A 230,686-nucleotide genomic window follows, 5' to 3' on the forward strand; every position below is an offset into this window, starting at 1 on the left:
CCTTGCGCTGCTCTTCGCTGAGTTCCCTCATGAAGAGGTCCAGCACCTCCTTCCCGTAGCCCTCGTGGACCCAGATCACGCAGCGCCTGTCGTGATCCACTACCACCGTTATGTACTTGTGCCCTTTCTTGTAGCTGGTCTCGTCGATGCCTATGCGCCTGAAGATGCAGCCTGCCTTGATCGGCCTTGTGTCCAGGCGATCCCATACGCGGTCGGCAATTTCCCCCACGGTATTCCAGGCGATGCGTAGCTGCTTTGCGACAGCCTTTTTCGACATGCTGCATACGGCCCATGCGACCTGCTGCTCGAAGGCGTCGGTGAAGCCTGACCTGTGGCTTGCCCACGGCACCTTCACCGTTTTTACGCCGCATTTCTTGCACTTCACCCTGTAGGTGTCCATCCTGATGAAGCCCATCTTCGTGCCGAGATCGAGCGTCCGCCATACCCTCTGTTCCCGGCCGTTGTCGTAGAGCTTCCCTTTTCGCCCACAACAGCCGCACCTGCTGGCGTTGCCCTTGGTGAGTCTTACCGTGATGGTGACCGTGGTGTCGGTTTGCTCCTGCTTGACGACTGAACAGCCGTTGACATTGAAGATGGATTTGTATAATTTTGACATGGGCTTTTTCTTCTGTTTTTTTTGGCGATTAAATTTTAGAAAATAGCCCATTTTTTTTTGTTTGATTTAGGCGAAAGTCAACAAAAAAAGGGTGGCGAAGCCACCCACACATGTTGATGAAGAGCCAGAAATTTGCTACGTCAGGAGATTATGGTCTTTGCCGAAATTGCAAATTATGTCTTCACGAATTCTATTATGTAGAAAAACAGTATAAAGACGCATATTACTCCCTGTTGGATGTAATATTCTTTTGTCAGCTACCCATTTTTGTAAGCTTCCCCATAATTAGGACTGTTCATAACTAGACAAAAGGCAATTCCGCCTGCGTCAAAATGCTACCTTTGGTAGCAAAGGAACAGCCATGAAGAAACTGACTCATTCCGAATCGGAAATCGTCAAAAGCGTAAACGAACTTGAAGCTGGGGTGTCTGCAGATGAAATCTGCAGGCGACTCAACGTTTCCAGAGCCACGCTCTATCAATGGAAACGGAAGTACGGCGGTCTCGAGGTTAGCCAGCTTAAGAAACTGAAGGAACTCGAAGAAGAAAACGCCAAGCTCAAGAAGATGTACGCCAATCTCGCCCTGGACAACGAGATTCTCCGCGAGGTTATCGAAAAAAAACTCTGACGCCCGAGGCCCGCAAGGAAATTGTGGGCGAAATAGCAGAGGACCACGACATCAGCATTACTCGGGCGTGCAGATTGATGGGCATCCGTGGAACCATAAGAAGGTCCACCGCGTCTACGAGGCGATTCATTTCAACAAGCGAAAGCCGTTGCGCAAACGCTTGCCAGCCCGAGTCAAGAATCCGCTCGTGACACCGGACCAGGAAAATGTCACCTGGTCGATGGACTTCGTTACTGACGTTTTGCAAAGCAACCGCAAGTTCCGCGTACTCAACGTCATCGACGACAGCGACCGTGTGGCCGTTGCACAGAAGGTTGCGCATTCCATACCGGCGTCCCGCTTGATTCGATTCATGGAGGAAATCATTTGGGAGAAAGGCAAGCCGAGCAACATTCGCTGCGACAACGGTCCGGAATTCATTTCGCATAAATTTCAAGATTGGTGCGATGGGAACGGAATCAAAATTTTGTACACGCAGCCCGGGTGTCCGACCCAGAACAGCTACATCGAACGGTTTAACGGATCGTACCGAAGGGCTGTTCTTGACGCCTATATTTTCAGGACTTTAGATGATGTAAGGGAAATTACCGAAAAGTGGACGGATTACTACAACAACGAAAGACCCCACGACTCCTTAAACAACCTCGCTCCAATGGAGTATCGGTTGATGAGAACAGGGTGATTTTGTATACTTTAAACCAGTCCTAAAAATGGGTAGCTGACAGTCCGAAATAAGAAAGGTCGGACTTACGAGTTGTTTGTAAAACAAGAAATATCAAACTAAAATGTAGGATGTGCTAGTGGGGAAGCTTACACATATTGTGGCTTTAAACGTTCAAAAATTGATTTTGTTAGCCGAGCGATAGATGGTTGTGCCTTATCAGGAGTGTCTTTTTTCATTTGGCTTTCTTTGGCGGTTCTAGGATTTGTAGTATTTTTTAATGCTTTATTTGGATAGCCCCATGTTCTTGTATTTCCCAAAAAGGGAATGGGGAGATTTGCTTTTTTACATAAAAAAGGTATATTTCAGATGAGGTATCAATGGAACGCTTGAAGATTTATTTGGACAACTGTTGCTACAATCGTCCTTATGATGACCAGTCTCAATTAAAGATTAGTTTAGAAGCTCAGGCGAAATTGGAAATTCAACAGCAGATTCGTAACGGGGTGTTTGATTTGGTTGCATCGTATGTTCTTGTTGCCGAAAATGCCGCTAACCGATTTGAGTCCAAAAGGAACGATATTCAGAATTTTATAGATACCTACACGCATACGTATGTGAGTGAAAATGTTGATGAACAAGTAAAGTCGCTCGCAAAGGAAATTATGGCGACAGGCGTTAAGTTGATGGATGCGTGTCATGTTGCAAGTTCAATCATTTCTGGATGTGACTATTTTTTGACGACAGATAAACGCTTACTTAAATATCAAACTGATAAAGTAAAAATCCTTAACCCCATGACTTTCATTCTTGAAGTGGAGGAAAACTATGAGCATTAGTTCCGTCGATGTCATTGAAAAGGGCATGCGTTGCCTAAGTGAAAATATGGGTGCTATGGAAACAGAACTCTTTATAGCGACACTGTTGCGAGAACGCTTTGATTATACAAAGTGGCGTTCTTCTTTAGTTGATAGCGTCAAAACTTTTGCGGATTTGGATAAGTTCGTTAAATCGTCTTGTGGTGTGACGAAGTTTTCGGGAAATCCGAAAGTGGTTCTGTAATAGAAGGGCTTAATATCAACTTCACAGATTTGCTGAAAACTAGTCTGTTTATTTTAGATGTGAGTAATCACATCTATTTATGAATAAAAAACATCCCGCCACTTTTTGAGTGACGGGGCGTTTTTGTAAAGGGAGATCCCCGGTCAAGCCGGGGATGACATCCTCAAAGGCCGTAAGGCCTCACTCATGCCTCAGAGCGAGCATCGCGAGCGAGCTCATACCCCAAAGGCACTGAGTGCCGACCTCATACCTCTTTACAGGCTGATCAACCCTTCCGTATCCTTGCTCATGGCGTCATAGAATGCGTAGCGGGCGTCCACTTCCTTCTGGAGGTCGTCAGCGAGCTTTCTAGCCACTTCCGGATTGTTACGGGTGAGCTGCTTGTAGCGGTTTTCGGTGTAGATGTATTCTGCGACCGGGATTGTCGGCTTCTTGGAGTCGAGGATAAGCGGAGCCTTTCCTTCGGCGGCGAGAGCCGGGTTGTAACGGAGCAGAGTCCAGTAACCGGAATCCACGGCCATCTTCTGGTGCTGAAGCTGGCTGTTGAGATCGAAACCGTGGTTGATGCAGGGGCAGTAGCAGATGATCAGCGACGGACCATTGTGAGCTTCCGCTTCCTGGAGAACCTTCAGGGCCTGAGCATCGTTTGCGCCGAGAGCAATGCGACCGACGTAAACGTTCTTGTAGCTCATGGCGATGAGGCCGAGGTCCTTCTTGCCGGCGCGCTTACCAGCGGCAGCGAAGAGGGCGACTGCGCCACGGTTCGTGGCCTTGGAAGCCTGTCCACCGGTGTTGGAGTACACTTCAGTATCGAGGACGCAGATGTTCACGTTTTCACCGGTTGCCATCACGTGGTCGAGACCACCGTAACCGATGTCGTATGCCCAACCGTCACCACCGAAGATCCACACGGACTTCTTCACGAGGTAATCGGCGAATTCGTCACGGAGGCTGACGGATGCTTCGTCGGTTGCACCGGCGAGGGCGGCCTTCAGGGCGGCGACGTTTTCACGCTGGGCCTTGATGCCGGCTTCGTCGTCCTGCTTCTGGGTCGTGAGCTTTTCCTTGAGTTCGGCAGGAACGTTCACGGCTTCGAGGAGGGAGAGAGCCTGCTTGGCATGCTTCGTGATAGCGAGGCGCATACCGAGACCGAATTCGGCGTTGTCTTCGAAGAGGGAGTTCGCCCAAGCGGGGCCGCGGCCTTCCTTGTTCTTGGCCCACGGAGTGGTCGGGAGGTTACCGCCGTAAATGGAGGAGCAACCCGTAGCGTTGGCAACAACCATGCGGTCACCGAACAGCTGAGAAACGAGACGCACGTAAGCGGTTTCGCCGCAGCCTGCGCAGGAGCCGGAGAATTCGAACAGAGGTTCGAGGAGCATGGCCTGCTTGACGAGGTTCTTGTTGACCTTGGTACGGTCGAATTCCGGGAGATCGACGAAGAAGTCAAAGCACTTGCCTTCCTGAACCTTGATGGGTTCTTGCGGCACCATGTTGATGGCCTTTTTGGTCTCGTCGGCCTTGTCCTTAGCCGGGCAAGCCTGAACGCAGACGCCACAACCCGTACAGTCGTAGCTCGACACAGAAATAGCGAACACGGCTTCGGCAAAATCGGTCTTGTAACCCTTGGCAACCGTGTACTTGAAGCCTTCCGGAGCATTTGCGACAGAGGACTTGTCTACAACTTTCTGGCGAATGGCTGCATGCGGGCACACCATGGCACACTTACCGCACTGCAAGCAGACTTCCGGATTCCAGGACGGGATCATCAAAGCAAGATCACGCTTTTCGTACTTCGTCGTACCGGTCGGGAAAACACCGTCCACCGGCATCTTCGAAACCGGAAGCTTTTCGCCGTTGCCCTTGATGATTTCTGCGGTGACTTCGTTCACGAACTTCGGAGCGTCGCCGTGGATCGGAGCACGGAATTCCTTGGTGCTGGTGACAGTAGCAGGAACCTTGACTTCGAACAGGTTAGCAAGAGAGGCGTCGATAGCGTCCCAGTTCTTCTGGACCACTTCCTGACCCTTCTTAGCGTAAGTCTTTTCGGCGTACTTCTTGATGTACTTGATGGCGGTTTCGGCATCGAGCACGTTACCGAGCTTAGAGAAGAAGCAGGTCTGCATCACGGTGTTGATACGGCGGCCCATGCCGGTCTTCGCGGCAACGGCGTAAGCGTCGATCACGTACACCTTGAGGTGCTTCTTGATGATTTCTTCCTGCACCGGACGCGGGAAAGTATCCCACACGGTGTCGGCGGAGTGCGGAGTGTTCACGAGGAAGGTTGCGCCATCCTTCGCGTACTTCAGCATGTCCACGGACTCGAGATGCGGAGTATGGTGGCAAGCGACAAAGTCCGCCTGATTTTCTTCGATCAAGTACGGAGCGTCGATGATGCTCTTACCGAAGCGCAAGTGCGAAGTCGTCATCGAACCAGACTTCTTCGAGTCGTATACGAAATAGCCCTGTGCATAGTTTGCGGTTTCGTTACCGATAATCTTGATGGAGTTCTTGTTCGCTCCCACGGTACCGTCGGAACCGAGACCGAAGAACATCGCCTGGAAAAACGTATTATCCAAATGGAAGTTCGGATCCACGTCCAAGCTCAAGTGCGTCACGTCGTCGATGATGCCCACCGTGAAACGGTCCTTCGGAGCATCCTTGGCGAGTTCGTCGTATACAGCCTTCACCATCGCCGGCGTAAATTCCTTCGACGAAAGACCGTAGCGTCCGCCGATGATGCGCGGCAAAGTAATTTCGCCGTTCATCGCCGCAGAAGAGATCGCCGTGATGACGTCCTGCAAGAGCGGTTCGCCAGCGGAACCCGGTTCCTTGCAGCGGTCGAGAACCGCAATCTTCTTCACGGTTTTCGGGAGAGCCTTCACAAGCTGTTCTGCCGGGAACGGACGGAACAAGCGCACGATCAAAAGACCGAGTTTTTCGCCCTTCTTGTTCAAATATTCAATGGTATCCTTTACAGTCGAAGCAGCAGAACCCATAACAACAATCACGCGTTCTGCATCCGGAGCACCGACGTAATCCACCAAGTGGTACTGCCTGCCGGTATAGCTTGCCACCTTGTCCATATACTTCTGGACAATCTGCGGGAAGGCGTTGTAATACGGGTTGACCGTTTCGCGACCCTGGAAGTAAACGTCCGGGTTCTGAGCGGTACCGCGCATGGTCGGACGATCCGGCGTTAAAGCGCGGTCGCGGCATGCCTTCACATACTTGTCATCAATCACCTGACGAATCACATCGTCGTCCAAGGCTTCGATTTTCATCACTTCATGGCTCGTACGGAAGCCGTCAAAGAAGTGCATCGTCGGAATGCGTCCTTCAAGAGTAGACGCATGAGCCACGAGGGCCATATCCTGACATTCCTGCACCGAAGCAGAGCAGAGCATCGCAAAGCCCGTCTGACGACAAGCCATCACGTCGGAATGATCCCCAAAGATCGAAAGGCCCTGTGCGGCAAGAGAACGAGCCGTCACATGGAATACGGTCGGAGTGAGTTCGCCCGCAATCTTGTACATGTTCGGAATCATCAAGAGCAAGCCCTGAGACGCTGTAAAGGTCGTCGTCAAAGCACCCGCCTGCAAAGCTCCGTGCACGGTACCAGCGGCACCGCCCTCGGATTGCATTTCAAACACACGGGGAACCTGTCCCCAGATATTTTTCTTACCAGCCGCGCTCCAGTTATCCGCATGTTCAGCCATAGGGCTTGACGGAGTAATCGGGTAGATTGCCGCTACCTCGCTTACCTGAAAAGCGACACGAGCAGTCGCTTCATTGCCATCGACTGCAATCATTTTTTTTGCCATAGATATCTCCAGAAAAAGGATTTTTCCAATCTAGGATTGAAAATATTCCCCCCTTAAATTACACTTTTTCTAAATAAAATTGGCATAATTTCTAAAAAAAACATTCTTTTTGTTGCATTTTTTCCGATTCTTGGCAATGAGGAAAAAAGCATTTCTTTTGGAGGATTCTATTTTCATATATTAAACGTATGAAGGAATACGCAAAAGATTATCACGCCAAGCACTTAGGCAACTGCGCCATGTCCGTGGCAGCGGCCTGGTTAAACGCTCACCAGGGCGATATGTCCGAGGTAGAAAGGTTTAGATCCTGCGGTGGTGGACGTGCCGAAGGTGGTCTTTGCGGGGCTCTCTACGCAGCTCTCCAGTACTGCCCCGCCCAAAAAGACAAAATTACTGAAGAGTTCCGCAAACGTTGCAATGGAACCCTTTGCTCGGAGCTTCGCCCATCCAAGAACCACACTTGCAACGACCGCGTTGGCGTCGCTGCAGCAATTCTTGACGAGCTCGAAGAATCTAAATAATAGTGAAACTACCGAGTTTTAGCCAATCCGAAACACTTTCCAGTTCAATCCTTACAGAAAACCTGTCCGAAACCTCCGTCCACGGTCACTTTGAAAACTGTGGAGAAAGTCAAGGTCTTCTAATGCTCGACTTCCACGTTCATTTGGCACGTCTCCCTGAACCGGCACTTATCTGCAGGGAACTGCACAGGCGCCACATTCAAAGCGTCCTCGTCGCCTGTGAACCGTGGGAATGGGAAGCCTGCACTCCCCTTTTCAAGGAATTTCCTCAAACGCTCGTTCCATGCATCGGAATTCACCCGATGATCGCTGAACAGGATTCCCTTCAAGGCCTAGAACAGCTTCGAAGCCTTCTTCAAAAATTTCCTAAAGCCTATGTCGGTGAATGCGGGCTCGACAAGCGCTTTCCGGGATACGCTCCGGAAGAAGTCCAGGAAGAAATCTTCATTTCACAAGCAAGGCTCGCCCTGGAATTCAATCGTCCGCTGATGATTCACGCTGTCGGCGATTACCGTCGCATTCTCAAAATTCTAGAAGATCTCGGATTCCCAAGTTCTAACGCCTTCCCCATTTTTCACCGTTTTGGCGGCGACAAGGAAGTCGTCAAGCGCGCTCTCCGCATGAATGCGCTTTTTTCTGTTCACCCAGATTCCTTCCGCAAGGCTTCTACCCAAGCTTCCCTTAGCGCCATTCCCCGAGAAAACCTTCGTCTAGAAACCGATGCAGACGAAAACTTCCCCATCCAAAATCCAGACAAAACAGCAAAAACGCCTGGCGAAATTGCGCAGGCGTTAATTCAAAGTTTGCAGTCTGTCGAAGAAAAACTAAAAAGCCTTTAATCTTCCAACGAGAAGTCTACCGTCGTCACGACGCGCACCTTTTTGATGTACGGCGTATTCTGATCGCGGTCGTCAATGCTAAAATAGCCTTGAGAAGCCGAGCGGATTTTGCCGAGTTTGCTTTCGGAATCCTTCGCAAACTTTTCCGCCACTTCGCGGGCATTGTGCGTCGCATCTTCAATCATCTTCGGCTTTACGGTATTCAACCCGGTGAACTGGAAGTCTGCATAGTTCGCACGCACCGTGATTCCCTGCGATACAAGTTCTGCAATCGCAGTCTGGAGTTTTCGAACCGCCTCGATATTCGTCGATGCAATGGAAATATACGACGAGACCGTGTAGCGGAATTTCGGCGCTTTTTCCCTATAAACGATTTCTTCGTTATCCGTCACGTCCGGAGCATTCACCGTGATTTCCGAATCCTGAATGCCGTACTTCTTCAGGAACTCTTTCACGACCGAATTCTTTTCCGAAATCTTTTTGTAGATCGTCGGAATGTCATCGCCGAGTTCGTTAAAGTTCAAGCCCCAAAAAACCTTATCCGCAGGAACTTCTATTTCGGCAAGACCCCGCACATGCACCACGCGATCCCGATTGACCATTTTTTTCATGCCACAGTAAATGCATGCGCCGAAAATGACCACAGCGACGGCCAAAATGATTGCTTCAGGAATTCGATTTTTCATACTCTACACCTCTGATTATTTTTTTTCAGGAAAATAGCACACATCCGGAAGCGACCTATATGCATCCGCATAATCCAGACCGTATCCGACGACAAAAAGATTTTCGATCGTGAATCCCCTGTAATCGATATCAAAATTCACTTCGCGACGGCTAGGCTTATCGAGAAGCGCGCAGGTCCTGACCGTTTTTGCGCCACGTTCTAAAACCGCTTTCGAAAGATCACAAAGCGTATGCCCCGTATCGAAAATGTCATCGATTAAAAGCACATTCTTGCTCTGGACATCCAATTTTTCCAGTCCCGAAACTGTAAACGAAGAACGTTTTGTCCCGTTTCCGTAACTGCTCGCCTTCACAAATTGAACCTTTAAATTCGGGGAAGACATCGCGCGCACAAGATCCGCCACAAAAATGAACGCACCCGTCAGCACACCGACCACCAAGTCGATTCGTTCCTTCGCAGAAATTTCCGCGGCAAGTTCCGCCACGCGCTTTTCAAGATCTTCTTTCGAAATTAAAACTTTCAAGTCACCCATCGGCTATATTATACTAAATTTTGTATGTCAAAAAATGACAAAAATAAAAAAATCCGCACCCTTTGCAGAATGCGGATTTCATCGAATTCAAAATCTTACTTGTACAGCAAGTTCACGCCGCAGAAGATCGCGCGCATGTTCGCCTTGAGCGTATCGCTCGAAACGCCACGGCCTTCGACTTCCTTGTCGTTCACCTTCAGCACAATTCGGCTCAATCCACGACCCGCCCAGAGCTTATCTTTTTCAGGCACCACGAGCTGACGGTACTTGACGAGTTCCACCGGCATGCCGATTTCTCGCATCAAGATAAGAGCCGCTTCCACAGGACCTTCCGCCGTAACGGACTTTACAATCGCTTCGCCGTCCTTCTTGAAGTGGAAGATAAAGCGGTTTTCGTCCGGAATCACTTCGATGTTGTTAAAGATCAAATGTCCGTTCACATTGATGAAGTGCTCACGGAAAATATCAAGGACGCGATCTGCGGACAGTTCGCCTTCCTTTTCACTCGCCGCCTTGAGAATCGGCTGCAGTTCTGCCGCCTCTGCGAGAGAGAGCTTGTAACCGAACTTGGTCACAATTTCATAAACCGCGGTACGGCCGCTCTGGCTTGTGAAGCCCAGAGAATCGTTCTGATGGCGACCGATCATCGAGTAGTCGATCGGACGGTAGGCACCCTTTTTCAGGTCCTTCGTCTTGCTTGCGCCGTCCTGATGAATGCCGCTACGATGCACAATAGCTTCGGCACCGATCAGCGGTGCTCGGCTGTAAATGTTCACGCCCGACCACTGCGAAATGAGAATGGCCGTTTCGTAAATGCGGTCAAGATGAATATCCACAGGCGTTCCTGAATTCGCGAGAGCCACGACGACTTCATAGAAGTTCGTGTTACCGCAACGTTCACCGAGGCCGTTCAAAGAGACTTCCAACTGATTTGCGCCCGCATAGAAACTTTCCACGGTTGCAGCCGTCGCCATACCGAGGTCGTTATGGCAGTGAACAGAAATCGTGATATTCTTCGGCAGAGCGTCATATACCTGCTTGATCTGGTTCACGTACAGAGCCGGACGGTAACGTTCCACCGTATTCGGCAGGTTGATCGTCGTCGCACCGGCTTCGACCACAGCCTTCAATTCATCGATCACAAAATCCATGTTTTCGAGGCAGTCGCCAAAGTGTTCCACGCTGAATTCTACGTCACCCTTGTCACCGACCAAAGACTTGGCAAGCTTCACGCAGCTGACAGCGCGTTCCTTCACCTGTTCCGGGGTCATGTGCAAAACGTGTTCCATCGAAAGCGGGCTGCCTGCGATAAACGTATGAATACGCGGATGCGGAGCGTACTTCACCGCATCCCAGCAACGCTGAATGTCACTCGGTACGCAACGGGCCAAGCCAGAAACGACAATGTTCTGAGCTTCGACATTGCCCTCTTCCGCCATCTGGGCGGTGAGCTTAGCCAGTTCCTTAACCGATTCAAAGTCCATTTCGGAAGAAGCCGGGAAGCCGACTTCTGCACCCTGGACACCGAGCTTCAAAAGTTGCAGATAAACGTCTTTTTTCTGTGCATTGTTCCACGGATTCGGCAGAGCCTGATTTCCGTCACGCAGAGTCACGTCATAAATAAACGGTCTTCTCTGATTTTTTTCTTCAGTCATTTTGATCTCCTTGCCGCACCTTCTATGCCGCAAAGTCCTTTATATTCTTGCACAAAAACATGAGAATTTTATGCAAAACAAAAGACCCGCGCCAAGAAAGAGCGGGCCATTTTTGTTTAAAACTAACGTTTCGCGTTTAAACCAAAAACCTATCCAAAAACGGATACCGCTCCAGAGCTAAAACCCGGAAGTCGATCGTTTAGAAGGTTTAGGATCAAAGTCGTTCTCATATTTACAAATGTAGTAAGAATTCTTTCATTTGGCAAGCAAAATCTTTAATCTTTCAGACAACGGACCGAAAGGCCGGAATCCTTGAAGGAATTGCCGAATCCCATCGTATTGATCATACCGCTCAATGTTCGGATATAGGCAGTCGTCGTGGTTTCCGACTCACGTGTCCAATAATAAGCCTTGAAACCCAAATCGGAAAACGCGCGGAAATAGTAACGCCCCGAAGCAAGAGCGTTAAAGCCCAAAACATCATTTCCCGGCGTCACCAAGTCCGAATCCCACGATTCCGTACTCCGCAAAGAGCTGTTTTCATCCCCCGCGTTTTCAAGAGCATAAGCGGCTAAGGAATCCCATTCGTCTTGGCTCGGCAAATGAAAGCCATCGGGGCAAGCCTTCACAGCGGAGCTCCATTCATAAAGGCGCCCATAAACATCGCAATTCGAAGCGCCGTCATCGTAACACCAGGATGCGTTCATGCAGTAATTCATATTTTCGGCAAGCCAAGTCTGGCTTCCGATTTGGACTGTCCTATAAACATTCCCGTCTCGGGCATCACAGATCGTTTCGGCTTCAAGCGAATCCGGGCAAACAAGTGCCTTTGGACAAGAAACGCTCGAAGCTTCTTCCGCGATTTCTTCGGCAGTCGAAAAATCACACGCCCCAAGGATCAAAGCAGCTAATCCGCACAGAATCTGAATTTTCGAAGTCTTCATCTATAAACCAACCTTTTCAAACGGAGAACGCGGTTTCGCAAACAAATTAAAAAAAAGACTCCCCTTTCGAGGAGTCTTCAGAAAAAATTCAGCTATTCCGATTACATGGAAATAAGCATCATCGAGAACACCATCACGAACAAGGCAACCGTTTCACCGACGCCAAGCACCATCAAGTAGTTCACAAGACCCTTACCCGTTTCACCGAGAGCATTACAGCCATTTGCTGCGGACTTGCCCACGAACCATGCGGAAATAGCAATGCCAAGGCCTCCAAAGATGCCCACACCCAAGTAAGCCGGCCAAAGGGTCGCCGTCGGATCGGAGCCTTCCGGGCCGATTCGTCCCAGGATGTACATCATCAGGAGCATGCCGTAAATCGTCTGTGCAATCGGTGCGCCGACAAAGATAAGCAAGGTGAAAAGCGCATTCTTCCCTTTCAGGTACGCTTTTTTCCATGCACCAATGGCGGCCATGCCGGCTGTACCGCAACCGAGTGCGGAGCCAAACGCGGAAAGCCCTAGCGCAGCTACAGCCCCGAACTTGGCTAATGTGGTCATTGTTTCCTGATCCATAAGTTCAACGCTCTATGGAAAAGGATTAGAGAACCATCATCGAGAAGACGAGCACGAACAAGGCAACCGTTTCAACGATACCGAGCACCATGAGGTAGTTCACCATGCCCTTGCCGGTTTCGCCGAGAGCGTCGCAAGCGACAGCTGCGGACTTGCCCTGGAACCAAGCGGAAGCCATGAGACCGAAACCGCCGAAGATACCGGCACCGAGGCAACCGCCCCAGTTAGCCACTTCGCCAGCCGGAACGCTAGCCACATAGTTCAAGATGAAGTTCATGAGCAGCATGCCGTAAATCGTCTGGGAAATCGGAGCACCGACGAAGACGAGAAGGGTGAAGAGAGCGCCCTTACCCTGAGCGTAAGCCTTCTTCCAGACAGAGATTGCAGACATACCTGCCGTACCGCACCCAAGGGCAGAGCCCATAGCGCCAAAGCCGAGAGCAGCTGCAGCACCCATTTTCGCGAGAGTCAATGTTGTATTCGGATCCATTTTCTATTCCTCTTATTAGGTAGTGGGATTTATCCCTTGGTTAATTTTTGTTCTTGGAGAAGGGGGAGAAAGCATAGCCGCTCCACTGCAAATCCAAGCCATTGGAAAATTCAAGTGTATTCAAACGTACTGCATGAACGGCAACCCCCATCAAAGCAAGCGCAATATTCAAGCCATGTACGAAAAGTAGAATGACGGCGGCGCCAAAGACCCCGACGAACGAGCCGAACAGCGGAGAAAGCATTCCGTTGAACGCTTCCGCAATGGCCGCACCGGACATGCCCACAGCAAACAGACGGATATAACTGATCACATCCGTGAAGCTGTTGACGATGTTCAACGCGAGCATCGGAATCGAGATCCAGTCCTGCTTCAAACGGCTAGGCGGTACGCTGAAGAGAACAAGGAGAACTGCAGCGACCACGAACAGCGGAATCGCAAAACCCGGAAGGGCAAAGCCAAGAACCATGTTGTTCGCGAGCATAAACATGAACCAGCAGCAGAGGAGCCAACCAACCTGCGCCATGAACGTCGAATCCTTTCTCTTGAAACGGATAATGATGTTCCAAACGTGAGCGATGGTTAAATGCACCACTGCGAGGCAGAAGCAGAAGAACTGGACGTGCGTCATCTGAGATGCCCCAGCTTCTCCAGGAACGAAAGATTCCGGGAAAATCTTGAAATCTTGGACCCACGCCTTGTAAGACTCGAACACCTGAGGATCGGTCGGAGCGCTTGTACGAATCCACTGCATTGCGTGACGGACAGGTTCCGGAAGCCATGCGTAATTCGTAAAGTCAAGGTAGTAGCTCCAGCCCGCCCATTCCGGTTTCAGGCCGAGGAAACTGCCATTGAAAATGCCCCAGACGATTGTAGCTCCACACATCAAGTACATGAAGCTAAAACCAGAGGATTTGGAATTCGGATTCTTCTTGCGAACATAGAGCGTAATGGCAAGGAACAAAAGTCCATAAGCCACGTCGCCCACGATCATCGCGAAGAAAATACTGAAGAACACGAGGAACACGCTCGAAACGTCCACTTCGTGATAACCCGGAGCAATACCGATGATATCATAAAGCATCTGCATCGGGCGGGAAACCTTGCTGTACGTGAGAAGCGTCGGAACGTTATCTTCGTCCGTCGGATCTTCCACGCGGAGCGCCCAACCAGAAGCCTTTGCGGTCGTTTCGAGTTCCTTTACACGCAGAGCCGGGCAGAAGCCCTGGATTGCAGCGAGAAGGTTCGACGAAAGCATGCCCGCCGACGTTTCTTCGAACGTGTAAGCGTCAGAAGCTTCTTTCAAGCAGTCCTGCACCTTTTTCTTGTCTGCAGCGAGTTCCGAAAGACGGTTTTCGACAAGAGCGAGTTTCTTTTCAGCATTTTCCTTGAGGGTACGGTAATGAGAAATCGAATGCGCCGGAAGCGGAAGAACCGTAGCCGGAGTCGAAAGCTTAGCCGGAGATTCCCCGCGGTTGATCACCGCACGGCAAAGGCCTTCCCCGCTTTCACCAAACGGGATGACCAAAGCTTCCTTGTCCTCGACTTCGAACGCCTTCTTGGCTTCCGAAGCATAAAGACGTACAAACACGCCACGAGATTCCAGAGCACGGACGCTATCCGGATCGAGATTCCCGAACACTTCGTAACGCATCAACCCGTTGTTTGCTTCGGAAATATCGTCTTCCGCACGCTTGCGCACCTGGAGAAGCTTCTGCACTTCTTCGACAACCGCTTCGCCGTTCAGAGAGCTGCCTTCAGCTTTCTTCTTCACATCCGGAAGGGTTTCGAGCACCTTCTGCACGCGGTTCATATCGTTACGTGCGGAATTCAGCGCATTGCCCGTCGGATTCTTGAGCGGAGTCACGTGCATAATGCCCATGCTGCGAAGGGTTTCGAGAGAAGCCTTTCGCTCGCTGTCGAGGCAGATGATCGTCACTTTCTTCATCGGAGTAATCATGCAGCAGCTCCTTCCTGAGCGAGGATGCGAGCGTTTGCCTTCCCCTTCGCCAGCTTGGAACGCGCAACACCCGAGATCTGCTGGTCGGAAAGGAAGATGTTGATCGTGCGAATGTTTTCCTTCGCTTCCGGAATCTTCACCTTTTCGAACAGGTTGACTCTTTGGCTCGTCGAGCGCAGTTCATTGGACAAAAGTTCGTACTGTTTTTCGAGCACGCGGCGTTCGAGACGGAGGGAAATGAGTCCCTGGAGGGAACGGATACCTTCATCGAGCCACGCCGGCGTCGTAAAGAAATCTGGAATGGCGACATTGAAGTCTACCCCGTCAAACAGCGGTATTTCCACACCGGCGATGTTGCCTTCGCCTTCGCGGACTTCCTTGACGGAAATATACTTGTCCCATTCAATGGGTTCCGCATAAAGGCCGATCCACCCCGCAATCGACTTGCGAAGCGCGTCTTCTTCCTCTCTTTTCGCCATCACCTTTGCCTGAAGCGTACGCATCTCCATCTGAAGCTGCTGCTTCTTCAGCAAAAGCGTCGGCAAATAGCGCTGGTAGCGCTTGAGCGAATCGCGTTCAGCCTTTAAAGCGTTTTTTGTGAGCTTGACCTTCGCCATTACCCCTTCCCCGGCCAATACTGGTTGATCATCTTAGATGGAATACCGGTTTCTTCCGGAGTAAAGCAGTCGGCGAGAATTTCCCAGCCGAGATCCAAAGCCTTTTCGAGCGGGATGTTTACAGAAAGGTCCATCATTTCCTTTTCGAAACGTTCGCCGTACTTCAAAAGCTTGTTGTCCCAGTTACTCATGCGGAAGCCCATGGACTGCTTTTCAAGCGTTTCCTTGTAACTTGCGTAGAGCTGAATCATCGTGTTCATGATTGTGCGGTGGTCGCTTCGGGTCTTGCCGTTCACCTGCTGCTTCAAACGGGAGAGCGAGCCGAACGGTTCGATACGGCCGTGCTTCAAATAGAACTGACCTTCGGTGATATAACCCGTGTTATCCGGAACCGGGTGGGTCACGTCGTCGCCTGGCATCGTCGTCACGGCGAGAATCGTAATGGAGCCCGAGCCTTCGAAGTCGACAGCCTTTTCATAACGGCTGGCGAGCTGAGAGTAAAGGTCGCCAGGATAACCACGGTTCGACGGGATCTGTTCCATCGTAATCGAAATTTCCTTCATCGCATCCGCGAAGTTCGTCATATCCGTGAGAAGAACTAGCACGTTCTTGCCGCGGGTCGCAAACTGTTCTGCCACTGCGAGAGAGGCATCCGGAACGAGCAAGGATTCCACGATCGGGTCGGAAGCCGTGTGGACGAACATCACGGTACGGGAAAGTGCACCGTTCTGGTCAAGGTAATCCTTCAAATAGAGATAGTCATCGTGCTTCAAGCCCATACCGCCGAGGACGATCACGTCCACTTCAGCCTGGAGCGCGATACGCGCGAGGAGCTGGTTGTACGGTTCACCAGCGACAGAGAAAATCGGGAGCTTCTGAGAAACGACGAGAGTATTGAACACGTCGATCATCGGAATACCGGTACGCACCATCGTCTTCGGGATGATACGCTTAGCCGGGTTCACCGAAGGGCCTCCGATAGGGACCGGATTTTCTTCGATAGCCGGACCGTTGTCACGCGGAACGCCTGCACCGGTAAAGACTCGACCGAGAAGAGCGTCGCTGAACGGGATTTCCATCGGCTTGCCGAGGAATCGAACCTGAGAATCCGTAGCAATACCACGAGCTCCAGCGAACACCTGCAAGTCAACCATGTCACCGTCGATACGGATCACACGAGCGAGAGACGTACCCTGAGCGCTTGTAACCTGAGCGAGTTCCTGATTGGCAACGCCATCTGCCTTGACGGTAATAACGCTACCCGCAATACGTTCAATACGATGATAAACCTTATACATTCTTCGTGACCTCTGCGACGGAGTTGAAAATCTGTTCTTCGAGAGACTTGAAATCGTTAGAATCAAATGCAACTCGGTTCCAGTCCTTAGTCGCCTGTGTAAGCTTCAAGAAGAATCCACGGGCGGAATCCTTATCGGCGAATTCCATCGGAGTCTTCAAAATCTTGTAAACGCGGTCAAAGACGTACTTCTGACGATCCGCAGAGCAAGCTGCATCGATTTCATGGTAAGCGTCCTGCTGCAGATAGACGGAGTCGAGATATTCGGACTTCAAGTAAGTAATGAAGTCTTCGATCGACGTACCTTCTTCACCCACGACCTTCATCATCTGGTTCACATCATTACCGGCGGCGAGGATATGACGGGCTTCTTCCACCTTAGCGGATTCGATGATGCCTTCGTACTTGGACCAAGATTCGAGCGGGTGAATTGCCGGGAAGCGACGCTGGTCGGAACGTTCACGGGAAAGGCCGAGGAATGCGCCCACCACCTTCAAGGTAGCCTGCGTCACCGGTTCTTCAAAGTTACCACCTGCCGGGGAGACGGAACCGCAAATCGTCACGGAACCCGTAGAACCATCGCGGAGCTTCACCACACCACCGCGTTCATAGAAGGAAGCGATTGTGGATTCGAGGTAAGCCGGGAATGCTTCTTCGCCCGGGATTTCTTCCAAACGTCCGCTCATTTCACGAAGAGCTTGAGCCCAACGAGAAGTCGAGTCAGCGAGGAGGAGAACGTTCAAGCCCATCTGACGATAGTATTCAGCAATCGTCACTCCGGTATAAACGGAAGCTTCACGCGCGGCCACCGGCATGGAAGACGTGTTACAAATGATGAGCGTACGGTCCATCAAGCTCTTGCCTGTACGCGGGTCATTGAGTTCCGGGAATTCGCGAAGGGTCTCCACCACTTCACCAGCACGTTCACCGCAAGCGGCGAGAATCACGACATCGACGTCCGCATAACGGCTCATCAACTGCTGAAGCACGGTCTTGCCAGCACCGAAGGGCCCCGGCGTGCAGAACGTACCGCCCTGAGCCACCGGGAAGAACGTATCGATGATGCGCTGCTGCATCGTGAGAGGCTTTGTCGGGCGGAGGCGTTCCTGGTAGTTCTTGATAGGAACCTTCACCGGCCATGTCTGATACATCTTGACTTCGATCTTCTTGCCTTCGGCGTCCTTCAAAACAGCGATGACATCTTCAATGACATGTTCACCGGCCGGGACGATGGATTCGACTGTCACCTGACCGCGAACGCGGAACGGCACCATGATGCGGTGCTTGAAAATGCCTTCCGGAACAGTACCGAGCGTATCGCCGCCCGTCACCGTATCGCCGGCCTTAGCCGTCGGAGTAAAGGACCATTTGCGATCACGCGGAAGAGCCGGAAGATACTTACCGCGCTGCAGGAAGAATCCGCATTCTTCCGCAAGATTCGGAAGCGGGTTCTGCAAACCGTCGAACACCTGAGTCAAAAGGCCCGGGCCCAGTTCCACGGAAAGAAGTTCTCCAGTAAAGTGGACTTCGTCGCCCGCCTTAAGGCCTGTCGTGTCTTCGAAAACCTGGAGTTCTGCATAGTCTCCGCGAATACGGATAACTTCACTCTTAAGTTCCACACCAGACGAAAGCTTGGCGAAACCGACTTCGTTTTGTGCTACTGCGCCGTCGAATGCAACACGGATCAAGTTACCGTTTACTCCGACGATTTTACCGATACTAGCCATTGAAAGTAAGACCTCCGGTCATCATCCCTGCTTGCTAGCAGGATCGTTATCATTAATTACTTTGAGGACAGCCGCATTCCCCGCTTCTTCGGAGATGCGGGACCAACGTTCGCAAATTTGAAGTTTCTTGGCAAAAGCATAGAGAAATGCCATCGATTCTTCATCGGGAGCGAGCTGGTCCAACAACCAAAAACGGGCGCGGTCCAAATCCTGTTCGCGTTCAAGCGGATCCGGTTTAGCAAAAGCGTCCGTTACCATTTTGGCAAATGTCACGTCATAGCCGGGGAACGGGCGTTCGGTAAAACGCACATCTGGGCCCCAGGATGCGGCACGTGCATGTCCTAAAATATTTTTCAACTGAGTCTCGTGAGCCTGATATGCCGAGACGAAAGGATCGTCGTTAGGCTCTCCGTTGACAACTGCATCAAACGTGGCGAGTTCTTTTTCGCTCATCACGCTCGAGCAACGATTGCGCAAATCCGCCACCGAAAACGGGGGCGTATCTCCGAACCGCAAAAACGGAAGCGACGCAGAAATATAAACGGCATTGCTCATGAATTATTTTTCCTGAGCTGCGCTAGATACAACCTTAGCAATCTGCGGGCGAACCATGGAGGAAAGCGCCGATGCGATTTCCGGAGCGGTAAATTCGTGAGAGATCTTGCCGTTTTCTACCTTAACGCGGAAGCCGAACTTGATGCCGGAATCGCTTTCGACCTTGACACCCTTGCCGAGTTCCTTGGCAAATTCACCCGTCACAAAGGAAGTGAGCTTCGCCTTGTCTGCGTCAGAGAAGACGACGGCGAGATCGGAATTGTAATTCTTAGCGAGGGCAAGAAGCATTTCCTTGACCGTTGCTTCGGAAAGGTTCTTTTCGACCTGGAGAGCGACGATATCGCTCACGATCTTTTCAAAACGACGACCCACAGAAATCAAAACGTCACGTGCAGCCTGTTCGAGGGCACGTTCGCTACGTTCTGTATAGACTTCAGCATCCTTATCGGCTTTTTCAAGCTTGGCAGCGGCTTCGGCTTCTGCATTCTTAATGATGCTTGCGGCTTCTTCCTTCGCCTTGGCGATAATTGCACTGGACTGGACTTCAGCCTTGTCCACGGCTTCTTTTTGGATGCGATCAATCAGTGTCTGTAAATCTTCAGCCATAAAATCTCCGATAATTCAATAGCGCTTTTTGCGTCAATTTTAATATACAAGAAAAAAGTTCGATAAACGGCAAAATTATGTTAAAAATGTGAAAATTTTCGACAAAAAAGACGCTTTATAGGACGAAAAGCATCCTTTGGAGGCTAAATAATAGAACAAATTTTAGATATAGCTTATTTTGGTCGATCCGTCGCCGAGGAATCTTTGGCGAGCGAAATCAGCCATGCAACCATCAGAGAAGCGTCCTTGTCGGAGAGCTTCTTGATTTCCATCGGGCGATACTTGTCCGGGTGGATTGGTTGTGGATCTTTGAGATAATCGAAAAGACCTTTGGGATTGTCCAAGTAGCGTTCCACATTCCCCTGCATATCGGGGCCTGCAAAATTTCGCTTCCAGCGGTGGCAGGCGTAGCATTCCTGATCGTACAGTTCAGCGACCGAGGCTCTCGCTTCGGGAGTCAGCTCGGGCAGCTGAAAGACTTCTGCGGCAAAAAGAGCCGTCATGAACAGGAATACAGACCAAAATATCGCCGGGTGACGGAACATCCTAATCCTTGGGCTTTAGGAACTTGCCCGTCAGATGCGTCACGACAAAGCGCGGCAACAGACGTTCCACAAAGAGCACAGCCTTGTTGATAGGTCCCGGAACAATCCGGTCTGGAAATCCGAGCAGGATCGCCTTCGCAGCTTCCCAAGCGACTTTTTCCGGAGAAGTGCTGAAAAGAGTTCTCCAGAATCCCCTTTTAGAACCTGCCTGGAAATGGAATCCCGTATCGACAGTCCCCGGGCAGAGCGTTAAAACGCGGACGCCATAAGGACGCGCTTCTTCAGCAAGAGCTTCGCTATAGGAAAGGACAAAAGCCTTGCTCGCATAATAGGCCGCCATATAAGGCCCCGGCTGGAAACCGGCGACGCTCGCTACGTTCAAAATGACACCGCAACGGCGGGCATACATGGTTTTGAGGGAAAGTTTGCAAAGCACCATTAGGCTTTCGATGTTCAGCGTGACCATCTTTGTTTCCGATTCCGTCGGAATTTCAGTAGCGTCGCCGCTATAGCCGATGCCTGCATCGTTTACCAAAAGATCAGGCGGGCGACCGACCAGCTCGATCGTTTTTTCGAAAACCTGTTCCGCAGCCCCCGAAACCGAAAGATCTGCCGGAAGGGCAAAAGCATTTACGCCAAAGCGGACAGAAAGGTCCTTTGCCAAGGTTTCGAGCTTATCGGCCCGACGCGCCACCAAAACGATGTTTTCGGTTTGCGGCGCAAGCGTATAGGCGATTTCCTTGCCAATGCCCGCACTTGCGCCTGTAATCAAAAGAGCTTTATATCGTTTCATGATTTTCCCCCAAATTTCTATATTAGGGCCGTCTCTTTGAAATTAACTTTTTTTTATGGAATTCGCAACTCATGGACATTGTTGGCATTTTACTTGTCGCATGTGCGTTGTCGATCGACTGCTTTGCTATTTCTCTTTCGGTTGGACTGTGCCGTAAAGAGACCTCGCAGATTGAAATTTCAAAGATCGGGCTCTTTTTTGGCGTATTCCAAGCTGGAATGACTTTGCTAGGTGCCTTCTGCGGAAAATTTTTGGCGGAGCTCATCGGAGCTTTTGACCATTGGATTGCCTTTGGGCTTTTGGTCTTTTTGGGCGTCCGCATGATCCGCGAAGCGGCAATCGGCGGAGAGGACAGAACCTTTACCCAAAAGCTTTCCTTGAAAACCTTGGCGGCTCTTGCCGTGGCGACAAGCCTCGACGCGCTCGCGGTCGGGCTTTCCTTTGCGCTGATCGGGCACGAGATTCTTTGGACCTCTTTCGTCATCGGTATCGTCGCATTCCTTGCGGCAGAAATCGGAACGAACGTGGGCAAGACTGCCGGGAAAAAATTTTCTTCCGAAGTGACGGAATGGATTGGCGGTGTCGTTCTGATTTTAATCGGGATAAAGATTCTCGCCGAGCATTTACAGCAGGATCTTTCCTAAAGAATTTTGGATTTTTTGAATTTTTCGCGCACGAGCAAAAGATCGTGTTCGTAAGGGTCGCGTTTGAAGTCGTCGAAAGCCCATGCCGTCGGAATAAAGTGTCCTTTCGCATAATGCAGAATCATGTCGAGCCAGAGGCCCGCGCCCGCGTAAAGCTTGAACGGACCACGCTTATAAGAAGGCAGAACGACCTTGTCTAAATCCATGTAGCCGATGTCGATATTCACGTGGCGCTGTTCTGCAGATTCGGCGAAGGTCTGTTCCAAAGCGTTCGAACGTTCCTTTTCCTTGCCAATTTCTTCCGGGGAAACGGTGCGTTCAAACGAAAGCACGCCGCGGTAAAGACCGCTTCCCATTTCGGGGGTGTAATAATCGGTTTTGTCGAAAGGGTAAAGTTTGCCCAAGTGACGGATCGGTCCCCAGGTCTTTTGCAAGGATCGGAGAAGGTCTTCGGGCCATTCGGCACCCGGGACAAGGACAAATGCGAGAAGTGCTGCTTTTTCTGAAAAATGATGAGGTGTTGCCATGATCAATGCGTGTAAAGCTGGAGCATTTTTGCCATGAATTCCAGCTGGTCTTCGGTAAAGGCTTCCGTATCTTCCGGGTTATCGGCCGATATGGGGAACATCGGATTCAAAGCGTCGGGGCACATGACGCCCATTTTGGCAAGGACAATACGCGGCATCACTTCGGAAGGCATGTCGAGATAATCGGCAGAGACTTCGGAGTTTGCCAAAAGCGGAATCAACGCGCCGCAGTGCGGAGTATCTTCCAAGCCGTCTTGGACATTGGATTTGTCTAGGGCATTGCTCACTTCGGTGGTCGTCGACGTCGTATGACGCAGGCCGAAGAAATGCCCCGATTCATGAATTGCGGTCAAAACAATCTGCAGTGCACTTTGCGAAGTTTCCCTGCTGTTGTTTTCCAGATAATGCGTTCCAATGACAACCGTACTGCCATCGCCACCGCCAAAGTTTCCACTGAAAAGTGCAGAATATCCGAGGATACCCGTCTTTTCAATCCGATGCACGAGGACAATATCCAGAGCATTATAGATATCTGGTTCCGCATCGGAATTTGGCCAGCCGCCCAATTCCGAAACAAAGTAGTCATCCGAAGATTTTCCCGCAAGCCAAGGTTCGTTATCCGGATAGAAATTGGAAAGATCCGTGCGCTCCGACGCATAATGCAGATAGAGCGTATCCACGACCGCTCCCCCAGCTGCAAAAGAACTGCGGAATTTTTCGAGCATCAAACGGGAAAGGCTATCAAGAGAAACATTATCTTGCGTTCCATCATAAGAACCGGCGACAATCAAATTCACCTTGAAATGAAGACTGTTCGACCCCGAACCTTCGAAGCGAAGATTCTGAACCTCTCCGGAATAATATTCTCCGTCTTCCACGAGAGAAGTTCCCCAGAAAGCCAAATCGGATTCCTGACAATCAAAATGATAAACCCAGCGGCCAGCTGAATCTGTCGCTTCCAAACTGCGAGTCCGATTTCCGATGATGTAAGTTGTAGATGTTTTTGGAATCAAACGGTAGAGCTGGAGCTTTGGAGCCTCATGAGTCGAATCCGCATCAAAAGAAAGCGTGTACTGTCCATTTGGAAATACGCGCATCAAAACGCCCGTGCTCAAGTGCTGTTCCAAGGAATCATTTGCCGCAGGATCGTTTGCGTAGATGGAAAATGAGGCGTCCAAGGGCTTTAAGGAAACATCATCCGACGAAGATGACATCGTTTCAAAAAGTTCGCAGCCCGAAAGTGTGAAAAGCGAAGCCATTCCTAAAAGGGAGAAAATTCGAGATTTTTTCTTCGTTTTCGTCATTCGAGCGTCTACCATTAAGAGAATTCCTGCTATAGAATCAATTTAATCAAATTCAAGGAGAAAAGAATGCATTGGGAAGATTTGAAAAATTTTTTAAAGCCCCTGTCGGAAAGACCCGCCCTTGCCGGTTTTTTTGCAGGAGTTCTTTACCTGTCTTCTGCCGCATTCCCGCTTTACGGTGCGGTCTGCACCGCTATCCTAATTGTCTTTTTAGCGATTCTTCCCACCTTTCCGCGTCGCACGACGCTCTGCATTCTGCTCGCCTTTTCGCTGCGGTTGCTTCTTATGCTTTGGAATAGTCCTGAATATAAATTCGAGCCCGAGAAACTTCCCCGGGAAAGTTCGGGTTTTGTCGAATCCGTACTGGACAGGCCCGAAGGCGTTGCGGCCATTCTCCAAAGTAAATTCGGAAAACTGCGTCTTTCAAAAAAAGAACCGCCCTTCCCCGCTCCCGGAGATTCGATTTTGTTTACGGCAAAATGGTACCCGGTAGAGCCTCCTACGGTACCGGGAGGATTCGATTCGCCGAAGTGGCTTCAAAGCCAAAATCTCGCCGGCTTTGGAAAGCTCGAAAAATTTCAGGTTTTACGCCACCGGTTCATTCCGGAAGAAGCCTTTTCAAAGATTCGCCACGCACTCAAAAATTACTTCGCCCAGTTTTTACCGCCAGCGGAAACAGGACTCTTGATCGGGCTTTTGGCTGGTGACCGTTCAAGCATTCCCGATTCGCTGCAAAGCGGATTTCGTCGAGCGGGAATTGTGCATGTTCTCGCGATTAGTGGGTTTCATGTCGTGCTACTTTCGGGAATGGTCCTACTGTTTTTGAAGGCGACCCGGATGCCACACAAATTTGCCCGGAGCGCCGCCATTTTATTAATGCTCCTTTATGCTCCGATCGCCGGAGGTTCGCCCGCCGTGTACCGAGCCGTTTTCATGTTCACCGTGGTGCAGCTTGGACAGCTCTTTCAGCGCAAGGCGGACGGTCTGAATTCGCTCGGAATCGCCCTGTTGATTTTGACAGCAATCGATCCGCAGATCTTGTGGAATGTCGGTTTTCAACTTTCCGCTTCTGCGACAGGAGGGATCATCGCCTACGGAAAGCGTTCCCCCTGGGAGACCGAGAACGAAGCCTTCAAAAAGAATCCGCTTTGGAAATTTTTGGAATCGAATGTTCTGAGTGCAATCTGGATTACGCTTGTTGCAACAGCATCGACTGCTCCGTTTTTGATTTGGTCGTTTCATTCCCTGTCGCCGATTTCCATTTTGGGAAATATTTTTGTTGTTCCGCTGGTGAGCCTTGGCATGCAAGCAGGAATCTTTGCGCTCCTTTTGCCGATTCCGATGATTGCGAACTTTTTTTGTGCGGCGGCTGGATTTTTATTTCGCCTTTCGGCGTATCTGGTGAGCCGAATTTCTACCGTTTCGATTGCCTCGGTGACCGTTGGACCTTTCCCCGCCTGGATTTTAATTCTCGGCGGCGTGCTCGTGCTTTCGCTCGGCGCTTTTAAGAGCAACCGTTTTGCAAGAAAACAGGTCCTTGTGATTTTGCTCGCCTTTGGCGTTTACGCTCTTGGTTCGGAACTCGGAGGCAAGTTAAAGCCTTCCTGGAAAGTATCGGTTTTAGACATTGGGCAAGGCGACTGTATTTTTGTCCAAAGCCCTCGGGGAGACGCTTACCTTGTCGATGTCGGTGTGAATTCCGGAAGGCGGAACGTGGCAAACGACAAAATTATTCCCTTTTTGCAGGAGAGTGGCGTGTGGAAGTTGAAAGGAATCATTGTAACGCATCCGGACTTGGACCATTTTTCGGGAGCGAGCGTTTTGATGAAAGAATTTCCCGTGGAGAATCTTTGGGTGCAGGAATGTTCCCGCATTACAGAAAAGCCCGAATGGCAAGAAGTTCTCCAAACCGCATCCGAAAAGAACATTCCCATTCAGGACTTACGCCGCGGCATGCTCTTTACCGAAACGACTCGCCAAGGCTTGCACCACGTGAACACCTGGAAAATGCGCGTTCTGCACCCCGACCCGTTTCATTGCGGCGAGACCAATTCCGAAAGCACCACGATCCGCATTTCAGGCGTGGGAGGCTCCATTCTGCTCACGGGAGATTTAACGAAAGAGGGCGAACGGGAAATTCTCGCCACGGACATTCCCCTGAAAACAGACATTCTAAAACTCGGCCATCACGGTTCCAAAACTTCCAGTTCGAGAGAATTCTTAAAAGCGGTTTCCCCGGACATCGCCATCGCTTCGAACGGCCGTCATAATAAATTCCACCACCCGCACAAGCAGGTGGTGGAAAGACTCGACAGTTTGAAGATTCCCCTGCTGAACACGTCCCAAAAAGGAACTGTCCAGGTGGAATTTGACGAAAGTGGTTACCGCATAACGACAGCGCTTTGAAAACGCAAAAATTACTTGAAGAAGCCGAGAACTTCTTCGTTCACCAAGGCGTTCGTCGCGACGCTTGTATAACCTTCATGAATCAGATGCGAAGGCGTGCCATCCGCATTGAAAAGCTTGGATTCACCGTTCAACAGGGAGAACTTGCCTCCCGCTTCCGCAAAGATCGCCGGAAACGCGGCGACATCCCACAAGGAAACAGTCGGATCGATCATCGCTTCGGCACGGCCCGTAGCAACGAGGAAGTAACCGTAGCAATCGCCCCAGCCACGGTAGAGCAAAGCCGACTTGCGATAGCGTTCAAAGTTGTCTGCATAACCTTCAGTTTCGAACGTATTCACCGTTCCCGAAAGGGCAAGGCCCTGCTTCATCTTCGCCACCTTCGAAACGTGAACTTGTGCATCATCCATAAAAGCTCCCAAGCCCTTGCCCGCATACAGCATGTGATTCTGCGCCGGCAAATTGACAATGCCCACCCAAGGTTCGTCTTTGTGATAAAGACCGATCAACGTTCCGAACAAAGGAACACCGCGAATAAAAGACTTGGTGCCGTCAATCGGATCGAAAACCCATTTGTATTCAGCATCCGGTTTTTCGATTCCGAATTCTTCGCCGATAACGCCAAAGTTCGGAGTTTCCTTTTCAAAGACCTGACGCAATTTTTCTTCTGCGCCTTTGTCTGCAATAGTGACAGGCGTGTTGTCCGGTTTCCATTCCACAGAAAGGTGCTTTTCGTAGTGCGAAAGAATCACAGCCTGTGCGGCAGTAGCGGCACGCTTTGCGATTCCCAAAAGTTCTTTGACTTCTGACATTTTGAACCTGAGCGTTAAGCGTTCGTCCACTTGGTCGCAAGATCGATCAGCAGTTGATTTTCCTTAGGCTGTCCAATCGTGATGCGGACCCATTCCGGCATGCCGAAGCTCTTGAGGTAACGGATGATCATGCCGTTCTGTTCTAAGAACTTCACAAATTCTGAGCACTTTTCGCCAATGTGAACGCAGATGAAGTTCGCCTGCGTCGGAAGAACCTTGTAGCCAAGATTCGTAAAGGCTTCCGTGAGCTGCGCGTTGCCCGCATTGTTCATATCGAGCGTCTTTTGAATATGATCGTCGTCGGAAAGAGCGGCTTCTGCAGCGGCCTGAGCGGCGAGGTTCACATCGAACGGCGGCTTCACCTTCCAAAGAGCCTTGATCACTTCGCTGCTCGAGAACGCATAACCGACGCGGACACCTGCAAGACCGTAGATCTTGCTGAAGGTGCGGTTCAGCATCAGGTTCGGGAATTTTTCTAGCTGCGACAGGAGCTTCGGATAATCCTTTGCAGTCGCAAATTCGGAATAAGCTTCATCGATGAACACGAGAATGTTCTGCGGAACCTTGGAGAGGAATTCGAGGATTTCCGATTCCGTGTAATAATAACCGGTCGGATTGTTCGGGTTGCAAATAAAAATGGCGCGAGTCTTCGGCGTAATCGCTTGAATATACGCGTCGAGATTCGGTCGGTTTTCTGTTTCTTCAACCGAAATGAACTTGGCGCCGAAGAGAAGGGCGGTCGCCTTGTACACAGAGAAGGTCGGGCGAATGCCGATAATTTCGTCACCCGGGCGGAAATAAGCCTTACCGACCATGTCGATGATTTCGTCCGAACCGTTGCCGATCACAATCTGATCCGAATTCACGTGGAACTTGTTTGCCAAAGCGGAAATCAGATGCGGAGCGTTTCCACGCGGATAAAGGTGCAGCGTATTCACGATGTTCGTGTACGCTTCGCAAGCCTTTTTCGACGGGCCCAATGGATTCTCGTTCGAAGCGAGCTTTACAGCGTTCTTTAAACCATACTGTTCACAAATTTCTTCAATGGACTTTCCAGGAACGTAATCGGAAAGATTTTCGAGTTCAGGACGTGTTTCGATCATATAACCTCTCGCGGCAAAATTTAGCAAAACAAATGCATCGTTATCGAGCCATCAGCGTTTTGTTTCCATATGGAGATTTTAGGCGAACAACCCCCTTTTGCACTGTAGAAGCAAGTACAAATAGATTTCCCGAACGCGTCACAGAAACCGGCAAACGCCGACCATCCAGCGAATACATTTGAACACGAACATGGCCCAGTTCCGCAGATGTAAGCCCCGTAACCTCTAAGATAAAGCTGCCCGTTCCATTTTTCCATGTACGAGCGGTAAAGATTGCATGGCGAAGACCAACGATTGCCTCGCGGGGTTCCATGCTAGGCACATCACCCTCGTTCACACTTGTCGATGCCAAGAGTTGCACATCGCTGTTATATGTCGATGCAAACGGGTTTACGACGAGAGCGTTCGCTTCCACATCTACCGGCAACAAGATATTACCTTTGTTTATGCAGCTGTCCAAGCGCAGGTATTCCATCTGGTCTGTGCTTCCCACAAGCCCCGAAATCCAGCCATTGACCGAATCTGCAGAAGTCTTTATTTCGATATCGCCTTCATTGACCGCCTTGAAAAGATCGGCACTCTTGGCTCCCGGACGCACGTAGCCCGCAATACCGCCCACGAACGGAGCCTTTGCATTTTCAACGGAAATCTTTCCCTTGTTTTCTACGAAGCTTGCCTGTTTCACTTCCCAAATTCCCGCAACACCACCCACCTGCACCATTTGCTGTTCCTCTACACCATTATAAATCACATCGCCGTAGTTAACGCAACTGTCGAGAACTGTATTCGTATTGCCGGAGACATAACCAAAAAGTCCACCCAATGCCGCATAAGACGCCGTAAGTTCTACCTTGCCATAATTAAAGTTACCCGTCATCGTCTTTTCAGAACCAAACGATAGTATTACACCGGCAAGACCGCCCACAAAGCCCGTTTCAGTCGAAACGTTTACCGAAATGTTACCCTTGTTCACATTGTCCTTGAATGTGCAAGGGGCAAGAAGTTCTCCTACAACGCCACCCACATCAGCATTTATGTGGCCTTTCACCGTAATGTTCGCTTCGTTCACATTCCTTTCGATTGCACCCGGATCCACAAGAACGCCAATCACACCGCCAACCGCAGCCTGTTTCTGGTTAGACACATTCATGGTTCCCTTGATCGTGTTATCGTAAAAGCCGACCCACTTCGCCACAGTGTTACCCATCAAACCGCCCCATTGCAGAGCTCCCTGATCATTATCGACTGTTTCATAAATCAATTCCACCGAATTATTCCGCAGTACGGCCTGCCCCGTCACCACCTGCGTCACAAAGGTGCCCACAAGCCCCGAATGACGGATGTACGTATTTTCGAATACGACATTGCTGTAATAGAGTGTGTCGCTGCCATTGTTAAACACCGGGCCGATAAAGCCCGCATTCCCGACATATCCCAAGGAATCATCGATATACAAGTTCGAAATCTTGTGACCATCACCGTCAAAGCTTCCTTCAAATGGACCGATTGCCTCCCAATTTCCCACATCACGACCGCAAACAGGACTTAAATCCAAGTCCGCAGTCAGCTTGAAATGCAAGCCCTCGCCCGCATTCTGTAATTTGACGCCCTTGTAAGTGCCACTATCCAAAACAGCATTGCGAAACTGCAACAGTTCCTGCACAGAGCCAATGGTTAACGGATTTTCTTTTGTACCTAGGTCCGTCGCATAACAAGCTGCCGCAAATACCATAAGTATCATAAATTTTGCAAACTTCATATAGCCTCTGATTTCATTTGTTCACAATTCCAAATATAGATTCCATTCCCCATAAAATCGGGCATAATAAATATAAATGAAGAAAAAACGCAAAAACGCCTCGTTTTAACGAGGCGTTTTTTGCTCACACGTACGTGAGCCAAATCGTGATGCCGTATTGCGAAGGTTACACAACGCGGGTCATGCCGCTCATGCGGTCACGCAGCCAAGCACCGACTTCTTCAACAGGGTGGTTGCGGATGTTCTTGTTCACCTTGATCAGTTCTTCGTTATCCACAGCGGTGGTCTTGCCTTCGCCGTAGATAGCGCCGATGTCGTCCTTCTTCACTTCGTTCTTCATGAAGTCAGCGAGCAGAGGCACGCACTTGTTGGCGAACAGGTAGCAACCGTATTCGGCGGTGTCGCTAATCACGCGGTTCATTTCGTACAACTTCTTACGAGCGATGAGGTTCGCGATAAGCGGAGTCTCGTGGAGGGATTCGTAGTAAGCGCTCATCGGCTTGATGCCCACGGAGCACATGGTTTCGAATGCGAGTTCCACGCCAGCCTTAATCATAGCGACCATGAGGACGCCACGATCAAAGTATTCCTGTTCGGAGATAGCCTTGTCGGTAGCTTCGACCTTTTCGAATTCGAGTTCGCCGGTTTCGCCACGCCACTTGAGAAGGTCCTTGTCGCCGGCTTCCCAGTCGACCATCATGGTGCTGGAGAACTTGCCAGAGATGATGTTGTCCTGGTGCTCCTGGTAGAGCGGCTTCATGATCTTCTTCATCTTTTCGGCGAGTTCCGTTGCGCGAATCTTGGCCGGGTTGGAGAGACGATCCATCATGTTGGTGATGCCGCCGTGCTTCAGGGCTTCGGAAATGGTTTCCCAGCCGTACTGGAGCAGCTTGACCGCGTAAGCCGGTTCAACGCCGAATTCCTTCACCATCTTGTCGTAGCAAAGGATGGTGCCGGTCTGGAGCATACCGCAAAGGATGGTCTGTTCGCCCATGAGGTCGGACTTCACTTCGGCAACGAAAGAGCTTTCGAGAACGCCCGGACGGTCGGCATGGAGGCCAGCGGCGTAAGCCTTGGCGTAGTCCCAGCCCTTGCCTTCGGGGTCGTTTTCCGGGTGCACAGCGATAAGGCAGGGCATACCGAAACCGCGAACGTATTCGCTACGGACTTCGGAACCCGGTCCCTTCGGGGCGACCATGATCACCGTGATGTCCTTGCGGATTTCCTGGCCTTCTTCAACAATGTTGAAGCCGTGGCTGTAAGAAAGGGCGGCGCCCTTCTTCATGAGCTTCATGATGGCCGGGATCACGTTGTGGTGCTGCTTGTCCGGTGTGAGGTTGCAAACGAGGTCTGCATCCGGAATCATTTCTTCGTAGGTACCGACCTTGAAGCCGTTTTCGGTAGCGTTCTTCCAGGACTGGCGCTTCTGTTCAATAGCTTCCTTGCGGAGCGTGTAAGAGACGTCGAGGCCGCTATCGCGCAGGTCAAGACCCTGATGGAGACCCTGGGCACCGCAACCGACGAACACAATCTTCTTGCCCTTGAGGGCTTCAACACCACGGCTGAATTCAGAATGTTCCATGAAACGGCAGTGGCCAATTTCTTCGAGTTGGCGACGCATAGGGATAGAATTGAAATAATTCATTTTTTGAACCTCTGTTAAATAGAATGTTTCCGGGGGAAAAGATAGCATTTTAGACGACGCCTCGTCTATAAAAGGGGGAAGAATCCCCCTAATTGCAGCCGCCTTGTCCGCGTCATACCGCACACTGTCATACCGGACTCCGTTCCGGCATCGCCATTTCAATCCGCGTCTAAGCCGTCTTCCATACACCCCCTCGCCTAGTGGCTCCGCCCCTAAAACCCCGAATTACATCATTGCGAGCCCCGAACAGGGGTGAAGCAATCCATGCGCCCTGCTAGGGGACTCCTACGGAGTCCCTCGCTGCTCGGCTCGGCAATGCAGAAATGCTAGCATTTCTGCGCTGCGCTCGCCTCACTGCTAGTCCTCTACGCAACGAACTGAAAACCCGTTGCTATTGTCGTAGTCGTAGGTGTACAGGAACGCATTGTCGTTGACGTAGTACAGGGCCATGCTGTACGCGAAGTAGCCATTGCGCTCCGTGGAACTCCAGAAGAACGCGTAGTAGCCCTCGTCTTCGTAATGGCCGTAGCCGTCCCTGAGGCCGGCAGGCAACGCCGCAAACGAGTAGGCGTCCGTGCCGTTACTGCTATTGTACCAACCGGTCAGGGACTTGAGCTTTTTACCTGCTGTTGAGGAGCCACCCACGGTCGTGAACAAGGCTTCCCATTCCGATCGGCGCGGCAGGTGCCAGCCCTTGGGGCACACACCGCGGACTGGCAAGGTCGGCGAGCATGTCGAACCGTATCCGCAGCCCCTGCCGTTCGTGCTCCATTCGCCCACGCTATCCATGGCAGCGGCCCATGTATAAAGGCGGCCGTACTTGGTGCAGTTGGCAGGGGCATCTTCATAGCACCAGCTAGTGGAATCAGATGTATAGCCCCTATAGTTATAGGGAACACCGGTGTAGGCGTAGTTCAGGTTCTCGGCCATCCAGGTCTGCGTACCGATGGTGACGGTCTTGTAAATTTGTCCATCGCGGCTGTCGGTCATGGTGCCGTAGGTGATTACATTGCCCGCAGAGTTACTGCTGGATGCAACCGAAGACGACGAGAAGTTTTTGTCACCCTGGAGGCTCGAAGAGCTGATAGTGTCCACGGAACTGCTAGAATTAGACTGTTTCGCCTTTTCACTGCTCGACGAAGTCACTTCGGCTGGTTCAGTGACCTTGCCGCTACTCGAAGAAGACGATTCAATCCCCGGTTCGTCATTCGGCCCAACCGAGGCCGATGAGCTGTCGTCACACCCGACAAAGGCAAATGCCACCAAACCCATCGTAACAAGAAACTTTTTCATAAAAGCCCCCAAATAAAAGTCATTCTTTGCAAATGTAATTTATTTTCACCTACCGACTTTCTTCACCGCCAATTCCAAGTCAAGATCATGCAAGCCGGGATACGCCTTAATAAGGAAATCAACAGGAACCTTCTTTGCAACTTCTGCACTGGATTCATTGTAGAACCACTGGTAATAGGCGTAAAACTCGCCTATCCAATCGGGTAAAAAGCCCTCCAATGCATTGCCAGGTTTCAGATTGTAATTATCAGTCTTTACAAAGAAATCCCACAATGTCTTGGCATCCATGGTATTGACATACGCCTGAGCCTCATCAATATCCTTCCTAGTCTTGCTCTGCATATACGCCTGAATAAAATCCTTCGTATCTTTATCAGAAAAAGACTGAGCGACAAAATCAAAAAGTTTCCCCTGGTTTTCAACGACATCTTTTAGATACGCTTCTTCGTATGCAGGCATAAGGACCTCCTAAAGCAAGGTGCTAAAAACCTTGGAAACTTTATTCTCGTCAGAATCAACGAGTTCCCTCATTTTTTTTCGAGCCAAGGAATCTCGGGTGTTGTACTTTTCATTAAACTCTCGGTAATCGACAGAATATAAGCCATCGTGTAATTCGCACAATTTGGAATACGCCAGTTCTGTCTTGATGCAATACTGGATACCGAGTCCGCCCAAAGACAACAATTCTTCCAGAATGTCGACATCGACATTGTCACGAACAAATTCCTTCGCAATGTAAAAATACGATGCGTTTGCCCGCCACCCTTTTATGATATCGTAATTTGACGAATCGACGCCATACTTCTCAATAAACTTTGCAGACAACACGCGATACCTTCTGGAGTCATCGGCATCCCTGTTTTTCATAAGTTCCGCAAGCCAACACAAGACATTTTTTTCCTGGAAATCCAAAATTTTCAGACCGCCCGTATCGAGTTCGTACTTGTGAACCCAACCGTTAACTTCTGTAGGCTTGCAAACCGCCCATTCCTTTGCCAATTCAAAATCCGCAGTCAGGTAAAAACCGCGACCATAGTCGTGTCTGTCATTGCCAAGACCGAAGGTCGGCGTGAACTGTTTTTCAGACGTTCCGTGATATAGAATAAGTTTGGGCATAATGGCTTCTTGCCTAGTCCTTTACACAACGGACTGAAAAACAGTAGTACTTGGCGTAGTCCTCCAAGTGCGCATTGTCGTTGTTGAAGCGCAAGTACATGTAGTGCGCGTGGCTACCGAACTCCGTAGAACCCCAGAAGTTCGCGTCGTAGCCCTTGTTGCCGTAACTGCCATAGTAGTACTTGTTGCCAGCAGACAACGCCGAGAAGCCGAAGGCGTTCTCGTTGGTGCTGCTACTAAACGCTAGCCAGCTTGATGCCGCCTTGAGCATCTGACCCGCAGTTGATTGGCCGCCAATCGCCGTGAACAGGGTGTTCCATTCCGTTTGAGTCGGCAAATGCCAGCCTTCGGGACAAACTCCTCGAACTGGGTAGGTCGGCGAGCATCTCTTGCCATAGCCGCAGCCCTTGCCGTTCGTGCTCCAAGTGCCCGCGCTGTCCATGGCAGCAGCCCACGTGTAAAGGCGACCATATTTTTCGCAATACTCGGCAGAATCTTTGTAGCAGAAACTGTTATCCGTCTTGTAGTTGAGGTTCTCCGCCATCCACCATTGGTCGCCGATTTTTACAGTCTTGTAGGTTTGACCATCGCGGTCATCAAGCACAGTCCCATATTCACAGTTGTCTTCGGTTTCTGTTTTGCAGGGAGTAGCCAACGCAACAGAACTCGACGAAGACTCAATCTTGCCCGCAGAACTGCTACTAATCTCACTACTACTAGACTCAGGAGTCCCGACAGAAGACGAAGATCTCAACTTTACCGAACTCGACGAAGCATCATCCGTACTACTGCTAGACTTTCCTGTCTTTTCGCTGCTACTAGATTGTTTCACTTCGCTCTGTGTGTCGCTTGACGAGGACTTCGCCTTTTCACTACTCGACGAAGTCACTTCGGCTGGCTCAGTGACCTTGCCACTGCTCGAAGAAGATGATTCAACACCCGGTTCATCATTCGGCCCGGCAGACGCCGACGAACTGTCGTCGCACCCGACAACAGCAAACGCCATAATAAGCATGGATCCTATCGCCGCCTTGCGGCTCCCACCTTGGTGGCCATGCGCACTAGGCAACAAGTTGCCAAGTGCTGTCCGCCAGGATGACAGATCAAGAAACTTCTTCATAAAAGCCTCCAAACATTATTTATCTAAAGAAAATGTAATTTATGTCTTCCCCAAAAAAGCAAAACAAACCCAAAGCATCAACACAAAAGCCGCCCGCACATCACGGACGGCTAAATTTTTCACCCGAAAAGAATCCCGAAAGTTCCAGGCCCTCGTCCAGATCGTCAAACCACACGCCATCGCAATCAATGCGGAAGTTCTCCAACTGTTTTCGCGTAGCCTTCCGCAGCGGTTCGTAATCTCGGATGAGTTCACGCCCGATTCGGCCGTCATTCAGTTCAACACAAATAGCACCCTTTTCGACCCAAAGCCTTTTTACATCTTTTTCCGTACTTTCGCTCATCCGTTCGTTCCAAGCCGTTTCTTCCTCTCCGCGCGAGCAGCCTTAATTTCCGCTTCAATTTCTTCTTCGGTCAGATTGTCCACCCCATTTTCATGAGCCTGACGCTGAGCTTCGTGCAAAGCAGCCAAAAGCCCCGTAGGGTCATAAACAGCAGAATTATCGTTAACCATGTGGTTTCCTTTGTTCGGTGTAATGATATTCATAAAATCACGGGGAGAAACAGCAAACCCACAATTTGGAAAGTGTTTCAAATTTCCTGTCACAAGATAAGCACCTTTATCTTGATGAGCCCTAGCCACATCATAAAAGACAACATCATCGCTATCAGGGAGTTCTATACCAGATGGTGGAACCGGCTGATTTATCGCAAATTTTATAGTATTTCCGACAATATCATTTATGGTTTCCTGCATAAATGAAAATTTTGGACGAGAAAACACCTCCCAATACTCACGAACTATATTATCATCAACAAGAGGGACAAAGCGCCTTTCAACAACACCCCTAAAAACAGAATAAGGAATAGAATACTTATTATGCGCAAGAGCTGCAGAAATTAAAACATTCGTATCGAGCACAGCAAAAATCATTTTTTCTTCCTCTCCATACGGGCAGCCTTGATTTCGGCTTCAATTTCATCTTCGCTCAAATTCGCAACGCCATTTTTATACGCCTGTTCCTGAGCCGCATGTAACGCATTCAATAAATTAATGCCATCCTGTTTTGTAGGTGAGGGCATCCCCTTCACCTCAAACGGAATTCCGTTTTCGACAAGAGCACGCTTGAAAAAGATGCGCACAGCCGTGGGTATATCCATCCCAAGGCTTTCAAACAGGTCGGAAACCTGCTTTTTCAAATCTTCTTCAATCCTTATTTGCAAAACCGACATCGGCATACAGACCTCTTGCATTATCATATCAAAATATAGTCAAAATAACTGCAAAAAGCAATATTTTTGCATAGAATCGCCATTTTTCGTTCTTTTTTCTTCAGATTTCATATAGCTTCCGTTTTGTGGTCGCATTTGCGGCCGGTTTATTGTTAGAGGCGTTCCCTTCAATCCAAATTTCAGGAAAAAAAACGCATCTCGCCTTTCCTTAGACGAGATGCGTCGGTATTTGCCTTTTAGGAGACCCCTACGGAGTCCCTCGCCTTGCCTAATCCTTTACGCAACGAACGCTAAAACCGCGGCGTTTATCGCTATAGTCCAGGGCCATATAGTCGTGGTTGTAGTACAAGTACACGTTGTACGCGTTGCGGCTATCGCGCGCAGTAGAACTCCAGAAGTACGCGTAGTAGCCCGCGAGGTCGTAGAGCCCAGTGTAGATCCTGTAGCCGGCAGGCAACGCCGAGAACGAGAACGCATCCGTTCCATTGCCATGGTAGACGTCGTCGGTATACCACCCGGACGTGGACTTGAGAACCTTGCCGGGAGTCGTTTGTCCGCCAACGGCTGTAGACAAAGTGTTCCACTCGTTTTTAGTCGGCAGGTGCCAGCCCTCAGGACAAACGCCACGCACCGGGTAGGCCGTCGTGCAATGTTTGGCATATCCGCAGCCCTTGCCGTTCTCGCCCCATACGCCTGCACTATCTGTGGCAGCAGCCCATGTGTAAAGACGGCCGTACTTGGTACAGTTGGAAGCATTGTCTTTGTAGCAGTAGGAATTTGCCGCTTCGTAATTGAGGTTTTCCGCCATCCAGGTCTGCGTGCCGATGGTCACCGTCTTGTACGTCTGGCCGTCGCGGTCATCAATCAACTCTCCATACTCACAATTATCTTCTGTTTCCGTTTTACATCCAAATTCAAACCTAGACGAAGCATCATCCACACTACTGCTAGATTTTCCAGTCTTTTCGCTCGAACTGGATTGCATCACCTCGCTCGAGGAACTCGTTATAACACTCGAAGACAAGCTGTCATTGCGAGAACTTGAAGAGGACGAAGCAATTGAAGAGCTGGTGTTTTCTTCCTCCGGAACCCAGTCACCGTCTACGCACATGTAGGCGTTCTTTTCGTCCTTCACGTAGGCAGTCGCACCCTCGCGATTGTCGGAACAAACCGGCAAGTCGTCAAATGTTTCGACGAGCTCGTCGGACTGGTCCGTATCCTTAGCAGAAGTACTGTCATCCACACAGGCGGCAAGCATCGCAGACAGGGCGAAAGCACCGATGAGTAATTTCTTGAAATTCATGGAACCCTCCAGTTTCTCTATTTACAACATCAATATAGCTCTTTGTGAAACATGGAGTGAAAATCAGAATGACCGACGAATACAAAAAAAGGCCCTTCCGAAGAAGGAGCCTTTTTTGAAATCCGAAAAAAGATTACTTAGCGGCCGGAGCAGCGTCAGCAGCAGCCGGAGCGGCAGCAGCGACAACCGCTTCTTCAGCAGCTTCGATCTTAGCGGCACGGTTCTTCGTCGTAATCGTGAAGATAACCGTACGAGCCGGAGAAGCCAGTTCAACGCCTTCGAGCGGGAGCATCTTCGCGTAGAAAGTGGTACCTGCGTGGCAGTTGGAAATGTCGAGTGACACGTTCGTCGGAATCTTTTCCGGAAGAGCGCTGAGCTTTACATAACGCGTAATCTGAGAGAAGAGGCCGCCTTCGTTCTTCACGCCAACCGGAAGACCGTTGAGGATCACCGGAACGCGAACGGTAAGCGGAGCATTTTCTTCAATCTTGAGGAAGTCGATGTGATCGATCGTACCAGAAATGGAGTCCTTCTGATAGCTGTAGATGACGGCCGGATTGCCAGCCTTGCCATCAATTTCAAGATCAAGAAGGGTATAACGCTTGCCCGGAGCGAGAACTTTCGCGATGTCACGGGCATCAACGGTAATACTTACTGCTTCCTGACCCTTACCATAATAGACCCCCGGAATCTGGCCAGCCTTGCGAAGGCGTGCCGTTGCGCGAGAAGAGCCCGATACTCTCGAGGTTGCTTTGAGCGTTGTAAGCTGCATTGTTGTTTCTCCATTTAGGTGAAAAAAATCCTATTGGGGTAGCTGGATTCGAACCAACGAATAGCAGAATCAAAATCTGCTGTCTTACCACTTGACGATACCCCAAAGGGTGGCGAAAAAAATAGCAAAATTTTTCAAAAATACCAAGGTCAGAGCCAAATTAAGTTCAAAAACCTGTAAAGAAGTCCGTCACCGTCGCATAACGAGCCGTTTTTCCTAGCTTTTTCACCGCTTCTTCCGCGAGCGCCTTGGACGGGAACACGCCAAACACCGAAGCTCCGGAGCCCGACATCAAAGCGAAATCCGCCCCGTAATCCACAAAATCCTGCTTCATCTGCGCAATCAGCGGGAATTGAGGCAACACCGAATCTTCAAACTTGTTATAGGCTCCACCTTTAAAATCGTTCGGGTCGGAATTTTTGTAAGCTTCCCAACGGGCATCACCCGAAGGGACACAACCTGCATAAGCGGCCTTCGTCGGAACGGCGCACTGCGGAGTCGCCACCAAAAGTGCGGACCCTTCGGGAAGTTTCAACGGTTCCATGTGGGTTAGAACTTCGCCGATACCTTCCGCCTTGGCAGATCCTCCCTGAACGAGGAAAGGGACGTCTGCGCCGAGCTTCGCACCGAGTTTCTCCAAATCTTCTGCAGAGGCGTTCAAATTCCAGAGCCTGTTCAGCAAACGAAGAGCCGCGGCAGCATCTGCGCTTCCACCGCCAAGTCCAGCGCCAAGAGGCATCTTCTTTTCCAAGTAAAAACTTACACCCTGTTTGACGTCATAAGCCTTTTGAAGCAAAAGGGCGGCTTTGTAGACAAGGTCCGATTCCACGGGATATTCCTGTGGCCAATTATAACGGAGAGAAATCTTTCCCGACAAATCGAGTTCACCCGAAAGCGTATCGCCCGCGTTAATCGTCTGGAAAAGCGTTCCCAAGTTGTGGTAGCCGTCCGGGCGTTTAGAAAGAATATCAAGGAAAAGGTTGATTTTTGCTGGGGCAAATTCTTGAAGCATATTACTTCGCCTTTGGAAGGTAAACGGTATCATGAACGATGAGCGTATCGTGAACGATAACGGTATCGCGGACAAATTTGGTGATGGTCGTGTTGACGACGACCGAATCAACGCGCTGCGGACAGGGAGCAACCGTGACCGCAGAAGGGTTCAATCTATCTGCAGAGTTTGAACTTTCGACCGAGCTGGAACTTTCCTCCGAACTCGAACTCGGAGCGGAACTGCTGGACGGAGCGTTCGAACTTGAGACGGGATGTACCGCTGAACCTGAAGCAGACTGCGCTGCTGAGCTCGAAAAGGCTTGCGCAACGGAAGAGAGCTTCCCTGCTTCGTATTTGTCGATGACTTCCTGCAAGGAATCCCTCGACGCGCGGAGTTCCTGCAGGCGCATCTTGTAGCGGGACTTTTTGACAGCGCGCCTTTCACGTCCGTAGCGCCATTGTAGGTCTTGAATTTCATTGTCGATATTCGCCAGTTCCTGGTACAGCGGACCTTCCTTTTCCGCCTTTGCCCGCGGGCTGAAAAAGTCCGAAATCGTGTCCCAGATTCCCTTGCTATTCGAAGATTCTTCCGCAAAAGAGACTGAAACGAGGAGCGCTAGCGCCGAAATCAACAAAAAAACTGTTCTAAAATTCATGTCTTAACAATAAAAATTTTTGAACCTTTTGCGCAAACCCGCAATTCTTTATTACATTTGAATGTACGCGGAAGTAGCTCAGTTGGTAGAGCGTCAGCTTCCCAAGCTGAATGTCGAGGGTTCGAGCCCCTTTTTCCGCTCTAAAGCAAAGGCCTCACGCACGTGAGGCTTTTGTCTTTGAAGGATGAAAGGATTGTTTACATCATGCCAGAAGAGCTGGGGCTCGTCGTCACGGAAATTCCGTTCGAGAGCGAGCCTCCTTCCCCATAACCGGAACTCTCTTCCGAGCCCAAGTTATAAGTCCTACCGGCGTAGTTCGAAGCCTGCGCCGAATAGAAGTAGATAATCTGTCACAAATTAACGAGCGAGAAACTTCATGTACGGAAGTTTGCCCGCAAGCTTTTCCACGTCATCCGCATGGGACATGAGGACAGCGCGAGCGTGCCAAGAACCATCGAGGAACTGGCCACGCGGACCGTCGGCGAGTTCGAGAGGAATGACTTCCCCGCCCATCGTCAGGGTACGGTCCTGAGTGCTCGTCACAAGTTCTTCCGACGGATGTTCTTCAATCCAGGTGAGAATCTTGTCTGCCACATCGTGAGAAACACGGAAGCACGGCACGCCGATAGCGACGCAATTGCCGAAGAAGATTTCGGAATAGCTTTCCGCAATGATCGCACGAACGCCCCAGCGTTTCAAAGCCTGCGGAGCATGTTCACGGCTCGAACCACAGCCAAAGTTACGGTTCGAAACGAGGACGGTGCCCTTCGCATACTTCGGGTCACGGAACGGATGAACCTTGCCCTGAGCTTCGAGGCCAGCGATATCGTCGGCAAAAGCGTTCTCTCCAAGGCCGTCGAACGTCACGCATTTGAGGAAGCGGGCCGGAATGATGCGGTCCGTGTCGATGTCGTTTCCGCGCAGAGGAATGCCGGAACCCTTCACAGTATCAATCACAGTCAACATAATCTTTGCGCTCCTTACTTGATGTACTTGCGAACGTCGGTCACTTTACCTTCGATGGCAGCGGCTGCCACCATGATCGGGCTCATGAGAATCGTACGGCCGCTCGGGCTACCCTGACGGCCCTTGAAGTTTCGGTTACTCGAGCTTGCACTGACCTGACGGCCCTGAAGCTTATCCGGGTTCATAGCGAGGCAGAGAGAGCATCCCGCGTCGCGCCATTCGGCACCGGCGTCCGTAAAGATCTTGTCGAGGCCGAGGTCTTCGGCTTCCTTCTTGATCTTCTGGGAACCCGGAACGACCCACATCTTCACCGTCGGCGAAACGTGGTTGCCCTTCATGATTTCCGCTGCGGCAATCAAGTCCGGGAGACGGCCGTTTGTGCAGCTGCCGACGAATGCGATATCGATCGGAGTGCCGAGCATCTTGCCGCCTTCTTCCCAGCCCATGTATTCATAGGCTTCGCGAACAACCTTCTGTTCTGAGCCGGAGAATTCGCTGATCTTCGGCATATTTTCGTTCAACTGCATCGCCTGTGCCGGGGTGATGCCCCAGGTAACCATCGGTTCAAGCTTGTTGCAGTCGATTTCAATTTCGTCGTCGAACGTTGCGTCCGGATCGGAAGCGACAGACTTCCAGTAAGCGACCGCTTCGTCCCACTTGTCTGCCTTCGGAGCAAACGGCTTGCCTCGGAGGAAAGCGAAAGTCTTTTCGTCCGGGTTGCAGTAACCGACACGTGCGCCACCTTCGATGGCCATGTTGCAGACCGTCATACGACCTTCCATGTCGAGATTTTCAATCACCGGACCAGCGAATTCGTATGCGTAGCCAACGCCACCGTTCACACCGAGCTTTGCAATGTAAGCGAGAGCGATATCCTTTGCAGTCACGCCCGGCTGAAGCTTGCCGGTGAAGTTGATGCGACGGGTCTTGAGCGGGCTCATGGCGAGCGTCTGCGTAGCAAGGACGTCTGCCACCTGGCTTGTACCGATGCCGAAAGCCACAGCGCCGAATGCACCATGCGTTGCAGTGTGGGAGTCACCGCAAGCGACCGTCATACCCGGTTGGGTTACGCCTTCTTCCGGGCCAACGATGTGAATCACACCCTGTTCTCCAGCATCCGGTCCAAAGAAACGGACTCCGAAATCGCGAGTGTTCTTTTCGAGGTGTTCAAGCATTTCTTCCGAAATAGGATCCTTGAACGGACGAACACGAGCATCGGCCGTCGTCGGAATAATGTGGTCAACCGTCGCAAATGTACGTTCCGGATACTTGACCTTAAGGCCTTCTTCGCGAAGCATCGCAAAGGCCTGCGGACTTGTCACTTCATGGCAAAGATGAGTTCCGATGAACAGCTGATACTGTCCGCTCGGAAGTTTGCCCACGATGTGGCTTTCAAACACTTTTTGGTATAAATTTTTGCCCATAGAACACCTTCTCGTATGGATGTACGAAATGTTGCGCCTAATATAGCAAAAGTTTTACGGCTACTGTAAAAGAAATCTGCTACAGTAGACCCTACCGTCTAAGTTGTCGGAAAAACCCGACCGCTTTACAAGGTGCTTAAATACGAATTTGACCGCAGCTCATGGGATGAGATATACAAGTTGCCGTTGGATTCGCTTGCGTTTAAAATGCAAACGGATACTGGTTGGGTGGACATTACATACGATTATGATTCGTCCAAGGAATATCCGATGCAGTTCAACAAGGGAATGGAACTAAATGGCAAACTTTACACCATTAGCGGACATCGCGGCATGTGGTGCTATGATGGCAGCTGGAAAAGGATGGCGAGGATTCCAATCCCCAGCTGGGTTCAATGGGGTGATAAACATTTTACTAGATTATTGGACAGAGGCTTAAAAATGTCAGGATTGAACACATACGAAGTCAACGACGAATCTATCGTCAAACAAATTCAAAAAGATACGGCAAATGCGGCACAAGAACTTGTCGAAGCCGCAAAACTCCATTCCGGACATATCGTCGTCATCGGTTGCAGCACAAGCGAAACCCTCGGTGAACAAGTCGGCAGCCATTCCGTGCCAGAAGTCGGCAAGGCGATCCTCGCTGGACTTGAAAGCGTTTTCGCACCCCTCGGCATTTACATCGCAGCCCAGTGTTGCGAACACTTGAACCGTGCCATCATCGTAGAACGAGCCGCGGTCCCGAACGCAGAAATTGTGAATGTCGTTCCACAGCCCAAAGCCGGCGGCTCTTTTGCTACGGCTTGCTATGCGGCCTTCCAATACCCAGTCGCCCTCGAGCACATCAAGGCGGATGCCGGTCTCGATATCGGCGGAACGCTCATCGGTATGCATTTGAAGGAAGTCGCCGTCCCAGTCCGCTTAAAGCAGAACCGCATCGGCAAAGCTCTTTTGATTGCGGCCCGTACTCGTCCCAAGTTTATCGGCGGTGAACGCGCCCATTACGACGAAAGTTTAAAAGACGGCTTCCCAGTCTAAACGTCTTTACATTTTTGTTGTATTTACAAAAACCTCTACAAATTTGTAGAGGTTTTCTTTTTTCTCTTGGCCGAATGCTTCACATTTTGCTGAGGTTGTCAAATTTTCGCAGCTTAGGCACAGAATTTGCATGTTTATTTTCAAATAAGGCGAGGTTACAAAAATGAATGCGGCTGAAATTTTAATCCGTTGTTTAGAGAATGAAGGTGTCCAGTATATATTCGGGATTCCCGGCGAAGAAACCCTGGAAATCATGGAGGCCATCAAGAACTCCTCAATCCAGTTTATAACGGTGCGCCATGAACAGGGTGCGGCTTTTATGGCCGATGTCTGCGGACGTTTGACCGGCAAGGCGGGTGTCTGCCTTTCGACCCTTGGACCGGGAGCCACCAATCTGGTGACGGGTGTCGCCGATGCCAATTCCGACGGCGCTCCCCTAGTGGCGATTACGGGCCAGGTCGGCACGGAGCGCATGCATTTGACAAGCCATCAGTACCTGGATCTCGTGAACATGTTTACGCCGATCACCAAAAGATCGAAACAGATCGTACGACCGGATACGGTAAACGAAATCGTTCGCATCGCTTTCAAGTACGCGGAAGCCGAAAAACCGGGCGCTTGCCACATTGACCTTCCCTGCAATATCGCAGCCCAGGAAGTCTCTAACGAGATTGCCCAGATTCCGCTGAAGCATCACCGTGAAAACCGTCGCATCGCAAGCAATGAAGCGATTCTCAAAGCGGCGGAGCTGATCCGTTCCGCAGAACGGCCCGTGATCCTCGCCGGGCATTCCGCCGTTCGAAATCAGGCCTCCAAGACTCTCGCAAAATTTGCCGAAAAAACAAAGATTCCTGTCATCAGCACGATGATGGCCAAAGGCATCATTCCTTGCAACAGTCCGTATTCCCTTTGGTGCATTGGCATTCCGCAAAAAGACTACCCCAACTATGCGATTGAAAAAGCGGACCTGGTGATTGCCGTGGGCTATGACATTGTGGAATACGCTCCTGTCAAATGGAATCCGAACGGCGATAAAAGAATCGTCCACATCGACGAAACCCCGAACCATGTGAACAAATTCTACCAGCCCGAAGAAGAAGTCATTGGGCACATCACGGAATCGCTGCTTGCCTTGGAAAAACTTTGCAAGAACCGTGAAGAGCCGGAATGGGCCTTTGACATTCGACAGAAGATGGTGAACGATCAGTCTATGTTCGACGATTGCGACAGTTTTCCGCCGAAGCCCCAAAAAGTTCTACACGACATTCGACGCGTGATGGGCGAAGAAGATATCCTGATTTCGGACGTGGGCGCCCATAAAATGTGGATCGCCCGAGAATACCACTGTTACTATCCGAACACCTGCATTATTTCGAACGGTTTTGCAACGATGGGAATCGCCGTGCCGGGCGCTCTTGCCGCCAAGCTTTTGAATCCGAACAAGAAAGTTCTTGCCGTGTCCGGGGACGGCGGATTTATGATGAACAGTCAAGAACTGGAAACCGCAAGACGTTACCACCTGCCGTTTGTCACGCTTATCTTTACCGATGCCAATTACGGACTCATCAAATGGAAACAGGAAGAACGCTACGGCGAAAGCTATGCGATCGGATTTTCGAATCCGGACTTTGTGAAATACGCGGAAAGCCTGTACTTGAAAGGCTACCGCATTGAAAAAGCGGCAGACATTATCCCGACCTTGGAAGAAGCCTTTAGACAAGACGTGCCTTGTATCATCGAGTGTCCGATCGACTATGCGGCGAACATGGAACTTTCCGCTCATTTGAAGAACGATTTGCCGAAGGAGATGGCGGACGAATTTTGAAAAGCTAAATTTGCGGCAAATTTGAAATCGCGAGGATTTTCATGACCGCAGAAAAGTACACGAAATGGGTCGCCTGCTGGGGCAACGCCACCTCCATTACAGACCGCAAGGAAGCGACCTACGCGAAGGATCTGACGCTCCGCTACCCCATCGAAATCTGCTTTTCGGGTTCCCAGCTGCGCTTTCATTTTTCGAACTTGACAGGAACGGAGCCGGTTCAAATTTCAAAAGCCTTTGTCGCCAAAAAAACTTCGGCGGAATACAAGCCCGTTGCCATTACCTTTGGCGGTCGCACGGTCGGAGAGATTCCCGCTGGCAAAGAAATTTTGAGCGATGAAATTCCGTTCGCAGTTTCTGCGGGCGAAACCGTCGACGTGAGCCTCTACCTGCAAAACTTTACCCAGATGAATGCGGGAACGCTTGTCACGGGTCCGCTTTCCAAAGGCTCTTTCTGCTACGGTGATTTCGCCACGGCAAAGGACTTTCCGCAAGATCTTTCCCGCTCCACGAACTGGTTCTACTTTTTGAATACAGTCGACATTTGGACCGAAGAAAAGAACTTCGCCCTCGTCTGCTTTGGAGACTCCATTACGGCGCAGGACTGGCCCGACTATTTAAAGCTCCGAGTAAAACGCGAAGGCTTTGAAAACGTTTCGATTATTCGCCGCGCGGTCTGCGGCACAAGAATTCTCCGCGAGTACAGCTGTATTACTTATGCGGCATACGGTTTAAAGGGCGAAACGAGATTCCCGATCGAAATGGATACGGCCGGAGCCAAATCCGTTTTGATTCAACACGGCATCAACGATATCATTCACCCGGTCGGTGTGGACGTGAACCCGTTCCGTCCCATGAGCGACATGCCCACCGCGAAAGATTTAATCGAAGGCGTTAAAAAGTTCTACCTGCCACTCGCCCGAGAAAAGGGCTTAAAAGTTTGGAGCGGAACCTTGCTTCCGATTTTTGGATGGCGCACCTACAATGCAGAAAAAGACATGGTTCGCAACGAATTCAACGATTGGCTCCGTTCGAGCGACCTTTTTGACGGTTGCGTGGACTTCGACAAGGCTCTCCGCGATTCCCAAAAGCCAGAAAGCTTTGCCATCGGAATGGACTCGGGCGACCACCTGCACCCCAGTGCAAAAGCCTACGAACAAATGGCAGAAATCATTTCCGAGGATCTCTTGAAATAAAATAAGTGTATTTTATTTCTATGAGCATTCGGAATATCATATTCGATTATGGGAACGTCATCGCAAACATTTCCCAGGAGACGATTCAAAAAACGTTTTCCGATTTGGGAATATCGAGCGAAACGCTTCTTTTGCACCATTAAAAAATCAAGCATTTGATGCATGATTTTATCGATGGCATTCGTCCATTAGACGATGTTCTTTATGATATCCAGGAATACTGCGAAAAAGGAACTTCCTTGAAAAAGATCAAGGACACGATTACCGTTTTACAGGGCGAAATTCCAGAAATCCGATTAAAAAACATCGTCCTTCTGAAAAAACAGTACAAAATCTATTTGCTCAGCAACATCAACGAAATCATTTGGTCGAACTGTGAAAAACGTTTTGCGGATCTCGGTTATCAAGTTGACGACCTTTTTGACGAGATTTTTCTTTCTTGCCGAATGGGAATTGCCAAGCCCGAAGAAAGCATCTTCCTAGACGACCGTGTAGACAACTGCGAAGCGGCCCAAAAGCTCGGAATCCAAGCTTCTTGGGTAAAGGCGAACGAAGTCGAACAGAACGCCGACTGCATTCTGCTCATTCAGAACGCGTAGCCCACCGTAAAGTGAAACCCAAAATCCTGCTTTTTAAACGTCGCCGGAGAGCGGTGGTAGCTTGTATCGTCCGCATACTTGATTTCCGTTAGCCAATCCGGGCTCACCGCAAAGCGTCTAAAAAAAAGCGACGGCATCAAAAAAAAGTGCTCTCCCATCAGCGAATAACCCAAGCCGACTTCCCACGAAAGCGCAAATTCCTTTTCATCTAATTTCAATTCACTCGCATACGAAGAGGCTTTGCGCGTCGCATAGACGCTTCCAAGCATCGGAATCGCTTTCGCTTCCACAAACACCGCCATCTTACGCGTATAAGCTTCGCTCACCTTTCCGTCTACACCAATCGTCTTCGTCTTTCCAAAGCCACGATACGGCATCACATAGAACTTCAACGCGATCGGCAGATCCACCGCATAAAGAGAGCCCTTCGTTCCGTCACAGCTTGATTCATGAATATCGGTGCTATAGTAATAATCGAACATGACTTGCGCTGCAAACCTCGGATGGAATAGGTTTTCGTAACCCATGCCAATCGCTTCGCCATAAAGATTCCAACTGGCAAAAACAAAATGCGTGTTCATCAAAACAGGTTCTTCCTTTACAGTCTCCTGCTTAGAAGGAATCGGCTTATGAGGTTCATCCACATAGACCGTATCGACAGCGGCAAAACTGGAAACGGCAAAAATCAAAGCACAACAAAGCCACAAAGGTTTCATTCTTCCTCCTTAAAAACCCAGCTGAATTTCAAAACGGATAAACAGATCTTCGGCAAAGCCATTCACAAGGGCAAAACTCACATCTTCGGACTTGAACAAGCCCGGCAGCGAATGATACCAGTACTGATAACCGACCGATAAACAGAATTCATAAACGGATCCGCTTGCGCCAAGCGCATAGCCGAATCCCGCAGAAGCGCCGATACTCGGCCTAAAGTGTCCGCTGTAATCCCCCGTTTCAGAATCCTCGATCGGCGCTTCGTACGACGCAAAGAATGCCGGATGGATCATCGCCTGCACAAATAAGGAAGTCGCCCTCGCTGGAGTATTTCGTGAAAAGGATTTTTTCGAAGTCCCTAGCCAAAGCGTTCCGATATACTGGCGATATCCCGCGCTAAAACTCGTAATGGTTCGGAAGCCTTCCCATTCTTTATCGTCCATGAATTCCACATCGCCAAAAATGTTCATGGATGCAAAATTAAAGATCAAAGACCCCCGATAAAGATTTTCAAACCCCAATCCAAAATCCAGCATCAAATAATGCAAAACGGGCGTTACCAATAAATTCGCGACCATCATCGGAGAAAGGTAAACGATTGTCGCAGGAGGCGGAAGCGTAAAAGCCGTATCCTTCGCCTCTTCAGGCTGTGCAGGGGATAACTTTTTTTCGGAAATCGGCAGGTAAAGCGTATCCGGACGATGCATCACATAGACCGTATCCGTCACATGCTTTTGCACGTACACGGTGTCCACCGCCCAAGAAGCCGAAGTCAAAAGGAGCGCAAAAAACAGAACATTCCAAGCTCGGATTTTCATTAGAACGCCCCCATTCCCAGGTTCAATCGAAGTTCAAGCTGAAGATCGTCCGTCATATACAGCATCGAATCGTCTAAAATAGCATACTGGAAATCTTCCACGAAATTGTAAGCCAGTCCGAATTCAATACCGAGATTGACACTTCCCCGAGTTGTCCAGCCCTTGCGAATTGCGAGCTGTAACCCGCGATACGTGGCATCGTCCGAGCCATAAAACTCATTTTGTTCGCCGTAGTAATTGTACGCCTCATGCGCATAGTCCGCATGGCGTTGCACATATTGCGCTTCCAAGTTCCAGTAGCCGGCAAACTTTTTTTCTGTCGTGTAATAGCGGTACGCAAGTCCGAGCGTAAACTGGTAAACGGATCCCGAATAATCATCCGAATCAAAGCTGCTGACGAATTTTGAATTCGGTGAAATTTTCAAAAAAGAAGCCGGAACCATCAGAGAATGATGTCTGCCCAAAGCGAATTCCACCTGAGCCACAAGAATCGGGCTTTCACATACCGCCGTAGCCAAAAGGCTTCCCAAATCATAATGCAGGTACACCGTATGCAGTGAAGCGTTCGTTGAAGAAGAGCTTCCTTCCTTTGGGATGTCTTCTGCGGGATCGTAATAAACCGTATCGATTTTCTGCGGGACGTCGATATACACCGTATCCCGTTTAACGACATCGATGTAAACCGTATCGCCTTCCGCAGCCCAAGCCGAAATGGCAAAAAATAGACAGAACCATACCCATTTCATAATTCATGGGCTCATTTTTAGTGCAAATTCACCTTGGCAGTCAGCATCAGGGTCGAACCGCTCATGACACGGACAATGTACGCGCCGCGGGCGTTCACCATTTCATTCAGCGAAAGCACCGTCGAAGAGGTATAGCTCTTGCTGAAGACGCGGTTACCCTTGAGGTCGAACAAGGCGACGTTCACACGGGCATTGTTCACCGTCAAATTCAGGTTCGAGCCTTCGAGAGTGGCGAGCTTGCTGAACTGCACCGTCGGTTCCTGCTGCGGAACGGACTTCACAGCGGCAGTAGATTCCGAGGTTCCCATATCCCAATCGCTCGGGACACGGACTGCAATGCCGCGGCCTGCGGTACTCATGTAGACGACACCGTAAGTGTTCATGTCGCCCATCACAAATTCACCATTAGCAAGTCCTCCGTATTCATGAGCGTCATCGTTCACACGAGTCCAAGTTGCACCCTGATCATCGCTCACGAAAACGCCCAGAACATCATCCACCTTGCCGAAGGCGTAAATCGCCGGATAACCTTTACCCGTCTTTGAAATGCCGTAGCCGACCGCTTCGCAGTAGCCCATGCCGTTTGCATCCGTCCAAGTGGCACCGCCATCCGTCGAATGTTTCAAAGAACCGTTCTTCGGATTGCCGTTATCATCGCGCACAGCCACCGGGAGCCACAAGTCGCCTTCATAACCCGGAATCGAACGGAACTTCTTGTCGTTGCTCGTACCCGGTTCGCTTACCTTGACAAAACTTGCGCCCTTGTCAGTACTCTTATAGAAAACACCCGTCGTGCGGTTGTAAGCGTAGAACACATTCGCATTCTTTGCATCGCCCACCACAAAGGAATTATTATCGATGCCAGAAACCTTATTCCAAGCGGAATTTGCCTTACGATAAACCGCAGCGCCCGAATCACCCGGCACCCAAAGCGTCACAGCACCATCCGCAGAAATGGCGACCGTGCCACCCTTCAGCGTTTCATCGAGGCTTACATAGGTTTCCACGGTCCAAGTCTTACCGCTGTCCGTCGAGAACTGCACCGGATCGATAGGAATCGTGTTATAAGTGTCCTTGTAAGCACGAGCATCCGTCACCTTCACAAGCGTTCCGGAAACAGGTGCATAGGCAAGTCCCCAGGTAGAGCCCAAGGAAACATACTTACCGCTCACGCTCGTCAAATGACGATGGCTCGGATACTTCGCAATATCATCATGTCTAAAGCCATCATAGTCCGCCGTCACAGAGATAAGCGGTCCATTCGGAATGCTTGCCACTTCGTAAGGAACCGTCTCTTCAATCCCATGGGCCGAGAACTTCCAGACCTGTCCCTGGACAGCCTCATCACTGGAGTAGTAGTAGTTTGTCGTAGTATCGTAGGTTCCAGCCGGGATCACCGTGTAATCGGTCAAATTCTCGGTACGGAAAATGCCGTTACCCGAGCTCACAAAGACGCGGTCATGATTGAACGGGTCAATCGCCACGCTGCCGGACCAGTGAATAGAACCGTTGTGCATCCAACCGACGCCGTTTGCATCCATCTGCTGGGTCGTCGGATAGTAGCCGCCTTCCATCCAGTAGTACTTGAAGCTTGCCACCCAAGTTTTACCGCCATCGGTCGTGTGGTAAATGTTCGTACCCCACTGATCGCTCCAGGTTCCGCTCGTGTCGCTTGTAGCCGTATACCAAAACTGCGGACCGCGATAACCTTCCGTCGTCACGACCATTTCATCGGAATTGTTCGGGTTGATCGCAATGCCACCATACGGGGCGATATAGGGATAACTGGATTCGCAATCACTGCCGCCAGCCGATTCGCATTCCGCCATCGCCTGCACGTCTACATTGTCGTACTTGGCGTCGCCCCCTTCATCAATAAAGTTTTCTGGCGAGACATCGGACCAAGTTGCCGCAGAGACATCATACTGCAAAACGGCACCGCGACCGAAGCCATCATAGATCATGCCCCAGTCTTCGTCCCACATCATGGAGTGCGGACCTGCGCCGTCGGCAAAGGTCACCGTCAACTTTTTACCATCCGAAGAAACGACCGCACGCTGCGGCATCAAGCGCACAAGGCTTCCGCCAGACGTACTGCGGAGCGAATCCGGAATCGGCAAAGCCTTCCACGTGGTACCGCCATCCGTCGAAGTAAAGACATTTTCAAAAGTGCCGTTCGACTTCGAACCATCACGCAGGAAGCCGGCATAAAGCACCTTGGAAGACCCCGGCGCATACTGCACAAAGCTAAAGCCCGAACCGTTCCAGGTCGTATCGCTGCCAGCCGCCTTGGTCCAAGCGTCAACATGGCTCCAAGAGGCACCGTTGTTCGTCGACTTCCAAAGACCCGAACGACGAGAACCGTAGAACAAATTATCCGGATCGTTTTCGTCAATCGCCAAGGCTTCACCGTTGCCACGTCCCATGCCGTTACCGTGCACGCCAAAGAACTTTACGACATCGCCCTTTTCACCGGTTTCATCCCACGTATAAAGGATTTCCCAGTTTTTACCATAATCCGAAGAACGGAGGAACGCGCTGCGGCCGTTGCTGAAATAGCTCGTACCCGTCATCAAATAAACGACGCCTTCCGTTTTCGGGTCAACGCCCATCGCTTCAACGCCCAAAAGACCGAGTTCCGAAAAATCGACCCAGTCCATCATCGATTCCCAATGGGCGGTCGATTCATTCCAACGGTATGCGCCACCCACGTCGGTACGCGCATAAAAAACATTCTTTTCAATCTTGGAAGCGAGCACAGCAGACACAAAGCCGCCACCGCCCATGCTCACATTACTCCATTTGTAATCCGCATCTGCAGCAAAAGAAGTAGATGCCACACAAGTTCCCAGCGTAAAAGCCGCTATGGACTTCCCGATCTTCATCATAACACACCACCTATTTATTTTAGGGTACCCGAACTAAATTTATACCTTTTTGTTCCAAATATTTTTAGATTTGACGAATTAAATGTCAAAAAAAACACGTAAAATTTTTCATTTTACGCAAAAATGTGAGAAATCCACCCTATTTTTTGTCTATTTTATAGCTACTTATGCAGATTACAAACGCTTCTCAACTTTGCGGGGTTTTTCCCGCCCTCTTTACGCCCCTTAAGGACGACGATCCCAAGAACCTTCATAATTCGATCGATTATGAAAAAATGAAAAAGATGATCGACGACCTGATCAACGCGGGCGTTTCCGGCATTCTCCCTGTCGGCACCACTGGTCAGAGTGCGACGGTTACCCACAAGCAGCATTTGGACATCATCAAGTTCACGCTCGACTACGTGGACGGTCGCGTTCCGGTCATTGCCGGCGCTGGCTCCAACTGCACCCGTGAATCTGTCGAAATGATTCAGGAAGTGGAAAAGATTGCCGAAGTCCCTGTCCTCTGCGTTACGGGCTATTACAACAACCCGTCCCAGGAAGGCATCGAAAAGCATTTCAAGACCTTGAGCTCCGAAACCGGCGCGAAGATCATCATTTACAACGTCCCGGGCCGTACCGCAAGCTACGTCCATCCGGACACCTTGATTTCCCTCTCCGAAGACAAGAACATCATCGGCCTTAAGCAGGCTGTGGATTTCCGCATCGGCGAAAAGTATCATGAAGACACCGTCCGTGTGATCAAGGAAACCAAGAACAACGACTTTTCCGTTCTTTCCGGCGAAGACGGATTCTTCATCGACATGCTCGAACTCGGCGGCACGGGCCTTGTGAGCGCAACGGCGAACATTCCGGAAGCCGCAAAGATCTTTGTCGACCTTTACAACGCATTCCAGAAGGGTGAAGCCCAGAAGTGCGACGACCTGCAGGATGCTGCCCGCGATTTCGTCGAAGCCACGTTCTGCCGCAAGAACCCGATTCCTCTTGGAACGATGTTCAACAGCCCGCTATTCCAGCCGATGAGCAGCGTCCGCGATACAGCTCGGGGTGACGAAGCAGAAGCTCGCATCATGAAGCTCATCCGCGAAAAGGCACCTTCCCTTCTCAAGTATCACGCGTAAGGAGTTTACCATGGCAGAAAAGACTGTGACTGACGAAATTTTTGAAAACCTGAAAAATTACGGTTTCTTGCCAGTTCCTGTTCAGGAAATCAATTCGGACGCAGAAACCTGCCGCTATTTCGGAGGCAATTTCCAGGAATTTGTCGAAGTCGCCAAGGCTCTCGGTTCCAAGTGCGTTTTCGTGGAAACGCTCTATCTGGAAGACGAAGAATTCTACTACAACTCGGGCATCGACGAAGAAGAAGATGACTTGAGCGGCGAAGAAGACGGCGAAGTCGTGGAAGACGATTCCGAAGAAGGCAAGGAAGCTCCGATCTGGCTCGACCCGGAAGATCTCGACGGCATGGACCTCGCTCTTCTGAAGCCGGAACTTGACAATTACAACGAACGCATCGGTGACGAATGCGGCGTGCGCTTGACCCTCCCCGGTCCGGACCATCTCCAGGTGGAAATTTACACCGAATGGTATGATGAATTCGCTTCCCTCGTGGAAGAAGCTTCGGAAGAAATCGAACTCGACCCGAAGGCTGCTCTGAAGAAGATGCAGGAAGCCTACGCGGACGACGACGAAAAGTAATCCGTTTTCAAAACTTAAAAACGCTCGGTTTTACCGAGCGTTTTTTTTTGCTCTAACCATTCCGAGCGAAACTTCTGTTCAAAGCGAGACGGGTGTTCCTTGGGAGCGATGTTTAAAGCTGGGCTCCGCTTATCCTTTTTTTTTCGGAATGACCGTGGCAAAGGCGCGGAAGAGCCTGAGAGCCTCTTCGGCAGCTGCTTCATTTGAAAGGGCGGGCCCGAGTTCCACGGCTCCCTGCAGCGGAGAGCTTCCCACGTAGCGCATGCCAAAAGGAGAAACCGCGATCAGTTCGGCAAGCAGTTTCGGATCGGGCGGAGGGAATTCCACGAAGGTGAAGACGAGCATTCCACGACGTGCTTCGATACCCTGAATGCGGAGCTTCGCCGCGATCATCGAGACTTCCGTCACAAGGAAGAGCTTCTTTACCGCATCAGGCACTGGGCCAAAGCGGTCCTCAAGTTCCGAAAGGAGTGGTGGCAAATCTTCGGGCTTTGTCGTTCTTGCCAAACGTTGGTAAATCGAAATGCGGGAAAGTCCATCGGTGATGTACGTTTCGGGCAAGAAGGCGTCAATCGAAAGTTCCACACGTGGCTGCACCTTGGAAGATTCTTCCCCACCGCCTCGGAGCTCTTCGACAGCTTCGCGGACAAGGCGCACATACGTTTCAAAACCGACTTCGGCAATAAAGCCGTGCTGTTCCGAACCGAGCAGGTTTCCAGCGCCACGGATTTCCAAATCGCGCATGGCGAGCTGATAACCGCTGCCGAGATCCGTGAACTGTTCCAAGGCCTGCAAACGCTTTGTCGATTCCGCAGAAATCGCTTCGTTCTTCGGAATGACTAGGTATGCATAAGCAAGCACATCCGAACGCCCCACGCGTCCGCGCATCTGGTACAATTGACTGATGCCAAAATGGTGCGCATTCATAATGAGAATCGTATTTGCATTCGGAACGTCCAGACCGCTTTCAATGATGCTCGTACTCACAAGCACATCGAAATCTCCCTTGATAAAGGCGTCCATGACGCGTTCCAAATCGCGATCTTCCATTTGGCCGTGAGCGACTGCCACACGGGCATTCGGAGCCATCGCTTCGATGTCTTCCGCCAACTGTTCAATCGACTGCACACGATCGTTCACCACAAAAACCTGACCGCCACGGGAAAGTTCATCGTGGATCGCTTCAGCAAGAACCGTATCGTCCCGCTGGATGATTTTTGTTTCAACCGGCAAGCGGTTCATCGGAGGCGTATTGATGAGCGAAATATCGCGAACACCGGTGAGCGAAAGATGCAGGGAGCGCGGAATCGGCGTCGCACTCATGCTGAGCGTATCGACTGTCAAACGCAACTCGCGCAGACGTTCCTTCTGCTTCACCCCGAACTTTTGTTCCTCATCAATAATCAATAGACCCAGATCCTTAAAATCGCTTTGATTCGAAAGGAGCGCATGCGTTCCCACGACTATGTCGATTTTTCCTTCGGAAACGTCCTTAAAAATCTTCTTCTTTTCTGCGGATGTCTTATAACGGTTCACCAGGGCGATGTTGAACGGGGAAGCGGCGAAACGTTCCTTGAAGGTTTCGTAATGCTGGGCGGCAAGAATCGTCGTCGGCACAAGAACCGCAACCTGCTTTTGAGAAGAAGCGCATTTGAAAGCGGCGCGCATCGCCACTTCCGTTTTACCGAACCCGACGTCGCCACAAACCAGGCGATCCATCGGACGGGTATTTTCCATGTCTTCCTTGATTTCTTTCGTCGCGCGCACCTGATCCGGAGTCGGCTCGTATTCGAACGCGTCTTCGAATTCCTTTTGCATGCGGCTATCGGGCGGGAACGGAAAACCTTCGATGAGCTCGCGCTTGGCGTAAAGCTGCACGAGTTCGCGAGCGATTTTAATCACTCGCTTTTTGACGCGTTCCTTGAGCTTTTCCCAGCTTTTGCTGCCGAGATGTGCAAGCTCCGGAACGGTTTCTTCTTCTGTACTCGGAAGCTTTTCGATTTTTCGCAAATCCGAAACCGGGAACTTTAAGCGGTCGCCATCTGCATAGTCGAGCTGAATACAGTCCACGAGACCACCGTTGATCTTTTCACGGACAAGCCCCATGTAGCGGCCAATACCGTGATCTTCATGGACCACAAAATCGCCACGCGTCAAACTTTCAACGAGGAGAGCATCCGAAATCGATCCGGAAACAGAACGTTTACGGCGCACCTTACCCGTGCGGTTAAAGATTCCCGCTTCCGTGAGAAAGGCGATATTTTCTGATTCAATCCAGAAGCCGTCCGAAAGATTGCCGATTAAAATGCCCGAGATTGGAGCGTCGTCAAACAGATGTTTAGCGCGCTGGGCGCTACCTTCGGAATGCGCGACGAGGTAAACCAAACCGCCCTGCGCGTGAAAGCCTTCGATTTCCTTGACAAGGCCGTTTGTTCCTGCAACGCCCTTGGTCTGCTGCCGCGCCTCGATCGATATCCAGTCCGGAGATTCCATGCGGGCGCGGGTTAAATCCAAAGCGACCCGTTTTGCGATTTCGTCCTGGAAAGTTTCCATGCGCCACCACAGATCGATCGGCGGGAAAACCTTCTGGTTAAAGGAAATCGTCTTTTCATAGGCCTTCACATGAGCGGCACCGAGCTTCGCGGCGGACTCTTCCAAAACGGAAAGCTTGTCAAAGACAATCGATGCGTCGGGCATATAATCGAAGACGCTCGATTTTAAGCTCTCGTATTCCGGGCGACGCCACCAGACAAGATCTTCTTCTTCGAGCGGGATCTTGGACCTTTCTTGCACAGAAAGGGTGAATTCCCCGTGCGGATAGACTTCAACCTTTCCCAGTTCTTCTATCGAACGCTGGGAAAAAATATCGAACGAACGGATACTTTCGATTTCGTCGCCAAAGAATTCAAAGCGCACCGGGTGATCTTGCATGAACAGGTTTATGTCCACAATGCAGCCGCGAATCGAAAATTCACCGACCGTGCTCACCACAGGCTGTTCCGTATAGCCCATATCGCCAAGCGTTTTACGGAGCGACAGCGGATCAACCACATCGCCCTTGCGGAACACAAGCTTTTTCTTTTCCAAGGCATTCGGTTCCGGCAAACGGAGAAGCAAAGAATCCAACGGGCAAACGGCAATAAAGGGAAGCCTTCCCCGGGAAGCCCTAAAGAACTTTAAACGTTCTTCCAAAATGCCTGCAAATGGCAACTTGAGCTCATAAGGCTTTACCCCGAGCGATGGAAAAAAGAACACGTTCTTTTCGCCACACAGACTCTGCAAATTCTGCATCCAGACTTCGCCCGAACGGTAATCGTCCACCACCACCAAAATGCTCTGCGGATACTTGTGAAAACGATCCGCGACCATCAACGCAGAAGCCGCAGGAGTTAAACCTTCGACATGCAGCATTCCGGAACGAAGTTCCGCGAAGGACGAAAGCCGTCCAAAATTTTGGGAAGCTAAAAACTCGGGAAATTCAAGAGTCGTCATATCAGACCTGCTTCTCGGCACTTGGCGTATACAAACGGATTGTGATCCCCTTGCACCTTGTAAATACGTGCGTCGCGTTCGCATTCGTATGCGTTTACCGGAGATTCCTTATCCCAAATTTCAAACAGGCGACGTCTTTCCTTGGAAAGTTGAATGCCATAAGTCTTTTCCATATAAAAGGAAATGCGGGCGAGCATGCCACGTACTTCTTTTCGCGGCTGAAACTTGCGATTCTTAAAATCGACAATCGATTCGCAGGAACCATACATCGGTTCCGGGGAATTTGTCCACTGCGAAAACATGAAATTGCTGCGGTCCCCGTTCACTTCGCCGATACTTGGCAATAGATTGTGCAAGTCCCCTTCCATGATCGCAAATTCTGGGTCAGTCGCTTCACAGTTTTTACGGGCGCTGCGGCCTTCTTCCTGATGCCAGCACTGACGGAAAAGTCCTATGTTGTGAGCGGTCACGACATGTTCCCATTCAATCCGGGAAGCGCGATTCGCATTCTTGCGCGGAGCAAAGCCACAACCTGCAAAATCGATTTTGTTCGGTTTTGAATTGCTTTCGTAGGCGCAACCGCAATAAACCGTTACCCGCAAATCACCGTAGTAGATGCGATCCATCTGCTTTTTTGCATGAAAAAAATCATAATGTCGTGCAGGTGTTTCTGCCGGATTACGGGCAAATAAAAAAGTCACCACCAGCAGTAAAAACAAAACCGCAAAGAGGTGACGTTTATGCATGTAAGACGTTTTTTTCACGTCTTACAATTTAGGATTTTTTCTTCTTCTTATTTTTTCCGTAGCCGTAACCATAACCGTAACCGTAGCCATAGCTGCTATGACCGCCTTCGTAAACGCAGCGGTTAAAGACCATCGCCTTATGTTCGACATTGGCCTTTTCGAACTGACCCAGGCCTTCACGCAAAGCTTCCATCGAATCGTGACCGTAATGAATCACGAGTAACACGAAGTCCGCATAACGGCTAGCGACTAGCGCATCCGCCACCGCCAAGACCGGAGCCGAGTCCACAATGATCAAATCGTACTTCGATTTCATTTCGTTCAAGAGATTTTCAAAAGCCTTGCTCGAAATCATTTCAGATGGAGATGAAGAATAAGAACCTGCACCAAGAAGATCCACTTGTGCGCCATCCAAATGTTCGACGGCTTCATCCAAGGCGATCTGACCGAGCAAATAATCCGAAAGACCGCGCTTACGTCCACGGGACGACATGTAACTAGCGCGGAAGTCCGTATCGATCAACAATACCTTCTTCCCGTTCATTGCAATCAAAGCTGCGAGGTTCTTAGAAATAAAAGATTTACCGCTGCCCGGAGAAAGACCCGTTACAAGCAAAACCTTGGAATCCATCATCGAAAATTCAAGCGAAGTTCTCAATGTACGCAGTGCTTCACAGGCAACGTCTTCGCTGTCTACTTCCACCAAGGAGAACGTTTTCATCTTTTTCATTTTTTTCATCTGAGCCGTTTCCGGAACCTTAGCGTAAACGCTTACGCCCGTTTCGCGTTCCACATCGCTAGACGAACGGATACCACGGCTCGAAAGCAAACGCAGCACAAAGATCAAACAGGCACCGAGAATAAATCCACCCGCGATGAATCCGAGAAGAATCACCAGCTTACGCGGCTTCACCGGCTTGATTTCAATACGGGCATAGTCCACAACACGCACATTACCGACTTCGCCGGCCTGCACCACGCGGAGCTGCTGAATGTTGTTCAACATATTCGTGTAAATGGCGTTGTTTACATTCACATCACCCTGCAAACGGAGGATTTCCTGCTGCTTTGTCGGAAGGTCCTTCGTCTCTTCGCTAAGCTTTGCCATTTCACGGCGGAGCTGGTTCTGCTGTTTCTTCAAAGAGAGAACCGTCGGGTGATCTTCCTTAAACAGCCGGGTGGTTTCTTCATACTTCTGCTGCAATTCGAGAAGGCTCTTTTCGAGCTGCATTCGCTTTTCAAGAACTCCACGAGCTTCTCCGCTCAAATCAATTGAGCCTTCTTCCTGACGGTAAGAAGAGAGGATCTGTTCCGCAGAATCGAGTTTCGCTTTCACACCCGGAAGTTGCTTTTCAAGGAATTCGAGAGTCTTAGTCGCTTCTTCACTGCGAGATTCTACGTTCTGACGCACATAAGTATCTGCAATAGAATTCAAAATATGGGCGGCACGATCCGCATAGCGGTGATGGATCTGCATCTGGATGATACCCGTCTTTTTTCCCTGTTCCGTAACACTCAACTGATTGCGCAAAGCGTCCAAAGCCTGACGGGGATCGCTTTCAAAAAGCCTGAACTTTTCCGACGGCGAAGCCATCATGTTCAAGATTTGAATGGCAAACGTATCTCCAGCAACAGGAACACGGTAAGTGTCTCCCACAATGCCTTCTAAAATCACCTTCTGCATCGGATCCACAATCTGATAATGGGAATTCGACAAAGACGAATCCGACGAAGCGACAAGGAACCAATTGGCATCCGGTTCATATACTTCCGGAAAATGCAAAAGCCCCACATCGACACGGCCTTCCTTGTGCAACAGACGCGGAAGCAGCGCCACCGGAGTCGCCCCATAAGAAAGATGCTCCTTATCGACAACCACGCTCAGAACACGGCGGCTTCGAATCAACTGAATTTCAGCATCCGCCGGGGATGCCGCATCCAAGAGAGCGCCCATTTCACCCATAGCAAGGCTTGCCGAATTTCCATTCAGATCGACCTGCAAAAGCGCATCGCTAGAAAACACCGGTCGAATATAGTTCGAAACAATAAAACCGGAAACAGTCCCTAGCACCACAAAAACAGCCAAAATAGGCCATTTGGCGAGAAGAACCCCTACGAGTTCAAGAATATCAATTTCATCGTCCGCATTTTTCTGCTGAGCGTAATCCATATTCACATTGTTTTGTTGCATAAGAGAAATATAAAAAAAAGCTCATTCTCCAAGATTTGTAAATAAAAACTCCCCAAGAAAATCTTGGAGAGTTTCAAATCCAAAAATAGACTCGTGTAAGGAGTAGCGCTTACTTGTAAAGCGGGTGCTTCTTACAGAGTGCCACGATTTCTTCGCGAATCTTAGCGAGAGCCGCTTCGTCGTCCTTGGCCTTGATGCAGCGGTCGATGATGCGGGTCACTTCGCGGGTATCTTCTTCGTCGAAGCCACGGGTCGTGATAGCGGCAGTGCCGAGACGCACGCCCGACGGATCCATCGGCTTGCGCGGATCGAACGGAATCGTGGAACGGCTGCAGGAGATGCCGACCTTTTCCATGGCCACTTCGGCTTCCTTACCGGAAACGCCTTGAGAAGTCATGTCGACCACAATCAGGTGGTTGTCGGTACCGTCGCTGATAACCTTGTAGCCCAGCTTCATCATTTCGTCGGCCATGGCCTGAGCGTTCTTGATGACGTTCTTCGCGTAGACCTGGAATTCCGGCTGGAGAGCTTCGAGGAATGCAACAGCCTTACCTGCGTTGATGTGGTCATGCGGACCACCCTGCATGCCCGGGAAAACGCCCTTGTCGATTTCCTTGGCCAAAGAAACTTCCTTCATTTCGCCCTTCACCATCTTCTGGATGGTGCGGTCCTTGCACATGATGATAGCAGAACGCGGGCCACGGAGAGTCTTGTGGGTGGTGGTCGTCACGATGTCGAAGTACGGCACCGGAGATTCGATTGCCTTACCGGCGATAAGACCTGCAACGTGAGAAATATCTGCCATGGTGAGAGCGCCGACTTCGTCAGCGATTTCCTTGAAGCGTTTCCAGTCAAGGTTACGGCTGTAAGCAGAGAAACCGGCGAGAATCAGCTTCGGCTTTTCGCGCAGAGCGATTTCGCGGACCTTTTCCATGTCGATGCGGCCCGTTTCCTTATCGACTTCGTACTGCACGAAGTTGTAAAGCATACCGGAGAAGTTCACCGGATGGCCGTGAGAAAGGTGTCCACCGTGGTCGAGCTTCAGGCCAAGAACCTTGTCGCCCGGTTTGAGGACGGCGAAGTACACAGCGGCGTTGGCCGGAGAACCGGAAAGCGGCTGAATATTCACATGCTCGCAACCAAAGAGCTTCTTGCAACGATCGATAGCAAGGGTTTCCATTTCGTCGATGACTTCGTTACCACCGTAGTAACGCTTGCCCACATAACCTTCACTGTACTTGTTCGTAAGGACCGAACCCATGGCTTCCATGACGGCCTTCGAGGTATAGTTTTCGGAAGCGATGAGTTCAATGCCATATTCCTGGCGTTCAGCTTCCTTCTGAATGATATTGTAGATTTCCGGATCAGTCTGTTGCAGTGTTGATTTGAGCATTTAGTGACTCCTTGGATTGGTATGCGCAAATATAGAAAACTCGGGAAAAATTTTCCCGAGTTTTCTTGAAGAGCTTGCGTTTTTTAGCGGGATTTCACATAGAACGGTACCATCGCGACCGTTTTTCCGTGAAGGGACACCTTAGCAAAGTAACGGCCCTTTGAAAGCGTCTTTTCGGCAGGAATCAGGTCCACTTCCCCGGCAGAAACGGTTTTTTCCGACGAAAAGACGCTGTGACCGAGGGCATCCACGACGGAAACCTTCAGAATTCCGCCCGGAGTCGAAATTTTCAGGTTCTGCATATCAAGAGAAACTCCCATCGTCTTCGAAACCGTCAAAATGCCATCCGTTTCGCTCGAAGAGGAGAATTCTGCCGATTCGGACGCCGAAGAAGAAGGCGTCAAATCTTCACACGGGGTACAGCCTTCACGGTACACACCGCTGATGTCGAAAGCGATCATGTCGATATTCGGGCCACCATCCGAAGTCAAGGATTCCATCTTGAAGTTGAACGGAACCGCATCGAGCCAAAGGCTGTCCACGTAAACGGTATCCCAAGTATCCCAGTCGGCGGTCGGCGGGAAGTCCAGTTCAAAGACGCCGTAGTCCACAGTCACCTTCATCGGTCTCGATGTGGATCCTCCGTTGGAATAGCGGATCATGAGCTTTGCATCCGATGCGGACTGGTCGGATTGCAGTTTGAACGTGGCGACGCTCGAAAGTTCATTGCTGATGTTGTAGAATCCAAGACCCTTGTAGTCGAGATGGTTCGTATCGGTCGTGCCCACACCTTCTTCCGGATAGACCATGTCAATCGGAGATTTCCAAGCCTCTGTCGCGATTAGCTTGGAACAGACGGCGGAACTCGAAGATTCTGCGCTGCTGCTTGAGCTTTCTGCAAAAGAGGAGCTAGAAGTTGTTTCTTCGCTGTGAGGCGTCGTGGAACAGGCGCTGCCCCCTTCAAAGATTGCGGTATAGGTCGCTGCGCGGTAGAGGGTCGTTTGGCCGTAATAGTTCGAATCTGTCGAAAGCAGATTGCAGTCGTCATCGTACCAGCCTTGGAAGGTTTTACCGAAGCTTCCCGGGCTCACGTGCAAAGTCAGCGGAGCGCCTCCCGGAAGTTCCTGGTTGTGGGTAATCAGACCGTTGCTATTCGAAACATTCGCCTTGACCGTGAAGCTGTAACGCGGTTTAATCGCCGAGACAAGCTTTGCGAGCTGAGTCTTGGAATCGGTCGAAAGATAAGCTTCACTCAAAGCATTTTCAAGTTCTTCCACAATCCATTGGCAATGAGCGATCGAACCCGATTCCTGAAAGTGCGTCGTTCCATCGTTCGTGACGCCGTTTGGATAGTTTGGATATTCCCCGACGAGGAAGTACTTGAACTGGTAACGGGAAACGTAAGAGGCGTTCCAGGTTTTGCTGTAAGCGTTATAGGATTTTGTGTTCAAGTCCACATAGGGAACACCATTGGACTTGGCAAGTTCAAGCATTTTGGCAACGACATTGTACTCGGTAAAAATATTACGGCCGTTCGTTCCCATATTCATGTTCATCGGCGTTACAAAGATCGGTGTTACGCCGACTTCTTTAGCCGCATCCACATACTGTTGCAGCCAATAACCGAGGGAATCAAACGGAACCTGTCGCGCATTCGTTCCAAAGTAGCGGTCGTTATGTCCGAACTGGATCAACATAAAGTCGCCTGCCTGCATACTCGACTTAAGACTATTCAATCGACCTTCCTGGACGAAAGTCTTGGAACTGCGACCACCGATTGCCACATTATTGATCTTCACCCGGGAGCCGTCAAAGAAACTGCCAATGACCTGGCCCCAACCGGTCTGCGGGTAAGCCGAAGCCTTATAATCGCAAACCGTGGAATCGCCCACAATGTGAATGGTAAAAGACGTCGTGTCACTCACCGAGATCGCAGACATGGCTGCGACAAATAAAAGAGAAGCCGCTAATTTTTTCATTTTGAAAGTCCTCAATGTTTAGCGAACAAGCGCCCAGTTTCCGCTCTGCATTTGAGCTCCTTTTTTTACGACGATGCGGTACACGCCCAAACGAGATATCCATGCTTCGATTGGCAGTTCCGAAGTTCCTTTCGAAAGGGAAAGCGTCTTGTTCGCCATCATGCGGCCGCTCATGTCAAAAATTTTGACGTTCACATTTGCTGCCGAAGCGAGAGTCAGCTTATTGCCGTTCAACTGGAAAACCTTCGCAATTTGCGGTATGGAAATTCCCGTCGAATCGTTGACACCCGTCGAATCCGTCGAATCGGTCGAAGAAGTATCAACTTCACCGGCTCCGTAAACGGTATCGCCCGGAGCGAGAATTCGCTGGACTCCGGCAATGCTAAAGCCGAACGCATCGATATTCGGGCCGCCGTCATACGTCGTCGAAATCAACTTTAACGTTTCTTCCCCATTTGCCAGGTCCACATTCACCCAAGCGGTATCCCAAACATCCCAGCTACCCGTTGACTTGAAAGTCACATAGTAATCGTGATCGAGGTAAACGTTCACTTCACGGTCCGCAGAACCGGAGAAGGAATAGCGAATGCCCATGGTCACATAACCCGCAGCCGGAAAGAGCATCTGGTAATTGGCAGTAGAGCCCAAAGAATTGTCAAAGTTGAAGAAGCCTTCTCCGCTGAAATCCAGATGATTGTTTTCCGAGAAGCCGTTTCCGGAATCCGGAGCGTAGGCGTCGAACCAGCTCTTGATATCCTTGTTATAGGTCACCGAGGTATCTACGTTCACCACGTCTGACGGCTTTGCTTCTTCCAAGGTTTTCGGAGTGCCTGTGGGGAACGTGGCAAGAGCGGCACCGTCGCCCGTGTAATGTTCTGCAGAGCCTCCGCTGTAAACCGCCGTGTATTGCGTCGAAGCATTTCCCATGGTAATCGTGCAGATGTACGGCGACTGGACTGCGCTGGAGGTATTGCCGCACTTGTTTCCATTTCCATCGAACCAGCCTTCAAAGGTCTTGCCCGCCTTCGGAATCGTCTTGAGCGTGACGGGCATTCCAGCCGGATAGTAGCTGCTGATGGTCGTCGTAGAGTCGGAGCCTTTCGGGCTCACCTTCACTGTCAACTGGTACATCGGGGCGAGGTACTTGGAAAGAGCCCTCACTTTGGCGTCGGAATGGACGCGCATCTGCTCCGTCACAATACGGCCAAAAACCGTCGCCCCGTTCTGCTGCAAGTGCAAATTGTCACTGTTCCCTTTCGCATAGGTCGTATATTCACCAGCATCCAAATACATGTTCACATAATGCAAAGCATAATACTGCCCCACCGAAAGCAGATAGTTGCGGGAAAGCGTATCCATATCGATCAGCGGAACGCCAAGGGAAGCTGCAATTTCGCGAGCACGGATCGGATAACCGTGATAAGATTCATAAATAGAATCTGGCACCATACTTCCATCACAGACCGAATACCTTTCGCTTGTTACAGAGCAGCGGTAATCGCTACGGCGCACCGGATTGATGATGATCGGAGTGGCTCCCGCATCGAGAGCTTCTTGCGCCATCGCCGTCGTCGCTGTCACAAAATCCGCTTCGTTGCTGTAAGTGCGGTCATTGATACCGAACTGGATAACCACAAAGTCGCCGGACTTGAGGTTCGACTTGATCGAAGGCCAAAAGTTCTGATAGTAACCCATCGCGTATGTTCCGCCCTTGCCCATGTTCACTACGTTTACAAAGTCCGCATTCCAGAAAGCGCTGAAATCCTGACCGATACCGCGCTTCGGGTAATAACCATCATTCCAGTCCTGCATGGTGGAATCGCCACACATGTAAATGGTGATCTTCGCCCATACAGCAACAGAGAACAACATTGTCGCTATCACGACTGCTTGCCAGATTCTGCTAAACATACTCAAAACCAACTCCAACCTAATTTTTGATGAAAAGGCCTCGCAAAGCCTTGCAAACAAGGCCTGACACTTCTACGGATTGACTGTAAACTTCTTCACGGTTACCGGTTTTGAATTCACGGAAACCTTTACCATGTAGATGCCTGCAGGCAGCAGTTCCTTATGCAAGGAAACCTTGTTTTCGCCGACATGCACATTCGCCGAAATCGAACGAATCGACTTACCCTGCATATCGAAGATTTCAAGCTTCGCCATGCCGGAGGCGTTCGTATTCAAAATTTCAAAAGTCGGATTGTAAGCGCTCGAATGCAACACAACCGTTTTCTGAATGGCAGTCGTATCATCCTCTCCCGAGAGATCTTCGCCCTGCTTTCCGACCGTAGAAATATCAAAAGCAAAGACGCAAATGTTCGGGCCGCCGTCCGTTGTCGCAGAAGAGAGCGTCAGGGTAAAATCGCCCTGCGGAACCGTGACCGTTACCAGAGCCGTATCCCAAGTATCCCAACCCGTCGGCGGGAAACTGACCGTGTAACTGTTTTCGCCCATGGTCACTACCATTTTACGGTCAGAAGTTCCCCCGTTCGCATAAACAAAGGCCACAGTCGCTGTCGTATCGGATTTAGACGTAAGATAATACGAAGTAAACGAGCCTGCGACGTTTTCAAAGTTCCAATAAGCTTCGCCCAAGTATCCGGCGTGATCCGTTTCCACGAAACCAACACTTGCGGTATCCGGCGTAGAAGCTTCGAAAACCTTCGCAAATTCCATCGATGCCGGAGCTTCTTCGAGATTCGCCGCATAAGAAATGTCCGGTTTCTTCAAATTTTCACCGACATGATCCGGCAGGTAATAACTCAGATGCGGCGGTTGGTTATAGGCCACATTCTGCCAGACAATACTTTCGCGGTACTGAAGATCGTGCATCAACGTATACACGCGATACGGAGTCGTGTAATTCGAAACGATAATATTCACCACGCTCGGATCCGTGCTGCTACGGGTGATGATTTCTTCGCGCCAGTCGCCAAAGATATCCGCAGAAAGGCAAGGATTCGCCTTGGTGTAATTATTCAAAGTACTATTGTTGATGCCGTAAAGGTTCAAGAAACGATCCACACTTTTAGTCGTGAGATTCCACTTTTCGATCTTACCGCCACTTCCGCCACTTCCCGTAGCGTCCAAAAGTTCATCCTGCAAGTCTCCGCTAAAATACACGCGGAAGTTCACTGACGGCTTGTTTGTCGAAAGGAGTTCTCCCTTCACCGTGCGAACGCCACCACTCGTTCCAGACCACATTTCAAAACCACGGTTCGTAGAATCGATGTCTGCGGCAAGACCACGACCATTATCAACACCCTTGCCGTCGCCATAAGTCGCCTGCAACGTTCCCCAAATGACTTTTCCATCCTTATCGCGGAGTTCTTCCGTATAAATTGCAGCAAGGAATTCTTCGTGAACGTCATAAGTTTCAAGCCCTTCACGATCCGGATCCATATCCGAAACGTGCATAGCGTCACCATGACCGAACCCCGTTCGATAAAGGAGCGTTCCGTCATGCTTCAGGGCGGCAGAACCGTAAATAATTTCGTCAAAGCCATCGCCATTGATATCAGCAACGGTCAAGTTGTGGTTCCCCTGGCCATAAAGGCCCTGCCCCGCTGTCGGATTTTCACTGTACCAGCGACGGGTCAGATTCTTGCCGTCGAAATCGAATGCGGCAATAAAGGCTTCCGTGTAATAGCCACGGCAAAAGATCATGCTCGGATGAACGCCGTCGAGATAGGCGACCGCAGCGAGCATACGGTTGTCACGGTTCCCATAGGTATCGCCCGAAATCAGACCTCGTCCCGGCAGATAATCGATTGTCGTTATCGCCGCTCCCGTCTTGCCGTTAAATACAGTCAAGAATTCATTCCCGCTCATGATGGTACCGCTTGTGGTACGGTAATCCACATTCGCGTCCCCGATTACTTTTCCAATGCCATCAACCGTCGCGTCACTCGTCTTCATCGCTATTTCGGCAATGCCGTCACCGTCAAAATCATAGACGAGGAACTGCGTATAATGCGCACCGGCACGGATATTTCTTCCCAGGTCGATTCTCCAAATTTTTGTTCCATCCAATTTATATGCGTCGATATACACATTGCCCGTATATCCGGACTGCGCGTTATCCTTCGAATTGGACGGATCCCATTTCACAATCAGCTCGTATTCGCCGTCGCCGTCCAAATCGCCCACGCTCATATCGTTCGGCGTATAGGAATAGCTTTCATTCGCCGGAGTCACCCCATCCGCAGGCGGGTCGAGCTTTACCTGAGTCCATGTGGCGTGCCCATAATTGTCTTTGTAATATTCAGGGAGGGTGATAAAGGTCGAAGAGACATTTCCCTTTTCATCTTTTAACGTATAGACGTCTGTAATGGAGCCGGATGCGTCCACATAGGACGTTGGATCGCTGCCCGAAATTTTGGCGATTTCATTTCCATTGCGCAAAAGCGTAAACGTCGCCGTCGGTTCATCGGTTCCTAGCAAGCGCCAGGAAACAAAAGTTCCCGTTCCGTTATTCGCAACGGACAGACCGCGACCGAGTTTTTCCATCTGCGCTGTTGCCGCAAAAGAATCCACAGCTAAACCACCCAGCAGTACGCTTCCGCATACACCAAGGGTTACTTTTTTCATCCAATCCATCCGCATAAAAAATCTCCTATATATGTAAAACTATTCCTCTTTTTAATTTATGCAAAAAATGGAAAAATTAACCGAAGTCTATGGACAACGGTTAGGGACAATCTTCAATGGTGTTGACAAAAGTTTACAACAAGCTTTTTAGCGAATCGCTTGGGGAATCGGCCAACGCACCGCCGGGTTTTGGTTTGCATAAGAAGCCTTGATCCATGCTTCCGAACGTGAAACACGGCTCACATGCAATTCATCGATGACGCCGTTAAAGAAATGCGTCACGCTATTCGTTTCCGAATCTCGCGGATAAATCAACTTTCCAATGATGAATAAGCTATCCGTTTCACGCACATCCGAACTCGTCCCTATGGCAGGAGTCGAAGAAACTAGAGAATCGTTCACGTACATCTTCGCACCCGAAGAATCCTGGACAACGGTCAAGAACGTCCAAACATCTGACAACGCCGAAGAATCCCTATACCAGTACCGTGCGGATTGCGTCGTAGAATCCGTACCGAAGATTTCATCCGTATAAGCTTCGTAGAGCCAACTTTTTTGGTCCGAACCGGCAAGATACATCAGATGATACTGTGTTGCTCCCTTGCCAAAAATCACACGGGAAAGTTCATTCCCTTCCATCTTAACCCAGACAGAGAACGTCATCGAATCCTTCACAGAAACGTCAAATTCGCCACTAGCAGTCCCCGGAATAGTGACCGAACCGAAAGTTCCGCCGTAATGCAAAGCGCTGCCCGCTATCGCTTCTTCCGCGACCGTCAAAGATTCCGGAATGCCGTTGTACAAATTTCCCGACGCATCGTTCACCGTTTCTGCGCCTTCATCAAAATGCCAGACTGCAATAAATTCATTTTTAAAAACAGCCTTTGCCGAATCCGCAAAAGAACTTTCCGCGCCTTCCGCAAACGAAAGGTACAAAGTATCTTTGGAATTCACCCGGAGCTTGGGAATGCGAGCCCAAAACGTAAACTTCCCCGCCGCAGGGTCTGCAAACGAAACGTCAAGCGGAATCGTATCACCGCAAAGCATAGCGGACCAAGTTCCCTCTAAACGATCCATCCCATTAAAATCATAATCCGCAGAATCCAGGTAGAATGTGAGCGGAAAGTGCAAAAGATCTTCCGAAAGGCCGATTTGCGCCGTATTCAGCGGCACCTTGAAGCCAAACGAAACCTTTTTCGCATCCACTTGGACAGTCGAATCGGAAACCACTTCAACGCCTTTTTCCAAGGAAAGCGCATAGCCATCATCCGAAATAAACACAAATGGGTAAAGGGAATCCGCCGGGAGAGAATCCACAAAGATATTCCCCATTTTGACCGTCACCGGGCGTAAAATCGTCGTTCCCGGAACATAGACGTAACCCGTCGTTCCATCTTCAAAGCCATGCGCACCTAGGCGAACACCGCCAAGATCTTCCAAGACAGCGTCCACATCGAGAGTCGTCGTATCCGGAGTCGCAAAAAGGCCGAGCTTCAAGAACTGGCGACCCGTAGATTCATCCATCGCTTCTAAAGAAAATCCCCCCTCCGGAACTGAATCAAAGGAATAATGGCCCAGGGAATCGGAAACGCCGACAAAAACGGAATCGAGTTCATCGCCTCCCACAGCCGAAAAAGAGGCCGGGACCACTGCCACACGCGCATAGGCCGCAAGCGAGCCGTCTTCAAACCGAATCGTACCGGCGATTTCCGGATTTCCTGATTCTGCGCTATTTCCAAGGGATGTTCTGCCGTCTGAACACGCCAAAACGAATAAAGAAGCGAGAGCAATCCACGCGATCACTCCATATTTTGTTAAATTTTTGGCGTTTTTACACATATATCCCATACAACCTTGTAGACAATATATATTCTACCGGCAAAAGTACGGACAAAAAAGAATTTGCAGTGTTGTCCACAGACAATCCCACCCCCGCTTTTTTCAAAAAATTAATGATTTTCAACCCAATGGGTGAGCACCATAATGTCTGAAGGGCGAATTCCCGGAATGCGGGAGGCGCTGCCCACGGTCAAGGGGCGAGCTTCAGCCAAACGCTCCCGACTTTCGATTGAAAGTGCCGAAATTTGGCTAAAATCGGTATCCGGGGCAAGCTTGATGCGGTCCATCTTCTTTTCGTGTTCGATTTCCTTCGCTTGGCGGGCAAAGAATCCGGCATAAGCCTCTTCGGCAAAAAGATTCCACATGTCACGACGGATAAGCTTTGAATTCGGGACGAACTTTTGGAAAAACGCTTCGGGGTCGATGCCCGGGCGGCGGAGAACCGTATTCAAACGGATCGATTCACGGGTCGGAGCTTGTCCTGCCGCTTCGAGGAACGGGTTGATTTCTGCGGCGGTTACCGGAGTTTCGGCGAGGTACTTCTGTACGCGAGCCATTTCTGCCTTGCGAGTTTCCCAAGCCGCATACTGGGCGTCGTCGATCATGCCGATTTTGCGGGCGCGGTCCTTTAAGCGGGAATCCGCATTGTCCGAGCGCAAAAAGAGACGGTACTCGGCGCGGCTCGTGAACATGCGGTATGGTTCGTCGAGCAAAAAGTGCGAAAGATCGTCTGCCATGACGCCGATGTAACTTTCGGAGCGTCCGAGCATAAAAGGCTCCGCATTCTGGGTCTTGAGAGCCGCGTTGATTCCCGCGATCATTCCCTGACCCGCGGCTTCTTCGTAACCGCTCGTGCCGCAGACCTGGCCTGCAAAGTAAAGTCCCGGGATCGTCTTGCATTCAAAAGTCGGGTAAAGCTGCGTCGCATCGATGCTGTCGTATTCGACCGCGTAACCGATTTGCATCACGCGCACCTTTTCAAGCCCCTGAATCGTGTGCAAAGCGTCGAGTTGGATTTCTGCCGGAAGGCTCGAACTGAAGCCGTTCAAGTAAACGCGTTCCACATCCTTCGTTTCCGGTTCCAAAAAAAGCTGATGACCGTCCTTGTCGCCAAAGCGGTTAATTTTGTCTTCAATGCTCGGGCAGTAGCGCGGGCCTTTGCCCTTAATGCGGCCAGAGAACATCGGGCTGTCTTTAAAGCCCGAACGCAGAATGTCATGCGTTTTAATGTTCGTGCGGGTAATCCAGCAGCAGTTGCCGTTGTCGATAGGTCCTGCGGAGCGGTCGCTCATCGGCCAAGGATTTTCGTCGCCCGGCTGTTCCTGTAAAATGTTAAAGTTAATCGTCGATGGATCGAGACGGCTCGGCGTACCGGTCTTTAAGCGGCGAAGGCGCAGCCCGTTCGAAAGAATGGACTTCGAGAGCGCGTCTGCACTCGGTTCGCCGACGCGCCCGCCGATGCTCGTTTCAAGACCGGTGAACATTTTGGAAGCGAGGAAGGTACCGCTCGTGATGACAAGCGTTTTGGTTTCAAAACGTTTGCCGGAAAGCAGCGTGAGTTCCATTTTGCCGTTCGGCATGCGGTCAAAAGCGGCGAGTTCACCCTGGATCAGGTGCAAGCCTTTGCAATTTTCAAGCGTTTCACGGGCGACTCGGCTGTAAGCTTTCAAATCGCACTGCGCACGCGGTCCCCAAACGGCGGGTCCCTTGCTCAAATTCAGCATGCGGAACTGAATTCCCGCCTTGTCCGTCAAAAGTCCCATAAGGCCGCCCAACGCATCGATATCGCGAACGATCTGGCCCTTGCTCACCCCGCCCACCGCCGGATTGCACGACATTCTGCCGATTGCATCCAATTCCATCGTAATCATCGCCGTTTTCACGCCGATTTTCCACGCCGCATGGGCCGCTTCAATACCCGCATGACCGCCGCCGATCACCACTACGTCAAAAGAATTTTGGATTGCACTCATAGACAGCCTTCTTTTTTGCAACGCAAATTTAGAAAATCCCTTGCCAATGAAAAGAGCATTGTCTATTTTTACGGCGATGAAAAACGTAAAGAACAACAATCGCTGGTGGCGTCGGGCTTAACATAAAGTCCGGGTTTTTGCGTTATTATTAGGAGTTTTAGATAACCTTCCGGACAATTCCGGAAGGTTTTTTGTTTTTAATCAGAAGGAAAACACCATGTACAGTGACAACGGTTTCTTTGACAACTTCGGCGGCAAATATGTTGCAGAAGTTCTCCGTCGCCCGCTCGATGAACTCGAAACGGCTTTTCACCATTATATGAAGGATCCGCAGTTCCTCGCGGAACTCGCCGAAATCCAGCGCGATTACATCGGTCGCGAAACCCCTCTGCTTTACGCCCCGCGTGCAACGGAACTTCTCGGCGGTGCCAAGATCTACATTAAGCTCGAAGGCCTTGCCAATACAGGCGCCCACAAGATAAACAATGCGATTGGCCAGGTACTGCTCGCGAAGCACATGGGCAAAAAGCGTATTATCGCCGAAACAGGTGCGGGCCAGCACGGCGTCGCCACGGCGGCCGCCTGTGCAAAGCTCGGCTTGGATTGCACGGTTTACATGGGAGAAGTCGATGTGCGCCGTCAGCAGCCGAACGTCGCCTCCATGGAACTTTACGGAGCAAAAGTTGTCGCCGTCACAAGCGGCGCCCGCACCTTGAAAGACGCCGTGAACGAAGCGATGCGCGACTGGGCCGCCCACCCGGATACGACGCACTATGTGCTCGGTTCCGCTTTAGGTCCTGCCCCGTTCCCGGACATTGTACACCGTTTCCAATCCGTCATCGGTGACGAAGTCAAGCGCCAATGCGCAGAACGCGGCATCGATATCGGTGCGATGGTCGCCTGTGTCGGCGGAGGTTCGAATTCGATCGGTTTCTTTAGTCCGTTCATCGATGAAGATTCTCCGCGCTTGATTGGAGCCGAAGCGGGTGGCGTTGGCCCGAACATCGGCGAAAACGCAAGCCGCATGACCGGCAACGCAAGCCGCGAAGGCATTGTGCAGGGTTACAAGAGCCGTTTTCTTTTGGATGACGACGGGCAGTCCCTGCCGACGCGTTCGATTTCTGCAGGTCTCGACTACATGGGAATCGGTCCGCAGCTCGCCGCCCTCGGCATGAAGGGACGCATTGAATTCACGAGCATCCTTGACAAGGAAGTTCTCGAAGCTCTGAACTTCTTTGCAAAGAACGAAGGCGTTCTCTTTGCCCTCGAAAGCGCTCACGCCGGTGCAGCCGCCATGAAGATTGCGAAGGAAATCCCGAAGGACAAGGCGATCATCATCAATATGAGCGGCCGTGGCGACAAGGACGTCTTTATTTCGAGCCCGGTATTCCGCCCGAACGAATGGAAAAAATTCCTCGAATGCGAACTTGAACGCTTGAACGAAAACAAGGATATTCACAACGCGAAGATTATGGGAGAAAGCAAGTAATGTCTAAGATCAAATTGATGAGCCATCTCGTCGCAGGCTACCCGACAGAAGAGCTTTCCTTTGCGGCAGCCTCTGCCATGGTCCGCGGCGGTGCAAGCATTCTCGAAATCCAGCTCGCCTTTAGCGATCCTTCTGCAGACGGCCCCGCCATTCAGGGCGCTTGCACCGAAGTGCTATCCCACAATTACAAGGTCAAGGACGGACTCGCCTTTATCGAACGCGTTCACAAGGCTTTCCCGGAAGTTTCGATCTACATCATGAGTTACGGCTCCCTGATTTACACTCCGGGCGTCGATAACTTCTGCAAGCGCGCAAGCGAAGCGGGCGTTACCGGCATGATCATTCCGGATCTACCTTTTGACCATGACGAGGGCCTGACCGCCGCTTGTAAAAAGTACGGCATGGACAACATCCCGGTCGCAAGCCCGAGCATGAGCGAGGAACGCCTTTCGAAACTCGCCCACGCCGGCTTCAGGTACATCTACGCGGCCCTCCGCGTGGGCATTACCGGTACGCAGACCGTAATTGACCAGGCGACTCTCGATTTTCTTTCGAAGGTCGGCGCTGGAGGCTCCAAGGTGTACGGTGGTTTCGGCATTTCGAACGGCGAACAGTCCAAGGCGATTTCAAGCTCCGTAGATGCGGTCATCGCAGGTTCTGTCTTTGTGCGCATTATCAAGGAAAACGCAAGCGACAAGGAAGCCCTTTCGAAAGCTGTCGAAGCAAAGGCCCGTGAACTCTGCGGACTGTAGGCTTTTACATCTGACTTGAAAACATTGAAAAATGCTCGGGTAAAATGATGTGAACCCCGAAAGTTGTGTCCAACTTTCGGGGTTCACATCACTACGCCGGTGAGTTTCTTTTTTATATCTTAAAATATTCAATCAAAGCTTTGTAGTTGTCTTGTGCTGTTAAGCATGTGTCTCTTAAAAATTCGTTGACATGTCCCCAGTTCTGTAATCCCCTGTAATAGAAAAATCTCAGTTCTTCGCTGATGATAAAAGGAGTGATTCCCTTTTGTAGGCATTGCCAAAATAGCAGTAATCGACCGACACGGCCATTCCCGTCTTGAAATGGATGAATCCTTTCGAATTGTACATGAAAATCCAAAATATCGTCGAAGGATACTTTTTTGATGGAATTGAAAGATGAAAGAAGTTTTGCTATTAGTTTGTGGACATCTTTTGGGCTTGCAGTTTTTTCGTCACCAATTTCATTAGGCAATTTTTTGTAATCGCCTACAGCAAACCAACCTTTCTGACTGTCCGAGGTATTGGTCTTTAAAATTTGGTGAAGTTGCTTGATGTGCGGTTCCGTGATTTTATCTGTGGCGTAATCAATGACATAATCTATGCAACGGAAATGATTGACTGTCTCCATGATGTCATCTATGCGAGTGTTTTCAGATGTGATTCCAAGTGTATTTGTTTCGAAAATGAATCGGGTCTGCTCTTTGGTGAGACGGCTGCCTTCAATATGGTTGGAATGATAGGTTAGGTCGATTTGCGTGCGATGGTAGATGCCGCCTTTAAGCTTACTTTCTTTTTCTTCTCTTAAGCGTAAAAGAAGTGGCGAAAGCTTTGCTTTGCCTTTGGTTGGCTTTTTGGCGTCTACAGGAATGTTCCATGTCTTTCCTGTTAAAAAAACACCTTCGATTTTGCCTGTTTTACAGTAATTTCGGACTGTGCGTTCGCTAATCCCATGTTTTTCTGCAAATTGAGTGACTGAAATAAAATCCATAGTTGTCGGCAAGTTTAACGGTTTATCCGTTGGATAAAATATCATTTTTTGCCGATATCGGCAAGTTTTGAAAATGTCTGAATCTTCAACCATCTGAATCCGAAGACACAAACAAAATAAGCTCCACATTCAAGATTTCTATTGTTTGCATCGTTGTTCTAATTTTCCAGACGATTTTAAATTCTTTTATCGTTACCGCTTTTGATGATAATCAGAATGACACCGGGGAACATGCCATCGGTATGGCATTTGTAGCCTTGCTTCTTATCGTCGGAAAATTCATTCTTTCTTTTCCAACGATACTTCTGTCTACAATCGGAATCGTAAAAGGATCCCAAAAAAAGAACAAGGGAAAGAGGCTCAATCAAAACGGTTTCATTATAAACATCGCCTGCCTCGTCATTAGCGAATTGCAAGTGTTTTTCTGGTGGTGAAACGCCTCTACTCCTTCAGCGCTTCAAGAATCGCCTTTTCCAAAGCCTTTTCGCTCGGGACTCCGGGCCAAACTTTTTGAATGTAGCCGTTTTCGTCCAACAGCATAAGCGTCGGAATTGCAGAGATTCCATAGCGGCGGTTCATCTCCTGGGTCGCATCGCGGTAAAGCGGATACGGCGAAGGATGCTCCTTGTAAAACTGTTCGAGTACGGAAAGCTGTTCCGTTGAAACGCCTATCACTTCAAAGCCTCGACTGGAAAGCTTTTCGTACAAACGTCCCACGATTGGAAGCGTTTGTCGGCAAGGTCCGCACCAGGTTGCCCAAAAGTCTAAAAGGGTCACCTTCGGCTTGGATTTTCTCTTTTCGCCGTTGCGGTAAAAGTTCTGTTGGAACGCAAGAGCCTTGCTTCCAATCGATGAACCTGTCAGGCTCGAAATGTCGTCGGGGCGTTCGGTGAGCTTTACATTCACCTTTTTCACTTTGCCGCTTCGCACGATTTCAAGTTCGACTTTCTGACCGGTCTTTGCCGCCGCAAGTTCAGACTTTACCACATTCAAGCCCGTGATTTTCTTTCCGTTGATTCCCACGATCAAATCGCCGTTCTGGATATTCGCCTGCACCGCACCGGAACTCGGATGAACACCCGCAACCTTCAACGCAATCTGCTTTTTGTAAGGCTCTTGCTTAAACACAAGACCGAGCCAAGGAGAAGCAAACGAATAACCGCCAAGGCTCACGAGTAAAAGACAAAAGAAGAAAAAACGCATCATGGATTCCTAAAAGAAGACCAAGGCGACCTGCCCCGAAATTGTGGTATAAACGGTCTTTGTCGTGTAAACCGCTTCGCGGCCTAAAGTTTCGCCGACCAAATACGAAAGGCGAATCTTTGCCTGCAACGCAAAATGGGCATGAGGCCAAGGCTTCATGTTTCGCCCGTAATCTACAAAAATCCGAGGGGCTTTTTTCCACTCGGAATTTTTCTTGAAATAGACCCCGCTCAAGCCGAGATCAAAAAAATCACTTTCCGAAAAATAATAGCGACCTGCCAATGCTGCCTCATGTACCGCTTCCGAAATACCAAGCGAAAGATCCAAGGAAATTCCCAAGTCGTTTTCAAAGCGGTATGCGGCAAGCCCTTCAAGCCCTAAATCAAAAGCGCCCAAGTAGTACGTTGCCGAGAGGCCCGGTCCAAAAGAAAATCCGCGGTTGATGTCCAACGCCTTTTGTTCTTCTATTGCCGCGTCCTTTTCCAAAAAGAAGCCCGCATGTGCCGAAGCCACCAAAAAGATCCACAACAGAAGAAGCAGGCGTTTCATCGTCCACCTTCTTTACTTTGTACGCAATTCCGAAATATCTTTCAGATTTGCAGCACGCAAGCCATCCAAAATTTCACGGCGCATCGCATGTGCAGGCATCCAACGGAAGGCGCATACGCTGTAGCACTGAACCGCATCCGCGCCGGCGCGTATCAAGTCCAAGACCTTCATGCCGTGGTCAATACCGCCGCAAGCAATCACGCTCAACTGCGGGAACCGAGACTTTACTAGCTGCGTCATCCAGAATGTGTTCAAGTACAGTGGACGTCCACTGATGCCGCCCTTGTCGCCGTCGGCACGCAAAACCTTCAAGTTTTCGTACTTCGCAAACATCGGCAGTTCCCCGATTTTTTTCGTCGGGAATGTATTGCCCACAATGACACCGTTCACGCCGTAGCGCACAAGCACATCGAGAGTCGAAATCAGCTGATGTTCCGAGAGGTCCGGGCTGAGCTTTGCGTACACAGCCTTGCGAATCGCTTGGGACTTGCGGTAATTCATGATTTCCGCGAAGAGCATTTCCACAAAACGCGTATCGAGGTCCAAACGATTTTCGCCAGTGTTCGGGCAGCTTACGTTAATTTCTATGTAATCCGCGGCCTTGTAGGCGATGGCGAAACTTTCGAGAACGTCCTTGAGCTTTTCCGCTTCGGTCATAAGCCCCGGAGTTTCCGCAACCGATATGCCGACGCTCATGCCGCTCCGGTGAATGCGCCCAAGCTGTTCATCGACGCGCTTCGATATCACTTCAACGCCGTCGTTGTTTAAGCCCATGCTGTTATAAATCGAACGGTCTTCTTCCAAAAAACCCACACGTGGACGGTGCGGATTGCCTTCGCGATAATTGCGAGTGGCCGTTCCCACCGAGACACCGCCAAAACCGAGGTTCGCATAGTCCGCGACACGTTTTGCCGTTTTATTTGCACCGGCGGCGAGAATGATCGGAGCGCTCAGGGTAATCGGATTGCTGCGGTCCGGAAATTCGATGACCGTCTTCAGCCCCGGAGTATAATCCGGCTTGCCACCGATAAACGGAATCCAGGGCGCAAAGCGGGCAACATGCTTTAAAGAATCATGTCGGAACTCTGGAGAATTCTTAAAAATTCGACGGATCAAGGCAAGAAGTTTATCGCCTTTTAACAAATAATAATCGTGATTTTCGCACTCAACTGTCATATTTGACTAAATTAACAAAAAAACATAAAAGAATACCAGGTTACCGAAATGAATGAAACTCTACCGACTCGTATTCACGAGATGTTCCCGCGCTACGTCAAGACCTTGGAAGATTTGATCCGAATTCCGTCCATCAGTTTTGACAATTTTGACCAGAACGAAGTTTTGCGTTCCGCGAACGCGGTCAAGGAACTGTTTGAAAACCACGGTTTTGAAAACGCCCAGTTCTTGACGCCGCCGAGCGGACGTCCATCGGTCTTTGCCGAACTCAAGACGAATCCGAAGAATCCGACGATTCTCCTGTATGCGCATCACGATGTGCAGCCGACCATGCGCGAAGCTCTGTGGATCAGTTCCCCGTTCGTTCCGGAAATCCGCGACAACCGTCTTTACGGTCGTGGTGCAGCCGACGACAAGTCGGGTATCGTTCTGCATTTGGCGGCCGTCACGCAGGCTCTTGCTGTTTGCGGAAACCGCATGCCGAACATCAAGTTCTTGATTGAAGGCGAAGAAGAATGTGGAAGTTCGGGCTTCGAATCGATCCTGACGAAGAACAAGGAGCTTCTCAAGTGCGATGCTGTAATTATTGCGGACCTTTCGAACTTTGATGAAGGCGTGCCTTCGCTCACCACGAGTCTGCGCGGCATGTCTGCAGTCTCGGTCGTTCTCAAGTCGATCAAAACACCGCTCCATTCCGGATCTTGGTCCGGCCCGATTCCGGACCCGGTACAGGCTCTCTGCAAAATAATCGCTTCGCTCACCGATAGCGAAGGCAACATCCTGGTGGAACATTTTAACGACGGCATTACCCCGCCGACCCAGGAAGAGCTCGACAGCTACAATGCTTTGAACTATACCGAAGAAAAGCTTCGCAAGGAAGCGGGCATTCTTCCGAACACCGAACTGCTCTGCGACAAAGATGAAATTCTCACGACCCTTTGGAGAAAGCCATCGATCGTCGTCACCGCCTTTGAAGCCGGTTCCCGCACCCATGCGGGCAACGTGCTGCAAGATTCCGCCTACGCCCGCATCGGCATTCGCCTTGCACCAGGCATGCAGGCAGACCGCTGCACGCTCCGTTTGATCGATCATTTGAAAAAGAACTGCCCGAACGGTCTTGAAATTTCCATTTTCCCGGAAGACGGCGCAAATCCGTTCACCACGGATGTTTCGCATCCCTATTATTCGCTCATGCGAGATTCCATGACCAAGGCTTACGGAACCGAAGCCAAGTACATCGGCTGCGGCGCATCGATTCCGGGTGCACAGCTCTTCCGCAACACGTTCGGTGACATCCCCATTCTCATGACCGGACTCGAAGATCCAAAATGCAATGCCCACGGTGAAAACGAAAGCCTGGGACTCAAGGATTTTGAAAGCGGCATTATCGCCGAAGCACTCTTCTTTGAAGGACTTTCCAAATGAAACTCGTCGTTTTGACCGGTGCAGGCATTAGCGCAGAATCCGGGCTGCGCACGTTCCGCGGCAATGATGGCCTTTGGGAAAACGAACCCATCGAAGCCGTGGCGACTCCCGAAGGATATTTTCACGACAAAAAGCGCGTGAAAAATTTTTACAACGGACTCCGCGTCGGGCTCTCCAAGTTCAAACCGAATGCCGCCCACATCGCCCTAGCGAAGCTCGAAGAAAAACTCGGCGATGACTTTTTGCTCATCACCCAAAACGTCGACGATCTGCACGAACGCGCCGGTTCTAAACGCGTGCTGCACATGCACGGCTACTTGAAGAAGCTCCGCTGCGAAAAGAACGAAGGCCACGTTTTTGACTTTACCGGTGAAGAAACGATGGAAACCCAATGCCCGATCTGCGGCGCCATGAGCCGTCCGCACATCGTCTGGTTCGGCGAAATTCCCCTGTACATGGAAAGAATCGAACGCGCTTTGCAGAATACCGATGAATTTGTCTACATCGGCACGAGCAGTGTTGTTTACCCGGCGGCAGGATTCAAGCAAATCGCCAAACATTTCGGCGCACACGTCACCTGCCTGAATTTGGAAATCGACACGAGCGATCCGAATACCGACACGAACATCCAGGGCAAAGCGACCGAAGTCGTTCCCCGTTGGTGCGAAGAATTTTTGCAAAAGATCAAGAAGTAAAAAATGGAAAAGATTAAAAAGACGAACGCAGCACGCAGCCTCGACCAAAAGCACATTGCGTACGAATTAATTCCGTATCCTGTTGACGAAAACGATCTCGGCGCAGAACATGTCGCCGCAACGTTAAACGAACCTGTCGAACGCGTGTTCAAAACGATTCTCGTCCGCGGCGACAAAACAGGTCCAATCATCGGTGTTGTACCGGGCCACTTGGAAATCTTTTTGAAGGGCCTCGCCAAGGTTTCCCAAAACAAGAGTGTCGAAACCGTTCCGCTCAAGGAGCTTTTACCGCTCACCGGTTATATCCGTGGCGGCTGCTCCCCCATTGGACTTAAAAAACCGTTCCCGGTGTTTATCCATGAAACGGCTTTGAACTTTGACTATATCTATGTGAGCGCCGGGCAGCGCGGTTTACAGCTCAAGCTCGACCCCAAGGATCTGGTGAAAGCGGTAAACGCAACCGTTGCCGCAATCGCAGAACCTAAACCGCGTTTGTAAGCCCGAGCTTTTGCACCATTTCGATATCGCCACGGATCGTGGTGCCGCTCGTGGTGAGCATATCGCCGGTGATGCAAGCGCTTACGCCCGAAACAAAAGCTCTTTCGCCAAAGTCGCTCAAAATCTTTCGGCCCGCAGCCATGCGAATGTTTGCTGTCGGATTGATGTAGCGGAAGAACGCCAAAGTCCGCAGAAGATCTTCTGCGGAAATTTGTTTTAAATGTTCGAGCGGAGAACCCGGAATCGGCATTAACGCATTGATCGGAATCGAATCGATTTCGAGTTCCGCCAAACTCATCGCCATATCCAAGCGGTCTTCCCAGGTTTCACCCATGCCGATGATACCGCCCGAGCAAACAGCAAGGCCGACTTCCTTGACCATGCGAATTTCTCGCATTTTGTCTTCGTAAGTATGCGTTGTGCAAATGTTCGGGAAGTTGCGACGGCTGGTTTCGATGTTGTGATGGTAGCGGGTTACACCCGCCGCCTTCAAACGTTCGATCTGTTCCCGCGAAAGGAATCCCATGCTCGCGCAAAGTCCAAGCTTTAACGTGCGATGCATTTCTTCGTAGGCTTCGATCGCCATATCGAATTCTTTGCCCGTCAAAGCGCGGCCCGCGGTTACAAGCGCGTAACGGTTCACGCCTAGGCTTGCATTGCGCGCTCCTTCAGCCACAATCTTTTCCGGAGGAAGAAACGGATACTCTTCGCATTGCGTGTGGTGATGGGCGGACTGAGCACAGTACTTGCAGTTTTCCGGACAACGGCCGCTTCGTGCGTTAATGATCGTGCAAAGATCGACACGGTTACCGCAGAAGTGCTTCTGAATCCAGCCAGCACCCTTTAAAAGTTCATCGAGGTCACAAGTGAGGAAAAAGGACAGATCGTCACCGCGCACAATGCGATGTCCGTCGATAATCCTCTGGGCCAACTCCAAGAGATCCACTTTTGCCATTGACTGATCCAACCTTAGGAATGATTGCCGGGCAAATCTTCCTTCGTAAATGTCAATTTTTTACCGTCGGCATCCGCGTCGATTTTTACCGTCGAGAAGTCTGTGAAGGTTCCCATCAACAGACCTTCCGAAAGTTCGTCTTCCACGAGCTGCTGAATGCTTCTGCGGAGCGGTCTTGCGCCAAGAGCCGGATCGTAACCATGATCCACGATCGCTTCCTTCGCCTTCTCCGAAAATTCGAGCAGCACGCCGCGTTCCGAAAGGTTATTCTGCACGTTGCCGAGCAGAATGTCCACAATCTGAATCAAGTCCTTCTTGTTCAGGCTGCGGAAAACAATCTGGTCATCGATACGGTTCAAGAATTCTGGCGAGAATACGTTCTTCGCTTCTTCATGAATCGTCGCTTCCATGCGTTCGTAATCATCCGATTCCGAAAGCTTTGTAAAGCCCATACCGGTGCTGTGCTTTACTTCACGGGCGCCGACGTTCGAAGTCATGATGATGATCGTATTCTTAAAGTTAATTTTGCGACCGAAGCTATCGGTGAGCTGACCATCGTCCAAAATCTGCAGCAGCAAATTGTAGACGTCCGGGTGCGCCTTTTCGATTTCATCGAGAAGCACGACCGAGTACGGGTGCTTGCGCACCTTTTCCGTGAGCTGTCCACCGCCTTCTTCGTAACCGACGTATCCCGGAGGCGCACCGATCAAACGGGAAATGCTGTGCTTTTCCATGTATTCGCTCATATCGATCCGGATCATGGAATCTTCAGCGCCAAAGAGCGAAAGCGAAAGAACCTTCGCAAGTTCCGTTTTACCGACACCGGTCGGGCCGAGGAACAGGAAGCTTCCCATCGGACGGCGCGCATCGCGAATGCCCGCACGGGAACGGCGGATCGAACGGACGACCGATTCCACGGCGCGGTCCTGTCCAATGATGCGCAGCTTGATTTCCTTGTCCAGATTGATCAGCTTCTTCGTTTCTTCATCGGCCAAGCGGGAAATGGGAATCCCCGTCATCTTGCTGATGACATCGCGGATCATATCTTCGTCTACGATCAAGCATTCCGTTTTGCGCTTTTCGAGCCACTGTTCCTTGACTTCCGCGATCTTCTTCTGAAGTTCATCGGATTCGTCACGGTACTTGGCAGCGTCTTCAAACTTTTCCGTGCGCAAGGCCTCTTCCTTGTTCGAAGTCGCTTCGGCAAGGCGTGTTTCCATGTCGCGGAGTTCCGGCGGAACCGCCATGCTTGCAAGGCGCATGCGAGCGCCCGCTTCGTCAATCACGTCAATCGCCTTATCCGGCAAGAAGCGTTCCGAAAGATAGCGATCGCCCAAAGCAACAGCCGCTCGGATCGCTTCCGACGTGTACTTCACCTTGTGATGGCGTTCGTAACGGTCCACAAGACCGTTCAAAATTCTGATCGATTCTTCGACAGTCGGCGGATTCACCAAGATTTTCTGAAAACGACGTTCGAGAGCCGCATCCTTTTCGATGTACTTGCGGTATTCATCCACCGTCGTTGCGCCGATACACTGAAGTTCCCCACGGGCAAGAGCCGGCTTAAAGATATTCGAAGCGTCCAGGCTTCCTTCCGAGCCACCTGCGCCGACGATCGTGTGCAATTCATCGATAAAGAGAATCACCGCGTTTTCGTTCTTCTGAAGCTCCATGATCAGAGCCTTCAAGCGTTCTTCGAACTGGCCGCGATACTTGGTACCGGCGACCATCGCGGCGACGTCCAACGTAATCACACGCTTGTTTTCGAGCAGTTCCGGAATCTTCTTATTGACAATCTTCTGAGCGAGACCTTCGACGATAGCCGTTTTACCGACGCCCGGTTCGCCGATGAGAACCGGATTGTTCTTTTTGCGGCGGCAAAGCACCTGAATCAAGCGTTCAATTTCTTCAGCACGTCCAATGATCGGATCGAGCTTTCCCTGGCGAGCGAGAGCAGTCAAGTCACGACCGAAATGATCAAGAATCGGAGTCTTGGACTTTTGTTCCTTATCGCGGCGCGGTGCAAAATTACGGGCAAGATCAGGATCCATTCTCTGCGGACGAGATTCGTCCTTCACTCTTTCAATCGCCTGACGCAGAGCGTTATATTCGACACCGGCAGCTGTCAAAGCGGCGGCAGCATGCGATTCGGAAACCTTTAAAAGCGAAATCAGAACGTGTTCTGTCCCAATGTAATTGTCATCGAGCATCCGAGCTTCCACAGCGGCAGCCTGCAAAACGTCCTTCGCATGTTCGGTGAACGGCAACTGGGAACCTATCGTCATCATGCCGCCGGCTTCCGAAATCGAGCGTTCCACATCCTGAGCGAGATTTTCAAGATTCACTCCGAGCGTCTTGAGCGCGGCAGCGGCAAAGCCAGCACCTTCGCGCGCAATGCCCAAAAGCAAGTGTTCCGTTCCGACATGTTCAGAATTCAAACGTCTCGCTTCATCTCTTGCGTACTGCAAGACTTTTCTCACACGATCTGTAAAGCGACCTGACATTGTTTAAATCTCCTTCGCATTAAAATCTTGATATGGAACCAAGATGCCTCCCTGCATGTGAACACGTTTCGTGGCAAATTCCGCCATCCGTTCGTCGTGCGTTACCACGAGCAGGGTTTGCTTGTAATCTTCGTTAATTTGTTTAAAAAGCTCATTCAGCATCCGGGCATTCTTTTCGTCCAAGTTGCCGCTCGGTTCGTCGGCCAGGAGAACATCCGGATTGTTCATCAAGGCGCGGGCCACGGCAACACGCTGACGTTCACCGCCCGAAAGTTCGCGCGGCAAATGCTTTAAGCGGTCCTTCAGGCCCACCTTCTGCAAAAGTTCCTCCGCATGTTCCTGAACCGTTTTCAAGTTCGCATGCGGATTCAAAATGCGAGCCGGAACGCAGACGTTTTCAAGCGCCGTAAATTCCGCAAGCAGATGGTGGAACTGGAAAACGAATCCGACCTTCTTCGAATGGTATTCATCCTTTTCCGCGGAATTCATCTTTCCAAGGCTCTTGCCGTTGAAGATAATTTCGCCCGAAGTCGGCGTATCCAAGGCGCCCACTAGATTCAAAAAGGTGGACTTGCCCGAGCCCGAAGCTCCAGTTAGCACGCAAAATTCGTTTTTAGAAAGTTCAAAATCGACGCCCTTCAAAATTTCAAGGCGTTCCCCCGTTTCGCAAAAGACTCGGGTCAAGGCTTTGGTTTCAAGCAAGATATCACTCATGGCGTATTGCCCCCACCGGATCGAGCTTTGAAGCCTTCCAAGCCGGAAGGAGCGTCGAAAGCGTGCAAAGAAGAATACCGACCACGAACACGACAATTACATCGAGCGGATTGATCAGGACCGGGAAATACGGCAACACGTAAACATCGCCCGGCAGCGTAATGAAATGGTAGGACTGCTGTAAACCGCAGAGCGCAAGTCCCACCGTACCACCGAGAATCGTACCGCCGACACCGATGAAAGAACCCATCAGCATGAACACGCGCATCACACCGGCCTTCGAAAGTCCCATGCTGCGCAGAATGCCGATTTCCTTCGTCTTGTCCGTCACCACCATGATGAGCGAACTGATAATGTTGAACGCCGCCACAAGAATGATCAAACAGATAATCGCCGCCACGATGAACTTTTCGTAATTCATCCACTTGAGCAACGTAATGTTCTTGGTTTTCCAGTCGATAAAGTAATACGGATATCCGATGACTTCGCCCGCACGGTCTGCGCTTTCGCTCGCCTTCCACTGGTCCTTCACACGGAACTGCAGGCCGGAAACCTGGTTTGAATCCATGCCCAAAAGCTTCTGTGCTTCCGGGATTCCAATGTAGGCGATATTTCCATCGTATTCGTACATGCCCGTTTCAAAAATTCCAGAGACGACACAAGAAAGAATCTTGGGACCGCCCGAAGACATCGTCGCCTCGGTACTCTGAAAGGTCTGCAAAATGATCTTGTCGCCGACGAGCACCTTCAGACGGTTCGCAAGCGAAATGCCAAGGATCACCGCCGGACGACGGTCAAAATTCGAATCGGGAAGACTGTCGAGCGAATAGTTTCCGCTCACGATCTTTTCCGAAAGGTCCACCACTTTTTTCGAACGTTCTGGATCGATGCCGTACAGCACAATGCCGTCGTTCACCTTTTTGGAACTGATGCCGACTTTGTAAATGACAAAAGGCGCCGACGCTACGACATCGGAGTCGTTCGCCATCACCTTATCCGCAATCGTATTGAAGTCTTCTACAGGATCGCTGCGGTACGCGTACATTTCAAAATGCGCGTCCTTGCCAATCATCTGTGCGGTGACTTCTTCTTCAAAGCCGTTCACAGCCGAAAGCGCAACGATCAAAGCGAACACGCCGATACTCACCCCCAGCATACTGAAGATGCCTATCAGCGAAACAAAAAGGCTTTTACGTTGCGCACCGAGGTAACGCCATGCAATCAGAAGTTCGAGTTTATTCATGGATCTCGCGAACCACCTCCAGCTAAGCTTAGGTTTCCGGCTTCATCAACGGGAAGAGGATCACATCACGGATCGTCTGCTGGTTGGTGAGGAGCATGATCATACGGTCAATGCCAAAGCCAACACCACCGGTCGGCGGAAGTCCGGATTCCACAGCGTCGAGGAAGTTTTCATCCATCGGGTGCGTTTCACCTTCACCACCGCGACCACGGCGAACCTGATCTTCCAAAAGTTCGCGCTGACGGATGGGATCGTTCAATTCGGTATAAGCGTTACCGAGTTCCCAGCCGTTTGCATACGGTTCAAACTGTTCGATCAAATCCGGGTTCACACGGTGGCTCTTGCAGAGCGGCGTGCTTTCCTTCGGCATGTCGATGATAAACGTCGGCTGAATGAGCTGTTTTTCCACGGTGAGTTCAAAGAGTTCAATAATCGCACGGCCACGAATCCATTCGCCGTCCATCGAGCCGCCGAGCTTCTGGATTACAGCCTTCAGGTCATCGTCCGACATCGTGGTGACATCATAGCCGCCGAACTTCTGGATGGCATCGTACATCGTATAACGCGGCCACGGAGCCTTGAAGTCGATTTCCGTGCCCTGATAATTCACCTTCGTCGAACCCGTTGCAGCAATCGCTGCACGTTCGTAAATGTTTTCGAAGTGAATCATCATGTCGTTGTAGTCTGCATAAGCCTGGTAGAATTCTAGACCGGTGAATTCCGGGCTATGCGTACGGTCCATGCCTTCGTTGCGGAAGTTCTTCGAGAATTCGAAAACGCGTTCCATACCGCCGACAATGCAGCGCTTCAAATAAAGTTCCGGTGCGACGCGCAAGTAGAGCGTCATGTCCGCCGCGTTGTGGTGCGTGGTAAACGGACGCGCATTGGCACCGCCGTAAATCGGCTGGAGCGTCGGGGTTTCTACTTCGATAAACTTGTTTTCAAGGAGATATTCACGAATGGACTGAAGCACACGGCTGCGCTTGATAAAAACATCACGCACGTCATCGTTCAAAGCCATGTCGATGTAACGTTCGCGATAGCGGGTGTCCACATCCTTGAATTCGTTGAAAATCTTCTTATTGCCGTTTTCGTCGATGATTTCCTTAGGAACCGGGAGCGGACGCACGGCCTTCGAAAGCATCGTAATCTTTTCCGCCTTGACGGAATATTCCCCTGTCTTGGTTTCCATCATGGTGCCATCGACACCGACGAAGTCGCCGAAGTCGATCATCTTGACGATTTCATAATCCGCTTCGCCAACGATGTCCTTGGCGCAAACGATCTGAAGACGACCGTAGCGGTCTTTCAAATGCATAAAGCAGAGTTTGCCCTTGCGATTGAAACGAATGACGCGACCGGCGAAAGCGATTTTCTGTTCCGATTTCAGAAGTTCATCTTTCTGGTTGCGAAGATCTTCCGAAGTGTGAGTACGGTTGAACTTGTGCGGATACGGGTTGACGCCCATTTCCTTGAACTTTGTGAGCTTGTCGAGACGAGCCTTAACTTGGTCATTCATTTCTTGCATGGTATGAATCCTATAAAAAGATTTTTGCGCTACCAAAGATAGAAATTCTAGGCTTTTCCGAACTGCAAGAACGCAAAAAAGGCTGCCCGATAGGGCAACCTTTTCTAAGCTTTTCAAGAATGTCTTACTTGTTCATGCGGCAGCGCTTTTTTTGAAGCGGAGACATGCCCGGCTGATCGCAAGGATCCGAAGAAGTTGCCCTCTCTGCAGAGGCGGCCGGCTTTGCCGTTGCAGTAGAAGTCGTTGCCTTCTGCCGCTTTGCAGCCTGTTCCGCCTGCATCTGCTGAAGCTTGCGCTGACGCGGAGAAAGGTTCTCGTTGGAAGCGGCTGCTGCAGCACGGGCCTTTTGGGCCTGGACTTTCTGAGCCTGTTCCGCCTTCTGCTTTCTTGCGGCCTCTTCCGCTGCGGCTTCTTCGCGAGCCGCCTGTTCAGCAGCTGCAATCGAATCGCGGCGAGCCTTTATCGCATTCTTCTGGCGTTCAGCAGCGGCCTTACGAGAAGCCTGTGCCTGAGCCTTGGAAAGCGGATGGGCAGAAGCCTTGAAAATCGCGTTCGCGTTTTCCGGATTTCTGAACACATCGCCCGGATTGCCGCGCTTGCCCTGGGCATCTTCAAGGGCTCCCTTAGCCCAAGCATCGCTTGCAATCGGCGGAAGAAGCGACAACTTCAAGTTCTTGATTTTTGTAGGGAATTCATCGACACCATCCGAATAGTACATCATCACGTCATAAATACCTGCCTGGTATTCAAGACCGTCAGATGCGCCAATCGGAGCTTCCGAATAGGCGACGACAATATAAAGTTGGTCATCGTCCATGCTGTAAAAAAGCATGTCCGGATCCCCCTGAGGCGCTTTGACTTCACCTTCGGCAACAAAAGCCCAAGGTGCGTAGTCAACGCGAATCGAGAAATGGTGATAACCCTTAGAAGCTTCCGAAAGCGAAAGATAGTCCGCGTCAAAAGCCTGGAACGAAGGTTTCACCTGCGCAAAGGAGAGAATTGCGCAGCCAAGAACCAAGAACATAGCCAATTTCTTAAGCATTTTATTCTCCTAAACAAAAGCCTTACTTGTTGAAGAAGAGCGCCTTGGCCGCTTCAAACATAGCGTCCTTTTCTGCTTCTTCACGGCATTCCGTATAAATGCGCACCTTCGGTTCCGTACCAGACGGACGGATGAGCATCCAGGAATCGTCTTCGAAAATAATCTTCACGCCGTCCAAAGTCAAGACTTCGCGAACCTTCTTTTCCTTATCGCCGACCTTGACCACAGTGCCGACTTTAGCCTTGCAAGCCACAGCGTTCACCTGAGCGACGAGCGGATCGCCAACGAGGGACTTGTCCACTTCGAAGCCTGCGCGGTTCGGGTAGAATTCGCCGAATTCCTTATAAAGTTCTTCGAGGTATTCGCCGAGGTTCTTGCCGGTCGTTGCCATGATTTCGAGAGCGAGAAGAAGGCCGAACTGAGCGTCCTTTTCGAGCGTGTTGTTCAAGCCCGAAATACCGTCGGATTCTTCGAAAGCGATGAGAGCCTTCGGATTCGCCTTGCGGGCAAGCCACGGGCGGAAATTCTTGAAGCCGACCGGAGTTTCCATCACCGGAGCGCCGAGCTTGTTCGCAATGACGTTCACAAAATTGGAAGTAGCGACGGACTTTGCGACAACGCCCTGTTCCTTGCGCCAGGTCACCATATAGTGGTAAGCGATTGCGCCGAAACGGTTCATGTCGATTTCACGGGTGCCGTCGTAAAAACGAACGCGGTCACCATCCGGGTCGAAAATGCAGCCGAGACGGAACCAGCTCTTGCTCTGGTCGAGAATCTTCTTCACGCCTTCGAGGTTTTTGGAACTCGGTTCCGGAGCGATTCCGCCGAACAGCGGATCGTCTTCGGTACGCAGGCACATGAGGCACTGTGGATTGCCGAGAATCACGTTCGGACGCTTGCGGGTTGCGCCGTGGACGTGGTCGCAGACGAGGGTCAAGCGGCCTTCGTCGAGAAGCTTCTGGATGCGGGCGAACTGGATCGTGCCCTGCTTGTGGAGGAATTCGTTGTAAACTTCAATGGAATCAAAAGCCTTCATTTCGACTTCTTCGAGGTCTTCACGCTTGAAGTCCTTCATGAGTTCGTTCGAAATGCGGGTAATGTGGCAAGTGATTTCCGGACCCGCAGGACCGCCATCAGCCGGGTTGAACTTGATACCGGCATAGTTGGACGGGTTGTGGCTCGGGGTCATGTTGATCGAGCAAGCGGCCTTGAGAAGTTCAACGGCGGCGGAGAATTCCGGCGTAGCCATTTCGCCACCGTAGTAGATTTTCTTCACGCCAGCCTTGGCAAAGACCTGAGCGACTGCCTTGCAGAATTCATCACCGAGAAGACGGTTGTCGTGACCGAGTACGATACCGCGTTCCTGAAGTTCTTCGAAGTTGGCAACGCCAAGAGCTTCAAGGAGTTCCGCATCCGCTTCTTTGTACATGCGAATGATAGCAGTAGCGATCACTTCGACTGTGCGGAGGGTGAATTCCGTACCGATTTCACCGCGGAAGCCGGACGTACCAAAGCTTACCTTGCACGGTTCGACACTTGCGAGGGCGATCTTCTTGACGTCTTCGACAAGATGCATGTCGGTGGCGGGGTTGAATTCAGAGGACTGGATCTTTTTCCAAAGTTGAGCAGCTGTTTCCATCAGTATTCCTATTAGGTGAATTTGACGTTCATAATCTAATAAATTTCTATTTTTGGGAGCATGATTAAACTGAAAATTGCAAAGCATGTCGCAGACAACACTGAAGCTCATGCATTATTCTATGTAAAAAAAGCCGTTCAATTTTCCTCGGTTCTGTCCGAAAATGGAGAAATTCGAGTTGCGAACGTCCTCTCCGAAATGGAAAAAGGCATCTGCCAAGATCTTGAAATCGTCGAAATCGACGGTCACAAGACCATTTTTGTAAACGCCGCCATGGAACGCGGACTGTCCTCCCTGGATCATCTTCGTATGGCGGGCTACCGTCTGGGCAAGCGCGCCCGCCAAAAACAGTTCAAGACTGTCAAACTTCTGCTCGCAGACGCCGCAGACGAACAGGCGAAGGCGATTTTCCACGGTCTGTATTACAGCGCCTACAAGTTCGACAAGTACAAGTCGAAAACGACCAAGGACTTCACCGTCACGTTCGACATCGAAGCGGGCGAACGCACCAAGGACTTTGAACGCATTGCGGCAGAAGTCGCCGTAGAACAGCACTATACAAACCTCGCCAAGGACTTGATCAACACGGTCGGTTCCGAGCTTTACCCAGAGGCTTTTGCCCACATCGCCATCCGCGAAGCCCACAAGGTTCCGGGTGTCGCCATCTCGATCCTGAACTCGAAGCTCCTCGCCAACGAAGGCTTCAACGGACTCTTGACCGTCGGTGGCGGAAGCCGTTTTGAACCGTGCATGGTCAAGCTCACCTACAGCCCAAAGAACGCTCCCAAGGACAAGCACCTTGCAATTGTCGGCAAGGGCATTACCTTTGACACCGGCGGAATTTCCTTGAAGCCAGCCAAGAACATGAAGGAAATGCAAAGCGACATGTCGGGTGCGGCAGCAACCCTTGCCGCCATCTGCGCCGCAGCAGAGCTCAAAATTCCGCTCAAAATTTCCGCCTACCTTTGCCTTGCCGAAAACCGAATCGGTTCCGGAGCCGTGCTCCCGGGCGATATCTTCAAGGCGAAGAACGGCAAGACCGTGATGGTCGATAACACTGACGCCGAAGGACGCCTGGTGCTTTCGGACGGCATCTGTGCCGCTGCCGAAAACGGTGCGACGCACATCGTGGACCTTGCCACGCTGACCGGCGCCATGGTCCGTGCACTAGGCCCGGCAATCACCGGTTACTTCACAAACGACGAAGAACTTTCCCAAAAGATCAAGGCTGCGGGCGACGCAACCTGCGAAAAGTTCTGGCAAATGCCGCTCGAAGACGAATACGCAAACGAGCTCGACGATCACTATGCCGATCTTTCAAACATCGGCAAAAGCGCCGGTGCAATCCTTGCGGCACTTTTCCTCCGCGAATTCGTTCCGGAAGGAATCAAGTGGTCTCACTGGGATATCGCCGGTACCGCCTATGTGGAACGTCCTTGGAAGTATACGACTTACGGAGCCACGGGCATCGGTGTCCAATCCCTTATTGAACTCTCACGTGAACTTGGAGACAAAGCGTGAAAAACGTAGATACGATCGCCGTTCTTGACTTCGGCGGACAATATGCGCATCTGATTGCAAATCGCGTGCGTCGGCTTGGTGTCTTTACCGAAATACACTCCCCTAGCGCTCCGGTGAGCGAACTCGAAGGAGTGAAGGGTATCATTTACAGTGGCGGACCTTCGAGCGTGTATGCCGCAGATGCTCCCGAATACAATCCGGAAATCCTTTCGCTCCCGGTGCCAAAGCTCGGCATCTGCTACGGTCACCAGCTGATCGCGCAGCAGCTCGGCGGACACGTGGAACCGGGCAAGATCAAGGAATACGGCATTGCAGACCTGATCGTCGGCGATGAGAATTGCCCGCTGCTGAAGGGACTTCCGAAAGAAAGCCCGATGTGGATGAGCCACGGCGACCAGGTGACAAAGCTCCCGGAAGGCTACAAGATCGTGGCAAGCACGAAGGACTGTGCCGTTGCCGCCGTCGCTTTCGACAGCGAAAGTCCCGACCGCCAGATTTACGGTATCCAGTTCCACCCGGAAGTCACGCACAGCAAGTTCGGCATGAAGCTTCTCGAAAACTTCGTCGACATCACCGGCGCACAAAAGACCTGGAACATGAAGAGCTACCTGCCGCTCATCACGGAGCGCATCCAGGAACAGGTCAAGGACCGCAAGGTGTTCTTGCTCGTTTCGGGCGGCGTCGACTCCACCGTTGCCTTTGTACTTTTGAACCGCGTTCTCGGACCGGAAAAGGTTCTCGGTCTGCACGTGGATAACGGCATGATGCGCCTTGGCGAATCCCAGAAGATCATGGACTTCCTCACGAAGGAAGGCATGAACAATTTGAAGGTGTGCGATGCAAGCGAACACTTCCTCGAAAAGCTCAAGGGCGTGACCGCTCCGGAAACGAAACGCGGCATCATCGGCAAAGAATTCCTCACCGTGAAGGACGAGGAAATGGCAAAGCTCAACCTGGATCCGAACCAGTGGATGATGGCACAAGGCACCATCTACCCCGACACGATCGAAAGTGGCGGAACGAAGAACGCCGACAAAATCAAGACGCACCACAACCGTGTGCAAGAAGTCCTGGATCTCATGGAAAAGGGTCTTGTTCTTGAACCGCTTGCGGATCTGTACAAGGACGAAGTCCGTGCCCTCGGCGAAGAACTCGGCATTCCGCACAACCTCGTGTGGCGTCACCCGTTCCCGGGCCCGGGCCTTGGCGTGCGTCTGCTCTGCAGCGATGGCGTTCTCACGAATGATATGGTGCAGTTCGATAACGTAAAGGATAACGACGGAAAGTCCCTCGCCGAATACCTCCAGGAAAACCACATCGACGGCTATCTGCTCCCGATCAAGAGCGTGGGCGTCCAGGGCGACGGCAGAACCTATGCGCAGCCGTTCCTCATCACGACTCCGGGCTTAAGCTGGAAGCTGTGCGAAAAGTTCTCCACGGAACTTGCGAACCGATTCAAGTCCATCAACCGCGTGATTTACCAAATCGGCAGCGTCGCAAAAGAAGCTCCGGTACTCGTTCCGCAGTACGCCACCCGCGAAAACTTCGATACGCTTCGCAAGTTCGACAACATTTGTACGGAATTCTTGCAGGAAAACGACCTGTACGAAAAAATCTGGCAGATGCCGGTGGTTTCCGTCCCGCTCCACGTTCAGGGCAAGCCCTGCATTGTGATGCGCCCGGTGAACAGTACCGAAGCCATGACCGCAAACTTTGCCGAAATCGACCAGGGCCTTCTCGCAGGGCTCTGGCGCAAGTTCGAAGCGGACGACGCGGGCAGCCTCTGGTACGATGTGACCCACAAGCCACCTGGCACTATCGAATGGGAATAATTGCAGCTGTAAGGTTCCAAACCCTTTAGCAAAGGCCTCTGAGAGTTAACTCAGAGGCTTTTTCGTATGTGCAACAAGGTTTGGAACTGGGTTCTTGCCTTTGCGTCAACCCACTAATACTTATCTGAACAGCATTTTCAATAGTAGCAATTTGGCTTAATCTTTTCTTTTGAAATGGCGTCGTAGCTTTATTTCTTCCACACGTGTTCGCGGTGGTATTGCAGATACGGCAAGTGATGGGCGTCTATCCAGCGGAGGTGCATATCGGGATAGATGCCTACCCTTTTCAGATTAGATTCATTCAGCTGAGACGATAGCATTATATTACCGGCATCGTCGAAGGAAACTAAACCTTTGTCAAAGAGTGCATCCAGGTTGGCGCTTAGAAGGAATCCATTGTACACGTCGAGGCGTTCTTCGGCGGAGCTACAATCCTTCCACGGCTTCGCGTGACTGGCACGAAGAATTTCTGGAATTGTGCAGTTGGTAACTGCACAAGCGCCTTTCCAGTAGTTCATTAAGGCTTCACGGTACACATCTTGGCCAACACGCTGCTTGACGGTTTCCTCGGTTTCTGTTGCCGGTAGGCCTCCGGCGACAATCTGACGCCAACGAGTATTATATATATCAATCGGTGTCGGCGGCAAGGCAATGAACAGTTCTTGCATACGGCGCAGTACACGACGAAGCGATTCGTATTCGCGTTCTTGAACAATAAATTCTTGATCGTTGACATAGAAGGCGCCATTGATGCGGAGTTCGGCTTCATTGAATGAGGCAGTAAAGGTCACGTCCATTTCGTGGGCACAACACTTGACTGAAGCACGTTCGTTATGCGAAGCGCTACCCAGAGTGACGGTATCCGGGCCATCGGATTCCACGATGCTCCAGCCGCTATCGGCTCCGGCCTTTTTTATCAGTTCCCGTTCAGTAAAGGTCATACTAAGCAGCCCTTTCTAAAGAGTTGCACGCTATTCAGACATATTGAATGTCTTCTGAAATACAATTTTCTGGAAATATTTTTCTTATTCTGTCGAAACACCCGTTTCGTTGCCAGAAGCAAACCTGAATTTGGCGTTTTATATGATAAACGGCAGCATTTGCTTTATCAAAATGCAGTATTGGGTCTCCTCCTAAATCCATTCCGCCTTCAGCTAATGTGCGAATAGAATCAAATTTTTTCGATGACGGATTACTTTTCATCGAAGCTCGAAAAAAAATAAATTACCTCGCTTAACAATTCTGGCTTACGGCTTTTACTCTTAACAAAAACTCCAATTATACGCTCAATCAACTCAATATGGTCAGGATTATCAACCAAATTAAGGCAACCTGCATTATCACCATAGATATATTCAAGTGTGTAAATTGCGTAGGCTCCCCCGCAATGAGTTTTACCCCAATGGTGAGCATGACTTTTAAAACCTTCCCAAAAATAATAACCATCCCCTAACCATGGTCGATAACCGATATGCCTTTTTTCATAATCAGTTATGGCGTTGGCTTGAGTAATCTGCTTGCTAAAAATAGGAACGCACGATGTTACGTTCTGTGGAGGAGGCTCAGAGACGGTTTGATACAAGAGTGCCATCAATCAATCTCTGTTGTATTCTTCTTTACAAAATCCTTGATGCCAGAAAGGTTGGACAAAGGCAAAATAATGGCGCAACCAAAATTAGCCTGTTGAGAAACAAGACTTACGTAAGCGCGTAAATAAGGGTAAATGATGGCGATTCCATTTGCATAAAAGAAGTCTGGAATGTCAGAAACTGTTTTTACAGATTCACCAAAAACATATTCACCACAACATTTGACTCTAAAAAATGGTTTTTCGACACTTCCCGTAGATGCAGTAAATGTCACTTCCAATATTGCAGAATGCGAACTCTTGCTAAAAATACACTTCGGCCCAAAGTCCACCCTTATATTTTCGTTCGGAACAAATCCCTTTGATGTAAGGACAATATCATCGAACCAATAGCGTTTTAATGAAAAGGCAGGAGCTTGAGCTTCCATTAGGCAACCATCACATAGCAAGGAGCGTTGTAATCAGATTCAACAGATAAAGATACATTGGAATAAGCATTTGCCGCTAAAGACGACAAAAAACAACCATGCATTGTATCAAGAGATAAATCAAAACCAAACGATTCGCCATTATCTCTTTCTTTTGCCATAGAATCAACAATCGAGTCAAACTCGGTTTGGCTCATCGAATCGAGATATCTTTCAAAATTATTCAAGAGTTCTTCGTATTCGGGCTTCATTTTAGCTCCAGTTGTTCCTTTTTTCATGACAAAAATACAAAACATTCGAAAATGCAGACGATTGTTCTTAATCATTATCGCCTAAAAAACTGCTTTTGTCAACACTTTTTTTGTTTTTTCACCTCTTTCTACTTAATTCATCTTGTCCCAGGCTTCGAGGACGAGGCGTTGGGTGCGGTATTCGCCGTAGGTGGAGAGTTCGGCGTCGCGGAGGACGCGGAAGGTTTCGCTGGGATAATCGTCGCCCATGACGGTTTTGGGGTCGAGGATGTATTCGAGGTCACGGCGGGATAGGCCGTAGAGTCGGGCGAAGTAGGCATCGAGTTCGGCGCGAAGCTTGGCGCGGTGAGCATCTTCGAAGACGATGGGCGGAATGGAGGCCGGATCGAAGTTATTTGCGGCAAGGGTTTCGATGTCGGTGCCGGTTGGCAGATCCTTGTGCTGGGCAAGGATGTGCTTGCGGAGGTCCACGCTAGCGTCGTTCCAGAGTGCACGTGCCCATTCGACGATGTCGGTAGCGGTATAGGTCAAGGCGAATACACGTGGAACGATAAAGTTTACGGCCATTTCCGTATAGGTAGACGGAGGCAACACAGGCGTTTGTTTCATATAAAAGTAACTGAAATTTGCGCCACCCAATTTATAACGAACAACAAAGTCGCACGGCAATGTAGACATATTTGCTAACAAACATGCTTGAAGACACGCTTCAAAGTTACATGCGCTAAAGAGCAATAACGAATCTCCAGTTCCACATAAAGGTAAAACGGTAGCAATCATCGTTCGGCTATCAACAGCACGAGCTATCTTCCTATATCCCATCAGATACTTGGGGCAGTATTCTTCGGCGGCAGCGAGCAAGTTCTGCACGATATCGCCACTCTTGGCGGCATCGAGATAGACCTTCTGCAACTTGGCATCCGATTCCGTCATAGCAAGGCGCTGGCAGAGTTCACGCAGTTTCGGTCCATCCTCTTTACGCAAAGCTGCAACTACAGAGGAATCAAGACTGGTAGCGCGGAGCACGGTTTCGGTATAGGGCACCCAGTATTCAGGCTGGGCCGCAAAATTAACGTCGGCCTTCTGTTCAGCGGAAACATCTTCAGGGTCCTTTTCGGCAAGGAACGTCGCCCAGCGGTGATCCATCTGGTGCATCATCTTGGCTTCGTACAGCGGAAGCATAGGCTTGCCATCGGGACCATTGCCGGGAGCCTTCGCAAAGAAATTACTTGCAGATGTCATATTATACATCTGTTGGAAGGTGATATTCCACGGATTACCGTTCTTTTCATCGGATTCACGGATAAATACGCCCGCCTTGCGGTATATCTTCTTTGCAAGTTCGGCATCTTCCTGGCTTCGGAACACGGGGCATGTGTGCGTATTCGGGTTAATCAAGTCAAAGTCTTCCGCCGTCATCGAGAAATGGCGTCGTTTGTCTTCGAGTTCGGGCACGTTCTTGAGGAAGAACGCAAAGTCGCCCGGCGTGTTTCCGGCAGCAATCGTCAGCAAGCAGAACTTGAACATTCGATGCACATTGGGGAATATGCCTTCCTTGTTTTCGAAGTCATAGAGACTACGCAACATTCCCTTGGAGGCGATTTCACCAAAGAATTCCTTGGTCGAGTCGTCAGTCGCAATTCCCGAGGGGCACACAAACCCAGCGGTTCCCCATCCATTGCGAAGACGCAAGTTAAGTTCAGCGAATTTTGAATATAGGTTTACCTTGCCATAAGAAGTCAAGGGGAAACGTCCACTATTCCCATAGTAAGTGTTTTCCGCTTCCATGGCATGTTTCCTAATCTCGTACAACGCATAGATTTGCGGACGTTCCTTCTTTAACTCATCTATGGCAATCTTGCGATCATTGCCGTTCAAAGCGGCAATTTCTGGCAACAAGTTCGCAAAGAACTCGATTTCCTTCAATTCTGACACATCCCACGGCGGATTACCCACCACGCAGTCAAAGCCACCCTTAGCAAACACTTCTGGGAACTCCACCGGCCAATGGAAAAACGAGTATTCCTCGCTCAGCTTGGCTGCAAGTTCACGGATACCTTGCTTACTTTCATCAAGGTCGTTCATCACGTCGTAAACATCTTCGCTAGTCGGAATTGACAACGGATCCGTCTTTCGAGCGAAAAATGCCGCCGTATAGAGATCGCAAGCGAGCTTATTCTTCACATATACACTGTCTTGCTGTAACTTCTCGTAAAGTTCGCGTTTCCGTTCTTCAGCCTTGATATCGTCATTTGGCAATGCTTCAATCTGCCTGGTCAGCGCCACCAGACGGTCGTTCGTAATGGGGTTCTTCTTTTCGAAGGCGCTAATCTGCCCCTTGCCACCGCGTTCCTTTTCGTTCGACTTCTTGAGCAAGGTGCATACGGCCTTGTCGTCGCCGGTAAGCGCCGTATATGCCGCCGATGGCATACCATTGTTCAAAACCTTGAGATCGAACACACCTACAAGCGAGTTCCCATGCTTGATATGGTGATTCAGGAACGAGAGCGGCTTGCCCGGTTCATAACCTTCGAGCCAAAGCGCGGTGCGAGCCAGTTCCACAGCCATTTCGTTCAAGTCTACACCGTAAATGCAGTTGGTAATCACATCGCGGAGCGCCTTACGGTAAGTTTCGGCGGTTGCACTCTCCCCCGTCTTTTCAAGGCGCTTTTCGCTAAGGACTTCAGCCAAGCGGCGGCTACCGGCAAGCAAAAAGTGCCCAGAACCGCTGCCAGCGTCAATCATACGGAAATCAAGGATGGCGCGTTCGTAATCCGGCGCACGGTTTTCCTTACGGGCAAGGTCTTCTTCGGCCTTGAGCTTCGCTTCGATGGCGGGTTCAAGAGCCGTCTTGATAAGGCTCTGAACAAGGCTAGCATCGGTATAATAACTACCGCTGAGCTTACGGGCGTTACCCTTGGTCGAACCGTCTTCGATAATGCCATCTTCGTCGCCCACGCCCACGAAACTGAAGGTCTTGGCCTGTAAATCCACATGCGGCACAAGTTCCAACAGACTCTCGTAAACGGAGCCGAACTCTTCGGTGCCCATATTACGATAATCGGTAAAGGTCTTCACCCCGTCGATATCGTTCCAGCGGAGCTGACGGATGGCCTTCATCAGGTGTTCATTGTCAAGTTCGCACGCATCCAGTAGCGGACACTGGTCAGCCTTGAACAGACCGCCAAGCGGCATCAAGTCCAGATTATCGTTGCCTTCCTGGAATGCCTTATAGACCACCTTCACGCCATGCCAGAGGTCGATATAGCGGTCGGTACGGATAGCCTTTTTGACGCGTTCAGCCAAGCGGTGGACGCTGTAGCCAGTCCAGTAAAGTCGATGGGCGTTACGGAATCTGGGTTCAAGTTCCGCGTCGGTGCCGGATTCGCTCGGATGGGCAAAAATCAGGCCGCGTTCTTCGATAGTGCTAAGGAAGAGGAATCGGTAAACTTCGCGGAGTAGCGCCTTGTAGAACACCTGAACGGTATAGGGAGCACCGTCCGGGCGCTTGCCTTCGGCAAGGGAGTTCAGAAGCACATTGTTGCCGGGGCCTTCGGTCTTCAGGAATCCGGCGCCAAGGTATAGGAGAGCGTTCGTCACGCCGGTACGCAGACCTTCACGCACACGCGTACCCTGCAATATGCCTTCGGTACGCCACTGTTCCCATACGTTCACGCGACTAGCCTGCATAAAGCACCAGAACGCCACAAAATCAGGATAACGGTCTTCCTTGAGGATGGATTCGATATTGAACGAGAGGTAGCTGGGACGGACAAGGCTTTCGCTGTCGCGGAGCAGGCGGAGTTCACGCCCATTGGTGACAATCGCCCAAGTGCAAGGTTCACTTGCGTTCAGGAACATCTGGGCTAGCGCATAGCCGCTCTTTTTGCGGCTAGTCACGCCTTCGATGGTGAAACGGGCATCGGCCTCGTCGAGCGAGAGGTCTGCTGGCACAATCACGAGCGGGACACTCGGCGTCACGTAGGTCGTCACCGGGTATTTCACGCCGCCGATTACGGCTGGCTGTTCCTCGGTAATACCGGTATAGTCGAGAGCGGTACCGAAAAGCTGAAAGACGAAATTCTTGAGACTGTCAAACGAGGCATTCTTGGAGGCGTATTCGGCATAGAGCGCCTTCGCAATACTGAAGGCGCGGCTGGTCTGGTCGCTGAACTTGATTCCCGGAGGCAAGTTGTAGTCTTTTTCGGACTGGGCCGAGCACTTGCGCTGGGCAATCTGGGCGATACTGTCGCTTACAAAGAGGGAACCGACCAAGTCAATTGTCGAAAATTCAATTTGGTTCTTTTTCATCTGAGTATTTCCGAGTTCAGCAAAAATTCAATCAGGTTCACGTGAAGGATTCCGTCCGTATCGCGGAATGTCTCGGGGATGTCGTTCTGGACGATGATTTTCGAGAAGAAATCCTTGGCGAGTTTTAGCGAATCGAGTTCCGCCTTGATTTTTTCGTCGGTGTTCATCTGCCAAGCCGACTGGATGTAGATACGCTTGTCGCCGTGGTTTACTACAAAATCGATTTCCTTTTGGACCCTTCCACCTTTATTCCTATCAACAACGACACCCACATCTACCGAGTAGCCTCGCGAAACGAGTTCGTTATAGACAATGTTTTCCATCAAGTGACCGGAATCAATCTGACGGAAATTCAGTCGGGCATTGCGCAGCCCCACATCGGTAAAGTAATACTTGTTCGGGTAATCGAAGTAATGCTTGCCTTTGACATCGTAGCGTTTGGCCTCGCTTACGATAAAGGCATCTTCACAGTAATCGATATAGTCGCTTACTGTATTCACGCTCAATTTTTCGTTTTTGACGCTCTTGAGTGCATTCGTGATGTTGGTCGGGTTCGTAAGGGAACTTATCTGGGAACTGAGATTATCCAGTATGTTTCCAAGAATGTCGGAACGCGCCACATTATTGCGTTCCACGATATCCTTGATATAGACTTCATCGAAAAGCGATGCGAGATACTGCTTTTGCTGCTCCGAGTTTTTCAGTTTCAGCAAATAAGGCATTCCACCGTAAAGCATATAGGCGTCGAAATCGTCGCGGACATGCCCGGCCCTGTACCCGTGAAATTCGGCAAAGCTCAGCGGATAAACGTGTATTTGCGATGCGCGGCCACGAAATTCTGTCGCGATGTCCTTGGAAAGCATCTTCGAGTTGCTGCCCGTGACATAGACATCCAGATTCTCATAGTCCTTGAGTTCGTTCAACAAATCGTAAACGGTGATTTCGTGCCCAGCATTGTCGGGATCCGGAACAGAATAGCAGAACTGGATTTCGTCGATAAACAGATAATACTTTTTACGGCGGTCCTTTATTTGCGATTCCACGTATTCGGCAAGGACTACCGGGTTCCTGAACTTCGCGAACTTGCGTTTGTCCAGTTCAAGCATAATGATGTTCTCTGCCCTGGAGCCATTTTTCAACAGGTAGTCGTAAAAAAGATGGAACAGGAGCGTCGATTTTCCACAACGCCTGATACCTGTAATGACCTTGATCTGGCCATCCCACATGTAATCGACAATCTTTTTTAGATACCGTTCGCGATCAATCATTAACGCCTCCATCCAAGCGAAGTCTTGACTGAAAAGTTACGCCAAAAATGGCAAAAGAATTCAGGCATAATATAATAAAAAAGACTCGCCACAGGTCATTATAGGTCGCCTCCGGGCACAAGCACATAACATCCAATCAAGTCCGCCGGTAGGCACGGTTCCACGGTCACGGTTCCGTAACGCTGGGCACTGGCAGAACGGACACGCAGATGGTCTTCGGAAAGCACGGTCCCGCGTCTTTGGGCAAGGTTCGCAAAAAGCCGGGTGTTATTCCGGTAAAAGTCAAGCGCACGCGCCACATTGTCACGAATAACGGGTTCGCCAAGGTTTCCGGTTGGACTTTCTTCGAGCAATGCGTTTACGTCGCCGTTTTCAAGGATTCGAGGTTCACCAACCAAGTTGACAGCCACAGCCACGGCCTCCTCGGCCATCATCAGCTTGGGCGTATTCTTGCCAGTATTGCGCAACTGGTAACGAACTCGGAGCAAGTAAATGGCGGTCAATTCCTGGACCGATTCGGATTCGTAGGCGCCCGAACGAGCCGCAATGTCGTTCTTGCTAGAAAGTGCGCCTTCCAACAGGTAGCTGGATAGACTTTCCACGATGGGGTTCGTGCGGTGTATAAAGGCATAGCCTTGCGGAGGCGGATACGCAAACGATATCTTCAGCGGCTTTTTCAGGTCCTTCTTGGGGAAAGAGGCCTGTAACTGGCTACGGATTTCGGGCGGCAAACTCTTGACATCGAGGGTAAAGGCATGCTCCGAAGCGCGTTCCTTCGCCGCGTTCAGGCGCGTCGTCGCCACATCGAAGAACTTCTGCACATCTTCGGAGTCGCCAAGGGCATCCTTCGTCTTGTCCCATTCCGGCATGATTTCTTCGGGTTTCAAAGACTGCTGGCTAAAGATGGTGCGGTTACGGCGTTCCTTGTCGATGGCGCGTTGCCAGTTCTTTTCCACATTGTTCACATCAGTAGCGAACTCTTCGCCAAAATCGAGTTCCAGTTGGCCGTTCTTGTCGGTAGCCACGTATTTCTTGAGCAGAGCCGCTTTCACGAGCGCCACGCGAATGTTGCCGTTGTCTTCGGGCACCGGGACAGAAATACCAAGGTCTTCCTTGATTTTTTCGGCCTTGCGAAGGATGACATTGAAGATCAGGCCGTCCACCGGATTGTCGGCACCGTAAAGCATGGTGCACCAGACATTCTTGCACTGCTGACCGAAACGGTCCACACGGCCTTCGCGCTGTTCATGGCGAGTCGGGTTCCAAGCCAAGTCGTAATGAACGACGGCATTGAAGTAGTCCTGAAGGTTGATACCTTCGGACAGGCAGTCCGTCGCCACGAGAATCGGGGAATCGGATTCCGCCAACTCGCGAACCTGTTCTTCGCGTTCCTCATTGGTAAGTTCACCGGTTACGCACGCTACGCTACATTTGGGGAACTCCGCTTTGAGCTGGTCTGCCACATAATGAGCCGTCGCGATATACTTGCAGAAGATAACCGGACGGTAAGTATCGCCCGTCTTCTTTACCATCTTGAGCATATCGTCAAGATGCTTGGCAAGGCACTTGAATTTAGGATCTTCCAGCTTGCCACTCAGGGATTCGGCCTTCGCTATCAGGCGCTTTACAGCCTCGGAGTCTTCAAGCACCGGGCTTACAAACTGGTCATTCGCTTCGGTATCGTCTTCGCCGTCGTAGGTTTCGGTGATGTAGCCTTCCAAGAGAGCCGCATTTTCGGCAGTATCTTCGGCCAGCTTAGCGTTCTCCTCGATACTGTTCAAACGCGTTGTCAGGGCACTCTTGGCGGCAAGCGGACTGGACGAAATACAACGCAACAGAGCAAGCGTCGCGTACCACATCATCCGACCCTTGAATCCGTCGGTTATTTCGGCCCTGTTCGCAATATCCACACAGTATTCGCGGACCTCGTTAAAGAAGTCGCCCCATTCACCCGTCAGCTTGTAGGTGATTTCCTTGGTCTTGCGGTCAGGGAAAGCGGCCTTGCCGGGATAGTTCATCACGTCAATTCGGCGACGCTGCACCAGATGGCGTCCCAAGTCTTCGCGGAGCTTCATCTTTTCGCTGGAGGAGTGGTCCACGGACAGGTCGTCAAGTCCGGCATAGTCCTTTTTCAATAGCGAAAGAAGGTTGTTGAAGGCGTGTTCGTCGCCGGAATGCGGCGTTGCCGTCAAAAGGATGATATGGCGTTCCTCGTTCGCAGCCAAGTCCTGCAACAGGGAGAATCGCAACTGACGGCCACCGCCCACGCAACAGGTATGAGCTTCATCGACCACCAACATGGCATCGTCGATATGGGTCTTGAACCAGTCGCGGTGAGTGTCGCTCTTGATATAGTCCAGCGAAATGACCGCCGCCGGGTAGTGTTCAAAGAACTGTTCCGTCTTGCTGACCTCCTTTTCGAGGTTAGCAATAGAACGCGCCGTAATACCGACAGCGTCGATATTGAAGTGTTCCTTGAGTTCCGTCACCCACTGGGTTACCAGATGAGGCGGGCAAAGAACGACAAACTTGGAGATTTCACCGCGTTCGTAGAGTTCTTTCACGATAAGTCCAGCTTCAATCGTCTTACCGATACCTACGTCATCGGCAATCAGCAAACGGACTACCGGCATTTTTAGCGCCATCAGGAGCGGAACCAGCTGGTAGCTTCGCGGTTCAAAGGCCAAATGGCCAAAACTGCGGAACGGCCCGGCAGCATTCGTGAGCTTTAGCTTCAGGGCATCACGGAGCAGCTTGGCGGATTCAAAACGCCCGATATCGGTCGTGTTCGGAGCCGGGAATACGGCACTTTCAAGTTTCGTATACTCAATGGATGGCATAATAACCTGAGTTTCATCGTCGGTCCCCCCAAGCGGACGGAGCTTGATGCAATCCTTCAAGTCGCAGGGTTCAACGACCCATTCGCGTCCACGCACTTTGACAAGAGAGCCTAAAGGGTAAGTCACAGTATCAGCCATCTTAAATCCTTCAATCAATCAAAAGTTAGAGTTCGTCAGTATCGCAACCAGGGAACTTGTTCCTATTCTGCATTATAGCACGTTCCCATTCTTCTGGGGTATCGCCGATAACGATAAAGCGATATCCCTTAGCATCAAGATACTTTCGCAAGGAATCCTCCGGTTCTTCTGCCAAGAGCACCAAACGCGAAGCCTTCCACATAGCCAAAACCGTATAGGCGCCGTTATGGATAGCCTTGTTGTAGGCATCCGGTTTTACGCAGAAAACCGAGTCCAGAATGTCATCGAGCGACTTGGCGTGTTCATCTTCGCGGACGGTTGCTTCTGCCTGAGTTTCGACCTTTTCAGCCGTAGCGTTAGCAAGTTCGACCAGAATCTTGAGCGAGTCTTCGTCATGACGGTCAATGACGCTATGCTGGGGCTGGTTATAGTAGCTCAATAGGCATCTGTAGCACCCTGCCACGCAGCGAACTTCAAGCGGTTTTGTCTGTTCGAGATCGTTCAGTTCATCAACAGACTTTGGCGAAGGTCCACGACTGGGGTCTTCAGCCGTACTATTCCACGAGAAGTGCATAATCGAAAGTGCACGACGAGCAATTCGGCCAATCGCCTCGCCATTGCGCAACAGTTCTGTCAGAACACCGGCTCCGCCTTCGGAAGCCTCGTAGAAAAGCAGACTTGTACATTCCCTTTCGTTCGGCATCTGCTTTACGGAAAGTTCGGATTGTTCTATCTGGAACTCTTCTTCGATGGCACGCTGTAATGCGGAGGCAACCGTCGCCATCGTCTTCTGGGAATAAGGTTCCGTATCCAAGAGGCCACGCTTGGGTTCATAGACCAGGATATTCTTCGTGTCTTCGACATAAGGCACAATACGTTGCGGCTGGACCTTGGAATTTTCCTTGTCGTCCTGATCCGGTGCATCCGTATCGCCGGGATCGGATTCCCAGCATCCCGTCATCGGATTGATTTCAAATCCCTTCACGGACATGTTCTTGCGCTTACGCCAACCGAGATTCAACATCCACAACTTGGCATTCGGACCATAAGTCAGTTCACCGACACAATCGCCGTCCAGCATCATCTTTGACTGGTTATAGCAAAGAATACCCTTGTCGCTGGCAAAGCGATAAACCGTCTGGAGGTCATACCCCTTGCGAAGGCGTTCTTCCTCGTTTGCCGAAATACGCGTACTCGGCTTCGTTTCGACAGTTTCAATCTTGTAGAGCGAATCTATTGTCGTTCCGGCGGTCAACGGCTGGCCGCACTTTTCACACCGTTCGGCGTTCACGCTCACGTGTCCGTAACCGCAACGGTCGCAAATCACCATTGTCTGGGTAGCGAGTTTGTCCGTTGCCGTCGCCTGGCCGTTACCGGAGTTCAGCTTTGCCTTAAACACCTTGTAGCGGCGACCTTCGTGGTAAATGATGCTCTGGGGACCAAATTCGGAAATGGCAAGGAATCGCGGACGGCTCACCATAGAACCGGCGTCATCCTTCTTGCCGGCGAGATTGCCCCTGACCGACGGAATCCACGCCATCAGCGGAAGGCGCGGGAAATCATACCCCGGAAGGAATCCTTGGCTTGCCAAGTAACGGTATGGGTAGAAATCGTTGTTCTTGTTGGCAGATTTACCAATCAAAACATTCAGCTGCTGGCTGGCATCGAAGTAGCGCCTCTTGGCGCGTTCTCGCTCAATGGCCGTTATGCTGAGACTCTGGACGATCTTATCGGAATCGGCCATCTGCTTCTTGATAGACCGCAATAGCGTGCGCCAACTATCAAAAGCAGCGTTAAAATCCTTGGCGACATCGTCAATGACCCTATCGACGTAGTCATCCTGGATCCACGGCTGTTTCTGTTCGTCTTCGGACAGAGCCTTGCGAACATCGGCCAAGACGTTCTTGGCCTCCTTTTTCGCAGCCTGTTTTACGCCGTCGTCGTTAATTCGTTCTAACAGGTCTTTTCGAATTTCAAGGCGTAAGCCGGATTCCGGGTCCATCACGTTATCATAGATGCTCTGGCCCAGACCGTAATCGAGTTCCTGAAGCCAAACAGCGTGAATATGGCTCGTTATCAAGTCCTTATTCGTAATGTCAAGCGTCGGAGCATTCACGATACCAGACACCATATCGGTTCGCTTCTCAAAGAACCACTGGTCGTGGGGGCTCATAGAGGAGCTATAGGTAATCACCAGAGCCGGTTGACCGGATCGACCCGCACGTCCACTACGCTGGGCATAGTTGCTCGCCGTGGGCGGCACGTTGCGCATATACACCGTATTCAGGCTCGATATATCGACGCCAAGCTCCATCGTAGGAGAACAGTAGAGAACCGGCAGGCGCTTCAGCTCAATCCCCGGATTTTCCTCTTTCCATTCCTCGATATCTTTTTTGGTAAATCTAAACTGATGTTCCAGTTTCTTGCGGTCTTGCGCATCCACCTGGGCCGTATGTTCGTGTGCGCTGTAATCAAAGACATAGCAGCTCTGATTGTCGATTGCAGACTGTACAAGAGCATCCTTGACGTTCCTATAGACTGCTCCGAAATATTCATTGTCTCGGATACCGGTGTTAGAAACATCCGGGTTTCGACCAGAATGCCATTCCATAGCATTGGCGTGCAACTGCCAGCCATCGGGTGTACGATGAACAATATCGGCGGAGTTCGCTATTTCAAATGCGGTTACGACAACTCCGCGAATCAGGTCTGCACTCCCCTTCGCCTTGATTTTAGCTTCAGCCGGAGTTCCGGACCATATACTAGAATTCTTGATTGCCCTAGAAATCTGGGAGTTCTGAGCCAAGGAAACCGTCGTATAGTCGCGCCTACCTACGCCACGCGTCTGCTTACGGCCAGAATCGTCAACGTAATTGAACCCATCGGGCTTCTCGTTATAAGCAAATCCCCACTTTTCAAGCAAGTCAAGATAGGACGATTCCAGAACCTTCTGCTGTTCGCTCCTGTTCAAATAGAACGAATCTACGCAGAGCTGAGCTTTCATTATCTGGAACAAAATATGATAAAATTCGAGTCTCTTGGCCGGAGTCAAGCAAGCCAATTCATCACAGTTTGCAAATCGGTTGTCGTCGCCACAAAGTTCACGCAATCCCTTGTACTCAATGTGGAGCATTCCCAACATTTCGAGCGGCGGATTGTTGTTGTACCAGCCAGAGGCCAAATCCTTCATCAGACGGTAACCGAGAATAAACTTAGCCTCGTTCTTGACATTTTCGAGTGCATTAGGCTGGTCTATCTTCGGATTGACCATGTACTCCTTGAGCACATCCTTATTGCGCGAATCAAAGCCCAGAGTTGCGAATACGGCACCGGAAAGCTGTTCGTACGGCAATACGCCGCCATGCTGCTCCATCGCACCAAGCAATGCGGCACGGAGCGTCACAGTGTAGACGAAATCGTTAAAATGCCCGGCCTGTAACGCTGCATCCTGACGGTTGTCGGTAAAACCGAGCATCTTGCGGACATCGTTATCACCAATATCCTTGCCATAGGGATTGTCACGGAACAGCTGGTTAAGTACGGCTAGCGTAAGTACAGTGGTTGCCGATGAACGGCCTTCACCGCTCAAGCCGATAAGCTTGTTTCGGTCAGAACTGAACTGTCTGTATTCGTGACCGCAACAAGGGCAGAAACGGACCTTGCCAGGAATATACCAAAACTCGGTATTATTCGACTTCTTTTCTATATCGCGAGTACCGTTTGCCTGAACATACATCGGAACCGGCTGGAACGGAGCGTAGTTTTTGCGGACTCTCGGATAGCCGTCCTTGTCCAGCTCCCACCAGCTTTCCGGCAGATCATCGGTTGTCTGATACTTGAAGCTAGACTTTTTCGGAACAAGGAAGCCATTGAAACCGCTATTATCGTCCATTGGGACCTCGCCGATATCGCGAGGTTCGAACACCTTGCGTTCATCATTGAAACGGACCGGAAAGAACTCTTCGCCACATTCACGACAGAAATGGGCATTGAAAAGTCTTACTCCATCACAGCCAGGTGCATAGACCTGAGCATCCAAGGTTACACGGCGCTTTCCCTCAGATTCGAGGGTACACAGTACGCTTCCGGGGCCACTGATGAACTGGTGCAGTTTGAAGGCAAACGGTTTACGGCCATTGGGGCTTGTCAGGGCATGGGCCGCCATCAGGTAATCCTGCAAGGCACCCAAGGCGCTATCCAAAGACACATCCGCATCCTTGGCAAGTTTTTCAGCCGCCATACGAAGCGTAATAGGCTTCGCTCTTTTGGCCTTGCCTACAGCCGGTTTGTCAATACCGAGCGTCAGTTCCACCCAGACCGACAACGGATCATTTCGAAACTCATCTAAGGACGTAAACGGAGCTACTCCCTTTGCGACACGCGCACTCAGAAGCGGCCTTACCTTATCCAAGTTAAGATGTTCATCGGTCGCTTGAGCCAGCGTTTCGGTAATGACGTTCGACGGCGGGATTTCGGCACCGAACAGTTTAGACGCCACCGATGCCACGGCTCGGTTCTGGTCATCCTCGGTTCCGGTGTTATCCATAGTCGCCGATGTTCCGATGCTGATTAGATTATCAGCCTTTGTCTCACGACGTAGGCGGCGTACAAGCAAGGCTACATCGGCACCTTGTCGTCCACGGTAAGTATGCAATTCATCCAGTACAAGGAACTGCAAGCCGTCGCAATGCTCCATCACGGCCTTATCGACCTCGGAACCACGAGTCAGAATCAGTTCCATCATCATGTAGTTCGTGAGCAATATGTCGGGTGGATTGCTCGCTATGCGCTTTCGTTCGGCATCCAAATCTTGACCAGTATAACGATCCACCGTGAATGCGCCGGTATTGCCAAGAAACTTGTTGATTTCCTCCATCTGGCTATTGGCCAAGGCGTTCATCGGATAGATGATAATGGCGCGTGTACGCGGGGTCTTGTCCAGTTCCTTCGCGCGCAAAATGGCATCTACGATAGGGATGAAAAAGGATAGGCTCTTACCGGAACCTGTACCCGTCGTGACAACAAAGCTTTTATGTTCCTTGGCAAGCGATATGGCGTGAGTCTGGTGCTGGTATAGGGACATCGGCCTGCCACCCATACCTTCGTTATCCTTGCCCACCTTGAATATATCACGGCATTTTGGAGACAATACGCCTTCGTCACAAAGTTGGTCAATCGTGGCGCTAGTCTGATAGTTCGGATTGATTTGAATCAGAGGATCTGGCCAGTAGCGGCCTCCGGCGTACTCAGCATCGACGACACGTTTGATGTCGTCCGCCGAAATCTTCGTGAAACTGCGAGAAAAGCGGCTATACTCGTCGATAACCGCATCACGATAACTGAATACGTTCTGTGCCATATAAGAGCTCGTTCCTTACATGTATAATATAAGAAAAGCGTTCGGAATAGTCGCTCAAAGTTCTATGCGAACAGTAAACAAGCCTACAGTTACCAAAAAGGAATGTGTAATTTTTTTCTGTAAATTAATGCATTGTATTTTTGGGGCATCTAAAATACAATTAAAACGCCCAACAATGGCGGCTTCTTCAGCCAGTTGGGCTAGTACGCGATGTTCTGGAGTGCCTCAGAAGCCACAGAATATATTATTGACGACGATGTTGGAGACATCGCCTACATCATGGAATTGTACTACAGCAGCGATCGCGTAAGCCTGTACATCTAGCTCAAGAGCGGAGCACATTCTGTTCGTTGTCTCCGGGACTGACCTAGCCCCCAAACACAGGGCTGGCTTTTATTTTTACCCAAAGTAGCAAAAATATTGGAAATTACAGACAAATTGTCATATAGGGCGGAATGCAGATAGTTCCGTTTTCTTTTATGAAGTAGTTCTTAGGATGAATGATATACGATTTTCCGATACGCTTCTTGTAGATTTTTTTGAAATCGGTTAAAGACGATGTGGTATAATTCTTTGACGATTTTACCTCGATGGGGATGACTTTTCCGCTTGCGGAATCGCTCAGCAAAAAGTCAATTTCCATATCGTTTCGGTGCAGTTCTTTGTTGTATCGGGTGTAAAAGTAAAGCCGGTGCCCGTTTGCGGTAAGCATTTGCGCAATGGCGTTTTCATAGAGCATACCCTTGTTTATTGAAAGCTTGTCGTTCATGATTTGCTTGTACAGCGAATCTCTTGCAATCGCATTTTCACTGAAGGCATGCGAGAACAGAATCCCCGTGTCGCCCATGTAGCATTTGATGGCGGAATCGTCGCCGTTCAGCCCCAAGCCCACATTGGGGTCGGAACATTTGAGGCAATTGTTGGTAATCATGGAGTTCGAAAGCCACATGAAGGTATTCTCGTAGGTGTTTTCTGTGTTGATGCCGGATTCAATTCTGGAGAGACTTACGCGTTTCTCGTGCTTGGAGAGGAATGCGGGAATTTGCAGGAATGTGGAAAGGACCTTTGACTTGTATGCACCCTTGATTTTTTGGATATCCTTCTTGTAGAGGGCGATAATGCTGCGTTTGCGCTTGTCGCTGTATTCAAAGCTGAACGTGTGTTCCAGAAATTCGACGATGGACTGGGGCATCCCACCGATAAGCATGTATTGCTTGAATAGTTGCATGGCGTCGTTGTGCAGACTGCGCTCAAGGGCTTCTCCTTTGCCGAAACATTCCCGGATGTAGTCGCAGATGGAGGGCTTTCCGAGTGCCTCACAGAACTCCTCGAAGTCCATCGGATACATTTGGATAGATGTTTCTTCCGATGGAATGGTGATGTCCTTGACGTTTTCGTTGATGGAAATGAGTGAACCTGTCTCGATGTAGTCGAAGCGCCCGTCCTTGACAAGTTTCTTGATGCTTTGTCGGGCCTTTGGGAATTTTTGAACCTCGTCGAAAATGATTACGGAGTCACGGGGATGGAGCGTGATACTGTATGTGTAAGAGAGCGTGGTAAAGAAACTGTTGAGGTCGCTCATCTTGTCGAACGCTTTCTTGACGGAAGCCTCGCAGTCGTTGAAGTCGATAAGGATATACGACTTGTATTCGTGCTGGGCGAATGTTTCTACGATGGTGCTCTTGCCAATTCGTCGGGCCCCTTCGATGAGGAGGGCTTCGCTGCCCTGGGATTCGGCTTTCCATTGCAACAGCTTCTGGTAGATTTTGCGTTTAAATTTAATCATTTGTATGCCTCCGCGGATGAGAATATAAATAAATATTGTTAAAAACGCAAGGTGTTGTGTGTCAAAATATTGCTAAAAGCGCAATCTAATAAATGTGAAAATATTTCAAAAAGCGCAATGTTCTCCATTTTGGCCATTACTGGATAATAATGGTTTCTTTTTTGCTGATTTTACGAATCGAATTGTAAAATTTTCTTTAAAAATGGCCGAAATTTCACAAAACACTTGACATTGTTTTTTTTTGTTTACATTTGGAGGGCTTAAATACTTAAATAAATGGATTGCACAATGTCGAAAAACGAAAACGAATCCGTTAGCTCAAGGGAATTGGCTGAAAAGTATAATTCCGATTATGTAAAGATTCTGGGCGATTTTAAACTTGATTGTTTTAAACGTTCAACATCCTTAACCGTGTATCGTTATATGCGCTACAAGTGGGCCAAAAATCTGATTGAATCCAAGAAAATTTCTTTTGCGGATCCAGCCACCTGGGAGGACCCCTTTGAAAAAAGATTTGTTTGCGGGGATTACGAACAGTCTGGATTCAAGAAAAAACAGATAGCCGCATTTTGCGTGACAACAGAACATGGAGAAAACGAATCCGCTTTTTGGCGCCAGTTTGACATGGAAAACCGCCACGACCTTGTTCAGTTGACTTTTGACTTCGACGTGTTGATTAAGTCGTTGAGCGATTTCGCCAAAAAAAACAATGCGAAGGTCTATGTAAGCCCTTGTAAATACGATTACACGAGTGAAGAAATAAAAAACAATAGTAAAATTCAGAAGGTTTACAAAACAATTGATGAAGAAAGTTTCATTGAACTTGCATGCCTCAAAAGGCGTGCCTTCAAATACGAAAACGAACTCCGCATCTTTATGTATGGCGAAAAATTGCCCATTGAAGGCGGTCGTCTGAATATTCCTTTAAAAGGCAAATTGCTGAAAACCCTGAAGGTTTGCCCAAATCCCAGTGTGGAAGCCTTTGTTTCAAATGATTTTGTGAGGGAGATGCTTCAGGAAAGGCTTGGTATAAGAGTTGAAAAGTCCCATCTTTACGATGAGGTGTCGAAATTCAAGTTTTCAAGGGGTAAATAATGAAGAAATTTGACGTGGTTTTGGCGGGTACACTGGCTGTACTAGGTCTTGTTGGCTGCGGTGGCGATTCCAGCGGAACAGGCGTAGATGCAGCAGATATGAGGGTCGAGACCATGGAGAATCTGCCCAACTGCACGGAAAATAGGGAAGGCACCACCGCCCTTGTGACCGAGGACAGTTCTACGTACAAGTGCGAAGAGGGAAGATGGATTTTTATGTCGGCACCCCTGCCTACCGTAAGCACCTTGGACGACCTTTCCAACTGCACTGCAAAAATCGACGGCGATACCGTGAAGGTGGAAAAGGAAAGTGCGGTTTATAGGTGCGATGATGGGGAGTGGATAAAATATTACACCCTGACAGACACTTTGGCTACATCTGACGCTCTGCTGGCTTGCGTGGAAAAACGTGAAGGGAATACCGCTTATATTACAGAGGAACACGCTCTTTATAAATGTGATGATGGTGTTTGGGGAAAAATTGTTTCGTATATGGATACGGTTTCCACCAAGGATGCTCTGGACAATTGTACTGCCAAAAGGGAAGGGGATTCCACATACGTGAGCAAAGAAAATTCGGTATATTTGTGCATCGAAAGTGCCTGGCGGTATTTGGGCACGGTGGCGGCAAACTCCGATGAACTGCCAAACTGCACCGAAAAGCGTAATAATGAACAGGCATTTGTGGTGGAAGAACACATGACGTTAATTTGTAGTGAAAGTAAATGGTACCGTTTTGACATTTACACCATCATCGAAAAGGAAGAGGTGAAATCCAGCAGTTCCCCAAAACAGGAAAACGACTGGGAAGATTATAACCCTGTGTCGTCATCTAGCAAGGTCACATCTTCTTCCAGCGTTATTCTCAGCTCTGATTCAAAATCTAGCAGCAGTAACACATCCAGCACTTCGGTACAGTCATCTTCTAGCAGTAAGAATGAAGCAATCTCCAGTAGCAGTGTTTCTATATCTTCTTCCAGCGTCATCCTGAGCGGAGGCGAAGGAACTCTAAAAGATTCCCGTGATAATCAAGTTTACAAAACCGTCACCATCGGCACCCAGACCTGGATGGCAGAGAATCTGAATTATGCTTATAAGGGAAAAACAAGTACTTTCGATTCTTCTAGTTTCTGCTACGACGATGACCCCACCAACTGTTCAAAATACGGTCGTCTTTACTTGTGGTCTGCGGCTATGGACAGTGCTGGAACTTGGAGTACCAACGGGAAAGGCTGTGGTAACGGAAAATTCTGCTTACCTACATACCCTGTTCGTGGTGTTTGTCCCGAAGGCTGGCACTTGCCAACTGAAGAGGATTTTAGGATTTTGTCAAGGGGTACCGGTGCAACCTGGGATGAGAGAAACTTCTATTACATCGACGCCGGAAAGTATCTTAAATCCACTAGTGGCTGGAACGATAATGGCAACGGTACCGATGCCTACGGCTTTTCCGCTCTCCCAGCGGGCATCGGCCTCCAAGGCGGCCCCTTCCAACAGTTGGGCTACGTGGCGACCTTCTGGAGTGCCACAAGAGTCATAGAATCTAATGTCGACGATTTTTATAGCGACGATGCCTTCGTCATGACGTTGTACCAAAACAGCGATCACGCTTTCCTGCCGCCCCAAGACATGTACTGTGCAGCGTCTGTCCGTTGCCTCAAGGACTAGCAGTGAGACTCTGTAGCGCAGAAATGCTCGCATTTCTGCATTGCAGAGCCGAACCGGGCCTAGTACGCAAACACCGGGCTGGCTTTTATTTTTACCCAAAGTAGCAAAAATATTGGAAATTACAGACAAATGGTCATGTAGGGGTCTGCCACCTGCGATGGTCCTTACCCGGCTACCCGTAAACGGGTTATTTCTTTCCGAATAGGCCTAACTGTTCTCCGTACTCGTCTTCTTTCAATTGATTTTCAATGTACGCCTTGATTTTCTGCGTATTTTTCCCTGTCGTGTCAACGTAATACCCTCGGCACCAAAATTCCCTATTCCTGTATTTGAACTGAAGCGACGGATACCGTTCGTAGATCATCAAGCTACTCTTCCCCTTCAGGAATCCCATGAATCCCGAAACCGAATATTTCGGCGGTATCTCGAGAAGCATGTGTACATGATCTGGACAAACTTCCGCCTCGACGATATTCACCTGTTTCCAGTTGCAAAGCGTACGTAGGATTTCACCTATCTCGCGGCGCTTTTCTCCATAGAACACCTTCCTGCGAAATTTGGGGGCAAACACGATATGATACTTGCAATTCCACGTCGTGTGGGCCAAGGTATGATTATTGCTATTTTTCATTTGAATCCTTTGGTTCTTTTGTTCGCAGCTGACAGACCGCATTTCAAAAGCTACCAAAGGATTTCTTGTTTGTCGAGGAAGGAACGCCAAAAGGCTAAACGGGACCGCCGGCCTAGCCGGCGGTTTTGAATGCATACAAAAAAAAAAAAAATGATAATGTTTTTTATTTACATTTAGAGATGTGAAATATATAATGGATGAAGATTCCGACTAGATGTTGCCTATTATAAAATTCTTGTGAATGTGTATTGTAAGGGTTTTGGGCATTTTCCATTAGTGCTCCTTTCCAGTATGGGGCTTTTTTGCGATTGCGTGGATTTTGGTAGCGAAGGGGTTCCGTCATTGGCAAGAAAACTGGGACGTTCTGTCAAAAGGTTGCACAGGAAAACCCCCTCCGTAAACCCGTTCGTGTTGTTCCTGGTCATTTTTATGCTTTCTGTATTGGGAATAGTGACTTTTGGTAACCTCTAAAAATTAACCTCAAAAAAAAGCACTTTACATACAAATTCTGTCTATTCCTTGGATAATTCCTGAATGAGCCTTTTGCCGAATTGATGGAAGCATAGGCTTTTTGACGTCCTAAATAAATTATCTGCTTCACTTCGGAAACAAATGAGGAACTTATATTCGGCTCATTCAATTTTACCTTGTTGTCACTTTTTTTTCGCATATCCACCCCTCACCTTACCCAAACAGCTTTGCAATACGCTTGTTTACAGACTTGTCCAGGTCCACAAATTCCTTGGCAAGTTGCTTGCCTTGGGTTCCATGCACTTTTTCTTGTTCTTGGACAGGACCCAAATGTAAGTGGCAATGCCCGTGTTATAGAAGAGGTCTGTTGGCAATGCGATGATGGCCTCAATCAAGTCCTTTTCAAGCAACCAACGCCTAATCTGGGATTCTCCACTGGATGTTCCTCCCGTAAACAGCGGGGAACCGTTTTCGATAATCGCTGCTCGGCCACAGGCGTCATCCATCTTGTTCACGGCGGACTGGATAAACAGCAACTGCATATCCCCTGTACCAGGCAGATAGCCAGAACCCCAACGACTGCCCACCTTGTTCTTTTCCTTGTTGACGGCCTCTTCCACACCTTCTGCGGCATCCTTACCGCCCCATGGCTGACCAAAGGGAGGATTCTCGACCATGAAGCGCATCTTGGTATCTGGGAAACAGTCGGCCTTCATGGTGTCCTGCAAGCGAATGTTCTCTGCATTCTGCCCCTTGATGAGCATTTCTGCAAGACAAATTGCGTAAGATTCGGGGTTCACTTCCTGGCCGAAGAGACGAACGTTTGCAGACGGATTGAAGCGCTTGATAAAGTTTTCGGTGGTAGAAAGCATGCCGCCAGTTCCACAAGCCTGGTCGCAAGCGGTAATGACTTTACCTTCTTCGAAAATGTCGTCGCATCCTTCGGCCAAGAGGATGTTCACCATGGTCTTGATGATATCACGACCCGTGTAGTGGTCACCCGCTTCTGCATTTTCCGAGAATCTACGAATCAGGTCTTCGAAAATATATCCCATCTTGACATTGTCGATGGTCTTGGGGTTCAAATCCAGCTCGGAAAATTTCTTGACGATTCCAAAGAGACGGTTATGCTTGTCCATCTTGTCTATCTGCTTCTCGAAATCAAGACCAGCAGAATTGCTCATGATGATTTCCTGCACATTCGGGGAAAATGCGTTCAGGTAACTCTTGAAGTTGGAAGCGATATTCTCGGAATCGTTCAACAGCTCTGCCAGGTCAAATTCGCTGGTGTTATAGAACTGGAACCCAGAAATCTTGCACATGGCCTTGTAGGGGTAATTCTTGTTCTGCTTGAACTGCTTGATAACCTTATCCTTGGTTGCAGCCAACGCGCACTCAAATCTGCGGATAATCACCATCGGGATAATCACGTCTTTGTACTTGTCGCTCTGGTATGGCCCACGGAGGGTATTTGCGATACTCCAGATGAAGTTCACTTCGGTAGAAACATCTATCGGGGAATCGTCATAAGCAGCGTCAATAATCTTATTCTTGGCCATGGGAAAATCCTTGTATAACGAATCAAAATATAATAACCCAAAATCACATACCCATCCAATCGGGCTCAATTTCTATCTTTGACATCGATGACAGATCTTCGTTCTTCCAAGCTGCAAGCTTTTGGTTCAGCAAGCATCCCCAAGCTTGTCCTGATGTTCTCCGTTCCCGCGATTATCAGCATGTGCGTGAACGCCTTTTACAATATCGTTGACCGTTACTTTGTCGGTCAGGGAGTCGGGGCGCTCGGCATTGCGGGAATTACACTCTGCTTCCCCATCATGCTCTTTATTATGGCGATGTCCATGATCATTGGGGTGGGCGGCAATACGCTCTTTGCGATTCGCCTCGGCGAAAAAAAGTACCAGCAGGCAAGCATCATTCTGAACAACTCGTTCGTGCTGCTGATTATTATGGCGGTCAGCGCCTTTGCCCTCGGCGAAATCTTTATGGATCCGCTGCTCCGCGTTTTCGGGGCGAGCGACCAAACGCTACCCGTCGCCTCTTCGTACATGTGGATTATTCTTCTCGGAGCCGTATTCCAAACGATCGCGCCGGGCATGAACCACTTTATCCGTTCCATGGGGCATCCCAAAACGGCCATGCTCCGCGATATCGTGGGCGCACTTACGAACGTATTTTTGGACTGGCTTTTTATTATCCAGTTCCACTGGGGAATCGAAGGCGCTGCCTGGGCGACGATTTCGTCCCAGCTCGTGAGCAGCTTGCTCATTATGCATTTCTTCATCAAAAAATCGACGCCGATCAAAATCAACCGTAGGCATTTGCATTTGCACTTTCCCTACGTGCGAAAGATCTTTATTCTCGGATTCCCGCCCGCGATCATGCAGATCTGCAACAGCCTCATGAACGCGATACTCGCCTGGAGCCTTTCGACCTACGGCAACAAGAGCCTGCAACCGACCGTTTCGATGACAGGCGGCGACATTGCGATTTCTGCATTCGGGATCATCAACAGTGTAGTTTCGATCGCTGTTTTACCGCTGATGGGGTTTGTGCAGGGAACGCAACCGATTCTCGGCTACAATTACGGAGCAAAGCTTTTTGACCGCGTGCGTGGAACGCTCAAGTTCGCCTATATCTACAGCGTCGCCTTTATGATTATTGCCTGGGCGGCAATCCAGTGGAAGGCCGAAGTTTTTGTGGCGCCTTTTGCACCTGGCGATCTGAACATGCAGACCGTGACCGCGTGGGGCATGCGCGTGTTTACCAAGGCGCTCCCCTTTGTGCCTCTTGGCATGGTTGCGGGAAACTTCTTCCAGGGTACGGGAAAAGCGGGGCTTTCCATGTTCCAGAACGCGTGCCGTCAGGTAATCATGCTGATTCCGTTTTTGATCGTGATGCCGCTTTTTTTTGATTTGCAAGGCGTGTTCATGGCACAGCCGATGGCCGATGTCGGCGCTGCGATTACGGGCCTTTTACTGCTTCGTTGGCACCTGAAAAAGATGGAATAACGTTCTTCGCCTGAAGCAGCGCAATCATTTCGTCTACGGCAAAGGCTTCGAGAAATAAGTCATCCATCCAGATTTGCCATTTTAAGCAACTCAGCATACTCGTAAAGTATGCAAAATTTCGCAAAACAGAACGGCAAATGCGAAAGATTGTCCACTTTTCAATCCAACGACCCGTTTTTTAAAATCCGTCATGAACAACGATCGCATTTTCTTGAAGCCCCTTTTTTAATATTGCAAGAATCTTTTGCGGCATGAATTCTCCAAACGGATTCGACACCCCTGCTTTTGTCGATTTTGCAATGGAGTTATGGCACGGGGGAACACGTCTTTGGGATTGCTTCGCCTCAAAGCTAACTCCAGTAAAAAATGTATCTTTCCGCGCATGATTCTCCTTGTAGCCGAAAAACCTTCTGTCGCAAACCAGCATTACCGCCCAATGCTCGAACGGTTGGAGGGCGAAAAATTCACACAGGGAGACGGTTGCCTGATCGGTCAAAACCATTGCATTACCTGGTGCGTGGGCCATTTGATTACGCTTGCCCCGTTAGACGCTTACCCCGGTTACGAAGGAGCGTGGCGCCTTTCTAATTTGCCGCTTTTACCCGAAAAGTTCCGCTTAATGGAAATTGAAAGCACCAAAAAACAGTTGAACGTGGTGCGTTCCATGATGGAAAAGGCAGACGTTCTGGTGAACGGCGCCGATGCAGGCCGTGAAGGGAACCTGATTTTTGATTTGGTGCTCGATTTTACGCCGGCGTTCAAACAAAAGAAGATTATGCGCCTTTGGGTGAACAGCTACGTCGCCAAGGATCTCGACAACGCTTGGAAGCACTTGGAAGATGCGACCGAAAGGTTAAACCTGAGTTACGCAGCAAGACTTCGCCAGCGCGCTGACTGGATGGTCGGTTTAAACGCGACGCGCGCTTACACGCTTACCGCAGGCCGCGGCAAAATGATCTCTGTCGGACGCGTTCAAACGCCGACATTAAACCTTGTCGTGGAACGTGACACGATCGTGGAACAATTCAAGGAACTTTTTTACTACGGCGTACTCGGAACGTGGAAAGGCTTTGGAGCGCAACTTCTGCGCGATGACAAAGTCGCCGTTTTCGAAAAGGAAGAGCAGGCGCAAGCCGTGGTCGATAAATGTTCACCACCCGAAAACGCGACGATTTCTAGGCTTGATATTCAGCAAAAAAAGCAGTTCCCGCAAAAGCCTTTTGATTTGACCGAACTTCAAAAGGAAGGCAACAAGCGCTTTAAATGCAGCGCAAAACAAGTTCTCGACTGTGCCCAGAACCTGTACGAAAAAAAACTTCTCACCTACCCGCGTACCGATTCCGCATACTTGCCGGATACGATGAAGGGAGAAGCTTACGCCTTGGCGCAAAGGCTCGCCTCGCCGGAACAGCAAAAGCTGATGCGAGACGCAAGTGAAAACTTTGTCTTCATCAATTCGAGCAAGGTCACAGACCACTTCGCAATCATTCCCACGGGAGAAGATCCGCAGGGCCTTCCCGAAATGGAACAGAAGATTTACGAGCTCGCCAAGGAACGCTTTATTCAGGCATGGTTCAAACCGTACATCTGGAGCGAAATGGAAGTTCTGCTCCAATGCCCCGAAGAAGAAAGCGAAACTTTCCGTTTAAAACTCAAGCGCAACGAAGACCTGGGCTTTCGCGCAATCGTCAAGGACGAAAAGGAAAAAAAGAAGAAGTCCTCAAAAAAAGGCGATAATTCCGATTCTGCAGACGATGACGACTCTAACGACGTCACGAATCTCGTCGAAGAATTCCCGCTGTGGAACCTGGGCGACAAGGCTCCCTTCGACAGCGTGGAACTTCAAAAAAAGAAGAAGAGCAAACCAAAGTATTATACGGAAGCGACTTTGCTCGCCGCTATGAAAACCGCAGGCAAGCAGGTCGAAAACGAAGAACTCGCCGAAGCGATGAAGGACCGCGGTCTCGGCACTCCGGCAACGCAAGCGGGCATTATCGAAACGCTCAAAAAGCGCGGATTCATTGAAGCACAAAAGAATTACCTCGTCAGCACCCAGCGCGGGCGCGAAGTCATTTCGCTGATGGACGAAAAGGTCAAATCCCCGGAAATGACCGGCGAATGGGAATATCAGCTTTCCCAAGTCGAAAAGGGGAAGCTTTCCCCGGTGGAATTCCGCGACGGCATCATCGAATACGTCAAATCGCTTTTTACGGAACTGCACGCCAAGTATCAGTGCCAATTTGACAGAGAAACGGTGACAGAAGCGCTTCCCTGTCCCAAGTGCGGAAGCCCGCTCGAAACCTTGCCGTGGGGCTATGTTTGCCAGCAGGAAAATTGCGGTTTTAAAGTCGGTCACACAATCGCGGGCCGCATGCTCAGCCATGAAGAAATGAAAGGTCTTCTTTCTTCGGGCAAGTCCGAGCTGATTTCGGGATTCAAAAGCAAAAAAGGTTCCTCATTTAGCGCAACCCTTGTGATGCACGAAGATGGGAACATCGCATTCGATTTTAGCGATAATCCCGACAACCGCGTACCGACAGAATTCAAATGCCCTAAATGCGGTAAAATGCTTTCGGACGCAGGAAACCGCCTTATCTGCAGCGACGATTGCGACTTTACCTTTTACAAAACGATTGCCAGCCGTATAATGCAGGAATCGGAACTGCAAGAACTTTTCACAAACGGCACGACCCACGTCCTTTCAGGTTTCCACACCAAAAAAGGTTCAAGCTTTAACGCCAAAATCACCTGGGACAAGGACTTTCACGCCACCTTCGCCTTTGAAAACGACGGACATTTCCACGGGACCGAAACCAAGTACAAATGCCCGATTTGCAAGCACACGCTCGAAGAAAACAAGAACGCTATCTTCTGCTCTGCGGAAAACTGCAAATTCACTCTGTTCAAAACCGTCGCCGGTAAAAAGCTCCGCGTGGGTGATATCAAGGCTCTTCTCACCGATGGAAAAACAGAAGTTTTGCAAGGATTCAAAAGCAAAAAAGGTTCTTCGTTCAATGCGATTTTAAAGCTCGGCGAAGACGGTCGCACGTCTTTTGAATTTCCCCGTCGAAACTTCCCCTGCCCGGTCTGCAACGAACAACTCCGATTCCGAAACGACATTTACGCCTGTCCAAATTCGCACTGCGGTTTCGGCATTCCCAAGGTCTTTTACGGACGAGAACTTTCCGACGAAGAAGTGGAAAAACTTTTGACCGATAAAATTTCGCCGGTCCTCGAACCTTTCCAAAAGAACGAAACCAAGTTCCGTGCCGCGATTGAAATCCGAAACGGCGGAAAACTTGGCTTCTATAAAGAATCCGTTTGTCAACTTTCATCCATGACGGCAAAGCCAAAGTAGCCGCCATGCCAATGCCCTGCATTAGCTAGCCACCAAAAGAAAAGATTCATTTTATCAACGAAGGTTCATTTCACCTTCACGCGCAAAGCCTTGCTCTGACCGATAGCGCGCACAATGTAAACACCATCTGCAAAGCCCGCATTCTTAAGAGTCGCGAAGAGGTTCGCATCAGCATTTTCAACACGGCCCAAGAATTTACCCGTCACGCCGAAGACATTGTACGAGACATTAGCCTGAGAAGTCAAGCGAACTTCGCGAATAATGGTTGTCGCATTCGGATCGGTGAACTGCAGCCAGTCCACGTTCAGGTAAGGGCCGGTAATCAAGAGCTTGAGCACATGTTCGCCCTTTTTGAGTTCCACGGAGCCCACATCGACAACCTTGTAAGTGGTGAAAACGGAATCCACTTTTTCGAACGAAATCGCATCCGTAATCGCCGTGTCGTCAACAAACAGCTGCATACCGGCAGTTTCGAACGCAGTCGCGATATTCGCAGTGATATCGTACTTGGCGTCCGCCGTGACATTGATGGTGTATTCGACCCATTCGTTTTCTTGCGTATAACCGATAGCGTAACCCGAACATGCAGCGTCGCCGCACTTGGAATCGCTAATGTCTACCAAATCTACTTCATCTTCGCGATAAACCTTGCCCTGGTTTTCGCGGTCGTTGTCGTAGAACGATTTATTGTGACCGCCCTCATCGTAGTTTTCAGCCTCAATCTTGCCCGGAATCATCGCGGCAGTGCCCTTGTAAGCAGTTTGCGGAACGGCAGTCTTTTCACTTTCCATATACCAGTAGTCAAAATCGAAACCGCCCTGCTTTACAACAAAGTAAAGGTCGTCGACGCCGGCGGCATCGGTCACGTCGAAGGTATGTTCTTCCCAAGCAGTACTTGCAGGGATATTCATGGACGCAAGGAGAGCTCCGTTTTCGGAACCGGTATGGAGTTCAAGCATACCGCCGCTGCCTCTGGTGCAAACGGTAATGCGGTCGGCACCATCGCCCATGTCAACAGAACGCACCTTGGTGTAGAATCCGCTGTTCATATTGGTAAGGAAAACATTGCCATATTCGGAACCGACATGTTCGATGATGGTGTAGCCATCCGACGTATTGACGGTCATACCGCCAACCCAAGACTTGGTTTCGGCTTCCACGCGCACGAACGGGTCAAGGTTCTTGATAGGCTTCACAACGCCACTGTCGGTCGCGCGGATCGTGGGAATCGTTCCATCGGCATTCCAAGTGAATTCCTCGATGGCGGTAGAACGGCTGAAGCCGCCGCCTTTCACGTTCTTCTGGTTGTGGTAGAAGAAGAAGCTGCGGCCCTTAAAGTCGACAATGCCGGAGTGGACTGTGAACGCGGCACCCGGTTCGCTACTCGGCATAATGACGCCCTTGTAAGTCCAGGGGCCCGTTGGGGAATCACTCCAAGAATAGTCAATGGATTCGGGAATGCCTCCGGCGGCATAAATCATGTAATACTTCTTGCCACGCTTGTGAATCCACGGGCCTTCGGTATACTTGCCGTTAAAGGTGCTCATATCGGAGACCTGGATGTCGCTTGCGCATTCAATCATGTTCTCCTTGAGGGGGCAATAATAAAGCTTCGGATTGCCCCAGTAGAGCCAAGCCACGCCATCGTCGTCAATAAATACGGTAGGGTCGATGTAGTCCCAGTTAGGGCCCGCCAGATGCTTGCCGTTCAGGGCATCCTTGAAAGGGCCTTCCTTCTTATCGGACACGGCGACGTTGATGGCGCGGCCACCTTGGGCGGATTCTACGGTCACGTAATAATAGTACTTGTCATTGCGGCGAATGCATTGAGCAGCCCAGTCGCCGTTCTTCTTGGCAGAACCGTTAAAATCACCCGCTTCCAAAATGAGGGTGTTCATATCGGTCCAGTTCACCATATCCGTGGTGCACGATACGCGCCAACCGTGCATCGTGAAGAAGCTGCCGCCCTCATCGTTGCCGGAATACGTGCAAAGCGTATCGCCGAATACGACTGGTGCCGGGTCCGGAGAATAATAGGTCTGGATAAGCGGGTTTTCGGCCATAGCCGAGGTGCAGAATCCAAAACCAACCAAGGCGACAGTCGCCTTAATGCTCTTCGCAAACATCATAATGCATTCCTTTACGCCCTACGGAGCGATTTTCAGGACTCACCATAAAATTTCAACCAACCACTATAAATTAGCTCCCCGAAACGGGCTATAAACCGCCCCAAAAAACACTTCTTATTGATTTTTTATCAACACTTTATCGGGAATATGATCGTTCTAGAACCCTCTATTAAGTCAAATCCAAAAACGTTGCATAATTCCTAATTGATAATTGGATATTCCGAGTGCTTTGGCACGATTCTTGCATTTATAAGCGTGGAATTTGAGCAGTCCTGGGTGAAATTTGCAAAAAGGTCCGTAAAAAGACATTCGCAATTTCCCAGTTTCTCTTTTTGAAACACGGACTGTTTCATTTTGAAACGTTTTGATTTAATGGAGATAACCATGGCAACTGAAAAGAAAGAATTCCAAACTGAAGTTCAGGATCTTCTTCATTTGATGATCCATTCCCTGTACAGCAACAAGGAAATTTTTCTCCGCGAATTGATTTCGAATGCGGCTGACGCCCTCGACAAGCGTCGTTTCCTTTCCCTTTCCGACGCAAAGCTTTTGCCGGAAAATACACAGCTCAAGATCGACCTTTCTGTGAATTCGACAAACAAGACCCTTGTCGTCGAAGACAATGGTATCGGCATGAACAAGGAAGATCTCGTGAGTTGCCTCGGTACGATCGCCCGCAGCGGAACGAAGCACTTTGTGCAGAGCCTCAAGGATTCCGACAAGTCGAGCGTGGATCTGATCGGCCAGTTCGGTGTGGGCTTCTATTCCGCCTTCATGGTCGCGAACAAGGTCGAAGTGCTTTCCCGCAAGGCGGGTGAAGAAACCGGCTACCTCTGGAGTTCCGACGGTACAGGTTCCTATGAAATTTCCGATATGCCGAAGCAGGATGTCGGTACCAAAATCACGCTTTACCTCAAGGACGGCGAAGACTTCCAGGAATTCACCACCGAATGGGGCGTCGAATCCATCGTCCGTAAGTACAGCGAATTCGTTTCTTACGGTATCTACCTGCACCACGAACCGACGAAGAACGATAAGGGCGAAATGGAAACCAAGGAACCGACCCGCTTGAACGACAAGCAGGCTCTTTGGCGCCAGAGCGCAAACGAAATCAAGGAAGAACAGTACAAGGAATTCTATTCCACCGTCGCACACGAAGGCGGCGAACCTCTCGCCTGGAAGCATTCCCATGCCGAAGGTTCCCAGGAATTCTGGACCTTGACCTACATTCCGTCCAAGGCTCCGTTCAACATTTGGCAGAACGACCGCATCAACGGTCTGAAGCTCTACGTGAAGAAAGTCTTCATCATGGATGACTGCAAGGATCTGCTTCCGCCGTGGCTCCGTTTTGTGCGCGGCGTCGTTGACAGCGAAGACCTGCCGCTGAACGTTTCCCGTGAAATTCTCCAGTCGAACAAGATTATCACCACGATCCGCAAGCGCGTCATCAAGGACGTTCTCGACAAGCTCGCCGAAATCAAGAGCAAGGACCGTGAAAAGTACGAAGCCTGGTGGAAGGAACTCGGCATGGTTCTCAAGGAAGGCTTCTACATGAACTGGGAACATCTCGATGAACTGAAAAAGCTTACGCTCTTCAAGTCCACGAAGTCCGCCGACAAGTTCACGAGCCTCGAAGAATATGTAAAGAACATGCCTGCCGATCAGAAGGAAATCTACTACCTCATCGGCGAAAACAAGGATTCGATTGCCGCAAGCCCGATCCTCGAAGCTTACAAGAACAAGAACTACGAAGTTCTTCTCCTTTCCGACCCGATCGACGAATTCATGATGAACTCTCTCCAGGAATTCGACGGCAAGAAGTTCCACGACGTCAGCCGCGGCGATGTGGACTTTGAAAAGACCGAAGAAGAAAAGAAGGCGGAAGAAGCTTCCAAGACCGAATACAAGGATCTTTGCACCGACCTCCAAAAAACTCTCGACGCCACCATCAAGGAAGTGCGCGTTTCAAGCCGTTTGAAGGACAGCCCGTGCTGCCTCGTCACCGACGAAGCTGCGATGAGCCGCCACATGGAACGCATGATGTCCGCCATGGGCCAGAGCGTCACCAAGTCCAAGCGCATTTTGGAAATCAACCCGAACCATCCGATTTGCAAGATGCTCAAGGAAAAAATTGCAAAGAAGGAATCCCTCGAAGATTGGCCGAAGGCTCTCTACGGTCAGGCCGTTCTCGCCGAAGGTTCCCAGCTCGAAAATCCGGGTGAATACGTGCAGGCGATCAACAAGCTGCTCACTGCACAGCTTCACTAATTAGACATTTCTTGTCAATGAGCCGTCTTATATTTAAGACGGCTTTTTTTGTACACTTTTCTATTTTTGAGCGCCCATGGAATCCGTAGAACGCCTTTTCGAATTCGCAACCCAGTTGCTGAAAGACACTTTCGGTTTTAAAACCTTTCGCCCGGCGCAAGAGGCTGTATTAAAGAATCTTTTTGCAGGCAAGGATACGCTCGCGCTTCTCCCGACAGGCGGTGGGAAGTCTATCTGTTACCAGATTCCTGCCCTGGTGCTTCCGGGAACGTGTGTAGTTGTTTCCCCGCTGCTTGCGCTGATGAAGGACCAGGTGGATAACCTTTGCGAAAACGGCGTGGCGGCGGCCGCCCTCAACAGTCAGGTATCGAAAGAAGAGGCTTTTGAAATTCGACAGAAGGCGATGCGCGGTGAACTGAAGCTCTTGTACCTTTCCCCGGAACGCATCCAATACGAACTGGATCATCTTCTTTTGCGAATGGAAATTTCCCTGTTCGCAATCGATGAAGCGCATTGCATTTCGCAGTGGGGCCACGACTTTCGCCCCGAATATTCCCAGCTTCATGCGCTGCGGGAACGTTTCCCCAAGACACCGCTGATCGCGCTCACGGCCACCGCGGACTCGGTCACCCGCAAAGACATTCAGACTCAGCTCTCAATTCCCCCAGAAAACGTGGTCCTTTCAAGCTTCGACCGCCCGAACCTGAGTCTTACCGTCAAACTGAATTACCGCAAACGTGAAAAACTCAACGAAATCGAAAAGTTCATCGGCAAGCACAAACGTCAAAGCGGCATCGTTTACTGCCTTTCGCGCCGCAGCACAGAAACGGTCGCCACGGAACTGCGCAACCGCGGAATTCCGGCAAAGGCTTACCACGCGGGGCTTGAAAGTGCGGAACGCATCGAAATCCAGGAAGATTTTTTGAATGACCGCACCCAGGTCATCTGCGCGACGACCGCTTTCGGCATGGGCATCGACAAGCCCGACATCCGCTTCGTCATCCATTACAACACGCCCAAGAACATGGAAGGCTACTACCAGGAAATCGGGCGTGCAGGTCGTGACGGACTTCCCTCCGACACGCTTCTCTTTTATTCCGATAGCGACATGGTGCAGCTTGCCAAGTTTGCCGAAGAAAGCGGCGAAAAGGATTTGCAAATCGAAAAGCTTCACCGCATTGAACATTATGCGACAAGCCCCATTTGCAGGCGCCGTATTCTTTTAAGCTACTTCGGAGAAGCCTTCGATCATGACTGCGGCAACTGCGATATCTGCAAGAATCCCCCACAGCGCTTTGACGGTACAATCCTTGCACAAAAGGCGCTTTCCGCAATCGTGCGCACACGTCAAATCGAAAACAGCCACATGATTGTGGACATTTTGCGCGGAAAACGCTCCACCGAACTTTTGGAAAAGCATTACGACAAGATCAAAACGTACGGTGTCGGCAAAACGACACCGCCCGCCAAATGGAACGCCTACTTAATGCAGCTCGTTCATCTGGGAGTCATCGAAAAGAGTTACGCCCAGGACCAGCACCTTTCCATGACGCCTTACGGCTGGGAAATCCTGCGCGGCGAAAAAAAGCTCGAACTCGCGCTCGTCCGCGAAACGGAAAGTACCCCTTCCAAATCCCTGCGCACGCCAAAGCTCGCCACAAATGATGACGACAAACTGTTCCAGGCTCTGCGCCTCTTGCGCTTGGAACTTGCCCAAAAGGAAAATGTCCCCGCCTACGTTATCTTCAACGACAAGGTTCTCACGGAAATTGTCGCACAAAAGCCTACAAGCCTTGAAGACTTCGCAGAAATTCCGGGCATCGGCACATTTAAATGCAAAAAATATGGGCAGATTTTCGTAAAGGAAATCTGCCGCATGCTCTAAGCTTTTACAGAGAAATTAATCCTTCGGACGACGGTAGCCCCACTTCGAGAGGATTCTGTCATCATCCTTGCGAATGTAACCCTGCTTGCGATCCGGAAGTTCGCACTGGAGTTCCGAGCGAATTTTCACATCCGAGGTGAAGATGTAAGCGCCCGTGCCGAGCTTACGCCCTTCCGCATTCTTCAGGTAACCCTGCGCATCCGGCTTCATTTCAAAGTAGAGCTGAATTGCGCCACTCTTATCGACGTAATCCGGAGTGATATTCTGAGAGAAGCTGTAATCAGCTACATAATCACCGATCGTGGAGAAGAGCCAAATTCTCAAGCTGATCGTCGTCGTGTAAAGGCTTGCCGCCGTTCCAATGGAATCATACGCCTTCTGGAATGCCGTCGAGCAGTAATTTTCCACGTAGTCTTCGACGGTCGTCGTGGTACGGTCCCAACCGCCACCGCTATCGAGTGCGACATAGCCATTTTCCACGATGCTTTCCAAGGTCGAAAGCGTTCCCGTTTCATCGATTGCCGGAGCCTGGGCTGTAATGCTGAGCGTTGCACCGAGATGTTTTCCCGTGAGGCCCGTGTACGGTTCTTCGCCCGTTCCTTCCGAAACGCCGCTAGAAGATCCCGCCTGTGTTTCTTCTTCCTTACCCGTCTTCGCGTTCACTACGCTCAACGCATAAGTGGTTCCTTTTTCGCTGTTCGAAACGGAGGTGAACTTTTCCACGTCCTTCGGATCCGAAGAGACGAGCGGTTCTTCCATATTGATCGTAATCAGCTTACCCGCCTTGAGAATCACCACGACCGTATCCGAAGCTTCGTTACCCGCCTTGTCGCGGTAGGTACGAATGATCAAGTTCTTGCCATCGTTCAAGCCCTGATAATTCAAAGTATCCTGTTCAATACCATCCACGGTCCACTTGACTTCGATCGAGACGTTGCTCACGACTGTAGAATCTTCCGGAGTCATGATTTTCACCTTCGGAAGAATCGTGTCGACAATGACCTTTGCCGTTGCCGTCGCCGAATTTCCATAGACATCGGTGTAAGTGTAGCTGACTTCATAAATCAGATTTCCGTCTTCATCCTTCGTCTTCGTTCCCTTCGAGTTGATCGTGTAAGAAACATTCACGTCGTAAGCTTTCTTGCCGTCCGAGCTCTTTGCTTCATACGTATAGCCGACCGCATAGATCGTATTGCCATCGGAATCGGTTTTCACCGTTCCTGTTGCATCGATCGTATAGGTGAGCGTTACAACCTTACCGTCCGCATCCTTGAACGTCATCGAAACTTCATAGTATTCTTCGCCGTTCGAATCGGTCAAACGTTTGCCGTTCGAATCGGTATAGTAAGAGACCTTGACTACGGTTCCCGCGGAAGTCGTATCGTCATAGCTGACCTGGATTAAGTTTTCACCGATCACGGAATGCGTTACCTGCACTTTCGAAGAAAGATCGGCTTCATCCTTCAGGTTCACCTTGCCGATTGTCTGTTCTGCCGTCTTGATGTTCGACGCAGAAACTCTTGCCGTATCGAGGATTACCTTAAAGCTCGTCTTCGCGGTCTGCGTCTTTTCTCCCGAGGAATCCACCACGCTCACCGTCACAATCGTCGCATTGGAACGGACATAGCTTGCAGGATCATCTGCATCCTTCTGTTCCACGATTGTTACACCGCTCGGACGTCCCGATGTATCGTTTGAAGCAGAGATAGTCACTACCGGAATCTTCGTGCTGAGATAGATTACGATTTGGTCCGAGCCATCCTGGTATTTTACCGTGATGATATTCTTATCTTCCTTGACCACGACTGTGCTATCCTTTTCACCGTCAGGCGTCGTCCATTTGATATAAACTTTCGGATTGTTCGTGTAAATCGTATCCGGCTCAGTCCAAGAAGAATCTCCCGATTCCGCATGAATAATTTTCACATCTTCCACGGCGTTAATCACTTTAATCGTTACCGTCGTCGTATCCGAAAGGCCATCCGGATCGGTCACCGAGACCGTCACCGTGTACACGGAATCTTTTTCGTAATCCAGACGTTCGGCGTCGCGGAGCGAAATAATGCCCGTCGTCGAATCGATCATAAAGACGTTGCTTGTATCCGAAATGATCTTGTACGTGAGCGGATCATTTTCCGGATCGCTTGCCGTCACCTTCTTTGACACAGAGCAGCCGACGCATTCTTCTTTAATCGTTACCACGGTTTCTTCGGCAATCGGAGCTTCATTCACTTCCAAAAGCTGGATCGTTACCGTCGCCGTATCCGCATAGGTGCCGTCCGAAGCCTGGACCGTCAAAACATACGTCGGATTCTTTTCGTAATCCAAGGACTTCGCAACTGTAATCACACCCGTCTTGGAATCAATCTTAAAATAATTAGAAACCGATGCAGAAATAATCTTGTATGTAATCGTCGAGAAGTTCACATTCAACGAATCCGGGTCGAACGCTTCGAGAGTTCCAACAGTATCGCCGATTGCCGCATCTTCTGCCACGGTCAAGGTCGTATCCGAAAGGCTAGGCTTTTCGTTCACATCCTTCACATGAATCGTCACCTTCACAGGATCCGAATTCAACTGTCCATCCGTCGCACAGATATAAATCGTATAAGTCGTATCCTTGGATTCGTAATCGAGGACTTCTTTTTTCAGTGTAATCTTTCCCGTCGAAGCGTCCACGGCAAAGATACTCGAATCGCCTGAGGAGATGTAATACTCTGGAATGTCGTCCGCATTCTTGTCCACGGCTGAAACGATTCCAGCCGAATCCTTCACCGAGCTATTTTCGTTGATCGTGAAATCGTAAGAAGATTCACTGAATTCCGGCGGAACGTTGCTGTCGGCATCCTTGATGTAAAGCGTAAAGGAACCGGTACGCTTATTGCCCGAGAGCACGGCACCGCTCATGTTGAACACATACATCTTAAAGCTTTCATCGCCTTCGACGCGTTTGTCCGTGACCGGAGTGATATATGTAGCGGAAGTCGGAAGCGTACTGCCGGCGTTAAACGTAATCGTCGCAGAATCACCCGTAATCGTTCCATCGGAATTCACCGTGCAAAGCGGCATGCCTGTTGTATTGAAGTCCGCCGCATTGGCGAGCTTCATCGCATTCGCATCCGCTTCATCGCTCAAGACAAAGCAGTAGTTGAACGAAACCACAGTCGTTGGTGTCTTGGAAAGATGAATCGGGATCTCCTGAGCCAGATTATTTTCGAGGAACTTTCCACTTGCAAGAGCCGTCGGGTCCAAGTCCACGACAGGTGGATCGAACGGCACATAGCGGAAATTACCCGTGTACGGAGCTCGTACACGCAGATACTTGGCAAGGAGCTGTCCCGCCACAGAGAAATCGTTACCGATATACATCGAGTCCGTCGTCATGAACGTACCCTGATATTCCGGATTGTCCGTCGAAGCCCAGTTCACCACCTTCGTCGTGTAAAACATCAGGTTGCCCGCATAGGTTTCACTTGTGATGTAGGTAAACTTCGAAGAATCCGTAAAGCCCGTAGTATCCCAGGCAAAAGCCTTGCGATCGAATTTTGCACCTTCCGGAGCATAGACAACCTGAATGCGAGGGCTGTGCGCCGAATTATCGAGTTCAAAGCCGTCGCGCACAAAAATGCGAGTCAAACGGCCCTGCGGCGGCATCAGCACATAGATTTTAAAAGTCGTCTGCGCCGAGACTTTGAGCTTGTCGATATACTTATCGTAGGTACCATAGTCATTTGTGTACACGGAATCAGGCGGCACATGAATGAACTGCGTCTGCGCCCGCTCCGATGTGATTTCAATGCCTTTTTCCCAGATGACATCCGTAAAATCGACGGTCGGGATTGAAAGAAGCGGATCCACTTCTGGAACCGTTTCCGGACACTTGGAATAATCGTCCCCCTGGTAAACGCCTTTCGAAATTTTTGCCTTCCAAAGATTGACTGTATTATCGCCCTGAGCAGTCGGTCCCGTAATATCGCCCTTGATGCAATACGGGCCGTCAAAGCGAGCCGAGGATGTATCCGACAAATTCTGATGTTGCCAACTCGGAAGCTTGACACTTCTTAACGTATGGAACGGGCCTCCCAATAGTTGCATATCGTAAAGATTTTGCAACTCTACATCACCGCCAATCGTGAACGGACCTCCGATATGGTGGCTGTTCGCCAGGTTCAAATTACCCGTCGCCGTACCATTATAGCCGGTCGTATCTTCGATGGAAATCGCACCTTCGTTCGTAAAGTACATGCCATAGGTTCCCCAAAGCTTGTACTTCATCAATTTTTCCCATTCCTGCTGCTGAATGGAGGCATCCGCCGTGACATTTTCAAAATAAAAAGGGCGAACGTCAGCTGCGTGACTTAGAATGCAGCCGATGCCAACCAAGAAGATATAGAATCCCCAACTTATTTTTTTAGTACCAACCATAACACATCCTTCCCATAGAATATTTTTGCAAACCTATCTCAAAATTATAAATTTCTGAAAACATTTTTTCTTTTTGTTTACTTGTATAGGGCTTATTACAGGCTTCTATGCGGAAAAACACACCGTTTTGCATGTTTTAAACGATTTTTCAAGAAATTTCCGATTTTTTGAAAAATTTTCTATATTGTTTAATCCCTAGACCCCGTTCAATGATTGTTTGCGGGCAACCCGCCAGAGCGAGAGCAGCAACGGACTTGTGAATTTTTATGTGGATGGGTAGTCTAGGGATTTTTGTTTTAAAAGCTTTTGGAACTCGACTTTTTGATTTTAGCCTTTTTTCGGTATTCTGCAAATGATTCTTTGGACTCTTCGTCACACCAAGCCTTACAATCCGAACGACGTCTGCTACGGCCAAACGGATTTTGATGTTTCCCCTTCCTTTGCAGAAGAATTCCCTCCAGCGATTCAAGTCTTAAAAGAAAAGTGCAAGGCGACGGAACTTTACACAAGCCCGTTAAAGCGTTGTTACAAGCTTGCCGAAAAGGCTTCCGAAGCCCTGAACCTTCCCGCCGTCAAACAAGACGCTTTAAAGGAAATCCATTACGGGGCTTGGGAAAACGTCAAGCTTTCCGATGTTCCCAAAGACCAGATGAACGCCTGGAAGGCGGACCTCCGCGGGTTCCGTTTTCCGGGAGGCGGCGAATCCTTTCACGATGTCGACAAGCGCATCGGCGCATTCATCAAGAGCATTTACGGCCAAAAGGAAGTCCTTTTCGTTTCGCATGCAGGCGTGATCGCCGCAATCGAGCATTCCATTTGCGGACTTCCGGATTCCCAATTTGTAGAAGCGGAATTCCCTTATGCGATGGTGACCCGTTTCGAAATCGACCTCGACGAAAACGGCAAGCTCAAAGGTTCCTTTGAAACGCTCTACGGCGGCAAGCAACAGCCATCGCTCGTCGACTACATCATGAGCCTGTAAAATCCAGGCGCCTAAAAATCTAAAGTTATCGAAGCTTCAAGACCGCCCCGGAAGTCCGGTCCAAGCACAAAATGCGCCGGGCTGTCAAAATCGCTCATCATCGCATCGACGACGGCATCGCCAATCGAATACAGATAAATTAACACGACTCCCCAAATATACTGGTTGCGGTTCTTGCGGAAGTAAAGAATCTGTTCATTAATGCGGTCAAGGCTTTCACTCGCAGGGTTTTCCTTTTCGAGCGCATGCTTACGGTCCAAATAATAATTGATCACGTTCTGACGCGAATAAATACTGACCGATGCGCCGAGAAGTCCCATGTACAAAAGGCCCGCCTTGCCATATTCCTGATTGTACATCTGGCCCCAGCCCGGAACAAAGGAACGGAGCAAGGCGCCGAGCACTGGGCGGTATTCCACGCTGTGGCCCTGATTATTCACCCAAATTCCGTAAGCATCGAAGATGCTGTAAATGTGAATACCGATCATCCAAGTGAGTTCGGACTTGCGCAAATCTTCTTCTTCGATTTTATGGTCGCTGAACGTGCGAATCTGTTCCGCATACTCGTTCCGTTTTGCCTGAAAATACGAGAGGCTGTCCCGATTGCGAAGCATTTTACGGGAATAGGTATAAACGGAATCCTGGAATTTCTTTGCCTGGTCAAAGCGGCGATTCTTTTGGTAACGCTTGTTGATGAACACTTCGTAAGCGAGAGCGAGTTCAAGAGCCGTGATGAATCCACCGCGGATGTAATGTCCCGTATAAAACTGTCCACCGCCGGGAAAAAGACTAAAGAGCATCGTCAGCGGAAGCGAGTTGTGTTCCGTTTCCACGTCCCATTCGTAGGTCTGCAAGGAATCGATTCGGGCGACGCCCGTTTTTCCGCGTTCCGCGATTTTCACCGGTTCTTCCAATTCGACTCCAGCCGAATCTTCCGCATCTTCCAGATCTTCTTCGTCTTCCTCCGTCCGAGGATCTTCCCCCCGATTCTGCACTTTTTCGACTTTAGCCGTGTCCGCCGTCACATTCTTTGCATCGGTGGCAACAGCCACACCCGCACAGGCAAGCAGCCAAACAAAAAAAAGCAAAAATGAGGAAGCCGAAAATCGCATCACGGCAAATTATAATAAAAAGGACTTTGGCAAAATCTATCTTTTCAGCTGTCAAAGAGAAAAAATTCCACAATTTTCAAATTTGACATTTTTTGTCATAATTAATAGCTATCTTATGGACAAGGAAAACGAAACAATGCAGAACAACATCGATAACAAAGTCGCGATCGTGAACCTGGGAACAGAACTCACCCAGGGATACACGCTGAATACGAACGCCCACTGGATGGCCGGTCGTCTGCGCGATCTCGGTTTCGAAATTTCTTACGAGATTACCCTTCCGGACGACGCAAGCGTCTGGAATGCCACTTGGGAAATGATCCGCAAGGCGAATGTCCAAACGGTAATCCTCGGCGGCGGTCTCGGTCCTACGGAAGACGACAAGACCCGCTATCTTGTTGCGGAAACCTTCAAGGCTCCGCTTGAATTCCACGAGGAATGCATTGCCCCGATCCGCGCCTTCATCGAAAGCAAGGGTTGGAAGTATTCAGATGCGAACAAGATCCAAGCGTATTTTCCGCGTGGAGCCCAGGTTCTCGAGAATCCGGTCGGTACAGCTCCGGGATTTTCCATTTCGCAAGATGGCGTGACCCTTTTCGCACTTCCAGGCGTTCCGTTCGAAGCGCACGAAATGTTCGATCGTCATATCGTCCCATTCCTCGCGGCGAAAGACGTGAAGCCGTTCTATTGCAGGGAGTTGCGCCTTGCGGGACTTTTCGAATCGAATATGGCGGAGATGTTCCAAAAGGTGAACTTTCCCGCAGGCGTTTCGTGGTCGAGCCTTCCCGTGGATGATGCGATTATCTTCCGCACCTATACGCGGGAATCCGAAGAGGTTTTGAAAGCTGTCGAAAAACAGCTGATCGAAGCCTTGGATGACAAGCTTTGCGTCGTTTCGACGGACGGGAAAAGCCTTCCCGAACAGATCGTGAAGCTGCTTAAAGGTCGTGGCGAAACGCTTTCGACGGCGGAATCGTGCACAGGCGGCATGATTTCGAGCGAAATGGTGAACCTGGCCGGTGTGAGCGAAGTCTTTAAAGGCGGCGCCTGCACCTATTGGAACGAAGCGAAGGAAGATATCGTCGGTGTTCCGCACGAAACACTCCTCGCCCACGGAGCCGTGAGCGAAGAAACGGTGCTCGCCATGGCCGAAGGCGCCCGCAAGGCGTACCATACGGACTGGGCGGTCGCCACCTCCGGCGTCGCAGGCCCAGATGGCGGCACCCCGGAAAAACCGGTCGGTCTTGTTTGGATGGCCGTCGTCTCGGAATGTAAAAGAATCGCGTTTTGCAAAAAATTTTCTGGGAATCGTGGACAAATCCGTCGCAAAAGCGTCTTTAAAGTGCTGGACGCTCTGCGCCGTGCGATTCTCGAAGAAAATGAACAGAAAAGCACTTGCACAAAAGTTCAGTAGTTTATATATTTACAAAGAACAAAAATCAATTGGAGAATAAAAACATGGCAAAGAAATCTGCAGCTGCAACCCTCAATACCCCGCTTTCTGGCGAAAAGGCCAAGGCCGTCGAAGCCGCCATCGCCCAGATCGAAAAGAACTTCGGTAAGGGTTCCATCATGACGTTGGGCGGCCAGCCGGAACAGAATATTCCGGTGATCCCGTCGGGCTGCATCCAGCTGGATATGGCTCTCGGCGTGGGAGGTTTCCCGCGTGGCCGTATCATCGAAATTTATGGACCGGAATCTTCGGGTAAGACAACTCTTTCGCTCCACGCCATCGCAGAAGCCCAAAAGCAGGGCGGCGTTGCTGCTTTCATCGACGCAGAACACGCCTTTGACCCGGTCTACGCCCGCCACTTGGGCATCAACATCGATCAGCTTCTCGTTTCCCAGCCGGATACCGGCGAACAGGCTCTTGACATCGCCGAAACCCTCGTCCGCTCCGGTGCCATCGACCTCATCGTCATCGACTCCGTCGCAGCCCTCGTTCCGCAGGCAGAAATCAACGGCGAAATGGGCGATAACCACGTCGGACTCCAGGCCCGTTTGATGTCCCAGGCTCTCCGTAAGCTGACAGGCATTCTCTCCAAGTCCAACACCTGCATGATCTTCATCAACCAGCTCCGTATGAAGATCGGCGTGATGTTCGGCAACCCGGAAACGACTACCGGCGGCAACGCTTTGAAGTTCTATGCTTCCCAGCGTATCGACATTCGTCGTATCGCCCAGATCAAGAGCGGCGAAGACGTCATCGGTAACCGTACCCGTGTCAAGATTGTGAAGAACAAAGTCGCCGCACCGTTTACCCAGTGCGAATTCGACATCCTCTACGGCCAGGGCATTTCTCGCGAAGCGAGCATCCTTGACCTCGGCGTGGAACTGGACGTCGTCGAAAAGAGCGGTTCCTGGTTCTCTTATAACGGCGAACGCATCGGTCAGGGCCGCGAAAGCACCCGCCTCTTCCTCAAGAGCAATCCGGAAATTTGTGCCGAAATCGACGCCAAGATCCGCGAAAAGATGAAGGACGTGAAGATGTTCGACATCGCCGAGGAAGACGGCCTTGCTATTGGCGACGATGTGACCGAGGAGACCACGGCAGAAGAAGCTTAATTAGAGCTCCGTTGATAAAAGCCCTTTTTCCAATCCAACCTGGCTTCGGTTTCGCCATATTCCGACCGCCTCGCGAATGGGAAAAGGACTTTTTCTATAAGCATTTCGGGCCTTGATTCAATCGTTGAATTTCAAAAAACTATCTTTGCAGATGTCATGAGAGCATCCGCGTTTCTTTTTTCTTTGTAAATCTTTTCAGCGTTTTTGCCTTAGCAGACGTGTGTCCGCAGGATTTTATCGGAACTTCTGCCGTGATTTCCTTGGAAGGACGTTTTGTGAACCGCGAATTTTCCCGCGTCCACACGGACATCATTTGGCGTCACCATCCAAATGAGGCGGACACATTCGACATCACGCTCTCCGGCAAGGAATCTTACCGCTATATTTCCACCCCGGACTTCCGCTATCTCGAATTCAAAAAAGAAAATGTGCGCCGTCAAATGGCCATGCACCATCTCCAGGAATACATCGGCGAAAGTCCTCTCAAATGGGACGACTTTGAACTGCTCGCCCGCGGAAATTACCTCTGCTACGACAGTCTGCACAACGATTCCGCAGTCCTGTACACCGCCTATTCCCAAGCATGGTACTCCATTGTCAAAGGCCTCGGATCTCAGCCGGATTCTTTACAGATGAACGGCCCCCGTGGTGAAACTCGCAAGCTCCACATCCACTCCTGGAAGAAGTACAGCGCTATCACTGTTCCAACCATCATCGATTTTGAAGGCAATGATTACACCGGAAGCCTCTGGACAAGGACAGCGTTCCGCATTTACAAGCCGGCAGAAGCGAAGCCCTTTCCGAAAATAGAAGAGCCTAAAACTCCCCATCTGCAAAAAATATACAAAACGGAATCAGTGTTTTGGAACCGGCTGGATAGCGAAGTTGAAGTTCCGCTGAAATTGCAAATGCACTAGGAATTGCTGCGAAAGATCTCCGCTGTAAAAGCGTTTCTTTTCACGCAGCCAGAAACCGCCGAGAAGAGTCAGCTTGCTTTCCTTGTTATCCCCCCAACGCAGCGAAGGTCCTAACAAAGAAATCGTGTAGCTGAGAGGTTCCTTGAGATACGTATTTCTCGAAGAGCGGGAATTTCCCGTGTTGTACTGGTTCAAATAACCGGCAACCGCCCAATTTTTCGTCAGCGGAATATAGGTGTAAGCGATTAAATCAATGATATAATCCCGGCTAAAGACCGGAATGTTACGGCGGTAATCGTAACTTTTTCCTTCAAACGGCGTGCTGATATCGACCAAGGTGAAATGCGTGCCGATACCGAGAATGGCATCCTCGCCAAACGCATATTCAAGGTCGAAGTAGAATGCAAAATTCTGCATAAAATCGACGGTCGCTTCATCGGAATAGACACGGTCCGTAATCCAGTCCGCATTCCAAGAATCCGCAATGTTACCGTTTTCCGCACTGCTAGCCAAAGTTATTTCCACATTCGAATTGAAGTACGTGTAATGCTCGTACAGGAATCGTGCTTCAATCTGCGGATTCATCGCAAACGGACGACCGCCCAAACCGACGCGGAACCCTCCGTAGAACGGAGAAAGCTCTATTTCCGCGGAGACGCGTAAAAAAGCCGCATCCTCATCCAAGACATTCCCATACGGCAACTCGTAAAGCGGTTCAATCCAGTTGAACGAGATCGTTCCCGTCGCCTGGTTCAGCCACTGGCCCCAGACAAAAGGCGTATTCGCCGAAATGTTGTAAGAAAGGTTCGGACCGTACTGCAAGCGGTAAAGACCGTTCATGTCAAAAATGTCTGCAAACACGCTACTGCCAAGCAACAGTGCACCAAGTCCGACTCTTTTGCACAAACGGGATAAATTCATCAGTTCAAAAGTAAAAATATTTTGCGCTTTTTTAAATCAATTCATCCGCAATCTATCCGTTTCTATCGCATTACAAACGAATTCCGTCAAGAAGTCTGCTTTTCTTTTCTAAATTGCAGCACAATGGATAATTTTACGACAGTTTCACTCCCGAGGGATATTTCTCCGAAGGATCTCGCAACCCTCCAAAAGCGTTGCCATCGCATTTTACGCCATGGCGACCTTCGTTTGGACGGTTCGGCTGTCGAATCCCTGGATTTTTTCGGGGAAACCTTCCTTGCCGACATCGCCACCGCCGCTGAAAATTTGAACCGGCGCTGTGTACTCAAAGGCTTTGCCGCCCCGATTCGCGAAAAACTTTCGAAACTCACGGTCAATATCGTTCCCCCAAAAGACGACAGCCAAAAGATGAGCTTTATCGAAAAGCTCGGCGAGCGTGGGTTCTACATTTTGGACGGTTTTAAAAATTTTGCTTACCTCTTAAGCGAATGCATCTACTGGACATTCTTCCGAGTTTTCGATAAAAACCACATTCCGTTTCACGGCACCTCGCTCCAACTGTTCCGTTTGGGCAGCAACGCCTGCGGTATCGTTTTTCTACTCGTCTTTTTGATCGCCTTTTCGCTTGCCTTCCAAAGCTCGTTTATGCTGAATGCGGTGGGCGGCGGTTCTTACCTCGCCGGCGGTCTCGGATTTTTGATGTTCGCCGAAATCGGACCCCTTCTGAGTTCGATTATTCTGGCGGGGCGCTCGGGAAGCTCGATTACCGCAGAAATTGCGAGCATGACCGTTGCAGAAGAAATCAAGGCGCTGCGGACCATGGGTATTCCCCCGATCCAGTTTTTGGTGCTCCCCCGTTTTAAGGCGCTGAGCGTTGCGGTCCCTATTCTTTCGTTCTGTTCCTCAATCTTCGGATGCCTTGCCGGTATGATCGTCGCCGATCTCGTCTGTGAGATTTCCCCGTACAACTATATCCTTTCGCTGAAAGACGGAATCACCGTCACGTTGATCCTCAAGAGCATGGTCAAGTCTCTCGTCTTCGGATGGATCATTGCCCTTGTCGCAGCCCAAAAGGGTTTGAATGTACGCGGTGGTGCAGACGCTGTCGGCAAAGCTACCACCTCTTGCGTGGTGACGTCCATTTCGGGCATCATCATCGCCGACGCCATTTTCTCGTTCATCTTCTATTAAAGGTTCTATGTCCGCACTTGACGTCAAACATCTCCGTGCCGGTTACGGTCAAAAGATTATCCTAGAGGATATCTCTTTTACCGTGCAGCCTCGTGAGATCCGAATGATTCTCGGTGCTTCGGGATGCGGCAAGTCCACTCTTCTGAACAATATTCTAAAGCTCGAGCATGCGATTTCGGGAACGCTTTCCTTCTTTGGCGAAGAAATCCAGACCAAGGAGCCGATTCCCGACAGACTGCGCCGTCGCATGGGCGTCCTTTTCCAAGGTGGCGCATTGCTCACGAACCTGACCGTCGCCGAAAACGTCGCCCTTCCGCTGCGCCGCAGCTATCCGAAGCTCGCTCAGACGACTCTGAACGAAATCGTCGCCGACCGTTTAGAAAAGGTTCACCTGCTGAACGCCTTTTACAAGTTCCCCTCGGAACTTTCGGGCGGTATGCGCAAGCGTGCGGCTCTTGCCCGCGCCATCGCCTTTGAACCGGAGCTTCTCTTTTGCGACGAACCTTCCGCAGGTCTTGACCCGGTCACGTCCCGTTCGCTCGACGAACTGCTGCTAGAACTCCGCGATACGCTCGGCGTTTCCGTCATCATCGTATCGCATGAACTGGAAAGTATCAAGACGATTACGGACAAGTTCATCTACCTGCAGAACGGAAACATTTTGATGGATGGAACCTTGGATGAAGGTCTCCACTCCGACATTCCAGTCATTCACAAGTTCTTTGCCCGCGAGCACGACAATCCTGTAGTGAACAAACGATTCATCCATTTTGAGTTTGAGAATTAAAAGGTTTTTATGGATACCACAAGAACAGAACGCATCCGACTCGGCATTTTTCTACTGATCTGCTTGGGACTGGCAATCGGCTTTACGGTCTTTATCGCCCAGCAGCAGCTGTCCAAGCACAAGACCGATTACTACACGATCTTTTCGGAATCGGTCATCGGCCTTTCGATCGATGCGAAGGTGAAGCTGAACGGTATCGAAGTCGGTAACGTCACCGACATCTATATCGACAGCACGAACCTCGACAATGTCGTCGTCCGCTTTAACGTCCGCGAAGACACGCCGATCAAGACCGGCACCCGCGCCCAGATGACGCACGGCATTTCGCTTACCGGCCAAAAGGATCTTGTTCTTTCGGGCGGACGGGTCGGCGAACAGGACATTCCCGAAGGCGGTTACGTTCCTGCCGCTCCGAATGCGATTACCCAAGTTCTTGGCAAAGCAGGCAACTCGGTGGAACGCATCGAAAGGATCTTTGAACAGCTGAACAAAATCCTTTCCGATGAAAACGCCCAGGCGATTTCGAACACACTCAAGAACTTGGAAAAGACGAGCGAAAACACAAGCAAATTGAGCCGCAACGCTCAAAAACCGATGCAGGAAATCGAAGCGGCAGCAACCTCCCTGCACAAGACGCTCGACGACGTGGAACAGGCGCAGATCGCGAAGAAGCTCGAAACGAACCTTGTGCTTCTCCAGGAAAAGCTCGACGTCATCGACACGAAGTCCCTAAACGATAACCTGGTTTCCGCTCTGGAATCCGTGAACCATCTTTCCCAAAGAGCGGACCTCGCCCTGTATAACAATCAGGGTCGCCTGTCCGAAGTCTTGGATCAGCTGAACGCGGTCCTTTCGAACCTGAACGACTTCTCGCAAAAGATCAAGCAGAATCCGTCTGCGCTCATCCGTTCCGAAGCCCCAGCCGGTCGCTAACCCGAGGTAATTCCCATGAAAAAATCTTTGCTGACTTCTGCCCTCGCCCTCTCGATGTTTCTCCTTTCCGCCTGTTCCAGTTCGGCGACGCTCACGCGGTATTACACGCTCGCTTCGGACTTTTCCGTCAAGGCTTCCAAAAGCTATCCGTACAAGGTCGTCGTGAAAAAATTCACCGTCGATCCGGCGTACAATTCTTCGAACATCGTCTACCGCGAATCCCCGTATGACTTTATGGCATACAACCACGACCTGTGGGCGACTTCCCCGGCTCATCAGATTGCGAACGTATTCACCGAAGACCTGCAAAAGAGTGGACTCTTTGAAAAGGTAGAACAGCGCGCCACGGAAATGCCGGACATGGAATTCACCGGATTCCTGATGGCGATCGAAGAAGTTGACAACGATTCGACCGACCGCTACGCCCGCGTCGCGATCGAACTCGCCTTCCGCGATGTAAAAAAGGATTCGACCCTCTGGAAAAAAGTCTATGACGAAAAGGAACCGTTGGAAGGTTCCGAACCGCGTGAAATCGCAAAATCCGCTTCCAAACTCGTCAATCGCTATGCCGAAGATGCCGTCCAGGAAATCGAAAAGCTCCTAGAAAGCATGAAAGCCCCGGATTCCGAAGTGCAGTAAAAATTTACTATCGGTCAAAAGAAAATTTTTTTATCTTACAAAAGGTTAAAACGCATTTTTAGGAGCGATTATGAAGTGGAATAAGTTGATCGTACTCGGACTTGCGGCTCTCAGCCTTTCCGCGTGCAATAGCCGCCATTCTTCCCCGGTCCTCGTCGAACGCGGCGTGGAACAGTACGAACGCGAATACTTCGCGACGAAGGAAAGCATGGGCATTGAAAAGCGCCTGAAGGATATCTTCCTCCAGGGCTACATCGAAGAAGGCATGACCCAGGAAATGGTGAACCTTCTTTGGGGACCTCCTGACCGCGAAATGCAAGACGGCTATGTGTGGGAATACCTCACGACAGACGGCAACCTGATCACGCGCCTCAAGTGGAAGGAGCCGGAAATTGTCCGTTTGAAGGGCTATGAACACGAACTCGTGCTCGAAAAAATTGAAGGAGACCGCTACGGTGGTTCTCAGCCTCCGAAGAAGAGCCTCGAAAACGTCTATTAATCCCAAATTCTAGACCTTTTGAAAAAGCGTTGTTCCAAGACAGCGCTTTTTTTCTACATTTGACTTCGAATTTCAAAACATAACCCTATTGAAGGAGTTAACATAATGCGTCAGTATATTATTGCTGGTAACTGGAAGATGAACAAGACCGTTAGCGAAAGCGTTCAGCTCGCTAAGGATATCGTGGAAGCCGTCAAGGACGTGAAGAAGACTGAAGTCGTCATTGCTCCGACCTACCTCGCCGCTGCAAAAGTTGCAGATGTCGTCAAGGGCACCAACGTGAAGCTCGCTATCCAGGACATCCACTGGAAGGACCAGGGCGCATACACCGGTAAGGTTTCCATCGACATGGTCAAGGAAATCGGAGCAGAATATGTGATCATCGGTCACTCCGAACAGCGTCAGTACTTCCATGAAACGGAAGAAACCGTGAACCTCAAGGTCAAGAAGACCCTCGAAGCGGGCCTCAAGCCGATTATCTGCATTGGCGAAACTCTCGAGCAGCGCAACGGCGGCATCTTGAAGGAAATCCTCGGTCTGCAGATCAAGGGCGCATTCAAGGACGTTTCCGCTGAAGACGCTGCAAAGTGCGTTCTCGCATACGAACCGGTTTGGGCTATCGGCACTGGCGTGACCGCTACCGACGAACAGGCTCAGGACACGCAGGCTTACGCACGTTCCGTCGTGAAGGAAATCTACGGCGAAGCTGTTGCTGAAGGCATGCGCATTCAGTACGGTGGCTCCATGAAGGGTGCAAACGCTCCGGGCCTCCTCGCTCAGAAGGACATCGACGGCGGTCTCATTGGCGGTGCTGGCCTCAAGGCTGACACTTTCAAGGCTATCATCGACGCAGCAGAAGCTAAGTAATTTAAGCGCAAGGTAAATCAGAACATGTCTACACTTTTTTGGGTCGGAATCGTAATCCACGTCTTCCTTTGCCTCTTCCTCGTCATGCTGATTCTCCTTCAGAATGACAAGATGGGCGGTCTCGCAGGTCTCGGCGGAATGACTTCCCAGTCTGCCTTCTCGACAGCAGGAGCTGCTACTTTCGTTCAGAAGCTTACGCGGATTGTCGGCATCGTTTATTTGGTGCTCGTCTTCGCTCTGGGTTATATGACTATCCAGCAGGATCGTTCGGCAAAGTCCACTTCTGCCTTGAAGCAGTCTGCCGAACAGACCGCTACTTCGCAAGAAGTTCCGCAGCTTCCGGCTGCAACGATTCCCGCAGCAGAACCGGCAGCCGTTCCGGCAGCACCGGCTCCAGCCGCACAGTAACCTAAGCGTTTGAACAAGTTCTGACGCGGTCGTGGTGGAATTTGGTAGACACGCTAGCTTGAGGTGCTAGTGCGAGCAATCGCTTGACAGTTCAAGTCTGTCCGACCGCATAAAGGTCCGGTTCTGAAAAGAATCGGACCTTTTGCTTTATACAGCACTCCCAAAAGTTCCAAGTTCTAAACGCAAAAAAAAGACTGTCCGATGCCTCGCGGCAATGCAGGTATCTTTTTCCATCTAAAGATTGGATCTTCCGGATTTTCGATGTCAAAGATTCCCGCAGCGATGTTTTTTTCCTTCAAAACTTTTGGAAGTTCGACAATACAAAACGAACGTCTAAGTTTGGATTTTGGGGATCTAAAAAGTTAAAGATTTTTCATTTTTTGCACGATTCCTTTTGACAAAATCCAGATTTTATTCTATATTACCGCACGTAACCAATTCTAACGCGGTCGTGGTGGAATTTGGTAGACACGCTAGCTTGAGGTGCTAGTGCGAGCAATCGCTTGACAGTTCAAGTCTGTCCGACCGCATAAAGGTCCGGTTCTGAAAAGAATCGGACCTTTTGCTTTATACATCGATTCCTGAAAGTTCCAAGGCTTAAAGCGCAAAACGAAAGACTGTCTTATTTCTTCATTTCAAATTGGAATCAACGATCCGGATTTTCGATATCGAGAATTTCCGCTTCGAGCGTGGCGTCTGCCGGATAATATTTTTGCGCGAGCTTTAAGAGGCGCAAAGCCTCGTCTGAACGCTTTTGCAGACGAGCTTCGTAAGCGAGGTTCTTGAAGCCGAAAACGGCTTCTGGGCTACCGTTTTTTGCGGCCTGCTCGTAAGCGGTTTCCGCACGTTCAAAGAAGCGGGTATCGTAAGCAACGTTACCAAGGAAGATTGCCGCATCGGTAAAATTTGGCTGGATCTGGAGAATGTTCGCCAGAACATCCATCGCAACGAATTGCTTTTTATCTTCAACCAGGACGTCGGCAAGCTTGTACATCGTATTCACGTCATCCGGGCGAATATTCAGAGCTTCGCGGTAACTTCCGGCGCTCTGCTCGTAATCCTTTTGCAGTCGGTAAACGTCTCCCAAATACACCAAAAAATCGATTTCTTCGGGATGGGAGCTGTACCCTTCGCGAATCACGGAAATAGCGCGTTCAAAATCGCCCACAGCGATGTTCGCTTCGGAAAGCTGGTACACGAAACTGATGTCGGACTTGTCTAAGGCGTAGGCTTTTTCGATAGCCTTGAGCGCTCCGATTTTGTCGCCTGTTTTGCTGTAAGCTTCTCCAAGATAGAGCCACCCCGAAACATTATCCGGTTCAAGCTTGAGCGCGCGATGGTACGCGGCAATGCATTCCGGGTACTGCTTTAAGCGGAAGTAAACGGACGCCATGTTGAAGAGAGCCGGAGAGAACGTCCCGTTTGAATAGTCTACGGCCTTGCGATAATTCGCAGCGGCTTCGGGAAACTTTTCAGTTTGATAGTAGCTGTTCGCGATGTTGAAACTGACGGCGACGGGATCGGCGCCACGGTCAGCGGCCTTACGGTAAAGGATGATCGCATTTTTGAATTTGCCCCCGCGGTAAAGAGCGTTCGCGCGGTCCATGAGATCGGCGGCGGATTGCGCGGAGAAGGCAAAGGCGGTGAAGAAGGCGATGGCAAAGAATGCTCGCAATGTCAGAAAACGTTTAATCACGGAACTTGACCTCAAACGGTTGTTCCATTCCGCAGAACGGGACCGCTTTCCCATTTTTTTCTGCAGGTTCAAAACTCATCCGTTTCAAAGCCTCTCTGCCCGCATCGGCAAGCCCCGATCCCGCAGGCGATTCTTCGACTACACGGATATCATAAACGTGTCCGCTTGCATCCACGCAAAAACTTAAACGAAGCATCGCATCGATTTCGCGGTCGCGAATTTGCGGAGGGACCTGAAACTGAGGCATCGCTCGGCTGAAAGGCTTTTTATCCACGTCGCCGTTTTCATTTGCCAAAGCTCCGCCTCTAAAATCGGCGACCAATTCATCGCTAATTGCCGCTCCCCCACTTTGACCGGCCACGCCCAAATTCATCGCCATCCGCGGTCCTGCTTTAGGCGAGCGGGAATTCAATTTTTGACGATTCGGTTTACGGGCGGGCTTCTTCTGTTCCTGTTTCTTTTGGACCTCTTCCACTTTTTTCACGGCGACTTCGGTCTTGACAAATTTTCTCTCATTAAAAATCTTTCCCTGCAAAAAGAGATTCGCCACCGTCACCGAAAACACCAAAAGACAGCTACTGAAAATCGCAACGATCAAAACCGAGAATCTTTTGAGAATCTTTCGGATCATAGGGTTTATTCCGCCTGCGCAGCAATCGAAACTTTTTTGACGCCGCTTAAATTGCACGCATCGATGACCTGAACGAGAACGCCTGTTTCGGAGCCTTTATCGGCGATAATCACCGCTTCGCGATCCGGCGTTTTGGCCAAGGACTGTTTTAAGATGTCTTGCAGGCTGGCGAGATCCACCTGACGTTCGTTGATGTGGATCGTCCCTTCGCGTGTGATGGCGATGAGAAGGTTTTCTTTTTCCAGCTGGCTTGCGCTTTGTGCCTGCGGCTTGGTGACGTCGACGCCCGTTTCGCGGGTAAAGCTCGATGTGACGACAAAGAAGATGAGCAAGATGAACACGATGTCCATCAGAGGGCCCATATCGATGCCCATATCTTTTTGCTTTTTACGGGGAAGATTAAAGTTCATAAAAATTCCTAGGTTGCTTTGGGCGTCGCTTGCAAGGACATGTAGTTTTCGATGATCGTTGCGCCGAGTTCAAGCTGTTCCGTTAAATATTCAATGCGTTCGTCCAAGCGCTGTTTTAAGAGCGTCAGCGGGAACGCAACGAGCAAACCGCTTTGCGTCGAAATCAACGCTTCCGAAATCCCGTCCGCCATAAGGACCGGATTCTGGTTGCCGTACAAGGTAATGACTTCAAATGTCGAGACCATTCCCGTCACCGTTCCGAGAAGCCCGAGCAAAGGCGCAGCCGCAGCCATCACCGAGATGATGTGAGTTCCCTGCCGCATATACTGCACTGTTTTAATCATGCGGACCTGCATATATTCGCGATATTTTTCAGGCGTGTCCTTTGCCACATTCAACGCGAGCCGCAGTTCCCTCGAAACGATTCCGCCCCGCAGCCCAAGATGCTTGCTTGCAAAACGGAGCGGATCTTCCGCACGTGTGTTCAAATCGTTGCGGAGCATTTCCACAACCTTGTAAACGTCTTTGCGGAAAGCATCTCCACCGATGCGCATCCACGTGGAATACAGATAATAGAAGCCGATGACACCCGTGAGAATGATCGGGAGCATCACAGATCCGCCGGCGAGGAACGTACTTTGTAAAGCTTCTATGAAAACGTACATGATGGAACTCTATTTTTTCATTTTTCAAACAGTTGATTTAAAAGGGATGTGCTTCGCACATACATTTCACTCGTGACCTTTTCGATTTTTTCACTGAGAAGTCCATGCAAGATCATGACTGGAATTGCAATAATCAAACCTGTTTCCGTCGTGACGAGCGCTTCCGAAATACCTCCGGCGAGAACCCGCGCGTCATTTGTTCCGACTTCCGTAATCACGTTAAAAAGCGTAATGATACCAGTCACCGTTCCCAAAAGTCCGAGCAAAGGCGCAATGGTCCCCATAGCCGCAAGCAGTCCCATGCGACGGTCCAGTTTTGGCTGTTCCCGAAGCAAAGCTTCCTGCAAAGCCTTTTCGGCAGCCTCGCGATTTTCTCGTGCCTTATTTACGACAGCGAAGAGGACCATCGACAAGCTCGTATTTTCTTTCAGGCAAAGTTCCGCCGCTTCTTCAAATTGCGAATTTTCAAGATAAACGATAAACCGATTCATCATCTGCTTGCGAATACGCCCGCGCAGAGTCAGAACGATAAAGCGTTCCAAGCTCAAAAGGAGCGCAAAAATGGCCACCAACATCAGCGGGTACATCACGATGCCGCCTTTCTTAAAAAAGGCTTTGGCTTGTTCGACAAGCGAAAGTTCCTGAGTATCGGTAATCGAATTTTTGACCGCCTTATTCTGCAACACATCGATGGGAACCGCGACTTCGACAGAAGAATTCCCCGCTTCCGAAACCGCCTTCTGAATCTGGGAAGCCATTTCCTGAGGAAGGTTCGAATTCCATTCAAAGACTTTTCCCTGCAACGCTCCTGAACGAATCAGCGCCTGGACATTTTGATTATCCAAGGCGACTTCGCCTAAAAAGACCGTGCCGAGTCTCAAGCGGTTCACTTTTACATCGGGACGAGAACCGATCTGCGAAATGGTATTTTCAAACGACTGGGAATAAGTCATCTCATGACGTAAAAGCTGATCGCCTAAAAAGATCCGGGCTGCAGAAAGCGCATTCGGATTTTTGCCTTCTACAGCATTTTCGGCTTCTTTCAAACGGAGAAGGCGATCGTTCATGCCAAGCGGGTAATCTCCAGTGACGTCACCCAGCGTCTTATCGATGGAAAGCTTTATCTGCATCCGAAGTGCGTCATAGGCATTCTCGTCAGAAAGCGCCTTTTCTTCCGCATCGGACGTGAGTTCTTTACTCGCGAGAACTTCTTCATTGACACGACCGAGATCTGTCGAAAGCTTGGAATAACGTCCGTCGAGTTCCCGCGTTGCCACTTGATGTTCTTCGGAAAGTTCCGATTCCGCATAACGCTTTCTCCAATGTTCCGCTTCGAGCTTTTCGAGCGAATCCGCTTTTTGCAAACGGATACGGGTAAGCGCATCGACTTCACGCTGTAAATTTTTCAGTTCTTCGCGCTTTAAGGAATCCTGGATGCGCGCCTGTTCTTCTAGATTCTTTTTCTTGTCCGAAGACCACGGCCACGCTAAGGCGTTCGTTGAAAGGAGGAGCAACGCAAGAAGGATTACGTGGCAATCCGTATGACTCGTAGAAAACAACATCTTAGTTCCTCCCCACAATCGAAAGGCTGACCGGAAGCGTCACCATCTGAGGAGGCTTCTTTGCCTGTTTCACATCCAAAGCGAACTTGACCGCACTACGTTCCTGCAAATTCAAGTTCTCATTCCATTCATACGAAATGTTTCCGTTTTCCATTTTTCGAACAAGCGCCCCGTAGACGGTTCCATTGTCATCGCCGTAAACCATCCACTGGTTTCCAATGCGCAAAATCTGAGCATTGATCAGTTCCCCATTCTTTCTCGTTAGCGGAGAATGGATGATCGCAACTTCATCGCCAAATTTGATTTCTTCCGCAATCAAAGCCTTTAAGCGAGAAAAGCCTTCTTCCGCAGATGCGTTTCCGCTTTCCAGATCCCGAGAAAGAGCCTTGGCCCGGTCGAGGCGGGCTTCACGTTCCCAAGGAATCGTCTGTTCGATTTGAGCTTCTAGCTGTTTACTGATGGCGACGAGCGCAAGCGAAAGCGCTTTTCGTTTTGCCTTGACGTTTTCGCTACGGTTCTTGGCCCGCGCCTGCTTGGAACGCTCCTCCTGCAATTGAGAAGCCACGTTCTTGATTTTGGAATTCAGCGAATCGATTTCCGCTTTACGGCGTTCCGAATCTGCCAAGAAACGTTCCTGCAAAGTCTTAAATCGTTTGTCGTCGGCTTTGAGCATGGAATCTGTCGCAGAAATCTGGGCATTTAATTTTTGGATTTCACCTTGGAGAGTTTCTTTCTGCAACTGCAAATCGCGAATGTCGGAATCGACATCGGCAAATCCAGCCACAGCGAATATTAAAGCTCCCAAGGCCAAGCTCCTAAAATGCGGCATTTTACTTTTCCTGTTCATCATCATTCCCTTTTGCACTGCGGATCATTTTCGTTTTCTTTGCACCAAAGATCGACAACTCTTTGAAGAACGCTGGAATTCAGCTGTTTGCTATAGAATTCACTGACAAGCGCTGTTCCACATTGCGGATAAGCCGAAAGATCCCAATCGCGATCCGAGCACCACTTCCAAATGTAATCCTTGCATGAATTGCTGTCGAGTGCAACCTGACATTCTTCATAGATTTGTCCACAATCTGCAATCGATGTACTTTTGAAATTGCTAGAAACACAGTATCGCTTTAGGCCATCCGCATAAGCCTCCTGCTTGGCCGAAACTTTCGAAAGCGTATCCGGCAAATATACCGACCACGAAGAGCTATCGTGCAACATCGCAAGTTTTACAGCCACAGGATAACACGTCGGGATCGGTTTCACGACCGTCGAAGAATCCGAGCAATAAGTTTCCTGGAAAAGTCGGCAGTACTTGGTATTCCAAGGATCCTCATCCCCATCGGCATCCTTGTGATTATCGCAACCATAAACGCGTGCATAGCTGTAAGTAATGTAATCGTCCGAGTGAATATTCATCAAAACGGAATCCACGAGCATCCCCGCAAAAACACCGTTTCCATTTTCGATGTTCGTTCGCGATTTCACACGCGGATCTTCAAAGCTTTCGAGCAGGTAGTTTTGATAATCGGCATACGCTTGATCGACAGCATAAATTTTGATTGTGGACTTTCCAATCGGCAGTTGCATTCCCGTTATGAACATCGTATCGAGATTGTAGAAGTCACCGATTTTTAAGCGAGACTCAAAGCCGAACAAGCGGGTCTTTTCCGTCGCATCGAGCATCGTAAAGCCATAGTAGCCAGAAGAATCTTCGTCGAGGAAGGATTCGAGCATATGGAACATCGTTGTATTCATGGATTCGCCGTTCGAATCGCTGTCCGCATTGTATGCAAGCGTCAAGAGCATGCCTTGAACGGTCGTATCGTAATCCATGCCGATGTTGTAGGTGTAAGCATCATAAGGATATTCTTGGTAATCGAAGTCCAAGTATTCATGTGTATTGAGAATCGGTTTCTGGTCGCTGACGACTTTTTTGCCCGGCGGCGTGATGCTCTTTGCCGAGAGCTTTGTCGGGATTTTCGCCACGCCAGAATATTGCGATTTCACCTTTTCCCCGGCACTGTCCCACTTGAACGCCGCGTTCATCGTGTAGGATTCCCCGACAACTCCCAAAGCTTCGGCATTTGTCGTAAAGCAGTTCGGCTTATTCGAAATGCTAGAAAGTTCTACAAGCGTATCCCCATTTGAGAATTTTCCAGAAACCGTCACAGCGGCGCTGTCGTAAAAGGCAAAATTTTCCGAAGCGGATTCATCGAGGTTATAGAGTTTTGAAAAACAGATATGAGGTTTTTGACCGGCGACCACATAGCCGTGCGTATAAATGCCCTTGTAGGCAACAGAATCTTCCGGGTAAAAAGACCAGGGGCCGTCGAAATCGCTACAGGACGAGAAAAGGAACGCGCAGAAGAAAATCGCGAGGACGCGGAAAGAGATTGCTTCGCTGCGCTCGCAATGACACGGGAGACGTTCGACACGACACGGTTTAGAAATAATACTCATAGTTCAGCATCACCGGCAAATAAGGGAACTGATAAATATTCGTTTTCTTTGGAGGGTTCTCGCTCGTATCGTAGAAACTATAGAACAGATTTTCATGATTTGTCAAATTGATAATTGTCCAACTAAAATTCCATTTATTTTCTTTTCCCCAATCCACCACTTTCACGTCGATGCGGAAGTAATCCGATTGGCGGCCTTCGTTTCGGCCTCCCGGGACCACCTGAATCGCATCCGAATAGACTTGCGGATCGACACGATCTTCATAAAAATAACCCACGTAATTCGTCATCGGCATTCCCGCCGAATACTTCAAAATAATGGACGAGCGGAAATAAGTCTTTGCATTCGGGGCAAACATTCCATTTTTACCGCGCCAGTTCAAGCCCGCATCCATTTTAAGCGCATAAGGTTGATGCCAATTCGGAAAATAAGCATCCGTGCCGTCATCCGAGCGGACAACGCTCACGCTCTGACTCCAGTTAATGCCTCCAAACCACGAGCCTTCATCTTTACGCAGCGAAAGCTCGTAACCCAAAGAATAACCCCGAGCCGTTCCAAAATAATCCGCCATCACAAAATCATCGCTCGTCGTTTCATCCGTCGAATCTTGCGCCATGGTGAATGTCTTTAGATCTTTTTGCGTTTTGTAATAGGCTCCGGCCGTAAAATTGTAACCATTGAAAATGAAGTCCCGATGTGAATATTCCAAAGCAAAAAGGTAAGAACTAGCAGGCTTCATATGGCGACCATCCGAAGTCGTTACGATCGGATAGTAAAATTCGTTCAAGGATTCCTGATCGCTGAACATGATTGAATTCATATACTGCAAATAGCGTCCGCCGTAAAGTTCAAAGCGTTGACGGTCGGTCATCTGCCAGACCAAGGAAGCTCGCGGTTCCACGCCAAAATGTTCGGCAAGAGTCTGGTAATTCAAACGCACGCCGTAAGTCAGGGTCCAATCCGCCGCTAATCTCCAGGCATCTTGCAAATATCCCACATGATGGAACGGATACTGATGATCGACAAGCTTTACGCTCATCGCATGTTCATAAAATTCAGACTGGTCATATTCCAGATCATAACCAAAAGTCAACGTGTGATCGTCAAACCCTTTATAATTGATCCATTGCTTTCCCGCATAAGTAAAGAGGTCCATGCCGATATCGATCATGTCCGAAACTTGCATTGTCTGGTAGAATCGGCTAAAGGCAAGAGTCGCGTTGTATTCCCAGTTTCCATCGCGATGGAAGTAATTGATCGGAATGGCGACGTTTCCCCAATCCATGTAAAGCGGATCGAAGGCCAGCTTATCCCAGCCCACATAAAAGCTGAATTTCAATCGATTATCCGGATCAAAATCATACAGGAAAGTTCCTTGAATATCCGTAAATTCATAATCCACATCTAGATCAACCGCATCTAGCCAGCGCAATAAAGCAAGCATGTATCCGATATAGGTTTGACGTGCGGCCACGACCCAACGGGCATTTCCCATGTGGCCTTCCGTATGGAGCTGGGCTGCAAAGGTACTGATTTTCACGCTCGTTTTCGAAAGCCATTCTTCCACAGAATCCGAGCCCCCGGCACGGCCATCCATTTTGAGGACGGAACTCAAGCGGTTGCCGTACTGCGCCGGGAAACCGCTCTTGTAGAATTGGACTTCGTCAATCGTTTCTACCAGGAACGTGCTAAAAAGTCCAAAGAAATGCGTCGGAGAATAAACGACCGAGTTGTCGTAAAGAAAAAGGTTCTGGTCCGCAGCACCACCGCGCACATAAATCTTTGTGCTAAAGTCCGAACTCGCGACAACACCCGGGAGGGCCTGAATGCTCCGGATCACGTCCGCTTCGGCAAGGCCCGGCATGCGCTTGATGCTCTTTGCCGTGACGACAGATTCGCCAGCCTTGCGCTTGGGCCGGCGCCGAAGCTGCACCACGACCTTCTTCATTTCTGTCACTCGGGAATTCGAGGCCGCCAAGAGGTCGTCGACGTTTACGTCGGATTTTTTCTCCTCGGAGAGGATAACTTGACTACTGCAACAAGTTGCAGAGTCTCGTAAATCCTCGGAGAGGATAACTTGACTACTGCAACAAGTTGCAGAGTCTCGTAAATCCTCGGAGAGGATAACTTGACTACTGCAACAAGTTGCAGAGTCTCGTAAATCCTCGGAGAGGATAACTTGACTACTGCAACAAGTTGCAGAGTCTCGTAAATCCTCGGAAAGGATAACTTGACTACTGCAACAAGTTGCAGAGTCTCGTAAAGTTTCACTCGCAATAACAGCACTGTCGCCAAGCGCTATGCTAAAGACACTGTCTTGACCGTGATACACTAGCTCATAGCATTTTTCTTTTTCTGCCCCTGACGTATCCGAATTCGTAACGCAGACATTCCAGAGCGTATCTTCGGGAAGTTTTACAAAAAAGTTTTCCCCGACGACTGTCTGGATCGCTTCTCCGGTCTCGAGGATTTCCACATTGAGCTTTTCGCCTGGCGCAAAAGAAGAATCTTGCACCATGCCGTAAAAAAGAATCGTTCTTTCAAGAGCTTCCGTACGAGCGTTCTCTTGAGCGGCGACCATACCCGCGAAAAAAAGAAGGATGTAAAGAACAATTCTATTCACAGCAAGCAGAAGATAACAAACAAATGAAACGCTTCGTTCCGAATTTTTTCGTACAGGGGATTTTTAATCCTACACTGAGGGGAATAATCGGATGATCAACCACGTATCGCGAAAATATAGACCTTGAAATCGTTCAGCTTGTGATTACTCTACACCAACGCAGAATTTCTAACGACAAATTCAACAAAATTTAGCCATCCACGTCAATCTTCACCATTTCGCGAATCTGATTCGCGATTGTATTGACGAGAGTCTTGTCGTAAATTTCTTTCTGTGCTTTGAAGAACTTTACGAAAGCTTTTTCATTGAGTAGCCAATAATCATTCAATTTACCATCATTATGAATAAAAGAGCCGATCAAAATCGCCACCTTAATAACCGGCAATTTGATCTCTGCTCGCTTTTCAATTTCCTGACGGATGAATTGCGCTTCCCCATCGATTTGCGGCAATAACTTGGGACAAGGAAAACGCTTGCCATTTTTCAGCAGACGATACACCATCGAACCGTCAAAAAAGAATTCATGACACAGATTGCGATCAAAGTGCTTGGTTTCAATGACATATACGCCTCGTGTGCTCACAATAATGTGGTCCACATTAAAGCGTTCTCCCGGAATATCATGGAATACATAAGTCGTATCGCCGCTTAACTGGTTCAGGGTTTCACCTACCAAACGCTCCCCTTCCAGCCCTTTACGGTATTTATCCAAAGTCCAGCGAAGCTTTTTGATTTTTCTGTAGCTGCGAATAATAAAGAAAAGCATCACGATCGTACAAATAGTCGCCGTGATATAATTAAACGTCATCCATCCCAAGCTAAGTCCCCAAGCAAAAAGACTTACAATTCCGAAATACAAGGGAAAAATCACTTGCTCTAGAATTTTGAATTCATATTCACGAATCTTTGCCTGCAGGGATTCGCCCTGGATTCTTGTACGGTATTTGTGCTGCATATGCTAAAATATAGAGCAATTCGCGCCAAATTGGGCTAAAAACTTAGCCTCTCCTATACCTCGCAACATATTGTAAGAAAAAAAAAGAAGATTCGGTTTTATTCTTTTAGCATATTTTGGGGCTCGGTATCGGAGGTATTATATGGCACTAGCCTGGTTTATAGCCAGTGGTGAAGGATCTTCCATTAGATCTAACAAGCCGTGTATTGAAACCTTCTGTATTCCCTTCTGCCCCATTGTTCAAAGCAGAACGCTCATCTCGCAGATTCTAACGTATTCGAGGTCAATACCAAATGTCTAATCTATCTATCACAGAAATTTCAGCAAAAATCCGAGAAGAAGTCAACCTTTATAAAGCAGATTATAGAGTTGACAACAGCGCATTTTTAATTTGGTTCCTAAGAAATATTTTCAAACTAACTGAGCTTGAAAGTGTTGATGCCGTTGTAGATGGTCCAAGGGATAAAGGAATTGATGCAATATGGGTCAATGAACAAGAAAATGAAATTTACGTATTTCAATCAGAATTTTCCCCGTCAAATGAAGCTCAGTCTGGTGATACTAAAATACGAGAATTTGCAGGTGTAATGCAATGGTTTAAAGATGTTGAGTCAGTACAAAAACTTCAGACATCTTCAACAAACGAAGCCTTAAGGCATCGTCTAACAGATTTAAGCATTGAAAGTAAAATCGCCCACGGAAATACTGTAATTTTTGTTTATGTTACCAACAAGAAATTCGATAATAATGCCACCGAATACCTAGCAACAACTAATTTCGATGCCTATGATATAGTCAGGATTTCAGATTAATACGTCCATTTTGCCAAACCGTGCATCAAAAAGGAACCAATAACTTTAGCCATAGGGCGGCGCTGTGGCGCCGTTGCCGAAGAAAAAGGCAAAGTTTTCGGCCTGTACATTCTGCACCCGAACAACGTGGGCCGTTGCGGTCACATTTCTAATGCAAGCTATGCGGTTTCTTCAGAATCCAGAGGCAAGCATATCGGCGAAATGCTCGTGAAGGACTGCCTTGAACAGGCTAAAAAGCACGGATTTGGAGTCTTGCAGTTCAATGCCGTTGTCGAAAGCAACACTCATGCGCGCCACCTGTACGAACGTCTCGGATTTGTCCAGCTCGGCACCATCCCTAAAGGGTTTCGAATGAAAGACGGCCATTACGAAAACATCTGCCCGTACTACCACGAATTGTAAGGCTAGGAATTTGGCCTTTTAGAAGCGAGAACGGAAGCAAAAGCATTCGTTTTGGTTTCTATCCTCTCAATACATATCCATCGCCTGTTTTAGCGAGTTTTTTCATCGGTAAAAAAAAGCACCCGAAATCTTTTTTTCATTTTTTTTGAAATACAAAAATCTATATTTTGGGAAAATAGAGTTTTTGCTCTTGTTCTCCTCTTGAAAACTAGACACTTTCACGAACAAGGAGAATAAGGCGAACGCTCACGTCTGCGACCGGCGCAAGCCTGCCGCATCGTTTTGGTACATGCATATTTTGTAAATCTGCCTGTAGGCAAGCGGCCTTTATGGGGCGTGAGTTGTTTGCGCTTATTTTGTTCGGGCAGTCTAGGCCTTCAAGAGGTAAGTGCATTCAACTCCACGCCTTTTTTATATCCAGAAAAAGCTTGGAAGAGTCTGCAAGAACGAGGGTGAACGCTCGTTGAGTATCGCTCTTGTTCTTCTCTTGAAAACTAGACACTTTCACGAACAGAAAGAATAAGACAATGACTCGCCACAGCCCGTGTATTGCACGGGCGTAGTGTACCCTGAGCGTAGTGTATGTTCTGGGGAAATGTGCTGCGTTATTGCGAGCCTGTCATTCTGGAGCCCTGGAGCGTAGCGATAGGGCGATAGAATCTGGCGAAGCAATCTTCGGCAGGCATGTCGCGAGCTATTGTATTCTTTTGAAAATGTCGCGCTTTTAGGCGAGGAGTGAGTCGGCTCCCCGCCCTTTCTTTTTTTGTCCGCACCCCGGCCAAGCGAATCGGCCAGAACCGCTCCCGCGAGAGTGAACTCGTTCACTTTCAACACGGAGCGAGCAGTGGCAAAAACAGCTTTTAAAATAGTCTCTCTCTTCTCGGGATGCGGTGGACTAGACAAAGGTTTTGAAAACGCTGGATTTAAAATCATATGGGCAAACGAATACGACAAATCCATATGGGCAACTTTCGAAGCCAATTATCCTAACGTTCCTTTAGATCATAGAAGTATAACGGAGATTTCTGAAAACGAGATTCCAGATTGCGATGGAATTCTCGGTGGTCCACCTTGTCAAAGTTGGAGCGAAGCTGGAGCAGGAAGAGGAATAAACGACAAACGAGGGCAATTGTTTTATGACTACATTCGCGTATTAAAAGCGAAACAACCGAAGTTTTTCTTATGCGAAAACGTATCAGGGATTCTTAGCTCTAGACATTATAAATCATTCCAGGAGTTTTTAAATAAATTCGAAGAAGCCGGATATAATGTTTCCTGGAAGCTCGTCAATGCAAATGATTACAATGTTCCCGAAGACAGAGAACGAGTCATCATCGTTGGTTACAGAAAAGATTTAAACAAAAAATTCATTCATCCAGAACCTTTAGAACATAAACCAAATCTAAAGGAAGCTATTGGCGATTTGCCTGAAGCCGTTCCCGCCCAAAAATTCAACAAAGCAAATAAAGACTTAAGCATTCCCAATCATGAATATATGACGGGAGGATTCTCCCCCATATTTATGTCACGCAATAGAGTGCGTAGCTGGGACGAGCCTTCATTTACAATTCAAGCGGGCGGACGACAAGCTCCACTTCATCCCAAAGCACCCAAAATGGTCAAGGTCGAAAAGAACAAACAAATTTTCGCACCAGGTCACGAATCAGAATATAGACGATTAAGCGTTCGCGAATGTGCAAGAATTCAAACATTTCCTGACGATTACAAGTTCATCTATAAAGATGTTTCTATTGGCTATAAAGTCATCGGCAATGCAGTTCCTGTTAATCTTGCCTACGCTATGGCAATGCAAATCAAAAAGGATTTGAAATGAGCAATATCATTGATGCAATCATCAATCTCGTGAATTACAAAAACAATTCCCTTCTTGAAAATACTGCGGGAAACAATAGAGCTAACAATTCCGGTGATGGTTTGGAAGAATACGTCAAAGACCTTTTTGCAGGAACATTCGATATTGAAGGAGCTCAAAGGCTAGAAAAGATCGGTGAAACATTTTCCTATTTAGGAAATAATTCCAATCCACCAGACGCCATGTTACGAGAAGGGGACGCGATTGAAGTCAAGAAAATAGAAACTCCCAATTCTGCACTAGCATTAAACAGCAGTTACCCCAAAAACAAACTGTTTGCTAGCAGTTCAATGATAAGCCAAGCTTGCAAAAACGCTGAAGCATGGAAAAGCAAAGACATCATGTATATTGTCGGATTCGTGCAAAGCAACCGACTAAAGCAATTGAGCATAGTCTATGGCATGGATTATTGCGCAGACGAATCCTGTTATTTGAGAATAAAGAATACCATCAAAGAATCCGTAGAAAGCATTCCTTCAATTGAATTTGCCGAATCACGAGAACTCGGCCATATCAATAAGGTCGATCCCCTAGGCATAACATATATGCGCGTTCGTGGCATGTGGGGCATAGAAAATCCTTGGAAAGTTTTCTCTTATGTTTACAACCGAACTTTTAACAGTAATTTTTCTTTTGTATGCATTATCAATGATGAAAAATGGGCAACATTTGCAAATACCTCATCTTTGTTGAATTTGGCAACAACCGAAAGATCTTTAAACATTTCCAACATTCGTATCAAAGACCCAAACAATCCAGCAAATTTGCAAGACGCAAAACTAATTTCTTTTAGCTTTTAAAGCCAACAAATTCCAATCCCATAGAATACGCTATATTATCAAGTATTTGGAACTCATCATCAAGTTCCAAATGCAATTTTTTATCCATGGTTCCACAATACGAAAAGCGCCCACCCATAGAGACATACTTATCTAGAATCACTGATAAAAATCCCGGTTCAGCAGCAAAGCCGAGTTCTTTTAACGATTTTTCAATAATTTTTATTTTTTCATTCATTTCGTTAATTCCTTCATAAAAAATAGTTTAATCAAATGACACAAAACGACAACTAGCATTTTTCATTCTGCGCTTTTTCTTTCGCGATTTCATTACTTTTCTTCAAGACTTCATCCAAAGTAAAATCTTCCTTACTAAAAAAGAACGTGTTAGCACCTAAATCTTTAAGAGATGCGCCAAAATGATATGCAGTATCATCGATAAACAAAAATCGATCATGCATTCCATAACTGGGTAAAATCTCTATAGGACATTCAGCATACTGAGCATTATACACCGACAAATCAACCTCAAAAACTTTACTTTTATCATAAGTATAAATAGTTACAGAAACACCTTTTTCTCGTTTAAGCATCATTGCCAAAGTTTTCTCGTCCACATATCTATCGACTAGGACAATCCTCTTTTTGGCCTGCCTAATCAAGCCACACACGAACACATAGGCATCAAAAACCTGATTATTGTAAAATAAGCCCTTTGACTGCAATTCTCCCCTATCCATCGCTTCAAAAACTGCGTCCAACTTTTGATCATGTTCAAGTATTTTCTTGTCTTGCGCAAAAATTCGTTCATCTTGAGCTATCATTTTCGCTTCGACATTTGATAGACGATTGACAAAGCCACCATTTTGCATCATAAAATGGCGCATGGATACAAAAGCATCCATAATAGCTATACTCACTTGAATGGCCGTTTTACTACGAAGTACAGCTGATAGCATGGCAACGCCTTGTTCTGTTAATGCAAAGGGCATTTTTTTACATGCAAACCGCGCTTATTACCACTTTCGTTTAAAATCACAATCTGTGATTTTAAAGAATCAGGCAATTCATCACGAGTCAATTGAAAACAATTTCTTTCTGGAAACCGTTCCAAATTTCTCTTAACAGCCTGATTTATGGCTCGAGTTTCCACTCCATAAAGCATTGCCAAATCACGGTCAAGTAGCACTTGTTTATCGCGAATGACAAGAATCATCTTCTCAATGCCTGTCGCTGTCAATGAATTTAACGCGACAATCTCATGACTTTCATCTTTTTTCATTTTCGCTCCCATAAAAAAAAGACCTCTTGCCATAAGAACTCCCAAATTCCATCGGGGATATAGCAAAAGATCTTTTTTCAATTCAAATAAGGCTTGCAAGCAGAATTCCGCCGCCAGAGCCTATCCAAAACTACAACAAATCAAATAAAAAAATTTATTAGTGTCCGGAGAAAATTTTCAGAACGTCTAGACCCCAGAATTTACGCGGTCTAGACTTTGACTTTGCCGTTGCAAGCCCCCTCCCTAGAAATTTGGACGCTACGATGGGCAAGGTGGATGCTGCAGCATGCGTTCCCAGTCCCTTGTGGGATGTTCAAAAAAGTCAAACATGTCAATGTAGAGCATCAGGATTATTCGCATCATTGTCGCAAGTCCGGAAAAGCTCCAGCGCCGTTCAAGGCTGCGCTGCACAAGGGTCAGGAGAAGGTTCGCGATGAGGGTTACCCAGATCTGGGTCTTGATGGCGTTCTCGCTCACCCCAGAGAAGTAGCGCAGGGGAAAGTTCTGCTTAAGTTGCTTGAAAAGCGATTCGATCTGCCAGCGCCTTTGATAGATGGCGATAACTTCATCCACGCCGAGATCGTGGCTGTTTGTCAGCAGCTGGACCTCCTGCTCCTTGCTCCCTCTCCTCGAAGTCTTGGTCTCGGTGTACGAGATAATCCGGGCCCTATGCGTTGTAGCGCCCTTGTGGAACACGACGTCCCTGACCGACCTGTTCCGGTACCTGCCATCGTCGAGCAGGACGCTCTCCGAGACCGTCTCGTAGGTCAGGTTTCTTTTCATCTTGGTCACGTAGGTAACGCCATGCTGCGTCAGATCCTCCAGCTTTTCATAGTCGATGTAGGCGCGGTCCATGGCGAGCACGTCGCCGTCGTCAAAGTCGCATGGCTTGAGCATGAAGCTGTCGTGGGTGGCCGCGGAAGTAAACTTGATGTCGCCGGGAACCCCCTCGTTCGCGCTGATGACTGTATGGACCTTTATGCCGCCTTTCTTCTTTCCAATTTTCGGGTCCCTGCCGACACCCCTGAAAACCAGGTTGGAGAACAGCGTCACCGTTGTGGAATCGATGATTTTGAGCCGTCCCAGCCATCCGGGCAGCCCGTTGAGGCGGCTGTCCGGTAAAAGTCGGCTTCTGTGCGCTCTTAGCAGGCTGAAATAGGTGTCCCCGAAGATGGACTCGCTTCTCTTCGCGTTGGCGTCCCCCAGCGTACTCCGCTTGGGCACGCAGCTCATCTGCAGGTGCGGCATTCTGCTCACGAATGTCAGCGCAGACGCCTCTATCTCCCGCAGGGAATCGAACCGCATCACGACCGCATAGAGCATCGAAAGCAGGTGAGTCCATGCGTCAAAGGACTTTCTGTAGCGTTCTCCGCCGGATTCCGTGCTGATTCTGAGGATTTCGTCCCTGTCGAGATACTTGCAGAGTTGCGCGAAGACCGGCTGTCCGGTAAAAAATGTACTTTTGGCCATAGCGTTTTGTTTCCCTTTGTTTTGTGGTAATTACAAGGTAAAAACAAAACGGGCAGGTTCTTCGTCTGAGGAGCCTGCCATTTTTATTTTTGGCTATATTTTTTACCGGACACTAATAAAAAAAATTCTACATTCCTTAAAACTGGAAATACAGGAACGGATTATACGTTTGTGTAAATAGCGCTAACACGGCAAACGCAAAAAGCGCAAAGGCAACAATCGTTCGGACCGGGCTGATTTTTTGGCACCAGTCAAAAGCGCGGAACGGCGACACCGCGAAAATAAAAGCAATCGCCATAAACACGATCGTAGTCGGCGTAAAGATTTCTGCCGTGAGAATCGGATTTGCAGGATTCACCGGCACAAGTCCGAGCATCGAACCCCACATGTGAACAGCCGACGCGATATCCGGAGAGCGGAAGAGCACCCAGCCGAACAGCACAATAATCTGCGTGAGCAAAATCTGCGCTATCTTCGGAGCCTTGGAATAAAGCGCCTGCTTTCCATTAAAGCGTTCCACGATCATAAAGAAAGCGTGGTAAAGTCCCCAACAGATAAACGTCATTGCGGCTCCATGCCACACGCCAGACGCGAACATAACTAAAAATAGGTTCACATACGTGCGACGCTTCGAAACGCGATTCCCGCCGAGCGGAATGTACAGGTAATCGCGCAGCCAACGGGTCAGCGAAATATGCCAACGGCTCCAGAATTCCGAAATGCTCGCCGAACGGTACGGCCCATTAAAGTTCCGCGGAAAGTGGAATCCGAGCATGAGCCCAAGGCCCACCGCCATATCCGAATACGCCGAAAAATCAAAGTAGATTTGCATCATGTAAGCGACGCTTCCCCACCAAGAATTCAAAACGCCCGGATCCGCCGCTTCAAAAACGCGGTCCGCAATCGCACCGACCTGATTTGCAATCAAGATCTTCTTGGCAAAACCGATGCAGAAATACGTCATGCCCTGCATCCAATTTTCCGCGGTATGTTCACGCGTATCGAGTTCTTCCGCGACCGTATTGTAACGCACAATCGGACCCGCCACCAGCTGCGGGAAAAGCGAAACATAGCAGGCAAAAGTCGCAAAGTTTTTCACCGGAGGCGCATCGCCACGCCACACGTCAATCGTATAGCTCATTGCCTGGAAGGTGTAGAACGAAATACCCACCGGCAATAAAACGCGCAAAACCGAAAACGGCTCACCACCCAAAAGTTCCACAAGGGCATTCACACCGCCCATCGTGAACATGTAATACTTAAAGAATCCGAGAGTTCCCAGGTTCACAATCACCGACAGCAACAGGGCAAGGTTCCGCTGTGTATTGGAAGCTCCCAAAGCCGAAATCGAACGCCCCGCAAGATAGTTCACAAAGGTCGTGCCGAACATGAGCAGCACAAGCCAAGGTTCCATCCAGCCGTAAAAAAGGTAACTGAAAACGGTGATGAAAAAATTCAGCGTGGAATGGCGCGCCTTACGCCACACCAGCAGATAATATCCCGCAAAAAAGAGCGGAAGAAAATAGAACAAAAAAATCTGGGAAGAAAAGACCATCGAAGCTTACTTCGCCTTCAAAACTTCCACAGCCAAATAACGTTCGGATTCGTCGTCAAAATATTCGTCTTCCACGGCGCCGTCGTAATTGTCATCGAGCTTCACGAGCTTGAGCGTATGCTTGTCGCCCGCCTTGAAAGCGCGCACGTCGCCCTTCGCCTTGTCGGCCATCTTGTCTTTCACCTGGCCACGGGCGATCAGCGGATTGTAAACGCCGACGAGGATTTCCTTGCCTTCGAATTTTCCTTCCACCACCTTCGTCACTTTGTACTTGAACACATAGACGTAGTTGTAAAGATCGTTAGGCGGCATCTTGCCCGGAATCTCTGCAAGCTTTCCTTCCACCGTCAAGTTGCCGGCAAAAAGAAATGCAGAAAACAGGAGCAGCATCGCAAGAATCTTTTTCATAGAAATCCTTTTGGTTTTCAAAAAATATAGGTATTTTTTTCACATGGACTTGTCAACTCTCCCAGGCCTCGGACCGAAACGGCTCAAAGCACTCAACGCTTCCGGGCTTCGCTCCGTTTCGGATCTTCTTTACAATATTCCTCGCACCTGGCTAGACCGCACGCGTTTGAACAAATTATCCGAAAGCCATGTCGGAGAGAATGTGATTCTCATCGGTAAAATTACCCGGGCCGGATTTATCCCCGGTAGGACTTCCCGCTACATGGCCGTTCTCGACGACGGTACAGGTCAGGTGAGCCTTGTCTTTTTCCGCGGTGCTCGTCACTGGGCAAAAACGATTTCCGTGGGAACGCGCTGGTGCGTTATTGGCAAGCTCGGCAACTACCGCGGTTTACAGCTGGTGCATCCCGAAATGCAGCGCATGGGCGACGACGAAGATTTTTCGGGCGGTATTGAACCGGTCTACACGATTACGGAAGAAGAACACTCGGCAAAGATCGAACAAAAGTTTTTCCGGACGCTATACCCGAAAGTTTTCGCCATGCCGAACCTTTCCGTTCCGGACGCTCCCCCAGCGGAACTTACCGAGTTTATGGGATTAAAGCCCGTGCTGCAGAACTTAAAGAGCCTGCACATGCCAAAGACTTTCGCCGAAGCGATGCAGGCAAAGCTCCAGCTGAAAAAGCTAGAACTCCTGCCGTTCTGTCTGCGCATGAACGTGCGCCGTCGAAGCCTCGCCTTTCGCGGACAAGCCCGCACTCTAAACGATTCCGCAATCGCCGATGCCAAAGCCTCTTTACCGTTTACGCTTACCGCTGGGCAGTCGAAAGCTGTCGACCAGATCTGTGAAGGACTCCGCGGCAAAAAGCAGTTTCACGCCCTGCTCCAGGGAGACGTCGGCAGCGGCAAAACGGTCGTCGCCATGCTCGCCATGCTCGCCGTCGCCAAAGGCGGCGAACAGTGTGCCCTAATGGCTCCGACCGACATTCTCGCTCGACAGCATTACAAAAGCTTAAAACCTTTCTTCGACAAAGCAGGCATCCGCACGGCCCTTCTTCTCGGAGCGTGCAGCGCCACCGAAAAAAAGACCATTTCCGGGGAACTTCAAATGGGCATGACGCAAGTCGTCATCGGAACCCATGCGCTGTTTTCCAAAGACGTTCTTTTTCAGAACCTCACCTTTGTCGTCATCGATGAGCAGCACCGCTTTGGCGTAAACCAACGCGAAGCGCTCCTCAAAAAAGGACATTTTCCCGACCTGCTCGTGATGAGCGCAACGCCCATTCCACGAAGCCTCGCCATGACCCTTTACGGTGACTTGACTCCGATTGTTTTGAACGAAAAGCCCGCCGGAAGAAAGCCTGTGAAAACGCGCCTCGTCGACCCGACAAAGCGCGACGACATGAAAAAGTTTTTACTCAAAGAAGTGAAAACAGGCAACCGTCTTTACTGGGTCGTGAGCCGTGTGGAAATCGATGACGAAGGCGGAGCGAAAAGCGTCGATGAAGTCGCCGAAGAACTTTCCTCGTTCACCTCCGAATGGAAGGTCGGAGCAATCCACGGTCAAATGGACGAAGAAGAGCGCGATCGCATTTTAAACGAATTTGCATCGGGCAAAATTCAGGTTCTCGTCGCCACGACTGTGATCGAAGTCGGCGTGAACGTTCCGGAAGCAAACCTCATGGTCATCGACGCCCCGGAGCGTTTTGGACTTGCCCAGTTGCACCAGCTCCGCGGACGTGTGGGCCGTGGTAATCAAGACGCCTGGTGTTTTCTCATCGTGCCGCAGACTAGCCCCGCACACGAAAGGCTTTCCCGCTTCGCAAGTACGGATAACGGTTTTGAAATCGCTGAAATGGATATGCAGGACCGCGGCGCCGGAAACCTCGAAGGCTCCGAACAGAGCGGTGCATGGGTATTCCGCTGGTTCGACTGGATTCAAGACAAAGAACTCATCCAGCGCATTCTGGATACCGCCGAAGAAATCCTCGACAACAAACCGGGATTTTCTCCAGAGGTTCAAGAAAAAATTCAAAAATGGTACGCCTTGATGCCGCAAGGAAATGCGGACGGAGTCCATTAAAAGTTTTAAGCGGTGCGGATAAAAATTTCTGCAACGACCGCCACAAGCGAAAGCGCAGCCACGATTAATTCCACCATAGCCTTCTTACGGAAAGAAGCTTCGAAAACGTGAACCTTTTCGCCGTTCGGCAGACGCTTTTTACGGTTGCACCAGTTCATGCCCGCGATCAGCGAAAGGCACGCACAAAAGCCACCGCCGAGAAGCGCATAAAGGAACTTCGCTTCGCCGACATAGCTAAAATGCAAAGCGGCCACCACAAGCGCAATCACACAGCCGAAAAAGGCAAAGGCAAGGCTTGAATTTTTGACTTCGAGAGGCTTGCGCAGCGCTTCGATGCGTTCTTCAAATAGACGCTTCAAATCCGTTTCAGTATAAGTTTTCCCATGCGACGCAAGAATCTTCCTCGCAAGCATTACATTTTCCGGATTCCATTCATCGGGCTTCTGCAAAATTTCAAGAAGCTCTTCATCGCTAAAACTTTGAAGCATTTCAAGGCTTGCGTTGTCCGCTTCTTCTGCCGCAGCCGCCTGAACAGCCGCTTCGAGAATGCGACGGGCTGCGTCGATGTCTTTAGCGTGGACGCGCACAATGCAAGAGGACGCTCCACGGTTTTGAAAGTCCAGCCCGAGCGGATCGCCGCCCATGTTCGCATCGTTCACCAGATTTGATTCTATCGCATTTTCCTGGAGAAGAGCAGCCAATGCTTCGCCTTCTTCCGGCGTCGCAAAAGTTTCTAGCATCATCCATTCGAGCTGATCACTTTCATTAGACATGCTTCATTTCCTCACGGATACGTGCCCAGCCTTCTTCCGGAATCTTTGCACCAACAACCTGCACCACTTCGTTCGAAACGATACTGCCGAGCTTGCCCGAGCGTTCCATGTCCCAGCCGGAAAGAATGCCGTAAAGGAATCCCGAAGCCCAGAGGTCGCCAGCACCCGTCGTATCGACAGCCTTGGCCGGACCGCACGGAATACGCGTCACCACGCCGTCCTTCGAAATCAAAGCGCCACGTTTGCCAAGCTTCACCACGGCAATTTTACAGAACTTTGCAATCTTTTCGAGAGCCGCTTCTTCGGATTCACCCGTGTAAGCCTTGGCTTCGTCTTCGTTTGCAATCACAATGTCAAGTTCACGGCCCGCAAAGAGCTTGTTAAAAAGAGGGCGGCAATCGTTCACCACGCCAAAGGCACCAAAGTCGAGAGCGGTCATCACGCCACGCTTGCGGGCTTCCTGTACCGTTTTCACAAAGCATTCTTCACCATAAGCGCGATAGCCTTCAAGGTAAAGAATTCCGACGTTATCAAAAAGTTCAGAAGTGATCTCCGAAGCAACTACTTCGTTCGAAGCTCCGAGGAACGTCACCATAGTGCGTTCCGCATCCGGCGTCACCGCCGAAAGAACCGTTCCCGTCGCCGTCAAAGAAGAAAGCATCCGGTTTTCGACACCGCTTTCCGCCAGGTGTTTTGCAAAAAGTTCGCCGAGTTCATCACGGCCCACCTTCGAAATAAAGGAAGCCTTACCGCCGAGCTTTGCCACGCCAACCATCGTATTGCAAGCAGCGCCTCCCGGAACCCTCTGCGGATTTTCGACCTGGTCCATAATCTTCTTCAATGTCGGATAATTGACCGAGCACTGACCGCCCTTCTGCAGCTTGACCTTCTGAATCCAAGCGTCGTCAACCTGAGCGAGCATGTCGACAAGAGCTGCACCAAATCCTAAAACTTTTTTCATAAGACTCCTTAAAAACGACGACCACCGCGGCGACGAGCGCTTTCTTCCACCAAGAATGTCTTTTCAGCTTCCGTAAGCGAATTTACGCCACCTTCACTGACTTTTTTTAAAATCATATCCAGCTGCTTTTGACGGTCCATAAAACGGACTTCGCCTTCGAGCGGATCATCCGGCGTACCGGCCGGCTTGCCTTGACGGCGTTCCTTAAACTCTCCACGGAGCTTGTCCCAAATGCTGTTGTCGAACAGATACATACAAAGGAATCCGGAAGCGATACCGCCCAAATGCGTAAAGTGCGCAATCGTATCGCCCGAACCAGCAAACATTACATCCATCGCTACGAAAATCCAAATCGCATGCTTGATCTTCATCGGAATAATGAAGAACATCAAAATGCCACGTTCCGGAAAGAGCCTTGCATACGCCACAAAAACGCCCATCAAAGCACCCGAAGCCCCGATAATGAAGGTCATCGGCGACATCGCACCGAACAAATAGAACGGAATGCTGAACACGCCCGCAAAAACGGCGCAGAACAAGTACAGAATCCAAAAGCGCCTAAAGCCAATCGCCATTGCCACATCGTCGCCGAACATCCACAGCGCAAGCATGTTAAAGAGGAAGTGCCAAAGATCCACATGCACAAAGGCATAGGTCAAATAACGCCAAATCTGTTCATAGGCGACCGGAACCAAGGACCCGTAGCCGACGAGGTAGGTATAAATTCCATCCAGGTTGAATATTCTGGCCAAGTTGCAAATGCCAAAGACCACCAGATTGATGATCAACAATGTGCGAATGGGAGATGAGAGATAACGAAAGGGTTTTAATCCAAACATTTAATGTTTCTCCATTTCGGAAATCAAGTCGGGGAAAAACTCCGCCGGGATCATCTTAGAGACGTCGCCACCAAAGTGCAAAATTTCGCGTACCGCAGAACTCGAAACCGAAGCGAGTTCCGGTTCAATCTGTAAAAAGACCGTTTCCGCTTGCGGATACAGCATCTGATTGTTCCACGCGAGATTTCTTTCCGCGTCAAATTCCACCGCGGAACGGATTCCACGTACCAAGAACTTGGCCCCGGAGTTTTTCATATATTCTACCGTCAAGCCGTCAAAGGAATCGACCGTCACATTTTTCAAATTCGCCGTCGCCTTTTGAACAAAACGCATGCGCGTTTCCACGCTCAAAAGAGAATTCTTCTGAACATTCTTTCCGACGACCACGATTACATGATCAAAAATAGCACTGGCCCTTTTGACAATGGCTAAATGTGCAACGGTAAAAGGATCAAAAGATCCCGCAAAAACGGCTATACGTTCCATAGCCCAAATTTACAAAGATGCCGAGAAAAAGACGAGCGAACTTTCGCCATAACGGCGGATTCGGCCTTCAGTCGTCCACTCCGGAACGTTCCGCGACGGAACTTCAAACACAGCGGTTCCCGTAGGCTTCAAGAGCTGTAAAAACGGGCGCAGATCCGGGAAAGCCTCTGTAAACGGAGGATCCGCATAAATCAAGTCAAAGCGTTCTTCCGAAGCAAGAGCCTTCTGTAAAAAGTTCTGCGCTTCGGTTACACACAAATGAAGTTTATCGGAAATATCCAAAGACTTGTACGAAGCCGACAGCGAACGTGCCTGGGCACCGTTCTTTTCGACTGCGGTCACACGTTCTGCGCCACGGCTCACCGCTTCGATTCCCACGCAGCCTGATCCCGCAAAAAGGTCGAGCACGTGAAAGCCTTCAACGTCTTGGAGAATATTAAAAAGCGCCTCGCGCGCCATCGCACCCGTCGGGCGGGTTTTCGATGTCAAAGGCGAGGCGATTTGGCGACCACGAAACGTTCCGCCCGTAATGCGAATGGCCATGTATTAATTCGAAGTATAAATGACAAGAGTCATCCCCGTAGAGATACCCTTCTTGCCAGCTGCAGTCATCTTGATTTTTTCCACGCCAACGCGGACCTGGCTCTTCGAAAGAGCGTTCACAAAGCCGAGAACCGTCTGGAAGTCCGCTCTGGTCGATACGTTGTACGTGTAGCTCTTATAAACACCGAAGTCTTCAACCTTCGGATGCGTCAAGCCAGAAAGTTGCAAGCGGTTGTTTGCATCAAGACCACGGAGCGCTTCGAGTTCCTTCGAAACTTCCGCATCCTTCACAAATGGAACAGAGCCATTGGTGGATTCCGGCTTCGAGTTCAAAACACCGTAAACCGTCACGGCCGTTGCTGGTGCGTTTTCCGGGAGTTCCGGAGTCTTGAATTCAGAACTACCCATCTTCAAACGTTCTAAATAGCTACGCTGAATCACCGGGGTTTCTGCAACACCACGAATAAAGTAATAGTTCGGAGCCGCATAAATCAAGTCAGCAAAGCTCACACCTTCCGGAGTCACCGCATTCACAAAAGAGAAGATCTGCGCGGCCATCGCCTTCTGGTAGAAAACCTTTTGCATCGGAAGCTTGGATGCATAATCGTCATGCTTTTCCGTTGGGAAAATGCTCGGCTGTACAGCCTGCACAACGCGTTCCGGAGAGCTCAACTGGGATCTGCGTACGGCAGCGGCCTCTTCTTCTGCACGGCGACTCGCAATCGTACCACCGGCCGTGGTCGTCTGGCCAGCACTGCGAGATTCCATCGCAGGCCCGGCACGGCTCGGATCTTCAATTCCCAAAGCAGCCACAAGCGGAGACGGTAAAACGCCTTCCAGCACATGAGGAACGCCTGCGATTTTCAAAATACAGAACAAAATCGCCATCACGACCGCAGCAGCCACCCACAGCATCAGAGGACGTTTGCCCTTCTTCAGCGTCGAAGCCGCAACCGGCTTAACCGGCATCGAAGTACTCGGTGCGGATTGCGTTACGGCATCAATCAAGTTCAGTTCAATCATTGTTTCGCACCCCTCAAAGCTACACCAATGGCTCCCGCGCAAGAAAGCACATGGTTCGCACTTTCTTCATCCACTGGAAGACGGATTTCCGGGAAGGAGTCCAATAGCGAAATTTGCGCACCATGAAGCGCATTGCGAAGCTTTTCCACAAAAAGAAGATCGCTTGCAAGTTCGCCACAGAGCGAGTACTGGTTCACATCCACACCGTTTGAAGTAACAGCCTCTTCCACCTGCGTAGCAATATTCTGGGAGAGAAGATCGTAAGCTTCTTCGCGATCCTTGCCCGCGAGGTCAAGAGTCGAACAGCAACGCAGAGCGCGCAGGTCTTCCTTCGAAGCCCACATGAGCATCACGCCGGTCACATCGGCCTTGATCACGCACTGGAGCTTGTTATCGAGAACACCGCCCACTTCCAAAAGATTCATCAAGGAAATCGCATCGACTTCGAGAATCTTCGGTGCAATCTGTTGATTACGGAACCCCTTTCTGACCGAGTTCACCCAGGTCTTGCGCATTGCAATCATCAGAACCGTGCGACCGAGTTCTGCAGAACCACCCAGTTCCACAAAATCCATTACATAGTCCGCCACGTTGGCGTTCACCAGGTTGCCCAAATACCACTGCAGGTATTCCCGCACGTTCTTCGCTTCGGGAGGTACAAACAGCTGACGCACAATGGCGCGGAACGACGAAACGGTCAAAGAAACCGAGTCGATCTGCACGCCTTCATTTTCGGCAAGCCAAGTCTGTAAAGCCGCTTCGAAAGAAGAAACGTCATCCAGCGGATTCGTCTCTGTATTCAGAATAGCCGTTTTGACGACTTTCTTATCCTTGGGGTCATAGAGAGCCACCTTGAGAAGAACTTCGCCCGCTTCAATTCCTAGATGTAACTTTGTATCTTCCATAGCATCAAAAACTTACGTTCCTATTTCCCTTAAAACTAGTCAAAAATAACAAAGGTGAGGATTTTTTCCGCTTTTTTCTTTCCAATTCCGGAGACTTTTTTCAGATCGGAAGGTCCCGAAAAACGTCCATGGGAAGAACGGTACGCAATCATTTTTTCCGCAAGCTTCGGTCCAACACCTTGAATGGCGCAAAGTTCCTCAGCCGTTGCCCGGTTGATCGCTATCGGAAAATGGACCGCGGGCTTTGTTTTTTTTGAATTTCGAGAAATATTCCCTGTTTTTGCAGACTCTTTTAGCCCGGACTGTTCGATTTGAACGAATCCATTCGGATTGTGTTCGTTTTTCAAAGCTTCCCGGGGCTGTTCCGCGTACGAGAACGTCTCGATTTGCGGCACAGGATCCCACGGGGAAACCTTAACGAGAATACCTAGGGCAAAAAGAAAGAGTGCTAATATAAAGACCTTTTTCTCAGGCGCGTTCATCGGCCGCCTTCAAAAGGCCGAGGAAGAGTGGCGCCGGATGCAGAAGGGAGCTCTTGAGTTCCGGGTGGAACTGGCAAGCCATGAAATACGGATGACCCGGAATTTCCATGATCTGCATAATGTCTTCATTTTTAGCCTTGCCCGAGAACACGAGACCGCCCTTTTCGAGCTGTTCCACGTACTGCGGGTTTACTTCGTAGCGATGCCGGAAACGTTCGCGGATTTCCGTTGCGCCGTAAACCTTTTCGGCGAGGGAATCCTTGCGAATCATAACGTCATGACCGCCGAGACGCATCGTTGCGCCCATTTCCTTGATCTTGTCCTGACCCGGCAAGTAAGCGATCACCGGATCCTGCACATGATGCTTCGAAGATTCGGTTTCCATCGTGCCAGCGTCCTTCATGCCGCAGACGTGACGGGCAAATTCCACCACCGCGAGCTGCATGCCGTAGCAAATGCCGAGGAACGGAATATTGTGTTCACGCACATACTGAATGAGGACGACCTTTCCTTCGATTCCACGCGTGCCGAAGCCGCCCGGAATGATGACAGCGTCAATGCCCTGCATGTCCGCTTCGACTTCTTCCGGATGCTGCTCCAACTTTTCCGTATCGATCCAGCGAATTTCCACATGCACATCGAGATGGGCTGCGGCGTGATTCAAAGATTCGACAATGCTTGCGTAGGAATCTTCGAGGCGTGTGTACTTGCCGCCGATGGCGACGTTCAAAATCTTGCGCGGATTACTGTCGTTGCGGTTCATCGTATCCACAAGACGGCTCCACGTGTCGAGTTTCGGAGGTGCGTAAATACGAAGCTTCTTCAAGAGGATTTCCGGAATGCCTTCCTTGTCGTAAACGAGCGGGCATTCGTAAACGTGCTTCACGTCCACGCCAGAAATCACGTGGGATGCCGGCAAGTTGCAGAACAGGCCTATCTTTTCCTTGATATGCGGCTTCAGGAATTCTTCGCAACGTGCGATGATGATATCCGGATAAATTCCGCGTTCGTTGAGTTCGCGAACGGACATCTGCGTCGGCTTGGACTTCTGTTCCTTCACGCCCGAAGGAATCGGAACATAGGTCAAATGCACGTACATGCAGTTTTCATTGCCGACTTCATGAGAAAGCTGACGGGCGGCTTCAATGAAGAACTGGTTTTCAAGGTCGCCGACCGTACCGCCGATTTCAATCAGCAAAACGTCTGCGTTTTCCTTGTTCGCCACTTCAAAGAAGTGTTCCTTGATGGCGTTCGTCACGTGCGGAATGAACTGCACCGTGTGACCGAGGTAATCCCCGCGGCGCTCCTTTTCAAGAATGAGCTTAAAGACCTTACCCATGGTAAGGCTCCATTCCGAACGCGCCACGACATTCAAAAATCTTTCGTAGTGACCGAAGTCCATATCGACTTCGCCACCGTCATCCAACACATAGACTTCCCCGTGTTCCGTCGGGTTCATCGTACCCGGATCCGTATTCAAGTAACCATCGCACTTGACCGGAATCACTTTAAGACGATTCGAAAGAAGCGCGCCGATACTCGCAGCAGCTACACCCTTTCCAAGCCCCGAAATCACACCGCCCGTTACGACGATGAACTTTGTTTTACCGTTATATTGATTTTCCATTTTGATTTGCTTCCATTTGTTTCAAGATGGATTCGACCTTTTGCACATCGGACGGTAAGTCGACCGATGCCGAAAGGGATGTACAATGAACCATGCGAATGGGCCTTTTGCCCAATATGCGAAGTTGTTCCAAGGAACGTTCTTTTTCGAGTTCCGACTGCGGGAGACTCGCGAATTCCTGACGGGCTTCTGCAGAATACGCATACACGCCCACATGCCTGAACCACTTGCGCGGTTCCGGCGGGAGTTTTCGAATAAATTCGACTGCATGATCCGTAGAATCGATTTCGACTTTGACCACGGAAAGACAGTCCCTATCTTCATCTGCGAGCGGAGCCGCGACCGATACCCAGGAGTTCGGTTCTTCGGCAAGGGCCTTTGCCACATCGCGGAGCATCTGAAGGTCCGCGACAGGTTCATCTCCCTGCAAATTCACCACCAGGTCCAGGCCTAATTTTTCAGCGGCTTCGCTGACTCGGTCAGAACCCGTTACAGCGGGACCGGTGAGGACAGCTGTATATCCAGCCTCTTCTACCGTTTTAAAAATACGAATGTCGTCTGTAGCACAGACGACACTCTTAAAACACCCGGCGGCGACAGCTCTATCTAACGTGCGAAGAATCATGGGCCGTCCGCAGATGGGGACGAGAGGCTTTCCCGGAAACCGGGAAGACGTGTACCGTGCGGGAACGACGCAATGAACAGCTACTGCCATAGACTTCTTTTTAGAATAAAAAATTAACCGATAACCTTCGGGATCACGAAGTGATCGTTTTCGACTTCCGGAGCATTCGCAAACGCCTGTTCATGTGTGAACGACGGCTGCGGAACATCTTCGCGCAGAACGGTCGGCGCATCTTCGACACCCGTCATCGGTTCCACATTCGAAAGATCCAAAGCCTTCAAGTCTTCCATGTAGTGAAGGAGCTGGTCCAAACGACCCGAGAAGGATTCAATTTCCGCATCCGAAATCTTCAAACGGGAAAGTTTTGCAATCTTCAAGATTTCTTCTTTACTCAGCATGTTTTAACCTTTTCAAAAATTCAACTCTATTAAAATAGAAAACTCAGAGTCAGATGCTAGTCCAAAATTTGGAGTCCGGCGTATTTTAAAATCAATTTTCTTACAATTCCGTTAGAAAATCGAACTTCCACACGCGTGTTCTCTCCAGAACCTGACACATTTGTCACGACGCCCGTTCCGAACTTCATGTGCTGAACCCGGACGCCGCTGCGCAGCGGATTATCACAATCCACATCGTACACAAGACGCGGTCCCTTTTCGACCTTTTCCACGACCTGCGGATTCTTGTAAACGATTCGTTGCGTCTTATGAAGGCCTGTCGACTGCGAACGGCCCGAAGAAGCGAACGACCGCGGATACGAACCTGAAAAATCGGCTCCACGCGAAGCGCCAAAACGGTTTCCACCGTTTCCATACGAACCATAAGCAGGCCGCAAACCAGCCCCACGGGCCGCATAACCGCGAAGTCCCTGATTCCAAGGTTCCCCGGTAAATTCCTGCGAACTTTCATCCGCACAACGCCCTTCGATCGAAGTCGTCGAAGGATCGATTTCTTCGAGGAATCGAGACGGCGGGAACGGTCGTAGACTTCCCTGCCAAAAACGCCGTCCCGCATGGTACAGGTAAAGGATATGCTTTGCACGGGTGCAGCCCACATAGAACAGGCGTCTTTCTTCTTCCGCCTGCTTTTTGCGTTCATCGGGAGTTTCCGTCATGCTCGATTCGCGTACAAGCGGGAACACGCCTTCGTCGCAACCCGCAATGTGGACCGTATCGAATTCAAGGCCCTTCGCCATGTGAATCGTCATGAGCGTCACACGGGTCTGCGCATTTTCGACCTTCTTGTCCGCATCCGTCAAAAGGGAAATTTCCTGCAAGAATTCGTCGAGGCCCTTATCCGGATTTTCTTCTTCGAATTCGCGGAAAGCGTTCACCATTTCATCGAGGTTACGTCCGCGTTCGTCCGAAGTCGTTTCGTCTTCCTTCTTCAAGAATTCCTTGTAGAAGGTATCGCGAATCACATGTTCCGCAAGAATCGGAAGCGCTTCGTTACCGTGCAACAGGGCGAGCCAACCGTCGACCATATTCTTAAAGTTCTCAAAGCCTTTCGCTGTGCGACCGCCCTTCGCAATTTCGGAAGGCAAGGCTTCCCAAAGCGAACAGGCGTTCGTCGTTGCCGTCATTCGTAGTGCGTCAAGCGAACCGCCACCGATACCGCGCGGAGGCGTATTGACAATACGCAAAAGCGCCGCATCGTCCTTCGGATTCGAAAGAAGACGCATGTACGCCATAATGTCACGCACTTCCTTGCGATCCCAAAATCGCGTACCGCCATAAATCACGCACGGAATTCGGGAATCGTTCAAAGCCTTTTCAATCGCACGGGACTGCGCATTGGTACGGTAAAAAATCGCCGTCTGCGCATAGGCATCCTTACCCGCGGCGAGGACCCGCTTCGCGATCTGTTCCGCTTCAAACGTATCCGCAAGAACATTCACCACATGAATCGGTTCACCCGCCGGTTCCTTCGAATAGACGTTTTTCGACATTTCCAAAGGCCGGTCGTTGTGAGCGATTACGGAGCCCGCTCCCTTCACAATGTTTGCCGAAGAGCGGTAATTGCGTTCAAGCTTAAAGAACGTCACCTGGTCAAAATCATGCGAGAAATTGCGGATAATTTCAATGTTTGCGCCACGCCAGCCATAAATACTCTGGTCATCGTCGCCCACGACCGTCACATTCTGCTTGGAACGGTCGATCAGCAACTTCAAAAGTTCGTACTGGACGTCGTTCGTGTCCTGGTATTCATCGACCACCACATACTGGAAACGGTTTGCAAACTGAGCCGCCACCTGCGGAAGTTTTTGCAAAAGTTCCACCGTATTCAGCAAAAGGTCATCGAAGTCCATCGCGTTCGCATCGCCGAGCTTTGCCTGGTAATCGCGATAGACGCCCGCCATCTTCTGTTGATCCGGAAAGGCGGCCTGTTCCAAGGCGACCGTCGGCGTCTGCAAAACGATGCGGTAACTGCCATCCGGGAGCGACTGCTTCACCACGCTGTTCTTGTACTTCGAAATGATGCTGCGAGCCTGTTTCAGCTTTTGCGCATCCATGTCGTCGCCAAAGAGCGGCTTTAGAATTTCTTTTAAAATCTTTTTCTGGTCGTCATCGTCGTAGATGGAAAAGTTCCTATTGATCTTCCATCCGAGCGCCTGTCCAATGCGCTCGTTCGAAAGGCACAGGCGGAGAATGCGCACGCAGATCGAATGGAAGGTGCCCATCCATTCGAGGTTCACCTTGCCTTCGAGAATCTGCTGAATACGCATTTTCATTTCACGGGCTGCTTTGTTCGTAAAAGTGACCGCGAGAATGCGACGAGGATCCACGCCCTTGGAAGAAATCAAGTGCGCAATTTTATAAGTAATTGTACGGGTTTTTCCCGAACCGGCGCCTGCCAAAATGAGAGCAGGGCCTTCAGTCTTTGCGGCCGCGGCAACCTGTTCTTCATTCAGTTCTTCATGTAAGCGCGTAAGATCAATTATGCGCGCCATTAGTCATCCGGGTTCGATGCACCAAGCACCTGTTCAAGAGTGGTAAGACCATCCAAAGCCTTCTGCAGACCATCCATACGCAGCGTGATCATGCCGCATTCCTTCATGGCGATTTTCTTAATATCGTCACCGGAAGCGCGTTTCACAATCGCATTACGCACAGCTTCATTCGGTACGAGGAACTCATAAATACCGCAACGTCCCTTGTAACCGGAACCATCACAGTGTTCACAACCTCTGCCGTGGTAGAACTGCATATCCGGAGCGAGGTGCAATTCTTCACGGAGTTCCGGGGAAATGTCCACCGGTTCCTTACAGTGCTTACAAATACGGCGCACAAGACGCTGGGCAAGAATACCCTTCATCACGGTTGCGACAAGGAACGGTTCGAGGCCCATTTCCAGCAAACGCGGGAACGATCCTGCGGAGTCGTTCGTATGGAGCGTACTGAACACCAAGTGGCCCGTCAAAGCCGCTTCGATAGCCATCGAAGATGTTTCCTTGTCACGCATTTCACCGATCATAATCACGTCCGGGTCCTGGCGGAGCAGGGCGCGAATACCCGCGGCAAAGGTAAAGCCTGCGGCCACGTTGATCTGACCTTGGTTCACACCGTCAATATTCAATTCGACCGGGTCTTCCATCGTCGAAATGTTGATCGTGGGGTCGAGAATTTCACGAATAGAAGCGTAAAGCGTCGTAGACTTACCGGAACCCGTAGGACCGGTCACGAGCACAATGCCGTTCGGAGAGTTGATCGCATCCTTGAACTGCTTGAACATCACAGGCGCAAAGCCCATATCCTTCAACGGGAACTGACCCGAATTCGGGTCCAGAATACGCATCACGATCTTTTCGCAAATGCCGCGCTTACGCAAAGAAACCGGGAAGGAACTCACACGCAAGTCGACTTCGCTTCCGCGGAAACGCACGGTAAAACGACCATCGAGCGGCTTACGCTTTTCTGCAATGTCCATCTTCGCAAGGAGCTTGATTCTCGAAAGAATCTGGTTCATCAAACGGGCAGGAATTGGAGCCTGGACCTGGAGGTCACCATCGATACGGTAGCGGAGCTTGAGGAACGTTTCCTGCGGTTCCAGGTGAATATCGGATGCGTGACGGGAAATCGCTTCTTGAATGAGCGAAGTCACGATCTTCACGACCTGCTGACCTTCTTCGTCCGTCAGTTCGGCTTCCTGAGTCTGTTCCGACTCGCGGTCCACTGTTTGCAGTTCTTCCGCCTCGTCTGCTTTCGCCTGATTCAGTAACGCTTCGAGGGAATTGCCCGACGCGGACATATAGGTGCGGTCGATGGCCGACATCACATCCTTTTCGCTCGCCATCACGATGTCCACTTCCATCTGGGACTTGAACTTCACGATGTCGATGACACGCACATTCGTCGGGTCCGTCATCGCGATCGTCAAAACGCGGTCCGTAAAGAACAGCGGAACGATCTTGTAGGTGCGGCAGACGTCTTCCGAAATCTTGTTGTGGGCTTCCGGGTCAATATTAAAGTTGGAAAGCTTTACGTACGGGACTTCGAACTGGGCAGAAAGAATTTCGACCAAGCGCTCTTCCGACATATAGCCGAGAGTCACAAGGGTACGTCCCAAACGCTGTCCGGTTCTCTTCTGTTCTTCGAGAGCCTTGTTCAGCTGTTCTTCCGTAATAAATCCATGCTTCAACAGAAGTTCTCCGATACGCATTCTTGTCGAATTGCGCATCTGAACACCGAGAATGTTCGTCAGGACTTCTTCGCTGACCATGCCGAGACGTACAAGAATCTTTGCAAGGGCAAGACCTGTGCGTTCATGCTCGCTCATCGCATGTTTCAGCTGATCTTCATCAATAACCCCCTGTCGTAGCAGGAGTTCACCAATCTTTGACGTTCCTTGACTCATAAATGTGACCAGCAGTCCGCCTGTAGAGTTTCCACTTTTCCAGCCAAATTCCGAATTTCCACGCCCGAGCCTTCGAGCACTTCACCAACGGGATACACTGAAAGATTATTCTTTAAGAATATACTTTTTGAAAGGTCGCTTGTGAAAAGCAAACGGTAATCTTCACCGCCTTTTAACCAAAATTCTCGCACATCGACGCCATACTTTTCGCTTAGGCGCAACGCACCGGGATGAATCGGCACACTTTTTTCGTCAATTCGGATCCTTACGCCCGAAGAGAGCGCCAAATGGTTCAATTCCGAACTCATTCCGTCCGAAAGATCGATGCAGCCGCCCGAAACTCCGGCCTGTACAAGTTTCATGCCCATCCGTTCATCGATTTTGGGCGAAAGATGTTCGCGAACTACATCCACCAAATCCGGATCGCTCTGCTTGCCGTGCAAAAAAGCCCAAAGGCCGGCACCGCTTGCTCCGAGAAAGCTCGAAACGTAAACCGTATCGCCGACTTTTGCACCCGAACGCTTTAAGGGTTCTCCCTCTGCCCGTCCGAGCAGCGTAACCGAGAACAGACCTTCCTTTGCCGCCACGACATCCCCGCCGATTAACGCAATACCTCGTTTTCGAAATCCGTCGGCAAAAGCCTTCGCCACTCGTTCCCGTGTTAATTTATCCCAACTCTGATTTACGCAAATGCCGAGCAAGGCGATCTTCGGTTCGCCGCCCATCGACGAAATATCCGACACATTCGAAACGATGCATTTTTCGACCGCCTGCTCCGGAGTCGACCAGTCCAAGCGAAAATGCGAATTTTCCGCCGACATATCCTTGGTCACGAGCCAACCGTCAAAAGCGGCACAATCATCCCCCGCTCCGAACCAAAAACGCGAATTTGGAGCGTTTTCATCCATCGGAAGGGCGTCCGACAGTACCTTTTGAACAAAATCGAATTCCCCCAAAGGAGGAAAATGCAACGAAGAATGGGTCATTTCTTAGAAAATCTAACTTTTTTAGTTATTTTTAAGCCGTGGGACACATCTTTTTTATTTCAGACGACCGCGAGACGGATTTGACGGAGCTTGCCAATTGGACTCTCGATTGGATGCTTTCGCATGACATACCGGCGGATACAGCCATCTACACCTGCAAGGGAATCGAACAGGGTGAAGAGGCTTTGGACACTCCGCTTTCGCAAGGGGAATCCCCTGCGCTGATCGTCCTCGACCATGGAGTCAAGCCGACGAAGAAATCCATCGCATTCGGCAACCATTTACGCGATGCCATTCCGGAATCCTGGATTGTCGAACTCGTTGAAAAAGATTACCCGGTTTCCAAAAAATCCGATGACGCCTTCTTTATGCCGAAGCCAATCCGCAAGGCGGAATGGGAAGATGTCCTTCAACACGTATTTGTCGAAGCCGGTTCGCCGCAGTGGTCGAACGTCTCCTCCTTCCGTCCTTAAAATCATGAAAAAAGGTATCGCCTATTTCGGTGTCCGCAATCCAGAACGAGCTGTAGAAGATCTTCGGGAAATCCGCGACGCCGGTTTTACGCATGTTCTGCACACCTGGTCCGAAGAAGACGAACAGTATTATCCGAAGACGATGAAGGAAATCATCGAGAAGTCTGTCGAACTCGGACTGAATGTTTACGTCAATCCTTGGGGAATCGGGCGCGTCTTCGGCGGAGAAGCCTATTCGGAACTCACCGCCCGCAATCACGACATGTGCCAGGTCTCGCTCGACGGCAAAACATCTGTCGCCGCATGCCCGAACCATCCGGAGTTCCGCGCATACATGCACCGTTGGATTGCAAGCGTTTGCGACTCTCAGGTCGAAACCATCTTTTGGGATGAGCCGCACTTTTACTTTGAAAAAGGCAAGCTCGAAAACTGGGCATGCCTCTGTCCGCACTGCAAAAAAAAATTCCGTATCCGCTACAACCACGAGATGCCTGCGGAAATGACGGAAGAAGTCCAAAAATTCAGGGAAGATTCCCTGGTGGATTTCCTCGCCGAAATGACCGCCGACGTACACGCGCGCGGAAAGCGCAACTGCGTATGCATGTTACCGCCGTGGTTCCCCGCGGGACTCGACGACTGGGATCAGATAGCAAAGCTCGATTCCGTTGACGAAATCGCCTGCGACCCTTATTGGGAGCGTGGAGCCTTGGAAGAATCCGTGCAGAAGCATTATGCGGAAACCTCCAAGCGTATTTTCGAAATCGCAAAGAAATACGGCAAAGAACCGCAGATGTGGATCAAGAATTACCAGATTGAAAAAGGTCGCGAAAAAGACATCGCTATCGCGACAGAAGAAGCCCGCAAAGCGGGCATCCTGAACATTTTTGCGTGGTCCTACCGCGGAAACGCATACCTTTCCTCTCTCGCGTCCGACGATCCGGATGCGGTCTGGAAAACTCAGATCCAAGCCTTAAAATAAGCTCGCAACGCGAGCCGAATGGAGAGACGGACGGCGCGCGCAGCAAGAACTTTTATTCAGCCGGCGCAGCGTCCACTTCATCCGGATTCGTCACGCGGACTTCGATGCGGCGGTTCTGCTTTCTGCCTTCTTCGGTATCATTCGAAGCCTTCGGACGGGAGTAGCCGTAACCGATTGCAGTCACGCGGTCTTTGGAAATTCCCTTACTGATCATGTAATCACGGACGCTGTTCGCACGGTCTTCGGAAAGCTTCTGGTTATATTCTTCGCCACCTTCCGAACTTGTGTGACCTTCGATTTCCACCTTCGCCTTTGCATTCTTTTTAAGACCTGCGATAGTCTTGTCGAGGGTTGCAAGCGTCGACGGCACAAGTTCCGCACTGCCCACCTTAAAAGAAACTCCCTGGAGTTCTGCACGAGTATCGTCAAAGGCGACATTTACCGAACCGTAGCTTGCACGCGGGGAAACATACGGTGTCTCACCGCATTCAAACGGACCTGTCAAGCTTTCACAAAGAATCTGGTAAGAATCTTCTCGCGGAATCAAAAAAGAAACTTCACCGTAGCCATTCGTCTTGACCGTTACTTTGTTCTTCGGGTTCTTTTTGCCGACAAAAGTCAAAGTCTTGTTCTTTTGAGGAACATCGTCAAAATTCGTGTACGAAATGTTCAAAACGGCGTGCGTCTTGTTCGGAGCGAGATCTTTCGCCGCCGCAAAGGCGAATGTGGCAAGGGCGGTCAAAGCAATCAAACGATTCATTCGGGTTCTCCCATTTTAACTTTCCCTCGTAATCTAATAAAAACGCGCGGATTTTTTAGAATTGCAATCGTTTAAACAGAAACTCAAGCGTTGAGAAGCAGGACTTTTGAACTTTTTAACCTTTAGAAGGGCTCGGCTTTTTAATAAATTTTGCTCGCAATTTAAGGAGTTGGTATGAAATCGAAATTTCTCAAGGCAACGATCGCCCTCACGATCGCACTTTCCGCAACCTCTTTTGCTGCCGAAGACAACTTCGCTCTCAAGGGCAACATTCAGACTCAAGCTACCGCCAACAACGAAGACGATGGCCTCAAGTCCTTCTGGTTCCGCGCTAACGTGGGCGGCATGTACAAGTCCGAAAGCTTTGACGCTCAGGTGATGCTCCGTATTTTTGGGCCGCACTTCGGCAACACCATCGACGGAAAAAGCTATGACAAGATTCTCGCCGATCTCTACTGGGCAAATTACAAGTATTCTTTGGGCGATCACAAAGTGAACCTCAAGCTCGGTCACTGGAAGACGGACTGGTCCCAGTCTACAAACTTCGGTACCTATATCGACAAGGCGATCGGAACTCGCGGATTCATGATGCGCGATTATTCCCATGACGCCTTTGAACTCGGCTGGAACTACGGTCCGTCCGCCTTCAAGGCAATGCTCGGAACAACCGACAACAAGTTCAGCACGGGCTATGTCCGTGTCGAAGAACGTGTCAAGTTCTGCTTCCCGCTCGAACTCGCTGCCGCATACCGCGTGAACGCTCTCGATGCGATGACAAAAGCGGCAACCCAAACGCACCGCATCGCCGGCTACCTTTCTTATTCCTTCATCCAGAATCTTCGTCTCTATGGAGAAATCGCTTACCTCAAAACGACGACCGATAGCGACGTGAATGCTGCCTCCGTCAAAGCGGGTACCGCCGTGAAGCCGGAATACGCCCAGGGTTCGGAACACCTTCCGTTCTACGTCGGCGTGGAAATCCCGACCGCAGGCATTCTCGACCACTTGATGTTCGAAATGGAACACATCGGAAACCGCGACGAAATCAATGCGGATGCAGACGATTTCGCATGGACTGTCGCCTTCGTGAAGTCTTACGGACGCACCAAGGCTCAGCTCAACGTCTACAGCGAAAAGGAACTCGACGACGTCGGCGTAGCACTCCGCTTCACCACGACCATCAAGTAATTTTTCAAAACTTTGACACTATGGAATCTCATTGCGAGACCCATAGGGTCGTAGCCATCTCGATGACACAGTCAGTGAGAATGATGCGTACCGAGTACGCGGTGCGGAACGCCGTGGGCAATTAAGTCCACTTCGCAGCCGTACATGCCCTGCACCATCTCCGGCGTAATCTGCGAACCTGAATGGAAATGCACCGAGCGATTCACACAGGCGACGCTCTTCACATGATTCGAAAGCACCATCAGATCGTGACTCACAATCACGATCGTCATCTTCGCATTCAGCTCCGCCAGTAGCTCGTACAGATCTTCCTGGCCCTGCGCATCGATATTGCTCGAAGGCTCATCCAAAAAAAGAATTTGCGGATCAGAGACGAGGGCGCGAGCGATCAGCACACGCTGACGTTCACCGCCTGAAAGCTCGCCCAGTCTACGACCGGCAAAGCTTTCCATCTTCACCGTTTCCAGAGCTTCCTTTACTTTCGAAGGATTCGGTTTGCAGTGCGGAAGTCCCATCGAAACTGTTTCTTCCACGGTGATCGGGAATTCCAGGTTATGATTGGTATTCTGCGGTACATAGCCAACCGAAACCTTTCTCGAAGGCATCTTTCTTCCAAAAAGGCGCACATCCCCTTCGGAGGGTTTCAAAAGCCCCACGATAAGCTTCATCAGCGTGCTTTTTCCGCCACCGTTCGGCCCGATGATCGCAAGAAAGTCTCCTGCTTCCACGGTGAAGTTAACATTCGAAAGGACAGGCGCCTTTTCGTAGGCAAAACTTAAATTGCGAACTTCGATCGCTGGGAACGGATTCACTTGGAACTCTCCGAAATCGCCGAAATGAACTTTTGCAATTCCTTTTCAAAGTCGAAAGCGAGCGGATCGATTGAAACGATCTTCGCCTGGATTTCACGTGAAAGCGATTCCACGGCACGACGGCTAAACTGGGGTTGCACAAAGACCGTTTTCACCTGATGTTCCTTGGCAATATGCACAAGCTTCTGCATGTCGCGCGGCTTCGGTTCCTTGCCGTGCACTTCGACCGCAATCTGCTTTAAGCCGTAATCGCGGGCCATGTATCCATAGGACGGGTGGAACACGATGAACGTGCGACGGTCTTCCGAAAGAGCCTTTGTCGCTTCGGTAAACTTCACGTCCAGATCAGAAAGGCGCTTGGAAAATTTTTCAAGGTTCGTGCGGTAAACGCCTGCATGCAGCCCGTCCAATTCGACGAGAGCCGAGCATACATTCGAAGCGATCAAGATCGCCATTCGCGGAGAATTCCAAATATGTGGATCGAGTTCTTCGCCATGTTCATGAACGTGTTCGTGCGCTTCCTCATTCATCCACGAAACACCCTGGGAAATATCCACGATGCGGATATTCTTGTTCACGCCCAGAAAACGCGGACGCCAAGCCTTGTCGAGTCCCGATCCATCGCTCAAATACAGCGAAGCCTTGGAAAAGGCGCGCAGCGTATTCGGCTTCGGTTCAAATAAATGCGGATTCGCATTCGGCGGAACGAGAGTCACTACATCCGCATTTTCCCCTGCGATTTCCTGCACAATCTTTGCATACGGCGCAAGCGTCACCGCCACCGAAAGCTTCGGTTCCGCAAACAGGAAAGACGCACAAGCAAGAATCAGAATGGAAATCAAACGCATCATGAACATTCCTACAAATTGTTCAGCCCAATATACAAAATCGAGAACCGCTTTCAAATGCAAAAAGTCCCGCCGGGGCGGGACTTTCAAGCTTTTTCAAAGGAATTACTTCTTCTGCACTTCCGCCTTGTACTTTTCGGCGGCTTCGTCCATGCGCTTCTGCATATCGGCACTCTGAGCGCGGAGCATGAATTCCTGATTTTCTTCTGCGGACTTCTGCATGGCGGCGGCGAGCTTCGCCGGATCCATCGCCACAAGGACGTAAATCTTGTACTGACCGCTTTCCTCGTTGAACTGGGTGATGGTGCGAATGACATTTGCCCCGACCAGTTCCTGCTGCGTATATTCGTTCGCCTTTTCTTCCCAGATTTTAAGCGCCTTACCGTCGACGTTCTTGCCGTACTGTTCCTTGTAGCGGTTCACCTGAGTCTTCGTCGCTTCTGCAAGGGCGGCACGGGCTTCATCCGCGGCCTGCGTACGTGCGATCATCTCATCGTTCGAAACGGCCATGCCGACCGCAGACGGGATATCCTTTTCCGCAAGTTCCGCCTTGTATTTTTCAAGTTCCGAAGCCGGAGTTTCTACCGTCTTGAATCCGCCTTCCGAAGCCTTCTGCGCCGAGCTCGCGCAAGCTGCAAACATCATGGCACAGGCGCAAGCGAGCATCCAACCAAACATTCTCTTCATAAAGCTCTCCTTTCCTACTAGAGTTTTTCTTAAAAATACAAAAAAGAGCCGGATAGAACATCCAGCTCTTTTTAAAGACTTGTCAGCCTTACGATTCCGGATAGACCGAAACCTTCTGACGACCAGCGTTTTGTTCGAACTTGACCTTGCCATCAACGAGAGAGAACAAGGTGAAATCCTTGCCCATGCTAACGTTGTTGCCCGGGTGGAAATGAGAACCACGCTGACGAACGATGATGCCACCGGCCTTCACCGTTTCACCTGCATACTTCTTCACGCCGAGGTATTTCGCATTGGAATCGCGGCCGTTACGAACGGAGCCTTGACCTTTCTTGTGAGCCATTATTAAGCCTCCTTCGACTTGCGGATGGAATTCTTCTTAACCTTTGCCGGCTTCGGAAGACCCTGAGCGATCTTTTCCTTGCGAGTCAGCGGAACGTTCTGAACCTTCTGAGCTGCAAGAGCCTTGATGCGAGCGCGGTTGCGTTCGATAATCTTCTGATCGACGACTTCGGATTCTGCACCGGAATGGAGTTCCGTAACGAGCACTTCCGTATAGCCCTGACGATGACCGTTGCGACGAACGTAACGGGTACGACGCTTCTTCTTGAACACGATAACCGTGTCTTCCTTGTCATGGGCGAGAACTTCGACCTTGACAGAAGCATCATTCAGGACAGGGGTGCCGACCTTAACTTCTTTTCCGTTGGAGAAAAGAAGGACGGACTTGAGCTCCAGAGAAGAACCGACAGCTGCATCGACGCTCGGGACCTTGAGAGTCTTACCGACTTCGACTTTATACTGGAAACCACCTGTTTCAACAATAGAATACATAATATTCCTTTTTTTAGGTTTGCTGTGGAGCCCCAAATATAGAAAAGCGATTCCGATTTTGGGAGGTCAAAAGCCAATTTTTTCCATTTTTCTTTTTAATATTTGCTAAATTTGATGAAAATCATCATGTTTTGGAATCAACAAGGAACGCGAATGAACTCTATCGTGAGCCTGAACGGCGACTGGGAACTTCTGTTCGACACAGAAGACATGGGTATTATCAATCGTTGGTACGCCACCTATCCAAGTGGCACCCAAAAAATCCAAGTGCCGAGTGTATGGGAAAAGTACTTCGACAAGGTCTCCCTTTCGCAGGACGCCGCCTATTATTTTAAGCACTTCACTGTGGATGCGAAGCAGGTTCCGAAGCGAATTTTCTTGCGCTTCGAACGTATTTCCATGCACGCCGTCTTCTGGTTGAACGGCAAGTACCTCGGCTCGCACTTCGGAGCCTACACGCCGTGCATTCTGGATCTTTCCAAGGCGATCAAACCGGGCGAAGACAACGTCCTTTGTGTGCGCGTAGCGAACATGGGTTCCGCCAACAGCCGTATCGACTTCGGTCGTGAAAGCAAGGAAGGCGCGGACGACCGTTTTGTTCGCCCGTCCGAAATGCCGGTCGGCCTCCCGTGGACAGAATATCCGTTCGGCGGTATCTACGGAAACGTGGACCTGATTCTCGGCGGAGCTGCTTTCATCTCGGGCGTCCAGCTTGAACCGGACCTCGACGAAGAACGCGTTGCAGTCGATGTCTCCTTTAACAATCCGCGTGGCTTCAGCACCCGTCTCCGCATCTTGATGCGCAATCCTCAGGGCGAAGTCAGCGAACTCGTCAAGGATGTCAAGCTTGAAAAGGAAAACGCTTCGAGCCGTTTTATCTTCAAAATCCGCAATCTGAATAAGGACAAGAATTTCTGGACGATCGAAAAACCGAACCTCTACACGATTGAACTTCAGCTCGAAGGCAAGGCGAAGACGAAGCAAACGCCGGAACATTCCTTCTCCGTGGTCAAAAATTTTGCATTCCGCAAATTCGACTGCATCAAGGGCGACTTCTACCTGAACGATTCAATCATCAAAATCCAGGGTGTCTCGTATACCCAGCACTGGAGCGAAGGCGGCCTTTGGACTTCCGACAAAGCCAAGCTCCGCAAGGATCTCGAAGCTATCAAGAAGGCTGGTTTCAACACGATTCGTTCCAACGGCGCCCCGCTGACCGATGCAGCTCTGGATATCTGCGATGAAATCGGTCTCCTGGTGATGCAAGAATTCCCGATTCACACGATGCGTTCTACCCCGCGCGGTCTCGAAGCGGTTTACAAGTTGATCGAAGAACTCGTGACGGAACAGAAGCACCACCCGTGCATTGTCTCCTGGATTCTCGGTTCCGAAAATTGCCCGCTCGTTCTCGAAAACGGTAACAAGCTTTTGAACGCGGTCGACGGTTACGACAAGTGCCGCCCGGTCATCAGCAACCTGAACTGCGTCTACCTCTCGAACGAAGAAGAGTTCCACAAGGACACCGGCAAGCTCATGGGCGTGACAAACGAAAAGATTCTTCTTTACGCGTCTCACCGCATGCACCTTCGCATGAGCCCGAACGCAGCCCTCACGGATTTTCTCGCCCACTACTGCGACAAGAATTCCATTGTCGAAGACGAAGTCAACATTCCGGACACGACTCTTGGCAATTCGCAGTTCCAGGACGAATACGAAAACTTTGTCGAAGAAACCAACGGCAAAATTCTCGTCACGCTCAAGAACCATGCACTTTTGCCGGCTTCCCCGACAGACATCAAGGGTTCTAGAAGCATCAAGAATAACAAGGCCATCAAGCAGACATTCAAGCAGCTCGAAGCCTTTATCGACAACAGGGATCTTTCGATTTGGAAATCGTTAGAAGCGTTCAACGCCGATGCGCACCGCTTGGCCTTGCAAAGTAAGCTCACGCAAATCAACGCCATCCAGAGCAACCCGCTCGTTTCCGGCTTTATGCTCGACCAGTGGGCTGACTTCGGTGCGGACTTCTGCGGTCTCGTGGACGAAAACCGCAAGACGAAGGGATTCGATTCCTTCATGAAGGCGGCGACCACCCCAACCCGCTTGCTCATCACCGGTTTTGAACCGATCAGCGCTCCGCAGACGGAAATTTCCTTCCAGCTTGCCTTGTTGAACCAGGCCCGCCTCGAAGATATCGAAATCGAAATTTCCATCGTCGACAAGAGCGGAAAAACCGTTTCGAGCGACAAGCACAAGGCGAAGGGCCAGACAAGCCTCACTCCGCTCGGCACGTTCACGGTCGTCGCTCCGAAGGCGCCTGGCGACTACAAGCTCGTGCTCACGCTCTCTTCCCTCGGATCCGTGGTCAGCACCACGAACGAAAACCTTCTTGTTCTCGAAGATTCCGATGTGCAAAGCGCCATGTCCCAGGTCTGCTTCCTCGACAACAATGCGGAAACGACAGCCGATGCCCTTGCTGCCCTCGCCGGTCCGGAAAAGATCATCTTTACGGCAAGCCTCAGCTCTTGGAACGACGTCGTTCTGAACAAGATCGTAGAACTCACCCGCGACGGCGGAAAGACGCTCTTCCTTTCGGATTTGAACCCGGAAGACCTCGAAACGTTCAATTCGAGCCATCACTTTACGCAGACGATCGAATCTCACTTCACCACCGGTGCGAACGGTCTTTCCGTGCATTACCTAGTGAACGGATCCGAACTGCTCCCGGAATTTGCTGGACATCAAATTTTAGACGATCTTGCATCTTCCGTGATTCCGAGCATTTCGCTCACCGAACTTCCGAACGCACAGGTTCTCGCACGTTCCGTGACGATCGCAAATGGCGAACTCAAGACGGGCGTCGATCTTCAGATTGTTCCGTTCGGCAACGGACGTCTGGTGTTCAACCAGTTGAACCTGTTCGAAGGTTTGGAAACGAACCCGCTCGCAGACCGCGTGTTTACAAAGCTCGTTCAGATGCTTACAAAGTAAGCTTTTTTCCGAAACTGCAAAAGCCCGGAATTTTTCCGGGCTTTTTTAATTCATTCCACATCGAACATTTTCGCTGGAAGCACATGCCTTTGCTTCGCCCTCAGCACTTCAAGTACGACTGTACTTTCACCGCCCTGAGGCATGACCGTCTTTATGGACACTTTCTTGAGCGTTCCCGGAAGAGTGCACGTATTGTCACAATACTCCAGCTCGCTTACGACATTCGCCCCGTTCACAGCCATTTCCATCTTCATCACCCGCTTATTTTTCTGCGAATAATATAATGTAGGTTTCGAAGAATCCTTGGGAGTAATCTTCCAAAGTTTTCCTGCCGCAACAGGAATGTTGTAGTCTTCAGGAGACCCCATCTGCTTGTTCACGTCGGCAGGATTCTGTGCGGGCATATTTTGAGCAGGCAACACCTTGCCCGTTTTCAGGTCCGTCACCTTCATGCGGCCATTGTTCTGCACCATTTTCATCTGCATCATGCTCGACTTGATGGTGGTAATGGATTTTGACTCCCCTGCAGTAAGCAACGTCATATTTACCTCTTGAGAGGCCATATTGGGGAGAGTCACCGTAGTCCGCATCTGCATTTCGCAGGTGTCCGGGAACGCAGCCTTTTTCTGGTTCTCAAAAACGGCGTTAAGATCCAGGGCATGCCCCGAGACACACACAAAAAGCAAGCCGCCTAAAATCACCTGTATTCGTTTGTTCATATCAAACCTCCTTACATCAACGACAAAAGTTTTGTTGATTGAATCGTTCCGTTCACTTTCAAGACCAGGTAGGTGGTTTTCATATTGATTCCTGACCAGTTCACTTGTACAAACTGTTCACCAGGAGCAAGGGTTCCAGCGAAGATCGATTTTACCGGAATCCCCACAGCATTTACCAAATCCAGCGAAAGAGTCGTCCAATTTTCAAGAGTCAGCACCAGGCCTTCATCCGTGCGGACAACCGGAATAGAGCCATCCCCGTGATAGCCATTATCTGGCGTTGTTACAGAGTTTTCGCCTGACTGCTCCGATGCAATCACGGAACTTTCCGGCCAATCAGGAGAATCTCCATAGACGCGGTTTCCAAGGGAGTCGAACACGCAAATTCCACGCGCCTCTGCCATAGCCCCCGAAAGACCTGCATGGCTTGGGTCGTCACTTGCGTTCCAAACATTCGCCCATTCGGAAAGATGTAGCGAGAAATTCACCGGGTCACCCATGACGTTCCCCGCCCCGATGGAACCTTCGCAATGCACGCTAACCTGCCAACGTCCGCTGCCAAGGCTTTCCATGTCCGCCGTGGAACAGGAGGCCAAGTGATTTATATCCAATATGGGAGCGAGACCCTCTTCTACATAGAAGTAGTAACGCACGTCAAAATTCCGAAGCACCACGCTACCCAGGTTTTCCACCTTGAAATGGATTTCGCTAGCCTGGTTGTCACTCCGCATATCGAAAGCCAATACGCGGGCCTTCGCCATAATGGATGTCTCATCCTCCATCTCGGCACAGCTGCCGCCAATCAAATTGTTGTTACTATCAAGGACGACGATTCCCTCGTCCTGCACAAATCCATATTCGGCAGCAGCCACATAGGACGGGTCATCTTCCGCATTCCAAGGAGACCAATCGAAATTGTAGAGGCCAAAATGAGGCCCATCCCCATAGAAAGCCGAATCCTGCGGTGCAAGTGCTGAATCTGTAAACTTCCACTCGGCATACCCCGTACGCGGACTTTCCGAATGGACGGCAAGCAGGGTGGAGTCCTGCGGATAGAATGCCGACGTTTGGACCTGCGACGGATCCTCGCCACGGAAATAGTAACGGACGGAATAGCCTTTGATTGTTTCATCGGATACATTTTTTAACCTGATGCGGGGCCGAAGCATGGAGCGGTCATCAAAGCCTTCGTACTTCAGGAACGTCTGAATTTTGGGCGACACAGCATCTGCCAGAGATTCATCAAAGGAACTTCTACCCCAGGCAATCATGGACGGAGAAACAGCCTTTTCCGCCAAGGCAATTCCACCGATTTGCACGCCTTCGGGCACATCCAGCGAAATCGTGTGAACCCCGCTAGAAAGCGAAAGTGTTACCCCGGAAATCTCTGTCGCCCTCCATGCACCGGAAAGTCCAATCTGCCCAGAAAGGAGGGCTCCTTCGCCGACGGAAATATTTGCACCCGTAAGATTTGCCGAACGGGCATACGCAACAACACTATAGTTACCCGAAGTCTCAACATTCAATGTCATGCGAAGTTTGGAATGAGCGGAACTTGCGAGCAGGTAACGGTTTCCTGCAACGGCACAGGAGAACTGCCCTGAAAAGCCTTCCAGCATCTCCATATCCTTTACGGCAACCACAATCACATCCGACAAGTCGCCGTCATCGGCTACAGGTACAGACAAGGCGAAAATCTCTTCATCGGACAGGGCTCCCGAATAGAGGCGGATATCGGCGATATTCCCGATATACGAATTATTAGACGATCCGCCTAAGGTCAAAGTGCCATAGAGTTCCCTTTCGGCATCAATCCCGTCAGGAACGGACTTTGCACGTTCCCCATCCACATAGAACCTGACGCCACTAGAATCCGAAACAACCGCCACATGCTCCCAGGTCTTGGTCGAGGCGGAAAGTACCTCGCCAGAGAACCATTCCCGACCGCCCTCGGAAAGTTTCAACGATCGCCCCTTTTGTAAAAGCCGTATGGAAAGTCCACCGGAGCCTTTGAAGGAAAGGATTTCGTTCCAGGAATCGGACGAGTAACCCCTCTTGATACGGGCTTCCAGCGTATAAGAATCCGCCGTTCCCAAATCTACCCGGCCTTTTCCGGATGCAAAATCCGCGACATGGCCGAAATAGATTCCGACATCGCTTTGCCAAGGGCTACTCACGGAAGCCAGATTCAGGTCGTGTCCTGTTCCCAAGAACTCGTAGGCCGTTTGACCCGAGCCCTCCCGGGCGGGATACCAGAGCGCAAGTTCCGACGGATAGGGATAGATGTTATCCGTTGCAAAGGTCGTGTCAGCATGGTTATGCCCATAGTCTTCGGCACGGAACGTAAGTCTAAGCCTGCACCCCAGACATTCCGTCATTTGCCTGCGGGTCAGTCTAAGCGCCGCGCTTACAGTTCCAGCGGAATCCGGTATCAGGCTCATTTTATCGAGCGCCACGCCGCCAAACTCCGGCGATACCGTCACGGCGGCGATACCGGATTCCAAATCCGAGACTTTCGCCGTCACTGTAAAGACCCTGTCCAAGATCTCGGAAGATTCCTGCACGTCAAAACCTTCGACGGACGGACGCATCGAATCTGTGTAAACTGACGGTCCAGCCACCTGCTGCTCCATTCCGAGCGTAGAAACGCCTAGATAGCGGGATTCGTAAATACCATCTGCGATTTTTCCGACTACGGAAGTTCCGAGAATCCTTGATCCGTCATAAAAAATCGTATCGGGATTGTCGCCATGAATTTCCGTGACAAGTTTACCGTCCCGGTAAAGGGAAACCGTTCCCACGCCAGGCTGATTACACTCCGCACCGTATGCCATGTAGCCATTGTCAAGACCGAGCCACAGGGAATCGGACGGGACGGAACAGGCGTATTCGGAAGGAACCGTAAGGGCCCGCGCCACAGCGGGAGCGGAGGGCAGTTCAACGGAATTGCCCAAGGAATCAGGTTCGGATTTCGCCACAACGAAAATGTAATTCGTGTCTATCACGCCATTTCGAGTAGGCAGCGAAACATGGGCATATCCGTTCAAGTCTACCGTAAAGGTCAACGGAACCGCTGGCGTCATGTCGCCCTTGCCATTCCACAGGGGATCGTCATCCACGTATAGGGCATAATTGCCTATTCCCTTCACTTTCACGATTCTTTCGGCGGATGCCGCCACTTCCGGCAAGATTTCCAGGTCGAAATCAGGGGTTTCCGCCAATACGGAAGATATGGCAGCAAATACAGAGAATGTCTTCGTCTCTGCGGAAATCAGGATGTATTCCCAGTTGTTCTCACCCGGATAGCATTCTTCAGAATTCCACGTACTACACGTAGCCTTTTCCGAAGAACCCGTCGAAACGGCTGCTCTTCCATCGGCATTAAGGTAGCCGTACAAGGCGTTAGTCAGTGGGACGAATTTCTTATTGTCAAAATCTATCTTGTAAAGCGTGAGAGTTTGCGGAGTGACACCTTTGGAATCCATTTCCGCCTTGGATATACGCATCTGTATTCTGGGAAGCTTTGTCGTATCATTGAACTCCATGGACGGCAAAACCTCCATAACAGGGCCCGTCAGCGGCATATTGTTGAATTCTTCAAACGGGTAATCGTCAACTTCGGCAGTCCGGACAGTGACATCCTTATTTTCCTGCAGCGAATTTGTCGGGAAGGTCACGGAAAGTTCGCCGAACAGGGAGTGGACCGTACTTTCGTTATCCGGATTTACATCCGAACCCACATAAAGATTGTAAGTGTTATAATAAAGCTCGTCAACTTTACCACCCCAAGTCAGCAGGAACTGCGTATTACCTTGCAATCGGTTTACATCAAACCAGGCAAGACGATGACTTCCAGACACGGAAGCTATCGTATCCTTAATCACGTAATAGGTGCCACCCTTAAGGTAGGAAAGCTGATATTTCTGTCCAGAAGTCAAGTAAGCCTTTAGCTCTACAAGTTCCTTGGGGCGGGCGACATCAATGTCCTTGGCATCCTTGAAGCTGATCACCCTGTCATCCAATGTCTTTTCACTGGAAATGGCAAAATGGGAATGTTCCGTGGAGTCTAGGTGCAGAATATCTATGCTATCTACTTTCGGTTCTTTTATCCAAGAATGAAAGCCCCGGTAAAAATATTTTAAGGGCAAATTTGCCGGTTTCATTTGCGTAGGAATCCGGGATACGCTATCCTGCGATTCGCGATAATACCGATTCTTTATTACCGTATCCTTGGTATCAAAATAGAGCGTGTCGAATGCGGTGCTGAACCTTGCTTTTTTCGCATCACTGGCCGACAATCTTGCGTCTATTGATTCTACGGAGTATCCGTTCTTTTCACCCTTCAGTTTAGCCAGCGTATCGAGAGAAACATAGAATGAAGCGTCCTTGTAATTCGAAGAATTCGGTTTTACAAGCAAGTTGCTGACGGCAGTGGTATTTCCAATCTTAGATTCATCCAGATAGCCTATGTCGTTTGGAGCATGATAGTGCGCAGGGGAATTAACGGGATTCTTGATGATTCCGTCCGACGTGTAGGTCGTTTCCCAGAAGGCGTTGTCAAAATCATCGAGATAATAATGTATCTTGGAGCCACCCTTGTAGAACTTCTTGCAACCGGCAGTTTCCTTCACTTCGGACCATTCTTCATTATCGGCACATTTCCCTGAAATCGTGTCAAGTACATTGGTCGGTGCCGGGAAATCAACGATCTTTTCATACCCTTGACTCCACATCATATTTCTGCCTACATAGAAATAGACGTAGCCGGCATTGTAAAGCGGTGTTCGAATGGAATCCGGCTCCCCATTCTTGCTCGTAACGGAAACTTGGCATCTGGGGTTGTGGACATATCCGTCTATAGCCAACTGATAGGCGGCATCGTAATTCGTCGCATTGCCGTAGTCGCAACCAGTCGTTGATTCCAGAGGATTTCCCAACACAATGGCCTTGAAGTAATCTTTGTCGGAACGCGGTCCGTAAAATTTCAAGTCAAAATAGGAGGGCTGCTGATGGGTAGAATCCTCGTCGGCAAAAAGGAAGGTATTCTTTCCACCCTGCAACTCACTTGCTGGTAAAAAGGGCAGTGCCTGCATTTCATAGGGCGTTAACAATCCATACGTTCTGTCAAATTTCCAGGACGTACCGTCAAAATAGTTCCCCTCGTCAATAACCGATTTGTTTTTCAAGTCTTTTTGAAGGGCTGCCATATATCCGTCTGTTCCCGATGCAGATTCGGCATAAATGGTCTTGTTCGTGTGGTCAAATCGAACGGTGCGATTTACAAGGTTATCCATGCCAAAGGGCGCATCCCAGTAGGAATCAGGGATTTTGAATTTTATTGAAAAATTAGCCCGCTGATACCTATGGAATCCCTCTCTTGAGCAATGAGTATTTGGAGTGCCAAATTCATCAAAGAAAATCTCATTTTCTCCTGGATAGAATACCAAATCAAGTAGATTTTTGTTAGGATTATAATTAGTGGTTACAATATCTGCGCCATAGTCACAAGTATTTTCCAGGGCATCCTTTCCCTCATCTGCCTTACACCCCAATCCATTATTTTGATAACCGAATTGCACAGAATCAACTTTGTCTGTACCTGGCAGATAAAAGCCTTCTTTTTCCGAATAATCATCTAATTTCCATACTACATAGTTACTTCGTTTTGCTTTATTAAAATCATCCAAGGTTGAAATAGAATCCAATTGTTCCTCTTCAAGAAAATCTTGAAATCCCTTGAGCGTAAATACAACAATGTCAATATAGTTGTTCGCAGGATAATCCTTTCCGTCAAAACCATGGGATTTTTTACTCCAGATAAAAGGTAAGACATGTTCTCTTTGAGTAGATGAAAAGTCCAACACGCCAGCTGTCACGAAATCTTGTTTATTGAGGGTTCCCTCCTCACAAGTCCAATTATAATTCCCATTTATCTGTTCTACTTCGGCATGAAAATGTTCAACATAGACCAAATCCAGCTGTTTCCTGTGTCTCTTTATTGCCAGGCTAAACCGTTTGGGGGCATAGCCGTAGATTCTTTGCGTTCCCAAAACATCTGCATTCAGAGTCACCCCATTACGCAAATCCGTAGGCAAGTATTTTGCAGCAATATCCGTCCTCACAAGGTAATCTGGAACAGGGACATACCTATTTTTCCCGTTATCGTCAAAAGCCTCGGAAACAACCAAATTCGTGCCATCTTCAAAGGCTGGCACCATTTTTTTCAAAGAAATCTTGAGTTCGGTGGATGCTGTCTTTTTATGGGAACCTTCTACTTCGTAAGCATCAATCACAACCCTGTATTTTCCAGGTTCGACTGCGAACCCCTCCGCATCCTTTGCATCCCATAAAACCGAATAAGCGGTCCGTTTAGCATTCGCCCTTGTGAAGACGGAATCCTGTAGAGTTCTAACCACATTCCCTTCCGAATCCGTTATTTTGATGGACACATAGGCATCCCTGTACAGGATTCCATAAGGGATATTCAAAGATCCAAGATCATATAATTTCACCTCCTCCGTATCCGTAGTAGTATCCTCATCAACAGTATCGGAATTGAGCGAATCCGCAGAATTGTCGATAAGGTAGAACTCCGAAAGTTCAGGAAGCGATATTTCCATTTCCGGCAAAACAAGAGTCACCACGGTATCGATTAAAGTGGCAAACGGATTGTCGAGGCTATTCTCGACCACTTCCGCATGGAGAGTGACGCTACCTGATGGCGGATACGTGTTCGTGGAAGAGATTCCATTCCAAACATAATTCAGTCCATAGCTTTTCGGGTTGACAGACCAGCCTGTATTCCAGGGATTTACGGAAGAGGACTGTTCTAGGTCCATAAAAGCAAATCCACTTTCCTTGTGAGAACCGAAATAGACAGGAATATTCGCATCGCTTATTGAACCATTTCCGGCAATACGAAATGCCCCAGAGGATTGCATCGTTAAATGTCCACTTGCACCAAAAAGAGTCATCAACTTGTCAGTATATGCAGGGAACTGCCAAATCGGATAACTAGACAAATAGGAGCCAGCAGCGCTTTGAACATAGGAATAATCGGCAATTTCATCCGAGACACTGCAACCCAAATCCATGTTGCCCAAACCATCCGAAGAAAGGCAAGTTTCTCCAAATGTATTTGAGTCAAAGGAAACCTTTATCGAATCCGAACTTTCAAGTCCTTTCCATTTCAGGTGATACGCGCCCTCTTTTTCGTAAAACCACACTCCCCTTGACAAGGCCGTATCGGCAGGTTCACCATAAAACGGATTTGCAAAGACCCGTTCCATGGATTTGTCAAAAAGTCCGACACCCTTGGAATCCTCAGCATACAAATGCAACAGGTAATTATGATTGAAATTTCCTTCTAGGCGTAAGGACATTGAAAGAGAATCCTTGCCCACTTCCATAACCGCGGAAGAAATATCAAAGACAACCTTTGGGGATTCTTCATTGACGGAAACCTCATCAACCGTCACCAAAGTAGAATCCGATTGCCATTCGCAGGTCTCACAGGAGCGGGTAGAAAGTTCGATATAGACTTTCGATTCGGAAAATCCCACATTGTGCAGGTAGCCCAAAACCCCTTCGGTACTCTGCGCCGTTTTGGATATGTAAGAACTATCTTCAGAACGGTTCGAGGCGACCACCGCAATATTGTCGGTCAGCCATTCATCGGAATTCTCGTAACGATAGCGAAGCCTGTAGACGGTCGTATTTTCGGCGCTTGCTGAAGCAGGCGGTGCAATTCCCACGATAGGGATGTATTCAGCCGTGAGAAATTCCCTGTCTTCTGCCGGAGATACGATTTCGGGGTAACGGTTCCCCACATGGAACAGATCCGTGCGGACACTTGAGTTCCCGGCGGCATCTAGGCATACGGCCTCGAGATAGCGTTTGCCATTTCGTTCTCCCACGGCAACGGCAGGAATATCAAACCTGACCGTATCGGTTTTTAGGATACCCTCGCTGACATTACGCCATAAGCCGTCAGCATCGCCTCCAAGAACGTGGTAATGGCAGCGCATCCCCGTGCGGTTTGTCGCGATGTCATCCGATTCCGAAACATTGAGAGTCGCAGCGAAATCCTTCACCGAATCAGGATAAACAAGGCGGGAACTGACAAGGCTCACGATTTTCGGGGCGGTGCGGTCAATGCGGATTTTCTTTGTGTAATCGTATGCCTTTGTATTCTTCGCTTCATCACGAACGCTCGCCCTGAGGATATAATCGCCATCTTGCAAGCGCATTCCCGACATTTCCGTCCATGTTCCATACCCCACATTACTTGCGTCCCTGACCCATACGGAATCACCAGCCCGGTCAACTTTGGATACGTCATCCACATGCGCAAAGTCCCAACCGATAGTCACTGCGGTAGAATCGCGACCACCCAGAGGTTCCTTTACCAAATATTCCACTTGCAACAGGCTATCTTCTGAAACATATTCCAAGTCCTGATTGCGGGAAGGACGTGAAAAACCTGCATACTTTTCAACTCCGAAGGAATCCACCGGAGACCCTCCGACCTTTTCAAAATTCAGTTCGGGAGCGGTCCTGTCGATACGAAATTCGATTGTCTTTTCTGTGCGATTGAAACTATAATCGCCGAGGGTGCTCCAGTCAGAATCCCTGTCGTTTCCGCCAGCAATTTTTGTGACAAGACCCGTGGCGAAATCATACGCCTCCAGATTTGGGGCGGCATAGTCGATGGCAAGAGCCTTCACCCGATAAAGCCCGTCTTGCAGGTTTTCCCTATTCGGAACTTTATCCCATGCCACGGCGAAATCTTTAGAAGTGACATCATATAACGAGGGCATCGACGTAATAAGAGAAAATCCGTTGCCGTTGCTTTTCTCCAATTGCCACCGCATGGCCCGGATGTCAGGAATGGTAGAATCGCCCCAGGCAAAGCGGGCGATAAATACTGAACTGTCAGGATTCATGCATGGTTTGTCAACCGAAAGTTCAAAATTTGGCGGCGTGACATCCACATTAAAGGGCACATCATAGACATCGTTGCTGTCATTGCTTTCTCCGGCGGAATTGTGGGTAATGGCATTGAACACCCAATGATGTTCTCCTTCGGTTAGGTTGCTTTCGGAAATTCTAGAACGATAGACATTACCACTGCCTTCACTCCGCAAAAAATCCATATCCTGCAGATTGCCAAAGGTTTTCCTAACACCGTCCGCAGTATACCACACGGAATCACGCATGCCCACCACGGAAAAGCCCTGGTAATCAAGGACACTCGCGTAGGCTTCAAAACCGGAGATGGAATTTACCGCCACATCCCGCTTAGGCCACATAGGCACCAGCAGATCGTCCGTCGCCTTGAACAGATAATAGAACCTTTGCGTATTTGATAAACCTATCTTGTTCACCGTCGAAATCGTGACCGTGTTCTGGTTGTCCTTTTGGATAGCAAGAAGGTTGTCGTAGCCATATTTACGGGGTTCAAAATCGAACTGACCATTTTTCTTGACCGGATGTTTTTCTTTTCTTAGTTCAGTCCATTCACTACCAGAAGTCCGTTTGTAAACCGTGCAGTTGTCGTTTGTATCATAGTCTTTTGAAACATCGCATTCCCATGCGATTTCCTCCTGATAGTTGAAGTTCATGCGGATCTGGCGCAACCTGTGCGGCATCAGGTCATCCACAACAAAGGAGTATTTTTCAATCCTGTCATCGGCAGTAATCGCAGGTACCTCATAACGTTCCACATGACGAATGGGGACGATCGTGTCGTCAGGTGTTCCATCCGGTCTAAGCCCCGGCACACGTTCCCAACGATCCACCTTCACGCCCATCTTCGACCAGTCGGATTCCGACTTGAAGCGGAGCGGGGACAAAGAAGAAACCGCTTGAGCCTTTTGATAGGAATTCAAATCTGTTGATGACTTGAAAAGACCTACAGCACAATTCGCCGCATCACGCGAACCGACATAATAGCAGTTGCGGTTCAGAGTGGATACATCACGTGCGGAATCACTCATCCCCTGAAGTTGATTCAATGTCGCAGTATCGTTCAATGCCAAATTCACGAAGGGTCGCTCGTAAAGGAAGTCTTCCATGAGATAGGGCGTGTATGAAAAAGACCCATTTTGTAACGAATAGGTATTGAAACTTGCCTTCATTGTATCCAAATAGTCCCAATACAAAGAAATCTGGTGGGATTCCTCCATGTCGGATTTTCCAGCAATAGCGGCGGGGATAATAGAGGGAGCAGCCTGCTCCGCGCCAGCAAAGCCGAGGGCAATCTTGGCTGCATTTGCACACGGGGAGCATATGTAACCAAGGGTAAGGTCTAAATCCCGAATCTGATTTGTTACGGATTCGATAATTAAAGCAACATCGCCTAAAGTGCCAGACGCGCTCGGAGCCGCATTGAAATACGCCCGTTCGACATCGATCATAGGATCATTCAGAACATCGACTCCAGAACCATTGCTAGAAAAATCGGGAACTATGCTACTACCCGTTTGTTGTACGGGAATGCCCGCATAGCCCATCATGAACGAAGTCAGTGCATTGACATACCTTGCAGACATATCACCCGATCCTTCCAGTTGGGCGTTGTAATTCAAATACGGCATAGCAGCATAGTCAGGAATAAAGGTACGAATTCCCCCGGCTAAACCATCGTCAAGATCGCCCGGATCCGACATCGTCATTCCATGCCGACCTGACAAAATTCTGATCATGGGCATGGAGTCAGGCTCATAAGACAATCCGTTCAAAGAATCAATCGTGCCGAAACCAGTCTGTTTCGGGTCCACATAGTGGAGCAGAGGGTCTCTTTCAACATAGTATTCAGGAGATAAGGCCGTTGCGACGAGATTGCCAAGTTCTTTCCTCAACAAATTAGAGGATATTGTGGTGATTGAAAAACCGACATCGCCGACATTTCCCAGCAAGAGCATCTGCGGGACAACGGAAAGCGCTGAGGATTCAAGATTTTTCCCCAGATGTCCCCAAAAATCATCTATCGCATTCATTTTGGCAATCATGTTCATCGTCCCCGTACCCTCGTGCGGACTATCGAGCGTTATTATCTTGTCCACATCGCCATTGTAGAAGTTTCCTTGCACGTACTCTCGGGAAACGACTCCACCCATGCTGTGGCCGATAAGGATGTAGCGGGATGCAAGTTGACGATAGAGGTCTGGATTTTTTCGAATGAGTTCGAGAGCGGATTGACCGAAATGCACTGTACCACTATCATCTTTGGCGATAGCTTTCATCTCCTGCGCTTCTTCAAATAGAGATCTTCGTTTTCCGAATTTAGAGAAGCCACTTGTTTGTACATTCCACATTCGGTCCCCCATTTCATGAGCGTTATTCAGTGAAGTGTTCGCTGGATTTGTAAATGAGCGCCAGTTATAGATATAAGAATTACGAGCATTCTCGTAATTTTTTTCACTTACAATTTCTTCGAATATATTTTTTGCAAGCCATTTGGTTATTCGGTTATTCGAGGTATAGTCCCCAAGTGTCGCATTACCCAAAAAAGTCGTATCCTCATAAGCCGAGACATACTCCGAATTCTCAGATATTCCCTTATCAGAGCCATATGCCCCATGGACCATCATCACATTGTAATTTTCAATAGATTCCATCGGCTTGGGGATAGACCAAGCATATGCGATAATCAATGCGACTGCAATAAATATTTTTCTCATGTTAATATTCCAAACGAATGACGGTCCCATCATTTCGATAAAATTCTAATTCCCTATTCCCCGTCCATTTTACATCAGAACACATTATTTCATCTTTTGTCAAAGAACAAACTCTCACTCCCAGCTCCATCATATTTCCACAAAAACGACCATCAAATAATTTTTCCATCGGAGCAAAAATACTATCCTTTTCATTTTTCAATACAAAACTATTTCCGTCTTTTTCATCCAACAGCAAGCAATACACTTCATCATCCCAAGCCCTTACATCGTCACACACCTTAATCCATTCCAAATTTTTATCCAAACGTTTGTAAGTCAAAGTTCCAGAAATCGTATCCAAGACTGCATATTGACAACTATCTTCTCCAGCAGAGAGATTTCCTCCCAGCGCGATAAATGTTCCATCCAGCCATTGGTGCATTCGTTCAATTTTAGAAGAATGCGAACAACCTTCATTCTTTCTTGAAATCTTCATTTCATGCGCAGTTTCGCCAATCTTCCATAAAAGCATGTTTTTTTCTTCCCAACGCCAGAAAATGGAATCCGTCAGTTGATACCAACGATAGCCGCCTCTTTTATTCGTGAGGGAATCAGTCCATCGAGGTCCATCTTCTTGCACTCGATAATTATAGACAAGCAATCGGTCATGCCCACATGACGATTCTTCGCTGTACCCATCACCGATTGACCACGTTTCGGTAGTTTCAAGCCACTCTCTGCAATCGTACGCAACGACCAGGGAATCATCTATGAAACCAGCAATCAACGGAGTACCCCTGCCATCACTCCATTTAAACTCCACCCTGTCGCTGCACCCCCACATGCATACGCATGCAAACGCAGTTATGGCAACCACAATCAGCCTTTTAATTTCAAACTTTTTCAACAGATGTTTCATACTCTGTTCTCCTTAAAGTTTCTCCTGCAAATTTTCATACAAAATAACAGCAATCCAAGTCGCATATTCAAAGCACCGGTTCCTTCGTGAGGACTATCAAGCGTGATTATCTTGTCCACGTCGCCATTGTAGAAGTCGCCCTGCACGTACTCGCGTGAAACGACTCCACCCATGCTGTGCCCAATAAGGATGTAGCGAGAGGCTAATTGACGGTAAAGATCAGTATTTCTACGAATCGTATCAAGCGCTTCCTGACCATAAATGTATTTTCTTTCAGTAGAATCATATACAGAAGCCTTAACTTCCTGAGCCTCTTCCATCATTGCACGACGATGTTCATATCTGGTCGCTGGCATGAACCACGTCCTGTCGCCTAGTTCAAAGGCATTATTATAGGAACTGTTCGCCGGATTGGAAAACGAACGCCACTGATAGACATAGGAATGCTTTGGGTGCACATCATCCACATTCATTTCCGGCTCATCGAATACCTTTGTCGTAAGCCAGTGTAATAAACGAGGTTCATCATCAAGATTTTCATGATAGCGTCCCAACGCAGCACCATTATCTAAGGCTTTCGTCGCAGCGTAAGCCTCCTTAGTTTTCGTGGTATCCGATATATCTAGGAACCCTTTTTCTTTACCATACGCTCCGTGAATAAGCATCACGTTATAATTTTCAATAGATTCCATTGGTTTGGGAACGGACCAGCATTCACAACACACCGCAGCAAACAGTACAATTATCAACTTTTTCATATTTATCCTACTGAAAATCAATATTCAACCACTAACTCATCATTTTGATAAAATTTTAATCCATCACTATTACCATACCATATTACATCAGAACAGGTAATTTTATCGTTATTTATATCGCAGATGCTCCCACCCAATTTAATCATATCACCCCAAAAACCGCCAATCGCAAATTTTCGAGGAGCAGGGATTGTATCATTTTCATTTTTTAAAACAAAACTTATTTCTCCTTCATCATCAAGAATTACGCAATACACATCATCATCCCATGCCCGCACATCATCACACTCTTTAATCCATTCCAAATCATCACTCAAACGTTTAAAAGTTAATGTTCCCGCAATCGTATCCAGAACGGCATATTGGCAGCCATAATCACTCGCATTCAATGAATTATCGCTACGGGCAATAAACTTTCCGTCAAGCCACTGTTTTACCGAGGCGATTCCAAATTCATCCGAGCAACCTTCTATTATTTTTTTCAACTTTATTTGATGTTGCGTTTCTCCGACTTTCCACAATCTGATTGAATTCGGCATATCACCGCCCCAAATAATTGAATCCGTCATCTGCCCGCGAAAGGCATTTGTCATGTTATATTCACCAAGGGTATCGCACCATCTCGGACCATCTTCCTGAACGCGGTAATTGTAAACACATAAACGTTCGTGCCCGGATTCAACGACATCCCAATATGGTTCAAAGGTCCCTTCATGAGACTCCGTCCTCAATTGGTAGCTTCCGACCATAACCAAGGAGTCGTCAACAAAGCCCACAATTTCCGCACCCGTAAAGCCCTCATTCCAATGAACCCTATCTTCCGAACACCCCCACATGCATATGCATGCAAGTAAAAGTATTCCAATGATATACAATGGCGTTTCGATTCTATTTTGATAAAATTTCTGTTTCATGGAATAATCCCCAAAATGTGAGCCAAAGATAGAAATTATCACGCTATCTTGTTCACCGTCGAAATCGTGACCGTGTTCTGGTTGTCCTTCTGGATTGCCAACAAATTGTCATATCCGTACTTTCGCGGTTCAAAGTCGAACTGGCCGTTTTTCTTGACAGGGTGAACGTATTTAATGGTATCGCCGCTCGCGGAATCAAGAATCGCATTCCATTTCCCACCACCGGAGCGTTTGTAAACGGTGCAGGCATCGTTTGCTTCGGGATCCTTCGTAATATCGCACTCCCAGGCGATTTCTTCTTGGTAGTTGAAATTCATGCGGATTTGACGCAACCTGTGAGGCATCAAGTCGTCCACGACGAACGAGTACTTTTCAATCCTGTCATCGGCAGTAATTGCAGGAACCTCGTAACGTTCCACATGACGGATGGGGACACCCTTCTCATTTTTAGAACCGTCAGGATGCAAACCATCTACTTTTTCCCAACGGTCCACCTTCACCCCCATCTTCGACCAGTCGGATTCCGACTTGAAGCGGAGTGGCATTGTCAAGCCCGAAAGAGGCTGTTTCTTTTGTGTTGAATTCAAGTCATTTGCCGACTTGAAAAGACCTATGGCACAGTTTACACCGTTCTTTGAACCAATGTAAAAGCAGTTGCGGTTGAAGGTAGAAACGTCGCGAGCGGAATCGCTCATGCCCTGGAGCTTATTCAAGGTCGCAATATCGTTCAATGCCAAATTCACGAAGGGTCGCTCGTAAAGGAAGTCCTCGTAAACATGGACAGAATCGTTCAGCATCCAATTCTTGAAGCCCTTATCAATCGGCAAATTATGGGATTCCGACAGATCCGCGATACCAGCCTGAACCACGTCCACGATCGTGCCCGCAAGCAACGCGGCGAGCTGGACAGCAAGAGCAGACTTGACGGCATCGGCCATTTCCGACGAAATTAGCCCCAAGGAATTGTCGATTCCTTTCATCTCTTGCTGAACGGCAGTAAAGGAAATCTCGAGCAGTTTGCCCAGTTCCCGGCTCGCTTTCGGCGCCGCATTGAAATATTTTCTCGCGACATCGACCATTTCGTCATTCAGCATATCGACATTCTGAGCGTCGCTCGATGTCGCGGGAACGATGTTGCTGTCAGTCGTAAGCATCGGGATCCCTGCAAATCCCATTACGATCGACGTGACCGCATTGACGTACCTCGTCGAAACGTTTCCGTCTCCATTCAGCTGAGCAAGTGGATTTGCCAACAGAAGCACGTCGCGCGGTCACCCATATAATAAAAAGCAGCAAGGTGGTCCTGCGGGTCCGTGAAAGTCATGCCGTTTCGACCGGCCATTATCCGGAACATGGGCAGCGAATCCGCGATATAGGGGCGCCTGTTCAGCGAATCGATCGTCTGGAAGCCATGCTTTTTAGGGTCCACATAGTGGACAAGCGAATCCGTACTGAAGTACTTTTGCGGGGACGCAAGCGTTGCCGCCGCGTCGCCGATTTCATCCAAGGCGAGATAACACGCAAGTCCAACGACTCCAGATATAAGGTTTCCGAAATCCCCTGTCAGGACAAGAGAGAAAAAAGCGGCGGAACTGACGGTATTGGGAACGGATTTTAAAATGTTCTTTTTTATGTTTTCCCCAAAATCCTCGCTCACGTTCTTTGCCACGATCATGTTCAACGCACCGGTCCCTTCATGCGGACTATCAAGAGTGATTATCTTATCAACGTCTCCGTTATAGAAATTGCCCTGCACGTACTCGCGAGAGACGACTCCGCCCATGCTGTGGCCAATAAGGATGTAGCGAGAAGCCAGTTGTCGATAGCGATCGGGATTTTGGCGGATAATTTCTAGTGCGGTTTGGCCCTTCTCTGTTGTATCAATCCTTATTCCAGAATCAGTTACAACCTCTTGTGTAATAATAGCTTTCACTTCCTGAGCCTCTTCAACCAAGGCACGACGCCCTCCAAATTTCTTATCCTTGTTCCACGTTCTATCGCCAAGTTCAACGGCGTTGTTCTTGGAGCTATTGGCAGGATTTGTGAATGAACGCCATGAATAGAGATAAGAATCATGCACGTTTCGCATGCTATCCGGTTCTTCAAAAGCATTTTTACTTAACCAATAGGTCAATCTATTTTCGCTATCATATTTACCAATGTGACCTTTACCACGAAAACTTGTATCTCGGTTAGCTTCAACTAAAGAATTATCCTCTTTAATTCCCTTATCCGCTCCCAAGGCTCCATGAAGCATCATCACATTGTAATTCGTGATACTTTCCATCGGCTTAGGAATAGACCAAGACATAGATGTAAAAGCTACCAAAAGAACACACGAAATTCATCGTTTCATTATTTCGCCCTTTTCAAACCCCAATAGATGATGTATACATCATCTTCTCTATTTTTAAAAGAAATTCCACTAGGCAAAGCTGACGCGAAGCACTTAATTTTTCCACTCTCTAACCGGCAAAACATCTCGTTCCAGCAAGAGAATGTTCCCCTGAAATTGCAAAACAGCGCCCGCAGTCCAGAAATAATCATTTTCCAAGACGTGTCTCAAGCTATCATTTACAAACAACGAAGACGTCCGTTCTTCTTTATCAAATTTCAAGCAATAAACATCCTTCCCCCATGCCCGCACATCATCACATTTCTTAATCCATTTTAAATCACTATCCAATACGCCATACTGACATGATTCATTTCCAAGACTATCCATATCAAACCCTTTTACATCAGGGGGAACGTTCCTTTCTCCCATTGGGGAAGCTTACAAAAATGGGTAGCTGACACAAGCGCTATGGATTCTTAAACTGCAAAATTTCTTCGGCAGTCAATTCAGAAAAATCCTTTCCAACACGCTCGGCATATTCGCCGAGTTTAAAAATATTCAACTTGCTTTTGGGCGGATTTTTGTAAGGATCTGGAGTCGCCATATACTCTTCCATAGAATCCGCCAAGATAACAGCGGGTCTTCTAATTCCATTCATAGGTATAGACCTCCAAAAGTTTTTGTGCAGCACCCTTATCAAGCATAAAATGAAATGGGTGCAGAATCCCTAAAAAAGATGCTCCAATAACTCCAATATAGTGATTCAACAACTCTTTGTTAAGGGCAAATCCGTAAACCTTCAAGGCGAGAGCATAGACCTCAACTTCTGTGGGGACATTGATCCAATTGATTCCCCACCCATCCTTTTCCTTGAACTTTCTCAGAAATGAGCGGCTTTCGATCTTGAACACTACAGTTTCTTTGATTTCGCCAGTTTTGATATCTTTGAGACAAGGAACAATTTCATCCAGCCAAATGTCAACACATCCGCCATTCAGCGTATCTTTCATCTTTCGCTCCTCCCCGCCTACAAGCTTAAAAAGGCAGGGCTTTAGGTTGTTTTACATCGCGCGTCGAAAGCAAAATTCTACACACTTGTGCACTAATGTAAATTACTAGAATCGGATTGTCAAGAGCGCCGCACTTCTTCTATCCTCCCAGTCATAATACGGATCCCCACACCCCCACATGCATACGCATGCAAACGCGAGCATCAAGCCAGCAATCAATCCTTCAATCCCAAACTTGTTCAACAGATGTTTCATACTCTGTTCTCCTTAAAATTTCTACCTACCCACGATTCTGGTTTGTTCTTTAGTGTGATTCTTATACAAGAAAACCCCGAAAGCAGGGCACAACATTCAGGGTTTTCATCGAAATTTTCCGTACTTTTTGTTCAAAATGGGAATTAGAACTTCACCGTGCGAGGCGTTTCCGCAAAGCTGTAGAACGTAGCGGTCGCATCCTTAAAGTAAAAGACCTCCGTGTTGTCATCATCCGGAGAATACATCGCCTTGAGACTCGGATAATGTTCGAGCATATCGACCTTCGCTTCGCGCCGGTCATCCGATACAAGCTTTCCCGTGATACGCAGCCATTTCGAACCGGACTTATCCAGGGCGCAAACTTCTACTTTAGCATTCGTATGAATCTGCTTGGAAACGTCCTTAGACTTCCCCGTCTGAATGTAAAGTTTGCCATCAAAAATGTTGGCTGTACCAAAGGGACGCACGCGAGGCTGATCCCCATCGACCGTAGCAACAAAATAGACACCGCATTCCTTGAGAAACTTTTCGACTTCCTGCATAAAGACTCCTTAATTTCTTCTTTCAATATATAAAACAAATAGGTAAGTTTCTCTTTTTTCACAATTCTATAAAAAGCTCGTTTCACGAATAAAACTTCATTTTGAAACAGAAAGAACGACCCGACCGGGTCGCCCTTCTGGTTTTAGGGTAAGTACATTTTTAGAAGGACATGGCAACCGATGCGCCAGCGCCAACCGAGACATCTTTATTGTCTCCTTCGTAATCGTCGCCGAGCGGAATACAGGCGCGAACGTAAGCATCAAAGCCCAAGTTTTCCGTCGCCGTGTAATAAGCCTTCGGCCCCGCCCAAATCTGAGCGAGGGAAGCATCCGAATCCAGAGCCATCGTGTGATATTCTCCCTGAATGCCTAAGGCGAATTTATCCGTAATTCCGAAGCTCGGTTCCACGTAGAAGAACATGTATTCCGGGACTTCCAGATCTGTGGCGCTTTCATCATCGATGATCGCGTAGAATGCGGTCGCCTTGAGACTCACCTTGCCAAAGTTCAGCTCCGGTTCCACGGCAAAGGCGTGCGTCATCTTCGGTTCGTCTTCCGTGAGATAATCGGACTTTAAGCCGTAAGCGAGCTGTGCGCTACCGAACGATCCGAACACAAGGTTCGCCGTAACACCCGCGCGGAGGCTGTTATGACTTTCTGTCTGATAACTTTTATAATTGAAGAATGGACGGATCGTATGTTCACCGAGCGCAAGATCATAAGCGATATGCGCATCATAGGTCGTACAGCCTTCTTCGCTGCAGTCGTCAGCATCCGTGCCAAGACCCAAGCCGACCACAAGACCGTAGGCATTCACTTCAAAGCCACGGATGCCGCGTTCCACCATGCCGATCGCGTAATCCGCAGGGTCGTCATAGTTGTAATAACGGAATGCGCCTTCCGCATAAGTGAAGTCTCCCACCTTGAACGCGACCTTCTCACTCAACAGGTACTGGACAAACGCTCCATCATACGCAAAACCCGGAGCCGTTCCATCCCCATCCGCGGAAATTGCCGCTTCCGCAGACCACTTATCCGTAAACTGGATTGCAAATAAAAGGTTAAAAGTCGAACTGTAATCGTGATACCAAGTCCCGCTTACGTTCTGAGCATTGGCTTCGAATTCCACTTCACCAGCGACAGAAAATTTCGGAGCTTCTGCAAAAAGCGGAGAAGCAGCGAGAGCCGTTGCAAGAACCATTTCGATTGTCTTTTTCATTGCATGTTTCCTTATTTGAGGGTTTACAACCTCCTTTATGCAAAAATGATGCCAATCGAAAGTCTTTGAAATCGGAATAAAAAAAGGAAACCGCTCATTTGTCTAAGACAAAAATGTGGTTTCCGATTTCAGAAATGTAAGGAACGTTTAGCCGAAACGTTTGTTCACTTCATCCCAGTTCACGATGCTCCACAAAGCCTTCAGGTAATCCGGACGGCGGTTGCGGTAGTCGATGTAATAGGCATGTTCCCAAACGTCGAACGTGAGCAGCGGAACAAGACCCTTTGTCAGCGGATTCTGGGCGTTGCCTTCCTGCGTAATGACAAGATTACCCGAAGCATCTGCCGAAAGCCATACCCAGCCCGAACCGAAAAGGCCCGCGCCTTTTGCCTGGAATTCTTCCTGGAACTTTTCAAAAGAGCCAAAGTCACGCGCGATGGCATCCGCAATTTTACCCGTGGGAACGTTATTTTCTACAGGCGCCTTGAACTGCAAGAAGTACATGGAATGGTTCAGGAACTGGCCTGCATTATTAAAGACGCCACCATCCGCAGTCTTTACAATTTCTTCCAAAGACTTGCCTTCAAATGCACTGCCGGGGAGGGCCGCATTCAAATTATTCAGGTAAGTCTGCAAGTGCTTACCGTAGTGGAATTCGATGGTTTCGGCGCTCAATGCCGGAGACAAATCAGCTGCCGCATACGGAAGTACCGGCATTTCGAATTTACCATTGATTGGTTGTGTCATAGTTACCTCATAGTGAAAGAAAGAAAAGCCATAGCCCAAAACCCCTTCAAAAATTTTGAACACATCCTATCTTGAATATAAACAAACTCAGAGGGTAAAGTCTGCGTTTTTACAGAGCTCCTACAGGAAAAACGAAATCGGGAAGACTTCCTCATTAAATTCGTCGCCAACGTTTGCATCCACAAGCCTTGCTTGTGCTGAATCCGCAGCGGCAAAATACTGGAAAAGAGTGTCCAAATCCATTTTACCGTACGATTGTTTTCTTTTTTGAGTTCCGCAATCCGAGAAATCAACGGCTTGCTGATTTCGTTTTTATATAGACAAAGACTAAAATGGTTCGGATGCGATTTCTACATTTGTACGAGAAATGCGGGAAAACAAAAAAAGCTCCAAGATTTCTCTCGGAGCTTTTTCGTGCGAGTGGCAGGACTCGAACCTGCAACCTACTGGTTCGTAGCCAGTTGCGCTATCCAGTTACGCCACATTCGCATTTGCGACGACCCAAATATAGAACTTGAAAAACATTTGTCAAGGGGTCTTCACAAGATTTTTTTCATTTTTTTATTGGATGGAGGGTCACCGAAAGCTTGTAAGCCTGGGGTCTCTGTTCCGAAGTCGTGAGTCCATCCGAGTAACGCACCTGAATATAATAGGCGAGCTTATCGGTAATTGTCGTCGTTCCGCATTCGTGAATGTCACCGATTCCCACAATCGTATCAATCGGAGCGACCTTTTTCTGGTTCTTCATGTCGTAAGTGAAGAATTCCTGGTTGTCATCCGTGCATTCTGCCGGGGCCGCGCCTATCTTGGACGGTCCAAGAACCACGAGCTGCAGCGGAATATCCGTAGAGCGGGCTTCGAGCTGGATCGAAATCGTATCGCGCTTCTGAAGGAAGATGCGGTAGGTATCCGCGTCGTCTTCACAGTTTTTGCTGTACTGGCCACCGAGAATTCCCGTGACGGTGAGCGTCTTGGTTGTCTTTGCGCCGTTGTAGAACTTGCTGCCCGTTGAATCGGTGAGAACATCGGCATCGGCCGGTTTCTTGTTCGAATAACAGGTTCCTTCTTTGTTGTATTCGTATTCGTCACTGTCGAGGAACGGATATGTGGAGAAGGTCACCGTCTGGAGCTTGCTCTTGTTGCCGTCTTCATCCTGGATGTTTGCGAACTTGAGCGTGTCGTAATCGCTGTCGACGGCAAAACGCGGAATGCTTGCGAGCGTATCCGTTGCACCGACAATATAAATTTTTTTGCCCTTCTGCTTCACCACGGTGATCGGCTGGTTCGAAGTCACGAGGGAATCATCAAAGTCCTCAATCGACTTGTCGAAAACCGCAACCAGGGTATCCATGGCGGAAACCGTGCCGAAAACGCTTTCGAGCTTGGGCGGATCGTTATCGACAGAACCGCAAGCGACAAGCCCAAGGAATGAGAGGGTCAGTGCGGAAGGAACAATTCCCTTAAAAAGGCTCATTTCATTTACTCCAAAAAAAAATTTAGTTCCCTATAAAGTTACATTTTATCCAAACTTTTCGCTAGTACCCTTTGTATATAGTGTGATAAAATGAACGTATTCCAAAAGATCGCTTCGGCGGTGGGCAAAGTATTCCCCCGCCCAGGGAAAATGGTTTTCATTTGGCTCGGGATCTTCCTTGTGCCATGCATCGCAGCGTTTGTCGCGATCTACCTATACTTCGCAAGTCTCGTTCCCACGCTCCCCTCCTTGCAGCAGCTCGAAGACATTGACCCGAAGCTCGTGACGACCGTTTACGACAAGGACAGCATTCCCGTTCACGAATTCTTTGTGGAACGCCGCGTGTGGACTCCAATCGATTCCATTCCGCAGATGCAGATGAATGCGGTGATGGCAACGGAAGACCGCGACTTTTACACACACTGGGGCATGAACATTGTCGCGATTCCGAAGGCCGTGATCCAATCCGTGACACGCGGCGACAAGATCCGTGGCGCTTCGACTTTGACCCAGCAGCTTTCAAAGCTCTTGTTCCTCACTCCGGAACGCAAACTTTCGAGAAAAATCAAAGAAGCCATGACGTCGGTCCGCATCGAGCAGACCTACACCAAGCGTGAGATTATGGAGTTCTACATGAACGAAGTTTACCTCGGCGGCGGCAACTACGGCTTCCAGGCGGCGAGTGACTTCTACTTTGGAAAGCCTCTCGACAGCATTTCGATTCCGCAGATGGCGATCCTCGCCGGCATGCTCCAACGCCCGGAAGGTTACCGTCCGGACCGCCACCCGGAGACTGCACTTGAACGCCGCAACACGGTCCTCTACGCCATGCAGAACGCCGGCTACATTTCCAAGGAAGATTACAAGCGCTACATCGAAGAACCTGTGGAAACGGTCAAGCACAAGGTCGGCAACGGTTCTGGCCTTTACTACTACGAAGAAATCCGCAAGTTCATGGAAAACAAGTACGGTCAAAAATCCCTGTACGCAGACGGCGTGAACATCTACAGCACGATCGATCCGAACATCCAGGCTTTCGCCGAAGAAGTGGAAAAAAAGCATATCGCCCGCATTCGCAAGCGCATTCAGCAGCGTGCGGTCTGGAAGCTCGGCCTAAGTTCCAAGTACAACATGCCTGCGGACTCGGTCGTCGCCCACTTCGACAGCGTTTACGCACTCTTCAAAAAGGATTATCTCGCAAAGGATACCGCCTCCGATCCGTCCAAGTGGCGCTATCCGGATTCTTCGCGTTACCACGCACCGCAAATGGCAATGATCCTTATTGAAAATGGAACGGGAGCTATCCGCGCCATGGTCGGTGGCAACAGCTTTGCCGAATCCCGTTGGAACCGTGCAGTCCAGTCTCTTCGTCAGCCGGGCTCTTCCTTTAAGCCAATCGTCTATGCGGCAGCCGTAGAAGCAGGCGCCTCTCCTTGCGACTCGATCAACGACCAGCCGGTGACGATTGAAGACGAAGGCGATCCGTCCAAGACCTGGCGACCGGCGAACTTCGAAAAGGAATTCGAAGGCATGATGACGATGCGCCGAGCCTTGTACCGTTCCATGAACCTTCCTGCAGTTCTCACCGGTATCAAGTACGGACTTTCGAACGTGGTGGACTATGCCCGCAAGTTCGGTATCAAGAAAGCGCCTTTGCAGCCCGTGCCGAGCCTCGCCCTCGGGTCGATCGGCAGTACGCTCATGGAAATGACTTCCGCTTATACGGTGTTCCCGAACGGCGGCGTGCGTATCGAGCCTTACATGATCGACTCGATCGTCGACAAGTCGGGCAACGTGATCGAACGCCACAAGAGCGAAGAAAAAACAGTCCTAAAACCGGCGAGCGCTTACATCATGGTCGACATGCTGAAGGACGTGAACATTCACGGCACCGCAGCCCGTGTCGGCGCAAGCGGATTCCGTCACCCGAGCGGCGGAAAAACCGGTACAACGAACAACTACGCAGACGCCTGGTACATCGGATTTACCCGTTATTACACGATGGGCGTCTGGGTCGGAACAGACTCCCCTGCCCCGATGGGTCCGGGCCATACCGGTTCCGAAGACCCGCTTCCAGCCTGGATCGAAGTGATGAAGGAACTCCACAAGGATCTCCCGATCCGCGGATTCTCGATGCCAGCAGGCGTCATTGCAAAAAAAGTCTGTAACCACACAGGCAAGATCGCAGGCGAATTCTGCGGAGCGACCTCGTTCTGTCTCTATTCCGCTGGTCATATTCCAGAAGAACACTGCGACGGCAACCACTTCTCGAACAAAAAGGATGCGGGAGACGCCACAATCTTCTCGAGCAAGAGCACTGCGGAAGGATCCATGACGGCGAAAACGAAAAAGGAAAAGAACGCACCGCCGCCGAAAAAGAAAACCCGCCAAATGTTCTAAACTTCAAAACGCCCGAAATTCGGGCGTTTTTCATTGGACCCATGGACTGAAGACTCTTTTTTTACTTACATTTCTAGCAAAAATTGCTATCTTTGCGTCTCGGTGACGTATAATTTTAAAGATATCAAATCCCTGACAGTGGATGAACTCAAGGAATGGCTTTCCGCGAATTGCGAAAAGACATACCGCGCTGATCAAATCGAGAACTGGCTTTTCTGCCAGCAGGTTTCGAGCTATGACCAGATGAAGAACATTCCACAGCAAACCAGGGATAAGCTTTCCAAAGCTTTCGCGATCCGCTCGCTTACAGAAGTGCAGCATCTCGTTTCTGTCGACGGAGCCGTCAAATGGCTCTTTAGAACGGCCGATGACCATTACATCGAAACAGTGCTCATTCCGACGAACGGACGTTTTTCCGTCTGTGTTTCCACTCAGATTGGCTGCGCCATGAACTGCGCGTTCTGCCGCACCGCCAAAATGGGATTCATCCGCAATCTCGAAGCGGGTGAAATTCTCGAAGAAATCATCCGCGTGAATGATTATCTGAAAGAAACCGGAGAAATCAACGCCGACGGCAAACAGGCTCAGGTGACAAACATCATCTTCATGGGTATGGGCGAACCGCTCAACAACCTGGAAAATGTCCATCGCACCTGTTGCACCTTGCACAACCAAAAGCTCTTCAACTTGGGCCGTAAAAAGATGACCGTGAGCACAAGCGGAGTCGTCCCCAAAATCAAGGAGCTCGTGGACCGCAACACGCCATGCTGCCTCGCCGTGAGCCTCAACAGCACAAACAACGAAGCCCGCGGATCCGTGATGCCGGTGAACAAGATTTGGCCAATCGAAAAGCTTCTCGAAGCGACCGACGAGTATTCGCGTCGTACCGATAACTACGTCACCTTCGAATTTGTTTTGATGAAAGACGTTACCTGCACTCCTGCCGCAGCCAAGGAACTGATCCGTATCTGCGCGCCGCGTCGTGTCAAGGTGAACGCAATCGTTTTGAACGCCATGGACGATCCGAACTTGGAAGCCCCGACACAGGAAGACGTCGACAGCTTTCTCGAAAAGGTGCGTGCAGCCAACATCCAGATCACCATTCGCAATCCGCGCGGTCGCGACATTTTCGCCGCATGCGGACAGCTCGCTTATAAAAAACAACAGAAGGTAGCCAATGCTGACACAGAATCTGCCTGAGTTCTGGGAAAATCTCTACACGGAACACAAGGATTACTGGAATTTGAAGAAAGCCACTCCGGCTCTTCTCGACTTCTTCAAGAACCCCGTCTGTCCCCAAACGGGAAGCGTGCTCGTCCCGGGCGCAGGCTTCGGCTATGATGCAGAAGCTTGGGCAGAACGCGGACACGAAGTGCTCGCCGTTGACTTTGCACCGACAGCTGTCGATGAACTCGACCGTCTTTCCCGCAAGCACGAAAACTTCAAGTCCCTCGACTTGGACCTTTTCGAACTGAACCCGAAGGATCCGAAGAAGGGCGGACAGCAGTTTGACATCATCTATGACTACTGCACGTTCACGGCAATCCATCCGGGTCGTCGCGACGAATGCTTTGAAGTCTGGCAGAAGATGCTCAAGGATGACGGCATCGTCATCGCGTTCTTCTACCCGTTCTTGAACGGCAACTCCCTCCAGGGTCCTCCGCATCCGACTTCCGAAGGCGAACTCATGGCTCGTCTCGACGGCATTTTCGACATTGCCGAACGCATGCCGGTGAAGGACAGCATTCCGACCCGTAAAGGCAAGGAAGAGATCTGGATCCTGAAAAAGGTCGAAGAATAATAAATATATTTTGAAGGTCATCCTTTCACGGGGATGGCCTATCGTGTTTTAAAACGAACCAAGGAATTTTGACTATGGCAGAAGAAAATCTTTGCCCGTGCGGCTCCGGCAAAACCTACACCGAATGCTGCGAACCGATCATTAAGGGTTTGACCCTCGCTCCGACTCCGGAAGCCCTGATGCGCTCCCGTTACACCGCTTACGCCAAGCACGAAGTGAAGTGGCTCAAGGACTCTCTCGAACCATCCCAGCAGGCCGACTACGATGAAAAGAGCGTCGAAGAATGGAGCAACCGTTCCGAATGGCTTGGCATCAAGATTCTCCAAACGAAGACCGAAGAAGAAAAGAACATCGGTTGGGTCGAATTCGTCTGCAAGTTCAAGCAGGGCAACATCGCCCGTGAGCACCACGAACTTTCTGAATTCCACCGCGTGAAGGGCGCATGGCTCTTCTACGACGGTCGCGCAGTGAAGCCGCAGACCATCCACAAGGAAGCGGAAGTCGGTCGAAACGATCCGTGTCCGTGCGGTTCGGGCAAAAAGTACAAGAAGTGCTGCGGCGCTAACAAGTAATTTGCGACTTCGTCGCAGTTGGCTGAGCTTAGTGGGTAGAACTTAGTTGTTAACATAATCTAAGTTCTGATCTCTAAGCTCTAAGTTCTACACTCAACCCTTACCTATTCAATATGTTCAAAGTTTTCGTAGATGGTGAAGCCGGGACCACTGGCCTTCAAATCAACGAACGTCTCGCCAACCGCGACGACGTGGAACTTTTGCACATCGATCCTGAACTCCGCAAAGATGCGAAAGAGCGCCAGCGTTTAATCAACGAATCCGACGTTACATTCCTCTGCTTGCCGGATGCCGCTTCGAAGGAAAGTGCAGAACTCTGCACCAATCCGAAGACGAAGATCATTGATGCGTCTACCGCCCACCGTACCAATCCAGCTTGGGCTTACGGACTTTCGGAACTCTCCCCGGAATTTCGCAAAGCCGTTGAAACGAATACCCGCATTGCAAATCCGGGTTGCCACGCTTCCGGATTCATTCTCGGAGTCTATCCGCTGATCGCGGCTGGACTTTTGAAAAAGAATGCGGACCTAGCCACATACAGCCTTACCGGCTACTCGGGCGGCGGAAAAAAAATGATCGCGGACTACGAAGCGGAAGGTGCCCAGATTTCGCATCCGGGAGAATCCCCTCGCCTGTTTGCACCGCGCCCTTATGCGCTCGGACATCATCACAAACATCTTCCTGAAATGATGCAGGTATGCGGACTTGAAAAAGCCCCAATCTTCAATCCGGTCGTCGGTCCATATTATAAAGGCATGGCCGTTTCCACAGCTCTTTTCCAGAGCTCTCTCACCAAGAGCGCTTCGGCAAAAGACGTTCAGGAAATTTTAGCGGCTCATTACGCAAACACCCGCTTTGTCAAAGTTCTCCCGTTTGAAGAAGAACCGACACTGGATGCAGGTTCTCTTAACCCGACGGAATGCAATGGAACGAACGAAGCTCACGTTTACGTGTTCGGCAAGGATTCTTCCATCCAAGTCTCCGTCATTCTCGACAATCTGGGCAAGGGTGCGAGCGGCGCCGCGATTCAGAACATGAACATCGCGCTCGGACTTGACGAAGGAATCGGCCTGGTTTAAGCCAAGCCCTTTAAATAATCTTCCACATTCAGATAATTAATGTTACCGAGCGCTCCCGCGGGGCCTCGGTATATTATGTTTTTGCTCAAAATTTTCCCATAGCGGAATTCCGTATCGGCGCATTTTTTTACGTCCAGCAAGTGACGGCACTGTTCCCTGGCGGCCCGGTCGCTGTGCTTGATCTCGTAGATTTCACAGCAGGCGTTTTTCAGGTCAAACACCACCATATCAAATTCGCCAACAGCAAACTGCAACTGAAAAACTTGTTTGTCCGGTCTAGCCATCTTGGTTTCAAGCAATACAATTTCTTCCATCATGCGACCGCGAATCTCGTCGAGAATTCGCTTTTCGATGGACATGCGCTCGGCTATCGGAATATTCCTGAACGTTTCGTCAAGCAACAAGCTCTGGATAAGCGCCGACGCCTGGGCGTAACGAAGCCCCGGCTGCGAAAGAACTGTACGCGAAACACGCGCATTCAGGTTCGACATGTTTACCACATCGATGTCGCACGTAAGGTCCAACAAGTCCAAATATTCTTTAATCTCCGCACGGTGAGCCTCGCCTATTCCGACAGACAGTTCCGCCTTATCACGTATCTGCAAAATGTGCTTTAGTCTCTTCGTTACCGCACCTATATCAACCCTATCCAAGATATCCGTAGGCTTGAACCTGTCGCGACGCAGATTCTGTGCAGAACGTCTCAAGTCGCCTGACTTAAATTTTCTCGTCAACACCTCTATCGTAAAGCGGTGATTCACGTCCTCCACGATGCGGTTAATCGCATTCGTCAGTTCCCCTGCATCATAGAGTTCCTGCAACGAGCGAAAATGCCCCTCATGCTGATAGCACTTCAAGGAATGCTGAATATTGCGGGCAATGGCGGAATCCACATAATCGTCCGCGCTCTCTTTCGTCGCAAAAGTAAACTTGTCCATATTGTAGTTCGCACCCCCCATGCTCATGGTACCGCCGAACTCAATGAACTTGTCTATCCCCACTACACCAAGGACATTTTCAAATTCACGATATGGGATAAAGGTCGTATGCAGCAAAATGCAGCGGTCATAAAGCTGTTCGTCTTCCGAAAAGACAAACCCTAGGGAATCCGTCCCCGAAAGGACTATCTTCATGCCACCTGCCGCAAACACATCGGAGAACAGCGCTGCTCCCTCGATAAAATCGCTGAGCATAGTCACTTCGTCAATAAACACGTAGCGGTAACCGAGCGATTCCAGCAACTTGAGATCGTGATTGACATCGGCAAGGGAGTGGCGGGAGCTCAGCTGGACAAACGCCGTTTTTGCAAGCATCTCGGCGGGCATCTCGCCCATAAGCTGGCGAACAAGCGTCGTCTTGCCCGTACGGCGAAGCCCATACAGAATCAGAACGCGGTCATTGTTTTCGCTATAGATATAGTCGTGGAGGGCAGCAAAACACTCGCGTTTTTTCCACTTCATTACAGAGGCGAAAAAGCGGGGCAACTGCGCACCGATTTTCACATCGGTCTTGAAATTCGGAGTGGCAGAATAAGCCGCAACGGGTTCAGCCACCATGCCCTGCAATACACCACGCAGCGATTCTTTTTGTGCACGCTCCGCCGCAATTTTCGCGGCAAGTTCCGCAAATTCCTCGTCTTTCACACGACGGCTACGCTGCTTGCCGTTTTCTGTCCACTGGTAGTAAGCATAACGCTTGCCGTGGATTGTCTTGTAGGTGATTCCGCCGATACTCATAACGTCCCTTTTTAACTTAAATTTAACTTATTAAGTTAAAAAAGTCAATAGGGCGAAAGAAAATGCGACAGCCATCCCTACGCAAGAATCTTTTTCGATATTTCCGGCGATGAACAGCGGGGCAACGACCTCTCCGAATGGGGCAGCGTATGCATCACCTACACCGCGAACAGAACTCGTGACCGCAAACATCAAGTGGAGCGACTTTGTCCAGGAAGGCTTCAGGCTCCGCGTCGAACGCGACAGCGTCGTGAAAAACATCAGCCGCGTGGAAGTCAGTTTCGAGAAACCAGGCACGAATATTTCGGCAAAGACTCATTCCATCCGCAAGTACGGGACCTGCAACAAGTAGAAATGGGATTTCCCGATAACAATTTTTCTACATTTGTTGCATGTTCCTAGACGAAAAAACGATTGAAGTTCGCTCCGGCAAGGGCGGTAACGGTCTTAGCAGTTTCCGCCGTGAAAAGTTTGTACCGCTTGGAGGCCCGGACGGTGGCGACGGTGGTCGCGGCGGCAGTGTCATCTTGCGTGCGAACGAACAGTATTCCACGCTTTTGGACATGGGCAACGCTCATATTTACAAGGCTGACAACGGTCAGGACGGCGGAGCCGCCCGTTGCACCGGTCGTTCTGCCAAGGATTTGATTGTCGACGTTCCCTGTGGCACGCTCGTCAAAGATTCCGAAGGTCACATTCTTGCGGACCTGACGGAACCGAACCAGCGCTGGGTGGCAGCCAAGGGCGGACGCGGCGGACTCGGCAACGTTCACTTTGTAACGCCCACCATGCAGGGGCCAGAAAAGGCAACGCAGGGTCAGCGCGGTGAACGTCGTGAACTTTACCTGGAACTGAAGCTCGTTGCAGACGTGGGCCTTGTGGGGTTCCCGAATGCAGGCAAGTCTTCCCTCGTAAACAAGATTTCGAGCGGCAAGCCTAAAGTCGGCGACTACCCGTTCACCACTCTCGAACCGGTGCTCGGTATCGTGACGGAATCGGCACGTTCCTTTGTCGTTGCAGACATTCCGGGTTTGATCGAAGGCGCAAGCGAAGGCAAGGGCCTCGGTCATGAATTCTTGAAACACATCGAACGCACCTACGCTCTTCTTTTCGTCATCGACGCTTTTGACGATAACGCCTGGAAGAACTTCCAGACCCTTCGCAAGGAACTCAAACAATTCCACCCGAAGCTTGTGGAAAAGCCGTTCATCGTGGCTCTCAACAAGGCCGACTTGGGAATTGAAAAAGCCGAAAAAGCGTTCAAGGCCAAGAAACAGGAATACATTGCAACGTCTGCGATAACGGGAATCGGCCTGAAGGAACTGAAGAAGGCCCTCGGCAAACTCGTACCGGACAAGCGCAAAAAGAATACAGGTTGGGGAAAGTAAAATGGGCGCATCCAAAAACATCACCAAAAAAGATCTCGTGGAAGAAATCGCATCGCGCGCCGGAATGACCCAGGTCGACACGAAAATCATTGTGGAAAATTTTTTGGATGCGATTTCCAACGCCCTGATTGAAGGCAAGAACATCGAAATCCGCGGATTCGGACGCTTTAAGCTCCGCATGCGCGGTGCTCGCACCGCCCGCAATCCTCGCACCGGGGAAAAGGTGAGTATCGACGCCCAAATTCGTCCGGTATTCGAAGCGAGCCGCGAACTCAGCAAAATTTTTGACGAGAAATCCGCCGATGCGGAATTCATCGGAAACATCGAAGGCGAAGAAGACAATGGCTGATAAAAAAGAAGTCGCAAAAACGCCGACGATCACAAACCGAAAGGCTCAACATCTTTACTTTATCGAAGATCGTTTTGAAGTCGGCGTCATGCTCGTCGGCTCTGAAATCAAATCGATTCGAGCTGGTAAATGCAGCTTTAACGAAGCCTGGGTCGAAGTCTCCAAAGACAAGAACGAACTTTGGCTTGTGGGCGCCCACATCGACGAATATTTTTTCGCCAAACGCTTTGGGCACGAACCGCAGCGCAAGCGCAAGTTGCTCGCCCACGTTTCTGAAATCCAGAAGATGCGCAAAGCAACTGAACTCAAGGGTCTCACCCTGATTCCGTTGAAGTTGTATTTTAAAAAGCGTTACGCAAAGATCGAAGTAGGCTTATGTCGAGGCAAGGACCAAAGAGACAAACGACAAGATATTATCGCTCGGGACGAGAAACTCGCCATAGCGCGCATCGTCAAAGCGAGCGGTCGACGCTGATTTTTATAACGCTGCTTTTGTGGCTAGGCCTCTTCACGGAAGCGGTCGCAAGCGTTCCTATCTCAAAAATCGACGGGACCTGGATGGTGAACTTGGATTCGCTTTCCAAGGAAGAAGGTCTCAAAACCCATTTGCAACCGGTAGAACGTCATTTTAAGACCGAAGGCAAAGAGCTTTCCTGTTCCTTCGTTCTCGGATTCCCGTACATTTTTGCCAACGGGAATGCAGTCAAGCTTTCGACGCCCACCGTCTTCGAAAACGATGTCGTCTGGACGCCTCTCGAAGAAACGGTTGAAATTTTTGGCAAGGCATTTTCCAAAAAATACACGGTCGATACCACGGCAAAGCTTTTGAAAACGGATTCCCCTCTGGCCGTTTCTTCTTCCGCGAAAAAGCCGTCATCCTCTTCGGTTGCAAAGTCCTCATCCTCTGTCGCGAAATCTTCGTCGTCCGTCGCAGAAAAGGCGGCGCCTCTCGTGCGCAAGAATGCGCCTGCGGGATCTCGTGAAGTCAGGAACATTGTGATCGATCCGGGCCACGGTGGAAAAGACCCAGGTGCCATCGGTTTGATTTCTAACGAAAAAGACATCGTGCTTGCGGTTTCCAAGCTTCTTGAAAAAGAACTTGTCGCCATGGGCTTTCATGTGAAGCTCACCCGCAGTACAGACAAATTCATTCAACTTTCCGAACGTCCGCAGATTGCAAACAAGTGGAACGGCGATCTCTTTATCAGCCTCCACTGCAACGCCATCGACGGCAACAAAGCTCGCAAAAAGAAGACGAAAGGATTCCGCATTTACGTACTGCGCGATCCGGAAAGCGAAGAAGACCGAGCCATTGCCCGCCGTGAAAACAAGGTGGCCAAGACCTACGGCGACAAGAATTCCAAGGAAGAACTTTCCCCCCTCGACTGGCTCAAGATTCAAGCCCGTCTGGAACAGTACAAACAGGCGAGTTACACCTTTACCGAAAAGGTGATCAAAGCCTATGAAGGCGGAAAGATTTCCAAAATGGGATCCGGTGCTGGCGGTGCGGGATTCATGGTGCTTGTCGGTGCATTCATGCCGGCGACACTCGTGGAACTCGGCTTCATTAGCAATCCCGAAGAAGAACTATACATGAATTCGGAAAAAGGTCAAAAGGATATGGCAAAGCGTATCGCCAAAAGCGTACAGGAATACAAAAAGGCTCTTGACGAATATCTGAAAACGCTTTCTCACTAAAAAAGAAATTCTTTTTACAAAAATGTCGTTTCCAAAAATCTAAACAACGCATTTTCGTTATCTTTTTTAAAATTTTGTATGTAAACATCCATGTAAGATTCTATCTTTGAAAAACAAAATTTGAACACCCGAGGTATATATGTCCGGACACTCTAAATGGGCAACCACGAAACGCAAAAAAGCAAAGACTGACGTCGCCCGCGCAAAAGCCTGGAACAAATTCATTAAGGAAATCTCCATCGCAGCCAAGCTCGGTGGTGGCAACCCGGATTCCAACCCGCGTCTCCGCGCAGCCATCCTCAAGGCCAAGAGCCAGAGCCTTCCTGCCAAGAACATCGAATCCGCTATCGCAAAGGGTACTGGTGAAGGTAAAGATGTCATCATGGAAGAACCGATCTATGAAGGTCGCGGTCCGGGTGGCGTTGCCATTTTCGTGAAGTGCATGACGGACAACAAGACCCGTACGGTCTCCAACATCCGCAATATCTTCAACAAGAACGGCGGTAGTCTCGGCGAATCCGGTTCTGTTGCCTGGGCATTTACGCACAAGGGCGTGATTGATGTCGATGCCACGAAGTATGCTGAAGACCAGGTCATGGACGTGGCTCTCGAAGCAGGTGCTGACGACATGGCCACAGAAGATGACGTTCACGAAATTTCGACGTCCCCGGAAGCATTCGACGCTGTGACCAAGGCTCTCGAAGCGGCGGGTATCGAAATGCTCAACGCTGAAATTTCTTACGTCCCGAACGATCCGGTCAAGCTCGACCACGGCGATGCCCAGAAGCTCCTCAAGCTTCTCGACAAGTTCGAAGATGATGACGACGTCCAGGACGTTTATCACAACGCTGAAATCAGCGATGAAGACATGGACGCAGCAGAATAATTCGCATCGGTTTTCAAAAGAAAAGGCTCCGCATTTGCGGGGCCTTTCTTTTTTAGAATTCTTTTGTCTCCTGCCAAAAATCAAATCATCATCAGGTCGGTATTCGGATTGTATTCGGAGTTCGCTTCCGGTTCCTGGTAGCAATGTTCCGGAGCCTGGATCTGGGTCGCAAAAAAGTTCTTGTGCGCTTCCACGATCTTTTCGCGAGCCACTTCGGCGGAGAGCCAATCGCCGATTTCCACGGCCTTGCCTTCGAGTTCCTTGTAATACTGGAAGAAGTTACGGGTAATCTTCAGGAACATCGGGTCCACGTCATGCAAATCGCGGATAGGATGCGGAATGTACAGAGGCACGCCAAGCACCTTGTAATCCTTTTTGCCGCCATCGGTCATGTCCAAGACACCCACGGCGCGGCAAGAGACGACGGTACCCGTCGCAAGAGGCGCAGAGCAGTAAACAAGCATATCCAAGGCGTCACCGTCATCGGCACGGGTACTCGGAATGAGGCCGTAGCTGCACGGATAACTCATGGAAGAAAGCAGGCAACGGTCCAAACGGAAGACGTGGAAACGTTCATCATATTCGTACTTGACGTTCGTATCCTTTGGAATTTCAACAACACAATCCACTTCGTATGGATATTTCGGCCCAATCGGGAGTTCTAAGTAATTAATTGGCATAAGGTAAATATAACTTACAATTAACGAGAACGCCATCTTAAAGAAGTGTTTTTGTCATAAAGACCCACGGCAACCTTGATTTCTCCGCCGTCAGGACTGTAACCTGCTTCGATACGGATTCGGTCGAGAGCCGGGATAATAAAATGAATGCCGCCGTAAACGCTCTGGCGGTAATCGCCCCAGTCGGGAGTTTGCGTATTCCAAAGGAACGAGCCTTCGACACCGGCGACGAGCTGCACCCCCCAAAAGAGATTTGCCCCCATGATGCTGAACGGATGGCGTTCAAGCAAAACAAAACGTTCTTCCACGTTCCAGATTGCTTCGTGGCGACCGTGAATACTTGAGTCCGGATCAAAGCCGCGGAGCGTATTTGCACCGCCCTGGTGCAAACGGTCAAAGAACATCTGAGTTCCCGGACGGTAGCGCAAAAGCGAAGATACGCCCGTAATGAAGCGTCCCATCGGATAATACAGGCGGTTATCCCACAGGAATTCAATATAATCCTCTACGTCCGCATAAAAGGCGCCATAGCGCGTCACACGGAATTCTTCATAAGCACCGAGATGCGGGTCCACCTTGGAATCTCGCGCGTCTAGGAGTACGCCTACGCCCAAATCCGGAACGGCGCCGTACTTTTGCACGTAACGGTAAGAAGCCGCCCAAAGGAACGAAAAATCCTTCCAGAGCCTTGCGCCGATTTCTAGGTGCGAATACCAGGAGCGGTCATCAAAGTTCCTTAAATCGTCCCAGGAATCCGTGCGCAGGAATTCAAAGTTCCAGGACAGCGGAAGCCCCAAAAGCCACGGAGAGCTCGCGTAGATGGCAAATTCCTTGGAATCGAAAAGCGGGCTCACCGACGTGCGATACTGAGCTTCCACTCGGATATCTTCCCCTGCCACATTCAAATGCGAAAGGGCAAGGCCCAGCATCCAGCCGTCCTGATCGGTCTTTTTACCGGCGGGCGACGGAATCCAGTGCAAGAGTTCCGTGAAGCGGTATTCAAGTTCAACGCCTTCCGCGGATTCCGTACAAACTAATGAAATATCCGAAAAGAGATCGAGGCTTTCCAGATTCAATTTTTCGATGCGAAAATTTTCGGAGGAAAAAGGCTTTCCCGATGCATTCAAAAGTTCCCGTTCCACCACGTGAGGTTGGGTGTCGTCGAGACCCGAAAATCGAATGCTTTGCACAGGCTTTCCTTCCGTGCAGGTTCCCGCCAGAGACTCGCCCGCAAACGCGACGGCCCCAATGCCCAGGAGGAATGTCAACGAGGAAAGGATTCGCTTCATGGGTTCAAAAGTAGCTACAAAAAAAGCTCCCCAAATCCGGGAAGCTTTTTTGAAAAGTTTTTAAGAAGTAGGATTACTTTTCTTCCGCTTCTTCGCTCTTCTTGGCGGCAACGCGACGCGTCTTACGCTTTGCACCAGCAATGTTCAACTTACCATCACCAGCGAAACGCTTGTTGAACTGATCAATACGACCAGCGGTATCCACGCGGTGTTGCTTGCCAGTCCAGAACGGATGAGTGTCGCTCGTGATTTCCAAAGTAACCACGCCATATTCGACACCATCGATCACTTTCTTTTCGGCAGACGACTTCGTGGAGCGGGTGATGAACTCTTTACCCGTATTCGCATCAACGAACACGACCGGATTGTAATCGGGATGAATACCATTTTTCATTTTGTTAATCCTACTTATAAACGTTAGGTGAACCAAATTTAGATGAATTTTTACATTTTGGCAATTCGCAAATAGTATTTTTGTACCATGAAACCGAAAAAATGTGTTGCTCTCTTCTCGATTTGCTCGGTCGCAGGCCTTATGATTGCCTGTGGACAGAACGAAAGCACCGAAGGACGTTTGCAGGTCAACAAAAAATATGTTTTGGAATCCTGGCCGGATAGCGCCTACATCGCCGATTTGGATTCCATTCTAAAAGCCGAACCTTTGAAACCGGGCGCCGATAGCGAACGCACGGAACTCACCATTTACTCGGGGAACATTCCAACGATTCACCTTCCGGGCCAAAAGAAGGCTTCAAAGCAAGCAACCGCATCTGCGGAAAAGCGAACCGTTGCAGCCAGTCCAGCGAACACGGCCAAGCCGGCGAAGGCCGCGGAGCGCTTTGCGGACAACTTCATGAACGCGCTCGGAGCTTTGCAGTCCGACCCGACGAACACTTCCAAGTACAAGACCGTTTCTGCGAAGGACGGCGAAAACCTTTTCGCCCTGCTTTCCCGTGCCTATGGTCAGGATGCGACGAAGCTTCCCCGCTTCTACACGCTTTCTACCTTGCAGTCGGTGAATCCCGGAGTCAAGCTCGAACATTTAAATGCGGGCGATCAGGTGCGTATTCCAAATCTTTAAGCTTTTGAATTTCTAAGCAAAAAGTCCGGGCTAACGCTCGGACTTTTTGTTTTAACATTTTAAGGATAAGACTTAAAGCGTGCCTTTGGAGCTCGGCACTCCCTTCACATTGCGCGAGGGCGCAACAGCCATCGCGACAGCACGTGCGAAGGCTTTGAAGATAGCTTCGAGGCAGTGGTGATTGTCTGCGCCATAGAAGAGTTCCACGTGCAAATTCATGCGGGCATTTTCGCAGAGCGACTTGAAGAAATGTTCAAAGAGGCTCACCGGCATATTCTCTGCGCCGACCGTCGAATTCGGAAGTTTTGCATTCCAGACAAAGCCGATACGATTCGAGAAGTCAAGGCAAACACGAGCCAGCGCTTCATCCATCGGAACAAAATAGAAGCCGTAGCGTTCAATGCCCTTCTTGTCGCCGAGGCACTTGATAAAAGCTTCGCCGAGGCAGATCGCAATGTCTTCGATCGAATGGTGCATGTCCACGTAAGTGTCGCCATGGCTTTCCACGTTCAGCGTAAAACCACCGTGCACCTGGAAAAGGTCGAGCATGTGATTAAGGAAGCCCGAGCCTGTATCGATTTTACCGCGAGAGACCTCATCCAAATTGAGCGAAAGCTTGATCTGGGTTTCGCTCGTGTTGCGGATAATCTGCGCTTCTCTCATCGCTTATCTCCTTGTAATCTTGCCATTCGTGCTCAAGCAGAAACGGCTCGCGTAGCCTTTGCGGATCGGAACCGGAATTTCCTTGCCGTTCGCAACCACCTTGCTGACTGCGTCCGGGTTGCCGATCACCAAGCAGAGTGTATCGTTATAGGCGTAAGTGATCTTCGAATATTTCGTCGTCAAATTGCCTTCACGGAGAACCTTGTTATCGTTCAAGCTGCGGTAGATGCCGACCCAAGAGGTCGAGGAATCCCTGCCCGAAATCGTAACATGGAGTTTGCCCTTTGCTTCCGGAACCGAATCTTTCTTTTCGGTTGCACGGGAATCCGAAGAGAGGAAGGTCGTCACGGAGCTGCCCTTGGCAGAAATCTTCTTTGCGCTGTCGAGAGCGGCCTGCATCGCGGAGGAATCCTGTTCCACGTTCAAGGATTCAGGCGGAACATTTTCCGCACCATCGGGAACCGTCGTTTCGAAAGATGTCGTATCGTCTTCCACGATTGCTGCCTTTTGCACGGGAGCAGGCGTCGGAGATTCCGGAGCCAACGACATCTTGTTCAAGAACTTGACGCCGGCGAAGAAGGCTGTGGCCAAGATGATAATCACAATCAGAACCGCCTTGAAGCTGTTCTTATTCGCATTGAGTTTTGTACCCGCAAAGCCTTCCGATTCAGAAGTAATGGTTTTCGGAGCGATGAACTCCTCTGAATAAGAAGAACCGACTTCCTTGGAATAGCATTCGAGGACCTTTGGCATATCGAGTCCGAGCGCCACAGCGATCGAATTCAAGTATCCTCGGACATATGCTTCCACCGGGAACTTGTTCCATTCACCCGCTTCGATTTCTTGCAAGTGTTCCAACGAAACACGGGTCTTCTGAGAAAATTCTTCCAAAGAAATTCCCTTGGATTCACGAACACGCTTCAGGTATTCGCCAAGCTTTTCGTTTGAAGCCTTTTCTTCCGCAAAATCAGACATTTGACTCTCCTAAATGATCGATCAAATCCAGGGTCTTCGCAACAGGAAGACCGACTACGTTATAAAAACAACCGTTCACCGCTTTGACAAGACGTGCGCCGATGCCTTGAATGGCATAAGCTCCAGCCTTGTCCATCGGTTCGCCGGAATTCACATATTCCTGCAAAGCCTGTTCGGTGTTGTGACGGAAAATCACATCGGTGATTTCCTTCGACGATTCCAGAATTTTCCCGTTGTGCGCAATGGCTACGCCCGAAATCACTTTATGACGGCTGCCGTTCAAAAGCTTGAGCATCGAAAGCGCCTCGCTGGGGTCTTTCGGTTTACCGAGCGCTTTGCTGTCCATGATGACCAACGTGTCGAAGCCGAGAACATATTCATTTGGAAAGCGCTTGGAGACTTCGAGAGCTTTTCCTTCCGCAAACTTCTGCGGTCTTTCCTTGGGCTTCAAGCCTTCACCGTCTTCGACAAAATTGGATTTTTCGACGCGAAACGGCACCTTCAACTGGGTGAGGATGTCAGAGCGACGCGGCGAGGCGCTTGCAAGAATAAAGGATTTCACAAAACCCCCGAAATCACTTTGGAATGGTCACCGAGCAACAGCGACCCCTTGAATCCTTTCACTTCGGAATCGCCGCCAAAAATCGAGTGCGAAATTTCAGAATCAACGAGCGTTGTGTGTTCCGAAATCACGGAATCCGCAATCTTCGAATTTTCAATGACGACTCCCGGTCCGACCGAGACGTTCGGTCCGACAAGAGAATTGCGAATCACAGCCGTTTCCGCGATATGACAAGGCGGAATTATAGTGCTGTCCTTAAAACGGGAAACGTCCTGAGGTTCAAGACCCGAAAGAATTTTCGCATTGGTCTTGAGGAAGGATTCCGCCGTTCCACAGTCGAGCCAAGAGCGAATCGGAGCCGTGCGGAACTTCGCGCCTGATTCCACCATCATCTGGAGAGCGTCTGTCAACTGGTATTCGTTGCGTGTGCGAATATCTTCGCGAATCAATTTTTCGAGCGAAGAGCGAAGAAGGGCGACATCCGTGATGTAATAGATGCCGACTAGAGCTTCATTTGAAACAAATGTTTGCGGCTTTTCGACAAGCTTTGTGATGCGGCCCGAAGAATCGGTCACCGCCACACCAAAGCGACGCGGGTCTTCCACTTCACGCGTCATCAAGACGTTTTCTTTTTCGGTCTTGAGGAAAGAGAGATCTGCATCAAAAAGCGTATCGCCTAAAATGATCAAAACAGGCTCATCATCGGTCAAGAAAGGCAAGCAAAGGGAGATCGCTTCCCCGAGTCCCTGCGGATTGCATTGCCGCACGGTACGCGCATTCTGGAAGCTCCTTTGCTTGATGAAATCTTCAACAAGTTCTCCTTTATACCCAGTAATGAAAATCTGTTCGGAGACAGGCAAGGAATCGTAGGACGCAATAATATGATCTATCAGCGTTCTTCCGGCAATAGGAAGAAGGCACTTTGGTAAAGACAAAGTGAATGGTCTAAGACGCGTTCCAGTTCCGGCCACAGGCAAAATGACTTTCATAATTACTCTAAATCTAGAATTTCTAGCTCAAGTGGACACAAGTTTCCGTAGAAAAACCCTTGAATTACCATCCCCCATCTTCTACGCTCTTGTGCGGTGCCTAGACTCTCGCGGACCCACTTCCGGGTCGCTTGCATATTTGAAGAACGCTTCTGCACCGCCTTCGATGTATATTGCGTTAAAAGAAGCGGGA

Annotated in this window: 189 protein-coding genes, 5 tRNA genes and 4 pseudogenes (2 of these 198 only partly in view); 63 read left to right on the forward strand and 135 right to left on the reverse strand. The window is 49.7% G+C overall.

What is annotated here, in order from left to right:
- On the reverse strand, nucleotides 1–616 hold the 5' portion of the coding sequence (locus tag BGX16_RS00280) for an ISL3 family transposase (RefSeq protein WP_100425318.1). Its footprint begins 701 nt before the window's first position; the window shows 616 of its 1,317 coding nt (coding positions 1–616); it begins with the start codon at nucleotides 614–616; its stop codon lies beyond the left edge, outside the window.
- Nucleotides 617–977: 361 nt separating this feature from the next.
- Here BGX16_RS00280 and BGX16_RS14765 point away from each other — a divergent pair, with 361 nt between their 5' ends.
- The 4 genes from BGX16_RS14765 (at nucleotide 978) to BGX16_RS00295 (ending at nucleotide 2,967) form a co-directional block, all read left to right on the forward strand.
- The gene (locus tag BGX16_RS14765; RefSeq protein ID WP_073058387.1) at nucleotides 978–1,244 is read left to right on the forward strand and encodes a transposase; all 267 of its coding nucleotides are present in this window, start codon (nucleotides 978–980) and stop codon (nucleotides 1,242–1,244) included.
- 67 nt (nucleotides 1,245–1,311) lie between these two features.
- Complete coding sequence (locus tag BGX16_RS14770) at nucleotides 1,312–1,926, forward strand: IS3 family transposase (protein WP_198514823.1); 615 nt, start codon at nucleotides 1,312–1,314, stop codon at nucleotides 1,924–1,926.
- Between the two features lie 359 nt (nucleotides 1,927–2,285).
- Nucleotides 2,286–2,744: a type II toxin-antitoxin system VapC family toxin gene (locus tag BGX16_RS00290; protein WP_241899375.1), complete on the forward strand. Its 459-nt coding sequence runs from the start codon at nucleotides 2,286–2,288 to the stop codon at nucleotides 2,742–2,744.
- Nucleotides 2,734–2,967 (forward strand): hypothetical protein, encoded by a 234-nt coding sequence (locus BGX16_RS00295; protein ID WP_100424271.1) that lies wholly within the window; start codon nucleotides 2,734–2,736, stop codon nucleotides 2,965–2,967. The genes BGX16_RS00290 and BGX16_RS00295 overlap by 11 nt, the downstream gene beginning before the upstream one ends.
- Before the next feature lie 254 nt (nucleotides 2,968–3,221).
- Here the strand turns inward: BGX16_RS00295 and nifJ are convergent, their stop codons facing one another.
- Nucleotides 3,222–6,788, reverse strand: coding sequence for a pyruvate:ferredoxin (flavodoxin) oxidoreductase (gene nifJ / locus BGX16_RS00300; RefSeq protein WP_100424272.1), 3,567 nt, complete (start codon nucleotides 6,786–6,788; stop codon nucleotides 3,222–3,224).
- 188 nt (nucleotides 6,789–6,976) lie between these two features.
- On the opposite strand from nifJ, the gene BGX16_RS00305 reads away from it, so the two are divergent.
- On the forward strand, nucleotides 6,977–7,309 hold the full coding sequence (locus tag BGX16_RS00305; protein ID WP_100424273.1) for a C-GCAxxG-C-C family protein: 333 nt from the start codon (nucleotides 6,977–6,979) through the stop codon (nucleotides 7,307–7,309).
- A 2-nt stretch (nucleotides 7,310–7,311) separates the two neighbouring features.
- Nucleotides 7,312–8,148 carry a TatD family hydrolase gene (locus BGX16_RS00310; RefSeq protein ID WP_157797786.1) on the forward strand — a complete coding sequence of 279 codons (837 nt, stop codon included), beginning with the start codon at nucleotides 7,312–7,314 and terminating at the stop codon, nucleotides 8,146–8,148.
- On the opposite strand, the gene BGX16_RS00315 is transcribed toward BGX16_RS00310, so the two are convergent.
- The 14 genes from BGX16_RS00315 to BGX16_RS00380 all read right to left on the reverse strand — a co-directional run bounded on the left by BGX16_RS00315 (nucleotide 8,145) and on the right by BGX16_RS00380 (nucleotide 21,132).
- Nucleotides 8,145–8,834, reverse strand: coding sequence for an SIMPL domain-containing protein (locus BGX16_RS00315; RefSeq protein WP_100424275.1), 690 nt, complete (start codon nucleotides 8,832–8,834; stop codon nucleotides 8,145–8,147). The genes BGX16_RS00310 and BGX16_RS00315 overlap by 4 nt on opposite strands.
- A 15-nt stretch (nucleotides 8,835–8,849) precedes the next feature.
- Nucleotides 8,850–9,359: a hypoxanthine phosphoribosyltransferase gene (gene hpt, locus BGX16_RS00320; protein WP_198514824.1), complete on the reverse strand. Its 510-nt coding sequence runs from the start codon at nucleotides 9,357–9,359 to the stop codon at nucleotides 8,850–8,852.
- Between the two features lie 104 nt (nucleotides 9,360–9,463).
- Nucleotides 9,464–11,023, reverse strand: coding sequence for a 2-isopropylmalate synthase LeuA2 (gene leuA2, locus BGX16_RS00325; protein ID WP_100424277.1), 1,560 nt, complete (start codon nucleotides 11,021–11,023; stop codon nucleotides 9,464–9,466).
- Nucleotides 11,024–11,298: 275 nt separating this feature from the next.
- Nucleotides 11,299–11,967: a fibrobacter succinogenes major paralogous domain-containing protein gene (locus BGX16_RS00330; protein WP_100424278.1), complete on the reverse strand. Its 669-nt coding sequence runs from the start codon at nucleotides 11,965–11,967 to the stop codon at nucleotides 11,299–11,301.
- Nucleotides 11,968–12,068: 101 nt separating this feature from the next.
- The gene (locus BGX16_RS00335; RefSeq protein WP_100424279.1) at nucleotides 12,069–12,542 is read right to left on the reverse strand and encodes a V-type ATP synthase subunit K; all 474 of its coding nucleotides are present in this window, start codon (nucleotides 12,540–12,542) and stop codon (nucleotides 12,069–12,071) included.
- Nucleotides 12,543–12,567: 25 nt separating this feature from the next.
- The gene (locus BGX16_RS00340; RefSeq protein WP_100424280.1) at nucleotides 12,568–13,032 is read right to left on the reverse strand and encodes a V-type ATP synthase subunit K; all 465 of its coding nucleotides are present in this window, start codon (nucleotides 13,030–13,032) and stop codon (nucleotides 12,568–12,570) included.
- A 40-nt stretch (nucleotides 13,033–13,072) separates the two neighbouring features.
- Nucleotides 13,073–14,992, reverse strand: a complete 1,920-nt coding sequence (locus BGX16_RS00345; RefSeq protein ID WP_100424281.1) for a V-type ATP synthase subunit I — start codon at nucleotides 14,990–14,992, stop codon at nucleotides 13,073–13,075.
- Nucleotides 14,989–15,609 carry a V-type ATP synthase subunit D gene (locus BGX16_RS00350; RefSeq protein ID WP_100424282.1) on the reverse strand — a complete coding sequence of 207 codons (621 nt, stop codon included), beginning with the start codon at nucleotides 15,607–15,609 and terminating at the stop codon, nucleotides 14,989–14,991. Before BGX16_RS00350 ends, BGX16_RS00345 begins: the two co-directional genes overlap by 4 nt.
- Complete coding sequence (locus BGX16_RS00355; protein WP_100424283.1) at nucleotides 15,609–16,907, reverse strand: V-type ATP synthase subunit B; 1,299 nt, start codon at nucleotides 16,905–16,907, stop codon at nucleotides 15,609–15,611. Before BGX16_RS00355 ends, BGX16_RS00350 begins: the two co-directional genes overlap by 1 nt.
- The gene (locus BGX16_RS00360; RefSeq protein WP_100424284.1) at nucleotides 16,900–18,633 is read right to left on the reverse strand and encodes a V-type ATP synthase subunit A; all 1,734 of its coding nucleotides are present in this window, start codon (nucleotides 18,631–18,633) and stop codon (nucleotides 16,900–16,902) included. The genes BGX16_RS00355 and BGX16_RS00360 overlap by 8 nt, the downstream gene beginning before the upstream one ends.
- A gap of 21 nt (nucleotides 18,634–18,654) precedes the next feature.
- Nucleotides 18,655–19,188 (reverse strand): hypothetical protein, encoded by a 534-nt coding sequence (locus BGX16_RS00365; protein ID WP_100424285.1) that lies wholly within the window; start codon nucleotides 19,186–19,188, stop codon nucleotides 18,655–18,657.
- A 3-nt stretch (nucleotides 19,189–19,191) separates the two neighbouring features.
- Complete coding sequence (locus BGX16_RS00370) at nucleotides 19,192–19,794, reverse strand: ATPase (protein ID WP_100424286.1); 603 nt, start codon at nucleotides 19,792–19,794, stop codon at nucleotides 19,192–19,194.
- Nucleotides 19,795–19,967: 173 nt separating this feature from the next.
- Complete coding sequence (locus BGX16_RS00375) at nucleotides 19,968–20,297, reverse strand: c-type cytochrome (protein WP_157797787.1); 330 nt, start codon at nucleotides 20,295–20,297, stop codon at nucleotides 19,968–19,970.
- 43 nt (nucleotides 20,298–20,340) lie between these two features.
- Nucleotides 20,341–21,132 carry an SDR family NAD(P)-dependent oxidoreductase gene (locus tag BGX16_RS00380; protein ID WP_100424288.1) on the reverse strand — a complete coding sequence of 264 codons (792 nt, stop codon included), beginning with the start codon at nucleotides 21,130–21,132 and terminating at the stop codon, nucleotides 20,341–20,343.
- Between the two features lie 71 nt (nucleotides 21,133–21,203).
- Here BGX16_RS00380 and BGX16_RS00385 point away from each other — a divergent pair, with 71 nt between their 5' ends.
- On the forward strand, nucleotides 21,204–21,776 hold the full coding sequence (locus BGX16_RS00385) for a manganese efflux pump MntP (protein ID WP_100424289.1): 573 nt from the start codon (nucleotides 21,204–21,206) through the stop codon (nucleotides 21,774–21,776).
- Here BGX16_RS00385 and BGX16_RS00390 read toward each other — a convergent pair.
- Together BGX16_RS00390 and BGX16_RS00395 are read right to left on the reverse strand one after the other, a co-directional pair.
- Nucleotides 21,773–22,303: a DUF4416 family protein gene (locus tag BGX16_RS00390; RefSeq protein WP_100424290.1), complete on the reverse strand. Its 531-nt coding sequence runs from the start codon at nucleotides 22,301–22,303 to the stop codon at nucleotides 21,773–21,775. The genes BGX16_RS00385 and BGX16_RS00390 overlap by 4 nt on opposite strands.
- A gap of 2 nt (nucleotides 22,304–22,305) precedes the next feature.
- The gene (locus tag BGX16_RS00395) at nucleotides 22,306–23,622 is read right to left on the reverse strand and encodes a hypothetical protein (RefSeq protein ID WP_157797788.1); all 1,317 of its coding nucleotides are present in this window, start codon (nucleotides 23,620–23,622) and stop codon (nucleotides 22,306–22,308) included.
- A 51-nt stretch (nucleotides 23,623–23,673) separates the two neighbouring features.
- Here BGX16_RS00395 and BGX16_RS00400 point away from each other — a divergent pair, with 51 nt between their 5' ends.
- Nucleotides 23,674–26,013, forward strand: a complete 2,340-nt coding sequence (locus tag BGX16_RS00400) for a DNA internalization-related competence protein ComEC/Rec2 (RefSeq protein WP_100424292.1) — start codon at nucleotides 23,674–23,676, stop codon at nucleotides 26,011–26,013.
- Nucleotides 26,014–26,024: 11 nt separating this feature from the next.
- Here the strand turns inward: BGX16_RS00400 and BGX16_RS00405 are convergent, their stop codons facing one another.
- From BGX16_RS00405 to BGX16_RS00480, 16 genes and pseudogenes are all read right to left on the reverse strand, one after another.
- A complete protein-coding gene (locus tag BGX16_RS00405) occupies nucleotides 26,025–26,825 on the reverse strand; it encodes an inositol monophosphatase family protein (RefSeq protein ID WP_100426682.1) in 801 nt (266 codons plus the stop codon).
- A gap of 14 nt (nucleotides 26,826–26,839) precedes the next feature.
- Nucleotides 26,840–27,928, reverse strand: coding sequence for a histidinol-phosphate transaminase (hisC, locus tag BGX16_RS00410; protein WP_100424293.1), 1,089 nt, complete (start codon nucleotides 27,926–27,928; stop codon nucleotides 26,840–26,842).
- Nucleotides 27,929–27,968: 40 nt separating this feature from the next.
- Nucleotides 27,969–29,669: a hypothetical protein gene (locus BGX16_RS00415; protein ID WP_157797789.1), complete on the reverse strand. Its 1,701-nt coding sequence runs from the start codon at nucleotides 29,667–29,669 to the stop codon at nucleotides 27,969–27,971.
- A gap of 184 nt (nucleotides 29,670–29,853) precedes the next feature.
- Complete coding sequence (gene ilvC / locus BGX16_RS00420; RefSeq protein ID WP_100424295.1) at nucleotides 29,854–31,332, reverse strand: ketol-acid reductoisomerase; 1,479 nt, start codon at nucleotides 31,330–31,332, stop codon at nucleotides 29,854–29,856.
- Between the two features lie 357 nt (nucleotides 31,333–31,689).
- Nucleotides 31,690–32,625 (reverse strand): fibrobacter succinogenes major paralogous domain-containing protein, encoded by a 936-nt coding sequence (locus BGX16_RS00425; protein WP_241899377.1) that lies wholly within the window; start codon nucleotides 32,623–32,625, stop codon nucleotides 31,690–31,692.
- A 45-nt stretch (nucleotides 32,626–32,670) separates the two neighbouring features.
- A complete protein-coding gene (locus BGX16_RS00430) occupies nucleotides 32,671–33,084 on the reverse strand; it encodes a hypothetical protein (RefSeq protein WP_100424296.1) in 414 nt (137 codons plus the stop codon).
- Between the two features lie 9 nt (nucleotides 33,085–33,093).
- Nucleotides 33,094–33,741, reverse strand: a complete 648-nt coding sequence (locus tag BGX16_RS00435) for a DUF3990 domain-containing protein (RefSeq protein ID WP_100424297.1) — start codon at nucleotides 33,739–33,741, stop codon at nucleotides 33,094–33,096.
- Nucleotides 33,742–33,754: 13 nt separating this feature from the next.
- Nucleotides 33,755–34,348 (reverse strand): annotated as a pseudogene (locus BGX16_RS15315) (fibrobacter succinogenes major paralogous domain-containing protein); the annotation flags it as partial.
- A 613-nt stretch (nucleotides 34,349–34,961) separates the two neighbouring features.
- Nucleotides 34,962–35,204: a DUF2442 domain-containing protein gene (locus BGX16_RS00445; RefSeq protein ID WP_100424298.1), complete on the reverse strand. Its 243-nt coding sequence runs from the start codon at nucleotides 35,202–35,204 to the stop codon at nucleotides 34,962–34,964.
- The gene (locus BGX16_RS00450; protein ID WP_072976907.1) at nucleotides 35,201–35,794 is read right to left on the reverse strand and encodes a PIN domain-containing protein; all 594 of its coding nucleotides are present in this window, start codon (nucleotides 35,792–35,794) and stop codon (nucleotides 35,201–35,203) included. Before BGX16_RS00450 ends, BGX16_RS00445 begins: the two co-directional genes overlap by 4 nt.
- Nucleotides 35,791–36,060, reverse strand: coding sequence for a type II toxin-antitoxin system antitoxin, RelB/DinJ family (locus BGX16_RS00455; protein ID WP_157797790.1), 270 nt, complete (start codon nucleotides 36,058–36,060; stop codon nucleotides 35,791–35,793). The genes BGX16_RS00450 and BGX16_RS00455 overlap by 4 nt, the downstream gene beginning before the upstream one ends.
- A 301-nt stretch (nucleotides 36,061–36,361) precedes the next feature.
- Complete coding sequence (locus BGX16_RS00460; protein ID WP_100424300.1) at nucleotides 36,362–37,396, reverse strand: fibrobacter succinogenes major paralogous domain-containing protein; 1,035 nt, start codon at nucleotides 37,394–37,396, stop codon at nucleotides 36,362–36,364.
- A gap of 133 nt (nucleotides 37,397–37,529) precedes the next feature.
- A complete protein-coding gene (locus tag BGX16_RS00465; RefSeq protein WP_100424301.1) occupies nucleotides 37,530–38,168 on the reverse strand; it encodes a 50S ribosomal protein L25 in 639 nt (212 codons plus the stop codon).
- A 33-nt stretch (nucleotides 38,169–38,201) separates the two neighbouring features.
- Nucleotides 38,202–38,273 (reverse strand) — tRNA-Gln (locus BGX16_RS00470).
- A gap of 61 nt (nucleotides 38,274–38,334) precedes the next feature.
- The gene (gene ispE / locus BGX16_RS00475) at nucleotides 38,335–39,180 is read right to left on the reverse strand and encodes a 4-(cytidine 5'-diphospho)-2-C-methyl-D-erythritol kinase (protein ID WP_100424302.1); all 846 of its coding nucleotides are present in this window, start codon (nucleotides 39,178–39,180) and stop codon (nucleotides 38,335–38,337) included.
- Between the two features lies 1 nt (nucleotide 39,181).
- Nucleotides 39,182–39,817 carry a hypothetical protein gene (locus BGX16_RS00480; protein WP_100424303.1) on the reverse strand — a complete coding sequence of 212 codons (636 nt, stop codon included), beginning with the start codon at nucleotides 39,815–39,817 and terminating at the stop codon, nucleotides 39,182–39,184.
- Nucleotides 39,818–39,884: 67 nt separating this feature from the next.
- On the opposite strand from BGX16_RS00480, the gene BGX16_RS00485 reads away from it, so the two are divergent.
- Nucleotides 39,885–39,957: transfer RNA gene (locus BGX16_RS00485), tRNA-Gly, on the forward strand.
- A gap of 217 nt (nucleotides 39,958–40,174) precedes the next feature.
- Here BGX16_RS00485 and BGX16_RS00490 read toward each other — a convergent pair.
- Together BGX16_RS00490 and leuC are read right to left on the reverse strand one after the other, a co-directional pair.
- Complete coding sequence (locus BGX16_RS00490; protein WP_241899378.1) at nucleotides 40,175–40,783, reverse strand: 3-isopropylmalate dehydratase small subunit; 609 nt, start codon at nucleotides 40,781–40,783, stop codon at nucleotides 40,175–40,177.
- A 14-nt stretch (nucleotides 40,784–40,797) separates the two neighbouring features.
- A complete protein-coding gene (gene leuC, locus BGX16_RS00495) occupies nucleotides 40,798–42,207 on the reverse strand; it encodes a 3-isopropylmalate dehydratase large subunit (RefSeq protein ID WP_100424304.1) in 1,410 nt (469 codons plus the stop codon).
- Nucleotides 42,208–42,648: 441 nt separating this feature from the next.
- Here leuC and BGX16_RS00500 point away from each other — a divergent pair, with 441 nt between their 5' ends.
- The 4 genes from BGX16_RS00500 to BGX16_RS00515 all read left to right on the forward strand — a co-directional run bounded on the left by BGX16_RS00500 (nucleotide 42,649) and on the right by BGX16_RS00515 (nucleotide 46,865).
- A complete protein-coding gene (locus tag BGX16_RS00500; protein WP_100426686.1) occupies nucleotides 42,649–43,248 on the forward strand; it encodes a TIGR01440 family protein in 600 nt (199 codons plus the stop codon).
- Between the two features lie 163 nt (nucleotides 43,249–43,411).
- Nucleotides 43,412–45,073: an acetolactate synthase large subunit gene (locus tag BGX16_RS00505; RefSeq protein WP_100424305.1), complete on the forward strand. Its 1,662-nt coding sequence runs from the start codon at nucleotides 43,412–43,414 to the stop codon at nucleotides 45,071–45,073.
- Between the two features lie 41 nt (nucleotides 45,074–45,114).
- Nucleotides 45,115–46,266 carry a GDSL-type esterase/lipase family protein gene (locus tag BGX16_RS00510; protein WP_100424306.1) on the forward strand — a complete coding sequence of 384 codons (1,152 nt, stop codon included), beginning with the start codon at nucleotides 45,115–45,117 and terminating at the stop codon, nucleotides 46,264–46,266.
- Nucleotides 46,267–46,424: 158 nt separating this feature from the next.
- Complete coding sequence (locus tag BGX16_RS00515) at nucleotides 46,425–46,865, forward strand: HAD family hydrolase (RefSeq protein WP_100424307.1); 441 nt, start codon at nucleotides 46,425–46,427, stop codon at nucleotides 46,863–46,865.
- Here BGX16_RS00515 and BGX16_RS00520 read toward each other — a convergent pair.
- Genes BGX16_RS00520 through BGX16_RS00535 form a run of 4 tightly spaced genes read right to left on the reverse strand, consistent with a single transcriptional unit; the run spans nucleotide 46,853 to nucleotide 52,031 of the window.
- Nucleotides 46,853–47,581: a hypothetical protein gene (locus tag BGX16_RS00520; protein ID WP_100424308.1), complete on the reverse strand. Its 729-nt coding sequence runs from the start codon at nucleotides 47,579–47,581 to the stop codon at nucleotides 46,853–46,855. The two genes, BGX16_RS00515 and BGX16_RS00520, sit on opposite strands and share 13 nt — an antisense overlap.
- Nucleotides 47,582–47,590: 9 nt before the next feature.
- Nucleotides 47,591–48,397 carry a hypothetical protein gene (locus BGX16_RS00525; RefSeq protein WP_100424309.1) on the reverse strand — a complete coding sequence of 269 codons (807 nt, stop codon included), beginning with the start codon at nucleotides 48,395–48,397 and terminating at the stop codon, nucleotides 47,591–47,593.
- Complete coding sequence (locus BGX16_RS00530; protein WP_100424310.1) at nucleotides 48,397–49,143, reverse strand: hypothetical protein; 747 nt, start codon at nucleotides 49,141–49,143, stop codon at nucleotides 48,397–48,399. Before BGX16_RS00530 ends, BGX16_RS00525 begins: the two co-directional genes overlap by 1 nt.
- 17 nt (nucleotides 49,144–49,160) lie before the next feature.
- Complete coding sequence (locus tag BGX16_RS00535; RefSeq protein ID WP_100424311.1) at nucleotides 49,161–52,031, reverse strand: hypothetical protein; 2,871 nt, start codon at nucleotides 52,029–52,031, stop codon at nucleotides 49,161–49,163.
- A gap of 167 nt (nucleotides 52,032–52,198) precedes the next feature.
- Here BGX16_RS00535 and dapA point away from each other — a divergent pair, with 167 nt between their 5' ends.
- Together dapA and BGX16_RS00545 are read left to right on the forward strand one after the other, a co-directional pair.
- Nucleotides 52,199–53,155 (forward strand): 4-hydroxy-tetrahydrodipicolinate synthase, encoded by a 957-nt coding sequence (gene dapA, locus BGX16_RS00540; protein WP_100424312.1) that lies wholly within the window; start codon nucleotides 52,199–52,201, stop codon nucleotides 53,153–53,155.
- A 10-nt stretch (nucleotides 53,156–53,165) separates the two neighbouring features.
- The gene (locus tag BGX16_RS00545; protein ID WP_100424313.1) at nucleotides 53,166–53,732 is read left to right on the forward strand and encodes a hypothetical protein; all 567 of its coding nucleotides are present in this window, start codon (nucleotides 53,166–53,168) and stop codon (nucleotides 53,730–53,732) included.
- Between the two features lie 129 nt (nucleotides 53,733–53,861).
- Here BGX16_RS00545 and mfd read toward each other — a convergent pair whose 3' ends face one another.
- The 9 genes from mfd to mnmG form a co-directional block, all read right to left on the reverse strand.
- Nucleotides 53,862–57,224, reverse strand: coding sequence for a transcription-repair coupling factor (mfd, locus tag BGX16_RS00550; protein ID WP_241899380.1), 3,363 nt, complete (start codon nucleotides 57,222–57,224; stop codon nucleotides 53,862–53,864).
- Nucleotides 57,221–57,970, reverse strand: a complete 750-nt coding sequence (locus BGX16_RS00555; RefSeq protein ID WP_100424314.1) for an endonuclease — start codon at nucleotides 57,968–57,970, stop codon at nucleotides 57,221–57,223. Before BGX16_RS00555 ends, mfd begins: the two co-directional genes overlap by 4 nt.
- 28 nt (nucleotides 57,971–57,998) lie before the next feature.
- Nucleotides 57,999–60,140: a polysaccharide biosynthesis tyrosine autokinase gene (locus BGX16_RS00560; RefSeq protein WP_198514825.1), complete on the reverse strand. Its 2,142-nt coding sequence runs from the start codon at nucleotides 60,138–60,140 to the stop codon at nucleotides 57,999–58,001.
- Nucleotides 60,141–60,270: 130 nt separating this feature from the next.
- Nucleotides 60,271–61,554, reverse strand: a complete 1,284-nt coding sequence (locus tag BGX16_RS00565; protein WP_100424316.1) for a serine hydroxymethyltransferase — start codon at nucleotides 61,552–61,554, stop codon at nucleotides 60,271–60,273.
- 83 nt (nucleotides 61,555–61,637) lie between these two features.
- Nucleotides 61,638–63,533, reverse strand: coding sequence for a GDSL-type esterase/lipase family protein (locus BGX16_RS00570; protein ID WP_100424317.1), 1,896 nt, complete (start codon nucleotides 63,531–63,533; stop codon nucleotides 61,638–61,640).
- A gap of 18 nt (nucleotides 63,534–63,551) precedes the next feature.
- Nucleotides 63,552–65,444, reverse strand: coding sequence for an InlB B-repeat-containing protein (locus BGX16_RS00575; RefSeq protein WP_100424318.1), 1,893 nt, complete (start codon nucleotides 65,442–65,444; stop codon nucleotides 63,552–63,554).
- Nucleotides 65,445–65,516: 72 nt separating this feature from the next.
- Entirely contained in the window at nucleotides 65,517–68,126 is a 2,610-nt protein-coding gene (locus BGX16_RS00580; RefSeq protein ID WP_157797791.1) for a rhamnogalacturonan lyase family protein, read from the reverse strand.
- Between the two features lie 147 nt (nucleotides 68,127–68,273).
- A complete protein-coding gene (locus BGX16_RS00585; RefSeq protein ID WP_157797792.1) occupies nucleotides 68,274–69,929 on the reverse strand; it encodes a LamG domain-containing protein in 1,656 nt (551 codons plus the stop codon).
- Nucleotides 69,930–70,075: 146 nt separating this feature from the next.
- The gene (gene mnmG, locus BGX16_RS00590) at nucleotides 70,076–71,938 is read right to left on the reverse strand and encodes a tRNA uridine-5-carboxymethylaminomethyl(34) synthesis enzyme MnmG (protein ID WP_100424321.1); all 1,863 of its coding nucleotides are present in this window, start codon (nucleotides 71,936–71,938) and stop codon (nucleotides 70,076–70,078) included.
- Between the two features lie 217 nt (nucleotides 71,939–72,155).
- Here mnmG and trpB point away from each other — a divergent pair, with 217 nt between their 5' ends.
- Both trpB and trpA read left to right on the forward strand, forming a co-directional pair.
- A complete protein-coding gene (gene trpB, locus BGX16_RS00595; RefSeq protein WP_100424322.1) occupies nucleotides 72,156–73,427 on the forward strand; it encodes a tryptophan synthase subunit beta in 1,272 nt (423 codons plus the stop codon).
- Nucleotides 73,427–74,179 carry a tryptophan synthase subunit alpha gene (gene trpA, locus BGX16_RS00600; RefSeq protein WP_241899381.1) on the forward strand — a complete coding sequence of 251 codons (753 nt, stop codon included), beginning with the start codon at nucleotides 73,427–73,429 and terminating at the stop codon, nucleotides 74,177–74,179. The genes trpB and trpA overlap by 1 nt, the downstream gene beginning before the upstream one ends.
- A gap of 112 nt (nucleotides 74,180–74,291) precedes the next feature.
- Here the strand turns inward: trpA and BGX16_RS00605 are convergent, their stop codons facing one another.
- From BGX16_RS00605 to BGX16_RS00625, 5 genes are all read right to left on the reverse strand, one after another.
- On the reverse strand, nucleotides 74,292–75,167 hold the full coding sequence (locus BGX16_RS00605) for a Fic family protein (RefSeq protein ID WP_100426689.1): 876 nt from the start codon (nucleotides 75,165–75,167) through the stop codon (nucleotides 74,292–74,294).
- 176 nt (nucleotides 75,168–75,343) lie between these two features.
- On the reverse strand, nucleotides 75,344–75,583 hold the full coding sequence (locus tag BGX16_RS00610) for a hypothetical protein (protein WP_100424323.1): 240 nt from the start codon (nucleotides 75,581–75,583) through the stop codon (nucleotides 75,344–75,346).
- Nucleotides 75,584–75,608: 25 nt separating this feature from the next.
- Nucleotides 75,609–76,373 carry a redoxin domain-containing protein gene (locus tag BGX16_RS00615; RefSeq protein WP_241899382.1) on the reverse strand — a complete coding sequence of 255 codons (765 nt, stop codon included), beginning with the start codon at nucleotides 76,371–76,373 and terminating at the stop codon, nucleotides 75,609–75,611.
- A 6-nt stretch (nucleotides 76,374–76,379) separates the two neighbouring features.
- On the reverse strand, nucleotides 76,380–76,919 hold the full coding sequence (locus BGX16_RS00620; protein WP_100424324.1) for a hypothetical protein: 540 nt from the start codon (nucleotides 76,917–76,919) through the stop codon (nucleotides 76,380–76,382).
- A gap of 12 nt (nucleotides 76,920–76,931) precedes the next feature.
- Entirely contained in the window at nucleotides 76,932–78,095 is a 1,164-nt protein-coding gene (locus BGX16_RS00625; RefSeq protein ID WP_100424325.1) for a dihydroorotate dehydrogenase, read from the reverse strand.
- A gap of 48 nt (nucleotides 78,096–78,143) precedes the next feature.
- On the opposite strand from BGX16_RS00625, the gene BGX16_RS00630 reads away from it, so the two are divergent.
- Genes BGX16_RS00630 through ybaK form a run of 3 tightly spaced genes read left to right on the forward strand, consistent with a single transcriptional unit; the run spans nucleotide 78,144 to nucleotide 80,713 of the window.
- Nucleotides 78,144–79,520 (forward strand): M20/M25/M40 family metallo-hydrolase, encoded by a 1,377-nt coding sequence (locus BGX16_RS00630; protein WP_100424326.1) that lies wholly within the window; start codon nucleotides 78,144–78,146, stop codon nucleotides 79,518–79,520.
- A complete protein-coding gene (locus BGX16_RS00635; RefSeq protein ID WP_100424327.1) occupies nucleotides 79,517–80,215 on the forward strand; it encodes an NAD-dependent deacylase in 699 nt (232 codons plus the stop codon). The genes BGX16_RS00630 and BGX16_RS00635 overlap by 4 nt, the downstream gene beginning before the upstream one ends.
- 3 nt (nucleotides 80,216–80,218) lie before the next feature.
- Complete coding sequence (ybaK, locus tag BGX16_RS00640; protein WP_100424328.1) at nucleotides 80,219–80,713, forward strand: Cys-tRNA(Pro) deacylase; 495 nt, start codon at nucleotides 80,219–80,221, stop codon at nucleotides 80,711–80,713.
- Here the strand turns inward: ybaK and bioB are convergent.
- From bioB to BGX16_RS00675, 7 genes are all read right to left on the reverse strand, one after another.
- Nucleotides 80,697–81,659, reverse strand: coding sequence for a biotin synthase BioB (gene bioB / locus BGX16_RS00645; RefSeq protein WP_100426691.1), 963 nt, complete (start codon nucleotides 81,657–81,659; stop codon nucleotides 80,697–80,699). The genes ybaK and bioB overlap by 17 nt on opposite strands.
- A gap of 23 nt (nucleotides 81,660–81,682) precedes the next feature.
- Entirely contained in the window at nucleotides 81,683–84,172 is a 2,490-nt protein-coding gene (locus BGX16_RS00650; protein ID WP_100424329.1) for an ATP-dependent Clp protease ATP-binding subunit, read from the reverse strand.
- A gap of 3 nt (nucleotides 84,173–84,175) precedes the next feature.
- A complete protein-coding gene (locus BGX16_RS00655) occupies nucleotides 84,176–84,886 on the reverse strand; it encodes an ABC transporter ATP-binding protein (protein WP_100424330.1) in 711 nt (236 codons plus the stop codon).
- Nucleotides 84,879–86,129, reverse strand: coding sequence for an FtsX-like permease family protein (locus BGX16_RS00660; protein ID WP_100424331.1), 1,251 nt, complete (start codon nucleotides 86,127–86,129; stop codon nucleotides 84,879–84,881). Before BGX16_RS00660 ends, BGX16_RS00655 begins: the two co-directional genes overlap by 8 nt.
- Nucleotides 86,130–86,157: 28 nt before the next feature.
- Nucleotides 86,158–87,657 (reverse strand): lysine--tRNA ligase, encoded by a 1,500-nt coding sequence (gene lysS / locus BGX16_RS00665; protein ID WP_100424332.1) that lies wholly within the window; start codon nucleotides 87,655–87,657, stop codon nucleotides 86,158–86,160.
- Nucleotides 87,658–87,781: 124 nt separating this feature from the next.
- Nucleotides 87,782–88,699: a hypothetical protein gene (locus BGX16_RS00670; protein ID WP_157797793.1), complete on the reverse strand. Its 918-nt coding sequence runs from the start codon at nucleotides 88,697–88,699 to the stop codon at nucleotides 87,782–87,784.
- A gap of 22 nt (nucleotides 88,700–88,721) precedes the next feature.
- Nucleotides 88,722–90,338, reverse strand: coding sequence for a phosphohexomutase domain-containing protein (locus tag BGX16_RS00675; protein ID WP_100424334.1), 1,617 nt, complete (start codon nucleotides 90,336–90,338; stop codon nucleotides 88,722–88,724).
- 60 nt (nucleotides 90,339–90,398) lie between these two features.
- Between BGX16_RS00675 and BGX16_RS00680 the strand changes: the two genes are divergently transcribed.
- Both BGX16_RS00680 and guaA read left to right on the forward strand, forming a co-directional pair.
- Nucleotides 90,399–91,859: a leucyl aminopeptidase family protein gene (locus tag BGX16_RS00680; RefSeq protein ID WP_100424335.1), complete on the forward strand. Its 1,461-nt coding sequence runs from the start codon at nucleotides 90,399–90,401 to the stop codon at nucleotides 91,857–91,859.
- Nucleotides 91,856–93,691 (forward strand): glutamine-hydrolyzing GMP synthase, encoded by a 1,836-nt coding sequence (gene guaA, locus BGX16_RS00685; RefSeq protein ID WP_100424336.1) that lies wholly within the window; start codon nucleotides 91,856–91,858, stop codon nucleotides 93,689–93,691. Before BGX16_RS00680 ends, guaA begins: the two co-directional genes overlap by 4 nt.
- A gap of 188 nt (nucleotides 93,692–93,879) precedes the next feature.
- Here the strand turns inward: guaA and BGX16_RS00690 are convergent, their stop codons facing one another.
- From BGX16_RS00690 to BGX16_RS00730, 10 genes are all read right to left on the reverse strand, one after another.
- On the reverse strand, nucleotides 93,880–94,632 hold the full coding sequence (locus BGX16_RS00690) for an HNH endonuclease (protein WP_100424337.1): 753 nt from the start codon (nucleotides 94,630–94,632) through the stop codon (nucleotides 93,880–93,882).
- Nucleotides 94,633–94,666: 34 nt separating this feature from the next.
- Complete coding sequence (locus tag BGX16_RS14400; protein ID WP_157797794.1) at nucleotides 94,667–94,894, reverse strand: hypothetical protein; 228 nt, start codon at nucleotides 94,892–94,894, stop codon at nucleotides 94,667–94,669.
- Nucleotides 94,884–95,282 (reverse strand): hypothetical protein, encoded by a 399-nt coding sequence (locus BGX16_RS00695; RefSeq protein WP_100424338.1) that lies wholly within the window; start codon nucleotides 95,280–95,282, stop codon nucleotides 94,884–94,886. The genes BGX16_RS14400 and BGX16_RS00695 overlap by 11 nt, the downstream gene beginning before the upstream one ends.
- Nucleotides 95,282–95,707 (reverse strand): hypothetical protein, encoded by a 426-nt coding sequence (locus BGX16_RS00700; RefSeq protein WP_100424339.1) that lies wholly within the window; start codon nucleotides 95,705–95,707, stop codon nucleotides 95,282–95,284. The genes BGX16_RS00695 and BGX16_RS00700 overlap by 1 nt, the downstream gene beginning before the upstream one ends.
- Nucleotides 95,707–96,033 (reverse strand): hypothetical protein, encoded by a 327-nt coding sequence (locus BGX16_RS00705; protein WP_146139510.1) that lies wholly within the window; start codon nucleotides 96,031–96,033, stop codon nucleotides 95,707–95,709. The genes BGX16_RS00700 and BGX16_RS00705 overlap by 1 nt, the downstream gene beginning before the upstream one ends.
- Before the next feature lie 57 nt (nucleotides 96,034–96,090).
- Nucleotides 96,091–100,269: an Eco57I restriction-modification methylase domain-containing protein gene (locus BGX16_RS00710; protein WP_100424341.1), complete on the reverse strand. Its 4,179-nt coding sequence runs from the start codon at nucleotides 100,267–100,269 to the stop codon at nucleotides 96,091–96,093.
- A complete protein-coding gene (locus BGX16_RS00715) occupies nucleotides 100,266–101,537 on the reverse strand; it encodes an ATP-binding protein (protein WP_100424342.1) in 1,272 nt (423 codons plus the stop codon). Before BGX16_RS00715 ends, BGX16_RS00710 begins: the two co-directional genes overlap by 4 nt.
- 98 nt (nucleotides 101,538–101,635) lie before the next feature.
- The gene (locus BGX16_RS00720) at nucleotides 101,636–104,515 is read right to left on the reverse strand and encodes a helicase-related protein (RefSeq protein ID WP_100424343.1); all 2,880 of its coding nucleotides are present in this window, start codon (nucleotides 104,513–104,515) and stop codon (nucleotides 101,636–101,638) included.
- Between the two features lie 25 nt (nucleotides 104,516–104,540).
- Complete coding sequence (locus BGX16_RS00725) at nucleotides 104,541–109,874, reverse strand: DEAD/DEAH box helicase (protein ID WP_100424344.1); 5,334 nt, start codon at nucleotides 109,872–109,874, stop codon at nucleotides 104,541–104,543.
- A gap of 427 nt (nucleotides 109,875–110,301) precedes the next feature.
- Nucleotides 110,302–111,657 carry an ATP-binding protein gene (locus BGX16_RS00730; protein WP_100426692.1) on the reverse strand — a complete coding sequence of 452 codons (1,356 nt, stop codon included), beginning with the start codon at nucleotides 111,655–111,657 and terminating at the stop codon, nucleotides 110,302–110,304.
- Between the two features lie 291 nt (nucleotides 111,658–111,948).
- Here BGX16_RS00730 and BGX16_RS00735 point away from each other — a divergent pair, with 291 nt between their 5' ends.
- Both BGX16_RS00735 and BGX16_RS00740 read left to right on the forward strand, forming a co-directional pair.
- Nucleotides 111,949–112,755, forward strand: coding sequence for a DUF2971 domain-containing protein (locus tag BGX16_RS00735; RefSeq protein WP_100424345.1), 807 nt, complete (start codon nucleotides 111,949–111,951; stop codon nucleotides 112,753–112,755).
- Entirely contained in the window at nucleotides 112,755–114,422 is a 1,668-nt protein-coding gene (locus BGX16_RS00740; protein ID WP_100424346.1) for a fibrobacter succinogenes major paralogous domain-containing protein, read from the forward strand. The genes BGX16_RS00735 and BGX16_RS00740 overlap by 1 nt, the downstream gene beginning before the upstream one ends.
- A 168-nt stretch (nucleotides 114,423–114,590) precedes the next feature.
- Here BGX16_RS00740 and tnpA read toward each other — a convergent pair.
- Nucleotides 114,591–115,053, reverse strand: a pseudogene (gene tnpA / locus BGX16_RS00745) (IS200/IS605 family transposase); the annotation flags it as partial.
- A 776-nt stretch (nucleotides 115,054–115,829) separates the two neighbouring features.
- Nucleotides 115,830–117,083: pseudogene (locus tag BGX16_RS00750) on the reverse strand (type I restriction-modification system subunit M); the annotation flags it as partial.
- An 87-nt stretch (nucleotides 117,084–117,170) separates the two neighbouring features.
- Here BGX16_RS00750 and BGX16_RS00755 point away from each other — a divergent pair.
- Both BGX16_RS00755 and BGX16_RS00760 read left to right on the forward strand, forming a co-directional pair.
- Nucleotides 117,171–118,556: an MATE family efflux transporter gene (locus tag BGX16_RS00755; protein WP_100424347.1), complete on the forward strand. Its 1,386-nt coding sequence runs from the start codon at nucleotides 117,171–117,173 to the stop codon at nucleotides 118,554–118,556.
- 382 nt (nucleotides 118,557–118,938) lie between these two features.
- A complete protein-coding gene (locus BGX16_RS00760; RefSeq protein ID WP_100424348.1) occupies nucleotides 118,939–121,914 on the forward strand; it encodes a type IA DNA topoisomerase in 2,976 nt (991 codons plus the stop codon).
- A gap of 65 nt (nucleotides 121,915–121,979) precedes the next feature.
- On the opposite strand, the gene BGX16_RS00765 is transcribed toward BGX16_RS00760, so the two are convergent.
- Nucleotides 121,980–124,043, reverse strand: a complete 2,064-nt coding sequence (locus BGX16_RS00765) for a family 43 glycosylhydrolase (RefSeq protein WP_100424349.1) — start codon at nucleotides 124,041–124,043, stop codon at nucleotides 121,980–121,982.
- 384 nt (nucleotides 124,044–124,427) lie between these two features.
- Here BGX16_RS00765 and htpG point away from each other — a divergent pair, with 384 nt between their 5' ends.
- Nucleotides 124,428–126,311 (forward strand): molecular chaperone HtpG, encoded by a 1,884-nt coding sequence (gene htpG / locus BGX16_RS00770; RefSeq protein WP_100424350.1) that lies wholly within the window; start codon nucleotides 124,428–124,430, stop codon nucleotides 126,309–126,311.
- A gap of 76 nt (nucleotides 126,312–126,387) precedes the next feature.
- The gene (gene recQ, locus BGX16_RS00775) at nucleotides 126,388–128,196 is read left to right on the forward strand and encodes a DNA helicase RecQ (protein ID WP_100424351.1); all 1,809 of its coding nucleotides are present in this window, start codon (nucleotides 126,388–126,390) and stop codon (nucleotides 128,194–128,196) included.
- A 15-nt stretch (nucleotides 128,197–128,211) separates the two neighbouring features.
- On the opposite strand, the gene BGX16_RS00780 is transcribed toward recQ, so the two are convergent.
- Nucleotides 128,212–132,621 carry a cadherin repeat domain-containing protein gene (locus BGX16_RS00780; RefSeq protein ID WP_100424352.1) on the reverse strand — a complete coding sequence of 1,470 codons (4,410 nt, stop codon included), beginning with the start codon at nucleotides 132,619–132,621 and terminating at the stop codon, nucleotides 128,212–128,214.
- A gap of 352 nt (nucleotides 132,622–132,973) precedes the next feature.
- Here BGX16_RS00780 and BGX16_RS00790 point away from each other — a divergent pair, with 352 nt between their 5' ends.
- Nucleotides 132,974–133,603, forward strand: coding sequence for a histidine phosphatase family protein (locus BGX16_RS00790; protein WP_100424354.1), 630 nt, complete (start codon nucleotides 132,974–132,976; stop codon nucleotides 133,601–133,603).
- Nucleotides 133,604–133,614: 11 nt separating this feature from the next.
- Here the strand turns inward: BGX16_RS00790 and BGX16_RS00795 are convergent, their stop codons facing one another.
- Nucleotides 133,615–134,691, reverse strand: a complete 1,077-nt coding sequence (locus BGX16_RS00795) for a DUF5683 domain-containing protein (RefSeq protein ID WP_157797795.1) — start codon at nucleotides 134,689–134,691, stop codon at nucleotides 133,615–133,617.
- A 160-nt stretch (nucleotides 134,692–134,851) separates the two neighbouring features.
- Between BGX16_RS00795 and BGX16_RS00800 the strand changes: the two genes are divergently transcribed.
- The 3 genes from BGX16_RS00800 to BGX16_RS00810 all read left to right on the forward strand — a co-directional run bounded on the left by BGX16_RS00800 (nucleotide 134,852) and on the right by BGX16_RS00810 (nucleotide 138,197).
- Complete coding sequence (locus BGX16_RS00800) at nucleotides 134,852–136,129, forward strand: CinA family nicotinamide mononucleotide deamidase-related protein (RefSeq protein ID WP_157797796.1); 1,278 nt, start codon at nucleotides 134,852–134,854, stop codon at nucleotides 136,127–136,129.
- Between the two features lie 44 nt (nucleotides 136,130–136,173).
- Entirely contained in the window at nucleotides 136,174–137,280 is a 1,107-nt protein-coding gene (gene recA, locus BGX16_RS00805; RefSeq protein ID WP_100424357.1) for a recombinase RecA, read from the forward strand.
- Nucleotides 137,281–137,498: 218 nt separating this feature from the next.
- Nucleotides 137,499–138,197 (forward strand): hypothetical protein, encoded by a 699-nt coding sequence (locus BGX16_RS00810; RefSeq protein WP_100424358.1) that lies wholly within the window; start codon nucleotides 137,499–137,501, stop codon nucleotides 138,195–138,197.
- On the opposite strand, the gene BGX16_RS00815 is transcribed toward BGX16_RS00810, so the two are convergent.
- Nucleotides 138,135–139,118, reverse strand: coding sequence for a hypothetical protein (locus BGX16_RS00815; RefSeq protein WP_100424359.1), 984 nt, complete (start codon nucleotides 139,116–139,118; stop codon nucleotides 138,135–138,137). The genes BGX16_RS00810 and BGX16_RS00815 overlap by 63 nt on opposite strands.
- Before the next feature lie 123 nt (nucleotides 139,119–139,241).
- Here BGX16_RS00815 and BGX16_RS00820 point away from each other — a divergent pair, with 123 nt between their 5' ends.
- From BGX16_RS00820 to BGX16_RS00860, 9 genes are all read left to right on the forward strand, one after another.
- On the forward strand, nucleotides 139,242–140,309 hold the full coding sequence (locus tag BGX16_RS00820; RefSeq protein WP_146139527.1) for an MlaE family ABC transporter permease: 1,068 nt from the start codon (nucleotides 139,242–139,244) through the stop codon (nucleotides 140,307–140,309).
- A 7-nt stretch (nucleotides 140,310–140,316) separates the two neighbouring features.
- Nucleotides 140,317–141,096 (forward strand): ABC transporter ATP-binding protein, encoded by a 780-nt coding sequence (locus BGX16_RS00825; RefSeq protein ID WP_100424361.1) that lies wholly within the window; start codon nucleotides 140,317–140,319, stop codon nucleotides 141,094–141,096.
- Between the two features lie 9 nt (nucleotides 141,097–141,105).
- Entirely contained in the window at nucleotides 141,106–142,029 is a 924-nt protein-coding gene (locus BGX16_RS00830; protein WP_100424362.1) for an MlaD family protein, read from the forward strand.
- Between the two features lie 15 nt (nucleotides 142,030–142,044).
- A complete protein-coding gene (locus BGX16_RS00835; RefSeq protein ID WP_100424363.1) occupies nucleotides 142,045–142,668 on the forward strand; it encodes an ABC-type transport auxiliary lipoprotein family protein in 624 nt (207 codons plus the stop codon).
- A gap of 70 nt (nucleotides 142,669–142,738) precedes the next feature.
- Nucleotides 142,739–143,167 carry a hypothetical protein gene (locus BGX16_RS00840; protein WP_100424364.1) on the forward strand — a complete coding sequence of 143 codons (429 nt, stop codon included), beginning with the start codon at nucleotides 142,739–142,741 and terminating at the stop codon, nucleotides 143,165–143,167.
- 105 nt (nucleotides 143,168–143,272) lie between these two features.
- Entirely contained in the window at nucleotides 143,273–144,034 is a 762-nt protein-coding gene (tpiA, locus tag BGX16_RS00845; RefSeq protein WP_100424365.1) for a triose-phosphate isomerase, read from the forward strand.
- Between the two features lie 24 nt (nucleotides 144,035–144,058).
- Nucleotides 144,059–144,442, forward strand: a complete 384-nt coding sequence (gene secG, locus BGX16_RS00850) for a preprotein translocase subunit SecG (protein ID WP_100424366.1) — start codon at nucleotides 144,059–144,061, stop codon at nucleotides 144,440–144,442.
- A 25-nt stretch (nucleotides 144,443–144,467) separates the two neighbouring features.
- Nucleotides 144,468–144,552: transfer RNA gene (locus BGX16_RS00855), tRNA-Leu, on the forward strand.
- A 335-nt stretch (nucleotides 144,553–144,887) separates the two neighbouring features.
- Nucleotides 144,888–144,972, forward strand: a tRNA-Leu gene (locus tag BGX16_RS00860).
- A gap of 116 nt (nucleotides 144,973–145,088) precedes the next feature.
- Here the strand turns inward: BGX16_RS00860 and BGX16_RS00865 are convergent.
- From BGX16_RS00865 to BGX16_RS00910, 9 genes are all read right to left on the reverse strand, one after another.
- Nucleotides 145,089–146,192: a tetratricopeptide repeat protein gene (locus tag BGX16_RS00865; RefSeq protein WP_100424367.1), complete on the reverse strand. Its 1,104-nt coding sequence runs from the start codon at nucleotides 146,190–146,192 to the stop codon at nucleotides 145,089–145,091.
- On the reverse strand, nucleotides 146,131–146,769 hold the full coding sequence (locus BGX16_RS00870) for a TonB family protein (protein ID WP_100424368.1): 639 nt from the start codon (nucleotides 146,767–146,769) through the stop codon (nucleotides 146,131–146,133). The genes BGX16_RS00865 and BGX16_RS00870 overlap by 62 nt, the downstream gene beginning before the upstream one ends.
- A 5-nt stretch (nucleotides 146,770–146,774) precedes the next feature.
- Nucleotides 146,775–147,179, reverse strand: a complete 405-nt coding sequence (locus tag BGX16_RS00875) for an ExbD/TolR family protein (RefSeq protein ID WP_100424369.1) — start codon at nucleotides 147,177–147,179, stop codon at nucleotides 146,775–146,777.
- An 8-nt stretch (nucleotides 147,180–147,187) separates the two neighbouring features.
- On the reverse strand, nucleotides 147,188–147,844 hold the full coding sequence (locus tag BGX16_RS00880) for a MotA/TolQ/ExbB proton channel family protein (protein WP_100424370.1): 657 nt from the start codon (nucleotides 147,842–147,844) through the stop codon (nucleotides 147,188–147,190).
- 17 nt (nucleotides 147,845–147,861) lie between these two features.
- Nucleotides 147,862–149,406, reverse strand: coding sequence for a MotA/TolQ/ExbB proton channel family protein (locus BGX16_RS00885; protein ID WP_100424371.1), 1,545 nt, complete (start codon nucleotides 149,404–149,406; stop codon nucleotides 147,862–147,864).
- Between the two features lies 1 nt (nucleotide 149,407).
- Nucleotides 149,408–150,211 carry a DUF3450 family protein gene (locus tag BGX16_RS00890; protein WP_241899383.1) on the reverse strand — a complete coding sequence of 268 codons (804 nt, stop codon included), beginning with the start codon at nucleotides 150,209–150,211 and terminating at the stop codon, nucleotides 149,408–149,410.
- Between the two features lie 44 nt (nucleotides 150,212–150,255).
- Entirely contained in the window at nucleotides 150,256–151,866 is a 1,611-nt protein-coding gene (locus tag BGX16_RS00895) for a hypothetical protein (protein ID WP_100424372.1), read from the reverse strand.
- The gene (locus tag BGX16_RS00900) at nucleotides 151,850–154,447 is read right to left on the reverse strand and encodes a TonB-dependent receptor plug domain-containing protein (RefSeq protein ID WP_241899384.1); all 2,598 of its coding nucleotides are present in this window, start codon (nucleotides 154,445–154,447) and stop codon (nucleotides 151,850–151,852) included. The genes BGX16_RS00895 and BGX16_RS00900 overlap by 17 nt, the downstream gene beginning before the upstream one ends.
- 232 nt (nucleotides 154,448–154,679) lie before the next feature.
- Nucleotides 154,680–155,444: a nuclease-related domain-containing protein gene (locus BGX16_RS00910; RefSeq protein ID WP_100424373.1), complete on the reverse strand. Its 765-nt coding sequence runs from the start codon at nucleotides 155,442–155,444 to the stop codon at nucleotides 154,680–154,682.
- A gap of 293 nt (nucleotides 155,445–155,737) precedes the next feature.
- Here BGX16_RS00910 and BGX16_RS00915 point away from each other — a divergent pair, with 293 nt between their 5' ends.
- The 4 genes and pseudogenes from BGX16_RS00915 to BGX16_RS00930 all read left to right on the forward strand — a co-directional run bounded on the left by BGX16_RS00915 (nucleotide 155,738) and on the right by BGX16_RS00930 (nucleotide 159,331).
- Nucleotides 155,738–156,256 (forward strand): hypothetical protein, encoded by a 519-nt coding sequence (locus tag BGX16_RS00915; RefSeq protein ID WP_100424374.1) that lies wholly within the window; start codon nucleotides 155,738–155,740, stop codon nucleotides 156,254–156,256.
- 69 nt (nucleotides 156,257–156,325) lie between these two features.
- A pseudogene (locus BGX16_RS00920) lies at nucleotides 156,326–156,658 on the forward strand (N-acetyltransferase family protein); the annotation flags it as partial.
- Nucleotides 156,659–157,502: 844 nt separating this feature from the next.
- Nucleotides 157,503–158,492: a DNA cytosine methyltransferase gene (locus tag BGX16_RS00925; RefSeq protein ID WP_100426696.1), complete on the forward strand. Its 990-nt coding sequence runs from the start codon at nucleotides 157,503–157,505 to the stop codon at nucleotides 158,490–158,492.
- The gene (locus tag BGX16_RS00930) at nucleotides 158,489–159,331 is read left to right on the forward strand and encodes an NgoPII family restriction endonuclease (RefSeq protein ID WP_100424376.1); all 843 of its coding nucleotides are present in this window, start codon (nucleotides 158,489–158,491) and stop codon (nucleotides 159,329–159,331) included. The genes BGX16_RS00925 and BGX16_RS00930 overlap by 4 nt, the downstream gene beginning before the upstream one ends.
- Here the strand turns inward: BGX16_RS00930 and BGX16_RS00935 are convergent.
- From BGX16_RS00935 to BGX16_RS00955, 6 genes are all read right to left on the reverse strand, one after another.
- Nucleotides 159,321–159,548: a hypothetical protein gene (locus BGX16_RS00935; protein WP_100424377.1), complete on the reverse strand. Its 228-nt coding sequence runs from the start codon at nucleotides 159,546–159,548 to the stop codon at nucleotides 159,321–159,323. The two genes, BGX16_RS00930 and BGX16_RS00935, sit on opposite strands and share 11 nt — an antisense overlap.
- Before the next feature lie 52 nt (nucleotides 159,549–159,600).
- Nucleotides 159,601–160,302: a phospholipase D-like domain-containing protein gene (locus BGX16_RS00940; protein WP_241899385.1), complete on the reverse strand. Its 702-nt coding sequence runs from the start codon at nucleotides 160,300–160,302 to the stop codon at nucleotides 159,601–159,603.
- A complete protein-coding gene (locus tag BGX16_RS14920; protein ID WP_241899386.1) occupies nucleotides 160,287–160,625 on the reverse strand; it encodes an ORF6N domain-containing protein in 339 nt (112 codons plus the stop codon). The genes BGX16_RS00940 and BGX16_RS14920 overlap by 16 nt, the downstream gene beginning before the upstream one ends.
- A 225-nt stretch (nucleotides 160,626–160,850) precedes the next feature.
- A complete protein-coding gene (locus BGX16_RS00945) occupies nucleotides 160,851–162,062 on the reverse strand; it encodes an IS4 family transposase (protein ID WP_100424378.1) in 1,212 nt (403 codons plus the stop codon).
- Between the two features lie 136 nt (nucleotides 162,063–162,198).
- A complete protein-coding gene (locus BGX16_RS00950; RefSeq protein WP_100424379.1) occupies nucleotides 162,199–163,617 on the reverse strand; it encodes an MBOAT family O-acyltransferase in 1,419 nt (472 codons plus the stop codon).
- Between the two features lie 6 nt (nucleotides 163,618–163,623).
- A complete protein-coding gene (locus BGX16_RS00955) occupies nucleotides 163,624–164,025 on the reverse strand; it encodes a hypothetical protein (RefSeq protein ID WP_100424380.1) in 402 nt (133 codons plus the stop codon).
- 43 nt (nucleotides 164,026–164,068) lie between these two features.
- On the opposite strand from BGX16_RS00955, the gene BGX16_RS00960 reads away from it, so the two are divergent.
- Nucleotides 164,069–166,108 (forward strand): ATP-dependent DNA helicase RecG, encoded by a 2,040-nt coding sequence (locus BGX16_RS00960; RefSeq protein ID WP_100424381.1) that lies wholly within the window; start codon nucleotides 164,069–164,071, stop codon nucleotides 166,106–166,108.
- A gap of 5 nt (nucleotides 166,109–166,113) precedes the next feature.
- On the opposite strand, the gene BGX16_RS00965 is transcribed toward BGX16_RS00960, so the two are convergent.
- The 14 genes from BGX16_RS00965 to thiL all read right to left on the reverse strand — a co-directional run bounded on the left by BGX16_RS00965 (nucleotide 166,114) and on the right by thiL (nucleotide 180,212).
- A complete protein-coding gene (locus BGX16_RS00965) occupies nucleotides 166,114–166,881 on the reverse strand; it encodes a hypothetical protein (protein ID WP_100424382.1) in 768 nt (255 codons plus the stop codon).
- On the reverse strand, nucleotides 166,874–167,842 hold the full coding sequence (locus BGX16_RS00970) for an adenosine kinase (protein ID WP_100424383.1): 969 nt from the start codon (nucleotides 167,840–167,842) through the stop codon (nucleotides 166,874–166,876). The genes BGX16_RS00965 and BGX16_RS00970 overlap by 8 nt, the downstream gene beginning before the upstream one ends.
- An 8-nt stretch (nucleotides 167,843–167,850) precedes the next feature.
- Nucleotides 167,851–168,594: a rhomboid family protein gene (locus BGX16_RS00975; RefSeq protein ID WP_157797797.1), complete on the reverse strand. Its 744-nt coding sequence runs from the start codon at nucleotides 168,592–168,594 to the stop codon at nucleotides 167,851–167,853.
- Nucleotides 168,595–168,681: 87 nt separating this feature from the next.
- On the reverse strand, nucleotides 168,682–169,167 hold the full coding sequence (coaD, locus tag BGX16_RS00980; RefSeq protein ID WP_100424385.1) for a pantetheine-phosphate adenylyltransferase: 486 nt from the start codon (nucleotides 169,165–169,167) through the stop codon (nucleotides 168,682–168,684).
- 9 nt (nucleotides 169,168–169,176) lie between these two features.
- On the reverse strand, nucleotides 169,177–169,710 hold the full coding sequence (rsmD, locus tag BGX16_RS00985) for a 16S rRNA (guanine(966)-N(2))-methyltransferase RsmD (RefSeq protein ID WP_100424386.1): 534 nt from the start codon (nucleotides 169,708–169,710) through the stop codon (nucleotides 169,177–169,179).
- A gap of 3 nt (nucleotides 169,711–169,713) precedes the next feature.
- Nucleotides 169,714–170,733 (reverse strand): hypothetical protein, encoded by a 1,020-nt coding sequence (locus BGX16_RS00990; protein WP_100424387.1) that lies wholly within the window; start codon nucleotides 170,731–170,733, stop codon nucleotides 169,714–169,716.
- Nucleotides 170,730–171,638 carry a type IV pilus biogenesis protein PilM gene (locus BGX16_RS00995; protein ID WP_100424388.1) on the reverse strand — a complete coding sequence of 303 codons (909 nt, stop codon included), beginning with the start codon at nucleotides 171,636–171,638 and terminating at the stop codon, nucleotides 170,730–170,732. Before BGX16_RS00995 ends, BGX16_RS00990 begins: the two co-directional genes overlap by 4 nt.
- Nucleotides 171,639–171,673: 35 nt before the next feature.
- Nucleotides 171,674–172,120, reverse strand: coding sequence for a ComEA family DNA-binding protein (locus BGX16_RS01000; RefSeq protein ID WP_100424389.1), 447 nt, complete (start codon nucleotides 172,118–172,120; stop codon nucleotides 171,674–171,676).
- The gene (pyrG, locus tag BGX16_RS01005; RefSeq protein ID WP_100424390.1) at nucleotides 172,107–173,747 is read right to left on the reverse strand and encodes a glutamine hydrolyzing CTP synthase; all 1,641 of its coding nucleotides are present in this window, start codon (nucleotides 173,745–173,747) and stop codon (nucleotides 172,107–172,109) included. Before pyrG ends, BGX16_RS01000 begins: the two co-directional genes overlap by 14 nt.
- Nucleotides 173,731–174,462, reverse strand: coding sequence for a 3-deoxy-manno-octulosonate cytidylyltransferase (locus tag BGX16_RS01010; protein WP_100424391.1), 732 nt, complete (start codon nucleotides 174,460–174,462; stop codon nucleotides 173,731–173,733). The genes pyrG and BGX16_RS01010 overlap by 17 nt, the downstream gene beginning before the upstream one ends.
- 23 nt (nucleotides 174,463–174,485) lie before the next feature.
- Nucleotides 174,486–174,770 (reverse strand): Asp-tRNA(Asn)/Glu-tRNA(Gln) amidotransferase subunit GatC, encoded by a 285-nt coding sequence (gatC, locus tag BGX16_RS01015; RefSeq protein WP_100424392.1) that lies wholly within the window; start codon nucleotides 174,768–174,770, stop codon nucleotides 174,486–174,488.
- Nucleotides 174,771–174,826: 56 nt separating this feature from the next.
- On the reverse strand, nucleotides 174,827–177,322 hold the full coding sequence (locus tag BGX16_RS01020; protein ID WP_100424393.1) for an ATP-dependent helicase: 2,496 nt from the start codon (nucleotides 177,320–177,322) through the stop codon (nucleotides 174,827–174,829).
- Nucleotides 177,322–179,226, reverse strand: coding sequence for a GspE/PulE family protein (locus BGX16_RS01025; protein ID WP_241899387.1), 1,905 nt, complete (start codon nucleotides 179,224–179,226; stop codon nucleotides 177,322–177,324). The genes BGX16_RS01020 and BGX16_RS01025 overlap by 1 nt, the downstream gene beginning before the upstream one ends.
- A complete protein-coding gene (gene thiL / locus BGX16_RS01030) occupies nucleotides 179,223–180,212 on the reverse strand; it encodes a thiamine-phosphate kinase (RefSeq protein ID WP_241899388.1) in 990 nt (329 codons plus the stop codon). Before thiL ends, BGX16_RS01025 begins: the two co-directional genes overlap by 4 nt.
- A gap of 38 nt (nucleotides 180,213–180,250) precedes the next feature.
- Between thiL and BGX16_RS01035 the strand changes: the two genes are divergently transcribed.
- Complete coding sequence (locus tag BGX16_RS01035; protein WP_100424394.1) at nucleotides 180,251–180,685, forward strand: hypothetical protein; 435 nt, start codon at nucleotides 180,251–180,253, stop codon at nucleotides 180,683–180,685.
- A 4-nt stretch (nucleotides 180,686–180,689) separates the two neighbouring features.
- Nucleotides 180,690–181,664, forward strand: coding sequence for a hypothetical protein (locus tag BGX16_RS01040; protein ID WP_100424395.1), 975 nt, complete (start codon nucleotides 180,690–180,692; stop codon nucleotides 181,662–181,664).
- A 52-nt stretch (nucleotides 181,665–181,716) separates the two neighbouring features.
- Here BGX16_RS01040 and BGX16_RS01045 read toward each other — a convergent pair whose 3' ends face one another.
- Nucleotides 181,717–182,424: an OmpA family protein gene (locus tag BGX16_RS01045; protein WP_100424396.1), complete on the reverse strand. Its 708-nt coding sequence runs from the start codon at nucleotides 182,422–182,424 to the stop codon at nucleotides 181,717–181,719.
- A gap of 174 nt (nucleotides 182,425–182,598) precedes the next feature.
- Here BGX16_RS01045 and BGX16_RS01050 point away from each other — a divergent pair, with 174 nt between their 5' ends.
- Nucleotides 182,599–183,612: a hypothetical protein gene (locus BGX16_RS01050; protein ID WP_100424397.1), complete on the forward strand. Its 1,014-nt coding sequence runs from the start codon at nucleotides 182,599–182,601 to the stop codon at nucleotides 183,610–183,612.
- Between the two features lie 71 nt (nucleotides 183,613–183,683).
- On the opposite strand, the gene BGX16_RS01055 is transcribed toward BGX16_RS01050, so the two are convergent.
- The 5 genes from BGX16_RS01055 to rplU form a co-directional block, all read right to left on the reverse strand.
- Entirely contained in the window at nucleotides 183,684–184,424 is a 741-nt protein-coding gene (locus tag BGX16_RS01055; protein WP_100424398.1) for a metal ABC transporter ATP-binding protein, read from the reverse strand.
- Nucleotides 184,421–185,275: a metal ABC transporter solute-binding protein, Zn/Mn family gene (locus tag BGX16_RS01060; protein WP_157797798.1), complete on the reverse strand. Its 855-nt coding sequence runs from the start codon at nucleotides 185,273–185,275 to the stop codon at nucleotides 184,421–184,423. The genes BGX16_RS01055 and BGX16_RS01060 overlap by 4 nt, the downstream gene beginning before the upstream one ends.
- Before the next feature lie 102 nt (nucleotides 185,276–185,377).
- Entirely contained in the window at nucleotides 185,378–185,959 is a 582-nt protein-coding gene (locus BGX16_RS01065; protein WP_146139473.1) for a hypothetical protein, read from the reverse strand.
- 88 nt (nucleotides 185,960–186,047) lie between these two features.
- A complete protein-coding gene (gene rpmA, locus BGX16_RS01070) occupies nucleotides 186,048–186,302 on the reverse strand; it encodes a 50S ribosomal protein L27 (RefSeq protein ID WP_100424401.1) in 255 nt (84 codons plus the stop codon).
- A gap of 2 nt (nucleotides 186,303–186,304) precedes the next feature.
- Nucleotides 186,305–186,793 (reverse strand): 50S ribosomal protein L21, encoded by a 489-nt coding sequence (gene rplU / locus BGX16_RS01075; RefSeq protein WP_100424402.1) that lies wholly within the window; start codon nucleotides 186,791–186,793, stop codon nucleotides 186,305–186,307.
- A 153-nt stretch (nucleotides 186,794–186,946) separates the two neighbouring features.
- Here rplU and BGX16_RS01080 point away from each other — a divergent pair, with 153 nt between their 5' ends.
- The gene (locus BGX16_RS01080) at nucleotides 186,947–189,784 is read left to right on the forward strand and encodes a glycoside hydrolase family 2 protein (RefSeq protein ID WP_100424403.1); all 2,838 of its coding nucleotides are present in this window, start codon (nucleotides 186,947–186,949) and stop codon (nucleotides 189,782–189,784) included.
- 50 nt (nucleotides 189,785–189,834) lie between these two features.
- On the opposite strand, the gene BGX16_RS01085 is transcribed toward BGX16_RS01080, so the two are convergent.
- The 15 genes from BGX16_RS01085 to BGX16_RS01155 form a co-directional block, all read right to left on the reverse strand.
- Nucleotides 189,835–190,503: a hypothetical protein gene (locus BGX16_RS01085; RefSeq protein WP_100424404.1), complete on the reverse strand. Its 669-nt coding sequence runs from the start codon at nucleotides 190,501–190,503 to the stop codon at nucleotides 189,835–189,837.
- A gap of 11 nt (nucleotides 190,504–190,514) precedes the next feature.
- Complete coding sequence (locus BGX16_RS01090; RefSeq protein WP_198514829.1) at nucleotides 190,515–201,749, reverse strand: LamG-like jellyroll fold domain-containing protein; 11,235 nt, start codon at nucleotides 201,747–201,749, stop codon at nucleotides 190,515–190,517.
- A gap of 439 nt (nucleotides 201,750–202,188) precedes the next feature.
- Complete coding sequence (locus BGX16_RS01095; RefSeq protein WP_100424406.1) at nucleotides 202,189–203,088, reverse strand: hypothetical protein; 900 nt, start codon at nucleotides 203,086–203,088, stop codon at nucleotides 202,189–202,191.
- Nucleotides 203,085–203,846: an esterase/lipase family protein gene (locus BGX16_RS14405; protein ID WP_146139474.1), complete on the reverse strand. Its 762-nt coding sequence runs from the start codon at nucleotides 203,844–203,846 to the stop codon at nucleotides 203,085–203,087. Before BGX16_RS14405 ends, BGX16_RS01095 begins: the two co-directional genes overlap by 4 nt.
- Before the next feature lie 17 nt (nucleotides 203,847–203,863).
- Nucleotides 203,864–204,760 carry a hypothetical protein gene (locus tag BGX16_RS01105; RefSeq protein ID WP_146139475.1) on the reverse strand — a complete coding sequence of 299 codons (897 nt, stop codon included), beginning with the start codon at nucleotides 204,758–204,760 and terminating at the stop codon, nucleotides 203,864–203,866.
- 38 nt (nucleotides 204,761–204,798) lie between these two features.
- On the reverse strand, nucleotides 204,799–206,013 hold the full coding sequence (locus BGX16_RS01110) for a hypothetical protein (protein WP_100424408.1): 1,215 nt from the start codon (nucleotides 206,011–206,013) through the stop codon (nucleotides 204,799–204,801).
- A complete protein-coding gene (locus BGX16_RS01115) occupies nucleotides 205,989–207,071 on the reverse strand; it encodes an esterase/lipase family protein (RefSeq protein WP_198514830.1) in 1,083 nt (360 codons plus the stop codon). Before BGX16_RS01115 ends, BGX16_RS01110 begins: the two co-directional genes overlap by 25 nt.
- Nucleotides 207,072–207,209: 138 nt before the next feature.
- The gene (locus BGX16_RS01120) at nucleotides 207,210–207,485 is read right to left on the reverse strand and encodes a hypothetical protein (protein ID WP_106519613.1); all 276 of its coding nucleotides are present in this window, start codon (nucleotides 207,483–207,485) and stop codon (nucleotides 207,210–207,212) included.
- 79 nt (nucleotides 207,486–207,564) lie between these two features.
- Complete coding sequence (locus BGX16_RS01125; RefSeq protein ID WP_100424410.1) at nucleotides 207,565–207,756, reverse strand: hypothetical protein; 192 nt, start codon at nucleotides 207,754–207,756, stop codon at nucleotides 207,565–207,567.
- Complete coding sequence (locus BGX16_RS01130; RefSeq protein WP_100424411.1) at nucleotides 207,743–208,108, reverse strand: hypothetical protein; 366 nt, start codon at nucleotides 208,106–208,108, stop codon at nucleotides 207,743–207,745. Before BGX16_RS01130 ends, BGX16_RS01125 begins: the two co-directional genes overlap by 14 nt.
- A 398-nt stretch (nucleotides 208,109–208,506) precedes the next feature.
- Complete coding sequence (locus tag BGX16_RS01135; protein WP_100424412.1) at nucleotides 208,507–208,905, reverse strand: pyridoxamine 5'-phosphate oxidase family protein; 399 nt, start codon at nucleotides 208,903–208,905, stop codon at nucleotides 208,507–208,509.
- A gap of 160 nt (nucleotides 208,906–209,065) precedes the next feature.
- Entirely contained in the window at nucleotides 209,066–210,124 is a 1,059-nt protein-coding gene (locus BGX16_RS01140) for a hypothetical protein (protein ID WP_100424413.1), read from the reverse strand.
- A 147-nt stretch (nucleotides 210,125–210,271) separates the two neighbouring features.
- Nucleotides 210,272–210,871 (reverse strand): superoxide dismutase, encoded by a 600-nt coding sequence (locus BGX16_RS01145; RefSeq protein ID WP_100426700.1) that lies wholly within the window; start codon nucleotides 210,869–210,871, stop codon nucleotides 210,272–210,274.
- Nucleotides 210,872–211,286: 415 nt separating this feature from the next.
- A tRNA-Arg gene (locus BGX16_RS01150) sits at nucleotides 211,287–211,360 on the reverse strand.
- A gap of 64 nt (nucleotides 211,361–211,424) precedes the next feature.
- Nucleotides 211,425–212,345 (reverse strand): hypothetical protein, encoded by a 921-nt coding sequence (locus BGX16_RS01155; RefSeq protein ID WP_100424414.1) that lies wholly within the window; start codon nucleotides 212,343–212,345, stop codon nucleotides 211,425–211,427.
- A gap of 150 nt (nucleotides 212,346–212,495) precedes the next feature.
- Between BGX16_RS01155 and BGX16_RS01160 the strand changes: the two genes are divergently transcribed.
- The 5 genes from BGX16_RS01160 to argC all read left to right on the forward strand — a co-directional run bounded on the left by BGX16_RS01160 (nucleotide 212,496) and on the right by argC (nucleotide 218,197).
- Nucleotides 212,496–214,745: a penicillin-binding protein 1A gene (locus BGX16_RS01160; RefSeq protein WP_241899389.1), complete on the forward strand. Its 2,250-nt coding sequence runs from the start codon at nucleotides 212,496–212,498 to the stop codon at nucleotides 214,743–214,745.
- 102 nt (nucleotides 214,746–214,847) lie between these two features.
- On the forward strand, nucleotides 214,848–215,945 hold the full coding sequence (rlmN, locus tag BGX16_RS01165) for a dual-specificity RNA methyltransferase RlmN (protein ID WP_100426701.1): 1,098 nt from the start codon (nucleotides 214,848–214,850) through the stop codon (nucleotides 215,943–215,945).
- A complete protein-coding gene (locus BGX16_RS01170; protein ID WP_100424416.1) occupies nucleotides 215,923–216,546 on the forward strand; it encodes a methyltransferase in 624 nt (207 codons plus the stop codon). Before rlmN ends, BGX16_RS01170 begins: the two co-directional genes overlap by 23 nt.
- 74 nt (nucleotides 216,547–216,620) lie before the next feature.
- The gene (locus tag BGX16_RS01175; protein WP_100424417.1) at nucleotides 216,621–217,118 is read left to right on the forward strand and encodes a YchJ family protein; all 498 of its coding nucleotides are present in this window, start codon (nucleotides 216,621–216,623) and stop codon (nucleotides 217,116–217,118) included.
- 113 nt (nucleotides 217,119–217,231) lie between these two features.
- Nucleotides 217,232–218,197, forward strand: coding sequence for an N-acetyl-gamma-glutamyl-phosphate reductase (gene argC / locus BGX16_RS01180; RefSeq protein WP_100424418.1), 966 nt, complete (start codon nucleotides 217,232–217,234; stop codon nucleotides 218,195–218,197).
- Here the strand turns inward: argC and BGX16_RS01185 are convergent.
- On the reverse strand, nucleotides 218,194–219,933 hold the full coding sequence (locus BGX16_RS01185) for an AAA family ATPase (RefSeq protein WP_100424419.1): 1,740 nt from the start codon (nucleotides 219,931–219,933) through the stop codon (nucleotides 218,194–218,196). The genes argC and BGX16_RS01185 overlap by 4 nt on opposite strands.
- 109 nt (nucleotides 219,934–220,042) lie before the next feature.
- Here BGX16_RS01185 and BGX16_RS01190 point away from each other — a divergent pair, with 109 nt between their 5' ends.
- The 6 genes from BGX16_RS01190 to BGX16_RS01215 all read left to right on the forward strand — a co-directional run bounded on the left by BGX16_RS01190 (nucleotide 220,043) and on the right by BGX16_RS01215 (nucleotide 224,254).
- Complete coding sequence (locus BGX16_RS01190; protein WP_100424420.1) at nucleotides 220,043–220,285, forward strand: hypothetical protein; 243 nt, start codon at nucleotides 220,043–220,045, stop codon at nucleotides 220,283–220,285.
- 40 nt (nucleotides 220,286–220,325) lie between these two features.
- Nucleotides 220,326–221,321, forward strand: a complete 996-nt coding sequence (gene obgE / locus BGX16_RS01195) for a GTPase ObgE (RefSeq protein WP_100424421.1) — start codon at nucleotides 220,326–220,328, stop codon at nucleotides 221,319–221,321.
- A 1-nt stretch (nucleotide 221,322) separates the two neighbouring features.
- Nucleotides 221,323–221,670 carry an HU family DNA-binding protein gene (locus BGX16_RS01200; protein ID WP_100424422.1) on the forward strand — a complete coding sequence of 116 codons (348 nt, stop codon included), beginning with the start codon at nucleotides 221,323–221,325 and terminating at the stop codon, nucleotides 221,668–221,670.
- On the forward strand, nucleotides 221,663–222,145 hold the full coding sequence (gene smpB / locus BGX16_RS01205) for an SsrA-binding protein SmpB (protein ID WP_100424423.1): 483 nt from the start codon (nucleotides 221,663–221,665) through the stop codon (nucleotides 222,143–222,145). Before BGX16_RS01200 ends, smpB begins: the two co-directional genes overlap by 8 nt.
- Nucleotides 222,146–222,162: 17 nt before the next feature.
- Entirely contained in the window at nucleotides 222,163–223,368 is a 1,206-nt protein-coding gene (locus BGX16_RS01210) for an N-acetylmuramoyl-L-alanine amidase family protein (protein ID WP_241899390.1), read from the forward strand.
- A 139-nt stretch (nucleotides 223,369–223,507) separates the two neighbouring features.
- The gene (locus BGX16_RS01215) at nucleotides 223,508–224,254 is read left to right on the forward strand and encodes a YebC/PmpR family DNA-binding transcriptional regulator (protein ID WP_100424425.1); all 747 of its coding nucleotides are present in this window, start codon (nucleotides 223,508–223,510) and stop codon (nucleotides 224,252–224,254) included.
- Between the two features lie 80 nt (nucleotides 224,255–224,334).
- On the opposite strand, the gene BGX16_RS01220 is transcribed toward BGX16_RS01215, so the two are convergent.
- The 3 genes from BGX16_RS01220 to BGX16_RS01230 form a co-directional block, all read right to left on the reverse strand.
- Nucleotides 224,335–224,934 carry an inorganic diphosphatase gene (locus BGX16_RS01220; RefSeq protein ID WP_100426702.1) on the reverse strand — a complete coding sequence of 200 codons (600 nt, stop codon included), beginning with the start codon at nucleotides 224,932–224,934 and terminating at the stop codon, nucleotides 224,335–224,337.
- 20 nt (nucleotides 224,935–224,954) lie between these two features.
- Nucleotides 224,955–226,223: a BamA/TamA family outer membrane protein gene (locus BGX16_RS01225; protein WP_100424426.1), complete on the reverse strand. Its 1,269-nt coding sequence runs from the start codon at nucleotides 226,221–226,223 to the stop codon at nucleotides 224,955–224,957.
- A gap of 73 nt (nucleotides 226,224–226,296) precedes the next feature.
- Complete coding sequence (locus BGX16_RS01230) at nucleotides 226,297–226,617, reverse strand: type B 50S ribosomal protein L31 (protein WP_100424427.1); 321 nt, start codon at nucleotides 226,615–226,617, stop codon at nucleotides 226,297–226,299.
- 87 nt (nucleotides 226,618–226,704) lie between these two features.
- Between BGX16_RS01230 and BGX16_RS01235 the strand changes: the two genes are divergently transcribed.
- Nucleotides 226,705–227,304, forward strand: coding sequence for a hypothetical protein (locus BGX16_RS01235; RefSeq protein WP_100424428.1), 600 nt, complete (start codon nucleotides 226,705–226,707; stop codon nucleotides 227,302–227,304).
- 72 nt (nucleotides 227,305–227,376) lie between these two features.
- Here the strand turns inward: BGX16_RS01235 and hisB are convergent, their stop codons facing one another.
- Genes hisB through BGX16_RS01255 form a run of 4 tightly spaced genes read right to left on the reverse strand, consistent with a single transcriptional unit; the run spans nucleotide 227,377 to nucleotide 230,493 of the window.
- Entirely contained in the window at nucleotides 227,377–227,967 is a 591-nt protein-coding gene (hisB, locus tag BGX16_RS01240; protein WP_100424429.1) for an imidazoleglycerol-phosphate dehydratase HisB, read from the reverse strand.
- 3 nt (nucleotides 227,968–227,970) lie between these two features.
- Nucleotides 227,971–228,942, reverse strand: coding sequence for a helix-turn-helix domain-containing protein (locus BGX16_RS01245; protein ID WP_100424430.1), 972 nt, complete (start codon nucleotides 228,940–228,942; stop codon nucleotides 227,971–227,973).
- Nucleotides 228,935–229,504 (reverse strand): Maf family protein, encoded by a 570-nt coding sequence (locus BGX16_RS01250; RefSeq protein WP_100424431.1) that lies wholly within the window; start codon nucleotides 229,502–229,504, stop codon nucleotides 228,935–228,937. The genes BGX16_RS01245 and BGX16_RS01250 overlap by 8 nt, the downstream gene beginning before the upstream one ends.
- Nucleotides 229,501–230,493, reverse strand: a complete 993-nt coding sequence (locus tag BGX16_RS01255; protein ID WP_100424432.1) for a sugar nucleotidyltransferase — start codon at nucleotides 230,491–230,493, stop codon at nucleotides 229,501–229,503. Before BGX16_RS01255 ends, BGX16_RS01250 begins: the two co-directional genes overlap by 4 nt.
- Nucleotides 230,494–230,659: 166 nt before the next feature.
- Here BGX16_RS01255 and BGX16_RS15160 point away from each other — a divergent pair, with 166 nt between their 5' ends.
- Nucleotides 230,660–230,686, forward strand: the 5' end (the start) of a protein-coding gene (locus BGX16_RS15160) for a four helix bundle protein (RefSeq protein ID WP_420866603.1). Its footprint extends 141 nt past the window's final position; only the first 27 of its 168 coding nucleotides appear in the window; it begins with the start codon at nucleotides 230,660–230,662; its stop codon lies beyond the right edge, outside the window.

This window comes from Hallerella succinigenes (genome assembly GCF_002797675.1).
GTDB classification, from domain to species: Bacteria; Fibrobacterota; Fibrobacteria; order Fibrobacterales; family Fibrobacteraceae; genus Hallerella; species Hallerella succinigenes.

What these genes read in the sequence shown, in the direction of transcription:
- BGX16_RS00525 (WP_100424309.1), bottom strand. Translation starts at nt 48,397, where the DNA reads ATGAAAATCCGAGCTTGGAATGTTCTGTTTTTTGCGCTCCTTTTGACT.
- BGX16_RS00660 (WP_100424331.1), bottom strand. Translation starts at nt 86,129, where the DNA reads ATGAATAAACTCGAACTTCTGATTGCATGGCGTTACCTCGGTGCGCAA.
- BGX16_RS00755 (WP_100424347.1), top strand. Translation starts at nt 117,171, where the DNA reads ATGACAGATCTTCGTTCTTCCAAGCTGCAAGCTTTTGGTTCAGCAAGC.
- BGX16_RS00830 (WP_100424362.1), top strand. Translation starts at nt 141,106, where the DNA reads ATGGATACCACAAGAACAGAACGCATCCGACTCGGCATTTTTCTACTG.
- BGX16_RS00650 (WP_100424329.1), bottom strand. Translation starts at nt 84,172, where the DNA reads ATGTCAGGTCGCTTTACAGATCGTGTGAGAAAAGTCTTGCAGTACGCA.
- BGX16_RS01115 (WP_198514830.1), bottom strand. Translation starts at nt 207,071, where the DNA reads ATGTCTTGGTCTATTCCTAAGCCGATGGAAAGTATCACGAATTACAAT.
- hisB (WP_100424429.1), bottom strand. Translation starts at nt 227,967, where the DNA reads ATGAGAGAAGCGCAGATTATCCGCAACACGAGCGAAACCCAGATCAAG.
- BGX16_RS00625 (WP_100424325.1), bottom strand. Translation starts at nt 78,095, where the DNA reads ATGACAGTTGAGTGCGAAAATCACGATTATTATTTGTTAAAAGGCGAT.
- BGX16_RS01220 (WP_100426702.1), bottom strand. Translation starts at nt 224,934, where the DNA reads ATGCCAATTAATTACTTAGAACTCCCGATTGGGCCGAAATATCCATAC.
- BGX16_RS00505 (WP_100424305.1), top strand. Translation starts at nt 43,412, where the DNA reads ATGAATGCGGCTGAAATTTTAATCCGTTGTTTAGAGAATGAAGGTGTC.
- BGX16_RS00400 (WP_100424292.1), top strand. Translation starts at nt 23,674, where the DNA reads ATGCATTGGGAAGATTTGAAAAATTTTTTAAAGCCCCTGTCGGAAAGA.
- BGX16_RS01050 (WP_100424397.1), top strand. Translation starts at nt 182,599, where the DNA reads ATGAAATCGAAATTTCTCAAGGCAACGATCGCCCTCACGATCGCACTT.
- BGX16_RS00710 (WP_100424341.1), bottom strand. Translation starts at nt 100,269, where the DNA reads ATGAAAAAGAACCAAATTGAATTTTCGACAATTGACTTGGTCGGTTCC.
- BGX16_RS00965 (WP_100424382.1), bottom strand. Translation starts at nt 166,881, where the DNA reads ATGTCTAATGAAAGTGATCAGCTCGAATGGATGATGCTAGAAACTTTT.
- BGX16_RS00940 (WP_241899385.1), bottom strand. Translation starts at nt 160,302, where the DNA reads ATGCCCTTTGCATTAACAGAACAAGGCGTTGCCATGCTATCAGCTGTA.
- ilvC (WP_100424295.1), bottom strand. Translation starts at nt 31,332, where the DNA reads ATGAATTATTTCAATTCTATCCCTATGCGTCGCCAACTCGAAGAAATT.
- BGX16_RS00895 (WP_100424372.1), bottom strand. Translation starts at nt 151,866, where the DNA reads ATGAGTATTATTTCTAAACCGTGTCGTGTCGAACGTCTCCCGTGTCAT.
- BGX16_RS00350 (WP_100424282.1), bottom strand. Translation starts at nt 15,609, where the DNA reads ATGGCGAAGGTCAAGCTCACAAAAAACGCTTTAAAGGCTGAACGCGAT.
- BGX16_RS00460 (WP_100424300.1), bottom strand. Translation starts at nt 37,396, where the DNA reads ATGAATTTCAAGAAATTACTCATCGGTGCTTTCGCCCTGTCTGCGATG.
- BGX16_RS00935 (WP_100424377.1), bottom strand. Translation starts at nt 159,548, where the DNA reads ATGAATGAAAAAATAAAAATTATTGAAAAATCGTTAAAAGAACTCGGC.
- BGX16_RS00690 (WP_100424337.1), bottom strand. Translation starts at nt 94,632, where the DNA reads ATGACCTTTACTGAACGGGAACTGATAAAAAAGGCCGGAGCCGATAGC.
- BGX16_RS00735 (WP_100424345.1), top strand. Translation starts at nt 111,949, where the DNA reads ATGTCGAAAAACGAAAACGAATCCGTTAGCTCAAGGGAATTGGCTGAA.
- BGX16_RS01225 (WP_100424426.1), bottom strand. Translation starts at nt 226,223, where the DNA reads ATGAAGCGAATCCTTTCCTCGTTGACATTCCTCCTGGGCATTGGGGCC.
- BGX16_RS00615 (WP_241899382.1), bottom strand. Translation starts at nt 76,373, where the DNA reads ATGATGCGTTTTTTCTTCTTTTGTCTTTTACTCGTGAGCCTTGGCGGT.
- BGX16_RS00430 (WP_100424296.1), bottom strand. Translation starts at nt 33,084, where the DNA reads ATGCCTGCATACGAAGAAGCGTATCTAAAAGATGTCGTTGAAAACCAG.
- BGX16_RS01235 (WP_100424428.1), top strand. Translation starts at nt 226,705, where the DNA reads ATGAAACCGAAAAAATGTGTTGCTCTCTTCTCGATTTGCTCGGTCGCA.
- BGX16_RS01135 (WP_100424412.1), bottom strand. Translation starts at nt 208,905, where the DNA reads ATGCAGGAAGTCGAAAAGTTTCTCAAGGAATGCGGTGTCTATTTTGTT.
- BGX16_RS00365 (WP_100424285.1), bottom strand. Translation starts at nt 19,188, where the DNA reads ATGAGCAATGCCGTTTATATTTCTGCGTCGCTTCCGTTTTTGCGGTTC.
- BGX16_RS01025 (WP_241899387.1), bottom strand. Translation starts at nt 179,226, where the DNA reads ATGAGTCAAGGAACGTCAAAGATTGGTGAACTCCTGCTACGACAGGGG.
- BGX16_RS00635 (WP_100424327.1), top strand. Translation starts at nt 79,517, where the DNA reads ATGAAACTCGTCGTTTTGACCGGTGCAGGCATTAGCGCAGAATCCGGG.
- BGX16_RS00360 (WP_100424284.1), bottom strand. Translation starts at nt 18,633, where the DNA reads ATGGCTAGTATCGGTAAAATCGTCGGAGTAAACGGTAACTTGATCCGT.
- BGX16_RS14765 (WP_073058387.1), top strand. Translation starts at nt 978, where the DNA reads ATGAAGAAACTGACTCATTCCGAATCGGAAATCGTCAAAAGCGTAAAC.
- BGX16_RS00670 (WP_157797793.1), bottom strand. Translation starts at nt 88,699, where the DNA reads ATGCTTAAGAAATTGGCTATGTTCTTGGTTCTTGGCTGCGCAATTCTC.
- BGX16_RS00680 (WP_100424335.1), top strand. Translation starts at nt 90,399, where the DNA reads ATGATTAAACTGAAAATTGCAAAGCATGTCGCAGACAACACTGAAGCT.
- BGX16_RS01230 (WP_100424427.1), bottom strand. Translation starts at nt 226,617, where the DNA reads ATGAAAAATGGTATTCATCCCGATTACAATCCGGTCGTGTTCGTTGAT.
- ispE (WP_100424302.1), bottom strand. Translation starts at nt 39,180, where the DNA reads ATGCTTCAAGAATTTGCCCCAGCAAAAATCAACCTTTTCCTTGATATT.
- BGX16_RS00910 (WP_100424373.1), bottom strand. Translation starts at nt 155,444, where the DNA reads ATGCAGCACAAATACCGTACAAGAATCCAGGGCGAATCCCTGCAGGCA.
- BGX16_RS00700 (WP_100424339.1), bottom strand. Translation starts at nt 95,707, where the DNA reads ATGGAAGCTCAAGCTCCTGCCTTTTCATTAAAACGCTATTGGTTCGAT.
- rpmA (WP_100424401.1), bottom strand. Translation starts at nt 186,302, where the DNA reads ATGGCTCACAAGAAAGGTCAAGGCTCCGTTCGTAACGGCCGCGATTCC.
- BGX16_RS00945 (WP_100424378.1), bottom strand. Translation starts at nt 162,062, where the DNA reads ATGGCCAAAAGTACATTTTTTACCGGACAGCCGGTCTTCGCGCAACTC.
- BGX16_RS00740 (WP_100424346.1), top strand. Translation starts at nt 112,755, where the DNA reads ATGAAGAAATTTGACGTGGTTTTGGCGGGTACACTGGCTGTACTAGGT.
- BGX16_RS00570 (WP_100424317.1), bottom strand. Translation starts at nt 63,533, where the DNA reads ATGAAAAAATTAGCGGCTTCTCTTTTATTTGTCGCAGCCATGTCTGCG.
- BGX16_RS00530 (WP_100424310.1), bottom strand. Translation starts at nt 49,143, where the DNA reads ATGAAATGGGTATGGTTCTGTCTATTTTTTGCCATTTCGGCTTGGGCT.
- BGX16_RS00875 (WP_100424369.1), bottom strand. Translation starts at nt 147,179, where the DNA reads ATGAACTTTAATCTTCCCCGTAAAAAGCAAAAAGATATGGGCATCGAT.
- BGX16_RS00800 (WP_157797796.1), top strand. Translation starts at nt 134,852, where the DNA reads ATGCAGAACAACATCGATAACAAAGTCGCGATCGTGAACCTGGGAACA.
- BGX16_RS00915 (WP_100424374.1), top strand. Translation starts at nt 155,738, where the DNA reads ATGTCTAATCTATCTATCACAGAAATTTCAGCAAAAATCCGAGAAGAA.
- BGX16_RS01170 (WP_100424416.1), top strand. Translation starts at nt 215,923, where the DNA reads ATGCTGACACAGAATCTGCCTGAGTTCTGGGAAAATCTCTACACGGAA.
- BGX16_RS00655 (WP_100424330.1), bottom strand. Translation starts at nt 84,886, where the DNA reads ATGAGTGATATCTTGCTTGAAACCAAAGCCTTGACCCGAGTCTTTTGC.
- BGX16_RS14400 (WP_157797794.1), bottom strand. Translation starts at nt 94,894, where the DNA reads ATGAAAAGTAATCCGTCATCGAAAAAATTTGATTCTATTCGCACATTA.
- BGX16_RS01145 (WP_100426700.1), bottom strand. Translation starts at nt 210,871, where the DNA reads ATGACACAACCAATCAATGGTAAATTCGAAATGCCGGTACTTCCGTAT.
- BGX16_RS00715 (WP_100424342.1), bottom strand. Translation starts at nt 101,537, where the DNA reads ATGATTGATCGCGAACGGTATCTAAAAAAGATTGTCGATTACATGTGG.
- BGX16_RS01160 (WP_241899389.1), top strand. Translation starts at nt 212,496, where the DNA reads ATGGTTTTCATTTGGCTCGGGATCTTCCTTGTGCCATGCATCGCAGCG.
- BGX16_RS00490 (WP_241899378.1), bottom strand. Translation starts at nt 40,783, where the DNA reads ATGTTGACTGTGATTGATACTGTGAAGGGTTCCGGCATTCCTCTGCGC.
- BGX16_RS01045 (WP_100424396.1), bottom strand. Translation starts at nt 182,424, where the DNA reads ATGAATCGTTTGATTGCTTTGACCGCCCTTGCCACATTCGCCTTTGCG.
- BGX16_RS00435 (WP_100424297.1), bottom strand. Translation starts at nt 33,741, where the DNA reads ATGCCCAAACTTATTCTATATCACGGAACGTCTGAAAAACAGTTCACG.
- BGX16_RS00970 (WP_100424383.1), bottom strand. Translation starts at nt 167,842, where the DNA reads ATGAAAAAAGTTTTAGGATTTGGTGCAGCTCTTGTCGACATGCTCGCT.
- BGX16_RS01215 (WP_100424425.1), top strand. Translation starts at nt 223,508, where the DNA reads ATGTCCGGACACTCTAAATGGGCAACCACGAAACGCAAAAAAGCAAAG.
- BGX16_RS00305 (WP_100424273.1), top strand. Translation starts at nt 6,977, where the DNA reads ATGAAGGAATACGCAAAAGATTATCACGCCAAGCACTTAGGCAACTGC.
- BGX16_RS01010 (WP_100424391.1), bottom strand. Translation starts at nt 174,462, where the DNA reads ATGGCAGTAGCTGTTCATTGCGTCGTTCCCGCACGGTACACGTCTTCC.
- BGX16_RS01120 (WP_106519613.1), bottom strand. Translation starts at nt 207,485, where the DNA reads ATGGATAGTCTTGGAAATGAATCATGTCAGTATGGCGTATTGGATAGT.
- BGX16_RS00405 (WP_100426682.1), bottom strand. Translation starts at nt 26,825, where the DNA reads ATGTCAGAAGTCAAAGAACTTTTGGGAATCGCAAAGCGTGCCGCTACT.
- BGX16_RS01105 (WP_146139475.1), bottom strand. Translation starts at nt 204,760, where the DNA reads ATGAAACAGAAATTTTATCAAAATAGAATCGAAACGCCATTGTATATC.
- BGX16_RS00675 (WP_100424334.1), bottom strand. Translation starts at nt 90,338, where the DNA reads ATGGAAACAGCTGCTCAACTTTGGAAAAAGATCCAGTCCTCTGAATTC.
- BGX16_RS00335 (WP_100424279.1), bottom strand. Translation starts at nt 12,542, where the DNA reads ATGGATCAGGAAACAATGACCACATTAGCCAAGTTCGGGGCTGTAGCT.
- BGX16_RS00705 (WP_146139510.1), bottom strand. Translation starts at nt 96,033, where the DNA reads ATGATTAAGAACAATCGTCTGCATTTTCGAATGTTTTGTATTTTTGTC.
- BGX16_RS01065 (WP_146139473.1), bottom strand. Translation starts at nt 185,959, where the DNA reads ATGAAGAGAATGTTTGGTTGGATGCTCGCTTGCGCCTGTGCCATGATG.
- BGX16_RS01245 (WP_100424430.1), bottom strand. Translation starts at nt 228,942, where the DNA reads ATGTCTGATTTTGCGGAAGAAAAGGCTTCAAACGAAAAGCTTGGCGAA.
- BGX16_RS01095 (WP_100424406.1), bottom strand. Translation starts at nt 203,088, where the DNA reads ATGAAACATCTGTTGAAAAAGTTTGAAATTAAAAGGCTGATTGTGGTT.
- BGX16_RS00395 (WP_157797788.1), bottom strand. Translation starts at nt 23,622, where the DNA reads ATGGTAGACGCTCGAATGACGAAAACGAAGAAAAAATCTCGAATTTTC.
- trpA (WP_241899381.1), top strand. Translation starts at nt 73,427, where the DNA reads ATGTCTAAGATCAAATTGATGAGCCATCTCGTCGCAGGCTACCCGACA.
- BGX16_RS01080 (WP_100424403.1), top strand. Translation starts at nt 186,947, where the DNA reads ATGAACTCTATCGTGAGCCTGAACGGCGACTGGGAACTTCTGTTCGAC.
- BGX16_RS00290 (WP_241899375.1), top strand. Translation starts at nt 2,286, where the DNA reads ATGGAACGCTTGAAGATTTATTTGGACAACTGTTGCTACAATCGTCCT.
- BGX16_RS00445 (WP_100424298.1), bottom strand. Translation starts at nt 35,204, where the DNA reads ATGAGCGAAAGTACGGAAAAAGATGTAAAAAGGCTTTGGGTCGAAAAG.
- BGX16_RS00760 (WP_100424348.1), top strand. Translation starts at nt 118,939, where the DNA reads ATGATTCTCCTTGTAGCCGAAAAACCTTCTGTCGCAAACCAGCATTAC.
- thiL (WP_241899388.1), bottom strand. Translation starts at nt 180,212, where the DNA reads ATGACCCATTCTTCGTTGCATTTTCCTCCTTTGGGGGAATTCGATTTT.
- BGX16_RS00375 (WP_157797787.1), bottom strand. Translation starts at nt 20,297, where the DNA reads ATGACGGCTCTTTTTGCCGCAGAAGTCTTTCAGCTGCCCGAGCTGACT.
- BGX16_RS00630 (WP_100424326.1), top strand. Translation starts at nt 78,144, where the DNA reads ATGAATGAAACTCTACCGACTCGTATTCACGAGATGTTCCCGCGCTAC.
- BGX16_RS01020 (WP_100424393.1), bottom strand. Translation starts at nt 177,322, where the DNA reads ATGGCGCGCATAATTGATCTTACGCGCTTACATGAAGAACTGAATGAA.
- BGX16_RS00390 (WP_100424290.1), bottom strand. Translation starts at nt 22,303, where the DNA reads ATGGCAACACCTCATCATTTTTCAGAAAAAGCAGCACTTCTCGCATTT.
- rplU (WP_100424402.1), bottom strand. Translation starts at nt 186,793, where the DNA reads ATGTATTCTATTGTTGAAACAGGTGGTTTCCAGTATAAAGTCGAAGTC.
- lysS (WP_100424332.1), bottom strand. Translation starts at nt 87,657, where the DNA reads ATGCAAGAAATGAATGACCAAGTTAAGGCTCGTCTCGACAAGCTCACA.
- BGX16_RS01040 (WP_100424395.1), top strand. Translation starts at nt 180,690, where the DNA reads ATGAAAAAAGGTATCGCCTATTTCGGTGTCCGCAATCCAGAACGAGCT.
- BGX16_RS00825 (WP_100424361.1), top strand. Translation starts at nt 140,317, where the DNA reads ATGTCCGCACTTGACGTCAAACATCTCCGTGCCGGTTACGGTCAAAAG.
- BGX16_RS00880 (WP_100424370.1), bottom strand. Translation starts at nt 147,844, where the DNA reads ATGTACGTTTTCATAGAAGCTTTACAAAGTACGTTCCTCGCCGGCGGA.
- BGX16_RS00370 (WP_100424286.1), bottom strand. Translation starts at nt 19,794, where the DNA reads ATGGCTGAAGATTTACAGACACTGATTGATCGCATCCAAAAAGAAGCC.
- BGX16_RS00575 (WP_100424318.1), bottom strand. Translation starts at nt 65,444, where the DNA reads ATGTTTAGCAGAATCTGGCAAGCAGTCGTGATAGCGACAATGTTGTTC.
- nifJ (WP_100424272.1), bottom strand. Translation starts at nt 6,788, where the DNA reads ATGGCAAAAAAAATGATTGCAGTCGATGGCAATGAAGCGACTGCTCGT.
- BGX16_RS01255 (WP_100424432.1), bottom strand. Translation starts at nt 230,493, where the DNA reads ATGAAAGTCATTTTGCCTGTGGCCGGAACTGGAACGCGTCTTAGACCA.
- BGX16_RS00500 (WP_100426686.1), top strand. Translation starts at nt 42,649, where the DNA reads ATGTCAGGATTGAACACATACGAAGTCAACGACGAATCTATCGTCAAA.
- smpB (WP_100424423.1), top strand. Translation starts at nt 221,663, where the DNA reads ATGGCTGATAAAAAAGAAGTCGCAAAAACGCCGACGATCACAAACCGA.
- BGX16_RS00535 (WP_100424311.1), bottom strand. Translation starts at nt 52,031, where the DNA reads ATGATGAAGATCGGGAAGTCCATAGCGGCTTTTACGCTGGGAACTTGT.
- BGX16_RS00295 (WP_100424271.1), top strand. Translation starts at nt 2,734, where the DNA reads ATGAGCATTAGTTCCGTCGATGTCATTGAAAAGGGCATGCGTTGCCTA.
- BGX16_RS00415 (WP_157797789.1), bottom strand. Translation starts at nt 29,669, where the DNA reads ATGATACTTATGGTATTTGCGGCAGCTTGTTATGCGACGGACCTAGGT.
- pyrG (WP_100424390.1), bottom strand. Translation starts at nt 173,747, where the DNA reads ATGGAAAATCAATATAACGGTAAAACAAAGTTCATCGTCGTAACGGGC.
- recQ (WP_100424351.1), top strand. Translation starts at nt 126,388, where the DNA reads ATGGAATCCGTAGAACGCCTTTTCGAATTCGCAACCCAGTTGCTGAAA.
- BGX16_RS00330 (WP_100424278.1), bottom strand. Translation starts at nt 11,967, where the DNA reads ATGAAGACTTCGAAAATTCAGATTCTGTGCGGATTAGCTGCTTTGATC.
- BGX16_RS00725 (WP_100424344.1), bottom strand. Translation starts at nt 109,874, where the DNA reads ATGGCACAGAACGTATTCAGTTATCGTGATGCGGTTATCGACGAGTAT.
- coaD (WP_100424385.1), bottom strand. Translation starts at nt 169,167, where the DNA reads ATGGAACGTATAGCCGTTTTTGCGGGATCTTTTGATCCTTTTACCGTT.
- BGX16_RS00790 (WP_100424354.1), top strand. Translation starts at nt 132,974, where the DNA reads ATGATTCTTTGGACTCTTCGTCACACCAAGCCTTACAATCCGAACGAC.
- argC (WP_100424418.1), top strand. Translation starts at nt 217,232, where the DNA reads ATGTTCAAAGTTTTCGTAGATGGTGAAGCCGGGACCACTGGCCTTCAA.
- BGX16_RS00990 (WP_100424387.1), bottom strand. Translation starts at nt 170,733, where the DNA reads ATGATTGAACTGAACTTGATTGATGCCGTAACGCAATCCGCACCGAGT.
- leuA2 (WP_100424277.1), bottom strand. Translation starts at nt 11,023, where the DNA reads ATGACTGAAGAAAAAAATCAGAGAAGACCGTTTATTTATGACGTGACT.
- BGX16_RS01155 (WP_100424414.1), bottom strand. Translation starts at nt 212,345, where the DNA reads ATGAGCCTTTTTAAGGGAATTGTTCCTTCCGCACTGACCCTCTCATTC.
- BGX16_RS00345 (WP_100424281.1), bottom strand. Translation starts at nt 14,992, where the DNA reads ATGATTACTCCGATGAAGAAAGTGACGATCATCTGCCTCGACAGCGAG.
- BGX16_RS14405 (WP_146139474.1), bottom strand. Translation starts at nt 203,846, where the DNA reads ATGAAAAAGTTGATAATTGTACTGTTTGCTGCGGTGTGTTGTGAATGC.
- tpiA (WP_100424365.1), top strand. Translation starts at nt 143,273, where the DNA reads ATGCGTCAGTATATTATTGCTGGTAACTGGAAGATGAACAAGACCGTT.
- BGX16_RS01090 (WP_198514829.1), bottom strand. Translation starts at nt 201,749, where the DNA reads ATGAAAGCTATCGCCAAAGATGATAGTGGTACAGTGCATTTCGGTCAA.
- BGX16_RS01185 (WP_100424419.1), bottom strand. Translation starts at nt 219,933, where the DNA reads ATGAGTATCGGCGGAATCACCTACAAGACAATCCACGGCAAGCGTTAT.
- BGX16_RS00480 (WP_100424303.1), bottom strand. Translation starts at nt 39,817, where the DNA reads ATGAATTTTAGAACAGTTTTTTTGTTGATTTCGGCGCTAGCGCTCCTC.
- BGX16_RS00425 (WP_241899377.1), bottom strand. Translation starts at nt 32,625, where the DNA reads ATGAAAAAGTTTCTTGTTACGATGGGTTTGGTGGCATTTGCCTTTGTC.
- BGX16_RS00695 (WP_100424338.1), bottom strand. Translation starts at nt 95,282, where the DNA reads ATGGCACTCTTGTATCAAACCGTCTCTGAGCCTCCTCCACAGAACGTA.
- BGX16_RS00515 (WP_100424307.1), top strand. Translation starts at nt 46,425, where the DNA reads ATGCATGATTTTATCGATGGCATTCGTCCATTAGACGATGTTCTTTAT.
- BGX16_RS01000 (WP_100424389.1), bottom strand. Translation starts at nt 172,120, where the DNA reads ATGAACGCGCCTGAGAAAAAGGTCTTTATATTAGCACTCTTTCTTTTT.
- recA (WP_100424357.1), top strand. Translation starts at nt 136,174, where the DNA reads ATGGCAAAGAAATCTGCAGCTGCAACCCTCAATACCCCGCTTTCTGGC.
- BGX16_RS00545 (WP_100424313.1), top strand. Translation starts at nt 53,166, where the DNA reads ATGGCAGAAAAGACTGTGACTGACGAAATTTTTGAAAACCTGAAAAAT.
- BGX16_RS01085 (WP_100424404.1), bottom strand. Translation starts at nt 190,503, where the DNA reads ATGAACAAACGAATACAGGTGATTTTAGGCGGCTTGCTTTTTGTGTGT.
- BGX16_RS00315 (WP_100424275.1), bottom strand. Translation starts at nt 8,834, where the DNA reads ATGAAAAATCGAATTCCTGAAGCAATCATTTTGGCCGTCGCTGTGGTC.
- BGX16_RS00865 (WP_100424367.1), bottom strand. Translation starts at nt 146,192, where the DNA reads ATGGGAAAGCGGTCCCGTTCTGCGGAATGGAACAACCGTTTGAGGTCA.
- BGX16_RS01060 (WP_157797798.1), bottom strand. Translation starts at nt 185,275, where the DNA reads ATGATGCGTTTGATTTCCATTCTGATTCTTGCTTGTGCGTCTTTCCTG.
- BGX16_RS00835 (WP_100424363.1), top strand. Translation starts at nt 142,045, where the DNA reads ATGAAAAAATCTTTGCTGACTTCTGCCCTCGCCCTCTCGATGTTTCTC.
- BGX16_RS01190 (WP_100424420.1), top strand. Translation starts at nt 220,043, where the DNA reads ATGAACAGCGGGGCAACGACCTCTCCGAATGGGGCAGCGTATGCATCA.
- BGX16_RS01125 (WP_100424410.1), bottom strand. Translation starts at nt 207,756, where the DNA reads ATGAATGGAATTAGAAGACCCGCTGTTATCTTGGCGGATTCTATGGAA.
- rsmD (WP_100424386.1), bottom strand. Translation starts at nt 169,710, where the DNA reads ATGGCCATTCGCATTACGGGCGGAACGTTTCGTGGTCGCCAAATCGCC.
- BGX16_RS00815 (WP_100424359.1), bottom strand. Translation starts at nt 139,118, where the DNA reads ATGAATTTATCCCGTTTGTGCAAAAGAGTCGGACTTGGTGCACTGTTG.
- trpB (WP_100424322.1), top strand. Translation starts at nt 72,156, where the DNA reads ATGTACAGTGACAACGGTTTCTTTGACAACTTCGGCGGCAAATATGTT.
- gatC (WP_100424392.1), bottom strand. Translation starts at nt 174,770, where the DNA reads ATGCTGAGTAAAGAAGAAATCTTGAAGATTGCAAAACTTTCCCGTTTG.
- BGX16_RS00580 (WP_157797791.1), bottom strand. Translation starts at nt 68,126, where the DNA reads ATGAAAAAAGTAACCCTTGGTGTATGCGGAAGCGTACTGCTGGGTGGT.
- BGX16_RS00565 (WP_100424316.1), bottom strand. Translation starts at nt 61,554, where the DNA reads ATGCTCAAATCAACACTGCAACAGACTGATCCGGAAATCTACAATATC.
- leuC (WP_100424304.1), bottom strand. Translation starts at nt 42,207, where the DNA reads ATGGGCAAAAATTTATACCAAAAAGTGTTTGAAAGCCACATCGTGGGC.
- BGX16_RS00765 (WP_100424349.1), bottom strand. Translation starts at nt 124,043, where the DNA reads ATGATGTTTGCGAAGAGCATTAAGGCGACTGTCGCCTTGGTTGGTTTT.
- BGX16_RS00780 (WP_100424352.1), bottom strand. Translation starts at nt 132,621, where the DNA reads ATGGTTGGTACTAAAAAAATAAGTTGGGGATTCTATATCTTCTTGGTT.
- htpG (WP_100424350.1), top strand. Translation starts at nt 124,428, where the DNA reads ATGGCAACTGAAAAGAAAGAATTCCAAACTGAAGTTCAGGATCTTCTT.
- BGX16_RS00465 (WP_100424301.1), bottom strand. Translation starts at nt 38,168, where the DNA reads ATGCAGCTTACAACGCTCAAAGCAACCTCGAGAGTATCGGGCTCTTCT.
- BGX16_RS00720 (WP_100424343.1), bottom strand. Translation starts at nt 104,515, where the DNA reads ATGGCTGATACTGTGACTTACCCTTTAGGCTCTCTTGTCAAAGTGCGT.
- BGX16_RS00820 (WP_146139527.1), top strand. Translation starts at nt 139,242, where the DNA reads ATGGATAATTTTACGACAGTTTCACTCCCGAGGGATATTTCTCCGAAG.
- BGX16_RS14920 (WP_241899386.1), bottom strand. Translation starts at nt 160,625, where the DNA reads ATGGCAAGAGGTCTTTTTTTTATGGGAGCGAAAATGAAAAAAGATGAA.
- mfd (WP_241899380.1), bottom strand. Translation starts at nt 57,224, where the DNA reads ATGACGACTCTTGAATTTCCCGAGTTTTTAGCTTCCCAAAATTTTGGA.
- BGX16_RS01140 (WP_100424413.1), bottom strand. Translation starts at nt 210,124, where the DNA reads ATGAAAAAGACAATCGAAATGGTTCTTGCAACGGCTCTCGCTGCTTCT.
- BGX16_RS00385 (WP_100424289.1), top strand. Translation starts at nt 21,204, where the DNA reads ATGGACATTGTTGGCATTTTACTTGTCGCATGTGCGTTGTCGATCGAC.
- BGX16_RS00885 (WP_100424371.1), bottom strand. Translation starts at nt 149,406, where the DNA reads ATGTTGTTTTCTACGAGTCATACGGATTGCCACGTAATCCTTCTTGCG.
- BGX16_RS00950 (WP_100424379.1), bottom strand. Translation starts at nt 163,617, where the DNA reads ATGGTCTTTTCTTCCCAGATTTTTTTGTTCTATTTTCTTCCGCTCTTT.
- BGX16_RS00930 (WP_100424376.1), top strand. Translation starts at nt 158,489, where the DNA reads ATGAGCAATATCATTGATGCAATCATCAATCTCGTGAATTACAAAAAC.
- BGX16_RS00520 (WP_100424308.1), bottom strand. Translation starts at nt 47,581, where the DNA reads ATGAAACCTTTGTGGCTTTGTTGTGCTTTGATTTTTGCCGTTTCCAGT.
- BGX16_RS01200 (WP_100424422.1), top strand. Translation starts at nt 221,323, where the DNA reads ATGGGCGCATCCAAAAACATCACCAAAAAAGATCTCGTGGAAGAAATC.
- BGX16_RS00510 (WP_100424306.1), top strand. Translation starts at nt 45,115, where the DNA reads ATGACCGCAGAAAAGTACACGAAATGGGTCGCCTGCTGGGGCAACGCC.
- BGX16_RS00560 (WP_198514825.1), bottom strand. Translation starts at nt 60,140, where the DNA reads ATGGATTACGCTCAGCAGAAAAATGCGGACGATGAAATTGATATTCTT.
- hisC (WP_100424293.1), bottom strand. Translation starts at nt 27,928, where the DNA reads ATGATCGAAACACGTCCTGAACTCGAAAATCTTTCCGATTACGTTCCT.
- BGX16_RS00960 (WP_100424381.1), top strand. Translation starts at nt 164,069, where the DNA reads ATGGACTTGTCAACTCTCCCAGGCCTCGGACCGAAACGGCTCAAAGCA.
- BGX16_RS00955 (WP_100424380.1), bottom strand. Translation starts at nt 164,025, where the DNA reads ATGAAAAAGATTCTTGCGATGCTGCTCCTGTTTTCTGCATTTCTTTTT.
- BGX16_RS00870 (WP_100424368.1), bottom strand. Translation starts at nt 146,769, where the DNA reads ATGATCCGAAAGATTCTCAAAAGATTCTCGGTTTTGATCGTTGCGATT.
- secG (WP_100424366.1), top strand. Translation starts at nt 144,059, where the DNA reads ATGTCTACACTTTTTTGGGTCGGAATCGTAATCCACGTCTTCCTTTGC.
- BGX16_RS00900 (WP_241899384.1), bottom strand. Translation starts at nt 154,447, where the DNA reads ATGGTCGCCGCTCAAGAGAACGCTCGTACGGAAGCTCTTGAAAGAACG.
- BGX16_RS01130 (WP_100424411.1), bottom strand. Translation starts at nt 208,108, where the DNA reads ATGAAAGATACGCTGAATGGCGGATGTGTTGACATTTGGCTGGATGAA.
- obgE (WP_100424421.1), top strand. Translation starts at nt 220,326, where the DNA reads ATGTTCCTAGACGAAAAAACGATTGAAGTTCGCTCCGGCAAGGGCGGT.
- BGX16_RS00995 (WP_100424388.1), bottom strand. Translation starts at nt 171,638, where the DNA reads ATGGAAGATACAAAGTTACATCTAGGAATTGAAGCGGGCGAAGTTCTT.
- mnmG (WP_100424321.1), bottom strand. Translation starts at nt 71,938, where the DNA reads ATGAGTGCAATCCAAAATTCTTTTGACGTAGTGGTGATCGGCGGCGGT.
- BGX16_RS00450 (WP_072976907.1), bottom strand. Translation starts at nt 35,794, where the DNA reads ATGATTTTTGCTGTGCTCGATACGAATGTTTTAATTTCTGCAGCTCTT.
- ybaK (WP_100424328.1), top strand. Translation starts at nt 80,219, where the DNA reads ATGGAAAAGATTAAAAAGACGAACGCAGCACGCAGCCTCGACCAAAAG.
- BGX16_RS00380 (WP_100424288.1), bottom strand. Translation starts at nt 21,132, where the DNA reads ATGAAACGATATAAAGCTCTTTTGATTACAGGCGCAAGTGCGGGCATT.
- BGX16_RS00555 (WP_100424314.1), bottom strand. Translation starts at nt 57,970, where the DNA reads ATGCATAAACGTCACCTCTTTGCGGTTTTGTTTTTACTGCTGGTGGTG.
- BGX16_RS00605 (WP_100426689.1), bottom strand. Translation starts at nt 75,167, where the DNA reads ATGGATTTTATTTCAGTCACTCAATTTGCAGAAAAACATGGGATTAGC.
- dapA (WP_100424312.1), top strand. Translation starts at nt 52,199, where the DNA reads ATGCAGATTACAAACGCTTCTCAACTTTGCGGGGTTTTTCCCGCCCTC.
- BGX16_RS01175 (WP_100424417.1), top strand. Translation starts at nt 216,621, where the DNA reads ATGGCAGAAGAAAATCTTTGCCCGTGCGGCTCCGGCAAAACCTACACC.
- BGX16_RS00840 (WP_100424364.1), top strand. Translation starts at nt 142,739, where the DNA reads ATGAAGTGGAATAAGTTGATCGTACTCGGACTTGCGGCTCTCAGCCTT.
- BGX16_RS00355 (WP_100424283.1), bottom strand. Translation starts at nt 16,907, where the DNA reads ATGTATAAGGTTTATCATCGTATTGAACGTATTGCGGGTAGCGTTATT.
- BGX16_RS00340 (WP_100424280.1), bottom strand. Translation starts at nt 13,032, where the DNA reads ATGGATCCGAATACAACATTGACTCTCGCGAAAATGGGTGCTGCAGCT.
- BGX16_RS00620 (WP_100424324.1), bottom strand. Translation starts at nt 76,919, where the DNA reads ATGAAACGCCTGCTTCTTCTGTTGTGGATCTTTTTGGTGGCTTCGGCA.